Below are 230,686 nucleotides of genomic sequence, written 5' to 3'. Positions count from 1 at the left end.
AGCCTGGAGGTGGAGACTTTCGCTTGCCCACAATCTCATGATGTCAAGCAACCATTGACCTGAATAGAAAAATAGCGGTACAGGAATAACCCCCTGTACCGCTATTTTTCAAGACTTCAAAGCTATTGTACGATACGAAGCGCTTCGCTGCTCGGCTGGCTGCCTTGCTGCTTTGATTGCTGCTGCGATTCGGATGGCGACTGCTGCTTCTGGGTGGAACCGTCATAACGCGTTCTTTCCGTCCGGTCGATTTGTACGATTCTTCCGTCATGCACGGTAATAGTCACATGTCCATAACTTAGGCCACTAACTTGATCTGCAATTCGCTCCAACCACTGTTGATCCACTTCTAACGGTTTTGCCATTCAAAATCCCTCCATTTAAACTGATTTACTCGGTTTTTTCTGCAGGCTTTTGCTGAGCGGACTTCCATTCCACGATGCTTTTTACGATCAAGGTAATGACAGCAAGCATAACAAGCAAGGATGCTACCGCAAACGATGCCGAGAATTGATACTCATTGTATAAAATTTCGATATGGAGCGGCAGCGTATTCGTTTCGCCGCGAATGTGGCCGGAGACAACGGACACCGCACCGAACTCGCCCATTGCCCGTGCATTGCAAAGGATGATGCCGTATAATAGTCCCCATTTGATGTTAGGCAACGTTACCTTCCAAAAAATTTGCCAGCCCTTTGCTCCAAGGCTAGCTGCTGCCTCCTCCTCTTGAACGCCCTGCGCCTGCATAAGCGGGATTAGCTCACGGGCTACAAAAGGAACGGTCACGAATACGGTCGCCAGCACGATGCCTGGCACAGCAAATATAATTTGGATGCCCCGCTCATCAAGCCATGGTCCAAGAAAGCCCTGCGCGCCAAACAGCAGCACGTAGATTAATCCGGATATGACAGGCGATACGGCAAACGGCAAATCGATTAATGTAATTAAAATATTTTTACCGCGAAAACGGAACTTGCTGATCGCCCACGCCGCCGCAATGCCGAACACTGTATTAACGGGGACAGCAATTAAAGCAACGATCAACGTAAGCTTGAGCGCGGATAGCGCATCCGGCTCCGTTATGGAATCAAAGTATACGCCTACGCCTTTCTTGAAGGCTTCAACGAACACCGATACCAGCGGCAGCAAAACAATCAATCCGAGAAACAGCATGGCGATTCCAATTAGAAGCCATTTTACGGGGCCCGACTCTGTTATATGTCGCGGGCGCTTCGCCGCTTCTTCATTCGTGTGTACGGTAATTGCTCCAGCCATATGTGTATGCCCCCTTCTTAGTCTGACACTGTGCGGCGATTCATTCGCCACTGCAGTAAATTAATGACTAGCAGCATCAGGAAGGACACAACAAGCATAACGAGTGCAATCGCGGTAGCGCCAGCGTAATCGTACTGCTCCAGCTTCGTCATAATTAGCAGCGGGGTGATCTCGGTCTTCAGCGGCATATTGCCGGATATAAAGACGACCGAGCCATACTCGCCAATACCTCTTGCAAATGCGAGCGCGAACCCTGTTAACAGCGCCGGCAATAGCTCAGGTAAAATGACCTTCCAAAACGTTCGCAGACGATAGGCGCCAAGCATAACTGCCGCTTCCTCCGTCTCTTTCTCCATATCCTGCAGCACCGGCTGCACCGTGCGGACGACAAAAGGAAGACCAATAAATATAAGTGCGATTGTAATGCCGATCGGGGAATAGGCGACTTTAACGCCTAATGGCTCCAAGAGGGAACCGATCCAACCGTTTGGCGCGTAGATGGCCGTTAATGCAATGCCCGCAACTGCCGTTGGAAGTGCAAAGGGCAAATCAACTAAGCTATCGATCAGCTTTTTGCCTGGAAACCGATATCTTACAAGCACCCAGGCGATCAACAGTCCGAACACCGCATTGACAAGTCCCGCGAAAAAAGCGGTTAGAAAGCTGACACGATAGGAGGCGACGACACGCGCATTCGTGACCGTGTTCCAAAATTCAGGCCAGCTGAGCTCTGCCGTTTTGAAGAAAACGGCAGCCAGCGGAATCAGGACAATGATGCTGAGGTAAAACAATGTGAAACCAAGCGATAAACCAAAACCCGGCAGAACGTTACGGGGCTTGGAACCTTTCATGTGAAGTCAGCTCCAGTCTTGTTCAAATCGAGCATTATGATCCTGGCGTGTAAATTTTGTCGAAAACTCCGCCATCAGCAAAGTGTTTCGTTTGTGCTTCTTTCCAACCGCCAAAGTCTTTGTCGATTGAAAGCAGCTCAAGATCTTTGAACTGGTCTTTATACTTTGCAGCTATAGCTTCGGAAATCGGACGGTAGTAGTTTTTAGCGGCAATTTCTTGCCCTTCTTCCGTGTACAGATATTTCAGGTAAGCTTCTGCTACTTCACGAGTACCGTGTTCGTCAACCACCTTGTCGACAACAGCTACCGGAGGCTCAGCCAAAATGCTCAACGAAGGATATACGATTTCGAATTTGTCTGGACCTAGCTCATTGATTGATAGGAATGCTTCATTCTCCCAAGCTAGCAGCACATCGCCGATTCCGCGTTCTACGAAAGTTGTCGTTGATCCGCGTGCGCCGGAATCCAGTACAGGAACATGCTTGAACAATTCTGCAACAAACTCTTGTGCTTTGGCTTCGTCATTGCCGTTTTGCTTCAGTGCATAACCCCATGCAGCGAGGTAGTTCCAACGAGCGCCGCCCGATGTTTTCGGGTTTGGTGTGATGACTTCAACTTTATCTTTGACAAGATCATTCCAATCTTTAATGCCTTTCGGGTTACCTTTGCGAACAAGGAATACGATTGTGGATGTATATGGAGCGCTGTTGTGCTCGAATTTAGTTTGCCAGTCTGCGTTGATCAAGCCAGGTTCTACGGCAGCTTCGATATCGTAACCAAGCGCAAGCGTTACAACATCAGCTTTAAGACCGTCGATAACGGCACGAGCCTGCTTGCCTGAACCGCCATGAGATTGTTTAATCGTTACATCTTGGCCTGTTTCAGCCTTCCAGTGCTTCGAAAATGCTTCGTTAAAATCAACATAAAGCTCACGAGTTGGGTCATAGGATACATTTAGCAGCTCAACCGGAGGCTTAGGCTCTTCCTTTGCCGGTTCTTCCGTTGCAGCCGCGTTTGTTGCCGCAGCCTCGTTGGACGGCTTATTCGTTTCTTTGTTTGCTGCGTTGTTGCCTCCTTGACCGCAAGCGGCAAGTACCAGCACCAAGGCCAATAGGATCACAACTGAACGAACATGAGTAATTTTCTTCATCATTCTTACACCCCTTTTTTAAATTAACAAGCTTACGGAAACACGACTAAGTCATACATACGGGACATTGGCGTTTCTCCGAGAAAAGGTTGATTACTCCGGTTCGTCCGGTCGGGAACCATTATTCCTACCTGTTTAGTTGGTTATGTGAGAATATTACCAGTGACCCCCTCATACTGTCAATACTTAATTTCAAAAAAATGATAAGTCCTATAAGAATGCTTTATAAGAGAGGTCGATGAACGAAACAAAACCTGCTCTTGTCCGATATTGCTCAAGTCAGCCATTAATCTGTATACGCTTTCAACCATCATGGGATAAAGAAGGTTTATTTTCCCAATATTGAAAACATAAAAAAAGCTTTAGTTAGCCGTTCCCTCGTGTGAAGGCATCCGCTAACCAAAGCTCTGTTCTCCTATTTCCGTCCGCGCTTGTTTTCTCCCGTTACCATTACAACCTCGACATAGGGCCGTATGCGGTCCATAATCCGCTGCCCCTTGTGCAGCTCATCGCCGTCCTTGCTGGTGAAGCTGAAATGCCGCTCCAGCGCCTCCAGCTCATAGTTGGACGTATAAAAAGTCGGCTTCCGCTGCATCCGGTAATTCAAAATCGCACCAAGCACATGATCGCGAACCCATGGGTTTAAATTTTCCGCACCCATATCGTCAAAGATCAGCAGATCGGTTTCCTTCATCATCTCGACCGTTTCCTTCAGCTTGCCCGGCTCATGCATCAGCGACTTTAAATCCTCAACGAAATCGGGCATATAGACGATAACGCCGGAATATCCCGCCTTCGCCAGCTCATGCAGCAGGTAGCACATGAGGAACGTCTTGCCGGTTCCGAAGCGGCCTGCCAAATACAAGCCTTCCTCCTGCAAGCCCTGCTCCTTCGTACGATCGATATAACGAAGCACCTGGCCAACTGCCTTCGCCCGCTCCATATCATTGGTCAAAATTTCATCGGATGAATATCCGCGCTGCAGCGCCTTCTCATCAATATAGAAGCTGCGGACGCGGCTGCGGATTTGATCCTCCGTTTGCCTCGCGATAAATTTTTTGCATGCCACCTTGCGATCATACAGCTGTGTAAGGCCATTAATCGTATCAGAGCTGAGCAGCGTATAGTGCCCTTCAAAATCATTCGGACATTTATCTAAACCAGGACAATTGCTGCAATTGCGATACTCAGTAACATATTGATAAACGCGGTTCAAGTTAAGCCTGATCGTCCGCTCGTCCAAATCCGGATATTTAGCCCGCAGCTTCTCAACCAGCGGCTCTGCGAGCAGCTCGGTCAGCTTTTGCTCCGCCTGATCCGTAAGGGCTTTACCTGTCGGCCATGCCTTTAGCAATTCGCCCATTGACTCCATCATCTGCTCACCCCGCTTCTATGAATTGCCGTCCAGCTTCCGCGCCAGCTTGCGCAGCTCTTCCAGCTCGTCTGCCGATACCGCCGAAGCGGACTGTCCCTCCTGCACGATAGGAATCGAAGGCTTGCGCGAAGTTCCGCGGCTGTTGCCTGTACTGCGCGCGCCGCCTTTAGAGCCGCTGTAGCCCCCTCCAGCAAAGCTGGCTGACGCTTCCTTGCGGCGCTCCTTATCCTGCTCCACTTGCGCTTGCTCCCGCACATATAATACAGCCTTCTCGAACGTATCGATTTGCTTAACGAGCATATTCGACGCTACTGCATCCAAAAACGTCTTCGTTACGCGCTGGGCGTCGTTCGCCCCTATAACATAATGAATGAGTACATTTATAACCGGTCCTGCCAGCTTATAATTAAGGTCAATTCTCTCAAATACCCGCTCAATCCAATCCGGTACGGCGCCCGGGAAAAAGCGCTGCAAAAACCGCGTATGCGGTTCATTTCTCATCAGCATATTGTATTGCTGAACGTCGCAGCGGCCAAGCAGCTGGTTCGGTACCTGCAAATAATGCTGCTCCTGTACTTCGTACTCCTCCGTCAATTCGTCCGAATCCGCGGATTCCTCGCTCGCGATCACTTGCGTGCGTGACAACGTGCGCTGGCGTTCGCCCTCCCGTTTCTTGTCCTGACGGTACAGCTGATTGGCTCGCAGCTGAAGCTCATCGACCTGCAGCTCGCCGCTCTCTCCAAAGATGCCGTCCTCATCAAGCAAGCGGCATATATCTACTACCTCTAAGCTATATTTGTACGCGACATAGTTAACCTGCGACAGCTGTTCCTCATCGCTCCGCAAACGTTCAACAAACCTTCGGTTAGCGGAATTGCGGGGGAATCGCAATATAATTTCCCCGTAGGGAATGCCTGCTGAAGCCTGCGAGGTTCTCGCAGCGGCTTGGCGCGACGGTGCAACCTCCGTCAGCGCTTGCTCAAGCTCATTGTCTACCGATTGCATATTGAGCTTAAACAGCTCGTAGAATGGCACCGATATATTTTCCTTCGATAATTGCGCGCCAGCCAGCTCATCCGGCTCGTTTGCGCCAAACGATTCGCGGAGCGAGATAACGGCATATTTGCCAATCTTGTCGCGAAGCAGCATCGTTAAATGCATATTGCGAAAGAACTCTACCGGCGATAGCGGTTGTGCAAGCTCGTATTCATAGATAACATCCGCATTATCGGGTACGCCAAGCCGCGATGTCTGCAGGAGGCCTACCGCTTCCAGCTTAGATGCCTGCTCGATCAGATGCTTGCGGCTGTGCTCGTTCATCTCCAGCCCTTGCCCAAGAAATAGCTTTCGCTGCGGTTCTATAGAAGAATATCCAGAGGTACCTTCCGCAATTCCGTGATAAAGCTGCTGGTAAAAGGCAATCGCAAACGCGCCGATCATCGGCTGATAGATGAGCGACAGCATTTTATAGTCCAAGCTGCTTAATGAAAAATCGCGAAATATGTAATACCGATGATGTTCCGTGTACTGCAATATATTATTGATGCGCATAGCATCAGCTCCATCCCTTGCTTTCATTCTATCATTTTAGCATAAAAACAGCTGTTCATGACGGGTCGAAAAATAGAAAAATCCCCCGAATGAGGGATTCTTCGATTAAAACATTTTGTATCCGCCCTTGCGCAGCGCTTGAATCGCCCATCCGCTCACATAGGCGCCTATCAGCGCTCCGATAACCGGTATGTAGTCGAAAATCGTATAATGAGCAAAATTCTCTATCGTCGCTGTAGCCGACTTGTCCCATGGCGCCCAAATACCAAGCGGGATCAAAACGAGAATAAATAAATATATCGGAAACCACGTTGTTTTTAACAACATATTCAGAATAAATCCAATACCGAACATCATGACTAAAAACAGCACTGTCGCTATAATCAATTGAAGCATCGAAACTTCCCCCTTCAGACTCTCGTTTATTAGTTTAATTAATGGCTAGGTGGAAGTCAATTAGATGAGGCCAAATGTCACAAGACCGCCATTTGCTCAGCCTGCCCTCCTTACGATACAATGATTGCAGCATCATTATGGAGCTTGAAAGGGGCAATATTCAATGAGTGAAGCAGCACAAACATTAGAAGGCTGGTACGCGCTGCATGATTTCCGCAGCATCGATTGGACCGCATGGCGCTTAGCCGATGAAAGCGAGCGCAGCCGCGCGCTGGACGAGCTGCAATCCTTTTTGCAGCAATGGGCAGCGGTTGAGGAAAATAAGCAAGGCAGCACCGCCGTATATTCAATCATTGGCCAAAAGGCTGATTTCGTATTCATGCATTTGCGCGAGACGCTAGAGGACCTGAGCGCAATCGAGACGGCATTCAACAAAACGACGTTCGCAAGCTTCACCTACCCGGTGCATTCCTATGTAAGCGTAGTGGAGCTGAGCAACTACATGGCACAGCCGGGCTCGGATCCGATGCAAAACCCGGATATTATCGCTAGACTGAAGCCAACGCTTCCGAAAGCGAACCACATTTGCTTCTATCCGATGAACAAACGCCGCGATGGCCAAGATAATTGGTATATGCTCAGCATGGACGAGCGCAAAACACTCATGCGCAGCCACGGCATGATCGGTCGCCAGTACGCAGGCAAAGTGAAACAAATCATTACCGGCTCCGTTGGCTTCGACAACTGGGAGTGGGGCGTTACGCTGTTCGCCGACGATGCGCTTCAATTTAAAAAGCTGATTTATGAAATGCGCTTTGATGAAGTGAGCGCTCGCTACGCGGATTTCGGCGAGTTTTATGTCGGCAACCTGCTAAGCAGCGACAAATTCGCAGCCTTGCTTCAGCTATAATCAAAGACAGTCCAAGCCTCCTTGTTCAACCGGCTCGGACTGTCTTTTCTCTTTTTTCAGGTCGCCTTCTCCTAATTCAATACATTTAAACGCGCTATTATAATTATGCACGACGATCATTTCAGCCAGCCCCCGATTAGGGAAACCCCGATCAAGCAGCTTCAATCCGCCGGAGGTACATGAGATATGGTGATACAACTTGTAAGATAACATTCTGCTGCGGTAGAGATGAGCGTTATCCAAATAGGAATAGTCATCGCCAAATCGAAATGCCAGAAAGCTATGCTCATACTCCAAGTCATAGTACATGCTTCCTTCAATATCGATCAAATAAGGCCCCAGCTTATCATTCACAATGACATGGTCTGGACCCAGTTCGCCATGAATAAAGCTTGGTTTAATCTACATTTTCTCCTCATTTCCTTTACATGAGGATAACCAACTGTTTGATAGCCTTTCCAATATCAATTGGGATATCGAGCAAGGATTGTTTGCAACAAAAAGACTTCCGCCCTGATCAGCATACGATGCTGTTTCATTAGCGAAAGCCTTTATTTATTAGTTATCTTCCTCTTCGTCCTCATCACCATTGGAGCCGAGGCGCTTTGCTTCCAAATACTCTTGCGTCGCGCGATCGCGCTCTCTGCCTTTGTCCTTCAGCCGCTCGATTGCCGGCTGAATGAGCAGGTCCACTTCCTTTTGCACCGTGTAGGCCAAGTCGTACCGCGTTTGTGATTCCAGGAAGGAACCGACCTCCATCAATGCGTTATAACGGTCTAGTTCATCTCTCGTCAACAAGCCGCGAACTTGAACGCTGCAGTGACGCATTATAGAAATTTCCCTTTACGCAAAACGAGCGGTATGCCGCCGATGATGAACAGGTAACGCAGATCGATCGCTTTCTTCAACCACGCTGCAATGCGGCCTTTATATTTTTTGCCGAAGGCGATGCCGATTGCTTCGCCTTTGCCAAGGGATGCTACCGTACCTTTGTTGCTGAACGTGAAGCTCTTCGGCGGCTGATTGCGAATTGATGCAACCAGGTTATGCGCGCAAACGACGCCTTGCTGCATCGCGATTTGAGCAGTCGGCGGGTAGGGACGCCCTTCCGGGTTGAACATCAGCGAGTTGTCGCCTACGATGTAGATGTTGTCATTGCCAGGAACGCGAAGGAATTCATCGACTTTTACGCGTCCGCGCATCGTTTCAAAGCCAGCCTCTTCAATGAGGCGGTTACCGCGAATACCACCGGTCCAAATGACAGTAGCCGATTTGATTTCTTCGCCTTCGCCGACAACTACGCCCTCGGGCGAGCATTCTTTGATTGCTGTGCCAATGCGGAACGTAACACCCTTCTTCGTCAATACGTCCATGCCGTATTCAACAAGCTCGGGATCGAAGCCAGGAAGCGCCGTAGGAGCCGCTTCGATATTGTAGATTTTCACAAGCCCTGGATCGACGTCAAATTGCTTGCACAGCTCAGGAATACGGTCGGATAGCTCGCCGACGAACTCGATGCCAGTGAAGCCTGCGCCGCCTACTACAAACGTCAAATAATCCGTACGGTGAGGCTCACGCTTGTAACGGGCAAATTGATATTCAATATGTTCGCGGATCAAGCGAACCGAGTTAATGCTGCGGATGTTCATGGCATGCTCGCCGAGGCCGGGAATACCGAATGTCTCAGGCTCGCCGCCGAGGCCGATGACCAAATAATCGTAAGACAGCGTGCCGTCCTCGAGAATCACTTTTTTATCTTGCGGACGAATTTGAACGACTGTCGATTTCACGAAATCGATTTTAAATTCGTCAATCAATTTGGAGATGCTTACACGGGCATTTTCCGGATTGTCCGTGCCTGCAGCCGGCATATGAAGATGTGTCGTAATATAGTGGTAGTCATGTTTATTGACTAAAGTAACGTCAGCTTCATTGTAATTTAATTCTTTTTGCAAACGAAGCGCAGTCAAAACGCCGCCGTACCCTGCGCCAAGAATAACGATTTTTGGTATGTTGCTCATCGTTTAATCCCATCCATTCCTAATTTATCTTTGTAGTTGTACATTGTGAAAAATTACACAAGCTAAACCGAAGTATGATAATTATAAGTTCAGTTTGTTCTATTTAAAGCGTTTTTATCAATGAATCTCTTGCGAGTAAGCAACAGTTTCGTTACCTTTTGCAACCAGTCCCGTGCATACATACATCAGAAATTCTACATAGTTTTAAGTAAAAGTTCAAGGGCAAAATATACGAAATTGTTTAGAACTCTATACAAATTAATCATTTCCTTCTTCATCTGTGAAAGTTTATAATAAAAATCGTATAGCTTAGCTTATAAAGTGGAGGTGGCTTCAATTGTCTAATGCCTTAACAGCCGAAAACCCCGTCGATATCATTATCATCGGTGGTGGCCCTGCTGGGTTGTTCGCAGCTTTCTATGGCGGTATGCGCCAAGCGTCAGTCAAACTTATTGAGAGCATGCCCCAGCTTGGCGGTCAGCTCGCAGCGCTTTACCCTGAAAAATATATTTACGACGTTGCTGGTTTTCCGAAGGTTACTGCTCAAGAGCTGGTTGACCGTCTCAAGGAACAGCTCGATCATTTCAAACCGGAGATTTGTCTGGAGGAGAAGGTGACGAACGTCATCAAGCACGATGAGCGCCTCTTTGAAATTATAACAGACAAAACCAAACATTATGCTAAAGCGGTTATCATTACTGCAGGAGTTGGCGCATTTGAGCCGCGGCGCTTAGAACTGCCGGAGGCCGCTCGATTCGAGAAAAAAAACCTTCATTATTTTGTCGGCGATTTGCAGCGTTTTAAGGGGCAAAAGGTGCTTGTTAGCGGCGGAGGCGATTCAGCTGTGGATTGGTCGCTTATGCTTGAGCCTATTGCAGAGAGCGTGACGCTGATCCATCGCCGAGATAAATTCCGCGCGCATGAGCATAGCGTGGAGAACCTTATGAACTCGAGCGTAAACGTGCTTACACCAAAGGAAATTACGGCGCTTCATGGCGAAGAGTACATTAATAGGGTTACCTTAACGGATATTAAAACTGCAGAAGCTATCGAACTGGATGTTGATGCCGTCATCGTTAACTTTGGCTTCATTTCATCTCTGGGGCCGATAGCAGAATGGGGAATCGATATTCAAGGCGGCTCCATTATCGTGGATACTCGGATGGAAACGAATATTTCGGGTATTTTCGCGGCAGGCGATGTAACGACCTATCCGGGCAAGCTCAAGCTTATCGCTGTAGGCTTCGGAGAGGCTCCAACCGCCATAAACAATGCGAAGGTGTATGTAGATCCTAGCGCAAAGCTGTCGCCTGGCCATAGCAGCAATATGAAGCTTTAATTCACTCCATTTATATTCCTTTTAAAAAAAATAACATAAGGGTATCCTAATCTTGGCCCATTCAATTCATTGCACCTACTGCATACATATGCAAGGTGTGCCAAGGAGGATACCCTTATGTTTTGTCCCGTTTGCAACGGAATTCAATCTCTGCATATACGCTGCTCCTCTTGCGATGGCGCAATTGTAGATTGCGGTCGTTCATCTGATCTAACAGGTCCTTATGCTCCCTACGAGCAGATCGAAGTCGAGCCGTTGCTAAGTGATGTGCATGTACAGGATTCTTCATCCTGCAAGCATCTTCTATATTGCTCGACCTGCAAGCAAACAACCGAAGTTTCGGTTACGGAATGGTAATCATGTTGTCGGAGCAAAGGTTATGACTTGCGTTAAGCGGTAATTTTGGCGGTCTCCGGATTCATGCGCCTGCGCTTCAATTCGATAGCTAGCATTCGAATAAATTCTTGCTCTAATTCAAATTGAATAGCTGCATAATAAGTGTCTACTAACATTTCGTCAGACAGTAGCTCCATACTACACACCCTTTCTTCCATCCTTTGGTTAATTCTTAATTATAGTAGCATGGCACTATTGGAAGGACAACAGTCCTAGTTATTCACAAGATGTTGTGGATACGATGTGCATAGTGTGTGTATACCCTTCGAACAATGAGTAAAATCAGGGTGGATAATGTGGATATAGTTATCCACAGGACATTTTTACATCATCTCAATAAAAAACTTTAATCACAATCTATGAATCTATTAATGGAATATATTGACGCCAATCCCTTTTTTCATCACTAGATTGCATGCAACTGCATAAAAAAAGCCCCAAAGGGGCTAATTGTTAAGTTATCCTTGTAGTATCACTTCGTATTGCTCTTTATCGATCCAAGAGGAAGCCGCAAAATCTCTGCCGCGCACGACAACCTTATCCTCGTAAACGTCAACATAATAGCCTTGGCTGCCCTCTTTGTAGACATCCTCATTCGTCCATAAATACGCAACTGATGCCGCATTAAATATGGTAGCGGTTTTGCCGTTTCCTGCAAAGCAAGCATGACCTGCTTCCAGCTCCCAATGCGTATGGCCGTTAAACATTATCGTTTGAGGATGTTTAGCTAGAATCGCCTTCAGCTCTTCATCTTGTATGACGCCATGCCAGCCTTGCCCTTCGAGCGAGCCGGCAACCGTATCCTTCAGCGGCTGATGCAGAAATAAAAACACAGGCTTTGCTTGGGATGCTTCCTCGCCAAGCTTTTGATCTAGCCATGAGAGCTGCTCCTCCGTCAAATATGCAAAGTCCTTCAAGCCGCCTTGCTCGGAGCCAAGAAATATAAAATGATAGCCATGCAGCCATTTATCATAATAAGCTCCGCTCATACCCGTATACGATTCATAGAGCTTAAGCTGGCTGCTCCATTCGCCAAGAAATAGATCATGATTGCCAAGTATGAACTGTATATTCGGCAGTCCGGCCTTGCAAGTCTCCCAAATGCGAACGAATTCCTCGTACTCGGTGCGAAGCCCATGATCCGTTACGTCCCCGACATGCATAATGCCTATGCTATTTGTCGAATGGGCGGCAATATCGTTCAGCGCTTGCTCCAAATGCCTGTTATAAATATGATCCCGCTCAGGCGTGACATGGGTGTCTGTTATTACCTGAAAGCTAATGATGGGGGACTGCATCCTCTTCCTCTCCCATTCTTCCTATAATTAATGGCTTTTTACACTCATATTCAAGCCCACGACTCCAACTACGATAACAAAGATCCACAGCAGCGAAGAGAGGGGAAGTTTCTCATGAAAAATGATAAAGCTAACCATTGTAATTAGGATGATGCCAATACCTGACCAAATCGCATAGGCAACACTCACATTCATATAAGAAAGCGCGAAGTTAAGCATCGTAAAGCTGGCTCCATAAAATAAAAACATAAGTACAGACGGCCAAAATCGCGAGAAGCCCGCCGAATATTTCATCGAAACGGTTCCCGACAGTTCAAGCACGATTGCAAGCAGCAGAAATGTCCAGCCCCAACCCATTTCAGTCTTCATGAGCTTGACTCCTCAAACTTAGCTGCGTGTATGATCCAATTACTTCTTTGGCGTTTGAAAGCAGTGGATGGGTGCTGCAGTTTTCCCCTACGTCAGCGATGCCGACCGTTACAGCGGCTCCCGCCGCTAGTCCCATCCGCATATCTCCATTGGTATCGCCAATAATAGCAGCCTCAGAGCAGTCAATAGCCAGCTTCCGGCATGCAAGCTGAAGCATATCAGGGAAAGGCTTGCCCCTCTCTACCAGATCATTGCCGATCACAACATCAAAATAGGTTCGAATGCCAAGCCATTCCAAATGCTTGTTTGCAGCCTCTGTTTCATCTGCGGTGACAACACCAAGCTTAATCCCATGGTTCTTGCAGCTCTTCAGAAAATCAATGCTGCCGGGAAGCGGACGAGCTGGGCGCAAGCGCTCCAGCTCAATATCCGCGTGCTTCTTGCATTGCTGAACAATCTCCATCGCTTCGGCCCAAGACAAGCCTTCGCTGTATAACTGCCAAGCAATTACGGCGTACAAGTCCTGCATCGTCCCCATGGCAAGCGGGCCATTCCGATCATAATCGATGATCCTGTTGTCAATTCCATGCTTTGTTCCCCAAAGGGTTGGTATTCGATCTGGTTGAATGGTCATTCCTCGACGCTTTAGCTGTTGCTTCAATTCACTAAAAACAGACTCGCTCCAGCAGCCCCACATCGCGATAAAGTCGAGCAGCGTTCCATCCTTATCGAACAAGATGCCTGCCACCTTATATGCTCGATTGTTTATCATTAAGTTAGGCATATTTCATCTCTCCTATTTTAACCTGTCAAGCTCCTTCTGCGCCGTTTCCTTTGCTTCTTTGAGCGCTTTCTCGGCAGAAATATTTCCGATTTGCACTTTATCTGCCGCAATTTTGAGCGCATCATTGATTTTACCGCCTGTTGGATCCTGGAATGGCGCGGATGCATGGGCAGCCTGCATGAGCGGCACTTTAATTTGAGGATTTTTCTCGCCGAATGCTTTATATTCCGCATCCTCCAGCGCGGATGACCGAACTGCGATATAGCCCGTGCTGATGGACCATGAAGCTGTATTTTTTGTTTCCGAGAAGAACGTCAGCCATTTGTATGCAGCAGCCTTTTGCTCTTCACTAACACCAGCCGGTATGCCTGCCATAATTGCGCTTGCTACCGGTTTCCCAGCGCCAATTCCGTCCCAGCCCGGTTGTTCCATTGCTGCCACGATATTGAAATCCAGATCGCCTTGGTCGCCGCTTGAGCCGATGTAGCCTGCAGCTTGTCCCTTCATTACATCATCGATCGTTTTGTACCAATACTCCCAGCCTTGTCCGCCGGAGTGGATCGTCATAATTTGATCTTCATGAATCCATTTGCGGAACAGCTCCCACGTCTCAATCCATTCCGGAGAGTCGATCATAACCGTTTTGCCGTCTTCGCTAAGAACAGTGCCACCCTTACTAAATACGGCGTCCATCATATTTTCCCTGCCCCACATCGGTTCCCATCCGTAAAAGCTTGTTTTGCCGTCAGCTTTAACCGTCATCTTCGTTGCGGCAGCCGCCAAGCCTTCCCAAGTCTTGAAATCGTCTGGCGTCAATCCGCTCTTCTCAAGCGCGTCCTTACGGTAATACATGACTTGCGTCGTGCCATACATTGGAAGGAAAAATTGCTTGCCGTCCAGTTGGCCCTGCTCAAGAAACGTTTGTACAAAATCCTCTTTATTAAATGCAGCATCAGCAGCAATCAAATCGCTCATATCGGCGAATAGCCCTTTTTGAGCCCAGTTCATATTGGAGGAAAGAACGGCAGCCGGAGGCTGCTTAGCCGCAATCGCAGCCTGAAGCTTCTGCTCCGTTTCGGTGTAATCCGCTTGGGCGATCCCATTAACGATTACCTCGTTCTGCGAGCTGTTGAATAATTCGATTTTTTCTTTCATCGTATCGCCAAGCTTGCCGCCAAGCCCGTACCAGAACTCAATTGTCACAGGCTCCTTTGGAGCAGGTGCAACGGTCGCATCATCTGTTGCGTTAGCAGTTGCGTTAGCGCCGCTATTCGCATTTGAATTTGTGTTGCCCGAGTTTTGTCCGCAAGCTGCCAGTACCGCAAAGCATAATACCATCATAAGAGCCAAGCCTTGTTTCATTTTCAACATTGTCATTGATTCCTCCACTCAATTTGTGTAAGCCAAAAGCCATTTTCTTGATTGAATTACCCTTTGTTAACGCCAACCGACATATTGAAGCTTTTCATAATCGTCTTCTGCGCAAATAGAAACAATACGAGCAGAGGTATAATCGTAAATGAGCTCGCCGCCATAATTAGCGGCCATTTCAACCCATATGCCCCTCCTTCCACGAAGAAGCTTCTTAGGCCGGCCGATACAAGCTGCAGGTTGGGATTTTTGGTAATCAGCATTGGCCAGAAATAGTTATTATAATGATCAATGAACGTAATAAGAGCGAGCACGATGAAGGAGGAACGCGTAACGGGAACAAGAATCGCCCACAAAATCCGCATATGCGACGCACCATCGATTTGCCCTGCTTCTACCAGCTCATGTGATACCTGCAAAAAGGCTTGCCTGATCAAAAAAATGGAAAACACGCTGACACAATTGGATAAAATCAGTCCGGCATACGAATCCAAAAGCTGCAGCTTTGCCAAAATCATATAGCTCGGCAAGTAAACCGCTGTGTTCGGAATCATGTAGCCAAGCATGATGATGGCCGTAATGGCCTTCTTTAGTCGAAACCTCATATGCGTCAAGGCATAGGCCATCATCGCTGAATTTAAAGCTTGAAGCAGAACGATGACAGAAGCTACTACGATGCTGTTCGTTAAATAGAGCCAGAACGGAGCCTCTAGCCACGCTGCGAGAAAATTGCCCCACTGCGGAGAGCTCGGCCAAAACGTTGGCGGAAATTGCCAAATTTCATCATTTGTTTTGAGCGCGCTTGTTATCATCCAATAGAATGGAAATGCCATAACGGCACTGCACAGCAGCAGAAACAAATGCCTGATCGTTCGCCGAAAAACATGATTAGCTGACATTGCAATAATTCTCCTCTCCATGCGGCTTACAATTATGAGCTGTAATGAACCGTTTTACGGCCTATGGCAAAGGAAACGATCGAAAGCAGCATACAGGCAATCACGAGCACGACCGCCACAGAGGATGCTTCACCGATGTCAAACGACTCAAAGGCCGATTGATAATACATATAAAGAAGCGTTCTCGTCGAGCCGGCAGGTCCTCCCTGCGTAAGCACATTAATTTGATCGTAGGCTTGCAATGCCGATATGGTTTGTACAATAAATAGAAAGAAGGTAGTTGGCGATATAAGCGGTATCGTAATATGCATAAGCTTGCTCCAGCTTCCCGCACCATCCAGCTCGCCTGCCTGAAGCAGCTCGCGCGGGACATTTTGCAAGGCGACCAAATAAAACACCATCGTCCAGCCCATCAGCTTCCATACGGTAACGATCAGCACGCCTGCAAGCGCCCAGCTCGTATCCTGAAGCCAACCTACTCCATCAAAGCCGAACCAGCGCAGCACCGTATTAGCCATGCCGACTTTAGGCTCGAATATCCACGACCAGACGATAGATACGGCAACCGTTGGCGTAACCCATGGGGAGAACATGAGGGTGCGGTATACGGCGGAGCCCTTCATCGACCGGTTAAGCAGCAGCGCAAGCACGAGTCCCAGAGCCATAACCGGAAGCACGCTTCCGATACAGAAGAGCAGCGTTACGCCAAGCGATTGGTAGAAGGCCGGGTTGTCGAACAGATAAATGTAATTCTCAAAACCAACAAATGTTTTGACCGGACTCATAAAGTCCCAATCGGTAAAGCTCAAATAAAAAATAGTTCCGAGCGGGATCATCCAAAATACGATCAATGGAATCAAAGCTGGCAGCGTAAATAATAGAGCCTTCCATTCCTTAGCCATATCGCGTTTAATCATCTCCTATTTATCGTTCAATTTTTTCTTAACATTTGCTATAAATATCGTTAATATTGGATACACACCTCGACTGTTCAAAAATTATTGTACACTCAGTTTAAAACAGCTGCGTTATCTGAACGTCAACGCCTGTTAAAGATCTTGTAAAAGTTTCGTCTTTCTTTAAGGCTTTCTAATCATCCATTCATGATGCTGATGCTGTATAATGAATCATAAAATATAGTCTTGCAGGTGATGATGTGAAAAGAGCTTCAACCAGTGATCAGGACGGTTCCCCAGTGACTCAAGAGCAAATAAGAGGAAAAATAATAGATGCCATTGCCAAGACAATGGATTTATACGGGGCTAACTATTCATTCGGACAGCTTTACGGCATTATGTTTTTTGAGGATAAACCGATGACGCTCGAGGAAATGAAGCAGCAAATGAATATGAGCAAAAGCAATATGAGCTATGCGGTTCGTTCCTTAATGGATTCAAAAATGATTATGAAATTGGATGAGAAGCTCGATCGCAAAGATTTATATGTAGCGGAGACTGACTTTTTTCAAGCGTTTCAGAACTTTTTTGCTTCCAAGCTGCAGCGCGAGATCGATGTAATGCTAGAAGCTATTAACGAGGTTATCCCTTCCTTGTCTGAAATCATTTTGGATATCGAAACCGGAGAAGAGGAACGCCAGCTCTGCCTAAAGGATTTGCATAAGCTGCGGCACGGCGTCGAATATTACAGCTGGCTTCAGCAGTTTGTCGACGGGCTGAGGGACGGTCAATTTTTTCGGCAAAATGAGCCTAATTCCGATCAATAGCCAATCACAAACAAAAAGGGTGCCGCAGAAGTGTATTTGACTTCTGGGCACCCTTTTGTAGTGGCTTGTTTATTGAGGCTTCGTATTTACCTCGAATATCCAAATCCTCCCCTGCTTATCAAGACCGTAATCGAAGCCAAGCTGGGCAAAGCCCGGATATTTGGATTCGAGAACATCCGTTGATAACGCAGTGAGCTCACGCATCTTCTGCTTCTTCTCTTCAACCAGCGCGGATGACAACGATCTGCTAATGCTGTTGGCAGCCGTTACGAGCGAGCCTCCTCGGCATAAATTCGTTACGAACAGCCCTTTTCTGGCGATTCGTCCGACCATTGCGCGAATGACCCAGCCATTCTCCGTCTTCACGTATTTCACCCGATAATCGATCGGCCTGCCGTCTACCGTTGCCAAATAGATCCCTTTTTGAATGAGATAGGCACGGCCCTTGCGTTGTTTGTTAAGCGCACCTATTAACGCTGAGAAACTAGCAAATCGCTTCGTCTGCGAATAATAAGTATAGGCATAACCATCGCCGCTGCGCGTAACCTTCATTACACCATGTCCGCCTGCTCCGACCACCGGCTTCACGACCACCATTTGATACGTATCCAGCATGCTTCTAAGATTGTTTGCCGTAAATGTTCTTGTAGGCGGAATGTGCGGTGCGATGCTGGGATGGGTAAGCAATGCCGCAGTCTTGGTCCACTTGTTAGCTAGCAATCTACCATTATGTCCACCCAATGCATTCTCTCTCCTTTCCTATCGCTTCATTTATAGCATATGACAGTGTACTACCTGTCTCTTGGATGAATGGCGGAGGTTAGGAGCCTTTATTCGTGAGCTTTGCTATATTAAGAAGCTAGAATCGCAAGCTTCATCTCGATTTGTACCAATTGACTTTTCCGGCCTTACGATCATCAAAAATAAGATGATAACCGGAATTACCGTATTCACCGTTCCCAAAACGTTCCACCGCTTTAAATAGCTCTTATTCTCTTCATAACAAAAAACCGGCAAACAGCCCGTTTAGCTTGGACGCTGCTTGCCGGTATACATATTGCTACTTGTCTGATTGCTTCTCAAGCGCCGCCTTAAGCTTGTCCGCCAAGCTGTTCGACATCGACGTATTATCGCTATATTGCTCGATAAGCTTTTGATTTTGCTTCCGATTGGCTTTGCCGCCGCCCTGCTTGTCGCCGAGCATTTCGATCACATTGCAAGGTTTGCATTGTGCGTATTTGCCTGCTTTCCCGTCTTTAATTTCCATCTTCTTATGGCATTGCGGGCAGCGCTTATTGGAGAGCATAGGCTCCGCCGCACGCCGATAGCCGCATTCACGATCGGAGCAGACGAGCGACTTGCCGCGCTTTCCGTTAATTTCAAGCAGAGGCTTCTCACATTCGGGACAGCGGGAGTGCGTCAGGTTATGCGGCTTGTACTCCTTCGTCTCCGCAATAACCTCGGACACCCATTTCGCAGCCTGCTGACGAACATTTTTCATAAAGGCTGCCGGATCGCCTTTGCCCTTCGCAATACGTTCGAGCTCTTGCTCCCACTTGGCAGTCAGATCCGGGCTTCTCAGCTCGGTAACGACAAGCTCGATTAGCTGCTTGCCTTTGCCGGTTGGCATCAGCTTATTTTGCGTGCGCGTAATGGTATCTGTGCCGAGCAGCTTCTCAATAATATCGGCGCGCGTTGCAGGCGTGCCGAGGCTATGCTTCTCCATCCGTGTCAGCAGCGTCGCTTCCGTATATCTAGCAGGCGGCAGCGTGCGCAGCTCCCGCACCTTCTCTTGCTTGATCGACAGCGACTGGCCTAGCTTAAGAGGAGGAAGAAGCTGTGCGGGCTGGCGGTCGGCTTTGCTTTGTCCCGAATCACTGTCATCGTCTTCATCATCATCTTGGGTGGAAGCATAGGTGGCTGACTGATAAATTTCCTTCCAGCCCTTTTCCTTCTCGATTTTCCCCTTTGCGTAGAGGAGGTCTTTGCCTGCTGCGAGCACGACGCTTGTCTCGTCATAACGGTAAGGACCATAAAATAAAGCGATAAACCGCCGCACGATAAGATCGTACAGCTTGCGCTCATCATTGCTTAATGCCGCCAAGTTGACGAATTGCTCTGTAGGAATAATAGCATGATGATCTGTAACTTTGCTGTCATCCACAATTCTCTTTGTAACGGGAAGCTGCATTCTAATCAGCTTGCGGGCCAGCTGCGCATAAGGGCCGACAGCGATGCTCTCCAATCGCCCCTTCAAGGTGGGCACCATGTCGCTCGACAAATATCTGGAATCGGTACGCGGATAGGTGACAAGCTTATGCTGCTCATACAGCTTCTGAAGCACGTTGGACGTTTGCTTAGCCGAGAAGCCGAGCCGCTTGTTCGCATCCCGCTGCAGCTCGGTCAGATCATACGCCTGTGGATGCGGCTCCGATTTCTCAACCGTGCGAAGCTTGTCTACCTTAGCCGAGCCTTTCTGCAGCCTTGCGGCAATCGCGTCCGCCCCCGCTTTGTCCCATACTCGTCCATCATGCGAATCCTGCTCGCGCCATTGCGCGGAAAACGTGCCAAAATCAGCCGATACATTCCAGTAAGGCTGTGATTGGAACGACTGGATTTCCTGCTCCCGCTCCATCAGCATCGCCAGCGTAGGCGTTTGCACTCGGCCTGCGGCCAGCTGGGCATTATATTTTGTCGTCAGCGCTCTCGTAACATTAAGGCCAATCAGCCAATCTGCCTCCGCTCGGCAAACGGCCGACGCATACAAATTGTTGTAGTCCTTGCCGGGCTTCAGGCTGCTGAAGCCGTCTTTAATCGCCTTGTCCGTCTGCGACGAAATCCAAAGGCGCTTGAAGGGCTTGCGCCAATGGACAAGCTCCATAATCCAGCGTGCGACAAGCTCGCCTTCCCGTCCTGCATCGGTCGCGATAATAAGCTCGCTGATGTCCTGCCGCTTGCAAAGCTGTGCTACCGTGCGGAATTGCTGCGACGTTTCCTTCATCACCTTCAGATTCATTTTCGGAGGCAGCAGCGGCAAATCTTCCAAATTCCATGTCTTATATTTCGGATCGTATTCCTCCGGCTCTGCCAGTGTCACCAAATGACCCAGCGCCCAGGTTACGACATATTTAGAGCCTTCCATATACCCTTTTTGCTTCTGTCCACAGCCGAGCACGCGGGCAATTTCTTTGGCCACGCTCGGCTTTTCTGCTAATACAAGCGATTTCATTTGCGTTATTCGCTCCATTTCATTTAGATGCGCGATCTATTTTTTCTTATTAGAAAAACGCATCATTCACTATGACGAAACGATACCATAGGCTCGCTGCCTGCGCAACGCCTCAAGCTTCGGTCCCCCTTCCGTCGTTGCTTGGCCTGCTCTTGCTATTCCTCTAATTCTTGTGAATTTTGCTGCTAGAATGCGGGTGTGATATAGTAAATTCAGCTTATAAGTAAGCAGATTAAGAGCTAGGGAGCGTTGATGAATGAAGCTGCGTTTTGTTGCTATTGTTGTTGGCATCTTACTCGTATACAGCGGTATATCCTTCTATATCGGTTGGAATGGTTGGCTGTTCTTCTCTACTCTATTTAATTGGGAAAAAACGGGCTTCTACTCGCTCGTTGCCGGTTTAATCGCTTATTCGTACATGATCGGCAGGCTAGCATACCGAGCTCCGTTCAAACCCATTGCGGAAGCTTTCAAGCTGGTCGGCTCCTACTGGTTCGCCGTTCTCGAATACGCCGTGCTCATTTTGCCGCCTGCCAACATCATTTCTCTCCTCTTAAAAGCAGCCGGAGCCGAAAAATCGGTTTATGTCGTTGGTGTAGGCAGCATCGCCTTGCTCCTGATGGTCGTTCTGATCGTTCGCGGGACATGGAATGCGTGGAGTCCGATCATCCGCACCTACCACGTTCAAGTGCCGAAGCCTGCCGGGAAGCTGAAAAAGCTGCGCATTGCGATGGCATCCGACCTTCATTTGGGAACGATTGTCGGCAATCGGCACTTGAGGCGCTTAGTTTCTAAGGTGAAGCAGATCAAGCCGGATCTTATCCTGCTTCCCGGCGACATTTTGGATGATGATATCGAGCCATTTCTTCGTAAAAACATGTCTGCCGTGCTAGGCGAGTTGAACGCTCCTCTCGGCGTGTATGCGGTAACCGGCAATCATGAATACATCGGCAGGAAGGTGCCTGAATTCATAAAGGCAATGGATGCGATCGGCATTCGCGTTCTTATGGACGAGGCTGCGCTTATTGCAGACAGCTTCTACGTCATCGGCCGCAAGGATAAAGCGTCCGCAGGGTTCGGATCTGGCGGAAGGCTCCCTATCCACGATCTAATTGCGCCGCTCGATCAATCGAGGCCGCTCATTATGCTCGATCATCAGCCGTCCGATATCGCCAAAGCGTCCGAGAACGGCATCGACATATCCGTGTCCGGCCATACCCATCGCGGCCAAATGATGCCCAACCATCTCATAACGAGAAAAATGTTCGAGCTGGATTGGGGTTATTTAAAGAAAGGCGGGCTGCATGCGATCGTTTCGTCAGGCTTTGGCACATGGGGGCCTCCCGTACGGATCGGCAGCCGCTCTGAGGTAATTCATATTGAAGTAGAGTTCAGTTAGTAGCCGTTAATAGCAGCATAAAAAATAGCGGCATTACATGTACTTAATACTCTGATTAGCGGCTGCTAGAGCCGCTCACCGAGTAAAAAAGCCATATGATGCCGCTATTGTTGTTGCACATCTAATCCACGTCTGCTATGCGCCATTCAGCGCCTTTTTCTTTCCCCTTCTGGAACACGTATAACGTTCTCCCAACATCGCCATTGTTTCTTGCAGCATCGACCTGAACGACAGCCTCGAACAGCGATCTTTGCTCCTTGATCGTTATATCTTCCTCCACGCTTATGCTCGTAATCGTGAAGCCTGTATAGCTTCCTGAGCCTTCCCTCGCCTTGCGCGCATTTTCTGTATACAGGTCCAACATTTTATCCCAGTTGCCCTCATGCATATATTGTATCCGCAAATTAATAAGCCCGATAAGCGGTTGCTCTTCTTCGGTAAAGGATGAAACGTCCAAATAAGCAGGAGTAAACGCCTCGACTATCGGCGAAGGAGGAACTGGGACAGGCGTAGCGGACGCTAGAGGTGGAGATGTCTGCTCTTTAGCCGCTGCCGAGGGCGATATGCTTGGCGGGGGCGTTAGTCCATTCTCAACCTCCTCTAGTACAGACAAGTCAATATTTCGTTCATCCGCGCTCTCACCGGCTGATCTAGAACTGCTTTCGGGGTAGGCCTGCTTCAGCAGCGCTTGCAGCTTCTTCGTGGAGGACTCCCTTATGGTGTATAGCGTACCGGCACGGTAATCCTCTACTTTCATAAAATTGCCCCGTTCACTCTGATCCGAAAGCCAAAGCAGATAGACTTGCTTCCCTAATGTTACCGAGTAATGAGGCACGGCGATATCAACCCTACCGGCCAGCTTCTTCCCAAAGCGAAATGCATGCTCGAACGCTCTGACGGACTGTTGGTCCTTCCAAACGATTTGCGAATTAGGCGCTGACTGCTCAAAATCAATCATTCTCACGACGCTGACTTGCTCCTCGCTAACCCGAAACAAAAACAACAAAATTGCGGCAGCTGCAACCAATACGCCAACTGCAACCAAATATCCACGCTTCGACATAGTACCCCTTTTCCCTCTAAAAGAAGCTTGCTGTTATTTTTATGCAATAAAGCTGATAGATGAGTATGACATTTATCGCGTATTAGCATCACGTTAACCTTTTAGACGATTGAGTTTGGAAAAAGGTTCCACTTCATCTGCAAAGCCAATCCGTATATGGCAGCTGTCGGAATACGATGCGAACCAGGCTCACCCACTGTTCTAAGCATAGGAGCTCCCTTTGAACTAGCTGCAGCCAGCTAGTGAAAAAGGAATGCTCAATGCACGCTCGATCCCTTTGAATAGAACTAGTGTGTTTTTGGTGGCTGATTTGACTGATGGCTGGTTGGGCGAGTGGCTGTTGGGCTGGTGGCTGTTGGCTGTTTGACTGATGGCTGGTTGGGCTGGTGGGTGGTTTGACTGGTTGGGCTGACGGCGGCGGATTGCCAACTTCTGTACAAATACTCTTTTTTCTAAAATAGAACAAAAGAAAACGAGCCCTGTATCACTACCAAGGCTCGTTTTGGGCTAATTGCTCTAGCTATTCACAATTTTGTTAAATGAATTCACCGTCAAAACATAATAAAACAGATAAATAACGACATATAACGTTGTGGAAAAAAGGACGGGCACCGTAAAATCAACGTTGACCAGATTGGAAAACAGCTTGGACATGGCGTTCACGACGATCACGCTGTGCGTTACGCCGAGGAGAAGCGGAAGTCCAAAAATAAAGAGCGACTGCTTCAAAATGGTGCTGCTGATTTCTTTCCTCGTTACGCCTATTTTGCGCAAAACCTCATAGCGCTCTTTATCCGAATGGGCTTCCGTCAGCTGCTTGAAATAGAGCACGCTGCCCGTAGCAGCGAGAAACACCAACCCTAGGAAAACAGCCACAAACGTTCCGATACCGGTGTCTTCCAGCCCTTCTTTGTAAACGTTGTAGTAGGATGACATACCCGCTTGTTCTGCACCTGCAAGCTTCATAAGCTGTTCAGAGGTTTCTACAGCCGACACCTCGTCTGCCACCTTATATGCTTTGTAGACGATAGGCGCTTCCCGCTCAGCAAGCTCCGAATACAGCCCATCGCTGATTACCATTACAAAGTCGGGAAACGTCCAGCTTAGCACTCGCTTATCCAGAAGCTGGACGAATGATAGCTGCCAGCTTTGCTCAGCGAGCTCGATCGTAAGCTGCTCCTTCTCATAATCGGACCATTCATTATCGGTATACATCGGACGAATGGCGGCTGCCTGATCATCAGCCAGATCCACGCTCGTATCTCTGTCCAATGCTTGCGCAATAGCCTGATAAGTGCTTGCCGAAATCATTTTGACCGGCTTATCATCCTCCTCCGAATACCGCTCTGGCAGCAACTCGAAGCTTGTGCTATAACCCGCCGATTTAATGACCGGAATATCGAGCTCTACACGCACAGGATGCGCCTCGTCCGCCAGCACGGTTTGCTTCACTTGCTGATCGAACGCTTCCCCTTGCGAAATGTGCATATAGCTAAATGGCGATTGTTGATCGGCATGCTCAGTGTTCGTGTAATACTGGCTAAAAGCAATATTTGTCGCCAGCAGCGTGAACGCGCTAAGCAAGGCAATGAGCGTCAGCGTGCTCACATTTCCTCTCATGCGGAACAGCAGCTGCGACGTACCAACGACATTTAAACCGCGATAATAACGGGCTTTATTGTTCTGGGAGAGACGCAAAAGGTACACGGTCAAGGATCGGAACAGCAAATAGGTGCCGAACGTGATGCCAACGAAGGCAACGCCGTAATTGCGCATCAAGTCTTCCTCTGTCTTGAAGGGCAGCGATATAAACCAATATCCCGCTGCAAGCAGCACGGCAGCTAGAATCGCAAATGGCAGCGATGGCTTCGGGATTACCTCCGCTTGCTTATCTGCTTGAAACAGCTCGATGAGCTTAAAGCGATAAATCAGCCTGTAGCTTTGAATCGACGTGATCAAAATGATGATGACGAACACAACCGTCGTATTCAAAAACGCGCTCGTCGATATGGAGAAGCCGATTTCAACCGAAGAGCCCAGCAGCTTCAAGAGCAGCATTGCGAACATTTTGGAGAGCAGCGTACCTACTAGAATCCCCACAGCAAGAACGACGACGCTAATGAGGAGATTTTCATAGAAGAGCATTTGGCCAATGGTTCGCTTTCGCACGCCGAGCAAGGAATAGAGGGCAACCTCCTTCTTCCTTTTGCGCGTGAAAAACGAGTTGGAATACCAGATGAATATAGCAACAAACAAAATCAATATACCGGAAGCCATCCTAAACGTCATCTCTACATTTTTCGATAAGGCGATGCTGGCTTGAATGTCAGGACTGTATTGCAGCGATACGAATGTATGATAAATGACTACGCTGAACATCATCGAGATGAAATAAATGAAGTAATTGCGGAAATTGCCCTTCATGTTTTTGAGTGCGGTACTAAATAAGGTCACCCGCTCCACCTCCAAGCACCGAGAGCACATCCAATATTTTTCGGAAAAAGGTGCTGCGCGGCGTTTGGCCCTTCACTAATTCAGTAAAAATAACGCCATCCTTAATAAAGAGCACTCGGCTGCAGTAGCTTGCCGCAAAGGCGTCATGCGTCACCATTAAGAGCGTCGCCTGATCCTGCTCGTTCAGAGCCTTCAGGCTCTCCAGCAAATCGGTTGCCGACTTCGAATCGAGCGCCCCTGTCGGTTCATCTGCCAGCAGCAGACTTGGCCTTGCAATGATTGCCCGCGATGCCGCCGTACGCTGCTTCTGTCCGCCCGACAGCTGATAGGGATAACGATCAAGAAGCTGCCTGATCCCAAATTTCTCGGAAATATCATCTACCCGGCTTTCCAGCTCAGCGACCTTCACTTTAGCGAGCGCGAGCGGCAGCAGGATGTTCTCCTTCACCGTCAGCGTGTCCAGCAAGTTGTAATCTTGAAATAAGAAGCCAAGCTTGTCGCGGCGAAATTTTGACACCTGCTCCTCGTTCATCGCATGCAGATTGACTCCGTCAATGGAGATGCTGCCGTTCGTTGGCTCGTCGATTGCCGCGATCAGATGCAGCAGCGTCGACTTGCCTGAGCCGGATGGGCCCATAATACCGACAAACTCGCCCTCAAGCACCGTTAAATCAATCTCTTGCAGAGCTGTCGACAAGTTGCCCTTGGAGCCGAATATTTTTTTGACTTGCTTTGCCTCTACTACCGTTCTCATCTATATTACCTCCGCTTTTGTAACGTTTTGTCTTCTGCGCATACCTTATTCTACCTCAGCCAATCTTCATTTGGTCTTACAACTCGGCCTCCAACCTTACAATTTTGTCAGGATTGATGAAATAGGTTTACGGCGGCAAGCAACGTTTCGTAGTATAGAGACGAGGCCGTTAACGGCTTAATTGGAGGAGTCCGCTATGAAAATAATGATTGTGGAGGATGATCGCACGATTGCTCAGATGCTTGGTGAAACGCTTGGCAAATGGGGCTTCGAAGCGGTTATCGCTGATAATTTTGAACATATTCTGCAGCTTTTTTTGAATCAAAACCCGCATCTCGTACTTATGGACATCAATTTGCCCTCCTTTGACGGCTTTCATTGGTGCCATCAAATAAGAGAGGTTTCCAACGTGCCGATTATATTTCTATCTTCCCGCGATACGCCTCTCGATATGATTATGGCGATGAATATGGGCGGGGATGACTTTGTTCAGAAGCCTTTCTTTACGGATGTATTGCTTGCAAAAATTAATGCGCTGCTCCGCAGAACCTATTCCTACGTCGAGGTGAGCGCAAGTGTTGTCGAGCATGACGGCATCGTCCTAAGCCTGAAGGATGGCGATGTAAGATGCGGCGAGCTTAAAGCGGAGCTTACGAAAACAGAGTTTATTATTTTGCATATGCTCATGAAGCATAAGGGCTCGATTGTGACTCGAACGAAAATGATGCGCAGCTTGTGGGAGGATGAGAGCTTCGTAGATGACAATACGCTAACCGTCAACATCACACGCCTGCGCAAGAAGCTCGCGGAGCTTGGCAAAGCAAGCTTCATTACGACTAAGAAAGGACAAGGGTATATCATCCTATGAGCTTAGCACACTATATGAAGGACAAACGTTTTTTCTATCTGCTTTATGGCGCGATCATGCTGTTCGTTTCAGTCATCTTATTTGTGAGCGACTCGGCAAGCGCCTCCGTCAGCAATGTCGTTTATGTTAACGCTGTGTGCCTTATACTCGCTGCACTGTATATCGGAATCGGCTACTTTTATCGGAAAAAGTTTTACCGCGAGCTGACCGCAGTCATCGAGCAAGGAGGCGATGCCATGATTGCTGCCCTTCCGGCACCCCAGACCGCGGAGCAAGCGCTGTACATGCAGCATATCAGTAAGATGCAGCGCGAGCATGCCGAGCAGCTTCAGCAGCTGGTGAACGAGAAGCGGGATCATCAGGACTTCATTATGTCATGGATTCATGAGGTGAAGCTTCCGATTGCTGCCAGCCGCATGCTCATTAACAACAGCGAGGACAAGAGTGTCGATTATCTCATCGACAAGTTTGAGGATGAACTGGGCAAAATTGATAGCTATGTCGAGCAGGCGCTCTATTATTCGCGCATCGACTCGTTCTCGCGCGACTATTTTATAACCGAGATCCGGCTTGCACAGATGATGAAGAGCAGCGTCAAAAAATACGCGAAGCTGTTTATTAACAAACGAATCCGCTTCGTGATGGAAGACACCGACTGCTTCGTCCAAAGCGACAGCAAATGGCTGGCGTTCATTATCGATCAGATTACAGCCAATAGTTTAAAGTACACGCATGAAGGCGGGCAGTTGACGGTCAGCTTTGAAGCGGACAGCAAGGAACAGCGCATGCTTATTGCAGACACAGGCATCGGCATCGCTCCTGAGGATTTGACGCGCGTATTCGAGAAAGGTTTTACGGGCACCAACGGCAGAAGTCAATCAAAGTCCACAGGAATGGGATTATATTTGGCTAAACAGCTGGCGCTTAAGCTAGGACATGATTTATCCATTCAGTCCGAGGAAGGACGCATGACGAGGGTGATTATTCATTTTCCGAAAATAAGAAATTACGGGGAGTGGTACAGCCGCAAATGATAAATAATTGACTGTTGACAAATAATTATTTTTATGATATAATATAATATTTTTATATTTACATGTCCTTTGACGGCTGATAATATGAAGTTTGAAATCGGTATTACCGTTGTGCCATAAACGTCAATATAGTAGCGGAGGGTTAAGATGAACATTGCAAACGGAATTAACATGCTGTCGATCTCAGCGGTGATGAGGGGTCAAATGGTAACGGTTTATCCTACATTGATCTGGGATAACGACACGGCGATCCTAGTGGATACAGGCTATCCGGGTCAGTTTCCGTTAGTAAAGGAGCAAATAGAGCGAGCCGGCATTTCCTTTGACAAGCTTAGAAAAATCATCATAACCCATCAGGATATCGACCATATGGGCAGTTTGCCGGCCATTTTGGAGGCGCTGCCGCATCAGGCAGAAGTGCTCGCAACAGAAATCGAAGCGCCTTATATCCAAGGGGAAAAACGTCTGATCAAATTGACACCCGAATCCATCGAGAGTGCGATGAAAGCTTTGCCTGCTGAAGTATCGGAAGAATGGCGAGCCTCCTTCCGCAAGACGCTGGAGAATCCGCCTCGCGCGCGAGTTGATGCTTTTATCGCTTATGGACAGGAGCTGCCTTATTGCGGCGGGATTACCGTTATTGGTACGCCAGGACATACGCCCGGCCATATCAGCCTCTACCATAAAGCTAGCAAAACGTTGATTGCTGCCGACGCGTTAGTCGTCGAAAATGATCAGCTGCTCGGGCCAATTCCGAGCTACTGTCACGATTACGAATTGGCGCTGCAATCGCTCCGCCAATTCACGCAATTTGATATCGAAACCGTCATTTGCCACCACGGCGGCTTGTACTCCGATCACGTGAATGAACGGATTTTGGAGCTGGCGAGGTAGAACCATTGACGAGCAGAGGGTTGGAATCAGCAGAGCTATGTATGCCCATTTTGCGTGCCCATTCAGTTCGATGCATGTCCTGTCTCCATCAGCAAAGGTTGTCCCGTTAAATGAAACGGAAAAACTCCTGCTAATTTGCCGCAATACGCTGATACACCCCCTTTGGTCGCTTGAGATCATTCAGCAGGTCATCAAGGAGGTTGACGTTAACAATGTGGAAAATGCGATCAGAATTGCGCGTGAATCGCTGCAATTGCTAGATCAGATCAATAGAAGCCAGTTGCGGGGCGCTCATTATTTTTACCAACTGCTGCTCTTGAACGAACAGATCCATTAATTATCGCGTACACTTACCCTTGCTCATGTACACTGATATAATCTGCTACGCTGGACTGAAGCAAGCCGATCAAGTCTTCATTCATATATTCAAATTCATCCGGTATATGGAGGCAGATGACCTTTTTACCGGCAAGGGCACTGCTAAATTTCTCCTGCAGCCTTCGCACATGCTTCTTTTCCATGGCAAAAATCAGTTCAGCCCAGCCAATATGCCCTTCCGTTACTTTAATGCGAGCATTTTCTTCTGTACCCGCCGACCTAACTGCATGCCCATCCACACCTTGAAAAATCGTCTCGGCCGTCAAGCTCCTCCACTTGTTTCTGCTGCAAATAAATAATAGCCTTATTGGACCCACTCTCCTATTTTCGCTCTAATGAATGAAGTAATTTAAACTTTGTTTGGTGAAAAAAGCTGTTCCATCAGGTCTTTGCTGACCGATGTGACAGCTTTTCATTGTTGCGTTAATCGGCGCATTCAAGCAAATTTTGCAGCTCATGGTAAAGCTCCAGCTCGGATAAAATGGTATTGCAGCGCCTAAGCATCCTTGTATCATCATATATCCGATTCTCGTGCTGCGCGTCGCGAATGAATGCCAGCTTCGTCTCCGGGCTCGCTGCTTCAAGCAGAGCTCTTATCTCCTGCTCATCGTCCCAATTGATGGACAGCGGCTTCGCTGCTGACTGATCTGTCCGACCTGTCAGCGGTACGATTCCGATCGTATCAAGCGTTTGCACACAAATAAGCTGATCCCTATCCTTGCGTAAGCTTTCGATATATCCAGCCAAATCGGGGATATTGGTCAGATTAAATATCTCCTTCAGCCTCTGCAGTGCCGGCCTCAGCTCCTCCCCGCCCGCTTGCCCAGCTTTGTTAGCATCAAATGGCGCTATGCTGTTAAATAAAACGCTTTTATCGGTACATAAGATACGAAGGAAGTCCTTTATGCTGCGCGCTACAACCCAAATTTCCGAACTAAAATCCATCGGCGATACGACAGCTATATAGGCATCCTCCAGGTCTGAAACGGTACCAAAATCAGTAACGAAGCAGTAGTGAATGCCGTCTACGCCGGAACTGGCGAAAGGAATGAAGTCAGGCGGTGTGCACGGGTAACGCATATCGTACTTCTGCATAATCAGTCCGATCTCCAGATCCATCGCGCTTCCAAGCTCTTCCTCCAGCTCATATAGGCGCTGAATCGTAGGAGGCAGCTCGTATTTCCCGTACTGGCGATGGACGCGCGGCTTAACGTCGATTTCTTCTTCATGATGGATCTGACCAAACGACACCTTTGAGGACAGCTTTCCCGTGTCCATTTTCGCATACTCGCTAATCATATTCGGCACATGCTCCCGTGTCAGCCTGACCCCGGATGCTGTGTTGTACAGCAGCGTAAGGTCGTTGTCGCTCCAGCCTTGCAAAGCCTCAGCCGTCAGCTCGCCCTTATGCGCAAATAAACGAAGAAGTATGGCATCAAGCTGCGCTCCAAGACCATCCTTTGCAAATCCGTACTCTTCTAGAATAAAATCGATCCTTTGCTGCTTGTCCATGCGCCACTCCCTCTTCCTATAGCTCAGTCATTTTATCCCAATTATACCAAATGGATAAAATAAATTACTAGCTTTGAATACGGCTTATCGAGCAAGCAAAAAAGAGGCTGCGCAATTACGCACAGCCTCTCTTTCGCTCTCCTTGATTACTCAGTTGGTTGAACTGCATTCGGGTCCATATAGAAAATCTCCCAAAGGTGCCCGTCAAGATCCTGGAAGCCCCATTGATACATGAAACCATGGTCAATAGCATCTTTGGAATGCGTAGCGCCGGCAGCGTGCGCTTGATTGACAAACTCAATCACTTGCTCTTTATTTTCAGCAGATATGGCTAAAATGACTTCCGATGTCGTTGATGTATCGGCAATGTCTTTTAAGATAAACGATTTGAAGTAGTCTTCAACCAGCAGCATCGCAAAAATATTTTCGCCGATTACCATACATGTTGCATTCTCATCCGTAAATTGGGCGTTAAACTCAAATCCTAGCTTCGTAAAAAAATCGACCGATTTATTCAAATCTTTAACCGGTAAATTCACAAAAATATTAGCTGACTTAAATCCCATTACCTATCACCTCGTCATTAGAATGTCATGCCTATAAACCTTTTGGTTCGTCTTTACAGCTCAATTCTAGCATGTAAATGCTGCAAGCATTTCTTCTCGATTGCTATATTTATGTAAACCTTTGACACGGCAGAAACACGCCTTTGAAGCAACAGAATCTATTCTTATTTTTCAAAAAAAGAAGGCCGGCCGCTTTCATACATCCGCTCCAGCTTATCGATTTCGGCAGATATCTCATGCAGCCAATCCCAATCATTTGTCATGCTCGCCATTAACCCAAGGTTATATTGTTCGGCCAGCCTTTGCGCATATTTGGCATTCAGCTTCAGGCATGCATTCATTTCTGAGCATTCCTGCTCCGTCAGCTTCCGGCTCTGCTGCAGCAGCCACAGTTCTGCAAGTCGCCAGTGAATATTCATCATAGCGATCATTCCAATCGGTCTATAAGTACAATCCTTATTAGTATTGCCCTATTTATTGGAAATTAGTCTTGTTTGGAGCAGATTGCCTACCATCACCTACCTACACCTGCCAACTATTGTTTCATCTCTCTCACATTTGTTTTATAACTTATAAACGAAGGGAGTGAGCGGCATGACGGACAAGAAAACCTATTACGTGTCCATCTCCGGCAAGCGGGTCGAGTCTGAGCCTTCCATCAATGACCAGCTAACGGTCACCGCGACGCAGAAGGAGATCGATGAGCTGCAGCTGCTGCTGGACCAAATTCAGAGGGATGACGAGAAAACACAATTTCGTGCGCCTATCCCCTATAAATCTGCTGACCATGATGAAGCGACGGACAAATTCAATGAGGACATCATCAAGGTTTATGACACCGTTTATGCGATAGGCACGAAAGAGACGAGGGACCATATTCGTCAGATGAATATTTTGCCAAAGCTGCAGGATCCTGATTATAATTATCCCGGCTATGAGCGCTGAAGCGTCAATGAAGAAGAGGCTGTCACAGAAGGCGCTATGCCTATTGCGACTGCCTCTTGTGTTGTGCTTGGTTGGATTTAACGTCGAAATAGTGATACGGCTGCACTCGGCAGCTTCTTTGTTCTGCGCCAGGTTAGATTAAGCAGCCTCCCAGCACACATAAATTACAATTTAGTGGTAAAAGCAAAGCTACCGTTAATTGTGGTGGAGCATATCGATTACGCTTCCCTACTCCTCACAGCTGAAGATACCCGCAAATGCAAATAGCTGTTAGCATTTGCTGGTTGCATTTGCAATTTGCTATTCGTTATTAACTACTTCCAGGAGAAATGCCCCTCCCCTCCACCCCCCCCTGCAAGACACTAAAAAACCGCTCGCATTAAGCGACCGGCTCTCACCCAACGTTTATTCAAACAAGGTAACCGCCTTGCCTTTCACTTCCTGGAGCATTTCTTGACGGGCGGCATCATCAATTTGCGGCACGCTGCCAAAGAATAGATGACCGACCGGCTCGATGCCGCAAAATTCATAAATTCCCGTATCTGAAGTGATGGTGAGACCTTCATACATGCCGGTCTTGCTGTAAATTTCCGCAGGGGTCCCATGCGTGTTAATAATAAGCCCCTTCTTGCCAGCCAGCAGCTTTCTAATATTTCCGTCCTCCCCATATGCATAGGCGAAGCCATATGAGAATACGCGATCGACATAGCCTTTAATGAGAGCGGGCAAGCCCGTCCACCAAATCGGATAGATCATCGTGAACGCATCCGCCCATTTCACATGCTCCTGCTCCGTCTTAATGTCCGTTGGCGTATTGCCCTCACGCATCGCTTCAAAATCGGCGGCCTTAAGCACTGGATCAAATGCCATCGCATACAAGTCTCTGACAACAACCTCGTGGCCTTTCGCCTTCAACGATCCGATAAACGCATCAACAATCGCATTGTTGAAGCTGTCCGGATTAGGATGACAATAGACGATTAAGTGCTTCATGAACAGGCTTCACCTCCGCAGATATAGAAATCTGCCTTAGTGTAGCCTAATTGCCCCGTATTATGTAAGCCCGACCTGCTGCACGCTCCATGCCCATAGTCTAGCTGCAAGCTCGGCATTGTTGGCCTTGCTCACCGTCTTTACGATCTTGCTGTCGATATAGTATTGTCCGGTTTGGCCTTCAGCCTCGTCGCTTGAAGCCAAATAAATAGCAGTCTTGGCCCCTTCAAGCGGCGTACGGAAAAATGGCCTTAGCAGCTTGTGCACCGTTTTGCCGAAGCCTGTCTTCCGATCCACGCCAATATTGGTTGCCACCGCGCCCGGATGGACGCTGTTTACCGTTACTCTCGTACCCGCTAGACGACTTGCCAGCTCCTTCGTAAACAAAATATTAGCCAGCTTGGACTGTGCGTAACCTTTGACAACATTGTAGCCCTTCGTAAGATTGGGATCGTCAAAATGGATCCTTCCAGCCTTATGCGCATCAGAGGATAGATTGACAATTCGTCCTTGCGGGGCAGCCTTAATAAGATCAAGAAGTTCGTTTGTCAGCAAAAAATGACCCAAATGGTTAATGCCGATTTGCGACTCAAATCCGTCCGACGTCAGCTCCCGCTTCAAGGAGGCGACGCCCGCGTTGTTAATCAGCACATCCAGCCGATTATACTTTTGCTTAAAAGCCGATGTGAAGCTGCGAATACTCGCTAGCGAGCCCAAATCACAGGTCATCAGAACCAGCTCCTTGCTGTCGCTCTGTGAACGCGCCTGCTCCAGTGCATGCTCACCGCGCTCCCTGCTGCGGCAAACCATCACCACATGCGCGCCCTGCTTCGCAAGCTCTACCGTTGTCGCTAGCCCCATGCCTGAATTAGCGCCGGTAACCAGTACAACTTTACCCGACATATCTCCCATCTTAGCCACCTCCGCATTTTTGTTATTTACAGCTTATCATGTACCTGAAATGTATGCCGCACAAATTCAATAAACGATCTGACATGCGGTGATAGCTGATCCTCATTGCGGTAAGCCAGACAAATATGCCTGCTGTTTACATATTGGGGCAGGTCGCGCATAACCAGCTCGCCAGCGTCGATTTCACGGATGACGCTTCGGCGAGGCAAAATGCCGACTCCCATGTTGCATTTGAGCGCCTCTTTGATCGTCTCGATCGCGCCAAGCTCCATGACGCTTCCCCATTTCAATCCGGCACCGCGTGCCCACTCGTCGGAAAGCGTTCGTGAGGTTGAACCTATCTCATGCAGCAAAAAAGTTTCTTGCCTTAGCTGCTCCACTTCTATCTGTGCTATTCCGGCTAACGGATGCTCCGGCGCCAGCAGCAGCTTCAGCTCATCGGCAATTAGCGGCTGTACGATAAGCCCTTCCTGCGGCGATTCTCCAAGCGAAACGATGCCTATATCGATCTCATAGCTGCGCAGCATCGCTAGCACGGAAGCCGCTTGCTTCACGGTCAGCATCAGGCTCACTCTCGGGTACAATCTGCGATAAGCGGCAAAATGCGGAGGCATCACGTAGGTTGCCGGCGTGTAGCTTGCACCGAGCCTAAGACGCCCTTCGCCCTGCTCGCGCCGCTCCAGCATGGCGAGTCTAGCCTCTTCCATCAGAAAAACGATACGTTTCGCATAGGGCAGCAGCTCAACCGCCGCATCGCTTGGCTGCAGGCTGCGCGAGTGCTTGCGAAACAGCTCCACGCCGAGCTCCTCCTCCAGCCTTTTGAGATGAAAGCTGATCGTCGGCTGTTTAAGCCCCAGCTTTTCCGCGGCTTCCGCGAGTGTCCGCCCGCCGCATACCTCCATAAATATATGCAGCTGCTGCACGTTCATCTCGTTCATCCTCCCACGCTTTTTGCCTATTAATATAGATTAAATCTATATTTATATCAATATCTATCGATTACATTTAATAATATCTCGACAATCTGTTAACAATCATCTGACAAACCATTGCTAAAGTTAGGAGGTAAGCAAAACAGATAGTGGAGGGAAAACGAAACGATGAAAACGAATGGGAAACGCTGGCTTGGAACCATTTTGCTGGCCGGGTTGATGACACTGACCGCTGCTTGCGGCAGCGGAAATGCAGGCAGCACGAATAACGATACAGCTGCAAATGCCGGAAATACAGAAACGACGGCGCCTACTGAGGCAGCGCAAGCGACAGAGCAAGCAGCAACGAAGGATGAAGGAACGCTTACCGTTTACTTAAATGATTTTGACAGCATTATTGCCCCAATGTTCGAGGAAGCGACTGGTTACAAGCTTGAGGTCGTTGCAGGCAACGGAGCCGAAATAATGTCACGCGTTGAAGCAGAGAAAGGCAATCCGCACTGGGATGTCATCTGGCTCGATGCTATGCCTTCCATTTATGGATTAGGTGCAAGCGGACAGCTGCTTGAAGACTGGGCTCCGGACAATCTCGCTAATTTAACCGATTTTGCCAAACCTTTTGTGCCTGAGAAAAAGTGGTATGTACCGACTGGCGCGCATGCTGCAGGCGTTATCGTATACAACAAGGATAAAGTGAAAGCAGAGGATGCTCCACAATCATGGGAGGACTTCTCCAATGCGAAATACAAAAACTTGATCGGCATGGCTGATCCAGCGATTGCGGCTCCTGCTTATCCGTTTGTTTCTTGGTTCTTTAACGAAAAAACAATTGATGGCGGACAGAAGTTCTTTGGCTCGCTGATGAGCAACGGCCTTCGCGTCTATCCAAAAAACCCGAATGTCGTCAAAGCGCTAGCCGCTGGCGAAATCTCCATAGCTGCGCTGCAAGAGAGCAATGCATACGCCATGAAAAACGACAATGAGCCAATTGAAATCATCTGGCCTGCTGAAGGAGCGCCTGCTTCGGTCCGGGTAGCAGCGATTCAGAAAAATACGAAAAATCCGAATGCGGCAAAAGCATTTATCGAATTTTTGCTCGATCCAAAAACACAGCAAGCGCTAATTGACAAAGGCGACGAAAGTTTTTTCCAGCCTTCCGTTAATGGCGTAAATGCTAAGCAAGGTCGTGCAGCCGATGCGAAGCTCGTTGCAGCCGACGCTTCATGGGCATCCGAGAATGAAGCGGCCATTAAGCAATGGTTCGCCGACCAATCCGTTAAGTAACCGATGCAAACCTTTATGAAGGATCGATTGGGGTGGTTCGTCAGCATCATCCTATTCATCCTCGTCTTATATCCCTTGGCGGCAGTCATTATTCAAGTACTGCTGCCCGGGGTTTTCTTCGGCAATTGGCAACTTGGGGATCTTGCGCTGCTGCTCGAAATATTCAAGCGTCCCCTATGGCAAAAATCACTCGAAAATTCCGTCGTGCTTGGACTAGGGACAACCGTGCTCGCTACGCTGCTTGGCGGCGTACTGGCAACGATTCGTGCAAGATGGTCATTTCCGACGGCAAAGCTGTTAGACGCATCGGTTTGGCTGCTTATTATTACGCCTTCCTTTATTTTGGCGCAGGGCTGGGTGCTGTTTGCAGCCGGCGGCGGCATTGCCGTGAGCCTGCTTGGCTGGCACTGGGTCACGAGCGCTGTTTTCCAGCCAGCCGGACTTATTTTTATTATGACATTAAGCAAATTTCCGTTCGCTTATTTAAGCGTTCATGCGGCAATGGAGTGGAAGGTTGATCAGCTGTCCCACGCTGCTCGTCTATCCGGCGCTTCGGCTTTTACCGTATGGCGGACGATCGAGGCACCTCTGCTTATGCCAGCCGTCTGGGCTGGAGCAGCACTTGTTTTTATGGACACCATCGGCGATTTTGGGCTTCCCGCATCGATTGCCGCCGTTTATCGTTTTCCAACGCTGCCCTACTCTATCTATTCAGCTATTTATACTTCGCCAATTCGGTTCGATATGGCAGGCGTCCTTTCGTTTTATCTCGTTTTGCTGATTGGCATTGCGATGTTAGTTCAATTTTACGCGATGCGCCGCTCTCGCTTTGATTTCTTATCGGCGCGTGCAGAACACTCCGTACCGAAACCGGCAGGCAAGCTTGCCGTGCTCCTTACGACACTGAATTTGTTATTTCTTGCCGTAATCATCGGCATTCCGATAGGCGCGAACGTACTCATGTCCGTATTCAAAACCCAGTCAGGCGGCTTGAAGCTAAGCAATCTCACCTTCGAGCATTACCGCGTTTTATTTCATAGCTCAAGCACGCTGCTGAAAGGTTTGTCCCATTCCTTAATGATCGCCGGCATCGCTGCCATGCTTGGTTTAATATTCGGGCTATGCGTCGCTTATGTGCTAACCTATTCGCAGTTCAAGTTCAAACGTACGATTGAGGTATTCTCGATCGTCACGCTTGCCGTACCCGGCGTCGTGCTTGGCATTGGCTATATTTTTGTATGGAATCAAAAATGGCTCGAAGCGATCGGTCTGCTCCTTTACGGCACGCCATGGATTCTTGTGCTTGCCGCCATTGCCGGCGCCATCCCTGTCATTACAAGATTGATGGTAGGCGCAATAGCGAAGGTGCCGCTAAGCTTGCTTACAGCAGCTCAACTGCAAGGCGATACGCTCGCAGGACGGGTCCGATTCATACTTGTTCCGCTCATTCGCGGCGCGCTGCTCTCTGCAGGCCTTGCGGCGTTTGGCTCCAGCGTCTTTGACCTCGCGGTCAATTCAATCCTGTTCCCGCCGAACTTCCTCACGCTGCCCGTTACGATCAACAAAGCGTTTGAGGATTTGGATTTCGGTTATGCGTCAGCAGCTACCGTACTTGGATCGGCCATCGTTATACTCATCATTTTGGCGATTGAGCTATTGCTCCGCCGCAAGGAGGCCAAAGCATGACATCGACTGCTATGAAGCAAAACCATTCTCTCTCTGACGAGATTAAGCTTGCAGTTCCGGAAGCTGCGAGGCCGCTGCTAACAGCGGATAACCTGACCAAAAGCTATGGCGCTTTCCAAGCGCTCAAAGGAATTTCCTTCGACATGCGCGAAGGTGAGATCATTAGCGTGCTTGGGCCGTCTGGCTGCGGCAAATCGACGCTGCTCCAGCTTGTTGCCGGCTTGTCGAAGCCAGACAGCGGCCAGCTTACGCTGGGCGATGAGGTTATCGCCTCGTCGTCTGTCATGATGCCCCCTGAGAAACGCGGGGTTAATATGGTTTTTCAAGACTATGCGCTGTGGCCGCATATGAATGTTCTCGATAACATCGCTTATGGGCTGCGCAGAAGCAAGATGGCACGGGCGGACATCCAGCAGCGTGTCCAAGAGCTGCTGACGATGCTCCATCTCGAAGGGCTTGAGCATAGGCTTCCGCCCCAGCTCTCCGGCGGCCAGCAGCAGCGAGTCGCCATTGCGAGGGCACTGGCAACAAGGCCAAAGCTGATGCTGCTTGATGAGCCGCTCTCCAATCTCGATATGCGTCTGCGCGTAGAAATGCGTAGCGAGATGGCGTATTTATTCCGCCAGTTAGGCATGAGCGTTTTCCATGTTACGCATGACCCGGAGGAAGCCTTCGCGATGGCTGATCGGCTGCTCATTTTGCGCAATGGACAAATCGATCAGATCGGCACGCCGCAGCAATGCTTTACGCGTCCTGCCAGCCGCTGGGCAGCTTCCTTGCTAGGGGCGATCAACGGCTTGCGCGGCGAAGTCGTAAACGGGATGAGCGGTACCGCTGTTCGAATCGGCTCGACGCTTATTCACGGCTTGCTCGCACCAGAGCAGCATAACCTGCCTGACCACTCGCAAGCGATCCTCATGTTTCGTCCCGAGGAGACCGAGGTGCTGGAGCGCCATGGCGAAGCAGATCCAGCAGCCGTTCTATCACTAGCTGTACCGCAGGAGCACGCTGAAAATACGCTTTTGCTTCATGTGCTTCACTGTACTTTCGAGGGAAACCGCTGGCGTACGGTCGCACAAACGAGCTGCGGTCAAAAGCTGTATTTGGTGCTTGCGATTCCATTGGAGGCTGGCGAATATGTAACGATTAAGCTTGCCACACGTTCTGCTTTCATTTACCCGAATGAGGAAGAAAGGTAGTCGATTCTTTTGCATAACCCAACTAGAACAAACTCGCGACTGCTGGCTGTCGCAGATATTCACGGCTATAAAAAAGAGCTGTTGTCTTTGTTGCAAGAGGCAGACTATAACCCGCTTAAGGATCGGCTTATTCTGCTTGGCGACTATATCGATGCCGATAATCCCGCTACTTGGAGCACGCTCGATACGGTTCGCCAGCTTGTAGCCGAAGGCGCAGCAGCCTTGCTCGGAAATCAAGAGCTTCGCCTGCTCGCTTCTACAAAGTCTAGCAAAAAGCTTAGCGCAGGCACGAAGGAATGGCTGCGCAACCTTCCTTTATATTTCATTCAAGGCCCCTACCTTTTCGTTCATGCCGGCATACGTCCAGGCGTACCGCTGCATCGGCAAAAACCGGCGGATCTTACTGAAATTCGCGACGAATTTATCTATACTTCGTTATCCGAGCAGGACGAGGCACAGCCATACACCATTATTTTTGGCCATACGCCGACCTTTAAGCTGGGCTCCCCCGGAACCCCATGGCATGGTGACCGCCGATTCGCCATCGATACTGGAGCCAAGCATGGGTACCGTTTAACGCTGCTTGATGTCAACAGCAAGTTAAGCTATTCATGCTCAACCTCGCCTGAAAGCCGCGGCAGCGATTTTAGAATCGACCCGCTCACTTCCTCCTCATAAAAAAAGCGCTGCCCGAATTTTATTTACGAGGCTTGCGCTTTTTTTCATATAGCAGATAGGCATCCGTACAATCAAAATCGAGCATGCCTGCATAGGTATAGACAGGAGCATAGTTAATTCACGCTTGGAGGAATGGTTATGTACTCGTCTTTCCATACACATAGATTTGAGCCGATTCACTTTCCTAGAGACAATGAGTTGCTGGACATGAAGCAAGGCGATGTGAACGGGGACGGCATACCCGATCATGTTTATTTATTCGGGCATAAACCAGATGGACCATCCGGCATATTCGCTGATCAGATTACGCTTGTCATACTGGATGGCTATTCCCAGAAGCGTACAGTCGTTCCTATGCAGAACAATGCAGGCTACAATGCCGCATTGTTTTTAGGTGATTTTGATCAGAACAAAATACCCGATATGCTAGTGAGCATCGACTCTGGGGGAAGCGGCGGATATGGCACCTTCTATATCTACTCCTTTGCTCATAACGAACTTCGCATGTTATTTGATTCAGAAAGCTATAATCAACAATACAATTTCCGTGTCCAATATGAAGACATGTACAAAGTAACCGTATCAAGCCCTCAGCTCGATGTGCTGTTTACGATTGACATAAGCGGCAAAGGCTGCTCCTATTTGTCTGCCTACTACAAGGAGGACGGAAAGCTAAAGAAGCCGCTGCAGGGCGAGGTGCTTGCTTTGGCGGCTTTAAACCCGATTGTGACTGCTGAGAACCGATCATCTTATGATTTACTCGCTCTTCAGCGCATCATCGGCACCACGAACGCAGATACGCTAGGCTACGTTGAAAATCTGCTTACATGGGACAGGAGCCAGTTTATTTCCGCAAGATTATCCGTTGCCATCCTTGGCGCCAAATTAATTTCTCATTTCTAGCCGCCTTCCACTTAAGCAAATTTTATTAATGAATAGCCCAGTCCTCGCCATTTGCTTCTGCATAATATGCTTTAGCCTACAACTTAAGGAGTGATATTGCATGGCATTTATGCCCCCTCCAGGTCCACCAGGTTCGTCTGGACCTTTTGGACCGCTAGGGCCGATAGGACCGTTTGGACCGTTTGGACCACAAGGGCCTCAGGGACCGCAAGGACCACAAGGACCGCAAGGAGGTCCCGGTATGATGGGACCAACAGCCCCGCCCCCACAGTTCACGCCGCAGCAGCCATCTGCTTCGCTTTTTGCCGTTGACCCTGGCGCCATTTCCGGCTGTCTATTTCGCAACACTTATGTTTGGCTAAATAATGGGCAAAATTTTTGGTTTTTCCCTATCTTTGTAGGGCGTACTTCCGTTGCAGGGTTTCGCTGGTTCGGAAGATCTTGGGGCTATACAGGAATCGATTTGAGGCGAATCAGCTCGTTTACCTGCTTCTAAATAATATGGATTTATCAAAAAAAGTTGCCGTCCAAAAGTAGTATGCTTGTTGGGAAGATAGCTCGTTTTGAATTTAATGTTGGAAGAAATGAAAAAGCGGTACAGGGGCTATTCCTGTACCGCTTTTTTTCTATTCAGGTCTATGGTTGCTTGGCTTATTGAGATTGTGAGCAATCGAAAGTCTCCCCACCTTCAGGCTTGCCTATGGCAAGCTACGAAGCAGGAATCGGCGGGATCCCTGGTTCTTCTGTAGTCTCGGGTTCAATCATTCATGGGGCTGAGCCCTCTTGAGTCAGCAATTACGGGAAAAACTCCCGTTATTTCATGTGTTTCTTGGCAAAAATCGGATTTAGATGGATTTTCTCCCGTTAATATCTCGCTTTTGACCCTATTTCGGTGAAAATGCTCCGAGTAACGGGAGTTTTTCCAGCTAAATGAACGAACTAGCGTCTTATCAGGGAATTAGATGGAGAATTTCCTGTTAATTCCACAAAACTGATTTGAGATAGCCTTTTATTTCAAACTTACGGGTTAGAACAATGAGCGCTGGAATAAGCGAAAAAGCCTGCGGAAAGTAAGGTTAAGGAGCGAATGACAGGAGCTCAGGGTTCTCAGCTAACTGGTTAAAAAATTTCATAGTTAGGAACAAGTAAACGAGCAGCATTGGGAGTTCCCATTCCGTGCGAACACTTGCCCCTTCTTCAATCGTGCTACGCCGATGCGCCGCGAAGCATGCTCTTCATATAACTGCTGCATGCAACGAGGAAATACAGCGTCTGCATTAAAATATAGATGCCAATGACGACAAAAGAATAAAACCAATTGGATGACTCCATCATGTTGTCCAGCGCCTTCATGGCGAACAGCGCGTGAGAAATACCAACAACAACAGGAACGAAAAATACAAAACCTATCTGAGAGACGACGATTTTGCGTATCTCGCCCTTTGTCATGCCGATTCGAGTCAGCGCATTGAACTGTGCCTGATCCTCCTGCAGCTCGGTGAACAGCTTGAAATAAATCATGCTGCCTGACGCGATGAAGAACAGCAGACTAATGAACATTCCGATAAATAAAGTGAGTGCAACCGTTTCCTGCATTTCCTCATAATTCGAAACGCGGCTAAAGTCGATTTGTCCTTGAAGCTCCTCAGGTACGAGCTTCTTCAGCTTCTCCGCTGTTGCAACGGTGTTCTCCCAATCGCTCAGCTCATAACCGTACATCACATACAGCTTTTCTTCCGGTACGCTCGATAGCAGCTTCACAAACGAGAAATCGTCCATGACAAATGTAAAGTAGTTGCTATCCAACCAGTTCATGATCTTAGCATCTATTACCCTGCTGATCTCAAACCTTTCTTCTTTGCCATTGATGCTGCCTTTAACAACGCCTGTGCGTTGTACATCGGCACCATATGGCTGCGCAAGAGTCAGCTTGCCGCTCTCAGGATGGATGCTCGGTTGACCCGTTATATCCGCCAGCTTATTGTAGTCGGTTTCCGAAATGATCAAAGCATCCGAGTCATTTAGGTTGGGTTCATCATTATTCCAACCAATCGCATAGCGGTTAATCAGCACGCCAGCCACTTTTGCTTCACGTACGATACTCAATCCGTCCTCAGTGACGATGCGCTTTAGCTCCGCCGGGTCGATCACCTCATGCGAATTTAAGCCCACTTCACTATAGGCAAGCGAGAACGGCGAGTTCCAAAGCATGCTTTGCTTGCTGCCGATTTGCATAATATAAACGGTACCCAAGGCAGTCATAACGACGGCGCTTAAGATCGATACGGTAAATAGAATACGTGCATTATCTTTGATCTTATAGCCAAGCTGGGCGAACACAATCATATTCGTGCGTTTGTAATAAACCGAGGACCGTTTTTGAATAAAACGAAGCAGCAATATGCTAAGCTGCGTAAAGAGGAAATACGTGCCGATAACGATGGTAACCAAAATGGGCAATGCCAGCACAAGAAAAGTTTCGCTTGTCATTAATATCGCCATGCCGTAAGCAGCGCCAAGGCAAACCACGGCAACGGTCACAAGCCAAGACGAGAAGACAAGCTGTCCCTTTGGCTTCCGGGCCGCTTTCAGCAAATCTATAATTTCCGCACGACCGATTCGAAGCGCCGTCCAAACCGAGATAAGCATGAACAGAACGAAGAAGCCTCCAGCCGTCATAGCTACCGCTTTGATCGGAGCCGCGAACGGAATCGTTTCATTCAAGTTTAATAGCACCGCGAGCGCCATGAAGAACAGCTTGCTGAACAGCATGCCAAGCCCAATTCCGACAGAGATAGCTAGGACTGCAATCGCAGCATTCTCATAAATCACCAGCTTGCGCAGCTGCGCCTTCGTCATTCCAAATAAGGAGAACAATCCAAACTCCTGCTGCCTTGTCTTAAGAAAGGCTGAATTGGAATAGAGCACGAATAGGAAAGAGAAAATGACGATAATGTATTCGCAGAACACCATGCCGGTTCGAATTTTTGAGGCTGCCATAATCTGGCCGTTAGCCACTTCCGGATGGTACAGAAACGCAGCATAAATATAAAAGATCATTACGGAAAACACGCTGCTCAGAAAAAATGCGCTGTACGACCGCCAGTTGCCCCGAATGTTGCTAAGCGCGAGCGAACGGAACGTCATCGAAATTACCTCCCAGCACGCTGAGAGCGTCTAATATTTGTTGGAAAAATGCTTGTCGATTCGAGCCGCGGCGAATTTCAGAGAAAAACTTGCCGTCCTTGATAAATACGATGCGCTGGCAATAGCTCGCTGAGAACGGGTCATGCGTAACCATCAGCACGGTCGCCTTAAACCGCTCGTTCATATCCTTAAGCGAGTCCATGACGTCCTTCGCTGATTTCGAATCCAAATTTCCTGTCAGCTCATCTGCCAGCACGAGCGAAGGCTGATGAACAATGGCTCTCGCAATCGCGGCGCGCTGCTTCTGTCCGCCTGACACCTCATAAGTCCGCTTTTCCAATATCGGCTTAATTTGCAGCAGCTCAGCTAACGGATTTAGCTTCTGTTCAATTTGCTTCGGTGCCATACCCTCCAATACGAGCGGCAAAATAATATTTTCCTTAATCGACAGCGTATCGAGCAGGTTGAAATCCTGAAAGACGAAGCCGAGCTCACGGCGGCGGAATAACGCCAGCTTCTTATCGGTCAGCTTGCTTGGGTTCACGCCGTTAATTTCGATTTGACCGGAGGTCGGCCGATCAATGGTGGACAATAAATTCAGCAGCGTCGTCTTACCGCTTCCCGATGGCCCCATGACGCCAACGAATTCCCCTGCTTCCACCTTTAGTTCAATATCCTCTAATGCTTTATAGGCCACATTTCCTTTACTGCTGTATATTTTGCCAAGTCCTTGTGCTCTTAGTACACTCATTGCTTTGTTCCTCCCCGGATCTGTCTGTATTTGCGCTTCATTAGCCTTAGTATAGACGAGCGGAAGAGGTCGAACCCATCGATTTCCCTTTCAATTGCATGCACTGAACCTTACAAAGTTGTCACTTAATGCCCGTTCGCATCACTTTCGCTGTTTAAAATATGAATGCCCCGCGGCTGGAACGCTACCGTCAAGGTTGTGCTTTCCCCAAGCACCGAAGCTATGTCCATTGCATGTCCCAGCCGGTTGCATACCTGCTTCGCCAAATAAAGTCCCATGCCCGTCGACTCCCCTGCAGTGCGACCGTTCTCTCCCGTGAAGAAGGGCTCGAATACGCGAGGAAGATCATGCGGCGCGATGCCGATTCCTTCATCGGATACCGTTAGCCTGCCTCCTCCGTTGCCATAAGCTTGCAAATGAAAAATAAGCTTCTTCGCGCCCGATTTGCTTTTGCTGTATTTGATCGCATTGCTCACGAACTGGTTTAATACAAAGGTCATCCATTTCTCGTCCGTCTCTACAGTGAGCTCCCCATCTATACGCGGAAATATCGAGTGGCGGATACACAGCTTTTTGTGCGCATTGATAACAGTACGTACAAGCTCATGCAGCGCTGTCTGCTTCACGTGAAGGTCAATCTCAAACTTGTCCAGGCGCGCCGTATAGAGCATCATTTCCAGTCCGCGCGTCATCCGGTCCGTCTCCTCCTGTACGCTTAGCGCAAGCTGCTTATGCTCGGGCTGCAAAGCTTCGCTTTGCTGCAGCGCTTCCTGAGCCAGCAGGTCGATAACCGAAACGGGCGTCTTCATATGATGCACCCATTGGAGCACAAAATGATTATGCAGCTCCTGCTGGCGGCGATACTTGCCCAGTTCGTTCAAATAAGCCCGGCTCTGCTCCTCCAGCATTTTGGCGACGAGCTTCTGTTCCTGCGTAATGGTAGCTTGCACGATGGTTGTCGCCTGAAGCTCTTCAGACCGTTCAATGGCGTCAATCAATTGCTTGAAATAGGCACGCTGGCGCAAATAGTCGACCGCAAGCCATACCCCAAGAAAAAATAAAGCAAGAATGACAAAGTAATAAATGGTTCCCAGCGCGATAAGGCCGGGATAACGCTCCCGCTCGAGCAGCAGCATAGAGATCGACAATGAAATAATTAATAAAGCCATAAAAATAAACAGCAGACGGTCACGCAAAAATAACGCCAGCGACAGGCCTCTCATCGCGGCGTTTCCTCGCATCGTGCTAACGTCAGCTTATACCCATGTCCGCGCACCGTCTCGATCGCTTTCGGCAATCCAAGCTCTTCAAGCTTCTTGCGAAGTCTCGTTACATTAACGGTGAGCGTATTATCATCGACAAACTGCACGTCATCCCACAGCGCCTCCAGCAGCTGCTCGCGGGAGGCTACTTCGCCCGGATGCTTCATTAAGCATTCAGCAAGCAGCTGCTCGTTTTTGGTCAGCTCGACACGCTGCCCTTTCCATTCAAGCTCATTCCGGTTTAAAAAAAGCCGGAGGCCGCAAGCTGTTAGTTCGCCATGCGCACCAGCGCCCGTTTCAACTGCTGCTGCCACAGCACCCGCATACTCCCCGTATGCGCGTCTTAGCACGCTTTTCACTTTCGCCATCAATAAGTCTAAATGAATAGGCTTCGTTATGTAATCATCCCCGCCGTTCTCAATGGCCATGACCTGATCCATTTCACCCGCGCGAGCCGATATGAAAATAATGGGCATGCTTGAGCGGGCGCGAATTTGCCGGCACCAGTAATAGCCGTCGAAATACGGCAAATTAATGTCCAGCAGCACCATATGCGGCGCAAACGCCTCGAGCTCCGGCATGATTTCCCGGAACTGCGTGACGGCTGCCGCTTCAAAGCCGTACTTATCCATATTGTTTTTCAAGATGGAAGCAATCTTGTCGTCATCCTCAACAATAAAAATGCGATACATGAATTTCTCCCTTCACGATTTTGGTTTACTGAGAATAAGGACTGCCGGATCAGACCATCGCATGGTCATCACCTATCATTAGCTTTATCATTTCCTTCATCCTCCGCTGCCCCATTTGAAACATAATGCTGCCATTTCCACACTATTATAGCTTATATTTGCGGTTCGAGCAGTAGGCTCGCCAGTTCATTCGTTAGGATGGACGCTAACTCAAGCTCATTGGTTAGGTAGCTTTTGGAAGAACGTCTGCCGATCAGCTGGACGCTATGCTCTTGCTTTATATGTCAGGGAATTCCCTGAATTATGCTAAGCAATACTCCCCTCGGCCTTCTCATGGCAAACAAAAAAGAGAAGCCCTTTTACAGGCTTCTCTTATGACGGTGTTTGATCGTTCGAGTCTCTTCCATCTAACACTTCACATAATTAAGATAACTTGGGCACCGCTTATTTACTTTCCGGTTTTAACGGATCGCTTTCAGCGTGTGTGTTCAGAAGTGCTCTGCGACACAACCCCTCGCTTTCATAAAAGCTAAGTGATTAAATAAGTTCCTCCTGCAGCCCTAGCACCAAATGGTCCAACGGAACCACACCTCTCTTCACACCGTCAACATTATCTTGCACGCAATCAGCCGACCTTATACATCGTTTTTCTATACAGCTGAAACTTCTTTTTTCGTCTCATGGGCAGCGCTCTTTTGTTCCGCTTCTTTTTCGTGGATCATATAAATGGTCTCGCCTGCAAAAAAAACGATAACCAAGACAATGACAACCATCATTTTGATCGTCGTCGCTTTATTTCTTTTCATCATCTCATTATTTTCCGACTTCAAAGTCCGGGTCCACTTGTCCTTGTTAGCGGTGCTCGCCGTTTGGCCGCAAGAACAGCTTACGGGTGAGTGAAACGAATAGCCCTGCGAGGTAACGCTGTATTGATCGGCTTGAACGGTATGCTTCCTGCCGCATGATGAACAACCTACCTCGATAAATTGTCTATAATCATGAATAAATGTCATGTGCTGCCAGCCCCCAAAGATGATTGATTAATAGACTTGAAGCGAAAAAACAAACAAAAAAAACTTCCGGAATGCATATGTAATCATACGCATTTCGGAAGATGCCTATACTAGCAAGTATTAACACTCACCCGCTTCAGCCGGTTTGCCTGCATCGGCAGCTGTACGGAATGATGAGCCGCAGCCGCATGTGGCGCTGGCGTTCGGATTTTCAATCGTGAAGCCGCCGCCCATCGCGGATTCTTTAAAATCGATAACGAGACCGTTCAAATATTTGATGCTGTCCTCGTCTACGACAACCTTAAGTCCATCCATATCGAGTGCTTTGTCTCCATCATGCTGCTCATCGTCAAAGCCCATTCCGTAGGAAAAGCCGCTGCAGCCGCCTTCCTTAACGCCAATTCGCAAGAAGAGCTCTGGTCCGCCTTCTTCAGCGAGCATTTCTTTTATTTTGTCAGATGCCGTGTCACTGATCGTGATCATGCTACATCCCTCCGTTTATCCGAATAATGATTCGATTGCACTCACTTCACTTACTTATTTGTAGTATACTCCAGTTTGTTCCGTTGCTCAAGAGCAGCCTGCCCAACTACTCATTTTCCAATTTATGGTCAATGAATCACTTTTGTTATTGCCCATGTTACGTATGAGGTTTATAATAGTTACAGCTTCTTTAAACGGGAAAGAAAGTTCTTTTTTTCACAATCGATTAATATTTAGGAGGCTAGACCATGAACGTTGTTATACCGACAGAGGATACACATATGCAGCACATTATTGAAAAGGTGCGTCATGGGCAGCGTTTAACGCTTGAGGACGGTGTTTTCTTATATCAATCAGATGATCTGCTCACGATTGGACAGCTCGCTAATGAAGTCGCCATGCGCAAAAATGGCAAAAAGGTTTATTTTATCGAAAACATGAGTCTCTATTTTACAAACGTATGCGAGGCTCACTGCGCTTTCTGCAATTTCCGTAAGGACGAGGGCGAAGAAGGCTCCTATACACTAAGCGGCCAGCAAATGATTGAATATGTGGAGCAGCACTTTCACCCTGGCGTACGTGAATTCCATATTGTTGGCGGCCATAATGCGAATGTTCCATTCCAATACTATGTAGACTCGCTTAAAGCGTTGAAGGATCGGTTTCCAGAGGTTACACTTAAAGCTTATACAGCTGCGGAAATCGATTTTTTCTCGCGCATTAGCGGCCTGACTTACCGTGAAGTGCTTCAAGAGCTAATGAAAGCGGGCTTGCAATCGTTGACTGGCGGCGGCGCTGAAATTTTATCCGATCATTACCGCAAAAAAATGCGCGTGGACAAAGCTGATGTTACACAATATTTGCAGGTACACCGCACAGCTCACGAGCTTGGACTGCGGACGCATACGACGATGCTGTATGGATCGATCGAAACGAAGGAAGATCGGATTCGCCACTTGATGCATCTTCGCGAGCTTCAGGATGAGACAAACGGCTTTCTTGTTTTCATTCCGCTTTCGATGCAGCCGATCAACCCTAGAGCCGGCATACGCCGCCGCAACTCAGCGTTCGAGGATTTGAAGACCATTGCAATCAGCCGTCTCATGCTCGACAACTTCCAGCACATCAAAGCTTACTTTATCAACATCGGCGTTCAGCTCACGCAGGTTGCTCTAACGATGGGCGCATCGGATGCTCACGGTACGATTGTGAAGGAAAAAATCAGCCATGCTGCTGGAGCACTGACGCCTGAGGGCATTACTCGCGAGGATCTGATTTGGCTTATTAAAGGCGCAGGCCGCATTCCGGTTGAACGCGATACGTTTTACAATGAAATTAAAGTTTACGAATGAGTAATCGACAGCACGGAAGCACAAAATAGAATTATCATCAAGAGGCGTGGAGTTGGAAATCATATGAGAAAACTTATTATTTTAGGCGGAGGCTATGGCGGTCTCGCCATTGCTAATGAATTGCTCGAAAAGCAGCTGCCGATCGATGTCTCCGTCGTATTAATTGACCGGATGCCGTTTCAAGGCTTGAAGACGGAATATTACGCGCTTGCCGCTGGAACGGTTTCGGATCTGGAGCTCCGGGTCAAATTCCCGGTTGATCCAAGAATTACTTTGACATACGGGGAAGTAACAGATGTGGACATGGAATTGAAGCTTGTCCATATCGAAGGACAGGAATCGATCGAGTATGAATGGCTTGTTATCGGTCTTGGCTGCACCGATAAATATCATGGAATCGAAGGCGCTGAGCAGTTCTCAACCAGCATCCAAACCTTCTCTGCGGCTAGAAAAACCTACATGCAGCTGAATGACGTTAAGCCTTATGGTCAAGTAACAATTGTGGGCGGCGGTCTAAGCGGCGTAGAGGTTGCAGCAGAGCTCCGTGAAAGCCGTCCGGACCTTAACATCCGTATTCTGGATCGTGGTCCGAGCGTGTTGTCTGCTTTCCCAAGCAAGCTTCAATCTTTTGTTTCGGAATGGTTCGAGGAGCATCATGTTGAGATGCGCGGGCATGTCGGATTGACGCACGTCGAAGGCGGAATCCTCCATGATTGCAATTCCACAGCGCCAATCTATACGGATGTAACGGTTTGGACGGCAGGCATTCAGCCTGTTCCGCTCGTTCAGCGTATGAATTTGCCGAAGGATAATCAAGGAAGGCTGATTATAAATGGATATCATCAGCTGCCAGACCATACCGATGTGTTTATCGTAGGAGACTGCGCAGCATTGCCGCTTTCACCAAGCGGTCAAGCTGCAGGCGCCCAAGGCAAGCAAATTGCCGAGGTGCTTCAAGCGATCTGGCATGACAAGACGCCGCGGCTCGGCAAGCTTAAGCTGAAGGGCGTTCTCGGTTCGCTTGGCAAGAAGAGCGGATTCGGCCTTATGGGCGGTACGCCTATTTTGGGACGCGTGCCACGCCTCGTGAAGAGCGGAGTGCTCTGGCGCTCTAAGCGCCACCTTGGTTAGGACAAGTCTTACAAATCATCCAGCAGCTTATCCAGCGCTTCTTTATCTGCTTGCTGCTGCTTGATTGCTTTCAAAATGTTGGCATGAAGCTCATCCACCGATTCGGCAGATACAATCTCGCCATCGACCAAAGCGAATGGATTCAAATAACATTCGCCGCAATTTCCTAAGCAGCCATATTCGGTTACTTCGTATTCAACATTTTGCTCAAACTCATTCATTATACGGTCAGTGCCGTGATGCATATTGCTGGCACAAAATTCGATCATTGGTTTAAACATCAAGCTTCACCTAACTTTACTTAGTTACTATCCATTTTCAATTGCTTCACTTTGTACTATAATAGGGGAGAAAGGAGATGATTGCAATGAGTGAACAAGTACAAGATACGATGTACGATGAAGTTTTGGACGTACTCGATAAGCTTCGTCCGTTTTTGCAGCGCGATGGCGGCGACGTTGAACTGGTTGATGTCGAGGGCGGCATCATCAAGCTTCGTTTGATGGGCGCATGCGGAAGCTGCCCAAGCTCGACGATCACGCTTAAAGCGGGTATCGAACGTGCACTTCTCGAAGAAGTTGAAGGTGTAGTCGAAGTCGTTCAAGTATTCTAATAGATAAGAACGAACCAGGCACGCCTCATGTATGACAAATGATGAAGAGTCTTATCAGCGCTGCGGAGCATGTCTCCCTAGCTTCCTGATAAGACTCTTTTTTTGCGGTGATTTGTTTATGCTTGAACAGCTAAAACATTCCTTTGATGTTGGCAACAATGGGATCGAAGCCGCCTGTCACATCAATGACGTTGCCGGTCAAGTAATTCGAATTTTTGTCGCATAGGAAAAGCACCACTCGAGCAACGTCCTCCCCCGCACCGGGGCGCCCGATAGGCGACTCCTTATCGTATTCTTCCTCCACCTCGGCAATGGACCGTTCCTTGTTAACCCCGCGAATATCGCCTGGACCGATTAGATTGACAGTGATGCCATGAGGTGCCTCTTCTACGGCGAGCGACTTCGTGAATGATACAAGCCCCGTCTTGGCGGCGGCATACACCGCACGATGCGGCCAAGCTCTCGCTTCACCTGCATGGCCGAAGCCAAAATGGATGATCCGCCCCCATTTTCGCTCGCGCATGCCCGGTAGAAGGCGATGGTCAAGCATCATAACGCCTAACAAGTTGCCATGCAGCAGCCTGATAATCGTTTCCTCATCGTATTCGCTGAAGAGTCGGCGTTTGCGGACGAAGGGCCCTGCATTATTGACAAGAATGTCAACGCCTCCAGCCCATTTCTCCGCTGCATCAGCCAGCTTTGCTGCACCTTCTGTTGTTGCAATATCGGCTTGCACGGTAATCGCTTTTACACCTAGCTGCTCAATCTGTGCCTTTACCTGTCTTGCTTCAAGTTCGCTCTCGTAGTAATTAATAACAACATTGCAGCCTTGCTCAGCAAGCTGAAGCGCCGTTCGTTTGCCAAGCCCCTTCGCACTGCCTGTTACTAACGCGGTTTTGCTGTTGAGTCCCACGAGTGTTCCCCCTTTGGGATTAATGTTGCTTGTTTCGCATTAATCCGCATGCATATTGAAATGTCAGCAGCAGCGATTCCATCGCCAGATATAGTCCCTGCGTCAAATCAGCCGATTGCTCGGCTAAATTTTCGAGTTTGACCTCCTCGCCATACATACGGCTGCTTTGAATCAGATCATCATGCATTTCCGAGTTCATATAATGAGTTTCGGTATTTCTGCGCTTGCGCAGCCTTGTCATTGGTTCCTTGTATTTCTCCTTCACATCGTTCAGCTTCCAAGTCAGCTCTGGATGTGCCCTCTTCTCGCGCATGTTGCGCAAAACCGTGAAATAGGAGAAATGAGACTTTATTCGCTCCGTCTTCATGTCTAGAAGCTCATTTAGCAATGTGCCAAGCTTATCGAGCAAAGAAAAAACGCGAATGAAAGCGTTTTTATCAAAGTAGATATAACGATTATAAAAGATTCTCTCCTCCGCTGTCATTTGCTTAACCGAGGAGGAGGTAATTTTATGCTGAAAATGAAACGCAACATAGTGGCTCTGCTCAAGCTCATCCAAGGATGAGCGGAGACCTAACGTCCATATTTCGTACTTCCGAAGCTTATGGGGGTCTCCGCCTTCTGCCATTTTTTTGGACAAAGAGGATACGAACTGATCCATTAAACGAAACGTTTCTGCAAGGGTTCCTTCCGCTTCTCTCAAGGGTTCATCAAACAGGAAACGCAGCATAATTGAACAGTCCTTTCGTCACAAAATTACGATTTTTTATCGGCGAAATTACAGCTTGTATTCACTCCACCGTTTATCTACCAGCTTCACGATATCCTCGCGCGGGAACAGCTCATCCGGATATCCCGGCTTCATTCTCGCATCGATTACGACAGGAAGCTTATAGCCAAAGTGGTGACGGGTAATATCGGAATTCGCATAAATATCGTCCGCTGGATTAAACCTTGTAAATACCGTCCATAAGAACGGCGTTTGCGCGGCCGCGATACCTGCATCATCGGCAAGGATCACGAGCGGCCATTCTGTTTCCTTCTCTGACAGGCGCTCAAGCAGACGCTGTGCCAGCTTTGGCTCCTGCTCATAGGATGCTCCAGATACGACTAAGCAACCCCGGCAATACGGCTGAGCAGCCGTTATCTCATCGATTGCTCCTTCGGTATAGGTGCTTGGGAGCTCACGTACCTTATCACCAACACCAAGCATAACCCCTTTGCTGCCGTGGTTTAGCTTGCCGCCAGTATAGTCGAGCGTATCATGCGAGGTATTATCGAAAATAAACAAATCGGTTTCCGGGCGGAAACGCTCAAGAACCGTTTCAAGCAGTACAGGAAAGTTTTCAAGCTCTACTGACTGATTCGTAACGATTAGAAATTTGGTAAGCGTTAGCTGCCCTTCTCCCAGAATGCGAAATGCAGATGTCAATGCTTCGCGTGAATAGCTTTCCCTAACGACAGCCGCCGCAAGCGCATGAAAGCCCGTTTCCGCGTATGTCCATAAATCCTTAACGCCAGGCATAGCCATCGGGAACGCGGGCGAGAGCAGCTTTTGCAAAAATTCGCCCATATAATAATCCTCTTGGCGCGGCTTGCCGACAATCGTTGCCGGATAGATAGCATCCTTGCGATGCCACATATGGCTGACATTGAATATTGGAAAATCATGCTTTAATGAGTAGTAGCCGTAATGATCGCCAAACGGCCCTTCCGCTCTCTTAATATGCGGCGGCACATGGCCGCTTAACACAAATTCAGCTTCTGACGGAATGCGATGCGCGCCGTTTGGATCTTTGACAATCGGCAGCTTGCCGCCCATGATGAGCGATGCAAGCAGCAGCTCAGGCAGATGCTCAGGTACTGGAGCTATCGCAGAAGCGATTAGAGCGGGTGGGCCGCCGAGAAAAACGGAAACGGGCAGCGCTTCATTCCTTTTCTCCGCTTCATGGTAATGGAAGCCTCCGCCTTTATGTATTTGCCAGTGCATGCCTGTTGTAGAGTCATCGAAAATTTGCATTCTGTACATGCCGAGATTATGCTGTTTGCGATGCTTGGGATGTTCCGTATAGACGAGCGGCAGCGTAATAAAGGGACCGCCGTCATCCTGCCAGCTTGTAATCGCAGGCAAACCTGCAAGCGGATTTTCATGTTTGCAGGCCTGTAGAATAGGAGCGCTGCTGGCAGGAACCTCTTTCATTCCCACCTTCAGCATGTCCCATATTAAGTTTTTCTCGCCCCAAATCGCCTTTGGCGTAGGCGGCAGAACGCGGTCAACCGCCCCAATAATTTGTTTCATAAGCGCTTCAGGCCTTGGTCCGAAGGCCAGATCAACCCTGCGGCTTGTCCCGAACAAATTTGTTACGATCGGGAAAGGACTCCCCTTCACGTTCGTGAACAATAATGCAGGCCCTCCCGCATCGATTACGCGCCGATGAATTTCAGCTACCTCAAGATTTGGATCTACAGGAGCATCTATAATTGCCAAATCATTTTCACGCTTTAGTACGTCCAAAAATTCTCGTAAATTTTTAAAGCTCACTAACCTCCACGCCCTTCCCTTAGCCGCCACGAACGAATTAATATATCCATTAATATGCCAAACAGACCAGTAACAATTAGATTATGCAATAAATTGGTGAACAAAAACCAATTCGAATTCGAAATCGTGTATGTCAGCAGCGCCCCGCTGAATATTTGCGTAACAACAAGACCTAACGTCCATGCAGCCGGCTTCGTTAAGCCCGCTCCGCCTATGCTTACCTTCCGAATGTGAATAAACAAGCCTGCCAAGCTGATAGCTAACGCCATAGCAGCCACCCGGTGTATGAATACGGCTCCGGTTGCGCCGCTAATCTCCGGAACGACCTCTCCGTTGCATAACGGCCATCCCATACAGCCTCCACCTGAATCGGTATGCCGAATGAATGCGCCCAGGTAGACGACAATGTAGCAAAAAATCGCAGTAAGCAGCACGCGCGGAAATATGGAGCGCGGTACTTTGAATTCCACTGGAGGTCCGTTTTTGGCTCTAAACGTCCAGATCACCAGCAGCAATGTCGAAGCGAATGCGATTAACGATATGCCGAAGTGAATCGCCATAATAGGCGGAGATTGCGGCCACATGACCGCTGCCGCACCCATTAAAGCTTGAATAATGGTGAACAGCAATGCGCCTCCTGCATAAAACAACGGCTCGCTGTATCCTGTGCGGTTTTTTCTAAACTTCGAATACATCGAAAGACAAGTAGCGAGAACGAGCAGCCCTTCAAAGCCGGTTACAAGCCGATGCGAATATTCAATCAGGGATTCAATCGTATAAGCAGGTATAAACTTCCCATGACACAATGGCCAATCATCACCGCAGCCGCGTCCTGAATCTGTATTCGTGACTAGTGCCCCGCCGAGCAGTACAAGAAGCATTCCGATGCACGCAGCGATAGCTAACGCGCGAAAACGCCCGGTTACCATAATAAAATCACCTTATTTCGTGTTTTAATAACAGTTCAATTATAGCTATAAAAAAAGGCAAAAGCCATGTTGAAAATGTGACACTTCCGAGTAGAAACGCGATAAAAAAAGGAAAGCCCGCGCGAGAGAAATGCTTCCTCCTCAAGCGCGGACCAGCGATTACTTATGGGTCAGCGCATCGCTGACTTGTATGGCTCGATCTACAAACTCCTCGATCTCCTCGCGTGACTTGCGCAGCTTGCTTACGAAGCGCACTAGCTCCTGGCTTTTCCGGAAAGCAATAAAGCTTGGAATGCCTAAAATGTTCAGCTCGGAGCATAGGTCGGGAAGGTCATCGCGGTCAAGCTCTACGAAAGCAGCCTTTCCTTCATATTGACGCTCCAAATCAGGCATAAATGGGTCAATAAAGTGACAATCCTTGCACCAGGTCGTTTTGAATACGGCAATCGTGAGTCCTTCGCTGGCAACTGCCTCGCGAAACTGCTCATCCGTCGTTAGCTTTTTCATATGGCACCTCTAAATTAATCATATTAGAATCTTTACGGTATTGTTATTGTTCACTACATTCGCTACAGCTTAGACTTCCCGATCAATCGTAAATATTCTCATTTCGTCGCTAATAACAGTCCAGTCAATCTTTGCTTTCAGCGCAGAAGCCAAATTGCGAGCTGGAACATAGGTTACTCCGTCAATTACGGTGACTGGGAATGACCATTTTACGTTTTTGCCATTCACGACTGCAGCATCGCTCCCGTTCTTCAATAAAATCGTTGTGTTCGTCGCATCGTCAAATACTTTTAAGCTTTTTGTCTTCTTATCGTACGCAAGAGTGCCGCCAAGCTGTTCAATTGTATCGCGAAGCGGAATGATCGTTACGTGGCTGGCTGTCACAATGACCGGATTATAATACTGGTATGAGTCCCAAGTCATGTTCTGTTTATTGATATGAAACTTATTTTTAAGAAGGTCATAAACGGTTGAGTTCTCATTAAACTGCTTGAGCACTTGATAGCCCTGCGCGTTGAATAATTTGGCTACCGGTACTGCTGATTCCGATGCGACTGGCGCTTTCGCTTTAACCGCGCCGTTCACATTCCAAGACTCGCTCACGACTTTGATTGTCAAACCTTTCACCGGCAGCACGCCGTATGCCAGCTCCACGCTTGGCACATAAGACAGCTCATAGGCTTGCTTACGGATGTCAAGCTTGCTGTCGACATAGACGTCTGCTTTAATCGTTAAATCCTTGCTCAAGATTTGATCAACCATTTCCTGATCCTCTTTAACTAGCTGGTTCAGCTCTCCCTGTAGCTCAGTCAGCAGAAGCGCCATGCCATCGGATGCTTCCTTCAAAGCTTCCGCTGAATCAGGAGCATCAAGACCGCTGTCCGCTAAAGGATTAATCGTTCCGGCAGCTGCCCATACATCCGGGTTTTTTTCAAGAATTTCGAACACGCCAGCTATCATTTTATCCAAGCCCGCACGGTCAGCGACAAGCGCGTCCACATATTTTTTCACCCACGCCCAAATCTCAGGTCCATCCATATCGATATGCACATGCATCAAAGAGGTTGAGGTGCCGTAAATCGATTCCGTCACGGGCTTTACTGCGATGCGTTCCGGATTCGGCAAATTATGAATGACATAAGTGCCAACCGTATCGATCATTTGTTGACCCAGCTCCGTTAGAGCGGCTTCATCCAGCGTAGGAGCATATGCGGCTGCGGCTTCTTCAGGAAGGCCAGTCACGTCAGACATGCCCATCAAACCTAGCAAGCCCTGGCTAGTCAGATCAAGCACGAACGGCTGCTTCGCGCCCTCCAGCTCCATTACCGCAAGCTTATCGGACATTTTCAACGAGAATTTAATAGAAGCTGCATCTCCCAAAATCAAATTGCCGTCAAAGGATACATGCGAGTTATCCTGTGCTTTTATGTTATTAAGCTGTAGTTTCAAATTGGAAACCAGCTTCATTAGCGCAAGCTGCTCTTCAGGTGCGCCTTCGTACGCTGCTTCATCCAAGAGCAGCTTGAGCTCTACCGATTGATTGCTTTCACTCGATGTTACCTTGAGAGAATTTTTTAGCACGGTATTGAAATCGAGATTAGAAACCGACTGACAGCCTGCCACAAAAACGAGCGTGAAGGCTAATAATAGCACAATCAGCTTGCTTGGTTTTGCAAAAAATTTTTTCATTCATTCGTCTCCTTTTATAACGCCAAGTATAAGTCCGCTTTATTTACAAACTCTACTTATTGTACAGGAGACACTATGTATTGTAAATGTATGGAAAGAGCTAGTTTTGTCGAATTTGTTAGGATTTTTCCTCTGAATATGGCGATTGAAGCATCTTGATCTCGACGAGCTCCTGCCGCTCATTCCAAACGATTGTCCAGTCGAAAAAACGGCAAAAATCACGTAAAGAAATCATGTTTTCTTGTGTATCTTCATTTTTGGAAAAGCCTATGTCCACAGCCTCTTGTCCGTCCATAATCATAATGGCTGCATTGCCGTCTTTCTCCGCATGACCGCCTAATCGTTTCAGCTTATCGATCAATTGTTCTTCGGTTTCACCTGCTTTCGTACCATTAATGCGGTAGCCTGTGTGATGGAATCTCGAGTTTATGCCTTCTTTTGTACTAAATTTTATCGGAATGCCTGAAGCACTCGCTAGCTCTGAGGCACCTGCGTTGTAGGCTCCATATGGAAAGGCGAGTGCGCTTTGCGTATTTCCCAGCTCACTCCGCAGCATTTCCTCGGCTTTTTGCAAATCCTCGACCACACGTTTGACGTATTCATCCTCTGTTTCGTTCCTTTGACTCACTTTGTCATAAATATGTCTCACCATGACTGGCGTTGTATCGCCAGCTTCATTCACCGCGCCATATACATGCATATTATAAGTATGACTGCGAAAGCTCATCCCTTCTTGCTGCATGGTCCTCATTTGATCCCAGGTTAGCTTGGCTGTTTGCGGCTTAGTACGGTCGCCAACCGAAGATACGATGACAAAGTTAGTAGCCGGGTAGCCGTATTTCTTCAAAACAGGAAAGGCAAACGTATAAAAGCTTTCATAGCCGTCATCAAAAGTAATCAATACCGCATTATCCGGCACTTCGCCATTCGATAGTATAAAGCTTTCATATTGTTCCAGACTAATGACTTGAAATCCGCTTTGCTTCAATAGGCTCATCTGCTTCTCAAATCGCTCGAGAGCTATAATGGAATCGTCAAGAGGGTTCGGTGCGATATCATGATACATAAGCACGGCTACCTGATCCGAATAATAGGCAGCATTGTTTTTTGGAGGCAGGTTCAGCCATTCAATTTGTTTTTGAGATATTTGCTCAAGATAGCTCTCCGGCACCATCAGTCTGCCGTCACGGATGAGCGCGGACGCTTTAGTCTCCATTTTTGTATCGTTGATTACAAATTGAAGATTTACCTTCTTTTCATTCGAGCAGCCCGTCATCAACCATCCCACCATCATAGCTGTCGCGATTACGGCTGCGATCGCAGTTTGCCTTATACGATCCATTTAACTTCTCCTCCTTGGTCTAATTAATGAGTAGTGTAGAGGACGGATCTTATCGGCCGGGCATCTTTTCGCTTACCAATTGCTTAACGAATTCTTAAACTTTGCTATGCGGCAGAGGAAACCGTGTTTCAAATATCGTTTCCTTCGCAGTGCTGCTAACCGAAATAGCGCCTCCCTGAGCCTCGATGATGCTTTTCGTAATCGCAAGACCAAGCCCGGTGCCTCCCGATTCAGCAGACCTGGCTTGGTCAACACGGTAAAAACGATCAAAAATATAGGGAACATCCTTAGCTGGAATTTGTTCGCCATAGTTAACGATTTGAACAATCGCCTCATCTCGCGTCTTCTCAATACGAATATCAATCGATTTTCCAACATGGCCGTATTGAATCGCATTGGCTATGAGATTGTCGAAGGCGCGCACGAGTAAATCGCCGTCAGCCATAATCCATAAGGCCTCTTCTGCTGTTTGGATGCGGCAGCTCATCCCCGCCTTCTCCAGACTTGGGACAAATTCCTCGGTGAGCTGCATCGTGAAACCCACGATATCCAGCTCCGCTAAAGCGAGCGGCATGCCGTTGTTCAGCTTCGTGTATTCAAACAAATCGTCAATTAATCGCTTCAAATGCTGCGATTTCTCGAAGGCAATGTTTACGAAATAACGAAGCTCCACCTCGTCCTGATAACGATCGTTCTCGATAAGCTCTAGAAACCCCAATATGGACGTAAGAGGTGTGCGGAGATCATGCGAAACGCCGGTTATCAAATCATTTTTCGTTTTCTCGGCGTTTCTTTCTTCCTGCAGCAATTGCTGGAATTGCTTGCCTAGAATGTTGATGCTGCCGGCGATCTCTCCAAGCTCATCAGCGGCTTTGACCGGAATAACATGATCAAGCTCTCCGGCTGCCATCTGCTGAAGCCCTTGGCGTATTTCTTTTAAATACAACATCATATTCCTGCTCGTCCAGAAAAAGAAGGCAAGAAACAGCAAGCAGCCAACAATCGCAATAACAGGCGCAGAGCCGATATGATTCACGATCCAAACCAAGGTTCGGTCAAAGGATGTATATTGTATGAGAACATAAGCGATCAAATGCCCCGCAATGACGAAGCAAATCATAAGTCCTAAACTTTTTAGAAAAGCATACATAAACGTCCAGCGAATCGTACGGAACAGCTTGCTGCCCATCGCCTTTTCACTGCGGTTTACCAGCTTCCAATAGCTGATGCCAAAAAGCACGATAACAGCAGTAATCATCATTGCGGTAGAACCGATATTCTCTACGATCCATTGCAACGGCTCGTCGTACGGCGGAATATGGATCATGAAAGTAATCAACAAACGAGCTATGACCGCAAGCAGCAATGCAGCACATAAGCTTAAAGCAGCGGCAATGTATTTGCTATTTAGGTTTATCATGTCATCACCTTTATTTATATGTTCGCTAGACTAACTTACCTTACAAGCTGGAAGCAACTGCTATAGCGCCTCCATTTTATAGCCGATCCCCCATACCGTTTTTATAAACTTCGGATTTTGAGTATCCTTTTCAATTTTTTCGCGAATTTTGCGGATGTGGACCATGACCGTGTTTTTGGATTCCATAAACGGCTCGTTCCAAGCTTCCTCATAAATTTTATCCATGCTCAAAACGATGCCCCGATTGACCGCAAGCAGCTTAAGAATTGCAAATTCGCGAGGAGTGAGCTTGATCTCCTCCTGATCGACAGTAACGGTATGCGTCGCAATATTGATAATCAGATCATCGTTAATTATTTCATTGACGTTAATAACGGAATTGGCATGAAATTGCTTCGCTCTGCGTATATGCGATTTGACGCTTGCCAGCAGCACCAGCGGGCTAAAGGGTTTAGTTACATATTCGTCTGCACCGAGGCTTAAGCCGGAAATTTTATCGATATCCTGCGTTTTAGCAGAAAGCATTATGATTGGTATATGATTTTTTTCACGAATTTTCATGCAGGCCTCTAGACCATCCATAACTGGCATCATCACATCTAAAATAATAAGATCAACCTTATGATTTTTTAGCTGCTCCAGCGCTTCAAGTCCGTTAGACGCCTTCAACATCGTAAAACCATCATTATTAAAATAAATGTCCATCAAGCTTAAAATTTCTTTTTCATCGTCTACCATAAGAATCGTTTCCCTATTCATCCCTATACTCCTTTCAAATTGTTACTATTCATAAATATAGCACGATATCCATCATTTGGTTATTTTCAGAAAATTGAAAATAGACAGTTCCAGCTATCAGCAGTTGCCGCTTCTGGAACAACCCATTATTGCGTGCATATACGTGCTTACAGCCTGCTTTCGACCTAACTCACACGTCGATTTCGCTCAATAAGCACCTATAGGTTCTTACAAACATCAAACTCACGTTACTTTTACGCTGTAAGAGCATATACGTGCTTATTGCCTGCTCCCCAACCTGCCAGTAAACAGAAAAAGGACGCAGCCCGTTTGACGGGCTGCATCCTTTTCTCTTAAACAAATTTAAACCGCTTTTTTATAGAATGGTTTTAAAATAAGATTTAATACCTTCCGCAGCGGCCCAGGGAATGACCGAACATCCTCCGGCGTAATGACCCGGAGCGCTGCCAGCAAGATGACGTAAAGTCCGCCGACTACTAGCGATGTCACTGCTCCCGCTGCCAAATAAGACAGCTTGTTCGCCCATGACTCCGTCAGTGCCAGCACGCCGTATTCCGCGCCCCAGCCAGCCAAGGCTGGCACAGCAATTGCTGCCATATAGGCAAGCCATTTGCTGCCTAGCACGTTCAGCTTAACTTCCTTCTTAATCACTCTTATATTAAGCACAGTAATGACGATAAAGCAAATGGTTGAACCAATAATAAGGCCATATACGCCAAGTAACGGCGCAAGCGCAATACTTGAAACTACTTTAAGCCCCAATCCGATAAACGTATGGTTCATAGGCAGCTTAGGCTGATTTAATCCATACAAAATCGAATTGGACGTCATCATCGTAATTTGAAAAATCGCACCCGCCGTAAGCATAGCTACTGTGCCGCTGCCGCCTGGGCTCGTAAAGAGCAAGCCCGTAACGGAATAAGAAGCTACAGTCAGCAACAAAGCAACCGGTACACCGGTAAAACAAACGATCCGCATAACAAGCGAGGATTGACGTTGCACTTCCTTCATATTGTTAAGTGAAAAAGCTGATGAAATGACTGGAATAATCGATGCCCCAAGCGCAATTGCCAAAATCGGCGGTATGCCGGCAATCCCCATCGCCCTCGTCGTATAATCCGCCAAAACTCTCGTTGCCGAATCTTCATTATAGAAAGACTGCGTCAGCCGCATAAACAGCGTCGTATCAAAAAAGTACAAAAACTGCACTGTCATTGCCGTAACAACAGCTGGAATGGAAGTACGGAATATCTCTTTATAAATCGTACGATAAGGCAAGTTGGACCTTGGACTTTGCAGTTTATCCTGTCCCGCAGCCGAGGATTTTGCAAGCTCAGCTCGATCCTGCTTCTTCAGCTTACGCCAAAACCACATCATGACCGAGAAGGCGCCAATACTTCCGAGTACGGAGCCGAAGGCAATTGCCGCTGCTCCATACTTATCGCCCCAACCCCAGCCGAGTACAATCAGCGCCAGCCCGATACCGCCGATCAGCCTTAAAATTTGCTCCATAATTTGCGAAATGCCGCCTGCGGACATAATTTGTCTGCCTTGAAAATAACCTCGCATCATCGCGATTATTGGGAACAAAAGCAGCGCAGGCGCGATAGCCTGCAAGGATAAGATCGAATCCGGAACCTTGGATATTCTTTCATAGGCAGGTGCAAAGACAAACATAGCAGTAGCAAGAAGCAGCCCAGTTACGGTTCCGAACATCAATGCCGCTTTGTAAATACGCTTAGCTTCATCGGGCCTGCCGAGTGCATAACGTGTTGAGATCATTCTGCTAATGGAGAGCGGAATTCCTCCGGTAGCGATAGTCAGAAGCAATAAATAAATCGTGTTAGCAGAATTAAAGGCCGCCTGGCCCGCAGGGCCCAGCATATAATCGAGCGGAATACGCTGGAATAGCCCAAGAAACCGCACGATCAGCGCAGCGGCAGCCAGTATTAATGTGCCTTTAATTAATGAGTCTTTTTTTAACATAATGGTCTGTCCAAGTCTCCCTATCCTTTATTGCCAATGGGCTCAAGCGGCTGGTGGTTGCCGCGAACCGGCACAGCCGTGTTCGATGGTACTGCCCATCGTACAGCATTCTGAATGACCTGCAGCACTTGCGGGTTATAGTAAGTTGGGTATGTTTCATGCCCCGGACGGAAATAAAAGATTTTGCCTTGGCCGCGACTAAATGTGCAGCCGCTGCGGAATACTTCTCCGCCCTCGAACCAGCTTACGAATACAAGCTCATCCGGCGCTGGAATGTCGAAGTGCTCGCCATACATTTCCTCATGCTCAATCGTGATGTACTCAGGCAAGCCCGCTGCAATCGGGTGAGCTGGATTAACGACCCAAATACGCTCCTTCTCGCCTGCTTCACGCCATTTTAGATCACAACCCGTACCCATCAGCTTTTTGAAAATTTTCGAGAAATGACCGGAATGCAGGACAATCAAGCCCATGCCCGCAAGTACGCGCTGCTGCACACGCTCCACAATGGCATCATCCACCTGATCATGCCCCATATGTCCCCACCAAATCAGAACATCCGTATTCGCTAGACGCTCCTCAGTAAGCCCGTGTTCAGGCTCCTCCAGCGTAGCTGTAGCAACTTCAATGTCGCCGCTTGCAACGCCTTTGGCCAAAGCTTGATGAATGCCGTCTGGATAGACGCTCTTCACTTCATCGTGAATCTTCTCATGTAAAAATTCATTCCAAACCGTTACTTTAATCATAGTCTTATCCACCTTTTCATTTCATTCCAATTAGAAAACAAGCCACAACACAAACAGCACGATCATAGCCAACTGCAAAATAAACTTCACAACAACGCTCGTGAATAAACCGACGACCGATCCAAGTCCAACTTTTAGCGAATTTTTAAAGTTTGTTCCGATAATAACTTCTCCAATTACAGCACCAACAAAGGGACCGATAATGAGACCAAACGCAGGAATGATAAAAGGTCCAAAGATAAGGCCGATCGTACTGCCGATAACCGAGGCTCGCGAGCCGCCAAATCGTTTGACGCCCCAGGCGCTGACGGCATAATCGGCGATAAACAGCACAACAACAATGATCGTCTGAAAACTCCAAAACAAAAAGCCAAATTCACTAAACGTAAAAAACCAACCATAAACAAAAAATGCGCCATATATGGCAAGTGCTCCGGGCAGGATTGGATAAATAGCCCCGGCCATCCCTACAACAAACAGCAATATGACTAATGTCCAGCCTAAAATATCCATTCGTTCCTCATCCCTTCAAAAGGTACCGCTTGATTACCTCTGCTACGCCATGCTCGTTGTTCGTAAATGTAATAAAGTCAGCCGCTTCCTTCACAGCCTCCTGGGCATTGCCCATTGCCACGCCTAGACCTGCCTCACGAATAGCGGCAATATCATTTAAGCTGTCGCCAACAGCAATAACCTGCGACATTTCGATATTGAGCAGGCCGCATAGCTCTTGAAGCGCGCTTGCCTTTGAGATGCCAAGTGGATTAAGCTCCAAATTATGAGGCGAGGAATTCGTAATCTCAAGCGCTCCCCAGCTTTGCACTTCGGCAAGCAGCTTCTCTCTGATGCTGTCATCCTCCGTGTAGTAGCCAAACTTCAGCCAATGATGCGACGCATAATCAACGGCGGGGCTAATCCATTTTTCCTTATTAAAAATATCATCGGCCGTATATGCCCAGAACCACGGCTCGCCATGCGAAAGCGCTAGCTCATGCAGCCTCTGCACATAGACAGCGCTGAGATGCGTGCGCTTATGCAGCACATGTGGACGATGCCATATTTCACTGCCGTTTACCGTAATCATAGGCGTCTCCAGCTTCAGCTGCTCTGCATAAGGCAGCGCGCTGCGAAAGCCCCGTCCGGTTGAGAAGCTGACAATAACTCCTGCATCAAGTGCTTTTTGAATCCACTCCGCGTTTTCAACGCTAATTTCACTTTGCTCATTCAGCAGCGTCCCGTCCATGTCGAGCGCAAGCAATTTGTAATCTCCCAATATTGTGCCTCCTCGTAAAAGCCGTATCACTTATTTACCTAGCTAGTAAATTATTTTAGCACATTTGCGACAGATTCCAAATGAAAGTAGCTCCACAATTTCAAACATCATAGGAACATAACAAAAAGGAGCAGCCCCCGCATAGAAGCGAAGGCTTGCTCCCTAGATCCTCATCCCGATTCCTTACTCGACAACGGTCGTATTCACTTCAGTTGAAGGCGCCTCTTCCGAAACGACCGGGTCCTCCTTGAGGAGCATCTCCTGACCTTTTACCTGCAAAATGCCAAGCGCTTCCTCAACAGTCTGCTTGTCATCCTTCACCTTCTGAAGCTCTTTCTGGGCAGCCATTCTAAACTCTCCAAAGAAACTTTGAGGCAGCTTGTCAAAATCTCGATAACTATTGTTATTGCTTGGCTTCAAATTATAAAATGCCGCGTAATTTCGTCCTTCAGGATCTGTTATAAATTTCGTTCGAACCGGCATGCCGCCATAGTTATTGGACTTCGTTTTTACCCTAGCGTAATCCTCACTAGTCACATAGCTAAGGAATTCCCATGCCGTTTCCTTGTTCGGGGAATCCGCTTTTATTGCAAACAAATTATGAAACGACATCATACTGGATTGATCCGGATTTTGTTGTCCGACAGGAACGGTAACCAAATCCCAATTTTTAATAATTTTATCCTTAACCTTTTCATTGCTGCTTGCTTGCTTAATTTGAGAGATAAAATTGTTATCTCCAATTGCCATTGCCAAGCGCCCGGATAAGAAAGGATCCCTTAGCAAATAATCCTCATACGATTGCCCCATGTTTGATTCTTGATTATTCATGCTTTCAAAATAGAGTGCCTTCGAATCGATCGCATCTAGTGCAGTCTGGAGCGCATGCTTCCATGAATCTGTATTAATCGTCATCTGCTTTTGCGCCGCATTCACAAAATTAACGCCTTCGGAAGAAGCAAACATGCTTGCTACGTCGAATAGCTCCTCGTTATAGCCCATTTTCAAACCGTAGATTCGATCCTTAGGTTCCCCATCTGTCGGAAAGCGGCGGGCAAGCTGCAGTACAGCATCCCAGCTCATTCGATCGGTTGGAAGCTCTATCTGGTATTTCTCAAACAAATCCTTGTTATAGAATAACACCTGGCTATAAAAATTCGGAGAAATAGCGTACAGCTTGCCGCCGCCCTCTTCTCTCAAATAATCAAGCATGCCTGGGATGAGCCCTTCAGTGTCGTATTTCTCTTTCTCCATCACAGCATCAAGATCATAAAGCTTGTTATCCTGCGCCATCTTCTTGTACTGTTCTGGATTCAGCATAAGGATATCAGGCTGCTTCTCTTCAATCAGCTTGTCCAGTACAGCTTCATAGTCCTTCATATCACCTGTATACATACTTTGAGTAGATATAACTTCAATTTCAACATTTGGGTGCAAAGCGGAGAACACCATGCCGTATTCCTGGAAAAAAGCACTTTCATCGTAATACATAACTTTCAGAGTCGATGGCTGATTATTATCTGCTCCCTTACCGTCTCCTCCGAAGCTGCAGCCTGATAAAATAATAGCAATGATTACAAACGGCAAAACAAATTTAGACAATGCTTTCATTTTAGATTTCCTCTCTCCTTTATTATCTCCTAATATGTAACAAATATAGAACGTTTCTTACTGGATAAAAGTTGCATATATTAATCATTTTTAGGAGGAAATCAATAAAAAAGGAGCAGGCTCCGCTAAATTGCAAAGGCATACTACCTGTATAACGCTCGATTTATACAAAAAAAAAGCATCCCATAATCGGATGCTTTTCACTATATACCGTCCATTTATCCCTCTACGATTAGGCTAGTCTTCTCATGCGCAGCTTCTTGATAATAACGCCCTGCGAAGGCGAGAATAGAAATGCAATGACAAACAGCAGCGCTGCCGCGCATACCATGCAGCCCGCTATCGATGCGTCCAGCATGACGGCAGCCCCGTAACCGATAAACGAACTAGCAACGCCAACAGCTACGCTCAGTGCGATCATGATTCCAAGGCGATCCGTAAGCAAATAAGCAGTGGAGGCCGGTATGATCAGCAAGCCTACGACAAGAATAGCACCTACACTCTCAAAGGAGCTGACCGTTGCCATCGAGACGAGGCCCATCAGCAAATAATGAAAAACAGCTACAGGAATGCCGATTGCTGCTGCAAGCGCCGGATCGAATGCACATAGCTTGAATTGCTTGTAAAATAATGCGATTACCGTCACGATGACAAAGAGGGTTACTCCTAGCAGCCACACGGCCTTCGGCCCCATACTGATGCCGCCTAGCTCCCAAATATTCCAGTGCACATAAGCAATTTCACCGTACAAAATGGCATCCTGGTCCAAATGCACCTGACGCGCATATAAACTGACGAGTACGACCCCAATGGCGAATAAAGACGTAAATACTACTCCGATTGACGCATCCGATTGAATGCCGCTTTGCTGGAACATTTGAATGAGAAATGTGGTCAGCAACCCGCATAAGAGTGCAGCGAACATCATAAGGAGCGAATCGCGAGAGCCGCTTAGCAAAAATGCGATAACGATACCCGGCATGACAGAGTGGCTAATCGCATCGCCTATCATCGCCATTTTGCGAAGCACAAGAAATACGCCTAGAACGCCGCAGCAGCTAGCTACGAGCGCCCCCGTCAGCAAAATCCAAAAGTCGCTCATAGGGCAGCCTCCTTCTTCACGCCGCTCTCAAGATGCAGCTCGTTTTCTCTTATAAAGCGCTGCTTTACTTTTTGGCGCAGCAGCCGCTTGGCAATCAAGCCGCGCTGAGGGCCGAACAGAATCGAAAAACAGAAGAGCAGCGTAGCTGCTAGAACCGTTACGGGCCCGGTCGGCAAATTGGATACAGATGCACTAATCCATGTACCTGCTGCTCCGCTGACAGCTCCGAACAAGCCTGACAATACGACCATAAGCCCTAGTCGGTCCGTCCAATATCTCGCAGATACGGCAGGCGTGATAAGGAGCGCCGCTACGAGCACGACTCCTACCGCCTGTATGCCGGCAACGACAGCTACTACAATAAGAAACATAAGCAATTGCTCGAGAAAAGCTACCGGATAGCCGATGCCTCTGGCAAAGCCCGGATCAAAGGAAATGATTTTAAATTGTTTAAAGAGCAGGGTGCATATCGTAATAAGCGACACGCAGACAACTGTCATCGTGATAACGTCCGAGGCGATCATCGATGCCGCCTGGCCGAACAGAAACTTATCCAACCCTGCTTGATTGCCGTAATTGCCATGCTGAATTAATGTAAGAAGCACAATTCCGAGTCCAAAAAAACCTGACAGCACGATGCCCATTGCCGCATCCTGCTTAAGCTTGGAATTTCTCGTTACATACCCGATGCCGAACGTTGCGACTATGCCGGCAATACCCGCACCAATCAAAAATATACCTATCGATTTGATTCCCGTAAGCATAAAAGCGATACATATTCCGGGCAGAGCTGCATGAGCGAGCGTATCGCCCATCAAGCTTTGCTTGCGCAAATAAGAGAAGCATCCGATTACTCCGCTGCTTAGCCCAAGCATCGTGCAGCCAAGAAAGATCCACTGCATGTTCGGATCAGCCAGCATTGACCATATTTTATCCATAGCTCACTCACCCTTTCCGCCATGATAAGACGGAGGCTGAAGGCTGCGATCAAGAAAGGCGAGTCTCCCGCCGTATGTGCGCTGTAATTTTTCTTGTGTAAAGGTTTGCTCCGTCGGACCATAGGCTTGAAGCTCCACATTAAGCAGAAGAACAGAGTCGAAATAATCCTGTACGGTCGCAAGATCATGATGCACGACTATAACGGTTTTCCCCTGCAGCTTCAGCTCCTGAAGAAGGGTAATAATCGCTTTCTCCGTTGCGGCGTCAACGCCCGCGAAGGGCTCATCCATAAAATACAGCTTCGCATCCTGCGCCAGCGCGCGCGCCAGGAACACGCGCTGCTGCTGTCCGCCTGACAGCTGGCTGATTTGCCTGCCTGCATAATCCGCCATTCCGACCTTGCTCAGGCTCTCCATCGCTAACGCCTTATCCTTCGCGCCAGGACGGCGAAACCAGCCCAAATGACCATAACGGCCCATTAGCACGACATCAAGCGCATTCGTCGGGAAATCCCAATCAACTGATTCGCGCTGCGGCACATAACCGATTATTTTCCGCTGCTGCTTATAAGGCTTTCCGTAGACTAGCACTTCACCGCCGATGCTCGGAATAAGACCAAGCGCCGCCTTCATCAGCGTCGATTTTCCGGCTCCATTCGGTCCGATTACACCGACAAGCTCGCCTTCGCTTACTTCAAAGGAAACATTGCGAAGCACCGGCTTCTTCTGATACGCTACGCTTAATCCCTTGATGGCAAGCGGTGCTATCGTCGTCTTATTAGGCTGAGTCTTCACTGCTGTATAAGTTTGGCTCATCATTATCACTCGCTTTCATTGCTCATTGTTTGCTATTTCAAGGCGGCTACAATCGTATCGACGTTGTGCTTCACCATTCCGATATACGTTCCTTCCTCCGTACCCGCATCACCCATTGCGTCGGAGAAGAGCTCTCCGCCAATATTCACCTCATGGCCTAATTTACGCGCTCCTTCAATGACACTTTCAATCGATTTTTTGGGAACGCTGGATTCAATAAAGACAGCTTTGATTTTTTTCTCGACCAAGTAGTCGCGCAGCTTGCTGACATCCTTCGATCCGTATTCAGACATCGTATTCATCCCTTGCAAACCCGTGACAGTTAACCCGTATGCTTCGCCAAAATACCCAAAAGCATCGTGAGCCGTTACTAATATGCGACTCGCTTCAGGAATTAAGGCGATTTGCTCCTTCGCATAGCTATCCAGCTCTTCGAGCTGTTTGATGTAGGTCGCTGCACGCTCTTTGTAGTAATCTGCGTTGGAAGCATCCTTCTCCGCCAATGTATCGCGAATGACTTCCGCTGCAGAAATCCAAAGCTTTACATTAAACCAGATATGCGGGTCATGCATGCCTGCTCCTTGTCCCGGGGCAGCGTGCAGCTGTTCCTCCGTCAAATACTTGGATACAGCAACCGTAGGCTTGCGTTTCTCCAGCGATTCGAACATCTCAGCCATTTTGCCCTCTAAATGCAATCCGTTATAAAAGATGATGTCCGCATCATCCAGCTTCTTCACATCGCCTTGAGACGCTTTGTACAAGTGGGGATCGATTCCCGCTCCCATTAAGCCGCTTACTTCGACAAACTCGCCGCCTACCTGCTGGGCAACATCCGCAATCATTCCCGTAGTCGCTGTAATGTTTAGCTTGCCGCCGCCCTCAGATGTCGATTGCTGCTGACCGCAGGCTGATGTTGCAATTGCCGTTACCGCCAAAAATATAATGGTCATAATGAATCTGCGAAGAGCTGAATTTGCCTTGTACGTTTTACGCATAAATAAAACCTCCAGCTTCCTTGTCATTTTTTATATGCTCATTAGTTAGCCCTTATGAAATTAGTTTGCCTTCTGCCTCTTTGTTTATAATACACAAAAATGTTTCTCTAGTGCAACTTTTATTTTAAAAAATACCCGCATTTACAAATATAAAAAAACTGGAGCTTATGCTCCAGCCTGCTTAAAGCGATTCATTATTCATTCGCGCCTGTTCCGGCATTACCGGCATTCTCTCCGTTTGCCACGTTTTCATTTGTTCCTGTACCATTAGCATTTGCATTGTCATTTGCCTTTTTCTTAGGCACGCCATATAAACCAATTTCCTCGTCATAGGCATCAAAAATTTTACGCGCGATTGGCGAAGCTCCATAGCCGCCGAAGCCGCCGTCCGGCACAACGACCGCAACCGCAAGCTTAGGTTTATCCGCAGGTGCAAAGGCAATAAAAACCGCATTCTCAGCCGTACGCTTAGCTACATCCTGCTCCGATGTACCTGTCTTCCGCATATAGCTGTAATCTACGCCTTCGAAGCCTTGCGAGCTAACCTTGGACATGCCTGCTTCAATCTCTTTCCAATATTTGTCGGGGTAATTTACCTCATTCAAAATTTCAGACGTATAGCCTTGAACGACATTCCCGTCTGAGTCCTTTATTTGATTAACAAATTGCGGCTTCATCCGTTTGCCGTGATTGGCAAGCATCGCTGTATATTGGGCAAGCTGCAGCGTCGTATAACGGCCTTGTTGACCGAATGAGGCAAAAATAAGCGCAGATTGAGTACTAAACCTCTTAGCAGAATCAAAATAATCGATAACGCCCTTCAATTCGTTCGGAAGGCCGCTGCCTGTAAGCACGCCAAGTCCGAACTGCTTCATGTAATCATCCCAAATCTCAACACTGCTCTTGCCGTTCACGGTGCCTCGCGAGTAAAGCTTATTGCCAACCATTGATGCCATAAATGGATTGGAAGAATGTTCAATCGCTTCCGCACCATCGATGTAGCCGTATACTTTATTTTGCGAGTTTTTAATTTTGCGCTCATAGCCCGATTTACCGAACGTGAACACCCCTGTATCATGAAACTGCTCGGTTGTCGTAAACAGCTTCTCATTCAAGCCGATAAGTACCGAAAGAGGCTTCATAGTAGAGCCAAGCGGTACGATTGAAGAAGGATGCTCTCTGCGTTCCTTCTCCGAGTACTTTCCATAAACGGTACGGATCGTCCCGTTAGACAATATGTTTGAGAAGTTATCATAATCCGCTGGACTAATGCTTCCACCCGCCCAAATATTCGGATTATAGTCCGGCATGCTCGCCATCGCCACGACTTTTCCCGTATCGACTTCCATCGCTACAGCAAATCCCGTTTGTGCATATTCGGCGCGTTCATATTTGTTCGTTGATTTCGTTATTTTTTTCAGCTGATCCATAATGGCAGTCTCTGTCTTTAATTGCACGTTTTTATTAATGGTTAAATAAATGTCGGAGCCCTTTTCAGGAGTCGTAATTTGCATAGGGCCTATAATGCGCTCAGCATTGTTGACCGGGTACGTCTTCAAGCCATTTTTCCCGCGCAGAACGTCTTGATACATAAACTCAAGGCCGTCCATGCCCACATCCTCTTCTTCTAAATACTGAAGAGTCTCATCCTCTTCCGTCGTTTTTTCCTTGTAGAAATCAAGCGTTTCCCTGACGCCTTTATATTTCTTCAGATAACCGACGAGCTGCACGGCAATCGTGTCCGTGTCATAATTCCGAACGCTTTCCTCCATGATGTCGATGCCTTTAAACGCGGTGCGGTTTTCCATGAAATAAGCGATCTCGTCATTCGTCAAGCCGGATTTTATGCGCCTTGGCGTTGAAATGTTGTTCCGTCTAAAATCAAGGTCCATTTGACGGATAATATCATCCACCGTCATTGCCTTTTCAGGATCTCCGAATTCGGAGAATACCTTTATCAATTTAGCAGCCATATCCCGCGCATTTTGTTTGGCATCCTCCAGCTTAGGCTCAGGCTGAATGCTGAAATACAAGGATTGGGTTGAGGTTGAATAAGCGATTGGATAGCCCGTAGAATCGTAAATATTGCCGCGAATCGGTGGAATCTTGTCACTCCGCGTAGCTTTGCGAAGACCCTCCGCGCTAAGCGTAGGACCCTCTACGAACTGCAAGATCGCGAGCCGAACAATTAAAACGCTGAACAATGCGAATGTTACAAAGAAAAATAAGTTCAATCGAAACGAAAAATGACGCCGATTTATAATCTCCCGCTTTTGCGGATCATCTTGCACGTTGAATCACCTCATATCCATTAAATAAAATTAACCTTTTGGCCTGGCTAAGCATCTCGAATATGAGTATCATCAAATGACGGCGGATTAAACCAGTCTCCTGCGCTTGCCCAGGTGGCATCCAGCGGAATCCAGCCTCCGTCGCCATCACCAATTTGCACTTCATTCCAAGCATGCGGACCAAAGCCGCCTCTGCCGTCAGCGCCCATACCCGTTACCACTCGCACCTCTAGACCAGCTGACCTAGCCATTACCGCATACAAACGAGCTATATCTATACATACGCCTTTGCGCGTATCAAATGTCTCGGGCGGAGTTTGTTCCTTCCAAATGCCCTGTTCCTCATAATTTCGGGCTTTGTCATAATCGTACGCAATTCTTGTGCCTAGCCACTCGTAGAGGCTGCGCGCCTTATCTTCCTTCGATTCCGCATCCTTCGTCACGTAAAGGGCGGCCTGCTCGATCTCGGCAGGAATGGCATAATCAATAATTTCATATTTTCGTTGTAAAATTTGCTGGAACTGCGCTTCTACCGCTTTGGTAAGCACGGGTCCTTGACCAGCCAGCACCTCGCCCGCAACCGGACTCAGCCATGCGGCCGCTTTATTGTAGATCTGCGATTCGGATATTTTGTCGACATACCAGCCGTTTGGAATAAGAGATACATAAACGAATAACAGAGCAACAAAAATGAATGAACGTCCTGCACCGTGCGCAGCCCCGATTATTGCGCCTGCAGCACGGCTTGCGCTTCTCTTGCCCCGCGAGCCGGCAACCTGCTCTTCTCTGTCGCTGCGCAATATAATCTCTACGCCGCGCGCAACTAATGGCTCCAGAAATGCCGCCAATGTGCGCAGCAGCAAATACCCGAGCAGAAACAAGACGCCATAGCGCAGCAGTCCAAAATCCCGCAAGCTCGTCAGCAAAGTGAACCACGCTTGTTCCAAGCCGCTAAGCTCATGCTGCGGAACCTTCACGCGTTCAATTAGCCATTTTGCGATGACGGGAGATAAAACATTTGTAAGCTGTGCTGCCAGCACCAAACAAGCGACCAAAACAACGCCTTCCCATACAAAAAAGAAAAGGCGCCTCGCGGAACCCGATGCGCCTCTCCTGAGCCCTTGTACAAGAGAGCCAAGCAGCAGCACAAGAACGATAATGGCAATAGGCTCCGGCTCTCTAAATAATTGAACCCAACTGGTCATTAGCATTACCCGTTCTGCTTCGCTTGGTCAATGAAGGCTTGTATCGCACTGCTTATATCCAGCTTGCCAAGCTCGGTCCCGCGAAATGATACGGAAACCTCTGAAGCGCCAGCCTCCCCGGAAAGCTCTACATTTTTGGTTTTTACCGTAAAGGTACCGTCAGGGTTAGTCACGAAGGTCGCATCCTTTGCCTCGCCTACCATGGCATTAACCGCTTCCTGCTTCATCGTGTCTACCGCTGTTGTGCCAATCGCCTTCAGATCATCCATGCTATAGCCGCTATACACGACAATACCTAGCACGATTGCCGCGACGATCGCCCATTTCAAAACGGTTTTTACGATTCTGACAATAATGAGCAGTACGATAAGCGCAATGACAAGCACTAGCCAATGCTCTTTGAAAAACGCTGTCCAAGTATCCAAATCATATGTCGAAAAATTCAAAAACTCCAAACCTGATCCCCTCCATTATACCTCGTACAAAATGCCATTACAAAATATTATACCCTACGAAATTTAGGGCGTAAACGCTCGCTTCCTTTTTATCCAGACATATCCTGTCCCAATTAAACGTACAAGTATATAAGAGTTTATTCGGCAAGGAGGGCAGCCCTGTGAAAACCGCTGTTTGGCTTTATTTATTTTTGTTTGTCGCCTTTTTCGATCTGCATGCGCAATACCCGATTTTAACGCCTTTTGCCATTTCTTTAGGCGCAGCGCCTTCCTTTATCGGACTTATGATGGGCATGTATTCCATTACGCATTTGCCCGGCAATCTTATCGCGGGCTTCGGCGTTGACCGTTATGGCAGCAGGTTTTTTATCGTGTTCAGCCTCATGGCTGCAGGTGTCGTGCTCCTCTTCCAGTCGCATGTGACGAACCCCTGGCAATTGCTGATCCTTCGCTCCATAAGCGGCTTTGTATTAGCCTTTCTGTCGCCAGCTTGCCTCTCGCTGCTAGCTAGAATAACGAGCGACCGAACAGAGCAAGGAAAGCTCATGGCAGGCAATGGGCTCGTTCATACGCTTGCATCCGTCGTATCGCCTGCGGCAGGTGCCTACCTCGTTGCCAAAATCGGATTTACGACCGCATTTACGATGCTTGGATGGGTGCTGATCGTGACATCCATTTGCGCTCTCTTCTTTATAAAAGATGTTCGGGCGCAAGTCGAGCCAGCGGGTAAAGCAGCGAGCCAGGCAAAAAAAGAAAAGCTGCCGCTTGAGAAAGCTACGCCTATTTCATGGCTTGTCTACTTGCTTCCCGTTGCTCTGAGCTGCGCGCAAGGCATACTCTCGTTTGAGCTTCCGCTGCTCGCCAAATCACAGGAAGCCATGATGACGACTGGACTCTTGTTCTCAGTAGTCAGCATCGGGGCTCTCGTTACGCTAAGCATGCTTTTTTTAAACCGGGTATCCGCCTATCAGCGAACCTTATGGGGCTCCCTTATTCTAGCGATAATCTATTTTGGCATCGCCTTTGATACGCCGGCCCCTCTCACTGTGATGCTCCTTTTTGTCGGGATGGCCAAAGGGGTCATTTTACCGGCACTGTCAACACTTCTAATTGAGCTTAGCGGCGGAGCCCGCTACGGGCGTACGTTTTCCGTGCTATCCATCGCATTTTCCGTTGGCGCATTTATTGGACCGATGGCTGCGGGACAAGTCCGCGACTACATTTCGCCTTATTATATTGCTTTTATTGCATTAATGATCGCTGTGGCCGTACTCCCGTTTCATATCTCGCGCACGCTTTCCTCCCGCACCCATTTTTCGTAGGCCTAGGTATATGCACAGGGCTAATCTCTCGTAGGTACATATGATGCATTATGGCAAATGACCAGTCGGAAAGAGGACATTAGCTGCATATGGTCATCGACGACGAAGATCTTACGTAAAGGAAAAGGGGGACTCCATAAATGTCTGGACATGTAAGTTCCGAAAATCGTGGTGGTGGAAACAATGGCTTATCGAATCTTGGCATCATTCTCGTATTGTTTATCTTGCTCGTAATCATTGCGTGCACCTGTATGTATTAGCATATGAGAAAAAAGCCTGCCCCCGCGCAGGCTTTTACTATTTGGTCTTCATTCAATTAGCTATCGGTAAAATGTATAATCGGTGGTAAACTGTCTTTAGGCAGAATCTCTCCACCATTATTCACTTTCCCGAGGTGACTTCGATGAATATCGCCATAATTGTAGAAGGAAAAAATGATAAATCGCGCCTTAAGCGCGTCCTCCATCCTGATGTACCTATTTATTGCACCTTCGGTACGCCTGGCGCTGAGCAGCTGGACAAGCTTCGCAAACAGGTTGGGTATGATCAGGCTTATATCTTTACCGACAACGATTCATCCGGCAAGCGGATTCGGTTCCTGCTGCGCGACGTTTTTCCCGATGCCGAGCATATTTACACCCGCAGAGGCTATTCCGGCGTCGAGCATACGCCTGAGGAATATTTAATCGAGCAATTAGAAAAAGCGGGCCTCGATGCGCATATTCTGTACCCTGCGCAGAGTCCCGCTTCCATTTGGAGCAAAGATGAGTTTTAAAGAATCTTGTTCAATTCCGCAACGATCTGGTCAGCCGTTAATTCCTCTTTGCTGCCATTGATCCATTTGCGTATTTGTCCTTCTTTATCAACAATGGTAATCACATTCATATGAGTAAAAGAGCCGTCTTCGTTTTTGATTACGCCTAAACCGAAGTCTTTTGCAAGCTGCATCGTTTTTGCTTCATCGCCGCGGAGGAACCGCCAGCCGTTCAAGTCTGCAAAATGACGCTCCGCAAAGTCCCGAATAACTTCAGGCGTATCGCGAACCGGATCGAACGTAATCGAAATGAGCTCAGCCTTCGTGCCGAGCTTGCCTTCAGCTTCAAGCTGATCCTGTACTTGCGACAGCAGGAAGGTAGTAGGCGGACATACATCCGGGCAATTGGCAAAGTAGAAGTATACGATGCGCGCCTTGCCGTTAGTGGATGCGAGCGTTACCTCGTTGCCATCTAGATCCGACAGCTCGAAAGCCGGAGCAGCCTTCTCGATCGGAAGCGTCTCCTTCTCCGGCATGCCGTATGTTATAAATAAATAAATGCCCATGGCTGCACATAGCGCAAGAACGGCTATCTTGAAGCTATGCTTCTTCACAAAATCCACGCCCGTCACTCCTTAAAGCAATGATTATGATCCCGTCGTATTTAGAATCATAGCTAAAAATATGATCATTAAGTAATTAACTGAAATAAGAAAGTTTGTTTTTGCCCATTTTTCCGTATCTTTGGCACCAGTTCCGCGCAGCGTATGGACGAGCCATACCGCACCTCCAAGAATGGATATTATTAAGAAATAAATGCCTACATACCCATACGTATAAAACAAAATGCCCGTTGGCAGCAGCAGCAAAATATAAGGGATCATTTGCAGCTTAGTCCGTTTGATTCCTTTCACAACAGGCAGCAAAGGAAAGCCTGCAGCACGATACTCCTCTACTCTGCGAATGGCAAGCGACCAGAAATGAGCAGGCTGCCAGAGGAACAGCAAAGCAAACAATATCCAAGCACCCGCATCAACCTCATTTGTAACCGCGCAGTATCCAATAACCGGCGGCATCGCCCCTGAGATTCCACCTACTGATGTGCTCCACGTGGACGTCCGCTTTAGCCACATCGTATAAATGACGATGTATACGAACCATCCCAGCAGCCCAAGCCAGCCCGATAGCGGGTTAACAAGTACAAACAAGATAAGCAGTCCAGCGATTCCTAAAATAATACCATAAATCAATACCGTTCCTGGCTGCATGCGACCGGTCGGCAGCGCGCGATCCTTCGTACGCTCCATCTTTAGATCGAGTTCCCGATCCCAATAATTATTTATGACGGTGGCCGACGCTATCGTCAAGGTTGAACCGACTAGCGCCCATATGAGCAATAGGATATCAATATCCCATTTAGAAGCAACCAAGAAACCACCTAGTGCAGCAAACACATTAAGTCGAAGTAGCCGCGGTTTTGTCAATGCAATTAAGTCTTTCAGCACGAAGCGAGCCTCCCGAGTTATGCGACAAGACGCGAGTAGCGTCTATCATTCATTGATGAATCGTTTTTAATCATACCGAAAAAAGAATGCAATGACAATGTTCGACGGCTATGTTCATCATTTTGCCACGTTAATTGTGACAAATCATTTAGTAACCAATTTGCCGGGTGCTCAATACTATAACTATGTAGTTTGATGCCTATGCCGATCCGGGCATCAAACCTTTCTAAAGTATGCGAAGGGAAGTGAACCATCAAGTCTATGGCAGTCATTAAAACGAACTCCGAGAATACGAAGATGCTCGCCAGGCTCATGCGCGCTGAAGCTGAAGGGGAAGGTGAGCTCGGAATGCTCATGGTTGGCAATGTCGGCGTAAACCGCGTACGTGGAAATTGCTTGGACTTTAGAAACATTCGCTCCATACCAGACATGGTATTTCAAAAGCCAGGCGGCTTCGAGGCAACGGTTAAAGGCTACTTTTACCAAAGTGCACGCGATAAAGAAATTCGATTGGCAAAGCGGGTTATCAACGGGGAGCGTCAACACCCGGCTTCCAATGCGCTTTGGTTTTTCCGTCCAGCAGGCAACTGCCCTAATACATGGTACGACCAAGGAAATAGCGGAAGATTTAAGGCGCATTGCTTCTTTGTTCCTACACAAGCAGACTGCCCTTCCGTCTATTAAATTCTATTTCTAATGTGTGAAAGCGAGGAGTTTCAACATGTCTAACGGTTACGGCAACAAAAATCAGGTAAGTCCAGCAAATGCAGCACCAATTCATGGATATGGCTACGGAGGATATGGCAATTATCCACAATCAATGGGCGGTCAGGCTACGACGTTCCCGGCTGCTATGCCGATGCAGCAAATGCCCATGCAACAATTGCCTATGCAGCAAATGCCTATGCAGCAAATGACGATGCAGCAAGTGCCCCCAACCTCCATCCCTAGCGGCTCATTTGTTACGCCATCAGGCGGCAACATCGTCACGCTTCCTGCAGTTGAGGAGTCTTATGTTGAGAACATTTTACGCTTGAACCGCGGCAAAATGGCTACCTTCTATATGACATACGAGAACAATCGCGAGTGGAACGCCAAGATTTTCAAAGGAATCATCGAGGCTGCCGGACGCGATCACATCATCATCAGCGATCCGACAACCGGTATGCGTTACTTACTTTTAACGCTTAATTTGGATTATGTCACTTTCGATGAGCCAATCGCTTACGAATATCCATTCCAAGGCAGCGTAGTAAGCTCTTCCACTCCGCTCGGCATGGCTACGATTGGCACTGTAAATTCCAGCCGCTAATCCGAAGCTGCCGCGCCGTTGATCGGATGTGCCGGCTTAAAGGTCCACACATGCATCTTCGCAGGTCCGCCAACAATCCACTCCGATACTCGGAACCAAGGGGAACGCTCATTGCAGCGTTCTTTTTTGATTTGTTCCGCTTGCTCCTCGTTTGATGCATTCCATACCTCCACGAAAAGGCCAGGCTGATCTGTTCCTTCATATAAATGCACCTCATGGCCTTCTTCAAGCAGCCGGCTCGTATATACAAGATACTGCTCCCGCCATTCCTCCGAAATACGGTATTCTGCAAAACAAATAAACATTGCCTTCAGTCTCCTTTTGCTTTCATTGATAAAGTTCCCCCGCTCCGTCGATACTACTCCTAATCATCTGATTGGGAGGACTCAACATGGATACAGGCACACATCTTGTTATGGGAATCGGACTCGCCGGACTCGCGGCCATCGATCCTGTAGTTGCTGCAGATCAATCGATTCAGACAGCCGTCCTGCTCGGCACGGTAATCGGTTCGCAAGCGCCGGATCTGGACGGTCTTCTTCGATTAAAAGGAAATGCCGTATATATTCGCAACCATCGCGGCATTTCACATTCCTTGCCCGCAATCGCCATATGGACGATTCTGATCACCGGCATTCTTCAATTATTTTACCGCGGCAGCCTGCCATGGCTTCATATTGGAGGCTGGGTACTTCTTGCCGTTTGCGTTCATGTTTTTACCGATTTGTTCAATACGTATGGCACGCAGGCGATGCGTCCTTTTACAGATAAATGGATCTCATGGAACATTATCCATATTTTTGATCCGATCATCTTCACAATACATGTCATTGCCATTTTACTTTGGGCTGGCGGGTTCGTAAATCCTGCATTTTTATTTCCGCTTATGTACTTATTTCTAGCCGTCTATTTTGTATGGCGAACGATCACAGCCAAGAGCACGGTACAAAAAATGAAATCGCTCGATGCCGAGCATCAGGAAGGTGATGTCTATATCGCGATTCCGACCATATCGCTCACGATATGGAACGTCGTCAAGCAAGTGAAAAATGGCAGCTTCGTCATCGGCAACTTGCGAAATGACACCTTGCTATGGCTTGACCGCGTGCAATGCTCGGAGCATCCCGCAGTCGCAAAATCCAAGAACGATCCAGCCATACGCTCCTTTTTGTATTTCACGAGCTTCGCTTGCGCAGATGTCCGTGAGCATCAATGGGGCTATGAGGTAAGATGGTGCGACGTTCGGTATCGTCACCGCAAGCAATATCCATTCGTCGGGGTATTGCTGATGAACAAAAGCTATGAAACCATCGGCTCCTATGTTGGCTGGCTAAGCGACGAACGGTTAATGAAACGATTGCGAATGGATACTTATTGACATGTACGCCTGAGAGCCCTTAGCTGCAAAAGAGGACGCTGAAGAACTTATGTTTTCTTGAAACAAAGGAAAGGCTAGGATGAACAATACCACCCTGTACTGAAAAACCGGTACAGGGTGTCGTATTTTAAGCATATTTTAAGCATTATATACTTTGTTCTTATTTTGCTATCTTCAGAATTCGCTTAGGTTTATACTAAGTGATGAAGTCGTTTAACCAGCATCCTATCCTTATCTGTTTCGTACTATTTCGTGCCTTCAAAGCAATAAGGAGGACTTTCTTTTTTTGGATACAATAATAAGGCGCCATCTAATTGTCCCTGTGATAAAATAGAGCTTACAATAGTAAAGAAGCCCAAGGCAAGCCTGGGCTTCAATTCATCTTTGTATTAGAAACGATTAACGGGAACCGCCAGAAAGCTGTTGCTCAGCAATTTGGACTAGCTTTTTCGTAATGTAACCACCAAGGGAGCCTGCATCACGAGTCGAAACATTACCGTAGTAGCCATCTTGAGGAATTTGCACGCCAAGCTCTTGTGCTGCCTCAAGTTTCATTTGTTGTAGTGCTTGGTTAGCTTGTGGTACAACAAGTTGATTGCTTCTGTTGTTTCTTCCTGCCATAATGTATTTCTCCTTTCGTCCTCTGCACTTTGATGTGTGTTGCAAGCTTGCAAGCTTATTATGTGCACCCTTGGGGAAACTATTCTAAAGTTTTAAAAATATATTGATGATTTATGATGATTTATTAAGGAGAGAAAACACCGTGTCCAAACCGCTTTCCCTGTTCTTTTCAGTGCTTGCCATCGTATTTATGAGCGCAATGGCCGTATCCATTAGCTATAATGGCTGGCTCGTATTATTATTTGGTTTATTGAGTCTCTTTACGATCGGAGCCGGCTTTATCGTGAAGGCTCGCTTGAGAAGAAAAAAACAAGGCTGACGCAGAAGCGTCAGCCTTCATTTTTAGCTGCGAGGAGCAAGGAAGCCCATAAGTTCCTTCGCATCGGCAAGCGTGCGATCTGCGATGACGGAAGCACGCTCAGCGCCCTGCTTTAAGATTTGATGAATCTCGCCTGAGCTCCGAATCTCATTGTATCTGGCTTGCAGCGGTTCAATTACTGAGACAACATGCTCTGCAAGCTCTTTTTTGAACGGCCCATAGCCTTGCCCCTCATAGCGAGCCTCGATTTCTTCAATCGTCATATTCGCGCAATTAGAGTAGATGCTGATCAGATTGCTGATCTCCGGCTTGTTAGCCGGATCATATTTGACTTCCCGACCCGAATCGGTTGTCGCTCGGCTTATTTTTTTGCGAATGACATCCGGTGGATCAAGCAAGGCTATAAAGCTGCCTGCATTAGGATTGCTTTTGCTCATTTTTTTGCTTGCATCATCCAGCGACATAACTCTGGCGCCTACTTTCGGAGCATAAAGCTCAGGAATCGTAAAATAATTTCCGAATCTTGTATTGAAACGATGCGCCAAGTCTCGCGTCAGCTCCAAATGCTGCTTCTGGTCATCTCCTACCGGCACAAGATCAGCTTTGTAAATCAAAATATCGGCTGCCATCAGTGACGGGTATAAGAACAACCCCGCTCCTACAGAATCTTTGCCTTCCGATTTATCCTTGAACTGCGTCATTCTCTCCAGCTCGCCCATATTCGTAAGCGTCGTCAGCAACCATCCAAGCTCCGCATGCGCGCGGACATGGGATTGAACGAACACATTCGCTTTATTCGGATCGATTCCTGCAGCAATAAATAATGCAGCTACCGCCTCCGTTTGCTCCCTAAGCGCTGCGGGGTCCTGAGGCACTGAGATAGCATGCAAATCCACCACCATAAAATAACATTCCTCTGTATGCTGAAGCTTAACGAAGTTTTGCATGGCACCGATATAATTTCCAAGTGTAAGCTGACCGCTTGGCTGAATGCCGGAAAGTACCTTTTTCATTCCACGTCTACCCCTTTTTCGATTTGATTATGGAATCATAGCGTTAAAAAAACGCAAAAAATCCCCCGCCGCAAGGGACGAGGGACCGTGGTGCCACCCTAATTCGCTTATAGTACGCTTTTTTTTAATAATAAGCGCATCTTTAAAACCCATAAGCCTTGTTGCTCCATAACGGGGAGCTTCCGTACAAACATCTTCGGCAGCAGCTGCCAATTTCCGTTCATAGGCTCCGGGGTCCATTCAGCATCGTCGATTGCACCGGTTCGCAGCATCCACCGGCTCTCTGCACGCAAATCAATCGAGCTTACTTATTCCCATCATTGCATTTAAGACGATTATACCTGTGTAAGATTGAATGTCAAGCGCGCAAAAAGTTGTCCGATTGAAGGTGGACGGTGCATAAGCTATGCTTGCGAGTCCCACAACTCATTTTTTTTAGAATAATAGCGTGAATTCCAATTGGCCATATTGTAGTTTGATTCGAACAAAATGCTTGCTGACCACGAATTCGCGCTTGCGCGTACGGAGAAATCATACAGAATTTCTCCATGTGTCCATTCGCTGCGATACTTGAGCGCTTCGATCGCCATTTGTTTAAAGGCTTGTACCTGCGCAGCGGTCAATCCCTTATCCACGTTTTCAAACTTTCCATTTTTGCTCTCGATTGGATGATGCCTAACTCCAAACTTCCCCACCGCGTTATTGCGAACATGAATTAAAACGGTACCTGCAGTTGCATTCGTGAGCTCACCCTCGAGCTGTCGAAACACAAACTCTACTTGACGAGCGAGCGATGTGGATTCCAGTATCATAATATTTATCCTCCTTTTGAATTAATTTGGAATGAGCTCCATATAGGACTCTTCGCAAATTATGTAGTTCATTTCTATCATTTTCAATATAGGAATCCGTTTATTTCAGAAAATTCTAATTATTCTGACTTAATTTAATTTAGTTATTCCTTTATTATACATAATAAAATCAGACTTTTGGGCTACTTCCGAAGCTTACGAGACTTTGGAGTCCGCAGCAGCTGCTTTTCAATTGAAAATATCCGAAACAGCCTATTTTTCATCCTTCCCCCTCCTTTTCAATAGGATTTTTGGACCATACAAATTATGCAATGTAAAAATAAACAAAATAAATGCCAATTACCGATTATAGTATCATTATCTAAATATTGTTACACCGAAAACGTATTTGGTATTTTCCGAAAAGCCAATTGCGTGCACTATTATTATTTATTTTTATGAATCGACAATTATAGACCAATTTCGCAACGGGTGCTATAATATGGATAATCTAATAAAAGGAGCGTTTTCATAATGATTCAATGGTACTATTCGCTTTCCGTGCGCAATAAGCTGCTGATCACTTCCTATCTAAATTTAGTAGTATTTGCCCTCATTATGCTTCTCATTTTATCAGTATCTGGCGGCTCGATTTTTGCAGGCATACTCGTTACGATCATTATGGCAGTCGCTACGCTCCCGTTCGTTTCTTTTATTGAAAAATCCATTAATAATTCCTTCGACGAGATTAAAGGAACCGCATTACGCATATCCAAGGGTGACTTCACCCAAAAAATTGACACCAACTCCTCTTCCGCATTAGGTGAGCTGGGACATTCCTTTAATAGCATGATTGATAAGCTTCGCGAAATCCTTACGGAAACGTTCAACATTATCCGTCACGTATCCGATACGAGCCACAGCATATTTGACAAAAGTAATAATATCCAAATCGCCATGCAGCAGGTGGCAGCGTCTGCCAACGAGCTTGCAACCGGAGCAAATGAAATTTCCGAGGATGTATCGGATATGAGCGAGTCCATTACCGAGATCGAAGATAAGGTTTCCGACTATGCCACTTCTACCAAAGAGATGAACACTCGCTCTGAACAGACACTTCAGCTTGTTGACAAAGGCATGAAAGCTCTTGATGTACAAGCAGATGGCATGCGCCGCAACGTTGAGGCTACGGAGAAAGTATCTGCTACAATTGAGGATCTTGCCCGCAAAGCACAAGGTATTAGCGCAATTACAACAACGATTTCAGATATAGCAGAACAAACGAATCTCTTGTCTTTGAACGCTTCGATTGAAGCCGCAAGAGCAGGCGAGCACGGCAGAGGCTTTGCTGTTGTTGCGCAGGAGGTTCGCAAGCTGGCCGAGGAATCAAGCGCCTCAACAAAAGAAGTATTTAATTTAGTGAAGAGCATTGACGAAGGCATCAAGCAAGCCATCCGAAATATGAAGACTAACGAAGAGGTCGTCAAGCTGCAAACCGAGCATATTAAGGAATCCGAAGTCGTCTTTTCTGAAATTGTTGAAAGCGTTCAATTCATTACCGATAAAATCTATGTATTCTCCCAGGAAAGCGATGCGATGCTTGAAAGCGCGCGAAAAATTTCCGGAGCGATTCAAAATATTTCCGCGATTACGCAGCAATCTGCTGCGGGAACCGAGCAAGTATCGGCTTCTATGAACGAGCAAATCGCATCCGTGCAAGCGGTCGTCGAAGAGACCGAGCGTATGCGTACGATGGCAGCCCAACTGCTCAAAACGATTAGCGTATTTAAGATGAAATAATCATATGAATGGCTTCTATAGCAAAAGACCATGATCCTCCGTATAACTGCGGTGGGATCATGGTCTTTTTTTTAAGCTTGCTGCTTTGATCGATAGGCTGCACGCTGCTTCTTGCGCTCATCTTCTTTGAGTCTAGGGCATGTAAAGCAATAATAACCGCCGTCAACAAGATAATACAAGCAGCAAGCCGCTTTCATTCTAACTTGGCTTTCTGGGTCGCCTAGCGATTCCGTCATGCGGAATTTGACGTCGAACGGATTTTTGCTTCTGCCGAAGATAGCTCCATCCAGCGATTTCACAAGCTCAAAGTTCTTAACAGCCAGCTGCTTTACTTGCTCGCTTTCTTCTCCATTCATAAGCCGATCGTAGCCATAAGCCAGAGAGGTTGGAAGCTGACTCCAGAGCATGCCTGCCTGCAATGTTCCGACCTTGGCTATCGATTCAAATACAGGGCGAACAGTCTGCTCGAAAAAAGCGATAAGCGTATTTCTCGTCCACTCCCCATCATCTGATTCTCTAGACGCAGCTATTAGGTCAATGTTATGCATAAGGAAGGAGGTTGCATAATATTCATGCTCATTATAGGCAGCCTTATAAATTTGAACAGTCAGATTGCGAAGTGATAAGTCCGGTACTTTGTTCCAAGCGGAAAGCATATAAAGCAGTCCAAGCATCGGTCCTCTAAACCAGCTTGCCATATATACTTCTCCTACAGAGGGGTCTGTTCCTTTTACCAATGGCGTATTTAGCTCTAACAATGACTTCATTTTGTTCTCATCCAGCAAATCCGATGCAGGACAGCTGAATACGAGTTTTTCCGGCTTGCTAGCCGTTAGATCATAGCTGCTCTCCAGCAGCGCAACCATAGCGTCATTCATCGATTTACTCGCCCTCTCTTGTCAGACCATGTACAATAATTAACTATATTATTATACAGTGAATGACAATGATTATCAATTAGGCTTGGACATCGTAACGGTCAGCTCGCCAAGCTTCTCGATTTGAACCGTAACTTTGTCGCCGGATTGCAAGTAAACGCGCTCATCTCTCGGATATCCGATCACTACGCCTTCAGGAGTTCCTGTTAAAATAATGTCACCTGGAACGAGTGTCATATGCTTAGATATGTAGCTAATGATCTCTCGGCAAGAGAATATCATGTCCGCTGTATTGGAATGCTGCTTTTGTATGCCATTCACTCTGCAGAAGATGGAAAGTTGATCAGGATTCGGCACTTCGTCAGCTGTAACAAGGTATGGCCCAATCGGCGCAAACCCATCACAGCTTTTGCCAAGCATCCACTGAGAGGTGCGGCGCTGCAAATTGCGAGCCGACAAGTCATTAGCACAGCTATAGCCAAAAACATAGTCAAGCGCATCAGCTTCATCGATGTTTTTGGCTGTTTTTCCAATAATGATCGCAAGCTCGGCTTCATAATCCACCTCGTCGCTGGTGTTCGGCAACTCTACAAAGTCGCCGTGAGCGCTTAGCGCATTAGCAAACTTGTTGAACAAGATCGGCGAGGTTGGAATTTCTGCTTTTGTTTCCTCAGCATGCTTGCGGTAATTCAGACCTACGCATATGATTTTTTGCGGATTCGTAACGACTGGTGCAAATGATAGCTTGTCTTCCTCAAGCAAGCAGGAACGTTTTGATTCATCTAATACAGACTTGATCACAGCTGTAAGCTGAGCAGCTGTCTCATCGCCGCCTGCCATAGCTTCATCAATCGTTTGCGGAGCAGCTATTCCAAAAGCTTGTGATGCAGACGCTACATCGATAATCCCTTCCTCAACCTTAACGCCAAGCCTCAATTGATTTGAATGCTTATAGTGCAGCAGCTTCATTTAAGCGCTCTCCTTTGTTTGGCAAATAGAATCTGTATTTATCTTAAGCTTCCGCTTTTTTAATGTAAAGCGCATGAAAGGCAAACACATGGGAATAATAGCGGCACGTCTCATTTAATTTTGACTGCGAGGACTGATAAAGCGTGTGGAATGTTGTATGCAAAATGGGGATAACTACAGTTGGCGCTGCTTTAATAGGTTTCTTGCTTCTGAATATGACAGCAGGCTCCTCTATCGCATCTGCCAACGGAAAGCAGATAATAGCGGCACATCATCCATCCAAACAAGGTAAGAAGCGACGAGCAGCGGACATGTCATGGGTCAAGCTGAACAAGCAGTTTCCGAGCGCCTTTCTCACCAACGGACCGCGCCATGCGAAGCGAGTTGCATTAACGTTCGATGACGCTCCTGATCCTAGATACACGCCAGCAATATTAGATGTATTAGCCCATTATGATGTTTGCGCCACCTTTTTTGTTGTTGGAAATCGCGCCTCCAAAAACCCTTCGATTGTAAAACGAATACATCATGAAGGTCATATTATTGGTAATCACTCATACAACCATGCCGTACTGTCGACCCTTACCTTAAACAATTACCAAAAACAAATTTGGAGCACTGATGCAATTATCAAAAGCATTGTTGGCTATTCCCCTCACTTCATCCGTCCGCCCTATGGCGAATTGCTGCCGCAGCAGGTGAGATGGAGCAAACAAGCAGGGTTTACCATTGTGAATTGGGATGTGGATTCGATCGATTGGAGAAACAACCCAAGCAGCGCGGCGATTATGCAAAATATAAAAAAAACGCTTCAACCAGGATCAATCGTGCTTCAGCATGCCGGCGGCGGGTCAGGCCAAAATTTATCAGGTACGATTAACGCTTTGCCTAAGCTTATTCAACTTCTCCAAAGCAAAGGCTATGAGCTCGTGACGCTGCCTGAGCTTATCGGACAAGCTGCAGCCCGCTAAATCAACAAAAAAAGAAATCCGCTGATTGAAGCGGATTCCTTCTAGTCGAATTATTCTAAAACAAACACTTTAACGTTTTGGATGCCAAACGACCTCGCTTGGCTCGTAACGCCTGGAACAAATATATCGATACGATTGCCTTTAATAGATCCTCCGATATCGGTTGCAGTTGCAGCCATACCGCCTTGCGGCAAGCCGTTGTAATCATATCCGGTAACATAAAGTTTTGTTCCCAGCGGTATCATCTTAGGATCAACAGCGACTGTCCCTACCTTAAGCTTATCGCCAAAATAGTCGACTGCGCCCCATTTCCCATTCTCCGATGCTGCTGCAGTGTAAGCAGTAGCTTGTACGATTAAAGCTTTGGAGTAATCGTATTCTTTGCCATTCATGGCTTTGATTGTCTTCGTGGAATCAGCGGCGGATGCTGCCAGCTTTTCCTGTTTCTTGGCTGCTGATGCTTCTGTAGTTATAGTTGTAGTTGGAATGTTTAATTTTATGCCTTTATATAAATTAAGCGGATCGACTTTTGGGTTCGCTTCCATTAATGTATCCAATGGAACGCTATATTGCTTGGATAGCTTCCAGAATGTATCATTGTCAGTCGTAGTATGTGTTTTTGAAGCTGCATCAACCGTTCCAGCCGCCATCATGACGGATAATCCAATTACTGCTGCTGCCATTGTTCGTTTTTTAAACATCGGGAAATCCTCCTGTGCACTTCCGACGTTTCACAACCTCGGCAGCGTTATTGTAAAAGAATAGTTAAGGGCGACAAGTGCCCTTAACCTTAACCATTTCATTCATTAGTTGATTAATATTAACCAGTAAATTCTTGTACCCATTCGCCGTTCACATAACCAACACCGATTTTAGTGAAATTAGCGCTAAGAATGTTCGCGCGGTGACCGGCACTGTTCATCCATGCTGTCATAACCTCTTGCGGTGATCTTTGACCGGAAGCAATATTCTCACCAGCGTAGGAATAAGTTACTCCGAAAGAACGCATCATATCAAAAGGCGATCCGTAAGTCGGCGATGTGTGGCTGAAATAGTTGTTTACATCCATGTCTCTTGCTTTCTCAGCAGCTACTTTCGTAAGCAAAGCATCGCTTTTCAAAGCCGATAATCCAGCCTTCGCGCGTTCTTGGTTTACTAAGTCAACGACTTGAGTTGTGAATGTGCTTGCCGTAGTACCACTTCCCGTATTGCCGCCAGTCGTTGTTCCTGGTTTAGTTGTCGTGCCTGTTCCTGTGCTAGGCTTCGTTACTGTGCCAGTACCTGTGCTTGGTTTTGTCACTGTACCAGTACCCGTGCTTGGTTTAGTTACTGTACCAGTGCCTGTACCAGGGGTCGGCTTAGTCGTTCCAGCATTTCCATTAGATCCGCCTTGCGTTGGCATTTGAATCGTACCGCCGTTCAGAAGCTTGCTAATATCTATACCATATTTATCTGCGATCTGTTTAAGCATATCTTGGTTAATCGTGCCTACAGGGCAGTTCTGAAAAGTGGAGTAAGTTTTCACAGCCGGTGCTGCACCTGCGGTTGGAGCCGTAAAGCCTACGCCTGCGCCAATTACTGTTGCTGCTAGTATGCCTGCGACACCTACACGTATTGGTTGCATCTTCATGAATAATTCCTCCTATAATAAGATAGTTTTTTTTAACTAAACGTCTGTGGGCTGAAGCTTTATTCAGCGGCACGTTCGTTTTGTTTGCGTGTTGTTCTTCCTGACGCCACCTATCTTACCATGGGGTTTTTGCTGTTTCATGACACAAAAACTGGGAAATGTCTAAAAACAGCTAGCAAAACAGCACCATTACAGCTTTATGAGAATATGCTCATTACTGTTATTAGCTGTTTTTTGCTCTTTTTATAGCTGTCCGCTAGCTTTTCGCAGCTCATTTGCCAGCCGATGGATTTCATCACGCTCCGTCTTCGAGCTGGCTTTGAACCATGCGGGAGACAGCCAAGTAGAGATGATTTTGTTAGCATCCTCTGGACTCATTTCAACATCCCTCCAATCACGAACGAGCTCTAGGAAGGAGACTTTATTAACCGAGCTGCCTGGGCATGTTTTGCCTGGATTCAATTCACGGTGAAACTTAACCTGAGCTTCAGAAAGCTTCCACATCGTCATAATACTGCTTGTTAGCTTCACAGACGTTGCCAGCTGCACACCCTCAAGCTTCTCGGCGCCAACATCAAAATTTCCGATCATTTCGAACATAAAGGGATGAGTGCGATCGTTATCCGAGTCATTATAGCCGACCGCAGATGCTGGCGCTGTCAGCAATGATCGGCCTTCCCATATATAGCCATCCGGGTCGATGGTCGCATGCTGCGCAATGTCGCCCCAGTTTTGCGTAATCGTATGAAATCGCCACATCGCTTGAATGATCTTCATTTTGTTTGTCGCTTTGCGATAATCCGCAATCGTCGGCTTCCATGTTCCATGCACATGAACCTGCGAGAACTTTACCTTTGACACGAATGGCTTCAAATAATCCATATACTCCGCATACGTGAACCTGCGGAAGTTTTTGCGTTCTACGGCCATCATGCATCGCTCCCTTTGAGAAAATCATTGCAACATCATATGCATCCTGCAACAAGCCCGAAACGGCAGACAAGCAAAAAAAGCAAGCCGCGGGGAATATACCCGTAGCTTGCTTCCTATTATTGCGGATAGGCGCTGACAGCCTCGTTACCTGCTGCCGAGCTTCACGTTGCCAACCTCAGACCTAATGTCAATTTGAATATCGCCGCTTCCAATTTTGCCGTCTACATTCCGTTTGGAATCATTGTTATCGGTTAAGCCAGCCCATTCCACCTTACTGTTTCCAACATCTTTCTGTATACGAATCGCTGCTGATTCTGGTTGTTTATCTACATTAATGGTTACATTGCCCGTATCGGATTGCAAAGCAATATCATTGCGAAGCTCTTCATTTTCTATGCGAATGTTGCCGGTGTCTGTTTCGCCTTTGATGCTGCCTACTCCGTCCGTAAAGGTAACGTTGCCGGTATCTGTCTCAAACACGATGTCATTAAAGCTATAATTCGATACTTTCAGATTGCCGGTATCCAACTTCACGTTGAATTGGTCTGCTTTCAGCTGATCGATAGAAATATTGCCGGTATCCGTTTTGATATCGACGGTATCCCACAGTTTCTCAGGCAGCTCGACCGTCAGCTTTAGATTAATAATTGAAATGCCAAAGGTGAAATTGTTTTTTGTGTTACCTTCAATATAGAGGGTATCGCCCTTTGAATCAGCCGTAAACACAATTTTATCATTATATTTTTTGCTGGCGCTGCCTTCCAGCCGCAATTGAATATCATCTGTCGTTCCACGAACAAACGTGACATTAAACGTATCGGTTTCTGCATGAATAGATTTAATCGCTGACGCATCAACCGTCTTTTCCTGCAAATAGGGGTCGCCTTTAAATTTCATCAAATCATTTTTATTAAAAACAAAAAACGCGCAAAGTACTCCAACGCCAAGCATGATTAAAGCAAGAGCTGCCAGCTTCTTCATTTGTTATTCCCCTTTACAATTCTTGTGTTGAACTTCAAATATTTCAAAGTCATTTTATAGAAGGATGCTGTTAATGCCTTTAAGCCGATGATGAGCAAAATCGTAAGCGAGCTTGTAATCAAGCCCAGCGTCAAAGCCTGAGGAAGCGTAAACGTTCCGTTCCACATACTCTCTACGACGATTCCTACGCCAGCAATCCCAAGCGAAGCAGCTGTCGCCCATAATGCGAGGAGTACGGCAGCCAAGGCCAAGTATGGACCTAATATGAAAATAATATTGAATAGTCCAAGGCTAACCGTTGCGAACACAGCACGTGACAGCTTGCCGAAGCTGTTGTTCGTCTCAGCCTGGCCTACCCGGTAGCCAAGCAGCAGCTCATTGGCAATCATTCTCGGATCTCCCAGCTCGCGTGCTGCATCCTCTTCGCTCTGGCCGTTTTCAACCGCTTGTTGAAAATGAATGTAATAATCGTATAACCATTCCTTGCGCTGTGCCTCCGGTATTTTAAATAGCAAACTCTCTAGCTCCAACATATATCGATCTCTTGTCGTCATGGCTTTAATCCTTCCTCTACGATTTCGTTAACTGCACTTGTGAAATTTTCCCATTCTGCGATTAAGTTTCGCATATGGCTCCACCCTTCTGGTGTTAAATGATAGTACTTTCTCGGGGGACCTTCATTTGATTCCTTCAAATAGGTCGAGAAGTATCCATCCTGTGTCAATCTGCTCAATAGCGGATAGACGCTGCCTACTGCTACTTCGAATTTTTCGGAAATTTTGACTGCCAGCTCATAGCCGTAACGATCACCTCTAGTTGCCAGCACTAGCACGCAAATTTCAAGCACGCCCTTTTTAAATTGGATGTTCATTTCTTGTCCTCCATTAGTGAAATCGAGCTTATCAGCCTCGTCTGCTCCGTTATAAAACATAACTTAGTATTCACTATTATAGTATAGCGTTGCGCAAATATTTGCTGTTTTGTATAATTTACCACATGCTATTCTACAATGCAAGATAGTGTGCAAAAAATAATACCTCCGGGCTTCCGGCTCACGCCAGTTCCACGGAGGTATTGAATAGCATTAGTTCACGCTAATGAACTTGCCTGTCGCTTGCGATTCGAATGCGCACAAAATAACTTTGAGCGAAGCACGGCCGTCTTCACCGCTTACTGCAGGCGTTGTATTCGTAAGAATGCTTTCTAGGAAAGCATCAACCACGCCGCTAGTCTCCTGCTTGTCATTCGTCGAGATAGCGCCAACCTTATGCTTCTCAACTGTACCGTTGCGCAGTTCAACGATCACTTGATCGTCTGGATGCGTACCGATTTTCATTACGCCGTTCTCGCACCATAGAATCGTGCTGTTGTCCTCGCCTTTGTAGTAAGTCCAGCTCGCTACCAGCGTTCCGATAGCGCCGCTCTTCATGCGTAGCAAGCAGGATGAATTATCGTCTACTTCGGTGCCTTTTTTGTCAAGCGTACCTACAAAACCAGCTACCTCCGAAACCTCATCGTCAAGCATCCAGCGGATAAGATCGGATTTGTGAACGCCAAGGTCGCCCATTGCGCCCATAATCGCTTCCGGCTTGCGGAAGAACCAGCTGTTTGCGCCATCAATGCTCCAGCCGTCTGGACCAGGGTGACCGAAGGATGTGCGGAATGTCAGTACTTTGCCAAGAATGCCTGATTTCAATACTTGCTTAGCTTTAACATGCGGCGGCATAAAGCGTTGGTTGTGGCCAACCATTAGATGAACGCCGTTTTTCTTAGCAGCCTCGATCATCGCTTCTGCTTCCTCGTCTGTTACGGCCATTGGCTTCTCAACAAGCACGTGGGCGCCAGCGTCAGCTGCAGCAATGGACATAGGGGCGTGCAAGGCATTTGGCGTACATACGCTTACCGCATCCGGCTTGATCTCTGCCAGCATCGTTTCGAAATCTGCAAAGGCTTTGCCTCCGTGCAAATTTGCATAAAGCTCAGCGCGCTCAATAATTGGATCTACGAAAGCAACAAGCTCAACATTCTCATGAGCCGCATATTCCGGAATGTGACGATATTTAGAAATCGAACCGCAACCAATAACTGCTACACGAACTTTTGACATAATGATTTTTCCCCTGTCTATTCTAAATTAGTTTATTTGCTTAAAAAATTCGTTTTCATCCATTCCATGCTTTCCGCCACAGCTTCAAGCGGCGGATTTGCGCATGTGTCCTGCTCAACGATAAGCCATTCAACGGATGCTTTAGAAGCAGCTTCAATGATTGGCAATAACGGCAAATCGCCGCGGCCAAGCTCAACGGTATCGATTTGCTGGCCTTTCTCGCCGCCGCGGAAATCCTTCAAGTGGAGAAGCGGCAAACGGCCTGCGTATTTTGCAATATATGCAATCGGATCTACACCGGAATACTGCACCCAGCCGATATCCATTTCAACCTGCAAGTATTGCGGGTCGATACGCTCATACATGGCGTCAAAAACGATTTGACCATCAATTTCCACTTCAAATTCGAAATCATGATTATGGTATGCGAATGTAATGCCCGCTTCACGGAAACGCTTTCCATACTCTTCAAATTTTACGAGATGGCCGCGAAATGCTTCCGTATCGCGAGCGTCAGCTGGAAGCCAAGGACAAATCGCATATTTTGCACCGATCGTTTGAAGATAAGCGATTTCTTCTTCAAGGTTTCCTTCAAGCAAATGCAAGCCGATGTGGCTTCCGATTGCTTTCAGGTTCAGCTCTTGCAGCAGGTCGCGCATCGCTTCCGCCTTGATATCTCCGTAGCCGGCAAATTCTACGCCTTCATAGCCCATTGCGGCAACCTTGCGAAGCGTGCCTTCAAAATCCTGCGCTGTAGCGTCGCGTAATGTGTACAACTGCAAGCCAATATTCATTCTTGTCATGTGAGCTGCACTCCCTTATATTTTTTATTTTGATGTATTTGATTTTGCTTTATGCCTTTCATTATATCGTCAGTTTCATGTGAAAAACAGTTGTTTTATTAGTCTTTTCTTATGCGATTTTGGTCAATGCCTATTTTAAGGGCTAAAAAAAGAGAAGCAGCTCAGAGTTAACCAACAAAGGGCTGTGACTGAGCTGCTCTTGTTCATTAGATGTTAATCGTAAATGCCAATGACTTGGAACCCGAAGACAGCTTAGCACTATTGCCGCTTATTTCGGCTTCCGTGCCTTCTACGGATACGATATCTCCAAGACCTTTCAGCGCAATCGTGAAAGGTTTGCCGCTGCCGTCTACTTTGATCGAAATCGCGCTGCCTTGACGGCTTGCCGTTACCGTAAGCTCAGTTGCGCCTTTTACATCGCGAACCATCGTTGCAGCCGTCTTGCCGTCCTCGAAATTATGAAGCTCTAGCAACACGCCGTCGGCATAGTCATAATCCGGACGAACATCATTTGCTCCAAGCGCAATAATCGAGTTCGGACGAACAAATAACGGTAAGCTGAAGAAATCATATTTCTCTTTGCGCCATGATCCGCCCTCTACGATTTCACCGGAGAGCAGATGCGTCCATTTGCCCGCTGGCAAATAATAAGTGACATGGCCTTGCTCATTAAAGATTGGAGCTACAAGCAAAGAATCACCCAGCATATATTGGCGATCAAGAATTTCACTTGTTGGATCTTCAGGGAATTCAAGCACCATCGCGCGCATCGAAGGCAAGCCAAACTCGGTAGCTTGAACAGCTGTATTAAACAAGTATGGCATAATGCGGCATTTCAGCTTCGTGAAGAAGCGCGTTACATCTACCGCTTCGGTATCATATGCCCAAGGCACTCGGTACGATTTGCTTCCATGCAGGCGGCTGTGGCTCGACAGCAAGCCAAAGGCTAGCCAACGCTTGAATACATGATCAGGCGCCGTATTTTCAAATCCGCCAATGTCGTGGCTCCAGAATCCAAAACCAGAGATTCCGAGCGATAAGCCGCCGCGAAGACTTTCTGCCATCGACTCGTAATCGGCATAGCAGTCGCCGCCCCAGTGAACAGGGAATTTTTGGCCGCCGGCAGTAGCGGAACGGGCGAACAAGGCCGCTTCGTTTTTGCCAAGCTTCTCTTCCAGCACTTCAAATACAACTTTATTATAAAGCTGCGTGTAATAGTTATGCATTTTCATTGGATCTGAGCCATCTGAATACACAACATCCGTAGGGATACGCTCGCCAAAATCGGTTTTGAAGCTGTCTACGCCCATGTCTACTAGCTCACGCAAATAGCTCGCATACCACTCGCAAGCAGCCGGGTTCGTGAAATCAACTAGCGCCATGCCTGGCTGCCACAAATCCCATTGCCATACGTCTCCGTTTGGTTTTTTCACTAAATAGCCGTTTTGCTTGCCTTCCTCGAACAAGCGCGAGCGCTGCGCGATGTAAGGATTGATCCATACGCAAATTTTAAGTCCTTTTGCTTTCAAGCGTGCAAGCATGCCGACTGGGTCTGGGAATACACGCTCGTCCCATTTGAAATCCGTCCAGTGGAATTCGCGCATCCAGAAGCAGTCGAAGTGGAATACATGCAGCGGCAAGTCGCGCTCTGCCATGCCGTCAACGAATGAATTAACCGTTGCTTCGTCATAATTAGTCGTAAATGATGTCGTCAGCCATAGACCAAACGTCCATGCCGGCGGCAGCGACGGCTTGCCTGTCAAATCGGTATATTTGTTAAGGACATCCTTCATGCTAGGACCGTCGATAATGAAATATTCGAGTGATTCGCCTGTAACGCTGAACTGTACTTTTTTCACTTTCTCCGAAGCGATCTCAAACGATACGAGCTCGGGATGATTGACGAATACGCCGTAGCCCTTGTTCGTGATGTAGAAAGGTACGTTTTTGTAAGCTTGCTCGGAGCTTGTGCCTCCGTCTTTGTTCCAAAGATCGACGACTTGACCGTTTCTTACGAACGGCGTAAAGCGCTCGCCTAGGCCATAAACCCATTCGCCAACACCAACATCCAGTTCCTCGCGCATGAACGTATTGCCATTGTTCTCTTTAATGTAAGCCATCGATTTTTGCGTGCTGCCCGTAATGCGCTCGCCGCCGCGGTAGAAATCGACTGCCCATACCGGGCCTTGACGTATATGAACGCTTAGATTGCCGCTTGTAAGAACGGCCTCGTTTTCGTTTTCTTCAATAACTACATGATCGCCGGTTTGCGAGGATAGCTCGAATACCGGACCGCGTTCCACGACGCCTGCGTTATGCACGAGCTTAACACCGATGATGCCTGGCAGCGGAGAATGAAAGTGAACCGTCAACAGCATCGTATCCAGCATATTTGAACGCGTTACGATGGGCTGCGGAGATGCATAAGCCGTCAGCTTGCCTTCATTTTGCTCAAAATCATGTACCTGTACCGCTCCTAATACTTTGTATTCATCACGAATGAGCCAGTTGCCGTCTGTAAATTTCATGGACTGAACCAACCTTCCTGTTTTGTTTATTTGCTTTCCTGCATAATTGCATTATACTGATAGTTAATCGAACTAATCTAACAAAATCATGCTCATCTATAGCACTATTCTGACGAAATGCCTCTCTGGGAGCCATTCATCATGAATCAAACATAGGAGGCACTTGCAAAATGGATCAAACAATACGTCATGCTTTAAAGGAAGACCGTCTTCATGGCGACAACATGTTCCCGCTTGCAGCCTATTGGATTGAACATCATGAAGCCGGTGTCCCCGTTCTCGATTGCCACTGGCATGCTGAAGCTGAATTTTTTTATGTGCTTGAGGGTGAAGTACTCTTTCAGGTAGATACCGATTATTTCCCTGTCCGGGCAGGCGAGGCCGTCTATATTGATGGAGGAGATATTCACGCTGGACATGCTCTTGGCGATAAAGCATGTTCGTTTTGCGCAATCGTATTCGATACGCATTTGCTTGCAAGTGCAAGTTACGATGCTGTGCAAGAACGCTATATTTCACCGCTTCAGGACAAGAAACGAACGTTCCCGAGACATATTCAGCCAAAGTCGGATTGGGAACGCGCGCTGCTTCATCATTTGCAAAGCATCATGAGCGTTTACGAAAGCCAGCCGCCCGGTCTTGAGACCGCGGTGAAGGGTCGCTTCTATTTGATGCTTCACGAAATCGCAGCTGTAGGTGCCTGCTGCAATCGCAGCGAGACGAGCACGGCAGACACAACTAAGATCGACAGACTGAAGAAAGCCATCGTGTATATGCAGCAAAACTTTCACAGACCCATCCGAATCGCAGAAATCGCCGATCAGATTCCGATGAGCGAGGGACAATTTTGCCGTTTCTTCAAGACGATGACCAGACAGACGCCAATCGAATATTTGAATGCTTATCGGATAAGGCAAGCGACCGAGCTGCTGCTCAGGCCCGAGCTCAAAATATCGGCGGTAGCACTTGATGTCGGATTCGATCACATTAGTTACTTCGTTAAAGTATTTCGCAAATTGATGAAATGTACACCTTCGCAGTTCCGCAAAAAACAGCTCGAAGCGCCGGAACGACGAATATGATGAGCAAATAAGCCGCATTTAGATGACTTTTTGACAAAAGTTACAGCTTTGTAACCAAATACTCACCGAATTTTAAGAATTATTTAATAATTGTCAGTTACACTTATAAAAAAAAATCCTTCGCGGGATGGAGGTCCATACTATGAAAACAATGCTGATATTCCAAAATAAATCGATACCTGTCTATTTAACCGATACGAATAAGCAAGCGATTGAGAAGCTGACCGCAGTGCTTAACCGCAAGCTGACTACAGGCAAAAACGCTTTAAAAACATGTATTAAATCTTTGATCAGCGTAGAAATTGTAGGCAGCGAGGCAACGCTTCATTCTTATTTTGAGCGCGACACGCTAACTATTTCTCTTTACTAAAACGGTCTTCGACTAAAACTAGCGATATGACTTTCGTCTGCTTAAGGCATTATGAATAATTCGCGGTGAAAAGCTTTCTAAATAGGGTGCCCCGTAGGATCTTCTCAGATCCTACGGAGCACCCTATTTGTTTTAACGTTAATAGTGAACTTTAAAGTTGTGTGCTTAACTTGCAGATTATATAATAGAGGCAAAACGAACGGAATGAGGAGCCTTTCCATGAATATCGAGGTTACGAGCCATAATATCAAATTTCTTGAATGCTTTTCATCGGATACAAGAATCAAAATCATTGAGCTGTTGAATATCAAGCCCATGAACATAAAGGATTTGGCAGAAGCGCTCGGCATCTCATCGGCTATCGTAACCAAGCATATTCAGAAGCTCGAGGAGGCTTTAATTGTTACGACCGAGAGCGTCCCAAGCACGAGAGGCCGCCAAAAAATTTGCCACTTGACGCTCGATTCCGCTACGCTGCAATTCCGCGTGAAGGAGAAAAAGGATCAAAATCGTTATGCCGTATCGATTCCGATTGGCCAATACTCCTCTTATGAGGTAAAGCCGACCTGCGGATTGTCGTCAGACACAAAAATAATCGGTATGGTTGACGACCCGCGCTACTTCTCTGATCCCGAGCGTATGAAAGCATGCCATCTCTGGTTCGGCAGCGGCTATATTGAATACCGTATCCCCAATTATTTGGTCGGCAAACAAGTCGTCAGAAGCATTTCAATCTCGCTTGAGATTTGCTCAGAAGCACCGCATTACAATGAAAATTGGCCATCTGACCTTTCTTTTTATTTGAATGATGTATGCTTAGGTGTATGGACTTGTCCAGGCGACTTTGGAGCGGTAAAGGGCGTATACACCCCGGCTTGGTGGGAGCTCGGAACGCAGCATGGCTTGCTTAAGCAGATCACTATCGACTCTGAGGGCTCCTACATCGACGGCATTCGGATGTCTGACCGGACCGTAATGGATCTTGCGGTTGAATACGGTGAAGATATCAGATTCCGCATAAGCGCACCGGAAACGGCTACCCATAGCGGAGGATTAAGCATGTTCGGCAAGCAATTCGGCAATTATGATCAGGATATACAGGTTTATATCGCTTATTAATGTTTAAGGCTTGATAAAACAGTATAAACCTTATGGCGGTTCGTCTCATTTATAACAATAAAGGAGCTGTCCCAAAAGTGTTCGCACGGAATGGGAACATCCCAATTCTGCTCGTTTACTTGTTCCTAACTATGAATTTTTTTACCAGTTAGCTAAGAGCCCTGAGCTCCTTAAAGTTACTTTTTACAGGCTTTTTCGCTTATTCCAGCGCTCATTTTTCTAATCCGTAAGTTTGAAATAAAAGGCTATCTCAAATCATTTACGTTTTTGTGGAGTTAACAGGAAAAGTTCCATCTATTTTCCTAATAAGACGTTCAGTTCGTTCCTTTAGCTGGAAAAACTCCCGTTAATCTGAGCACTTTCACCGAAATAGGGTCAAAAGCGAAATATTAACGGGAGAAAATCCATCTAAACCTGATTTTTACAAAAAAAACTTGAAATAGCTGACGTGTAGAGCGTTATCGTCTGCCCGTCAATCGAAGATAAAGAATGCTAGCTAAGCGAGCGCCGCTTCCAGTTGCCCGATAGAAATAGAATCGTGCCGAACCAACCGCAAATAGAAGCTATTATTAATAAAACCGACAAGGATACGCTAGTTGAGAGCGACGCACTGAGGATAGGCCCAAGTGTACCGCGAACACCGAACAGCATCAAATGAATCCCGAACACCATCGCCTCCCGGCCCGGCGCTAACCGGAACACAAATGCCAATATGCCGATATCCCAAATCGCTTCCCCGATTCCTTGAATCGCATTTCCTGTAATGACTGCAGCGTAGCTGCCCCATAATCCGTAGAGCATCGGCACGACTGCATACGCAGCAATACCGCAAAGCAGCGTATATTTAATATCGATCCGATCGATCATCCAGCCCGCAATCCAAAAGGTAAGCAGCAGCGCTGTAAAATAAGCGACCCGAGCATAACCAATTTGCACGTTGGTCAGCTCTAGCACAGCGACCTGAATAATTTGATAGAGAGGATTTGCTAGCATATTGCCAAAGCCTGAAAACGTAGTAGCCGCTAAAAAAACAGCAAGCGTTCGATTTTCTTTAATAAGCTTCCATTGCTCATGCAGTGGAAAACCGCCCTTTTTCAGAACAGCTGGCTTTGCTTCCGCCTTTTTGTCTGGCAGCTTTATCGTATTAAATAAACCTATTGACAGCAAGCCTGTAATAGAAGCCGCTATAAGCGGACCCGAAGGGCCAAACGCATCCGACCAGCTTCCGACAATGTAAGCGAGCGGAATCATGATGATCCCCATCGCTACACGCACGTAGCCCATCAATCTGCCCCGCAAGTCGGAAGGATACATTCGCGACACTAGCGCGGCATACGCAGGAGCCTGAATGCCCATCAACAATTGAAATAGAAGCGCCGCGATCACATATACGGATGGATAAGCAAAAAAAGCAGGCAGCAGCAGAAGCAGCCTTCCGATCGCATTCGGTATAATGACGAAAGGACGTGGATTATTCGCTTTCTCGATCCAATTCGCCCAATAGGGTGAAAACAATAGACCAACTGCTGGTGCAGCCGATAACAAGCCCACTTGAAAATTAGTTGCGCCCTGCTGAATCGCAAATGCAATGTAGAATTGATTCAGTACGACATTAAATAAGCTGAATAAACAGGATGCGCCTAGATCGATGCGGGCGTTTCGCCATACATTAACGCTCATTGGCATTCCGAATTTTAAAATGCGCGAGCTTGCTTTAGCCTCGGGTTTCATGTGGGCAGCTACCTTCTTCTTTTTTGTTTGTGAAAACGCTTTAGAGGACCCTTTGCACCGCAAAGGATCCTCACTTGCACTTCATTTGATTGGATATTACTACACTCCTCTCCAATTGTACAGCATTAGTTGGAAGGAGATTTTGCTTCTTTCGCCTAGCGTTCCTGCTTACGGTTCTTCCTAATACTCCGGTAGTATGATAGACTTTTTCTCAAACGGTTAAAGCCATTTTTCATATTAATTGGAGGGTACTACGTGAGTATAGCACTAGGAATTGATATTGGCGGCACAAAAATAGCATTTGGATTTGTAGACGAGCAGGGCTCGGTTATTGCCAAAGGCTCGCTCAAAACCGACCTTTCAGTCGGGCCGGACGAGATGCTTGCGAGAGTCGCCGACGAGGTCAAGCAGCTAGCCGAGCAAAACGGACTGTCGATTGAGACAGTAAAAGGTGTTGGCGTAGGTGCTCCTGGCCCGCTCAATACGCAAAAAGGCGAGCTTACCTGCCCGCCAAACTTAAAGAGCTGGTGGGGCTTCCCCGTCGTAGAAGCGCTTAAAGCACATTTGCCTCTTCCTATCAAAATGGAGAACGACGCAACTGCAGCTGCGCTTGCTGAGAAATGGATCGGGGCTGCGCAGGATTCGGATCATTTCATCTTCATTACGATAAGCACAGGAATTGGCGCCGGCATCTTCATGCACGGCAAGCTGCTAACCGGTTCAACAGGCAATGCGGGCGACGCGGGCTTCATGCTCGTGGATCAAGCCGGTACGCCATGGGAAGTGGTAGCTTCAGGAACAGCCGTTGCCCGTCAAGCGACGGAGCTGCTCGGCCGTGACGTTTCTTCCAAAGAAGCCTTTGAGCTGGCGGCGCAAGGCGATCCGCAAATGTCCGAGCTTGTGAACCGCGTGTTTACTTCAATCGGCATGGGCTGCGTATCACTCATCAATATACTCGATCCGAACAAAATCGTCATCGGCGGCGGCGTTTCGCAGGTCGGCGAACCGCTTTTTGCAGCGGTACGGGATTATGTATCCAAAAATGCGCTTAACCCTTCCGGCAGACAAGCTGCCATCGTTCCAGCACTGCTGCAGCAGGATGCAGGATTAATCGGCGCAGCCGCGCTGATTCAGCAAACGTACTAGTAAAAATAGGGCTGTTCTTCAAGGTTGCTATACCTTAAAGGACTGCCCTTTCTTATAGCTTGTTGCGATCATTAACAGCTGCTGACTTTTGCGCGCCGCCCCAGCGGGAAATTGATCTACAATGTAGATCTATTTTCACCAAACTAGCCCCATCCGCTGAAATCAGTCTAGAAAATAGACTTATTCCCGCGCGACTGCCCGCGATCAGTTGCAATTGCGCTGTGTTGTAGAGTGGATCTTCCTCACTTTTAATGCACTTTTAATACTAGCTCTGACGAAGACCGTTCAAATAAGTTTGGATTGTTGTTTTCAAGCTTTCATCAATGGCATAAGGCATCCCAAAGCCGCCCTTCTGCTCAATAGAAGCAAAGCCGTGCATAAAGCTTCGCAATCCCCGCACGATGTGTATGGACTGATCGCGATCAAGCTTATAATAGCTTAGCGTCTGCACTAATAGGTCAACCAGATGCTGTCCGGCAGCAGCATATTCAGCCTCATCGGCATCCGGCGAGCGCAAAGTCAGATCATATAGGCCCGGGTGCTTCCTTGCAAAAGCGATATATGCCGCAGCTATCGCATGTACGGCCTCATCGCCGATTTTATCATTTAGCGCTTCACTAATAGCAGCAGTCAGTTTCTTCAAGCCGTATACGGCAAGCTGAATACGTAATCCATTCAAGCCGCTCACGTGGTTGTATAATGAAGGAGAACGAACGCCAAGCTTCTGAGCAAGCGATGCAAGCGTCACTTCTTCTATGCCATGCTCATCCGCAATTGCCGCTGCCTCTTCCACGATGGTGACCAAATCCAGCCCTCTTCTAGGTGACAAGGCGAATCCCCCCTTTTCTATTTTGCCAAAGACCGTTCCGCCGCTTGAATCGCTTTCTCAATCAGACGCTGCGGCTGCAGCACCATGTTGCCATGTCCGGCCGCGAGCAGCGAAGGCTTCAAATCCCTTAATCGACGCGCTGTTACTAGACTTGTTCGTTTATCCCAAGTCGCCATTGCGGGAAAAGGAAACAACAGCTTCAGCTGTCCGGATACCGCCACGCCAGCGCGTGTTTGGAAGGCATCGCCAACGATCAAAATGTCGTTTCTCGTATCCAGAAATGCCATTGAGCCCGGCGTATGCCCTGGCGCAGCAACCGCGAGCAAGGAGCCAACACGATCACCGTCCTGCAGCAGAACATCCGGCTTCGTGCGAACCTTCTTCGGTACGCCGCCGCGAATCGGAGTGCTCGGCTCGCCCGGCTCAAGCGAACGATCTCCCTCTAGCAGCTTCGCATCCCTTTTGGATATGAACACCTGGGCTGCTGGAAGCCGCTCCTTTAATCCATCGAGGGCGCCGATATGGTCATCATGAGCATGCGTCAGCACAATTCGATTAATGGGCTTACCTAGCTGATCAGCTGCTTGAAGAATAGCTTTGATGTTGTTAGGCAGCGCTGCATCCACAAGCGTTAAGCCATCCTCTTCCTCAACCAAGTAGCAATTAACCGGAAACACATTTGGCAAATATGTCAGCTGTACCACCGTTTTCTCACGAGTCATTCTCATCCTAATCGGCCCCCTCAAATTAAAAAACTAATACCGTTAGTTTTATAATAAACTAATGGCATTAGTTTTTGCAAGCCCAAATTCAATTATTTGTTTTCGTTTAGGAGAAAAGCTTCAATTTCCGCCTTGTCAGGAATAGATGATTGAGCGCCGGCCTTCGTAACCGCGAGTGCTGCCGCAGCAGCGGCAAAGGATAAAGCTTGCTCAACAGGCAAGCCATCTGCGCTTGCTGCCGTATAGGCGCCAAAGAATGTATCGCCTGCTGCAGTCGTATCAACCGGCTTTACTCGGAAGGCTGGAATCGCCGCTGATTCACCCTGTTCATTTTGATAAAAGCAGCCCTTCTCGCCAAGTGTAATTATGACACTGTTTGTCCCCTTATCCAGAACCCACACCGCAGCCTCCTTGGCAGAGGAAATATCGCTTACCGCCAAGCCAGAGATGACTGCTGCCTCTGTTTCATTAATAATAAGGGTATGTATAAGAGGGAATACATGCTCTGGAATAGGCCTTGCGGGAGCAGGGTTATAAAATACTTTGACGCCGCTGCTGCTTGCGCTGCCCATCATGGATACATTCGTCTCCCATGGGATCTCATTTTGAAGCAGCACCGCATACACATCTGTCCAATTCCCCGCGCCTGCTGCCGCATCATCCGCCGTAAGCTGTCCGTTTGACCCCTCTGACAAAATAATATGGTTCTCGCCTTCTTCGTTTACCGTAATAATGGCGAAACCTGAAGTGCCTTTTTTCCGTAATACTTGATCTGTGGCAATTCCATTATTTTGCAAGGCATTAATTAGCGTCTCTGCAAAAGGATCCTCGCCTACGGCGCCGACCATAGCGCATTTGCCGCCAGCCCGAGCTGCCGCAACCGCTTGATTGGCACCCTTGCCGCCTGGAAAAAAAGAAGTAGCCGTACTAGGTATCGTTTCTCCCGGCAACGGGAAGTTTCTCACATTGCTGACGATATCCATATTGATGCTTCCAACGACAAGCAATTTTTTCATCAATCATTCAATCCCTTCCATGTTCGTGTTATCCCATTCGTAATGTTTCAAGCATGAAACTATTTTAACAGAAGGAGAAGATATTGACATGATTACCGCTTTTATCATTGGCTGTGAAATTGGTTTTTGGGTATTTGTGCTTGCCGGACTATTATTCCGCTATATTTTCAAATTAAAGCTGCTAGGCACCTTATTCCTATTAGCTACTCCTCTTATCGATCTGGCGCTCGTTATCGCAACCGTCTATGATCTGCGCGGCGGTGCTGAAGCTACGTTCGCCCACAGTCTGGCAGCTGTCTATATAGGCGTTTCCATCGCCTTTGGGCATCGGATGATCAAATGGGCCGATGAGCGATTCGCTCATCGCTTCGCTGGCGGTCCCGCCCCTGCTGGGAAGCCGAAATTCGGCGCAGAGCATGCCCGATATGAACGGAATGGATGGCTGCATCAACTTCTTGCATGGGCAATCGGTTCCATCATTTTGTACGGCATGATTAGGATGGTTGGAGATGCAGCGCGAACGGAAGCTTTATTTCATATGCTTCGTCTCTGGTCACTCGTGCTCGGCATTGATTTTCTTATTAGCTTCAGCTTTACGCTATGGCCGCGCAAGAATAAGGGGCTGTCTCAAAAGGACTAAACTCGCTAGGGAACTAGCTCGCTTTGAACAAAAGTGAAAAGATGGCGGTGCAGGGGTCATTCCTGTGCTGCCATCTTTCTATTTTGAGCTATCGATCCCAGCCAAATGGGGTAAATGATGAGCAAGCGGAAGAGTCGCTTCTAAGTGATAGGCCTTCCAAAATCTTCGATTATAACTAATCAGGCATGAGGGCGGTGGTGGAAATGAGAGCTTCAGCGGACAGAGGATCCGTTATTTTTCGAATTCAACGATTATTGTGGCGTTCGCGGACTCAGGTTCCGCTAATCACTCAAAAACCAATTTTAACCTCGTTTAAATGGAGATAACGGTTCTCCTGTCCGCTCTTTACAAATTCATGTGTTCCACTTTTCCATTAACACAGGCGTTCGGCTTGAAAATATTGGCGAGTATCCGCTGCTGTTATTGGAAAAAGGAAGCAGCACTCGCCTTTTCCTTAACGAGCATGCCGAGTCACATGATTTTATCCATTTACCGCACCTGAGAAGGGGATGTTCTCTTCGTTGTATGACTCGATAATTTCATGGAAGCACATACCTAATACCACACCTCTGTAAAGATATTATTTTCCATCATACTTGATTTTCAATTGGTTCTGGGAGTAATCATTAATTATAGTCAATAATTATTGCTCTTCCCTTCTATCGACTGCTAGCGAAGAAACACCTCTAAGCACTACTTGGAATATACAGAAGCATAGGCATTTATCCCACGCAAGCTTATTCTGACCAACTTCGCGGAACCAGTAAATTTTGCGAATTAAGAATAGGCACAAAGGAGTGTTTCAGGTTGAGCGAAAAATCATCCCACTACTTTGCCCGCGGCAATACTGCGCACGGAGCTCATTTTTTGTATCATTCAGCCTTTCATGGACTGAATAAGTTATTCGTCCTTACGGGTCCCCCTGGTACGGGGAAATCGACAGTCATTCGCAGCTTGGCGAATAGCCTGCTGGATAAAGGCCAGCATGTGCAATGCTTCCATTCCCCTCTTCGTCCCGACGAATTGGACGGCATCATTGCAACAGAATTGAAGGTTGGCGTTGTTGATAGGCGAGTCTGCGAAGGAATCCCGGAAAATGAGCCGAGTAAAATCATTTTTATCAACTTCGGGGAGGCGCTTGACAATAGCCGTATTTTTCTAGAGCATCTAGGAACAATCGAGGACCTTAACGGTAAGCTTGTTGATGCCTATGCAAAAGCATACGGATCGTTCTTAAGTGCATTGCGGATTCATGATGAATGGGAAAAATATTATATCGAGAGCATGGATTTCATTAAGGCAGACCAGATTGCGCAGAATTTGATTCAACAAATTTACACTGGCTACGAAAACGACACACCAACAATTGGGCGTCACTTGTTTTTTGGAGCTGCCACACCAAAGGGCGCATTTGATTTTATTCAAAGCTTGACCGCTGAGTTGGAGAGACGGATTTTCATCAAAGGAAGACCCGGTTCCGGAAAATCGACACTGCTAAAAAAACTTGCTGCCGCTGCCGAAAAGAATGGAATCGAAGTTCAAGTGTATCATTGCGGCTTTGATCCCAATAGTCTTGATATGTTAATTTTCCCGGAGCTCAGCACAGCTATCTTCGACAGCACCGCCCCTCATGAATACTTTCCTAATCGTGACGGAGATGAAATCTTGGATATGTATGCGCTTACCATGTCTCCCGGCATCGATGAAGCATATGCAGCTGAATTAGCCGCTATTAAAGAACGCTATTCAGCGAAAATGAAAGAGGCTACCTCCTATTTGGCGTTGGCTGAAGCCATCGATTCTCAAATGAAGACCATCTATGCAGCATCAACAAATTTTTCGATCGTAGAGGAACTTAGGTTGCAATTACAGTCACAATTAAATGAATTGCTCGGCCCATAACAGCATTTAAAATAAAGACGTCAACCAAAGCATTCTTTCTCTTATTGTCTTCACTGGGCTTAGCTTTCTTGTAAAAGCTAAAGCCCTTCAAGAGTGCTATTCAACGTTCAAGAGTGCTATTCAACGTTCAAGTCCCATTGCGCAGCGAAGGACTGCCTCTCGGCAGTCCTTCCGTTATTGAACTAACGTTATCCGCTATCGTAAATTTCAGCACGGTGCCTCGTTGATTAGTTCAACCCGCTCGTCTTGTCTTCATGTCTGCCTGTTAAGCCGACCGCCTGCCCTCTACCCGGCTCCGGCACTCGCGTGAGAATGACTATGCCTGCGATGAACAGGATGACGAGACTGAACACGCCCATGCTCGTGTTGCCGGTGAGCTGCGCGGTTACGCCGACGAGAAGGGGGCCTAGAACCGAAGCGAACTTGTCGAAAATATTATAAAACCCGAAAAATCGATTGGCGTTCTCCTTAGGCACCATCCGTGCGAAGTAAGACCGGCTCAGCGCCTGGATGCCGCCTTGCGAAGTGGCGACCAGCATCGCAAGCACCCAGAAATCGAACGCCGATTTCATGAAATACGCGTAGATACATACGATGATATAGACGCAGATGCCGACGTACAGCATGATTTTTCCCGAGAACCGATCTGCCAGACGCCCGTACAACATCGCGAACGGAGCAGCTACGACTTGCGTGACAAACAATATGATGAGCAGGTCGGTCGATTCGATGCCCAGATCGGTCCCATAGGCTGTGGACATCGTAATGATTGTCCCTACGCCGTCGATGTAAAAGAAATAAGCGAGCAAGAATAAGAAAATCGCACGATGCTGCTTGATTTGCTTTAATGTCTCGTAGAGACGCTTGAAGCTGTTAGCAACGATGCGAGGCTCGCGGTTCAAGTAATGCTTCTGTCGTACGTTGCGGAGCATGGGCAGGGTGAAGACGCCCCACCAGAGGGCCGTAATGAAGAACGCGATTTGGCTCGCCGCCGTGACGGAGATCGGCAGAACCTCTTGCTTAGCAAGAAGAATGATCGCGATGCTTATGATAAAAGGAATCGTGCTCCCTATATATCCAATCGCAAATCCGCGGGCAGACACTTTGTTCATTCGTTCGTCGTTAGTGACGTCCACGAGGAAGGCATCGTAGAACACATTGGAGCCCGCCGAACCGATCGCGATGAACATATAACAGAGGAGCAGCAGCTCCCAACTGTCGTTCGGAATAAACGTGAGCAGCGCAGTGGCGACGATGCCGAGCAAGCTGAAGCCTGCGAAAAACGTTTTTTTGAACCCTTGGTAATCCGCAATCGTGCCCAAGATCGGGCCTAACAGGGCAAGGATAAACGTTGAAATCGCAATCGTATATCCCAGGTAAGCCGTAGAATTTGTGGCGCTAATGCCAGCGTCCTCTGCCGCCGCTTTGTAGAAGAGCGGAAAGATGGCCGTCGAAATGATGATGGAGTAGGCGGAATGGCCCCAGTCGTACCACATCCAGCTTTTTTCTTCCTTCGAAAATGACCTCATAAACTTGGCCTCCTGAATGAACCGAATGCTCTTATTGTATAGGAAATGGGGACTTCCGGGAGCAAAGAACAAAAAATTTACAATACACCGGGTTCGCCAAGCGCAAAGTATCTACTGTTAAAAATATCGGTAAAACTATTTTGATGTAATTTTCGAATAATAACGATTAAATTTGACTGAATAAATTAATACATAGATAACGATTAGTGCAGCAAACAAATTTAGAAAAATCAACGAGAAGTTCAAATTGAAAAATTGAGTTAGCACTCCGACTCCAACAGGAGGAACAATGAATCCGGAGTAAGCGCATATATAAAATGCCGAAATGACTCGCGGACGTTCTTCCGGCTTCGGCAACTGGCTGGCAAACCTTAAAGAAACTTGAAAAGTCCATCCGGCGCCAATTGCTTGAATAATTATACCAGCCCAGAGCAAAAATAAACTCGCTGTCTGACCAGAAAAAACGATGACCCACGATCCAGTGGCAAGGAAGAGGATTCCAATACGCATCCGAGTAACGGGATTACGCGGCCAAGGGAAGAACTGCATCAAAGCTCCCCCGCCTAGAAGGACCAGAATTAACAACCCGGAAATAGAAAGATTGTCGGTGTGAATAACGTTCTTTGCAAATGAAGGAATTAGAGAAAATACAATTCCGCCTAACGTAAAAACAGTAAAGATTGGAAGTCCGATAAATGACCAAAAATGGGTACGAATATGGTCTGGAACACCTAGCGAAATTTTAGTTTTATCTGTTGGCTTCTGCGCTTGGGAATCTTCATTCTTCGGTAATATTTCCAGAACGACCAAGGAACTTACTAACATGACGAGCAGAAACCAATATGGCAGCCGAAGCGGCATAAAATGAACATATTGCACGATTAAGCCTGAAATAGCTGGGCCCAAGCCAAAACCGATGTTTACTATTACTCCTGATAACTTAATTGCCATACCCACTTTATTTTGAGAGGTTTGTTTTAATAAAAAAGCGCTAGCAGTACCTGTAAAAGCTCCATATGCAATGCCTTCCAAAATCCTTGCAGCATAGAGCATCCAAACGTTAATACTCATTAAAAAGATCAATGTCGAAGCAATAGAAATCCAAATACTGATGCGAAGCACTCTTTTCAATCCCCAGGCGTTCCCTCTGGCCCCAACGACAAGCAAGGTCGGCAGCAGGATAGCGGCATAAACGGCAAACAAGATCGTGATTTCCAGACTGCTCAGCCGATAATGCTCCCCATATAAAGGGAATAATGAGGAAATAAACGTAGCTCCGCAGGACATCATAAGAACAACCCAAAGCATTCTTTTCATAAAATCTCCTCTTTCTAATTTGAGATTACCTCCTAGTAGGTAATCTCAAAGTTCAAATGTTTATCTTGTAATTAGATGAAACTGGAAGAAATACAAACTTCAATATACTTACTTACTAGTTGGTAAGTTTCCTTCAAAAAAATTTAACTTCTAATTAACCTATCTATTTGGTCAGTAATTTTAGATAATATGTCCTTTTCTAACACGCGTTTGTACTGCAAGCTACCTTTAATGCATGACAAGACGGCATAGGCTAAAGATTCAACGTCAACGGAACTTTTAACTACCCCTTCTTTTTGCGCTTCTGTTAGGAGTTCCATCCAAATCGTCAATTCAAACCGGCTTAGTTCTTGGACTTTTACTTGAACGACTTCCGGAAGGGATTCAAAGTCCGTTTGAAGCGAAGATATTGGACAAATGCCTTTATTCCCTAGCTTTAATTGTTTAGTCATTAATCTTTTTATTTTCTCTTCGACGGATATTGAAGCGTTATTCACGGACAACATTAATGTATGCAAAGTCTGATGGATCCTATCCGTTAAAGCAACCGCTAAATCCTCCTTCTTTTCGAAATGGTAATGAATGCTTGCCTTTGTCACACCTAATTGCTTAGATATATGGTCATAACTAATTGCAACATAACCTTTTTCGCGGATCAGATCCAGCGACAGGTCAAGAATTTGTGTTTTTCTGTTTTCCATAAACAAATACTAACTTACTAGTTGATAAGTTGTCAAGAAGAGCAGTTCGTTCAGGTGGACAATATTCTCAGTCAGGAAGAGGTCGCGGAGCTCACAGAGGCGATGGAAGAGTGATGGTCAGCACCGGCTCATATTACAAGGTGCTTAATCAAAAGGTCAACGTCTGGCGTGACCATGGCATCATAGCTAAATATTCGCTGCATGCCAGAATCGCCCAAGCGGCAAGTGAAAAGGAGCAGCCAATCGGCTGCTCCTTTTACATACGCACAAAATGAGATGTTATGCACATCGTTTTGCATGTTCGTCACGTAATCATTAACACCTTACATAATTGCGTTTGAAACCAAGTTGCCCTTTATCTACCGCCTTCTGAATAGTTTCGGAAGCGTGTAGAAACTTGCTTTTTGTCTTGTCCCGTTTGACTTCTACTTGACCAACTGCTTTTGCGGTCTCGACAGCCTTATCATGGAGAGGCGAATAGGATACCCCCACGGTGTAAAGAAAACTATTCATTGCATATTTTGTTCGTTCGGGAGAATCGTGAATCGTATTTTGCACGATTTCAAGCATATTGGCAAGTTTGCTTTCGGAAAATTCGCCGTCCGGTCGACTACCCAAAAGCCAGCAGTAACAACTCCAGCCTGCTGACATTCTCAGTTCTTCGCCGCTTGCGATCCATTTATCGGAAACTTCTTGTGCAATATCTGTTTCTGCCAAGGTTACAGCCACTACATAGTCGGATAGCATATAAAAATAAGCCGAATCTATCCAACGGTTAAAATCATCATCGGTCATTGCTTTTGGGTCTGCAATTATACCGGCAAAGTACATGGCATCGTAATTTCCGCTTGCGTAAAGCTGCTCCGCCAAAGGTTGGTTTTTTTTAATTTTCTTGGCGATAGGTTTCATTGCGCCTGTAGCCACACCAAAAAGCGGTTCGTGCGCGCCATTGGATACGTATATTTTCTTGGTACGTTCTTTGCCGAGAGCTTCAAGCTCCTGCATAACCATCTCGGAATTCATTGTTTAACACTTCCTTATTCATGAAGGATTTCACCAATTTTATCATAAACACATACTGGACAGCCATAGTGTACTGCATTTGTCTCCTTGTCATACGGTTTAATCCGTATAAAACAGCTATTTTACTAGTGTCAGACTCTGACTTATGGCCATGACTCTAGTTTTTGACGACACATGGAGAATGCAGGCAATTAAACATATATAAGACTGCATGAATCTAGTAATTGCTGGTATAATAGTAGACCTACATAGCCTAAGAATACTAAAGGAGACTTGTATGAAAAAAAATGTATACGTGATCATTTTGATCTGTGGGTTGATTAGTATTTCCGGTTATATACCAAACCAAGCGGCAGCAAGTGGTAATTATACAGCCAGGGTATACACCGACTCATTGAATGTCCGCAGTGAGCCTTCACTTGAATCGTCGATCGTAGGTGCTTTGAAGAATCGCGAGTTGGTCACCGTTTCGAGTGAAGAACACGGCTGGCTGCGCATCAAGTCGGACCGGGTCTCCGGCTGGACGGCAGGTCATTATTTGAAGAAGGTCGATGGCAGTGTCGTAACGGCATCGGCGACAGATCAAGATGGCATTGTGCAAAAGAGTTCTGAAACCACCCGGGCGACTGTGCTCGCGGATTCGCTGCGGATCAGGGCTGGCGCCGGATTGAACTATAAGGTTCTAGGAGGCCTAACAAAGGGTGAGGCTGTTACGATAATGGACAACCAGGAAGGATGGGTTCGGATCCAGACTCCGGATGGGCAAATCGGCTGGGTATCCGATCGTTATATCGTGAAAGGCGCAAAACAAACAGCGGCGGTTTCTTCGGGAAAATCGAATGGACTTAAGGGGAAGGTAATCGTCATTGACCCCGGTCATGGCGGAGATGATCCTGGAATGATCGGTACGAAATATGAAACGATAGAGAAAGAGCTTAATTTGAGCACCTCCTCCTACCTCGAGGATGAGCTTCGCAGCCGCGGAGCTCGCGTCATCATGACAAGAACGAAGGATGAGGAGAGGCCCAAGCTTTCCGACAGGGTGAAAATAAGCGAATCCGCCGGGGCGGATGCTTTCGTCAGCATCCATTATAATTCTTCGGAGAAAAAAACTTCCGGCATACTTACCTTCTATTATTCGGAAACGAAAGATCAACCATTGGCCCGCGCGATAGAAAACAGACTTTCAGATGGCATCGGCTTGAAGAGCAACGGGATTTCTTTTGGCAATCTTCACGTTTTGCGGGAAAATGATAGGGTATCTACACTCGTAGAGCTCGGTTTCTTGTCCAACGCAAAGGATGAATCCATTGTCCGCGTCTCCGACTACCAGAAGAAAGCAGCCAAAGCAATTGCAAAAGGGCTGGAGGATTACTTCAGCAGGTAACTGCAAATTTGATCGGACAAGAGCAGACCGCCCGCTTTGGGCGGTCTGTTTTTTCTTGTAGGGGTCTCGCCATCAAAACGATCAATAGATTAAGTTTCTTATACGCCGGTGAAAAGAAGGCTGATATCCTCGTTGCCGTTCTTCGTCTTCCATCCGTTGTAGCCTGCCGCATCGGTAATGCCCGGTTTGAACGTGAGTACATACACCTGGCCCGGCTTCATGTCCTTGGACAGCTTCAGCGTTACCTCGGTAACGACCGCACCCGTGTTGTTTAATTCGTCGCGAGAGATAGCGACGGCGTCCCCTCCCTGTTCCTTCATTACGAAGAACGGCTCGTTGACGTTTTTCACTGGTTCGCTGAATACGACCTTAATCGTCGTCCGGCTCAAGACGATAACCTGGTTCGCATACGGAGCCTCGTTGGCGACAATGGTTCCCGCGAACGCGGATTCGTTCGCGCCGTCCTGCGAGATGAGTGACGACACGCCATTTACCCTCGCCGTGTACACGTGGCCAGGATGGAACAAACCCGGATTCGGATCAGTTCCCGTGCGGAATTGGACGGCAATGACCCTATTCGTTCCCGGCTTGCGGACAGCGTATTTGCTCCAGCCGGACATCGAAACGTTGGCGCCGTTGTCCTTAAGAATCGTTACAGCTAAGGAACCGACATCCGCGTCCTTGATATCTCTGTCGAACGTGATCTCGATGGTGTTCTCGTTAACCGCGGCTATACTCTGAAGCTTAACCGGAAGGATCGGATTGGAGATGCCTCCGAATAGAAGGCCCGATTTCGAATCCATCACGTTGCCAGCCAGGTCGGGAATGCCCGACACGGTAAGGTTGTACACGGTCTTGTCTTGTTGGGCGGAAGTCCGCAGCGTGACGGTGCGTCCCTCGTTGTCCAGGCTCGCTGATATGATCGTCAAGCCGCCAATGGTGTACCGTCCAGTCTGTACGGCAATATCCCGATTTACCTTCTCGCTGAATTTGACAGTCAATGACGCATCCGTATTCACCTTAAATTCCGAATCGATGATCGTCGGCTTTACCGCGTCGTCGTTGCCGATGATGGACAAATCCGATCGCGTGTCCATCACGTTGCCGGAGAGATCTTTGACGTTCTTAACAGTCAGCCAGTACCTGGTGTTATCCGACTGATTCGACGTGGAGAACGTGACCTGTCTCTTATCCGAAGAGAGTTGCAGATTCGTTAGCTTCAGATTGCCGGAAAACGAGTAGTTCGCGGGACTCGTAGCCGTCTTGTTTTCAACCGGCTCAGAGAATGTCAGGATATATGCGCGAGCCGTTACCCGGTCGAATCCGGTTATCGCAGGCTTCACCAAGTCCGATCTCGTCGAAGAGAAATCCCAAGCTTTTCCATCGATGGTTAAGTAATGCTTGCGGTTCTCGAGCTGGTTGCTCGTCGTGAGCAATATTGACATCCCGTCTCCGCCGACCGTCGCGAGAATGATCGGCACGACGTTGCCAAGATCGTCACGCAGAGAGAATCGTCCGATATCCGCCGAGTCGGTCTTCGCCTTCAGGTTCACTCGCACCGTCTGGACGTTCAGTCCTTCGATCGACTTCACGTCCAGCACACTATCCCAGCCCGTATAGACCGCGTAGACAGCTTCTACGAGCACGCCTCGCGTGGCGTGGACCGTGTAGTCGTTCCGAGGGGTGATCCAGCCTTTGCTAAGAGCGGTTCCGACCGCAACCTTCGCCCAGGCCGATACTTTGCCAACGAAGCCGACGTTCGGGCTGGCAGGGACGTTGTTGACCTTCACCAGCACGGTGGCCAATTCTTCGACCTTCACCGGGGTTTTCGGCTCGAATCGGTTACCCCCTTTACCGATCATGATGCCCGCGCTTCGCACCGCTTGGACAGCCGCGAACGACCAGCGCGTCTTCAGCACGTCCACGAAGCCAGGCGTGGAATTGGAACGAGGCAATTCGAGCAGCTTGTAGAGCACGGTAGCGAATTGTTCGCGGGACATTGATTCGTTCAGGCGGGACGAGCCGTCCTCGAAACCGGTCATAATTCCTTGCCGCTTCAGCACTTGGAACTTCTCCTCCGTTGTGAGCGTCGCCGCTCCCGCTGCCGGGACGGCCAATCCAAGGAGCAACGATAACGCGAGCAATGCCAATGCGATTTTCCTCATCTTTGCAGTCCTCCTATAGAATTTCTGCTGGAACCGCGGAAAAAGAAAAGACCGTAAGCGGATGCGGACCAGCGAATATACCCTCTTTAACGACGCCACGGAGGAAAATGTTTCTGTCGAAGGCTGTCTCATCCAAAACTAGTCTCGATTCGAGCAAACTTCCGTAAATCCGCCGCGAGCTTATATCAACAAAATAAATACAGCCGAAGTCTTTAATGGGATGGAATGATTCGAATATCCTTATCCAAATTGGCAAGCATCATGTAATTGCGGTTGAAAGTAAAGATGCGTTTTACCTGATAATAGGACATGGACACAGCAGTTAATGCTTCGCTGAGCGAGAAACGGAGCTCGGGCCTGTCCATAAGCAGTCTGCGCGATTCCCTCTCAAATTCGGGGCCGCTGGAGATGATCTCCAGCTTCCCTTTGCTCACTGCCTTATCAATTGCATTCAGAAAATATTCCGCCTGCTGATAGCTGTATTCATTGCGAAGCCATACGTGAAGATCAAATATAATGGAGTTGGTAGTCACATAATTACGTTCAAGATCATGCAAATCCAAAAACAGGGAACGGGCTTTCAAATAGCGGGGGTCTTCAGGGTTCATTAAGGCGGCTAAAGCCGTTTCATCCAGAAAAATAGTTTCCTGTATGTTCAAGTAGTTATCCATATGTAAGCACTCCTTAATCCTCTAGTTTGCAAATACCATCCAAATACAGAAGTGGGTTATCTTCCTTTTGATCCACTGAGATTGGGGTTGATTCGTATGGGGCGCTTGCCAGGTATTGGACAATGATTCCATTGACGATTTCTTGCACGGTCGTATGCTGCATATCGGCGATTGCTTTTAGCTCATCATAATATTGCGGATTGATTTCTATAGTACCTTCTTCTTCTTGTACTTCACTTCTTGAGGAAATGAATTCGGAAGCGGTAGACTTCGCTTTTTCGATAAAGCGTTTGTAATTATTCACCATCGTGATTCACTCCTTATGCATAGCTTTTATATTAATTCGTCTAATTTTGTCGATTTAAGGGGGTAGTGTCGGGTGGAAAGTTAGCTTCTGGCTTCTAGCAAGGTGATGAGCGTCTTGGGTAAATTGGAAACATTTTTGGAGTTGGAAGAGTCTAATAGAGAAAGTAAGGGGATGGCTCACATTGAATAAATATTTATATGCAGTACTGATTTGTATCAGCATAGTGATATCTGGTTGCAGTCATAGCAAAGGAGAGGAATTTACACTTTCGGGGAAAATCACATCAATTGATGAAAAGAAGGGTTATGTTTACATCAATGACGTCACAGAAATCGAGTATAAAGACTACAAAAAATTACAGGTTGGTCAATCTGTAAAATTCACTTTATACAGTTTATCTAATGATGATATCTGGGATCCCAAGCTAATAAAAGTAAAGTCTGTTGAAGTCCTGAAGACTCCTTAAACGTCAATAGAAAAATCTGGAGTTCTCCCGTTTGCGTAACCTAGGAAGGGCCACAGGTGAGCTACTTTAATACTTTAATTTTAAATCTGTAAGCAACATAAGCTATTGTAAAAACAATCATACTACCAACTGTGTTAATAGCAAGATAAGGTTTAACGTAGCCGGAACAGTAAAAGGGTAGCTCTTCGCACAATAATTCAAAGCCCGCGGACGGAAACTCGTGTCCATACCATGGGAAACCTTTAGCCATCAAATTTGCCAACAAAGTAACGCCTAGTTTATCCACTGCTTGCGTTACTAAAAAAGTATGTATTAACAAAAAAATATGTTTTTTTGAAAACTGCTTCTGTCGGTTTAGTTCCGCTAAAGTAATAGCCACTGAACCTAGATAAGGGATGATTGTAAACATGATTCCATAATAAAGCCAAGAGATTGACCTGCTTTGATCTGCGGGAGCATTAACTAGCGCAGAGTAACTGAATCCAGCAAGCATATAGGTTAAAAAGTAAAGCATCGTATACGTCGCCGCTATAATAAAAGTTCGTTTTATAAAAGTTCCTACACACGTCGAGAGTCTATTCATTAAAGAAATACGCATACTATATTCTCCTTATACAGAAACCATCTATTATGATAATATTTCCAATTACTAGACGCTTGTATTCCCCCTTTTGTTTCTAAAAAAGAAAAAGACTTCCGAAAAGCTCGAATAACGAGTTTATCGGAAGTCATTATTATTATACTTGCGGAATATGGCGCCAGCCGCCGTATGCGGTAATATCCTCTGCATTCGCAGCAGCATATGCTTCACAGACGAAGCCGGATACCTCTGAACCATCATCCAGCTCAACCTTGCCAATGCCTAGCGGCGCCGGAATTAAGGAAGTGAACGTTCCGAAGGCTGCCGGAGACATTTCCCAAAGCTCGAGCTCAATGGATGCGCCGCCCTGCAATTGCTTGATCATGCCTGGCTTCGCTGGCGTCGTTGGCAGCTTCACCAGCTTATAGCGAGGTGCCGATCTCGCCTCGCGCATGAAGCGCGCATTGAGGCCATTCATTTGCTTCTCAAGCGGATAGCCTCGCATATGCAAGCCGCAAACCGCAACTACGATCATCTCTTCAACAGGATCGGATGCAGCCCCTGTTTCATTTACCGCTGTCAGCTCGGTCAAAGTCAACGTTTCATCAACGACTGCCTGCGCGTTTTCATTTCCGTCAGTATTTCCCGCTTCAACAGCTCGCTCATCTCCGCTCACGAACGAACGCGCAGCTTCGTTAATAAGATGCTCATTCTCCGCAATCGCGAACAGCGTAATGCCAAATGGCAGCCGCTCATCCGCAGTTCCTGCCGGTACAGCTACTGCACATAAATCGAGTAGGTTGCAGTGGTTTGTGTAGCGTCCCATGTCGCTATTCGTGCGGATCGGGTCCTGCCTCACTTGCTCGCGCGTCCATGTTCCGCCGCAGGTCGGCATGACGAGCACCGCATCCTGCAGCAGCTTTCGCGCTTCAAGCTTATAAGCCTGCAGCTTGTGCATCGCGCTAAATACCGAAGTCGCATCATGCTTTGCCGCAGCGCCCGAGCGCAATACTTGTTCAGTCACCGGAAAGGCAACATTCGGATTCGTTTCAATAAAATCTCTTAAATCCGCCCAGCGCTCGGCAACCCATGGACCATCGTACAAAATAGCAGCCGCATCCGAAAATAACTCGTAATCCACATACGCAATCGGAATGTTTAATTGCTCTATGCGCTTCACCGCCGCTTGCCAAGCTTCCTCATATTTCTCTGCGAACGGTCCATAGAAATCTATCGGCTGCTTCGGCAAACAGATTTTGGCTGGCATTCCAGCCTCTTGCCTCGGCACATACCGCGACCAAGGGTCATTCTCGTCAACGCCTCTAGCGATGCTATCCACGACAAGAGCATTCTCCAGGCTATGCGCAAATACGGTAACGCAGTCAAGGCTGGCGCAAGCAGGCACAACGCCCTTCACCGGCCATGAGCCGAGACTTGGCTTATAGCCGACAAGCTCATTAAGCGCAGCCGGCACCCTTCCGGAGCCAGCCGTATCTGTCCCGAGCGAAAATACGGCTTGGCCGCGGGCAACAGCAACGGCCGAGCCGGAGCTCGAACCGCCGCTGATCAGCTCCGGACGAAGCGAATTATGGGCTTCGCCATAAGGGCTTCGAGTGCCGACAAGCCCAGTCGCGAACTGGTCTAGGTTCGTTTTGCCAATCGGAATCGCTCCTGCCGCGACAAGCCGCTCCACGACAGACGCATGCTCCTGCGGCGTATAAGCGAATGTCTCGCAGCCAGCCGTCGTCGGAACGCCGGCTACATCGATATTGTCCTTGATCGCAAACGGGATACCCCAAAGCGGAGCATTAGCTGGGTCAAGCAGAGCCAGCCTTTCCAAATAAGGCTTAAGCGAAGCCATAGACGGAGGCGTAATCCATATATTCATGCCCGCATCTGATATTGACCGCTGCACGATTTCCGCTATAACATCCACTGGCGTCAATAACCCGCTCGCATAGCTTTTTTCCAGCCATTCAATCGATAGCTTCTGTGGAATGGTCACTTTTGTCATACGACCGCCTCCGTTTCCTCATGCTGCAAGATCCCAACGATCAACTGGCCCGTATGCACCTGATCGCCCGGCTCTACATGCACGGAGCAGACTTCGCCGTCGCATGAGGCTTGCTGCGAAAATTCCATTTTCATGCTTTCTACGATGAGCAAGGTGTCCCCTTTCTTCACCTGCTCGCCAATGCCTACAAGCACCTTCCACACACTGCCCGGCATCGTGCAGCGAATAGCAGCCGCGCCCTCCTGCAGCTCTTCCTCCTGCTCGGCCCGCGCCGGCTCGTGCTCCGCCACATACTCGGCAAGACCAAGCTCCTTCCAGCTCTCGCGCTCCGCTTGGAACGAGGCTTGCTGCTTCTCCTTGAACGCCGCGGCGCTTTCTTCAATAGAGCCTAGAAATTTCAAATATTCGCCTAGATCAAACGTCGTTTCGGTAATGTCCGCTTCATATCTGCCGCGCAGGAAATCCTCGCGAAGCCTCAGCAGCTCATCGGCCTCCACCGGATAAAATTGAATTTGGTCAAAAAACCGCAGCAGCCATGGCTTGCCTGGCTTGAAGCTCTCTGTGCTGCGCAGGCGGTTCCACATTTGAATCGTTCGGCCAACGAATTGGTAGCCGCCCGGACCCTCCATGCCGTATACGCACATGTAGGCGCCGCCGATACCGACGGCATTTTCCGGTGTCCATGTTCTTGCCGGATTATATTTCGTCGTAACAAGGCGGTGACGCGGGTCAACCGGCGTCGCAACCGGAGCGCCTAGATATACGTCGCCTAAGCCAAGTACAAGATAGTTAGCTTCGTATACGATTTTTTGCACGTCTTCGATGCTATCCAGCCCGTTAATCCGTCTGATGAATTCAATATTGCTCGGGCACCAAGGGGCATCCGGGCGAACGGTTTGCTGATAGCGGTCAATCGCCAGCTGCGTTGCCGGATCATCCCAAGAGAGCGGCAAGCGAACGATACGCGAGGGTACTTGAATCGTCTCCAAAGGCGGCAGCGAGCTGTCCAGCTCCAAAATAAGCTTGCACGCCTCGTTAACTGTAATTTTGGAACGGTCAATGTGTACCTGCAAGGAGCGAATGCCCGGCGTCAAATCCAGTACCGGAATTTGTCGGGACTGCTCGATCGCCTGCATGAGCGCATGCGCTTGAAAGCGCAGCAGCAGATCCAGCTCCAGATCGCCGTATTCCACAAGCAAATTCTCATCGCCGCTGCAGCGGATTTTGATCGGGAATCTGCGGCCTTCTACTTCATTAACGAGCAGCGGGTAATCCGGCGTCAAAGCCGATGCCGTATCCGAAAGCTCAGCAGAAGGCAAACCATTGCGTGCCGAGCCTCCGATCGCCTCCAAGTTGCGCTCTTGCACATCGCGAAGCTCATCCGCTTCTTCAAGCGTCAACAACCGGAAGCGCACTTTATCGCCGGCATGCAGCTGGCCAATTTTCCAAAACTGCGCCGAAGCTGTCGTCACCGGACATACAAAGCCGCCAAGGCTAGGTCCATCCGGGCCCAGCAGGATTGGCATGTCACCAGTCAAATCAAGCGTACCGATCGCATACGCGTTATCGTGAATATTCGATGGGTGAAGTCCTGCTTCTCCGCCATCCTCCCGCGTCCATAGCGGTGCAGGCCCAATCAATCGAACCCCGGTGCGTGAGCTGTTAAAATGAACCTCATAAGCCGTCTCGGAAAGCTGCTTCAAATATTCAGGCTTCAAAAACTCCCCCGTACAATGCGGTCCGGGAATGACGCCAATCGTCCATTCACGCGACATCTGCGGACGTTCACGCGGAGCAAGCTCCACCAACAACTCAGGCTCAGCCGCTTTGTTTACGCCAACCACGTCGCCTGCACGAAGCGCGCGTCCGCCATGCCCGCCAAACCCGCCGAGCGTGAATGTCGACGCGCTTCCAAGAATACGCGGCATATCGAAGCCGCCTGCAACGAGCAAATACGTGCGCAAGCCCATTTGCGCTTCCCCAAAGCTAAGCACCTGGCCGCGATCCGCAAAATTCGGCTTGTACAGCTCAACCTTCACGCCGTCCAGCTCCGCTGCCATATCCGCGCCGGTAATACAGAACCATACGCCGCTGCGGAATTTATAAGCGCCGCCGCGCAGCGTTAGTTCAAGACCAGCGGCCTGATCATCGTTGCCGAGCAGTTTATTGCCGATTCGGAAGGAGTAAGGGTCCATCGGCCCGCATGGCGGAACGCCGACATCCCAGTGACCGACACGTCCCGGCCAATCCTGAACGGTCGTTTGCACGCCTCCGTCTACAACCTCGATCGCATGCTCGGCAGGCTCAAAGCCATTTAACAGCTGCGTATAGACATGACCGTCTACAACCTCTTGATCGCCAAGCAGAGCCTGCAAATATTGCAAGTTTGTCGTAATGCCGTACATCCTTGTCTCGCCAAGCGCCTGAATCAGCTTCTTGATCGCTTCCTCGCGATTTGCGCCGTGAACGATAATTTTCGCAAGCATCGGATCATAAAGCGTCGTCACCGTAAGGCCGTCTCTTACCCATGACTCATTGCGGGCGTTTTCCGAAAATACAGCTTGATCAAGCTGGCCCGCGCTCGGACGGAAGTTCTGCAAGCAATCCTCCGCGTAAATGCGCGCTTGAATGCTGTGGCCGTCAGGCGCTTTCACAAGCGACTGCATATCCGTAAGCTCATTAGCCGCTTCCCGGACCATCCATTCCACTAAATCAACGCCCAACACCTCTTCCGTAACGCCATGCTCCACTTGAAGCCTCGTGTTCACCTCAAGAAAATAAAATTCGCATGTTTCCGGATCATACAAATATTCGACCGTTCCAGCGCTGCGGTAACCCGCTTCCGCCGCAAGGCGCTTCGAGGATTCAAACATCGCATTCCGAACCTCTTCCGTCAGATTTGGAGCAGGGCTTTCTTCAATGACCTTCTGGTTGCGGCGCTGGATCGAGCAATCCCGCTCGCCCAGCGTGACAACCTCGCCAAAGCCGTTGCCGAATATTTGCACCTCGACGTGGCGCGCTCTCGCAATATATTTCTCCAAAAACAATCCGCCGTTTTTGAAGTTTGTTTCCGCCAAATGCTTCACGCCGTCATAGGCCGAGCGCAGCGCTTCCTCATCCGCGCATACCCGCATCCCGATGCCGCCTCCGCCCGCGGTGCTTTTCAAAATAACCGGATAACCGATTTGGGCAGCCTGTACGAGCGCTTCCTTCAGCTCCGTAATCAATGCCGTACCCGGCAATAGCGGGACGCCTGCCCGCTCGGCAAGCTCCCGCGCCGAATGCTTGAGGCCAAACATCTCCATTTGCTCAGGAGTCGGCCCAATAAATACGATGCCGTGCTCGCGGCAAGCGCGTGCAAAGTCAGCATTTTCGCTGAGGAAGCCATAGCCCGGATGAATCGCCTGCGCGCCTGTCTCAAGCGCTGTTTGCAAAATTAGGTCTGTATTCAAATAGCTCTCTTTAGCCGGTCCTTCCCCAATAAGTATTGCTTCATCTGCATGATCGACATGCAGACTGTCTTGGTCGGCGCTGGTGTATACGGCGACAGATGCGATGCCAAGCTTGCGCAAGGTTCGCTCTATGCGAACGGCGATCGCGCCGCGGTTTGCAATCAATACTTTCGTGAACATCGTAACCTCTCCTCGCCAAGTGATTCTTCTGTAGATCTACCATGTATAAAAGTCTCTATTGCTCCCAAATGAGCACCCGAACCGGAGTTGGTTTATAAGCATTGCACGGGTTGTTAAGCTGCGGACAATTGCTGAGCAGCACCGTTGTGCGGCAAAGCGATTCCAGCTCCACATAAGCGCCGGGCGAGGATACGCCATCCGCGAACTGAAGGCCGCCGTCAGCCGTAACCGGCACATTCATGAAGAAGTTTATGTTCGGAGCCAAATCCCGTTTCGTATAGTTTTCATTCCGCTTCGCCAGCTGCAGCATAAACGTATCGCGGCAGTTATGCATGTGCAGCTTGTCATGCGAGTATCGAACCGTGTTGCTTTGTGCCGAGCATGAGCCGCCGACCGTATCATGGCGACCGCATGTATCTGCAACGATCTTCAGCATTTCCTTGCCGGACTCTGACAGCAGCACCGTACCTGTCGTCAAATAGATATTGCCTTGACCAGCGATCGTCGCAACCGCGCTGTAATGATCCTCCGGTTGATCCGCATCGTAAAACAAGGTGTCGGCCGCTTGATTTCCGTCCAAATCGACGATTCTTAGCACTTGCCCCGGCTCCAAATCATACATCCAGCCATCGCCGGCGGCTATCACTTCATCGTATATGGCATCCTCTGCCTTACGCGGGCTTTCCACTCGATTAAAAACAGACATATGTCATTCCTCCTGATCTATGATGGGTATTGCTAAGCTTATAGACCTTGCAGCAAGTAATATTCTTGCGTATTTTCATAGGCGCGCCGGTTCTCCGGACGGTAGTTCAAGCAATAATCATCATCCGTTACAGCCTCAGCTTCCAGCACCTCGATTTGAACGGGCACCGACGGGTATTCACCGCTTGGATCAAGCGGGTTTGGCGTGTTCGACAGCACCAGCAGGACATCCATATCAGTTCTCAGCGTTACGGTCGCACCAGCCTCGCAATGCTCCGAGCTGAAATGCATAACGCCCTGCTCATCGCAGAACACCTTGGAGAACAGATTCACGACGGGAACCAGATCCCTTACTCCGAGTCCGTTTCTTACCAGCTCCACCGCAAAATTTTCTTGTCCGCTATGCAGCCATTCATTACGCAGCTCCTGGTAAGTGGTCTTGCCGTATTTGGCATCCGTCGCCGCGCGGCTCGTGTAGCCGCATATCGCATCATGCCAGCCAAGCTCGTCGTCCACGATGCTGGCAAGCGACCTGCCGTTATCGCTCATGAGTATATTTCCTTTAGTTAGATGTGAGGTATGCTGCGCTTTTAACGTGTCCGGCATGTTATAGCGTTCCGTCAAATCCTTTGCATTGTATAAAAGCAAGGATATATTCGCTCCCGCCTCGAGCGCGGTGAACCGTAGCAATCTCCCTCGACTAATCGTTCCTGACCATTTGCCGCCCGGTCGAATGGTTGTGCTCCAAATGCTGCTCATCCTTGTTTCCCCCTCAAAAAATGTTGGTCTTAAAAATTAAAGAAAGCCCGGGAGAGTAATCTCCCAGGCTTTTATCCTTCCGTGTACTATAGCGGGTTCCGTTATCCAATAACTGCCCTGCTATATGCCGTCTCTCGGACCAGACCTGCTACATGCCGACGATTCAGTTCAACTATTCATCGTCAGCCGTCTTCAGCGGAACCCTAGACAGCTCTTCGTCCTCAATGGCAATCACGAGAACCTATATGTTATTGTGATGTTTCCTAACGTTTAATCGAAGTATAATCGGGTTCAACTAATATTGTCAATATTGATGTTAGGTATTATCACACTAACCTTAAACCCAAGGGAACAGGCGACGATTTAGAAAAGCAAACACCCGATCGCTTACAAGACCGAGCAAGCCGATGACGATAATGCCGACAAAGATTTCATCGGTATTCAGAAACCGCTGCGCCTTCATAATCTGATAGCCTAGTCCGCTGCTTACAGCTACGAGCTCCGCTACAACAAGATAAGTCCAAGCCCAGCCTAGAATGAGACGAAGCGTATTCATCAGTTGAGGCTGGATAGCCGGTATGATAACGGTCTCGATTGCCTTCCATCTCGATGCTCCCAGCGTAAACGAAGCATGCAGCAGGTCATGCGATACGCGTCTAGTAATATCCGAGACCATCAGCACCAGCTGGAAGAAGCAGCCGATAAAAATTAACAGCACCTTAGCCCATTCTCCGATGCCGGCCCATACCATAATGAGCGGAATGAAGGCAACCGCCGGCATATAGCGGATAAATTCCATTGGCGGCTCTACGAATGCTTCGCCGTACTTAAACGTGCCGGCAAACACTCCGATTGGAATGGCAATCACGCAGGCAAGCAAGAATCCAGCTGTAACCCTGAATACGCTAATTCCAATATGCCCCCAATACTCCGGGCTGCCGAGATTCAATATGAGCTGAACGAGCACGGCATGCGGCTTCGGCAGGAAGATCGGACTAACCGTCTCGGTATAGCTGAGCAGCGACCAAATGCCAATCAGCAATACGAAGGAGATCCCCGCCGTTACGGCAAACGGCTTTGGGCCGATGTCTTTGAATATTTGAAATGTATACGGTTTACGTCGTAGTGGCGTCCCCATCGCTTATCACTTCCCTGCTTTATGATTTACAAACTGCGGATCCAGCAGCTCATCAACGCTATCGAGCTTGTCGACCATCTCAAGCTTAAAGAGAAAATCCGCTGTTTTCAGACCTGTGTAGCTAAGCGATGTATAATCGTCGCCCTTCTCAAACGCCTTGACGTTATCCTCTACTCCGAATAGCTTGATGCTGTCTAAGCCAAGCTTGAAATCTTCCGGTGTCGTTTCCGCCTTCTCAGCGAGCAGTTTAATCGCTTCTTCCTTGTTATCCTCATACCAAGCCAGTGCATCGAACCAGGCATCGACGATTTTTTGCACATCTTCCGGGCGATTCTTCACAACCGAATCACGGAACACAAGCAAGTCAGGAATGAGTCCCGGCGTATCCTTGGACGAATAAAGAACCTTGCCTTTGCCTTCCTTCACAGCAGTCGTTTGGAATGGCTCCCAAAGCACCGAAGCATCCGTGTTACCCGAAATAAAGGCAGGCCCCGCATCATTCACCGTCATGTTCACATATTTAATGTCCTTCTCGTCCATTCCGTTTTCGGCAAGCGCAGTAAGCAAAAGGAAGTGATCAACCGTACCAAGCTCCGTCGCAACTGTTTTGCCTTTTAAGTCTTTGATGGAATTTATGTCAGGTTTACTTACAATCGCATCTCCGCCAAAGGAGTTATCATTTACAAGGACAGCCTTTAGACCGATCCCCTTAGAAAGAGGAGCGAGTGAATCGCTTAACGTCTGGCTGTTCGCATCAACCTTGCCAGCTACGATCGCTTGAAGCGAGTCGCTGTATACCGGGAAAAACTCCAGCTTCACGTCAACATCGTGCTTCTCGAAAAAACCCTTCTCCTCTACCAAATACCACATATACCAACCCGGCCAAGGACTAAGCGCAATCGTAATCGGATTGTCCGTTGCCCCTCCCGACGTTTCCTTTGTTTTGCCGGAACAAGCAGCCATAAACACCATCGATACGATAAGCATAAGAACCAATGTTGCCTTCAATGATTTTTTCATTACGCCCCACTCCTGTCATCTTTTTACTAGCGCCTGCCTAAAAAGTCCTATAAAAAAACAAAAACCAGGGAGAATGATCTCCCAGGCTTTTATCCTTCCGTGTTATATAGATGATCGGCCGCTTCCCCGCTTCATCTATACGCCGTCTCTTGGACCAGTCTTAACCACTTGCCGAACGCATTCTTGCTGCGCCGAGTCGTCGTTAACGGAACCCTAGACTGCTAGCTGCTCTCATCAATAATGGTAAAGAGCCGATATTCATTTGTTATAAAACCTTACGTTTAACCGAATTATAGTGTGGATCGTACGGATATGTCAAGAACTATGTTAGGTTTTATTACATAAAGTTTAAAAGATACGAAAAAAGGGGCTGCCCCAAAAGTGCTCGCACGGAATAGAAACACCCAAATTCTGCTCGTTTACTTGTTCCTAACTACGAAGTTTTTTAACCAGTTAGTTGAGAGCCCTAAAGCCCTAAAGCTCCTGTCTTACTCTCCTAATCTTACTTTCCACAAGCTTTTTCGCTTATTCCATCGCTCATTGTTCTAACCCGTATGTTTGAAATAAAATGCTACCTCAAATCATTTCAGTTTTGTGGAATGAACAGGAAAAGCTCCATCTATTTTCCTAATAAGACACCAGTTCGTTCATGTAGCTGGAAAAACTCCAGTTAATCGGAGGACATACACCGAAATAGGGTCAAACCGAAAGCGAGATATTAACGGGAGAAAATCCATCTAAACCTGATTTTTGCCAAAAAACACTTGAAATAACGGGAGTTTTTCCCGTTATTGCTCACTCAAGAGGGCTCAGCCCCAAGAATGATTGTACCCGAGACTACAGAAGAACCAGGGATTCCGCCGATTCCAGCTTCGTGGCTTGCCACAGGTAAGCCTGGAGGCGGGGAGACTTTCGCTTGCCCACAATCTCATGAAGCCAAGCAACCATAGACCTAAATAGAAAAATAGCGGTACAGGAATATGTCCCCGTACCGCTATTTTTTCACTTCCAACATTCCATTCAAAGCGAGCTATCTTCCCAGCGAGCATACTACTTTTGGGAGAGCCCCTCTGATTGGCTAACGCTTGTTTTCGCCGGAATGGTTATGCATACTGACGTTCCCATTCCTCTTTTGCTGACAATCCTGACACCATACTCGGCGCCAAAATGAAGCCTAATTCGCCCATCAACATTGCGAATGCCATAACCAACGTTCAAGCTCTCAACAGGATCGGACAGCTGGCGCAGCATTTCGGGGTGAATGCCGACACCGTCATCAATGACTTGAAAGGTGATCAGCTCTCCCTCCAGCTTTCCAACGATCCGAATATTGATCCGCTCGCCATACCAAGCATGCTCCAGCGCATTTTCAATAAATGGCTGCAAAATAAGCTTCACGGTTGTGAACTTGAATACATCAGGATCAACATCAAAAAACACCTGCATGCCGTCAGCAAATTTTGTCTTCTGTATGTTAATATAAGCGCTGACCTGCTCCAGCTCATTTCTAATCGGGATGACCATTCTTCCTTCATTAAGCGACAGACGATAAAATTTCGCCAGATCGAGCACCATCCGCTGCAGCTTATCCACTTCGCCAAACTTAGCCAAGCGGCTGATCGAAGACAGTGTATTGTACAAGAAATGAGGATTAATTTGCGCTTGCAGCGATTCCAGCTCTGCTTCCTTTTTCTTTATGTTCGTCATATATACTTCTTGAATTAATTCGTCGATGTTCTGACCCATTTCATTTAGGGCAACGGATATGCGCGTAAATTCATCCTTCCCCTTGAAATTAATGCTTTTCTGGAAGTTCCCTTCTTGGAACGAATCCAGCACGCGAACGATCTTGGATACTTTACGCGAGTAGAAACGGGATATAAACAAGCCTGCGAAAGAAAACACGATATAACAAGCCAAACAAATAAATATCGTCCACACTCTAACCTCGTTCGTCGCCTTCTCCATTATATCTTTTGGTACTAGCGCTATGAGCTTCCAATTCAGCTGCGGTATCGAATTATCAATAACCCAATAATTAGCAATGTCCTCTTCATTCAGCGTCTCGCCCAGCTTAACGTCTGTATCGCCTGAGGAGAACATAATTTTGCTATTTTCATCAATCGCGAAGATTTTTGTACCCTTGCCGATTTTCTCAGAATCAACGCTTCCCAGCAAATCTGCAAGCCGAAGGCTAATTCGAATAAAGCCAATTTCCTCCAGCTTGGTTGGCTTATTCGTATCCACAAGACGTCTCAACAGTGATATATGTCCAAAAACCGAATCGCCCTCTATCTGCTTCCATTGCATGGTCACCCCATATTTTTCCTTCGGGTAATCCAAGTACCATGGCTTATCCTTGATCCTTGAAATGTGATACAAATCGTAAAGAGGCCCCTCAGAATTAAGCGGATCCGTTTTTTTATAGTCATGATAAATTTCGGGCAGCGTGTCATTATGCAAATAGACCTCAAGCCTCATTTTATTGTTTGCAGCCTCGATTGTCGTTAATATTCTTGGAATAAGCTGCTTCGTCGTAGCCTCATAGCTATCCCAGCCCTCTCCAAAGCGGCGTAAATAGGAAGCTAAATTGCTATCGAAATAAAGCATGCCCGAAATGCGCGACATATCCTCAAGCTTGTAATTGATATTATCCTTCATCTGCTCAAGCGTCCCGTGATTGATTTCGCGCGTTCGCTCTTGTATGGAGTTCGTAAAGATCAAATTGGCTGTGTATCCGACGAGAAGCACTGGAATAATGATAAACAAGCTATACGTAAGCATCAGCTTGATGCCAAACGGAATGTAGCGGTGCTCCTTCTTCTGAGTCGTCATGTTCGTCTGTACTCCAATGGCGTCATGCCGTATGTTTCTTTAAATTGTCTGCTGAAATAAGGCAAATGGCGATAGCCAACATGGTCGGCTATTTCATAAATTTTCATATTGGTCGTTTTAAGAAGCTCGCAGGATTTCTCCATTCGCAGCTGAATGAAATATTCGCTGAAGTTTTTCCCTGTTTCCTCTTTGAAAATCAATCCGAGATAGTTTGGCGATAATGAGAATTGCTCAGCCAAATCCCTCAGTGTAATGTTATCATGCGTCCGCTCTTTCATAAAATCGATCATTTGCTTAATGAGCTTCCAATTTTTCTTTTGCTTATTCATCTGAAGCGTCTCGGAAATTTCATAAACGCGGCGTCTAAGCCACACATGAATGTCGTGGATCGTTTCGAATTGCATAATAATATCATAATTATTCAGCTCCATACCGAGCAGCTGAAACACATTTTCATTCGTTCTTTGCAAATAATTATCGAGCTTCATGAGAATATAGAGGGCATAGTTCCGCATCGTGAATTTGGATTTTAAATTTTTGGCAACTTGAAACAGATCGTCCAGCTCATCATGAATGCTTACAAGCTCATATCCTGACATCGCTACGAACAACGCTTCAAGCTTAGAGTCGAGATGCTTCAAATCCTCCTTCTCAGCCGGTCTAACCTCGCCGTGGCCGATTACCTTTCCTTTGCCGTAGAACATTTTCATATCGAGCGCTTCCACAGCCTGACGATGCGAGAGGGTTAATTCGGATATGGAGCCGAACTGTTCTCCTACTCCTGCCGTTATGGTGAACGTATTTTGTGCATTTACAAGATTAACTATTTTCACTGGCAAAAACTCGCTGTCTGAATGCTCGATAAGAAGCGCGACCCGTGCTTTGCTTATTTTACATATTTGCCGGATACCGAGCTCCTTACAGATCGATACAACCTGCTTCATCTCGTCTGGTGCGTTCCGGCTCTCATCATGCTGTTTCCAAGACATATCATCAATTTCGATCACAACAGCATAACCAGGCCAATTGAACTGATTCATTTCATACTCTTTATTCAGTACCTCTATCGTCTTCTCATTGCTCGTACCTTCAAGAAGCTGCAATAAATATTCGTTTTTGACGATCGGCACCATTTGCCAATAGGCATCCTGTCGTACTCGCTCTTTGTCCAAATCGTCACGAACTTTAAGCAAGGAATCAATCAGCTCCTGATCATCCATCGGCTTCAGCACGTAATTGACCGCATTTAGCGACAATGCCTGCTTCACATAGCTGAAATCCTGATATCCGCTGACAAATATAATTTTAATATCTTTCGACATTTCCAGTGCGCGTCTCGCCAGTTCTAGCCCTGTCATATTCGGCATGCGGACGTCGGTTACAAGAATGTCTACCTTCTCAGAATCGAGCACCTTACAAGCATCGAAGCCGTTCATCACACCAGCCACGACCTCCATGCCTAATTCCTCCCATGGGATAAACGTGCGCATCCCTTCCAAGTCCAGCCTTTCATCGTCAGCAAGCAATACTTTATACATGATGTCCTCAGCTCCAATAAACACAATAAGTATATCTTACAAATAAATGACCCCATTTAAACGAAAAAACTCGGGTATACTAAGAATCTTAGTATACCCGGCGTTTTTTGAAAAGCTATAAGTTATTGCGCTTTAATTTTTGCTAGATTTGCTTGCCATTTTTCTGTTTTGAAAGCAAGCAGCTTATCGTAACCCGCTGCTTGAGCATCTTTTTCCGCTTGATCAAAGATCGCTAGCACTTCTTCATCGCTCTTAGCGAACAATGCTTTCGCACTTACTTCAAGGTATAGATCCTCGATACGTTGACGGATAATGCCTTCTTCCGAATCCGGTTGCGGATCAATGTTAATGAACTCTGTAATATTGGATTGCGTTTTCCAAGTGATCTCACGTTGGAAGCGAGTCGCCCAGTTTTGTTGTTCTACCGGCAATTTCTCTTCAAACTTCGCTTTAGTCGTATCTAGGAATACCGTGTTGCCAACCCAGTTCAGATCTGTTGTTTCTGCTTGAAGCTTAGCCATCTCGCCTGCTTCAGTCGTATATTTTTCTGTGAATTTCGGCGTGAATCCATCTGCTTCTACACCGTCCCAATAAAGTCCAGGAGGTCCCCACATCAATACGCTTTGTCCTTCAGGACCAGTCAGCCAGTCGTAGAAAGCGAATAGTGCTTCTGGGTTTTTAGCTTTTTTCGTAATAACAGTTACGTTCCAGCCTAGCATACCGTAGCTGCCAGGGAAAATTTTGTTTTTATCAAGACCTTCTTTGTGAATCGGCCAGATCATGAAGTAACCAGCTTCAGGATCGTTCTTCACAAGCTCAGCATGTGCTTGCATCGCAAGCTCAGTTGGGCTAGCCCCTGCATATACCGCTACGCGGCCTGTCATTACTTTTTCTGTAATTTGATCTTTCGTTTGCGTCATTGCATCCTGTGTAATCAATTTTTCACGGAATAGCTTAGAAGCATATTGGAAGCCCTCGCGGTATTCCGGATCAAGGAAGATTGAAGTCAGCTTATCACCGTTAGGCACTGCACGCATGCCTGGGAAGTTCTGGTCGTTTTCTTTGAAAGCTGTGTACAAGACATCAATACCTTGTCCGTCTTTCGCCAAATCCGGCTCGTAAGGAACGACGTTCGGATATTTCTCTTTTACAAGCTTCAAGTAGTTGTAAAGATCATCGGTTGTTTCCAGCTTTGGAGCTCCAAGCTCATTGTAGATCTTTTTGTTTACAACATAGCCGGCATTACCGTTTGGTTGGCTCGTATACCAGTTCGGGAACTGGTAAAGCTTGCCGTCCTCGGAACGAAGCATGTTAATGCCTTCCTCGCCCAGCCATTTTTTCAAGTTCGGGTATTTATCTAGGTAATCATCAAATGGTACGAGCAGGTCTGCTTTGCGCAATTGCTCCACATCGACGCGCTCCAGCCAGATTGCATCAGGAAGATCGCCTGTAGCGATCATCGTGTTCAGCTTCTGAGGAGCTGCACCACCGGAATGAATCGGTTTTACGTTTACTTTCTTATTATCTCTAATCCATGAGCTTGTAATTTCTCCGCCCCATGTTGGCATCGTGTACCAGTCATAGTGACCATATAGCGTAAAATCCAACTGCTCCTTGCCAAGCTCATATACAGCTTCCGTTTTGTTGCCGTTATTCGTTTCCGCCGCGTTGCTAGGCGCTGCACCATTGCCAGAATTGCCATCTTTTCCGCTGCAGCTTGCCAATAAAGAAACAGCCATAAAAGCAGAAACCATTGGAATGAGCAATTTTCTTTTTGTAATCATCTGTTTAAAATCCCCTTTCAAACTTTTTTTTATATGTTCAAAGCTTTCGCTTTAAACTACTTTTCATACGCTTGCTGCTACTCTTTCAACGATCCAACCAGAACGCCTTTTACGAAGTATTTTTGCACGAACGGGTACACCATAATGATTGGGATGGTAGCTACCATCATCGTCGCCATAGACAACGACTTGCTGGTAACCGATTTCATTTTCGCCATATGACCTTGTGCTGCTGAATCTAGGGAAGCCATTTGATCTGAAACGATGTTCGAATTCAATATTTGCTTAAGCATCGTTTGTATAGGAATAAGCTTCTCATTGGTAATGAAAATACTTGGACCGAACCAATCATTCCAATGGTAAACAGCGGTAAATAGCGACAGCGTTGCAATAACCGGTCCAGAGAGCGGAACAACAATTCGGAAAAAGATGCCCCAGTTGCCGCTTCCATCGATTTTCGCGGATTCCTCAAGACCAGCAGGCAAGCCTTGGAAGAAGGTTCTGAATATGATCATGTTCCATACGCTGACCAGCGTCGGGATGATGAAAACCCAGAACGTATTCATCAGTTGCAGCTCACGGATCAATAGAAAGTAAGGGATAAGTCCGCCGCTGAAATACATCGTAATAATGCATAGGATCATGTAAAACTTCCGGCCAATCAGCTCTTTCTTAGAGAGGCCATATGCGAAAACAGCTGTAAAGAGAATCGATGTAATCGTACCTACAACCGTCCGTAAGATAGAAATCAGGAAAGCGCCGATCATTCTTTCATCTTTCAAAACAATGCCGTAATTCTCAAGTGTCCAGACACGTGGCCAAAAGGTTACGCCACCCAGCGCCGTGTCTATGCCTTTGTTAAAGGAAATGACCAGCGCGTTCCAGAAAGGATAGAAGGTCATAAAAGCTAATAGTGTTAATAAAATGTAGAAGGTTACCGTCATCACGCGGTCTCCAAAGCTGAGCCTGATCACTGAATCATCCGCCTTTCCGGGCTAATTATAGTCTACCACAAGCTGCTGCCGGCTCTGCGTGCCATATAGTTCGCCATCGTCAGAAGTCCAACGCTGATAATAGCTTTGAATAGGCCTACCGCAGTTGCGTACGAGTACCTTGAGCTTTGAATACCGACTCGGTAAACGTACGTATCGATAACATCGGAGACGTCTCGGAGCACCGGGTTGACGGCAAGCAGGAGAATGTCCTCAAAGCCTGCATTCAACAGGTTCCCAATCGCCAGAATCATAAAGATAAGGACAACCGGCATGATGGAAGGCAAGGTGATCAAAAAGATTTGTTTGAATTTGCTCGCTCCGTCCATTGATGCTGCCTCGTACATGCTTGGGTCGATGCCGGCGATAGCCGCTAAGTATACGATGGAGCCAAATCCGATTTCCTTCCAAACGCCGGTCGAAACGAGAATCGACCAGAATAACTCTGGAAGCGATAAGAAATTTATCGGCTCTTTTATAAAATTCATTTCCTGAAGCAAAATATTAACGCTGCCATTATCCGTCGAGAGCATCGACATGATCAATCCCGCAACGATTACCCATGATAAAAAGTGAGGCAGATAGCTTACCGTTTGCACGATACGCTTAAACATCATGTTCTTCACTTCGTTAAGCATTAACGCTAATGCAATAGGTGCCGGAAATCCTATAAAGAACTTCAATAAGCTGATGATGATCGTATTTCGCATGACTTCAAAAAACTCCGGAGAGTTGAAAAACATGTCGAAATGCTTCAAACCGACCCATTCGCTTGCAAAAAAACCTTTGAAGATGCTGTAATCTTGGAAAGCCATCAATACGCCATACATTGGAATGTAGCTAAACACTATAGTGAGTAACAATGCAGGCAACACCATCATCTGGATGTCGATTTGCTTCAAGAATCGGATGAAAACGTTTTTAGTTTTTGGTTTAATTACTAGTTCGTCTTTAACTGAAAGCTGCGCCACTACTCAATCCCCCTTGCTCTTGTTGTTCTCCTTGTATTTTATCGTGATACCAAAAACACTAATAGCTATCTGAACAACTAAAAATGATACTTTTCAATCATAGAAGTAAGCGCAATCAATTAATCTGTTACAAAAAAGAGCAGCTATCAAGGCAATAGCCATGACCTGCTGCTCTTCTTTCTTCTTAAGCATCGCGTCTGCCGTAGCTGACCGCTAAACGTTTCATTTTGCGATAAGCAGCTGGGTCGAGCTGCTTAAGCGGATAAAATTGCGGATGATTAGAGTTCACCTCCAGCACCCATAGATGCTGCAGCTTATCGAAAGCAAAATCGACGCCTAGCTCATGCATGCCAGATCGTTTCTTGCTCAAGGTTTGCGCGATTTGCAGGGCAACATGGTTAAGCTTCGTTACGCGGCTTTCAATTTCCCCTGCTGACAGGCCTTGTTTTTTCCCCAGCTTTTTCATCGATAAAATAGTGCCGCCTTGATAATAGTTCGTTACGATTTTATTGCGTGCTCCGACTTTTACAATTAATCCCGTGCAAACCCAAGTGCCTCCTGGCTTCCGCTGCACCATCGCCCGAATATCGTATGGACAATCGTTTACGAGATCCAATGATATCCCTTTTTGAATAATCAGCCTAGCCGTTCCCTGCTTCTTCATCCGATCATAGACTTCGGAAATAGACTTGTAGAGACTGCGTACTTGTTTCTTTTTCACAATTTCATACAGCTCATATCCCGAATCGTTCCGTTTGACCTTAAAGATGCCGATCCCATGAGAGCCTATGTTGGGCTTAACATAAGCCATACCATAGCGGTTAATCATCATCTCCAGATGCTCAAGGCTAAACGAAACGGTTTGCGGCACGTAACTTTCCAGCTTTGGATTTGCCGATAAGTATTCACATACTCGCAGTTTTCCTTGTATATTACGGCTGGCATAATTTTTTTTGTACACTAGTGTTCACCTCCATTTACTATATGTGAGGAAGATCTATAGCAATTGTACGAATGCTTATAGATAGAAAATATAGTAAATCGAAGGAATGAACACTTCAGCTGGAACATTTTACATCTTTTATTCGTTATAATGTAGTTAATATATTCGTTATAATGGTTTTAATACAATTGAAAGGTGTGTAGTAATTGTTTAATTTAAGTCAAGTATCAAAGCCTATCCGAACTAGTCTGCTCGTAACTATTCTGCTCGTATTCGCAATCAGCACGGCATCCGTTCTTATTTATGGTGATCATTTTTTGCTCGGCACCTATGAAAAATTAAATAATGATGACGTGAAGTACGTAAACAGCGCCAAAATTTTGTTGAATAAGCATACGCTTGCTTATAATAGCGGCGAGTCGCCGTCCTCCTTCATTATGCCTGGGATGCCCTTTGTTTTGTCTGGTTTAATGTTGATTTTCGGACAAGGTGAAGCAGCTGTGATCGCATTTCGAATTTTGCAGGCAGCGCTGCAGGCTTTCTCTGTTTATCTTATTTTTGTCATTGCGAATCAGCTGTTTAACAGCAGAGCCGCTCTTATTGCCAGTATCGCAACCGCGCTATATTTGCCAGATTATTTCTCTTCTGGTGTTATTTTGTCCGAGACGATATTCCGAACGATATTTATGCTGTTAATCTGCTTCAGCCTGCTTGCTTTAAAGAGCAATAAAACGAAGCATTACATCATCGTCGCGGTTCTCGTCATATTAGGCTGTTACTTTAAGCCGCATACCGGACTTTTTCCAGTCGTATTATTTCTATTATGGCTGTTCAATAAAGTTTCCTGGAAGACGATCGTTAAGCATACGGTTGTCATATCCATAACGATGGTGCTGCTGCTCTGTCCTTGGTGGATACGCAACTACATTACGTTTGATGAGTTTATTCCGTTCACCAAGTCAGCTGGAAATCCTATGCTTTTAGGAGCTTTAATTAATAATGCAGCTCCCGCGCAGCCGTTCTTCGACGCTCACCCGGAATATCCAGGACGCGATAGGGCCAGCTTGTTTCTAGGCTCAGATGATGCTATGGCAGAAACAGCGAAAAAAATTATGCGCTACGGCTTTACGAACCAGCCAATGGATTATTTGAAATGGTATACGACCGATAAAATAAAAGGGCTGTATCTCGGACCTTACTATTGGAGAACGGTGTTCGACATCCCAATTGCGTACGTCTATCCAATGCATACGCTTATGACGCTAATCGGTACCGCAGGCTTGGTGCTCATGCTAGTCAATGCCATTAGGAAGCGCAATATACCCTATTTGCTTTTGCTGCTGACGCTGGCTTATTTCACCGTTATTTATATACCTTTCGTCGCCTTCTCCCGATACGGTTATCCGAATCTATTTCTAATCTTCATAGCAGGGGCATATTTTATCGATCGGATGATTAGTATTCGGGTTAATAAGCGCTTGGCTGCAAGGCCTGATGCATTGAACCATTAAAGGATTACTGCCAGACCTTCAAGGGCGTTTACTGCCAGACCTTCAAAGGCGTTCCGCACCCTCCCAAACCCTCCCAGTCAGGGAGGGCCCCGAGGCGCTGCGCCCTCTGGACACCCGCACGGAGTAAAGTTGATGAAGAATGCGCTTTCGTCAGGTGGTGCTTGCTGATAGCGCTTCTGTAGATCGTACTATCGACACTGATGAGCTGGAACTAGCTTAATTCAGCGATTACTCCTTTACCAAGCCCATAATCAAGCCTTTCACAAAAAACGTTTGGAGAAACAGGTAGACGATTAGGATCGGGAGTGCGCCGATGAAGATTTGGACTGATTCTTCTGTTCTTTGCGAGATGAATGGCAGCTCTTATGCCCGTAACCCATGAGCAATTGGCAGTCATACTGGATCGACTCGGATTATTGAATAAATAAAAGCTTTTGATCTTAATTGGTCGAGGGCTTTTTAAACAGCGATTATTTTGACATCATCATTATTTTTGCACAAAGTATCCTTCTTGACTTGTCTCCATCGTTCAGTGTTGCACAATTCATAATTTGGACATTTCCTATATTCGACAAGCGCATCATCTAGGGCTTGGCTTGCAGTAAGAACAGATGCATCTATGAAAGAGTGGACATTATCATAAGCTTCAGTCATTTCTTTTCTTAATTTTTCAATGTTTTCTCTACATGTGCATGTCATTTTACTTCTACCCTTCCAAACACACTATTTGGTAGAAGTAGTTTACATCATGTGTGTCAATATTACAATAAGTGGAATAGAAATTAGGATCACCTGACTATCTCATTAATACCGAGTTAATTATTCGCAAATCATGCGGCAGCCTGTGAGCATACCAAAAAACGTGTTCTATTCAACTAACGAATAGAACACGTTTTTTTTATTGGCCTAACAATATTTTCGCATAAGGCGAATCAATCGGAATCATGATGACCGGTTCATTTTGCAAAGTGGTCGAGTAGCTTTCCAGCGTCCGGTAGAAATTGTAGAACTGCGGATCACTGCCATAGGCTTTGTTATAAATAACGGCTGCTTCACGTTCGCCTTCAGCGACGATTTTTTTGGCATCGGCTTGAGCCTGTGCAAGCAGCTCCGTCGCGGTGCGATCCGCCTTGGAAGTAATTTTGCGCGACTCCTCGTCTCCCTCTGACAAATAGCGGGCCGCAATCGATTGGCGATCCGAAATCATCCGGTTGTATACGCTTTGCTTATTTTCCTCCGGTAAATCAGTGCGCTTGATGCGGACATCAATAACTTCGATTCCGTAATTATCCCTTGTCAAAGCGGAAACAACATCCTTCGTAATCTCGTCGTTGATGTTGCCGCGCGCTGTATTCTCGCTGATGATATTATCGTAATTAACCTCCGACAGCTTGCGTCGAACGGAGTTGTATACCGCCTCATCAATCCGCTGAATACCGCCGCTTACCGACTGCACCGTTCTTAGGAACTGCGATGCGTTGGTGATGCGCCATACCGTGTAGTTATCCACTACGATCGGCTTCTGATCCTTCGTCAAAATCGTAGTCGGGCTGCTCTCATAAGTCATTTGGTACTTAGGCAGCGTCGATACGTTCTCAATGAACGGAATTTTGAACTTAAGGCCTGGCTCAGGCACAGCTCTCATCGCTTCTCCGAACCGAAGCACAACCTTGTATTCGCCTTCCTTCACGATATACATCGAGCCTGAGCCCAAAATAACAACCACAAGCACGATAATTAGCGTTAACCATTGGTTTCGTTTCATTGTGCGCCACCTCCTTGCGGAGCTTCTGTGGCTGGCGGAGTTGTTGCAGGCGGAGTCGCCGTGCTGCCTGATCCGCTGCGCAGCAGCTCATTTAGCGGCAAGTAATTTACCGTATCGCTGTTGGAATTCGTAATGAATATTTTAGCATTCGGCAAAATTTTCTCTAGCGTCTCCAGCACGAGCCTGCTTTGGGTAACATTCGGATTTTTTTTGTACTCTCCGAATATTGCATTAAACTTGGCAACGTCACCCTCCGCGTTCAAGATCCGCGATTTCTTCTGGCCTTCCGCATTCTCAAGCAGCGCCTGCGCCTCTCCGCGCGCCTTCGGTATGCGGTCATTCTCATACTTCGCGGCATTATTGATTTTCGTATTTTTCTCCTCGCGCGCGTTCGTCACTTCGCGGAAGGCTTCGGCTACCTGACCGCTAGGCGGCTCAATATCCTGGAACTTGATATCAATGATCTGAATGCCAGTCTTGTACTTGGCCTGCAGCTCGATCAGCTTCACCCTTACCTTGTCCTGGATGACCGTCTTACCGTCCGTGATCGCATAATCAAGCTTCTCCGAGCCAATGACGGAGCGGATTGAAGAGCTTGCCGCATTGCGTAAAAACTGCTCAGCGTCCGAGATGTTATATAAATAATCGTGAATATTGCTTATCTTCCACTGCACAACCGCGTCTGCCGATACGATATTTTCATCACCCGTAATCATCATCGCTTCCTCATCGACGGGAATCGCCTCGCTGCCTTCCTGACGATAGCCGATATGAATCCGCTGTGTCAGCTCTGCCGGAACGGTAATAACCTGCTGAATCGGATAAGGCCATTTGAAGTGCAGTCCTGCCGAGGTTTCCCCCGAATATTTGCCAAACGTTAGAATGGCTGCCCTTTCTTGCTCTTGCACCGTATAGAAGGATGACGTTCCTACAAGGATGACAACTACTGCCGCAACGATCCCTATGATGATTTTCTTCACCGTGGCCGGTCTTAATTCCGGCGGCCTGCGACCGCTCATACCAAGATTCTGTTCTTGATTTTGATTCTGATCCGTAAAGCTCAATGACATCTCTCCCCTTTCAAGCGACTGTTATATTTTTCAAAATAATGACTTAGGGGATAATACGAGAAAGTCAGGCAAAGGTCACGGATATTTGGCAAATTTTCTTATTTTACTTTAATAACAACCTATTCCCTTCGATTATCTGCGAATTAAGCCGTCTTTATCGCGATTATGCTTGTTTGTAAAGCAGAAGCTTAAACTCAGCCGGCGCCAGCTCAATACGATGCTCAGCATCCTCAGGCATTAAGCGCCATTCCTGACCACTCCATAAATCCAAAGCAACTATCCCCTTAGAGGAATCTATGCCCATTCTTGAAAATGATGCGAGCTTGACGCTCCGTCACTTGGATGCCTTTGCCATGACCGTCTTTTACCCCGCGTATTCCAATCCGCTGTTTTCGGAAGGTCGCAGCGGCCGCTAGCCCCGTCGTTCACACGAACAGTAAACGATCTCGGATCGCCAGAAATATAATGTAGTTTAAAGCTGATTAAATGGTAGAACTAGCCAAGAATGTTACGATTCGTACTCCAAACCAACTGACTTTCACTTCTCGGCGCCAATCGTCCCGGGCACCTTGGAACGAAATAAAAATGCCCCAAAAGCAGCCGAAGCCGCTCATGGGACATTTTATATAGAAATCCGTACTAACTCTAGCTGCCGCTATTTGCTTGCTTTCAGCATTTCTCCAATAGCTCCGATACTGCCAAGCGTATCGATTGCCCTAGTTGGAATGAACACTTTATTTGCCGCACCCTGGGCTATATCGGTAAGAGCCTCAAGTGAGCGGTACGTCAGCACGTTCTCGTCGAGGCCGGCGGAGCGGATGAGCTCGATCCGGTTTTTCTCCGCCTCGGCTATCGCTTGGATTGCCTTCGCCTCCCCTAGCGCCTCAAGCTCCTGGGCGTGTCGTTGCCCTTCCGCTTGACGAATACGCGCTTCCTTATCGCCCTCCGCCTTTAATATTTTGCTTTGCTTATCGCCCTCGGCGCGCAAAATCATATCCTGCTTCGCCGCTTCCGCATCGAGCACCATCGCACGCTTGCTTCGCTCCGCTTTCATTTGCTTATCCATCGCATCCTGAATATCAACCGGAGGCTGAATGTCGATCACTTCGACCCGCTCGATGCGTACGCCCCACTTCTCAGTCGCTTCATCAAGCGCGATCCGAATATCCGACGATATTTTCTCGCGTCCGGACAGCGTCTCGTCCAGCTCCATTTTGCCGATAATTTGCCGCATCGTGGCCGTACTAATATTGCGCACGCCGTATACGTAATCGGATATGCCATAGGTTGCCTGCTCCGGACCGGTCACCTGATAAAAAATGATCGTATCGATTTTCACCTGAACGTTATCCTTCGTAATGACCGTCTGCGGCGGCACGTTCGCTTGCTGAATCCGCAAATCATGGTACGTCCGAACATGATCGATAATCGGAATAAGTATATTGACGCCAGGCGTCAGCAGCCTGTTGAACTTCCCGAGACGCTCAACAACGCCTATCCGTTGCTGCGGTACGATTTTGATTGATAAAGCGACGAATACGACGACGATTGCAAGCAAAATGATCGCTACGATTAGACCCATTAATCATTAGCCTCCCCATTTCTCAACTTGGAGCACTGCGCTTCCGCGACTGACGACTTTAACAGACTCTCCTTTTAACAACGGCTCGTTGGACACCGCGCTCCACGTTTCATTTCCTACTTTGACGATGCCGGGCGCTTCTCCCGTTACCTCCTCAAGCACGATTCCTTGCTTGCCAACAAGCTCGTCCACGGCATCCTTAAAGCCCCGCGAGGAATGAAAGCGCTTAGTAATCGGTCCCGTAAAGATCGTCAATATGAGTGCAGCGATGCAGAGAGCTACCAGTTCAAGCACAAGAGACCCTGGCCAAAACCAATCAATAACAGCAGCAACAAAGGCGCCGATGCCGAGCCACAGCAAATAAAACGTAAGCGTTAGCATCTCCACGACTACCAATATGCCAGCGAGAATGAGCCAGATCGCCCACAATTCCATCCTGTGTCACCTCCTCCTTATCATTAATGTATTCGTTTATGTCTAACCTATGATAAGAAAACACTTGCCAAACCATTGCTGAACTATGTAGAATCGACAAAGGTCAAAAATAGACAACCTATCCTTGAAGGAGCTTATTCTCATGAAAAACGCAATTGGGGTTCACGAAAGGCCTCCTGGTCTGCAAAGCTTTCTGCTGAGCTTGCAGCATCTATTTGCTATGTTTGGCTCCACCGTGCTCGTACCGAATATACTCGGCGTTGATCCGGCAATCTGTTTGCTCATGAACGGGATCGGAACGCTGCTGTATCTCTGGATTTGCAACAACAAAATTCCAGCTTATCTCGGCTCAAGCTTTGCTTTTCTCGCGCCAGCAGGCGCCGTTATCGGTGATCACGCATCTGGCGGCAGCTATGAGGCTGCTCTTGGCGGATTTATTATATCGGGCGTCATCTTTACGGTCGTCGCACTTATCATTCAAGCAGCCGGTACCGGCTGGATCAATGTTGTATTTCCACCTGCAGCAATGGGTGCAATCGTCGCGATTATCGGTTTAGAGCTTATCCCGGTCGCGGCACGGATGGCTGGCTGGATTAGACCTGCAGATGTTTCATCTACTGCAGTATGGTCGCCAGATCCAAAAATTGTAGCCCTCTCGACCATCACCCTTGCTGTAACGGTGCTCGGCTCGGTGCTATTCCGTGGCTTCATGCGGATTATCCCGATTCTGATCGGTATCGTAACCGGTTATGTACTTGCCTATTTCATGGGCTTTGCCGACTTCAGCAACGTGGCAGAGAGCGGTGTTGTTCAGCTTCCGCATTTCACCACCCCCGTCTTTCAGTGGTCGGCGATCATCGCTATTGGGCCTGCGGCGCTTGTCGTCATCGCTGAGCATATCGGGCACTTGGTCGTCACCGGCAACATCGTAGACAAAGACCTATCGAAGGATCCCGGCCTTCACCGGTCCATGCTGGGCAACGGGATTTCTACCATCCTATCCGGATTTGTAGGCTCCACGCCTAACACGACCTATGGAGAAAATATCGGAGTGCTTGCGATCACGAAGGTCTACTCGACTTTTGTTATTGGAGGCGCGGCGGTTATTGCGATCGTGCTTTCATTTTCCGGGAAATTTTCGGCGCTCATTTCCGCTATTCCAGGACCGGTTATGGGCGGCGTTTCCTTGCTGCTGTTCGGCGTAATCGCGGCTTCCGGCCTTCGGATGCTCGTTGAATCCAAGGTGGATTACAGCAAGCCTACCAATCTGTTCTTAACGACAGTCGTGCTTGTTACTGGCCTTAGCGGCGTGAATCTTACTATCGGCGATTTCTCCCTTTCGGGGATGGCGCTCGCTACCGTAGTTGCGATTGTGCTTAGCCTGCTATTCAAAGTGTTTGACGTGCTAAAGCTATCCAACGACCATGAAGCTTCGGGTCATTAAATAGAGTAGAGGCTGTCTCATATGCGGCTAACTAGCTTGGAATATGCCCCATTTATAGATATGCACTCATTCGGTCTAAACAACCGAATAGTATTGCTACTTATAGCCTTTAGACGTTTCAGGTACGGCCCATTCGTTGCTGTAAGCGCATATGTGCTCCTATGCATTTTTTTCCGTACCACATAAGCAGAATCTATAGCGCTGTCACAACAATCAACCTGCCCAAAAAAGCCTCCAAGCCCACTTGTATAGTGGATTTGGAGGCTTTTTTGCACTTTATCCGGAACTCTCTCATTTAATGCAGCACAGGGAATGGTATGATCTCATTTTACATCTTTAGACGCCGCTCGCAATCCATTCGGCGAGCAGTCTCGTCCCATAGCCAGTTGCGCCGACAACTAGATGACCCTTGCTGTCGGACGATTCCTTCAACGCGTTCATATCGATGTGCGCCCACTTATACGAAGAGCTTGTGAACTTGCGCAGAAACAGAGCTGACGTAATAGCTCCGGCTTCGCCTACGCGGCTGATATTGCAAATGTCGGCATAATCGCTTCTCAAATAAGCTTCATACTCATCGACGAGAGGGAGCTGCCATAATTTTTCCCCAACACTCTCGCCTACGGTCCGAATCGATTGCACGAGCATGTCGTCTCCCCATATTCCAGCCAATAGCGAGCCGAGCGCACCTCCGCATGAATACGTCAACGTTGCCATATCGACGACCCGCTGAGCGCCGATTTGACCCGCGTACACTAGAGCGTCCGCCAGCACCAGCCGACCTTCCGAATCGGTATTGCCAACCTGCACCGTCGTACCATTCGCATACCTTAGCACCTCCCCAGGCAGCAAAGCATTGGCGTCAGGGACGTTCTCCGCTGCAGCGACCAATACAGCGATATTCGCCGGGATGCCGCGACCAGAGACAATGCTCAAGGCACCAATTACAGCAGCGGCACCCGCCATGTCCATGCGCATATCGCTAATATCATTGTCGCGCTTCAGGCTGATGCCGCCTGTGTCGAACGTAATGCCTTTGCCGATTAGAACGGTGAGAGGCATAGCAGGGTCGGTGCAATACCTTAAGTCCATGAATACGGGCGGATTTACGCTCCCGCGGCCGACTGCCGGCAGACCCGCCATACCAAGACGCTCCAGCTCTTCTCCCGTCTTAATAGCAATACTTACCGCTTCGCCCTCAAAATGCTCCTGAACACGTTCGGCAAACTTTAGTGGAGTAAGCGCATTCGAAGGCTCGTTAGTCAGATCGCGGGCCAGCATCGTGCCTTGCGCCCGAATTTCACCGAGGCGAACCGCTTCCGCCAGACTCTCTTTACCCTCCGCCTCGAAAAGGATGGATGTAATGCTGCGATGCGTTTTTTTCGTACGGTAACGATCGAAAGCATATGTCCCAAGCAGCCAGCCTTCTACCCATGCTGATATGAATGTTGCTTCTTCGACATCATTGCCCGCCCGAACGCCCAGCCCCTCAAAGGAAATAACCGCCGACTGCAGCCCTTCCCGCTCCGCCGCTCGACCAGCAGCTCCTGCAGCTTCCGTTAAATGAAAAGCTGTAGCGTGACCGCCATCGCCCATACCGACGAACAAATAATGCGGCTGCTCTCCGCGTCCGTAGAACCATGTAAATTGTCCACGCTCGCCCATCCGCTGCCGCGGTTCATGCTTTTCAAGAAACGAATTCAGCAGCACGCCGCTTTGCGAATTCTCAAAGCTGTCTTTATAGATAGGAAAAATAATGGCCTGACCCGCTCCGCCTATTCGCAGTTTAAAGGTTGGCATCGTATTCATATTAATTCCCTCCTTATTCTTTCAAAGATCCGATCATAACGCCTTTTGCAAAAAACTTCTGGATAAAGGGATAGACCATTATAATAGGCGTCACCACGATGACGATTGTCGCCATTTTGAGCGAATTTCCGGTTACATGCATTCTATCGAGCATCTCAAGGTTCGCGCCGCTTGCCATGTTATTAAGCAGCCGCCGCAGCGATTCCTGACGGGTCAGCATTTCCTGGAGCAGCGTAGACAGTGGTCTCAAATCTCCATTCCGAACAAAAAATGCGCCCGTAAACCAATCATTCCAATGGCCTACAGCATTAAACAAGCTAATTACGGCGATCACCGGACGGCTAAGAGGCAATATAATACGCCAAAAAATCGAAAAATCATTGTAACCGTCGATACGAGCGGCTTCTTCGAGACTTCCGCTGATCTGTTGGAAAAATGTCCGCATGATGAGAATATTCCACACGCTGTACAGCGACGGAATAATATAAACCCAGATGGAGTTCGTCAAATGTAGATCTTTTAATAAAATATAATAAGGAATCAAGCCGCCATTGAACAGCATTGTGAAAAAAATCGCCATCGTGAACAGCTGGACTCCAGGCATTGTCCTGCTCTTCAAGGCATAAGCTGCCATCGCGGTTAGGATAACGCTGGATACCGTGCCTATTACGGTGCGGAATAAAGAAATGAAGAAAGCCTGCATCACATTACCGGAAGAGAACAGCTCTTCAAAGTTCTCAAGCGACCATGCGCGCGGCCAGAAGTAAATGCCGCCGCTCTCCGCGTCCTTGCCCTCGTTGAAAGCTAATGCGATTACATTCAGAAACGGAAGAATGATGGATAAACATAACAGAATGAGAAGCAAGGCATTGATGATTCGGAAAGCCTTTTCTCCAGGAGATAATTTATACGCTTCGTTCAAAGCTGTTCATCCTCTCTAGCCGCATCAAGGAAGGAGAGGCGCCCTCATCCATCTCAGGATGAAGACGCCTGTTTCAAGCCCTATTGCATGATGAGCTTTGTTTTTATATCTTTGTCCTTTTGTTCAAGAAGCTCCAAATATTCGTCCAATCCAGCGGATTTTAGCTGCTCAGAAGCTGAATCAACTATCTTCTTTGCTTCATCAAGAGATTTTGTGTAATAAGCCCTTATCATGCTGTCCTTGTAATTGTCCAGAGCCGCCTTGAGCTGCTCACCCTTCGGATAATCGGATAGAAATGACAATGGCCTGTATCCATCTTCAAGGCGAGCGTTGCTGCGCTTCTCATCCCAATTCCAATATTCCGCGATTTTCTCCGGTCCGGCATTCAGATCCGGATTAACGGCATCGCCGTAGAACATTTCACCGAAATCACCCAAAGGTTCCTTGTCAGTCGCGCCAAGCGCCTCGCCCCATGTGTTGCCCGCGACTGCAAAGCCTAGCTTTAACGCTGAGTCCGGATCATTCTTTTTGAGATCGAGCACTTCTTGCTTCACAATCGGATTGCCATTCTCATCAAGCGTATAATCTCTTCGTTCGAGTCCGTATTGCCACAATAGCTTTCCTTCGCGGCTTGCGAGAAAATCAGCGAATTTAACAACTTCCTCTGGACGCTCCGTTGTTGCCGGAATCGACCATGCGCCATAGGCTGTCTTGTAAGGCACTGACATTTGGTAAGGGGCATCCGCTCTATTCAGAGGCCCAATCGGCAAATAATGCCCGTCATTGTTAAAATCAATGTAGTTGTGCATGCCGATAATCGCGAATGAGCCATTCAAAGCGCCCTCTGTTGCCCGTGTCTCTTCCATTGTGAAAAACTCAGGGTCCATCAGTTTTTCATCCAAAAGCTTCTGCATGAATGCAACCCGCTTCATTGGAAATTCCGTTTGGCTCTCATGTACGATTTTGCCTTCCGCATTGCGCTTGATGAGCTGATCGCTTTCGCCCCATACTAGATCAGAATATAGCAAGCTATCTTCTCTGCCACCGTAGTAGTCAGGTCCAATTGGGTAAATATCCTTGCCGTTATTATCCTTAAAGCCGCCAGCCTTGATTTTCTTCGCCAGCTCGTATAACTGCTCCGCAGTATGAATTTCTCTTGGATCGATTTTCAGCGCGTCTGCGATATCCTTGCGAATATATGGACCAGAAACATATTTACGGGAATTGTAGCCTGGTTGGCGCCAAATATTCATATGGGCCAGGTAGGACGAGCCGTTGAATTCAGGCCGGAACATCGACCCGAATTGCGTGTCCTTCGGAAGGTAGCCTTCCTCCAAATATTTGCTGTATACTTTCGTCCCTTTAAACAGAGGGGTCAAATCTGCAAACATGCCTTCGCTAGCTGCTTTAAGAATAACCGCCATCTCTGGACGTCCGCTGTTATCCAAATAATAAGCGATGAAATCGGGCAAATCCCCAGATGCGATGCCGGCTGCGAGCAATTCGGTCGAATCGCCGCCTTGTACCGCCTCCATCTCAAGCGTAATTCCTGTCTTTTCCTTGAGCTTGGCAGCAATTTCAGGGTTCATTTCTGTGTTGATGTCGCTGTCCATAAAAACAAGTCCTTTAATCGTACGATCGGCAATCCAAGTAACCGGCTTTGCTGCTGCCGAATTGTCCTGCGAGTTCTCCGTGTTTGGTTTCTCATTGCCCGCATTTCCCGTACAGCCTGCCAGCAGCAAACCAGCGACAATCGGTGTAATGAGCAGCATGCTCCATCTTTTCATGTAGAATCCCTCTCCCATTCCTCATCAGCTTGATAGATTTATGAAAAACGTCTTAAACGCTCTTCCAATGGAATACTTGCTTACCATAGCGCATTGTCCGAAAGCTTTCGGCTTGCCCGATTAGCGAGGACAACAAGCACAAGTCCGATTAAACCTTGCATGAGACCAACAGCCGTCGCGTAGCCAAATTGCGCGCTCTGAATGCCGACGCGAATGATATAGGTGTCCAGGACGTCAGCTAAATGCATATTGCCCGGGGTTCTCATCAAATAAAGCTGATCAAAGCCCGCCGTCATAATGCCGCCAAGCGAAAGAATAAATACGATTACGATTGTCGGCATAATAGATGGCAGCGCAACATAGCGAATTTCTTGCCATTTGCTCGCTCCGTCTATTTTTGCTGCTTCGAATAGATTGGGATTAATACCGGTTATTGCAGCATAGTAGATAATCGAACCCCAGCCAGCCGTCTGCCAGATGTAGCTCCAGAACATCATCGGGTAAAAATACTTCGCATCCATTGCAAAAAAAGTACTGCCGTCTCCGCCGAACCATTTGATCACTTCATTAACGATTCCGATCTCCGGTGCAAAAATCCGCTGCATCAAGCCAACGATAATGACCCAGGATAGAAAATGCGGTAAATACATGATGCTCTGCGTGAATCCCCTAAACCATTTGTTTCTTACTTCGTTGAACATCAACGCCAATATTATCGGAAACGGCATTCCAAGAAAGAGCTTCATGCAGCTGATGATGAGTGTATTTCGAATAAGCTGCCCGCTTTGATAATCCTCGAAAAACCTTTTGAAATATTCAAGACCGACCCAAGGACTGTTCAGAATGGTCATGTTGAACTTGTACTCCTTAAACGCGAGAAGCAATCCTGCCATTGGAATGTAGCTAAATATAGCAAAAAACACGAGACAAGGAATGAGCATGATGTATAAATAACGATGTGCAACGACTCTTCTCAACCATTTGACAGTCGGGTTTGTAACCATGAGGGAGCAATCACCTCTTTTCCAAATTTCTGCTGATCTCTTTTCCTGCTTCATTTAATGTCCGCTCGAACCAGTCCCAGCCAGCTCCAACTTCATCAGGCTTATGAGAATCCGAGCCGTAAACGAGCGGAATTCCTCGCTGCAGACATTCTTGCATGAACCATTCCGGTACATAAGCTCTTCCGCACGTCGGCTTCCTGAAGCCTGCCGTGTTCACGTCCACACCCGCTCCGGCCGCTTCCAGCTTTGGCAAAATGCCGTTCAATCGACGCTTAACGAGGGTCTCGTCCAGCTCCGGCAGCGCCAGATGAAATTTTTCAATCAAATTGATATGCCCGATTCTTTTGCGGCACGGAAGCTCCGAAGACCATTCGATAGCCGCTTCGACATGGTTGTAATACTCATCAGCAACCTTATCCATCGATCCGTAATATTCGATCAGCTTGTCCTTGAACGTCTCAGGCGTGTAGTCAATACACTGGTTGCCGCCGATTCCGGGAAGATAATGAACCGAAAATACAACATCCTCTAACCGCTCACCGTATTTGTCGACCAACCGCAAGGCAAAGTCGGGATCCTCAGGCAAGTAATCAAGTTCGAGCCCAATCGTCGTTTCGATCTGATCAACGTAGCGTTCCTTTGCTCTTCTTGCTTGTTCAAAATAAAGCGGCAGCTCTTCTTCTTTCATCGCCAGCTGCGCCATCAGAGGAAGATCGTCGATGTAGCCTGCTGGCAGCGGGGGATGCTCACTGAACGTGTACCGCTGAAATCCAAGCCGGACTGCTTGCTCCAAATAAAGCTCCATGCTTGCGCTGCTGCCGTGACGGCAAAAATTAGTGTGTGTATGTCCATCCCATTTCAATTGCATGCTTCTGCTCCTTTTATCGTTGTCTGCCCTTCTGCTGGCCATGCCACGGGAGACAATCACATCGTATTATGTTACTTGTCATTTGACAATATGTTTGATCAAACATTAACACAATCAATACAAACATTCTATCTTTTGTTATCTAGAGATTAAATATTGCTGATTTATCAACGTTTTATCAACGTTTTATCAAAGTTTCATGAATGTTTCATGCATGTATTTCCATGCCCGATAATGTGTGATTATATAGTATTTATGTTTGATCCCACAAAAAAAGAACTGTACACGCATTATAAAATGCATAGTACAGCCCTATATTTTAATCAGCTCGCTCTAGTTGGAAGACTATTCCGCTAACGGAGCTTCGATCCACTCGACCTCATTAGCCGCAAGATGCTCCGCCCAGCCCTCTGGGCATGGACTGTCGGATATGACCGAGTCCACTTCCTCGAACGATAGCATATGCGTAAACGCAATGACACTAAGCTTCGAATGGTCTGCCAAAACATAAACCTGCTCAGCCGTCTGTGCGAAAATGCGCGACATCGAAGCCTCGTCCGGATCATAATCGCTGATGCCTCCGGATATCGAGATGCCGCCTACTGACAAGAAGGCTTTGCTGACGCGGAATTGCTGCATCGTCCTCTCGCAGATGGAACCGCTGATCGATTGCTGTTCCGGATTAAGCTCCCCGCCAAGCAAAATAATCTTTCCGCTAAATCTTCCTTGGTTGACGCCGTCCATCAATCCCGTTGCCACGGAAACACTGTTAGTCAGTACCGTCAGCCGCCTGCGGCCCGTAATCGCCTTGACCAGCTCGAGCGCCGTCGTACCGACGTCAATCGCGATTGTATCTCCGTCTTCAATTAACTCAGCCGCGCGGCGTCCGATAGCTTCTTTTTCTTTGACATACTTCAATTGCCTCTGCGTAAATGGCGCCTCGGAGGTTTGGAACAATGGCTTCGTCGCTCCTCCGTATACGCGGCGCAGCAGCCCGTCCTTCTCCAGAACGTCCAAATCTCTTCGAATCGTTTCTGGCGATACGTCAAAGTGCTCCGCGAGCGGAATGACTCGGACCTTCCCTTCCGAATTCAGTAGCTTTATAATCATTTGTTTGCGTTCTTCTGCTAAAACCGACACTGCTACGCACCTCATTTATCGATTGTTAGTTATATATGTTGTGGATTAATGTGGATTTACTTTTTTAATTTTATCGTACTTGCAGACACGTTGTAAACTAATAAAAGCATTATTTACAATTGATGCGCCTTGTTTTAACATCAAGAAAACAGTATAAGCGTATGATCACATTTAGTGGTTTTATGTTTGATTTTGTTGTGTTTGGCGGAATTCGACGAAGCCGCCGGCCGGATTTATTTTCGCACCAACAAAGAGATGACTCAAGGCTTGTGCATTACGAAAGTGCGGCTCCCCATTATGGAGGCCATGAGAATATAGAATCATCGACGGACTCGTTTATCCGGATCGCAGGCCGCATACCGGGCTGCTTGAGCTGAAGCAGGTTATGGCACCGATTCATATCGAAGCGGTTGACTTGTCAGGCGGCAAGCTAAAGATCACCAATTTGCATGATTTTATCGATCTGTCCCATCTCGGCCTGCACTGGAAGGTTGAGAAGGATGGCACAACCATCGAACAAGGCCAAATCTGGCAGCTCGATGCCTCTGCGCATGAGCATCAGCTCGTAACGCTGCCTTATGCTTGGCCCAAATCGCAGGATAGCTGTTATACACTTACTTTGTCCTGCTGGATGAACCAGCAAACAGCATGGGCGGAGATGGGCTATGAGGTAGCGTTCACGCAGTTCACACTGTTTGAAGCTGAGCCATCCGCAGAGCCGGCTAGCCCACCCTATCCTTCATCATTATCCCTGCAGGTCGCTGAGAATGATTGATCGCTGACGATAGATGGGTTCGAATTCCGCTACGCCTTTAATCTGGACCAAGGGACGTTCGAGAAAATAACCCGGAGCGGCATTGAGATGCTGAAGCAGCCGATGACCTTCAACATCTGGCGGGCTCCAATCGACAATGATATGCATATCCGCAAGCAATGGGAGGAGCTAGGATACGACCGAGCAGTTATGAAGGTTTACAGCTGCGAATGGTCACTTTTAAGCCAATCTACGCTAGAATGTTCGAGCCTTACATCATGCCGCAGGAGAATGGCTCGCGTTACGGCACCAATTGGGCGGTCATATCGAGCGAGCAAGGGATGGGCTTGAAATTCGCCTCGCCTGAGCCGTTCTCGTTCAACGCGTCGCACTATACGCCGCTTGACCTTACGGTCGCTGCTCATAATCATGAATTAAAGAGGCGGATGGAAACCATCGTTCATCTTGATTACAAAATGAGCGGCGTCGGATCAAATTCCTGCGGACCAGCGCTGCTGGATCAATACCGTCTGAACGAGAAGCAATTCCGCTTCGAGCTTCATATAAAGCCAGTGTTCAGCGAAGACTAACAGTAAGAAAAAGGACGGAGCAGCGTGATCTAGCTGCTTCGTCCTATTTTAACTCAGCTGATGCTCTCTCGAACAAACGTTGAACATGCTCTAAATAGGCAACTAATGCACATGTGCGACACGAATGCATTAGGTCTATTTTCTAGACTTATTTCTATGATTGAGGCCGGTTTGCTAAAAATAGATCTAGTTTCTAGATTTATCCACATTAGGAGCGTCCGATGTTCTACAATCGGCTATGCATCATCCTGAGACTTCCAAAGCCTCAGCCATACAAATTAAACTTGAAACTGAACCATCCGGTGGCTATGAACATCAACCGAGATGCACGTATAACCTTCCTCGTCTTGCACGAATGGAACATCTACCATTTCCGGCAGCAGCCGCACACCAGTTACAGCCTTGTCCAGCTTGACCCGAACGGAGATGTCGCTTAAAGCCGGCACATCCTCGATAACCTGCGTGTCGCCGCGTAGAATAGGCACCGCGTACAGCAAATGCAGCACATAATCCGATTCGCCCGCAAGCTTCGTCAAGTTCACTTTTCCAGCGGAGGGCAAGCTTGTTGTCAAGATCGGCTTCGGCAGCAATTGCTTGATGATGTTCAAAAGCAAATCTTTGTACAGCTGCATGCCATGATTCCGATATAGACGGAACAAAGGCTGTGCGATATAGACGATATTTTCATGCTGAATGACTGCCGGATAGCCCGCTTCTTCCGCTGCTGGTGCATGCAGATGGGAGCAGAAATGTCCGTAGGTCCGATTAAAGTAAGGTCTGTAAGAGCTCGCCAGCACCTCAGCCCCGCCTACCGCAACCCGGTAACCGGACTCATAGTTAATAAACGGCGAGGATACAAGCCGATCCCCAAGCTGTTTCGACACTAAAGTATAATCAAGCTCCCACTCGGACTTCCCTTGGAACTCCGCCCCAACGGCAAGCGCGAATTCATCATGATCTGCCTTAAGACCGCTCTGCGCGCTTAGAATGATTTTTCCTCCGCCTGCGGTATAACGCTCCAGCTTTTGCTGCAACGCATCGTTCAACCTGATCTGATCTGGTAAAATCAAGATGCGGTAAGCTGAGAAATCAGCTAGATCGTCGATCATATCGAATAAGTAATGGCCTTCCTCCAGCATCATATAAGCGCCCATATCGCTCGTTCTGCTGTCCTCGGCTCCATTGAGCGCGTTAGCTGAAAGAATGGCGATTTCAGCGATGCTCTCCGTATCGCGGCACCATTCCTCCTTCGCTTCAACATCCGCAAACGCTTCCCCAATAATCCGGTACGTTTCTTCGTCCATGCGGCCGCTCGGGTGAAGCTGATCGCCGACGCAGATTCGGGCTCCGAATGAAATCATCTGCTGGCATTCATATCGCAGCGCAGCCGGGCTTTTGAAGCCTCCGAACTCTCCCCACGACTTGTGGAACTTCCCGGTCATGCCGAGATACTGAAAGTCCTGCTTGCGAATATACCGAACCATGCTTGTAAAATAATCGTACCCCCACCCGCCGGTAGGCAGCGATTCGATATCATAATGCGAATAATATTCATGATATTGCTTGTCGCCCATTCTCTCTGTCGTGCAGTTATGATAAAGACGTGTCTCCGGGTTGATCGACCAAATCAATTCCGATGTCGCCTTCAAATAGTTCAAATAAGTCTGCTTGGCGAGCTGCATGCGGTGCTCTGGATTGTTCTCATCAAGCCCCTGCTCCTTCAGGCTGCTGCGGCAGCTAGCGCATAAGCAAGGATATTCGCCTACGATATCGTAGAAAATACCGACAGGCTGGAAGCGCTCCATTACCTCGCGAGTGTAGTCCAGTATATATTGAAGGTAAGGAGAATTCAGACAAAGCATATGCCAGCCATCCCAGCCGGTAGGAAGACTTGTCTCCTCTGTCGCTTTCGGAGGGCCGTAAGGGTCGCCGTCCTCCTTCACCACTACCCATTCAGGATGCTCTCTGGCAGCAAGCTCATTAAATCCGACCGTTATATAGATCGGCGCCTCAATGTCGTTCTGCTTGCATGCTTCGAGCATTCTTGGCAGCAAATTTGTTTCCAAATGCGGATGCGGCTTGCCGACCGCAGTGTCATAATAGCTCCAGCCATGATGGCACATCGCAAAAACATTTATCGTATCAAGCTTCGCCTGCTTCAAGCTGGCAACGAACTGCTCCTCGTCAAAGTCTCTGCCTACGCCCGTAATATGCTCTGATGTATGAAAATCAAGATGAACCTGTCTAAATCCGATCGGATTAAATCTTTTTTTCATAAAATACACCTCTTATCCCTCATGGTTGCTCTTATCCACTTGATCAGCTTGAACGATCCATGAATCGAATACTCGTTTTCCTTCCTCAAGCTGAATGACTCTGGCGCCCTTCGGCAGCTTTCCATAGCAATTGTATCCAGTTGCCCGTCCATAACAAAGCCTTATTCCGTGCAAAGTGCCGCAATAATCGTTGTCATGATCATGGCCGACGAAAGTGCCAATCACATCGCCTGAATGTACCATCGCCCCGAACAAGCCTGTGTTTACCTTTGGACACTCCACATTTTCCTCGCGGGTGCCCGTCACTTGCTCTCCGTTCCACGCCGCATCGTATTCCGGAATCGGAATATGGAAAAAGGCCAACGATGGAAGCGGACCGCCGTTTTGAGCGGTAAGCTGCTTGGATTGCTCTGTATACCATCCGATTTGATCCGGGTGAATCCAAGCATAGCCGCCAATCGGTTCCGGCGCATTGATGCCGGAATCGAAGAAATAAAGCGCTGCCTTATCCTCGGTTCCACTCGCGCTCATCACTTTTAACATAAAATTGCCTATCCCATTGATGTCCTCTGGTCCGGCTTCAGTAAGGCAATTGACATCCTCTTGCTGTATAGCAAGAAGCTCCTCTCTGGTTACCCCTGCCTCAGCATCATGATTGCCGAACACGGCTGCCCAAGGAACTCCGGATTCAACTACGGGAGCAATAGCTCTGCGAAAGGATGCCTTTGGATCGGCAACGCCGTCGCTCCATATCATATCGCCCGTTAACACGACGAGATCAGGCTTCTGCGCCGCAATGATGCTGCGAACTAAAGCAGTCGTTCGCTCATCATCCTCGCGCTCTTCCTCTTTGCCGTCTCCGAGATGCATATCCGTAAACTGTAAAATATTAAAAGTGCCGTCTTGACGAAATTTTAAACTTGCAGCCATACGCATTCCCTCCAATGAACTTGAGCGGTCTGCCTAAAAGATGCTATGCATTGCTAGGCAAGCTTCTCCGATTATAATAAGCTGAGATTCCGCATGCTGTCATCTTAAGGTTTCGTCATCATCCATCCGTGATCCTTGTCGTTATGAAACTTCCAAATGCGAGTCGGACCAGCCATGACATTCAAATAATAACAATCATAGCCCGGAGGCGCGGATACCGGATGGTAGCCGCGCGGAACCATGACAGCTTGACCATTCTTCACAACGAGCGTCTCGTCGAGCGAACGATCGTCGGTATAGACGCGCTGCATAGCAAACCCCTGCTCCGGCTGTACCCGGAAATAATAGGTTTCCTCGAGCAGCGACTCCGCAGGAAGATTATCTTGATCGTGCTTGTGCGGCGGGTAGCTTGACCAATGGCCGTTCGGCGTAAATACCTCCACAACGAGCAGACTGTCCGCAGGCTCCGATTCTGGCAAAATATTATGAATACGCCGCTCGATGTTTCCATAGCCGCGCGTTTCGGTTCCAACCTGAGCAGGCGCAATCAGCCTTGCTTTGTGGTTTCCGTAACCTGGTGCGGAGCATACGGCCACTTCAAGCTCGGTGAGCGCATGAATATGATAGCTGTCGCCGCTAGGAACGTATACGGAATAAGGAGGGATTTGCTCGAAAACATTCATCCGCTCGCCAATTTCATGCCATTCCTGCTCAGCGGTTATGACATCTGCTTTTCCGCTGAGCAGTACGAGACACACTTCCTTATCCGCCGTTTCTCTGTGTAAGTCCTGCCCTTTCGAGAGACGAATCATTTCAAAGCCGACATATTGCCAACCGGCCGATTCCGGTGTAATTCGCATGAGGCTTCCTTCACGATCCGGTTCAGCCGATGGAGCTACAATTAGTTTGGACATCGTGTCTTTCCTCCTTTACGCTTTGCCGGAGCTTCCGAGCAGCTGCGTTTTTTGTGCTCATCAGGCAAGCCGCTTCCGCCCCAAAACACAAGCGCAGCGGCTGCATGCCTTCCGATTTGATCCTTACCAACGCGTCGTTATCATTTTTTTGCGCGTATAGAACTCAACGCCGTCAGTGCCGTTGGCATGAAGGTCGCCGTAGAACGATTTTTTCCAGCCGGAGAATGGGAAGAAAGCCATCGGAGCAGGAACGCCTAGATTAACGCCCAGCATGCCGGCTTCAATTGTCTCGCGGAATTGACGCACATAGCCGCCGCTCTTCGTGAACAGGCATGCGCCATTTGCAAAATCCGACGCGTTAGCAAGCTCGATCGCTTCCTCAAGCGTATCCACTCGCACAATAGAGAGCACGGGAGCAAAAATCTCGTCCTCCCAAATTTTCATTCCGGCTTTAACGTTATCAAAAATCGTCGGACCGACGAAGTAGCCTTTGCCCTCGCATACCGCATCTTTGCGTCCGTCCCGCAGAAGAATCGCGCCTTCGTTCTCGCCGATTTCGATGTACTTAAGGGTACGCTCCTTATGAGGGCCCCGAATGACCGGGCCGAGGAAAATGCCATCTTCCGCACCGTTGCCGATCGTGATGCGGTCTGCCGCATCCATCAGTTTGCTGACGAGCGTATCGCCGATCTCGCCGACGGCTACTACGACGGAGCACGCCATGCAGCGTTCGCCCGCGGAGCCGAAAGCGGCGTTAATAATTTCTTTGACCGTTACATCCATGTCAGCATCCGGCATGACGATGGAATGGTTTTTGGCGCCAGCAAGCGCTTGAACGCGTTTGCCATGCGCCGTTCCGGTTTTGTAGACATACTCTGCTACCGGCTGCGAGCCGACGAAGGAAATCGCAATGACATCTTTATGCTCAAGCATGCCGTTAACGACATCATGCGCGCCATGTACGATATTGAATACGCCGTCCGGCAGGCCGGCTTCCTTAAACAGCTCTGCAAGTCGATTGGCGAGCAGAGGCGTGCGCTCCGATGGCTTTAAGATGAAGGTGTTGCCGCAAGCGATAGCAAGCGGGAACATCCAGCAAGGCACCATCATCGGGAAGTTGAACGGTGTGATGCCACCGACAACTCCTATCGGATACCGGTACATCGCGGACTCCAAATTTGAAGCGATATCCGGAAGCTGCTTGCCCATCATAAGTGTAGGCGCACCAGCTGCGAATTCGACGCATTCAATGCCGCGCTGCACTTCGCCGTAAGCCTCGTTGTAGCTTTTTCCGTTCTCGAGCGTAACAAGCCGCGCAAGTTCTGCCCAATTGTCGACCAGAAGCTGCTGGTATTTAAAAAGAATGCGGGCACGGCGCGGAACCGGCGTACGGCTCCATGTTTTGAACGCTTCCTTAGCCGTTTGAACGGCCAGATCTACGTCCTCGCGCGTAGAAAGCGGAACAAGCCCAAGCACCTCTTCCGTTGCGGGATTGTATACTTCCTCGGCTTTAGTAGATGTGGATGGAACCCATGCTCCGCCTATCCAGTTATTCAATACTTGCGTCATTATCGTTTGCCCCTTTCGAATCTGTCGATATCTATGAGATCGTTATTTTGCCATTGTTGCAGTCTTCAATATATTGCTGGACCACAGCGAGAGTCGGCATCGCATCGGAGCAGCTATGGCTCGAAATGACGATGCAAGCTGATGCGCTTCCGAATTCCATGCTTTTCGAAAGCGTCCAGCCTTCCATAATGCCATATAGAAAACCAGCCGCATAGGAGTCTCCCGCTCCGAAGGTTTTGACGACCTTCGCCGGGAAGCTCTTCGCGCGATGCGTCGTTCCATCTGCGGTGTAGGCGATGGAGCCTTCCTTGCCGTGCTTGATGATGACGATTTTAGCCGAGAAGTCGAACCATTTGGATGCAGTAAAATGATCGCTGTGATCCGGATTTTGCTCGAACGCCTCCATCATATCGAACTCTTCGCGCGTGCCTAGAATGATGTCGCACTTCTCTGCGGCAAGATTGTAGTAGACAGCCGTTTCTTCTTTGGATGTCCATGTATAAGGCCGGTAATCGAGGTCAAACGCGATGACGGTCTGATGCTTTTTCGCATAGTGCAGCGCTTGGAAGACCGCTTCCCGCGAAGGGCTCTTGGCAAGTGCCGTCCCGGAAATCAGAAGCATTTTCGACTCGGCGATCAATTGCTCGCTTACCTCACCTGCTTCAAGCTTAAGATCGGCGACGTTGTCTCGATACATAAGGATGCTGCAATCGGTTGGGCTCTTTATTTCCGTAAAAGCAAGACCTGTCACCGCGCCGGTGGTGTCGATCAAGACGTTTGATGTGTCGATGCCGCCCCGGTTCAAATAATCGTTGATGAAGCGTCCCATTTGATCGTTCGCAATTTTGCCGATAAACGCGGTTTTCCGGCCGAGGCGGGACATCCCGATCGCGATGTTGGCGGGGGAGCCGCCGACATACTTGGTGAACGTCATCGTCTCTTCCATCGGACGATTAATTTCGTTCGCATTCAAATCGATGCAAAGCCTGCCGATAGCGGTAAAGTCAAACTTTTTATTTTGAGAAAAAGATAAATAAGTCATTGTGCGCTCCCTGCTTTCTTTGGACTTTAGACAATCCTTGATCAGGCTTTAGCGGAGGGTGACGGTTTGGATTTTGGCATTCATCTCTTTGCCCGCTTGAGCAACTTTATCGCTGACGGATACCTCGGGCACGCCCACGTTCCACCAAGACTCATATCCACCCGTGTTCGTGCCCGGCACGACTGGAATTTCAATCAAAGTCGTCACCGTTTCCTGCTTGGCGAGCTCCAGCGCTTCCTTTAATTGCTCCGCATTATCGGCTTTATAAGCCTTCGCTCCCAAGCTGCGGGCATGGGCTGCAAAATCAATCGGCATATAAGTGCCGGACAGTCTGCCCGTCTCCTGCGAGCGATAGCGGAACTCATTGCCGAATCCGTCGCTGCCATGTCCTCGCTGCAAATTGTGTATGCATTGGAAACCGTGATTGTCGAATAGCAAAATCGTTATTTTACGGCCCTCTTGCAGGCTCGTCACCATTTCGGAGTGAAGCATCAAGTAGCTGCCATCCCCAACGATCGCATAAACCTCACGCGCAGGCTCTGCGAGTGCTGCCCCAAAAGCGCCTGCTATTTCATATCCCATACAGGAGAAGCCATATTCCATATGATAGGTTTTGGGCTCGACAGGCCTCCACAGCCGGTGGAGATCGCCTGGAAGACTGCCCGCCGCGCATACGACGACAGAGGATGGATCAATCATCTCCTGAATAATGCCAAGCGCCCTAGTTTGTGCAAATCCCGCTTCATGCTCAGCCGCGTAAAGCCGATCAACCTCATTGTCCCATTCCTGCTTCAATGCTTGGATGACTGACGGAGTATGCTCGCTGCGGTAATGGATTTGTTCCAGAGCCTCATGCAGCGCCTTCAGCCCTTCTTTGGCATCTGCGATAACAGCTTCGCCGTTCAGCTTGGCGGAATCAAAGCCGCTTACGTTCAGATTGACGAATTGCACATCCGGATTGCCGAATGCCGATTTGGACGATGTCGTGAAATCGGAATAACGGGTGCCGACACCGATAATCAGATCCGCTTCCCTTGCCAGCTTATTGGCTGCCAGCGTCCCTGTAACGCCTATCGCTCCAACGTTTAATGGGTGGTTCCACGGCAAAGTGCTCTTGCCGGCCTGCGTTTCCGATACAGGAATGCCGAAAGTTTCAGCGAATGCGCCAAGCTCCTTCATCGCTTCAGCGTACAGCACTCCGCCGCCAGCGATAATCAGCGGCTTCTTTTTATTTTTGATAAGCTGGGCAGCACGCAGAACAGCATCAGCGGAAGCTGGTCTCCGATCGATATAATGAACCTTGCGCTCGAAAAATGTTGACGGGTAATCGTACGCTTCCGCCTGAACATCCTGAGGCAGGGCGAGCGTAACCGCTCCTGTCTCTGCAGGATCAATAAGTACACGTATCGCGTTCGAAGCTGCCGTCATAAGCTGCTCCGGACGCACGATCCGATCCCAGTACTTGCTTACCGCTTTAAACGGCTCGTTAGCAGAAATCGTATAGTCGCTGGCCACCTCAAGCTGCTGCAGCACCGGGTCGGGCTGTCTGCTTGCAAAGTTGTCGCCCGGCAGCAGAAGAACCGGAATGCGGTTCACCGTTGCGGTAGCCGCAGCGGTTATCATATTCAGGGCACCAGGCCCGATAGAAGAGGTGCAGGCAAAAATCTGCTTGCGATTGCTTTGCTTCGCGAACGCAGTTGCGGCATGAACCATACCCTGCTCGTTTTTCCCTTGCACATAAACCAAATCACCGGCGCTTCTCTCTAAGGCTTCACCGATTCCAGTCACGTTTCCATGACCGAAAATCCCCATAACGCCCTTCATGAACTTCGTCTCCACTCCGTCAATCGATACGTACTGATTATCGAGAAATCGCAGCAGCGCTTGCGCCATCGTTAGCCGAATCGTAGTCATACGTTTCAAGGCCTCCCTTTATTTCGAAATGAGCCAACCTTTATAAGAAGAAAAATGGAGCGAGTTGTAAAGAAGCTCACTCCACCCTTTCTATTCGCTAGTCTATTTGTTCCATTTGCCTGTCATTTCTTTCAGGTAGTTCAAGCTCGTTTCCAAGCTGTCGAACGGACTGCCTGGGCAGTAATCCTGCTCCACGCAATACCAATCTACGCCATTGTTCTCGCCCCACTTCAGAATCGGCTCAAAATCAATGACGCCGTTACCGATTTCGGTGAACGTTCTGCTTTCATCTGCGGACATATCCTTCAAATGCAAAATCGGTATTTTGTTCGGAAATTTGGACATGTATGCAAGCGGATCCCGGTTTGCAAAGCTTACCCAATAGGTATCAATTTCCGGATAAATAAAGCGGTCGCCCTCAGGCTCCAGCACGAAGTCCAGTGCCGGCTTCCCATCGACATCGAGCTCGAACTCGAATTCGTGATGATGATAGCCAACGCGGAAGCCCTGCGGCTTTACTTTGTCCGATATTTCAAGCAGCTGGCGCTTCGCAAGGCGATAACCAGCCTCGTTTTGCAATTCGTCCTCCAAATAATGATTAAAGAAGTCCGTCGTTCCGAATAGCCGCGCTTCTTCAAGCACGACATCAAGCTCCTGCGTCATCCGGTCGAGGCCAACATGCATGCCTGCTACGGATAAGCCCGTCTCCTTCAGAACAGCCGCGATTTCGACAGCCGGATAGCCGTGCAAGCCGTCGATCTGTACGGCTTTCCAGCCCATCTTGCTGAGTGTGCGAAGCGTCTCATAAAAGTCCTTCTTAAGCTCGTCTCTAAGTGTATATAGTTGAGCGGCAAATTTATGCTGCATGGTTGTTGCTCCTCTCAAATTAAATGCGGTCTGTAACCAAATCCAGCCATTGAATCTCGTTTTCTGTAAGCGGCATGCTCATGCCTTGTATGGATGATTGCAATTCCGGCAGTCTCTCAGGACCAATGAGCGCTGCAGTCGGATAAGTCTGGTGCAGCACGTAAGCCAGCGCGATTTGAATAGCTGATGCGCCCTTGCTCTCAGCAAGCTCAGTCGCGCGGCGGTAGCGCTCCCAGTTGTCCGCTGTATAATATACGTCTACCATTTCTTCGTCTTCCAAATTATCAGGCGAGTAACGTCCCGAGAAAAATCCGCCTGCCTGCGAGGACCAGGACAGAAGCGGCAAATTGTTATTCTGATGCCATTCGATCATTTCGCGCCCAGCGGATATGCTTCCCGGCCAACGGGGGATGCGGCATTTTGCCAAGCTGAGGTTCGGGCTGCTGAACGTAAAGCCGATTAGCCCATGCGCTTTGGCATAGTCGTTAGCTTCTTGAATTCTTTCGTGGCTCCAGTTGGATGCTCCGATGGCATGAATGCGTCCAGCTTCTACATGCGCGTTCAATGCCTCCATGATCGGTCCAACCTCGACGGAAGGATCGTCGCGGTGCAGCGCATAAAGATCAATGTAGGAGGTGCGAAGACGGTCCAGACTCTCCAAGACATCCTTGTTGATCGCTCTTGCATTCACGCGATTGCCAGGCTCGCCGTCGTCCGGATGCGCCCCCTTTGTCATAATGTTTACCTCAGCCCGTTTGCCTGTCTCATCAAGCCATCTGCCTATTTTTTGTTCGCAATCATCATACTGGTGCGCAGTATCGAACGTGTTGCCGCCTGCCGCGAGATATGCGCCAAACATTTCATGGATGTAGTCCATATCATCCGCGCGCAAAAAGTTAGTGGAGCCCATAATGAGCTGCGAGCAGGATTTAAAGATCGGCTGCCCGTTTTGAGCAGCTTGTATTTGAATTGTTTTCATCTTATCCCTTCCATTCTTCAGAGGATTGTTCGGCAATCATGCTGACGTATTCTGCAAATAAGCTATTCGCCCATGCAAACCATGGCCTTGTAAACGTTGATGGATCATCTTTATGGAACCCTTCATGCATAAACCCGGTTCCTGCATGAGTGGATGACAGCATGGCCAAAATATCTCGCTTTTCCTGCTCGTCGCTTGAGGTTAATCCCTGCATGCTGAGTGCAATATGCCAAATATACGATTCCGGCGTATGCGGGCTTCCAATCCCTCTAGCTGCTGTGCCTTCGAAGTAATAAGGATTGTCTTGGCTAAGAATAAACCGCCTTGTGTTCTGGTAGACAGCATCGTCCTTCGCCTTGTAACCAAGATAAGGAATCGAGAGCAAGCTTGGCACATTGGCGTCGTCCATCAGATTGTAGTTGCCGAATCCATCTGTCTCATAGGCATACATCTTGCCATACTTTGGATGATGAACCACTCCGTATGTTTCGATTCCGTATTCGATTTCTTCCCTAAGAGCAGATGCTTTGCCCATCCATTCGCGGTCCTTGTAAATCGAATCCGCAATTTCCTCTACCTGCTTGAGAACGACTGCTGCAAACATGTTGGAGGGGATCAAATAGCCGTGCGTGCAAGCGTCATCGCTTGGACGGAAGCCCGACCAGGTCATGCCGGTATAATTAACCGGCATGCCCGTTCCGTTATTTCTAAGCGTATCGGTGGGCGGGCAATCATGCCGAATAAATTGATAAGGCGATTGCTCGGTATGCCTTTGCTCCAACCGCCATAGATCGATAATTTGATGAACGGCTGCTCGGAAGGAGTCATCGAACAAGCTCGTTATCCCCGTCTCTTTCCAATATAAGTAGCTGAGCCAGATCGGATAGCACAAGGAGTCGATCTCATATTTCCGCTCCCACACCCACGGATTTAATTCCGTCTCATCAATATCGATACGGTGATCGTTGTCCTCAACGTTAAACGCGTTTGCGTAAGGGTCGATTCCGATATATTTCAGCTGCCTGCGAATTAAGCCTTCAATTACTTGCTGCAGCGTCTCATCCTCTCTCGCTAGCGGGAGATAATGCTTGACCTGTGCAGAAGAGTCGCGCAGCCACATAGCTGGAATATCGCCTGTTATGACAAAGGTTGTTCCATCATCTAAACGCTCAACAGTCGTTTCGAACGTACTGGCAAAGCAAGGCCCGAACATCGGGGCGAGCGCCTTGAGCTCGGGATGCCGCTCCAGCTTGCTAATGATTTGTTCGACATATTCGCTCATTTGTTCAGTCAGCTTCATCTTAGAAATCGTTCCTTTCTTTAAAGACGACAGCAAATGTCTTAATTTCATAAGGAGTAAACTCCGTTACAATCGAAGAGCCTGGATGGGTCTCACCCAAAGGTTTTTCCATCAGATTGCATTCCTGCCAAGAGACGATGCCCAAATCACTTCCGATTGTCACTTCTTTGCGGCTTCCTGAATAATCATGCAGCCTAATGATAACCTTATCGCCATCTTCCGCTTTTTTGACCGCATCGATCATCACGCCGTCAGCCGATAATGTGAACAATGATTTTTGCAAGCTTGGTGCTGTTCCCGGATGGCTGGTCAGCGGATTATTCAAGTTCCATGCTTCAACAGCCGTACCGCCTTCGTACCAATCGCCTTTATGAGGCAATAATGAATAAGTGAATTGGTGCAAGCCGATATCCTGTTCCGGATCAGGGAAATTAGCCGATTTAATAAGCGACAGGCTGAGGACATTGTCCTTGATGTCGTAGCCGTATTTGCAATCATTAAGCAAGCTTACGCCGAATCCCCGCTCGGAGAGATCCGCCCATTGATGTCCAACGACCTCGAATCTTGCAAAATCCCAGCTTGTATTCCAGTGCGTCGGACGTTTGACATTCCCGTATTGAATGTCGTAGGTTGCTTCGGTCGAACGAACGTCGACTTCGAAGGCTGCTTTCAGCAGCTGGCTTTGTTCCTGCCAGTCTACGTTGGTCACAAAATCGATTCTCCGATTGCTGCTGTATACCTTCATATCTTGAACGAGAGAGGAACGGTTATAAGTCCAGCGGAAACGAACGACAGCGTACAATGGTCCAGATTCCAGCAGCACAGCTGATTCCAGCTCGGTTACTTCACGCATCTTTTCCTTATAAAAAATATCGATATCCCAAGCATCAAATGCGAGCGGCTTGTCTTCAAATACACGAAGCACATTGCCTCGGCCGTCCTTCTTCAGTACATTTCGGCGAAGCTCCTTATCCCAAATGTCTGTTAGCTGGCCTTGTTCGTTCCATGTCATCCTATAAAATGGCGTTTCAATTCCGGTCTTAGTAAATGTAAAGCTTGCCGCCTGGGATGCTTCTGAGGACCTCGGAACGAACCGGATAGGCGTATAGCCCATAGATGGCACCTTCACCAAAACCGCCCAGCCCTCCTGACCCCTATGAGCAGGAAGCTCCTTGCCTTCATGATCGATCCAGACGCCGCTTCCTTCAACTGGATTTGCAATTTCTAGCAAATCCTCCCGCTCCCAAGCCGAGCTGTTCAGAACGGTATATGCACCGGGGCTTGCCTCCGTCAATTGGTTCAGTGCTTCCGAGCGAACATCCGAAATCAACATTTGCGCTTCGCTGTATTCCGCCGCAGCGTCTTCATACACCTCCTGGATAGAAGATCCAGGAATAATATCATGGAATTGGTTGCGCAGGATGATCCTCCAGCCGTCATTGATTTGCTGCTGACGGTATTTCATCCAATTATCTTCAAGGAGGCTTGCGAATGCGCTTATCCATTCACCCTCGCGATAGCCAAGCTCAAGCTTGCGATTCATCCGTTTAACCTTCGCTTGGCTCGTATATGTCCCGCGGTGATATTCAAGGTACAGCTCGCCGTCCCAGGTATGAACGTATTGCTCTGTGTTGTCAATCGTCTCTTGCAGCCGCTCGAAATAATCGCCTGCCGTTCCGGTCTTCACATGCGGGAGACCCGGCATGTCATCCAGCCTGCGGCGCATCTCCAGCATCTCGCGATTCACGCCTCCTCCTCCGTCGCCATATCCGTATGACAGAAGAAGCTCTTCATTTAATTCTTTATCCCTGTAATTGTCCCAAATATGATAGGCCTCATAAGCCGTTAATCTGCCGTTGTAAGTGTACATCCAAGAATCTTTGCTATGTCCCGGCTCCGGAGTCGTAATGAAATGCGCCATGATCTCCGACCCGTCCATCCCACGCCACGTAAACGTATCATGCGGAATGCGATTGAATTGATTCCAGCTGATTTTAGTCGTCATGAATCGGTCGATTCCCGATTTCTTCAAAATTTGCGGAAGCGCCCAGCTGTAGCCAAATACGTCTGGGAGCCATAAGTACGTGCAAGCCTTGCCAAACTCATCCTGCAGGAATCGCGTCCCGAACAATACTTGCCGAACGAGCGACTCCCCTGAAGGAATATTGCAATCGGCCTCAAGCCACATGCCGCCGGCCGCTTCCCATCTGCCCTCTGCCACTCTCTCGCGAATACGTTCATAAATTTCAGGATAATCCGCTTTGATGTACTCGTATAACTGTGGTTGCGTTTGCAGAAACACGTAATCCGGATACTGCTCCATCAACCGCAATACGGTCGAGAAGGATCGAGCAATCTTCTCGCGAGTATGCTTTAGACGCCATAACCAAGCTACATCGATATGAGTGTGACCAACGCAAGTAACCGTAATGCGCGAATGCTTCTCGATCCGAGCAAGCTCTTCCTTCAAGATAGCGAGGGCTGCAGCGATTGATCTGTAAAAATCATCGCTTTCTTTGTTTTGCCAATTAATTTCACGCAAGGAACGATCGATGGCTTTCAGAAGCTGATGTCTTTCGGGCTGCACGGCTGGCAGTACAAGAACGGTTTCCAATGCCGCTTTAACCGTAAAGTAATAGTCATCTGCGTTTTCATCAAGCCAGCTTATTTCCGCCATCTTAAGACGGTGAACCTGAACGGTTTTAGGGCCCCCGCCCTCCAAACCAGACCATAAACGGAACGTTAATCGAAGCTTATTCCCAGCTTCCTGAACAGGTAAAAATACTTCCTTATGGTTGGCATCTACGCCTTGGTAAGGAAGTCCGTGAAGAAATAGGAGCGATTCGAACCCTGAGTTGGTTCCTTCATCGGTTTTGCCAAAGTCGAATCTGCCAACTATTTTTTTACCGCTCCATTGTTTAGGTATATCAACCTCACAGGAAAGCCAAGCATACAGATCTCTGCCTTCCCAACGGGAACCTGTCTCGATAGTCGTCCATGCTTCATCCTCTTTAGGAGGAAATGCGCCGATTTCACCCTTCTCATCTTGCAAGAAGCGGAACGCTAGTATTTTTACCCCTTCACGATAACGCAAGGGCTCCATTTCATCTAATCTTGCCTTAATCTTGTCTTCCAATAAGAACATGCTTAAGCCCCCTGACACCATGATAATATATACCCAATTATATATCTAATGCATGTTGATGTAAATAAAATAATATTACTAATTAATAAAAAATAGTTGAATTTGGTATGTAAATGACGAAAGATGTTATATCCACATTCAGAAGAGAACATAAAAAGCCCCTGGGGATCCAGGAGCTTCATTTTACAATTTTAAACAAAATAACGATTATTCTTCTTCAGCCATCTCTTTAACGCTATCCCTTTCCACCAAATTAACAGGGATGAGATGCTGCCGATAATCCATATTTTTCTTTTCAATGATGTCCACGATAATGGTGGCAGCCTGTTGCCCGATTTCATAGTAATTTTGGGCTACCGTCGTTAATGGAACCTGTGCGTATCCAACGTTCTCCTCATTATCGAATCCAACGATCGACATTTGTTCCGGTACCGAAATGCTGGCATGATGACATGCCTTGAGCAAGTCGATCGCCAGATCATCATGTTCAGCTTGAATAGCTGTAATATTTTGATCGGCCAGCTCTTCAACCAATGCCGTCAATTTAGCGATACGATCCTCATCTGCGATCCCCTTATAAACCTCAGATACGATAAAATCGCTCTGAATAGTCAACCGGTGATCCTTATGAGCCGAGCAATAACCGATAAACCGCTCTCTAATCGTGCTCCGAAGATCTACCTCGATAGCCGTAACGAATGCGATGCGGGTATGCCCTTTGCGTATTAAATGGTCAGCTGCCAAATATCCGCCGGTTTTATTGTCAGACACGACATTACTAATTTCAACGCCCTCATAGTGCTGGTCAATCAGCACGATCGGGAAGTCGTTCATGAAGAGCGTGTTTACCGTTGCAATATTATGAGAAGTACTCGACGGGTAGAGAATGATGCCGCTATGCCCGCTATTGTACATTTTGAGCAGCAGCTCTTTTTCTTTCTCTACGTTCCAGTTCGAGATATGAATACTCACGAAATAACCTCTCGGATCCAAGTAATCATTGGCCCCTTGAATATAATCAAGACGGCCTGTCGAGGACCAGGGAAGGATCATCGAAATGATCGGAGTTCGGAAGGAAGAAGAAGCCTTCTCCATTCCTATCGTATCATCATGGCTTTGGACATAGCTTCCGCTACCTCGTTTCCTGTAAACAAGACCTTGCTTCTCAAGCTCGATTAGCGCCCGCTTGGACGTAATTCGGCTAACGCCATACTGGTTTGCAAGATCTATTTCCGTCGGCAACTTATCATTATCTCTGTACACTCCGTCTTTGATTTGCTGCTGCAAATCTTCCATAATCCGAAGATATAAGGGCTTGCTACCTTGCATCAGCACTCCGCCACCCTGTTCATTGTAATCTGAATGTTATGTCCATTTTACCAGAGGCTGTAAGACTTGCATACCAATATATTAGCTTTTAACCGCCCCGTCAGAGAGACCGGCAATAAATTGACGGCTGACGATAAGGAAAAAAACAATTAACGGCAGCGTTGCTAGCAGCGTTCCAGTCATAAGCATTGCATAGTTCGCTGTATGTGTTGTTTTCATCGATGCGAGCGCAACCATTAGCGTGAATTTCGAAGAATCGGTCAAAACGACCAGCGGCCACAAGTAATCTTCCCATGTCGCCATGAACGAAGTGATGCCAAGGAAAGCAAGCGCCGGCCTTAGAACCGGAAGCGCAACGCTGAAATAAAGCCTGAAATTGTTGCATCCGTCTATCCGTCCAGCCTCAAGCAGCTCGTCATGAATCGCATCTTGAGCGAATTGACGAATCCAGAAAATGCCGAAGGCTCCTGCTAGTCCAGGTATGATCAGCGCTTTGTAATCCCCTAGCCAGCCCAGCTCCTTCATAATCATGAATTGCGGAACAAGCGAGAGCTGTCCTGGAATCATCATGGTCGCAAGCAGCACGACAAACAATATTTTACTGCCGGGAAACTTGAATTTCGCGAATGCGAAGCCAGCAAGTGATTCCAAAAACAATCGCAAGACAGTTGTAACCACTGCGACAAAAACGGTATTCATGAACGCCCGGCCGAAATCGATGGTATCAAGTACGCTGCGAATATTCACCCATAGCTGATCGCCGACAACGAGCTTCGGCGGAAAGGCGAACACGGCGCTAGTTGTGTTCGTTGACATTACGAACAACCAATAAAACGGGAAAATGGATATAACAACTCCGATCATCAAGACCAGATGAATCATCAATTTTTTGATTGTTTCTTTTTGCATATTCCTGCACCTCACGAAAGGTTAGTCGTATCTATCACCCTGGTTAACGATCATCGGCAGGCTTAAATAGTTTCCAGTTCAGGAATGAGATGACCATTATGATGGCGAACATTACCCAAGAAACTGCTGCTGCATAGCCATAATTGTTATACTTGAATGCTTCCCGGAACAAGTAGAGCACTATCGTTTCTGAGCCTGGATAAGGCGATGTAAGCGTTGATAGCACTTGAGGCTCCGTGAAGATTTGCAAGCCGCCGATCGTCGACATCATGACTGTGAACAGGATGATAGGCCGAAGCATCGGAATCGTAATTTTACTAAAGGTATCATACATTGTAGCTCCGTCAATTTTAGCAGCCTCATAAAGATCATTTGGAATTTTTTGAAGTCCTGCCAAATAAATAATCATATTGTACCCAAGGAATCGCCAATAAATCATAGTAGCAATAATGAATTGCACACTTATTTTGTGATTCAGCCAAGCAATTTCATTTAGACCGATTTTCTGCAACACGTAATTTGCAAAGCCGTAATGATTACCGAAAAAGGATTGAAAAATGATAACGACAGCAACCATTGCGGTTACATTCGGAAGATAAAAGGCAATTCGGTAAAAATCTTTGAATCGAACGATGCTCAAATTGATTAAAAAGGCGAATACGAGCGCGCTGCACAATAATGGAATATTAGCCATCGCCCACATGGTGAACGTGTTTTTCACCGCTTCATAAAACTTTGGATCTTTAAACAAGAACTCGAACTGCGACAATCCGACATATTCCAAATCCCCGATTCCGTCCCATTTGTTAACAGCAAGATAGGCTGAGAACAAGATCGGGAACAGACCAAACACCAAAAACAAAAGATAAAACGGAGAAATAAACAAATAAAGCGTCTTGTTTTTCATAGCCTCTTTCCACGTTTGCCTTACATTAGTACCCACATTGCCAACCTCCTAACTTCTTGATGCATGGGTGAAAGAAGGACGAGGCCAATTAGCCATCGCCCTTCTAAGTTTAAGCTTAGCGACTCAATTCTCTCTTCACATTTTCAAGCGCTTCATTCCATGCAGCTTCTGGATCTTTCTTACTTGTATCAACCAAGCTTAATTGCTCAAGGATAGCATCTTCTACTTTGCCGTCTTTTGGATCGGAGTAAGAGATCACGACATCTTTTGCCGCTTCTCCAAACACTGCGCCAACAGACTGCCCGCCGAAGAACTCATCCGGCTGTTTCATATCTTCATCCTCATAGATGCCAGGAGTTGAAGGATAGTTGCCGAATTCCGCGAATCCTTTTTTCAGGTTTTCTGCATTTGTCAGGAACTTAATAAGCTCAGCTGCTTCCTCTGGGTGTTTCGTTGTCTTCAATGCGCCGAAGAAGGATCCACCTTGGTTGCCGACTCCGCCCGCCGGATAAGCAATACGCCATTTGCCTTTCGTTTCTGGAGCTGCGGAAATAATGTCGCCCTTCATCCATGATGGACCGATAAGGGATGCCATCGTTCCATTGTTAAGGGCCGCGTTGCTCTCCGAGCTCGACGACATGCCGAAGGTTGCGCCGGATTGGTATGCTTTAACGGCAGTATCCCAAGCTTGCTTCACATGTCCTTCTTCACCAATGAACTTGCCTGTTTCATCAAAGTAGCGTTGCGGCATTTGACCGATTACGTTGCGGTAGATGTCCACGATCGTAGCCATGCCGCCTTTTGTTTTTTCATGAACGGTCTTGGATACCGCGATGAAATCATCCCAAGTCTTCACTTTTTCTTTGATTTCTTCCGGCGTTGAAGGTACGCCTGCTTGCTTGAATAGATCCTCGCGGTAGAACATTACAGTCGGAGCGACATCGATCGGCATAGCGATTTGAACCTTGCCCTCATCTGCCGAAGCTACATTCCATTTCCACTCTAGATACTGATCCTTCAAATCAGCCGCACCATAGTCATTCAAATTTACGAATTTGTCGCTGTACTGGATCAATTCCGTAATCCAGCTGTCCATTGCCGTTACATCCGGGCCGCCAGCGCCGCCAGCGAGAGATGTTTTCAGCTTTGTCATGTATTCACCGCCAGGAGGCAGCTTCTGTGCATTCAGCTCAATATTCGGAAACTTCGTCTTTGCTTCTTCAACCGTTGAATCCGAAATAGCGCCATTCCAGTACCACAACGTCAATTTCACTTTTTCGCCTGCTGATGAGGAGCCGCCGTTATTCGGACTGTTTTCTCCTTTATCGCCGTTATTACCCTTATTACCATTCCCGCCGCTGCAAGCCGATAGTAGAATAGCAGTAATCAGCGTAAGCACAAATAAATAAGACATTTTTTTGTTCATTTTAGATTCCCCCTGTATGAAATATTCAAAGCACTGCATGATGAAGCGAAATCAATGTAATATAGCGCTGTCATAAATCTAGCTTGTGCAGCCCCCCTCGACCGTAATGGAAATCACCCTTGTGACAACCATTTAAAAAAACGCTTACAAATGATATCTAAAATAAAGCACACCACATTTGGTATAACATATTATATAACCACTCATTTGCGGTGTAATAAGATGATATATCATCATAGCTTGAAAATCAAGCGGTATTTACCAAAAATATATTTAATTTATATATCTTATTTTCGTGGTACCGCTTCCTATTCGTATATTTATATACCTAATAGTATATTTGTTATACAACCACCTCTATCTTTATAGTAAACGCTCCAGCAATAATGTCTATCGGTAATATCTGTAGGTAAAATTACTCCTCAAGCGGCGTCCTTGTCTTCACATCTCGAACGATACGCCCAAACAGCTCATCCGGGGACACTACCTTCACATGCGCATCCAGATGGTCGATTACGTTCCTCACGTCGCTCATCGTACGACTCCATGGATGCACGTTAATAATCGTATAGCCATCTTCCTTTGTCGGATCTGTCGTATAGCCGTTAATGCGCTCTGCCATCTTCACTGGATCGGCATCCCACAGCGTCTCTCTAACGCTTGCGAACGGCTTATCCTTCACCCACCAGACCTTGCCTTCTCCTCCTACATATTTTTCGCCATAAGCGAGAATACCGCCTTTTAAGGAGGGGATCGAAGCGAATTGCTCGATAGATGCTTTCTCAGGACTATTCCAGTCGAGAAGCACCGCAAGCTGCATATCTGTTTTTTTCATATAAGCATCAAGCCGTTTGACGTTCTCCTTGAGATCCTCCTCCGGATACTCGCTGGGAAAGAAATACCCCGTACCTGATACCGCGACGACAAAATGATCCTTCTTTGCTTGCTCGTAAATCGTCGATAGAGCATCAGGAGCCAAGTCGGCGAGGGTTGGAGCCATCTGCCAGCCCATCGGGAATTGTCCGCGCTCGCTGCTTCCGTAATATTTATCATTATTAACAAAATCATTCAGCAGCCATTGCACATTGTCCCCGTCACTCATAACAAACGACACATAATGCGCTTTCGGATCTGCCTCTCCTGCTTTGACATGATAAGGCTGCTTGAAGGCCTTATCAGGCTTAACAGCAGATAATGCAGTCAAATTCATCGCCCAATCCGATGGAATCGCCGCAACGCCTTGCAGGCTGGCCGGAGCGATATGCTCAGATTCGCTGCCTTTCCCCCAGCCGAGACGAATCGCATCCGGGTTCAACGATTTGTAAATTTCAGGCAGCTCTTCATCGCTTGCGCTATCGTAGATGTACATTGCTTTCAGCGCCACGCCATAATCACGCAGCTCCCCTCTCTCTGGATGCAGCTGCACGAGGATATCCTTATTGAATTGGTCACCATATTGCTTGAAGAGCCACATGTCATCCTTATCGCTCACATCCTCCAATTGCTTGAAGCCGATTGACTCCATTTTAGAGGACAACGACTTCTCGGCAGCAACAGCTTGCTTAAGCCCTGCCAGCGAGGTAGCCACGTTTACCGATGGCGAATTTTTCTCGTAGACGTAAAATCCTTGAATACGATCCTTAAACTTCTCCAGCAGTGTCCAAGCGTCTTTTACTTCCTCGGTCTTCACGCCATGCTTCGCACTCAGCTCTTCCAGCCACTCATCGTAAGCATTGTCTGTAATATAAATTTCCGGTTTGTCTTGAGCCAAGACCCCTTGCAGCGTTCCCACCAGGACAAGCTCCTCCGGGCTTAAGGACGATTTTTGAATGACATATAAATGCTCAGGTGCTTCTATTTTGGGAAAATAACTAAAGGTCTTTGCATTCGCACCGCTGCAGCCGGCCAAAATAAGCAAAAACATCGCTAACCCAAGCCATTTAGCAAATTTCATCGTTTTCTCACTCTCCCAGGTCGCCATGCCATAAGGCCAGAGCCCCTTGCTTAGAAGGGTGTCTGGCCTTGGCTTAGCATAGTTTGATCATTACTCTACAGTAATTTTCACATTGTCCAAATGAATATACTCGCCGTCTCCTTGTCCGCTGTCGGACTGCTCCAGAAGAATCGTTACGGCCTTGCCGGCAAATGCGCTCAAGTCAACGGTTCTGGCCGTCCACTCCCCTGATTTGATCGTCTCCCACGGGGCCAAGGTCGTAATCGAGTTATCCTCCTGAATGATTTCAATTTGGAAATCTCCGTCGTGCTCGGCGCTTTTCGACTTGATGTCGAAGCTCATCGTGACCTTGCCGCTTGGCAATAAGAGCTTCTTGTAGAAATAACTATTCGGCTTCAGATCCATTTTGCCCAGGTCAGACCCGTCCATCTGCAAAAATCCGTTGCCGTCTTGCTCGAACCAGCCAGCCTTGTCGTATTCTTTGCCGGCATCGACTGCTGCCCAGCCTTCCGAATCTTTGTCGAAGGTGTATATAAACTTCGTATCTGCTGTCATATTTGCGACCTCGTCCAAATCAATGATTCCCTCGTCAAGCTTTTTCTTCACCCCGGAATAATCAAAGGAGGTCACATCGTTCAGCTCGCTCACATTTTCCTGCTTTACATTTTTCTTAATCAGCTCCATGAATTCGTCAGGCGTTACGACAACGACGTCTTGGCCGAGATTAGCCGCGATGTCCAAAACGTCCTGATAGTTGTGAGACCAAGGATGCACATTAACCATGGTGTAGCCTTCAATTACGCTAGCATCCTTTTTGTAGCTGTTCAATCGAACGGCCATCTCTTGCGGCTCCGTCTCCCACAGCGTTTCCCGCGCAGCTACAAACGGCTTTCCGTTTGACCAAGAGATCGCGCCTTTTCCATCTCCATATTTGTAGCCCATGAAGTAGAATCCGCCTTCGATTTGGTCCTGAGCGGCATATTGATCAATCACATCTTGCGAGATTTCATTATCGAGAATCGACACATATTTCAAATCAGCTCTCTTCATGAAATCGTTTGTATCCTTCACAAATTTTTTCAATGTTTCTTCCGGATAGAGCGACGGATTGATGTAGCCAATGCCTGACACAGCAGCAACAAAATGATCATTCTCCGTTGCCTTCTCATAGCTGTATTTCATTATGTTTGGGGCAAGATCCGCTAAACTAGGTGCAATAGACCAGCCAAATGGAACCTTTCCCTTGTCCTTATGGCCTTGCATCTTGGAGGCGAGCGGCGCACCGTTCGCATACCATTGCACGTTGTCCCCATCGCTCATAATGAAAGTGACGTAGTGGACCTTGTCGCCGTCTCGCGCGTTTTTCTTCGACGGTTTCTGTTTCATTTGATCGCGCGGAAGCGCCGAGAATACCGAGAGATTATGCGCATGGTCCGAAGCGATCGTCATTTTGCCCAGACGAGATGCCGTATCAACGCCGGAGAGCTCATCCGAATGCCACCCCATAATGGCGCTGTTCGGATTCGTCCAATTGAACGCTTCTTTCATATCCGCGAGGCTGGCATCGTACATGAAGAAACCTTTTACCGCAGCACCGTAATCCCTCAGTGAATCCAAGCTGTACTCCTGTTTGAATATAAAATCTTTATTTAGCTTGTCCCCATATTCGGTTAAAGCCCACATTTCGTCCTTGTCGCTCACATCAAGCTTCTTGACCAGTCCATGCTGGACGGCCTTATTCGCTAGAGACTCTTCCACTGCCGCATACTTCAACGCACCGCTGACAGTGGTGGCTGCATTAACAGTCGAAGTGTTGCTTCGTTTGAACTGGACGAATCCATTTTCAGCCAGCTTGCCTTTGAATTTGTCAACGAGATCCCAGACAGACGGAACATACTCGTAGGTAATGCCATAGTTTGCTTTCATATCTTCCAGCCAAACGGTATAAGCGTTGCCGTTGTCGATATAAATCTCCACTTGATCCTGCGCCATGATTCCTTGCAGCGTTTCAGCCAGCACCCACTCTTCTTCTTTAAGATCATCGCCTTTAATGACATAAAGATGCTTGGCTATATTTAATTTAGGAAATATAGATTCCGATTCCGACGCCGTCTTCTGACATCCCGACAAAATGATGATGGCAGCCAGCAGCATAACTATTATGCTCGATGCTCTCTTCCTTGTTTTGGTCACAGCAAACTCTCCTTCATGCAGCTGCTGAGCGAGAATGGCAGCTGTTCCTCCGCATACTCCTTAATTACAGGGCGGTCCGTCATCACGAAGCGGATCGTGCCGCCGCCCATAAGCGTCTCATGTGGAATCGACAAACCGTCCTGAAGCTCGTCGTTAACGTAAATGGCATGAACGTAAACATTTTCCGCGCTGTTATTTTCCGATTCTATTGTAAGCTGCACACTATTCTCCAAAGTTAGCACCGCTTTTTTGAATAACGGACTTCCCCATACATATTCCGGCGTTCCCGGAGATAACGGATAGATGCCGAGCGCTCCAAAAATGTACCAAGCGCTCATGCTTCCGTTGTCTTCATCGCCAGGCAGGCCGTCTGGATGCGAGCTGAACAATTCCTCCATCGTTTTTCTCACCCAATACTGCGTTTCCGCCGGATAGCCGATGGCTGTAAATAGGTAAGGAATGTGAAAGCTTGGTTGGTTGCTGATGGCGAATTGTCCAAAATCAACAGCGGCCATCTCCGACATTTCGTGGATCTCAAAAGAGTACGAACCTATGCGGAAGTGCGGCGGCGTCGCAAACAGCTCAAGCAGCCGGTTATACATCTTCTCTCTCCCGCCCATAAGCATAGCGAGTCCCAGCAAATCATGCTGTACCGCCCAGCTCGTTTGCCAAGGGCCGCCTTCACAGTAATCGCCGCCCCAAGCATATGGATCGAACTCGTCTTCCCTGCTCCCGTCTGCCTTTAGCCCGCGCATAAAGCCGGTTTGCGGATCGTATAGCCGAGCATAATTTTTAGACCTTTCGAGCATTTTCCGGCTTTCCTCGTGTTTTCCTAATCCGTCAGCAAGCTGAGCGATACAGAAATCGCCATAATAATAATCGAGTGCGTTGCTCACGCTTTCGTGGTATTTATCGCTTGGCATAAATCCATATTTCACATAATCGGCCAAACCTTTGCGCCCAATGCCTTCTTTCCCGGAATCTACGGTTGCATGCTTCTTCAAGCCTTCATAAGCAGCCTCTATGTCGAAGCCGCGAACGCCTTTGACATAAGCGTCTGCAAACACCGCATCGATCAACGTGCCAGGCATTAAGCTTCTTTCCCCCGGCGACACCCACTTCGGCATCCAGCCGCCTTCCTTATACACATTCACCCAAGCCTGCAGCATTTCGCCTACGAGCGTTGGCGAGAGAATCGAAAGCAGCGGATACTCCGTTCGAAACGTATCCCAGAAGCCATTGTCTGAATACATCGGGCCTGATTCTACATTGCCGCTAAACGCGCTATAGTGGACTTGATTGCCCATATTGTCATACTCATACCAAACTCTCGGGAACAACGAGGTGCGATACAGGCTCGTATAGAACGTTTTTAATTTTTCATCATCCTCGTCCTCGACTTGGATTTTGCCGAGGGTGGTCTCCCACTGTTCGGCTGCATCCAGTCTAACCTCATCAAAGCCGCGTTCGCCGATCTCATTTTTCATATTTAGGAGAGCTTGCTCGACACTGATAAAGGAGGTCGCGACCTTAACCTGCACATAGCCTGTTACAGGAACTTTCAGACCGACATAAGCGCCGACACGGTTTCCGCTCGCTTCCCTTGATTCGCTTGAAGCAAATTCCTTATCGAACGTTCCGCTTTGCCCTTCATTAATGTCGCAATCGAATGAAATAGCAAAATACTCAGCAAAATTTTCCGGAACGAGATTTTCGCTGTTCGCTCTCGTGAAGCCTGTCACAAGGCGGGCTGCCGAGTCGATCTGAATGGCAGACTCGCCTTCAAATGGCGATACGAGAAACCGAGCGCCGTCCCGCTCCTCGAAGCGGATTCGAATGACGGCGCAGCGTACGGTTGGTGCAAGCTCCAGTGTCGCTCTATAGCGTAGCAGCCGAACGCGGTAATAGTCAGGTCTGATAATTGTTTCCTCAGGCCTGAAAGAAGACGCCCAATCAAATGGTGACAAATATAACGGACCTGCTTGAGGCATTAGCAGCAAATGTCCATAATCAGCCATCCACGGGCTTGGTTGATGAGTTAGACGGATGCCTTGCAGGCTCCGGTGGGAAGGATGGAAAAACCATCTTTCTCCCGCTTCATCCGTTTGCGGACTCCATGCTGCCATCCCGAACGGACGTGTAATGAGAGGCAGCGTATTGCCATTTGAGAATTTCATGACAGATGCGGTACCTTGCAGTGGATTAACAAAATCCAAAAGTTTCATATGATCTAGTCTCCCTAATTCGTATTAGCGTGTCAGCTTATCCGCTTTTTCTTGCGCTTCGTTCAACAGCTTATCGATCGGCTCATCCGTCATGAACGTCTTAGCCATCGCTTCTTGAAAGGCTTGCCATACTTTCGAACTGGCTTTGTCAAAGGTCGGCAGTCCTTGCACGTTTTCCTTCAACCCCTGATAAACCTGGAAGAGCTCTGGATGCTCCGTTTGATAGCCGTCGCTTTCTCCGATATCCTTGCGTATAACGGGACGAATGTTGAACGTCTTGACGATTTCCTGCGATGCAGGGCTGATTGCCGCTTGAATGTACTTGAATGCATTTTCTTTGTTTTTCGAGTAGGACGGAACCGATAGGAAGGCTGCTCCGATCGTTAAATTCCCTACTTTGCCGCCCTCAGGAATCGGCAGCGGCGCAATGCCGCAATCCATCTCCAGATCCTTGCAAATTTGAGCCCGCCAAGGTCCGTCAACCGCGAAAGCCAACTGGCCTTTTTGGAATCCATCCCAGAACGGAGCTTCCGCATTCGATACCAATGCGCCTTTGTTGTTGTATTTGCCCAGCTCGCGGATTAGCTCGAAGGCCGCTGTATTGCTCGGCTGATTGAAAGCCGCTTTATTCGCTTCGTCAACGAATCCGCCGCCGCTTACCATTAACAAGGAGCCGAACCGCAGCACGCCGCCGAAATTCGGACCTGCGTAGACGCCTCCCGCAAAAAACTTCCCTTTGCCCGCTTCGGCAATTTTTTTGGACATCTGGGTCCACTCGGTCCAAGTAACCGGAGGCTTCTCCGGGTCGAGACCGGCCTGCCGGAATAGTTCCTTGTTCCAATACAAATTGCTGACACCCGGCTGCACGGCAACGCCGTATATTTTGCCGTCAACCTCCATCGGCTTCCATGCGCCATCGACGATGTTTTCGCGAATTTCTTGTTCAAGCCATTCCGGGAAAGGCTCGAATACCCCTTGAGCCGCGAACCCCGGCGACTGCGTCTCGCCGATCATAATATCCGGTCCTTGATCGGAGAGGATAGCTGTAGATTGCTTCTGGATCAAAGGCTCCGCCCAGCCCCAATCCTCATATTTGAGAGCGATGCCTTGCTTCTTCATCTCTTCATTAATTAATGAGGTCCATTCATATTGAAATTTACCGTCATTTCCATACTCTGTAGTCAACATATCTTTCTTTCTGCGTTCTACAACCTCATCTCCGCTGCCTGTTCCCAGATTAATGGCTCCATCGGCTAGTACGACAAGCGGATTATTGCCAGCCTCAGAAGCTCCATTGGTCTCAGCCGACTCCTTGCCGCTGCCCTTAGAAGACGAGCATGCAGCCGTTCCGAGAACAGCGATAATAACGAGCAAGATAAGCATTATTTTTGTTCTGCGTATTTTTATCAAGTTAGTCAACCCCCGTCGTAAGTCTATCAAAAATCAGTTATCAGCCCTTCAGCCCACTGTTCGCTAGTCCTTCCACCATGTACCGTTGAAAGAAAAAGAATAAGAGCAGGGCAGGCAGCGTGACGCCAAGGCCCAGCGTAATGATGAGCGGATAATCAGGAATGCTCATCGGGTTCGAGGCGATGGAGCTGAGCCTCGTAATCGCAGCTGGCAGTGTCTGGAGACTGTCGCTGCTCGTGAAGAAGAATGGCGTCGACCAGTCATTCCAGGTCCCAATCGCCGTTGTAATCGCGATAAATGCCAAGATCGGCTTTTGCAGCGGCAGAACTAGACCAAAGATGATTCGGATCAAGCTAGCACCGTCCACTCTAGCCGCCTCCTCCAGCTCATACGGCAGCTTCTCGAGCGATTGCTTCATTAGAAAGGTTCCCATAATGTTGATGGCTGGACCGCCGATTACGTATACCCAGAACGAATCCAAAATACCTTGTCCGCCGAAAAATACATCGTTCCCTCCTGCATACGGCCATCTTGCGTATTGAATAAACGTAGGAATCAAGCCCACGACGCCGGGAATCATTTGCGATGCCAGCAATGCAAGGAAAAGAGTCTCTCGTCCTGCAAATTTCAATCTTGCAAATACATATCCAGCAAGCAATGAGGTCAGACATGCCCAAACAACGCTATAGCCGGTTCGAAGGAGCGAGTTGACGAAATAGGTTTGTACATTGCTGTCTGCCGAGCCGAACACAAGCGTCGCATAATTTTTAAACGTCATTTCCTGCGGGAAAGGGAACAGACCGATTACGGTCGATGCATATTCCTCCTTCGTCATAAAGCCGACCAGTACGATAAACAGAATCGGATACAGAAGAACCAAACCGCCAAGCAGCAAGGAAGCATGCCCTAGCAGATAAAGCGGCTTGCGCCGTTTTGCCGACATCATATGACTCATACTCGTTTCCTCCCCTTGCGGCTCGTTCTCTCGTTCTCGGTCATCAATCGGAAATAAATGACCGTGAACAGGAAGACAACCCCAGCGAGCACGACGGATGAAGCTCCGGCCATCCCTAAGTTAAAGTCCCAGAAAGCGTCCCTAAGAATCCGGAAAACAAGCACCTCCGTCGTGCCGAAAGGCCCGCCGCCTGTAATGAACATGACTTGCTCATAAATTTGAACGGCTCCGATAAAGCCGGTTATCATCACATACGTCGTAATCGGCTTCAAGCCCGGCATCGTCACATGTAGAAATCGCTTCCAAGCATTTGCGCCGTCCATCTGCGCCGCTTCATACAGCTGCCTGTCGATCGACTGCAGCCCGGCCAGCCATAATAGCGCCGTGCCTCCGATGCCTTTCCACACCGTATACACGATAATCCAGAACACACCCCAAAATGTGGAGTAGCCCCACAAAATCGGCTGCAGCCCCAGACTGATCAACACATTATTGATAACTCCATTGTTCGGATCAAGAAAAATGTTGAACACCTGAGTGGTAGCCACCGTGGAAGTTACGACAGGTACATACCAAATGGTTCGATAAATACCTCTGCCCTTTAGAGGCAGGTTCATTAGCAATGCAGCTCCAAATCCGAACAAGATAGTTAAGCCCGTTCCCAGTAAGCCCATCCATACGGCCCGGAATAGCGATTCATAGTAGAGTGGATCAGAGAAAAACTGAACATAATTTCCGAGTCCGATGAACTCAGGCTTAGCCGTAAGCCCAACCCAGTCGAAGAAGCCGAGCAAGAAGCCAAACAGGGTCGGAACGCCGCCAATGACAATCCACCATAGAACCAGCGGTCCCAAAATAAGCAGTGCGGCGATCGGATCTCTCTTGCGTCTATGAAATTGGCGCAGCTTCGTTTTAAAACTGACTTTTTGAGTCGGAGCGAATAATTGCGGCTTCGAGGATGAAATCAATTTAAGTTGCCTCCGTTCTTTAGTAGTTCTATGTTTATTATATTTAATATTGCAAATATGTCAATATAGCTTTATGTCATAAAAGCACATAAAAAAACTGCAGCCGCGCGGCTGCAGTTTCCGTTATTCCAAGCACTATTTTATTTGTTTGTCCATGTTAAAATCCTTATTTCACACTTACAAAAATCGGGTTGGAGTAGAACCACAGATCTTTGTAGTTTCTTTTGTTGATTTCGATAAACCGAGCTTCGTTATCTTCGATATCCGTCTTCTCATCCATCAACGGCTCTCCGTTTAGCGTCTCCCCTGGCACGTTAACACCCAAATTAGTGCCTCTAAGCCGGAAATACTGATTTTTATCGGAAGCTTTTACTTTAAAGGCAATGACATTGTAGCCGTCTTTCGTCGTTTTCCACTCCTTGCTTGTAAAGCGCTTAAGCACCTTGGTTGAATCGTTGGTTTCCTTGTTGTACGCATCTGTTCCCGGCTTCGCTTTTCCTGTCACATCACCCGAGATGAGATCCACATGATCGACTTCAACGGCATCGCCATTGTTATTTTTTTTCGGGCTTTTAAATTTAATAGTTACAGTCAGCTGTTCGTTCTTTTTCGCTTTCAGCTCCCCGCCCATCTCAGCCTTGTTGTTGCCCTTCGCTATGTTGAAATCAAGGACATTGATCAAATCGCCGAATACGGAGAACGATTTCCCCGAACGCATGCCGTTCAACACTGCAAGTGAATCGCTGCCATTCACCCAAGTATAGTTTTTCGAATATTCGCCCGGACGGTATCCGCTTGAATACAGACGATTGTCGCTAATGAAGAAATGTGAATCTGAATTGGCAAAATTCCAGAACCGGCGTCCTTCTCCCAGAAGCGCATCCCAAGCGCCGCCCTTCTGAGCCAGCATGTAATCTGCACCGCCGTATGTCCGGTTCTTCGGAGTTGCTAAATTGAGTCCGCCGCGATCAGGTTCCATTTGATTGCCCACCATGCCTTCAAAGCCGAAAGCAACAGTCGGTGCGATATTGTTGAAATCGCGGAAATCCGCTATCGTGTACACCGTTTTTCTCGATGGGTGATTGAACATTGCAAAGCTGGTCTTCTTGTAATTGGTCTCCAGCCATTTCAATGCCGTACGCGCATCTTCGCGCGTAGAGAAAGCCCGGCTGTCCTTTGACGTCCATTCGGCCGCATCAGCCGGATCAAAATACTTTTCTTCACGGTTCGTGAACAAATACTCGAACTGATTAGCCGCTTTCAAGCTCTGCTCGGAGCCTGGCTTGTCCGTAATAATACCAATCCCAACATGCTCATAGGTCGGCATATCCCACTCAAAGCCTGAGAATATGATTTTCCCAGCATATTTGCCTGCCTCTTGCAGCTGCTTGATCTTTGGTACCTGATACTCCAGCATCCCTTGAGAGAACGGGATGGATCCATTCGGCAGCGGTTGTCCGTTGTCATCTCTCGATTCCATTCGCAGATGATCCGCAAACCCCATCCAATCGAGGCCGTAATTCTCAAACCCTTGATCCAGCAAGGAGGTCAATGAATGCTGCGCGTCATCGGATTGATAGGTATGCACATGATATTCACCCGTTAACCATTTGCCGCTTTTAACAGCTTCTTTCTGGTCCGAAGAAGCAGAAGCGCCTTGTCCTGCGATTGTTGCAGCAAGCGTCAGCCCAAGCAAAACAGACATACGTTTCTTTGACATAATGAACCCCTCCAGCAAATATTAAGATTTAGTAAACGCTTTCAGTATAATTCGGTTTTTGGTTTTTTACAATGATATATTTAATATAGACAATATTAATGTTTCTCATAAAAACCGCCGCAACACAAAAAAACCTAACCAAGCTCGGTCAGGTTCAATATGCTTTGCCAATATTCCATTTTGAAATATTACAATGATAATGATTCGTTAATTGCTGCGGTTGTTTGCTTGATAACCAGCTTTGGCTCTAGTACCGTCCTTATATTTTGCGTCGAAAGCTGCTTGCCCTTCAAAATATGCAAAATCAGCTCTCCCGCCTTCAAACCCATATCGCTTTCCGATTGGTCGATATGGGTAAACAGGCTAAGATCCTCCATCATCGGGCTGGGATTATCGAACGTGACGATAGATAACTCTTCAGGCACCTTTATGCCGGCTCGTTTGGCGATCGACCAAATTTTGAAGCCCAGGTTTCCATTCAAGGCAATAAATGCAGTAGCTACACGGTTCTTGATATAACGGAACAATGGATGCTCCGGGTCCAGCATGTCCATTTCGGAGTCAAAATCCGTAAGGAGCATGGCCGGATTGATCATCGCCCCACGCGCTCTTAAAGCGTTCATGTAGCCGTTGATCCGATCATCAACAGACACAGTAGGCACCGGCGAATCCGAACAGATTGCGATTTCACGATGACCTAGGCTCCATAGATGATCTACAGCTAGTTTGGCCGCCAGCATACTGTCTGAGTATACGGCGTTCGTTTCTACACCGGGAAGATAGCGATCAATAAGTACAAATGGATATTCGGACATTTTCAGCGCAATGATTTCCTCGTTATAGATTTCTGCATCAACCGGGAAGATGATCAAGCCTTCCACCTTGTTTTTCAAATCGCGGATAATTTCTTTCTCTCGTTCCTTTGAGTTAAAGCTAAACATCATCACCAGTGAATATTCGCTATCCTCCAGAGCATCCGTAATGCCCCGAATAAGACGAATCGCGAAATAATCATCCACAAAAGGAAAAATGAGACCGATCTTAGATCGTCCCAAGTTATTCGAGCTCTCCAGGGCAGGCGCAGAAACTGATTTCTCCGGCATTATTTCCTGCTCTGGCACCCCTTTGACGAAGGTTCCGCGGCCGGGAATACGATAAATCCAACCTTCCCTCGCAAGCTCGTTAAGCGCATTCGCCACCGTAATCCGGCTGACTTTGAATTGCTCAATCATTTCTTTTTCCGTCGGAATTTTGTCATCTTCCTTCAGCTGCCTCGTACTGATGAGTTCTTTAAAATAGTTCTGAATTTGTATGTAAAGAGGTTCTCTTTCTGAGCTCATCTTTTCAAGCCTCCAAGGCTAAATTTAAAGTTAATTATAATTATTATATATAAATATAGCATAGCATCAAATAATGTGCGAAGTAACTCCAAATATTAACTCTTGAAGCAAACCTCCACTGCTCTACATAACCTACGAGAAAAGGAGTGGAGCCCCATGCCCGATTATCGCATTATCGTTGATCTTTCCGATCGCCAGCTGCATCTGCTCGATAACAACATCGTTACAAGGTCCTTTCCTGTTGGCATCGGCAGGATGGTCACGCAGACGCCTATCGGCGAATATACGATTATAAACAAGCAAGCTAATCCAGGCGGTCCGTTCGGCGCCTTCTGGATGGGATTATCAAAGCCCCATTATGGCATTCATGGCACAAATGATCCTTCATCTATCGGCCATCTCGTCTCGCTTGGCTGTATCCGCATGTATAACGACGACGTCCTTGCCCTATCCAAACTCGTCCCCATCAACACGCGCGTAACGATCAGGCCATAGCCAAGCCGCGTTACTATAAGCATACAATGGGGCGCCTCTCTCAATAGCCGTGATCATATTATCAAATTGATCGGCATACCCCTCGCAGGCCACCTCTGGCAATGCCTCATAGCAGCGATGAAGCTCCGCCTCCCAAACCGCGCGTTCGTCGCTAGAAAGCCATTAGCCAGCGCCGTAGACGCCTTAACCTGCCATGGAGCGGAGACACGAGCCTTCGTTCCTTGGAAAATAAGCTGCTGCTCCTGCCCATGCTTTGCGGTTTTCCAAGCAGTAAATATAAAAAAAGCCCTTGCTTTCGCAAGGACTTCGAATGTATTTGTTATGATGCGGTAGACAGGATTTGAACCTGCACGTCCATGGGACACTACCCCCTCAAGATAGCGTGTCTGCCGTTCCACCACTACCGCACATTTTAAGTTTGAATGTCGTTTCCTTCGCTCTCATTCGCCTTCAGCTTGCTAAGTGAATGGTGAGCCATGAAGGACTCGAACCTTCGACACCCTGATTAAAAGTCAGGTGCTCTACCAACTGAGCTAATGGCTCTCAATGTGACTGTGCAGAGGCTCCAGGAGCTGATACACTTTGAGGAAGAATGGTGACCCGTAGGGGACTCGAACCCCTGTTACCTCCGTGAAAGGGAGGTGTCTTAACCACTTGACCAACGGGCCGTTTTGATGCCAAAAATCAATCGCTGTCTGAGACAACAAAAATGATTATATCAGCTAATTAGCAGGAGTACAAGCATTTTTTGAAGAATTTTCAGAGCAGCGCACTGCTTACATTATTCAATGGTTTCCGCTTTAAATACGTTGTCCAACTTGTCTTCAGGCGTAAGTCTCTTCTTCAAAGGAACCTTAACATCTCTTCCTAATTCCTTAAAGAACGTGTCAACATCGCATTCGATTTTGTCTACATAAACCGAAAGCGTCCCTTTCTCGATAATCGCTTCATTGCCTTCCGCAGGTACAGTCACTTCAATGGAATACTTTTTCATTAAGGTGTTGCTGTAACGCCCAAAAATCTCGAGCAATTCCTCGTTATTAAATTTCCCAATCGCCGCTTGTCCTTTGTTCGTAAAGTTTAAGTTTATTTTCATGTTTACAGCTCCTCATCTCTAATGATGCATCTGTTTGGACGGTTCGAGTAACTTATAACGAAAAAACCACTCTCTAGTCAGATTTTTATGATCTGAATATAAAGTGGCATCATCTATCAGAAAAGTGCTTTATGACACCTTCTAAGTTCACCTATATACATCGGCAAAGAGTAAGTTATGGTGCGGTAGACAGGATTTGAACCTGCACGTCCATGGGACACTACCCCCTCAAGATAGCGTGTCTGCCGTTCCACCACTACCGCACATTTATAAGTCGATCATCCTTCACTCACATTTCCTTAGCAATGCTAGAAAATGGTGAGCCATGAAGGACTCGAACCTTCGACACCCTGATTAAAAGTCAGGTGCTCTACCAACTGAGCTAATGGCTCTCGCTGTGATTGAATCGAGCTCCTTAGAGCTGGTACACTTTGAGGATAAATGGTGACCCGTAGGGGACTCGAACCCCTGTTACCTCCGTGAAAGGGAGGTGTCTTAACCACTTGACCAACGGGCCTTATGTGTCACATCAATAAGCTTCTCACAAAGTCGCAACCTCAAGCGGCAAATAAAAAAGACCGGATGAACGGTCTTCCCGTTACAAGCACTTGTGAAAAAAATGTGGCGGAGAGAGAGGGATTCGAACCCTCGCACCACTTACGCAGTCTAACCCCTTAGCAGAGGGTCCCCTTGAGCCACTTGGGTATCTCTCCAAATCTGGCTCCCCGAACAGGACTCGAACCTGTGACAACTCGATTAACAGTCGAGTGCTCTACCAACTGAGCTATCAGGGAAAAGTAAAAGTGACAAGTAATAATATATCATGTTGCATTTTGATTGTCAATCCATATTAGCTTTAATTTTCCGCGGCATTTTCCGCAGGCATATTTGGCTGGATCAATCTTCCGCTTTCGCAAATATTCCATCCCGCATTTGCTGCAAATGAGCTTGTACCGAAACGGCTGCTGCTTGCGCTCTGCGCGCTCCGGAAGGGTCTGGCAATAGCGTGAGCCGCCAACATGGGCAAGCAAATTTTTGAAATCAGCATCCTGGTGCCGGTATCCCCGCTTCATTATATGCAAATGATAATGACATAGCTCATGCTTAATAATTTTCTCCGTTTCCTCATGCCCAAACGAGGAAAGCTGATGCGGACTGATCTCTATGTTGTGCGAGCGCGTAAAATAACGTCCTCCCGTTGCCTTTAGACGGCTGTTGAATGTTGCTTGATGTAGAAACGGACGGCCAAAAAACGCAGTTGATATTTGCTCAACCCATTGCTGCAATGCTTCATTGTTCATTGATTAATCTCCCCCAACTACTTGAATTTTAAAGCCGCGATACGCTACACTGTCAAGTAGGAATTATAGAATTTGCAGAAAAATCTGCAGCATGATGCACCGGCAACATACCGAGGGGAGATCTAGAACTATTATGGCTACAATGCGCTACGTCCTACTGAAACAAAACGACAGCATCTTATTCGTCGAAATGCCTGATTCACACGCTTATCAGCTAAGCGCGCTCAATCTGCGGCTTCATAAAGAAATCGATAAATTAACTGCCGAGCATGTACCAAGCTTGCCTTACGCTGTCGCGGAATGCAACGATGTCGAGCTTCATGATTCATCAATCGCTATCGTATCAGGGCTGGATTACATCAACAGCCTGGAGAAGGATTTTGCAAGCGTGCAAGAAAAATCATATCCTCTTATCTCGCTGCTTACGGAAATCCGAGCTCTACAGGCTCAGCTTGAGCAGTGGTATGAGGAGTACGAAGAAGAACAGAGCATTTAGGCAGCATTTACGTTGGACCTGCACGGACACTCGCCCTCCCCCATATTGTAGTATTACAACAAGTTAGGCACGGGAGGAGGACGATGTATAATGCCACAGTGGCTGTGCAATCAACTGATGCGAGCTTTTCAGAAGAAAGACCGCAGGCAGATTAAGCTGCTTAATGACTGCTGGTATTTCTACCGCAACAAACAAAGTCCGAAGGAACAAGGCAACGGCACCGAATTTCAATAATGCATGCTATTCGCATCACATAACCGCATGAGACAAATTCCTTTACCCGTAAATAGCTCATTTCGCGGAGTAATATAAGCAGGTTATCATTGCCTAGCAATCAACTACTTATATTTGAACGAAAAAACCGGCCTCATCAAGTGAGAGGCCGGTTTTTGCATGCTACTTGCAATCAGCTATTATAGTCCGTTATAAAAAGTAATATCATCAATTGACAAACGAGTTGTTGGATGAGCTTCAACAGCCGCTTTGCCTATTGGCAGCACTAGAGTAGGTACGTAACGATCCGAAATATTAAAGAACTCTTTCAATTGATCTTTGTTATACCCGCCCATTGGTACCGTATCATAGCCTTTAGCACGCGCTGTCAGCATAATTTGCATAGCCACAAGGCCTGTGTCGAAGACAACGATATCCTTCAAGCGCTCAGCCGGCAAGGATGAGTACATTTTGACCGAGTTGTCGATGAAATTTCTCGCCACTTCCTCCGTCATAAAACCAGCTGCTACAGTCGCATGATAGATCTTGTCGGACAAGGAGTACATTTCTAGATCGCCGAGTACAATAACGATCGCCGATGCTTCTACAACTTGCTGTTGATTGAATGCGATTGGAAGAAGCTTTTGCTTCAGTTCTGGATCAGTGACGACAAGAAAACGCCAAGGCTGCATGTTCGAGGAAGAAGGTGCTTTTGTAGCAATTTCCAAAATCTCACGAATTTCCTCTTCCGAAATAACGACGCTGCTGTCATATTTACGAACGGAACGACGGCTATTCAGTACGTCGAAAAAAGCAGCTTCAGAGCTTTCATTCGTTTGAACTTGTACTTGCGAATCAATTTGAGTGGATGACATTTGGTTTCCCTCCAAAGGAATATTTTTTATCTGTGTAGAATGGTCCACAGTTATTTTCAAATACATACTGTGTAATTATCCGCACAGTTTACATCCGGTTAACTGTACAATTTATATACACAGTATAGTTCGTACCGTTATGTTTGTCAATTAACTAACTTTATTAAATTTACTTTTTTACGAAGATTGTGATAATGTTCTTTCTGCGAGCTGAGCGATCGTGCAGTTCTTCAGCGTATCAATCGTCTTCTGCTCGATTTCTTGCGCAATATCGGTAAACGCCGACTTCATTTTCAGATCTGTATCATGAATGCCGATCGTCTCCAGCATTCCACTGCAGAAAGGCTCTCCGACCTTGAGCGCGGTATATACCTCTGCAAGCGAGATGGCCTCAGGCGGGCGCTTCAATCTGTAGCCTCCGTCGCGGCCTTCCCTTGTTTCGATAAGCTGTGCTGCTGCCAGCTTTGCAAGCACTCTGCGCAGCTGAGTCGCCTCCGACTTCAAGCAGTCCGCGATTGCAGCGCTCGGGCAAATTTCCGACTTTTGCGATAAAACAACGAGCGCCTGAAGCGAAAGTCCGAACCATTTTGGATGGGCGGTGCTGCTGCTTTTGTCTGTCTTCATAGTCATCGCACTCCTTTTTGTATGGGATGCCCATGCTCTTACTAAAGAATAAGGGCTTGCCTAGTGACAGGCAAACCCTTATTCTGGATTGCTATTTAGTTAGGCTTGCGCATAGTCAAGCTTACGCGGCCCTTCTTCTCATCAACGCTGAGCACCCATACGGTGACCGTATCGCCAACGGATACGACATCCATCGGACGCTTAACGAATTTATCGCTCAGCTGGGAGATATGGACGAGCCCGTCATTTTTGATGCCAATGTCAACAAAAGCGCCAAAGTCAATAACGTTGCGAACCGTTCCATGAAGCTCCATCCCTGGCTTCAAATCTTCAATGTTCAGCACATCGGTATGAAAAATCGGAGGCGGAAGCTCCTCGCGAGGATCTCGTCCCGGTCTAATCAGACTGTCCATAATATCACGAAGCGTCGGAACGCCAACTCCGAGTTCAGGTGCAACTCGGTCCGCATCAAGCTGGGAAAGCTTCACCTTCAGCTCCTCAGAGCCCAGATGCTTAAGCGTAAGGCCCAGCTCCTTGAACAGCTTGTCTACCACATCATAGGACTCCGGATGTATAGGCGTGCTGTCGAGTGGGTTAACGGGTTCGACGATACGCAAAAAGCCGATGCATTGCTCATACGATTTAGCGCCAAGACGCGGCACCTTCTGGAGCTGCGCCCGCTTCACGAACCGACCGTTCTCATCCCGGTATTTGACGATGTTTTTCGCGATCGTTGCATTAATGCCCGCTACATAGGAGAGAAGCGATGCGGATGCCGTATTCACATCGACTCCGACATGGTTAACCGCCGATTCGACTACGCCGCCAAGCGTCTCGTCGAGACGCTTCTGACTCACATCATGCTGGTACTGGCCCACGCCGATTGCCTTAGGCTCAATCTTGACGAGCTCAGCGAGCGGATCCTGCAGCCTGCGGGCAATCGATACCGCGCTGCGTTCTGCCACGTCAAGGGACGGAAACTCCTCCTGAGCGAGCTTGGAGGCCGAATAGACGCTTGCGCCAGCTTCATTGACGATTATATACTTCAGCTCGGGCCCGCCCGGAGCAGCCGTCTTACGCTTGCCTATCAAGGCCGCGATAAATTGCTCCGTCTCGCGGGATGCCGTTCCGTTGCCGATTACGATTAGTTCAACTTTATATTTATCAATCAGCCCGTTGATCAGCCTCTCCGCTTCCGCCACCTTATTGTTTGGCGGGGTAGGGTATGAGACCGCGACCTCAAGCAGCTTTCCGATATCGTCGATAACTGCCAGCTTGCAGCCCGTACGGAACGCAGGGTCTACACCAAGCACGATATTGCCGCGAACGGGAGGCTGAAGCAGAAGGTTGCGCAAATTTTCCGAGAAAATCGAAATCGCATGCTCCTCCGCTTTCTCCGTCAGCTCGCCGCGCACCTCGCGTTCAATGGAAGGCGAAATTAATCGCTTGTAGCAATCCTCAATTACGGCAGCAAGCACATCGCGTACGGACTGGACTGTACCATTTCTAAGCAGCTTTCGCTGAATATGCTCATGAATACGTTCCGTCGGGACGTCAAATGAAACGCGCAGAACGTCCTCTCGCTCTGCTCGATTGATGGCAAGCACGCGGTGCGGAGGCAGCTTGCGAACCGGCTCCTGGTAGCTGTAATACATTTCATAGACCGTTTCTTCAGCGGCGTTCTTTGCTTCTGTCTTCAAGAGCGCTTGGTCAAAGGTGAATTTACGCACCCAAGCACGAATCGAAGCATCGTCTGCAATGTTTTCCGCGATGATGTCCATTGCGCCGTTAAGCGCATCCTGAGCGGTCGGCACCCCTTTATCCTCATTTACATAGCTTGCAGCTTCAGCAAGCGGATCGCCGCTGCGCGGCTGCGACCATAGCCATTCAGATAGAGGCTCCAGCCCTCTTTCCTTCGCGACGCTGGCGCGCGTTTTGCGCTTTTGCCGGTACGGGCGGTAAAGATCCTCGATTTCCTGCAGCTTAACCGATTTATTGATATCCGCACGCAGCTCTTCCGTCAGCTTGCCCTGCTCATCGATGAGGCGAATAACCTCGCGCTTTCGCTCTTCCAGATTGCGCATGTACTGCAGCTTCTCTTCGATCGCTCGCAAGTCATTTTCATCAAGCTCGCCGGTCATTTCCTTACGGTAACGGGCGATAAATGGTATCGTATTGCCTTCGTCAAGCAAGCTTACAGCCGATTTCACCTTCGTGATCGGAATGGATAGCTGCGCTGCTATGCCGTTCATGATTCGCTGGCCTTCAGCTGCCTTCTGCTCCGCTGTCAGCTTCGTTTTTCCCGTACCTTCATCTGATTCCTCTGTAAAATGCAGTACCTTTGAATCCGCCAAACGTCATGCCCCTTCCTTGCATCATGCTCCCGTATACGGGTTGTTTGCCATTTCATAACCTATCGTCGTACGTCCGCCATGTCCCGGATATACAATGACATCTGGACTTAGCTTGTACAACTTCAAACGAATGGAATCATAAAGATCCCGCTCGCGCCCGCCAGGCAGATCCGTACGGCCAACCGACAATTTGAACAGCACATCGCCAGAGAACAAATGGCTGCCGCACAAGAGGCTGACACTGCCAGGCGAGTGGCCTGGCGTATGCATAACTCGGAAGGATAAGCCTAGCAGCTTCAAGGTTTGTCCCTCCGCAAGCGCATGCTCAGCAGCATCCGTAGAGAGCGGCGGCGTTACATCCTGCCATCTCATCGAGCCGTTCTTGCGCGGATCGGTTAGCCAGTCCGCCTCCAAATCATGTATGTAGACTGGGCATCCGGCTGCCTTGCGCAGCTCATCTACTCCGCCCATATGGTCAAAATGCGCATGCGTCAGCAGAATAGCTTCCACCTTTACGCCATCAAGCCGCTCAAGCAGTTTTTTGGGATTCATGCCCGGATCAATGACGATAGCCCGTTCTGTGGGCTGCTCTCCTTCGCTCGTTGCCGGTTCTGTTACTGTAATCAGATAACAATTTGTCTGCAGCGGTCCTAATGTAAAGGTTTCGATTTTCATATTTTCATTCATGCCTTTCTTAAAACGACTCCAGCAAAGTACGGAGCTCTTTAACGATTACGGATTGGTATTCGGTTCCTTCTCCATAACGGCGGCCAATCTCTTGCCTAGTAACAGCAAGGTTATCTTGATAATCTGCTGCTTCTCGATCTGGATTTTGCTGTTTGAACGCAATCATCGCTTCCTGTACGTGGATCGGACGCGGTCCCCATTGTCCAAGCACAGCTCCGCCTGTATCCGCAATAATAACGACGGGAACGGAACGGCCGCCCATCGTCAAAAATTGGTCCATCGTATCGAGATGCTCTTCCATAATAAGCACCTCTGTCGGAATGCCGCTATTCTCAAGCGCTTTGAATACAACGGGAATGTTGCGAACAACGTCACCGCACCAATCTGCCATCAGAATCAACACCCGAAGATCGTCACGATTGTTCAGCGAATCGAAATATTCCTTGTCGCTCACATCTGCCCAAACAAACTTTTCGGACCATTCGATAAACTTCTCTTTATTTTTTGTCATGCCGTCAATGAACTGCTGTGGGCTAATGCCTTTGCCGAGCTTGTCTGCTACGCTTTTGCTCATAAGAATCCCTCTCTCATCCATTTAATGGTTAATGATTCATTTCGCTTCCTATACGATTCCATTATACCGATTTGCGGCGCGAGCGTACAAATTTGAAAAGAACATATACGATAAGAAGTGCTATTGCGATTAAAATGGCTGGTTGAACATACGGCGCAGCTTTCTCGTCGATTTTATCCCAGTTTTCGCCAAGAGATTTGCCTAAGTAAACAAATAAAATGGACCAAGGCAGCGATGCAAGCGCAGTGAGTAGAGTGAATAATCCAAAGTTCATGCGCGCCATACCGGCTGGAATCGAAATAACCTGTCTCATTACGGGTACGAAGCGTGCTGTAAACACGATACCTGCACCATACTTGTTGAACCAACTCTCTGAAATGTCGACATGCTTTTGCTTGATTTTGATATACTTGCCATACTTCTCAACAATTGGACGTCCGCCGTATCGACCGATCCAATAAAGGATCCAGTTTTGCCCGACCGCGCCAAGCGTACCGAAAAAAACAGCGCCCCAGAAGGAAATATCCCCTTTCCATACGAGATATCCTCCATAGCCTAATACAATTTCACTTGGAATAACTTCAATTAATAGTCCGATCAAAATACCAAAATACCCTAAGCTCTCTACCCATTTCAGTACGCCATCCAATAATTCATGAATCAAATCCATTTCTGCTCTCAATCCGCCTTCCTTCATAAAAATGAAGCATTTGCTTGCAACTCCAGCACTCAAGCTATTCTAACATACGTTACAGACAGCCTTCCACTTTTGTCATGTGCTGACAAGCCCATGCATAGACTAGCCTTAAATGATACGAAAAGTCGAGGTGATCGTTTCATGTCCAAAGTATTTATCGTAAGCAAACGACAGATCCAATTGTTTATCGTAGTAGCTGCACTGATCATTTTAACCGGCGTTTACTTAAGCTGGAACCAATCGCGAACGGTTAGCGGACAGGCTGCCGAGGCGCGAGTCATCCAGCTTGTGACTGGCGAATACAAAACACAAACCGCCGACGGCAAGGAGCTTGAAGTGTATGTCTGGCATCCCGGCACCGTGCACGTGAACAAAGGCGAGTCGATTGAGCTGCAAATTAGCGGCGTAAACGGAAATAGCCATCCGTTTGTCGTGGAGGGGCTAGGCATTCGGGGCGAAGTAACAAAAGGCAAAACAACGGTTGTTCGTTTTACGGCCGATAAGGAAGGCACTTATCCGATTCAATGCTTGACCCATACCGATATGCGCCATGGCGGCCCAATGGTCGGCTATATCGTCGTACAGTAACTCTTTTAACCGCTAAACGAGTAACTGTGACCTCCTCCTCCCCGGGCGCATACATATGGGATAGAGAGGAGTCGGTTTGACAATGAAAGCTAACACGCCTAAGCATGACGCCGGCTTTCCAACCGCGCGAAAATTCCGAAGAGCCTGCAGCAAAGAGCTTTATAGAACCGTCAAGCGAATGAAGCTGTGGATATCGAAGGAAAAAATGGAGCAGGCCGAAGAGCTCTATTTTAAGAAGGTTATTTTAAATCTTACCTGGATCGTCGAAAATCAGAGCAATCGCAAGATCCAATCCGATTGGTGGGACGAAAATGTCAGCGCTGAGATTGCAGAGCTGTGGGAAGTCGATCGCGCCAAGCTGTGCGCTGCCTTTCGTGATGCGTACGGCGGATAAAGCCGAATATACGAATGAAAGAGGCTACCCCTCCGATATGCGGGATAGCCTCTTGTCATGTGTAATTTGCTTGAAACGTTGGATAGTTTACTTGCTGACTTCCTTCAATCGATCGCAGGATACCGTCTTTGTGTTTACAGGATTGTTCCCGACCATAACGGTCGCCATGCCGTTCGCTTCGTCCACATTTTCGATCCAGACTGAATCCTCGTCAAGTTGAACCAAAAATGTTTGCTCCGACTCATAAATTTGCATTGCGCGCGCTGTTTCCATTTAACCAAGCCCTCCTTCTGCCTTTTATTGTGTTCCCTATCTGAGTAACTTCTGTTACTTTGATTCCCGCTCCATCGTATCGGTAGTCGACTCGTCGATCAGGCCGTTTTGCAGCGTAACGTTGCCGCCGCCGAGGCCTTCATTTACCATCCTGTCGATATCCATAAAATAATCATCTCTGCCCTCATGCATCGGCTCTGCTGCTGTTTGCTTTTCATCATTATTCGTATCCGTCATTGTAGTACCCTCCCCTTATTTTTTTCGCATGCATGACGGCTTGCGTATGCAATTGCTGCGCCCAGCTCGTTGCTCTGAGCCACTACGAAAAATATGCCCGAAATGGCTTTGTGCCATGCATTCGTCAGAGCAGCGGCGAGAGCATATGGAGCAGGGATTCTGCTGCCTTTTGCCCCCTTGGACGATTTTGGAACGATTGGCGCTCCAGCTCCCTGCTATTCCGTAAATCCTCCATAAAGTCAGCCTCCAGACGATCGATCGTTCCTTCATCAAACAGCACCGCATTGAGTTCAAAGTTGCTAATCAAGCTTCGCATATCGACATTCGCTGTACCAACAGTTGCCAGCATGCGATCAACGATCATCACCTTCGCGTGAACGAAGCCTTTCTCATAACGGTAAACCTTAACTCCCGCCCCAAGCATATCCTGGATATACGATAAGGTTGCGAGCAGCACAAGCTTCGAGTCGGCTATGCCCGGAATAATCAGCCTAACATCCAAGCCGCTGAGAGCCGCCGTTCTGAGTGCCATCACAAGACTAGGATCGGGAATAAAATAGGGGGTAGTTATAAAAATTCGCGAGCTCGCTGCGGTTATTGCCGCAAACATAACCTCTATGATTTTATGATTATGCTGACCCGGCTTGCTTGGCACAATTAATACACGCTCATCCCCTTGGCAACTGTGCCTTGGCATATAAGCTTCGCTATCAAGCTCTTCTTTTGCGGCAAACGCCCAATCGTTCATAAACAGCTCCTGCAAGTAATAAACCGAGTCGCCCTTTAATTGCATATGGGTGTCGCGCCAAAAGCCCAGCTTCGGGTCCTTTCCTAAATATTCATCACCGATATTGATACCTCCGACAAAGCCAACCTTCCCATCAACAACGACGATTTTGCGATGATTGCGATAATTTAATTTTCTGTCATAAAAGGCAACTCGAGGGGGAAGAAAGCAGCTCGTTTGGGCACCTGAGAGGCGCAGCTCGGTTAGATAGGCTTCACCTAAATGCAAGCTGCCGATGCCATCATACACAACACGAACCTCTACGCCCTCTCGCGCTTTTCGTGTAAGCACCTGCAAAAAACGCGAGCCGATATCATCATCTCGAATTGTGTAATAATCCATATGTATATGATGGCTTGCTTGCTCAAGCTGCTCCAATATCGCTTCATAGGTGTCTTGGGCATTCGTTAATACAATCGCTTCATTGTTGCGAGTAATGGGAAAAGGAACTAGTCCAGTAAGCATGGCATACAGCTTGTCTTGCTGCTCTAGCTGCTTGTTTCCAATGTCCTTTGCCCCATATACCTTTTCAGACATTTGGTTCGCGCTGCGTATAGCCGCTTGTTTAAATCGTTCTATGCGCCTGCGTCTTGTGAAATCTTTCCCAAGAATAAGATAGGCTATGAAGCCTACAAGCGGACAAGCAAAAACAATCAGCAGCCATGCCGTCAGCTGCGCCGGCCTGTGATGCTCCATAATAAAAACGGCAGCTAATTGGGCAATATAAACAACAAGCACCGCTATTAGCCAAATGCACCATGTAGTCATAAGAACACCTCTTTCCTGCTTGCCTACAGGCCGCTGACAAGTGTCACTAGTTTGAGCGCAGTGTAAGAAACGTATACTTGCTAAAAATAAAAAGCCCATCCGATGATCGATCATTGGATAGGCTTTCGAATAGTACGATTGGATTATTGCTTCATCGTTACACCAGAACTGTTATTCTCGATATGAGTAAGGATAAGACGATGCATACTAAGCCTTCTGGTGATAAAGGAAGGAAGCCGCCGGAAATTCATGCCTAGCTTATAGCCGATGAGCTTTGCTGCCGATTCGGCAACCAGCTTAGGAATAAGCTGCCACTGGCGAGACTGGTGCAGCTCCTGCAATTGCAGCTTAACAAGCTTCGAGCCCGCTTTGCCAACAGCGCTGTAAGGCGTTATCCACGTATTGCAGCGCATCGAAATTCCGTTATCGAAATAGCGCTTGAATTGCTGTTTGATCGAGTAGTCATGTGAATGATAAACAACAGCCTTTGCGCTATAGGCTACCTTATAGCCAGTCAAGATACATTTTGCAGCCATAAACAAATCCTCATTAAAAATGACCGGCTCTTGAAAGCGGCCCATCGCTTCAAACGTATCGCGCTTGATAGCAGAGCAAACATTCGAACAGAAAAAAGTTTTTATCCCCAATTGCTCGATATCTTCATACGATTTGATCTGCGACTCGGCTGGATAATTATATTGTCTTGCAAGCTGCTCCAATACGTTCGCGCCCAGTCTAGGTAGCTGCCTGGCGTACGAATAGACAATGGTCTCCTGTTCGATAAGCGGTTTAGTTAATTCCTCTATAAGATTCTCATTATAAGGAAGCGCATCCTGTGTCAAGAAGAGCAAAATATCGCCTTGCGCTTGAAGGGCTGCTTGGTTTCGCGTGCCGCCGTGATCGAAATCTTTTCGCTCAACGTTCAAAAGGCGTACACCAGCTTTGCGAGCCCGCTCCTGCGTCCCGTCCTCAGAAGCAGAATCAATTACGATGATTTCATGGGGAGGGACAGACTGTCGCTGCAGCCGCTCTAATAGCTCTTCAAACTCTGTCCCTGCATTTAGCGTAGGAATAATAACCGATACTCGGATTGCTGATTTGCTGTTAGTAAGCATTTTTGTTAATCAAGCCCTTCAGTACCGTTTTAAAAATAATTTTGATATCAAAGAAAAAGGTCCAGTTCTCTATATAAAAAATATCAAACATGATGCGGTCTTTTATGGAAGTGTCGCCTCTAAGGCCATTCGTTTGCGCCCAGCCTGTAATTCCGGGTCTAATTTGATGCTTAATCATATATTTCGGAATGTCTTCCTTGAACTGATGAACAAAATATGGTCGCTCTGGACGAGGTCCGACGACGCTCATATGACCAAGCAGCACGTTAAAAAACTGCGGGAGCTCATCAAGACTCGTACGGCGCAGGAAGCTGCCGAATTTAGTGCGTCGCGGATCATTTTCCACAGTCCACTGCGTATCGGATACAGTATCGTTTGATACGTGCATCGAGCGGAATTTGAACATGTGAAACGTTTTGCGATCCAGCCCCATACGCTCTTGCTTGAACAAAACCGGGCCAGGCGAGGTCAGCTTGAGACCTAAAACTATAAATAGCATTATTGGAGAAGTGATTATGATGGCAGCCAATGAAAACGAAATATCAAACCAACGCTTAAGGATACGATTGCTTAGCTCATCAAGCGGTACATCCCTTACGTTAATAAGCGGGATACCAGCAAAGTTGTCAAAAAACGGCCGGGCAGGGAGCAGGTCGAAAAAGTCGGGAATAATAAGCGTCTTGACGCCAGTCTGCTCGCAGGTTTCAATAATTTCCGCATACTTCACATGAGCATTGAGCGGCAAAGCGATAATGACCTCATCGATCGGCTCCTTCTCCAGCTTAAGCTTCAATGCGTCCAGCCTGCCAATAATCGGTTTCATATGCTGATACTCCAGCGCGTGATCCGTTTGATAATCATCGAGAAAACCGACTACCTCATAGCCAAGATCCGGGTGCTGCTGCAGGTTCGTATAAAAGCTTCGTCCCACTGATCCTGCTCCAACGATGAGCACAAAGCGCTTATTAAAGCCTTTGCGTCTGAACGAGGCAAGCATCGATTTTACCCAAAAGCGGTATAACGTTATCGCAATAAAATTCATAATGAAGAAAATCGCCAGAAATTCACGAGAGATATGTACTTCACGTGTGAAAAAGAACAAGCTGAGCAAGCCAAGAAAGCTTATCGTTTGAATTTGTAATATCCGCAGCACTTCGTAGGAATAGTTTTTGCGTCGCTTGGGCGAATAAAATTGAAAGTAAAAGCCGATCAGCACCGCTGAAAAGGAATAAATGGTTCCCCATAGCAAGTAGGTCGAGAATGACACGGAGTTATAGCTTGGCAGCAGGCCGCTATAAAATTTAAGCCAATACGCCGCCATAAATACGACCAATGTACAGGTTAAATCCGCCAACATATATAATTGTGTTAAAAATTTTTGATTTTGCCTAAGCATTCGCCGCTTTCACCCGCATTCTCTTAAATTTCGACTCTATCTGCATTGTACCAAAAATAGAATACGAGGAGAACCCCACATTTTACCACATTTTCTAATGGGGCTTACGTTGTTTTTGCTTCGCTTTATCCATCGTCCATTTACGTTTTTGCAGCATGCTTGGCAGAGAACGAAGAATAGTAGGCCAGCAGCGCAGCAAGCCGGGTTCTCGCAATGCAATATAAGCAAGCTTTATAGCTTCAACTGCTAGTATAAGTGGTCCAATCGCTAGCGAATGCCAGCCGAAAGGTTCATTTTTTATTAATGTAAAGAAGCGATTTTGATAGGAATGCTTCCGTACGAACAATGGAACATTGCTCCGACTGCCCTTCTTCCAGCCTCGATGATGCAGTGCGCTCGCTGCCGGTACATAATAGGAAGTCCAGCCAAGCTTCTGCGCACGCCACGCCACATCAACATCTTCCTTGTATGCAAAATATTGCTCGTCAAAAAATTGTCCTTCGTATTCCACATCGTGAATCATAGCCGTCCGATATACCGCCGCCGCACCTGAAACGCCAAATACAGCCTGCGTTGCATTCCAATTCGATACTGGCTCGCCAGCACCTAGATCAAATGCATTTCTAGTTCGCTTCATGCCTAGTCCCGCGCTGTCCATTACTTCTGTATTAGACGCAAAAACGAGTCGACCGGTTGCACTTCCAATCGACGGATCATGTTCCATATACTTTATTATTTCAGCGATGTAGTCCCGATCAAGCGTCACGTCCGGGTTTAATACGAGCACATAATCCGAACGGGTTTGCCGGATTGCCTGATTTTGGCCTCCGGCAAACCCGTTGTTCACTTCGTTCGCTATAAAATGAATCTTATCCGCAAAACGCAGCACTCGCTCTTGCGTTCCGTCTGTTGACGCATTGTCGATCACGACAATGCGTTCTACCGGAAAGCTTTGCTCCAGAACAGCGTGCAGGCAAGCTTCAATATCTTTTGCGCTATTATAAGTCACAATACAAACGCTTGCTGTAGGCATAACTGTTATCACTCACTGTCTTTGAGATAGTGGTTTAGCGCTTCACGCCAAGGCCGCAGTATGTTAAGTCCGTTGCTGCGAATGGCGCAATGATCCATAACCGAATAGGCAGGTCTTCGAGCCGGTCTTGGAAAATCAGCCGTTGTGCAGGGCTCAACTTGAATGTCAGTGCCGCTATCTTCGAAAATCGCTTTGGCAAAGTCATACCATGAGCATATTCCGCTATTGGAAGCATGGTATATCCCGTAGTAATCGGTATGCACGAGCTCTAATAAAAATGCAACCAGATCATGCGTATAGGTCGGCGATCCGATTTGATCTGCTACTACTTTAAGCTGATCACGTTCGTCAGCCATTCTCAGCATCGTCTTCACAAAGTTATTGCCGTATTTCCCATAAACCCAGGAAGAACGCACGATAAAGGAGCGATCATGAAGCGTAAGTACAGCCTGCTCACCCGCAAGCTTCGACTTTCCGTATACAGTTTGTGGATTCGTCTGGTCATATTCATTGTATGGTACTGTGCTAGAACCATCAAATACATAGTCCGTGCTTATATAACAAAGCTTAGCGCCAACCTCGCGAGCAGCAACCGCCACGTTGCGAGTAGCCGCTGCATTCACACGATAAGCCTCATCCGGCTCAGACTCGGCTTTATCTACTGCTGTATAGGCAGCGCAATGAATTACAACATCTGGACGATGAAGTGTAAAAAGATTGCGGCAAGCTGGCAGGCTCGTGATATCCAGCTCCTCACGGCCAAATCCAATAATGTCAGCCGTATCCGTCGTCCACTCTGCCAATTCACGTCCGAGCTGTCCATTTGCGCCAGTAATGACGATTTTTAGTTTAGACATGTTATTTATTCGCCTCCAGGCGATCCTTATACTGTGTATCGTAATATAGTTGATAGGAACCGGAAGCGACTTGCTCCATCCATTCTGCGTTGCTCAAATACCAACGAATCGTTTCCTTAATCCCGTCCTCGTAGTTGAACTTTGGCTGCCAGCCGAGCTCATTGCGGATTTTGTCCGCATCGATCGCATATCGGCGGTCATGACCAAGACGATCCTTCACATAAGAGATAAGCGTCTCGGGTTTTCCAAGCTCTTCAAGGATCGTACGAACAACTTGCAGATTGTTCCGCTCATTCCGTCCGCCCACATTATACACCTCACCGCTGCGGCCCTTGTGCAGAACGAGATCGATAGCGCTGCAGTGATCCTCTACATACAGCCAGTCGCGCACATTCAGGCCATCGCCGTATACTGGAAGCGGCTTATCCTGAAGAGCGTTCTGTATCATCAAAGGAATAAGCTTCTCAGGAAATTGATAGGGACCATAGTTATTGGAGCAGCGCGTTATGTTAATATTTAGGCCAAAAGTTTCGTGATAGGCTCTAACGAGCAGATCAGCTCCAGCCTTGCTCGCCGAATAAGGGCTATTTGGCGCAATTGGCGTATCTTCAGTAAAGAGGCCTGTCTCGCCAAGCGTTCCGTAAACCTCATCCGTTGATACCTGAACAAATTTCGTCACATGATATTGCTTCGTGAGGTCAAGCAGCGTCTGCGTACCAAGTACATTCGTCTGCACAAAAATTTCCGGATGCAAAATACTGCGATCCACATGTGACTCTGCTGCAAAGTTGATGACAGCATCGATCCCTTGTTGGAATAACGGCTCTAGCTCTTTCCGTACGGCAATATCTGCCTTCACGAATGTATAGTTCGGATGCTGCTCGATCGAGCGCAGGTTTTCAAGGTTGCCTGCGTATGTTAACGCATCAACATTTATGATTTCATAGCTCGGATAGTTATTGATCATATAGATAACAAAGTTGCTGCCAATAAAGCCGGCACCGCCGGTAATTAGTAATTTCACGAGTCTAACTCACCCTTCATATACAAAGTTGATTTCTGCATCGGCTAGCAAAGGATGCTTGCCATCCTTATCCGATAGGATCGGACTCGAAGTAGGCCAATCTATCGCTAGAGCAGGATCGTTCCAGGCGATGCCTCGGTCGTGTTCGGGGGAGTAGAGGGCATCAACCTTATACTGAACCTCGCAATTTGGTACGAGGGTACAGAAACCATGTGCAAAGCCCTGCGGAACTAGTAGCTGTCGTTTATTTGCAGCGCTTAAAATAAATCCTTGCCATTGTCCAAATGTTGGGGAACCACTACGTATATCAATAACTACATCATAGATGGCTCCTGCAGTAACTCGAACTAACTTCGTTTGCGCTTTTGGAGATAGTTGATAGTGCATGCCGCGGAGCACTCCGGCTTCTACTGATAGGGAATGATTGTCTTGGATGAAAGCGTGTGGGATTCCATTAGTATGGGCCGTTTCTTCGTTGTAGCTTTCCAAAAAGAATCCGCGGTGATCACCGAAAACAGCAGGCTCGAGCAGCTTTACACCAGGAAGCTTAGAATCTATTACTTTCATATGTCACCTATTCTTTTATAATTTTAGTTTTCCAAATTCTTCGCCAAACGTAAGGTCTTTAGCAAGCTCATTTGCTTTCGTCAACGAGGCATGTGTACCCGCATCCGTCCACCAGCCTTGGAGAATATCATAGCTTAGTTCATTTGCTTCAATATATGCATTATTCACATCCGTGATTTCAAGCTCACCGCGACCGGATGGTTTAAGTGTTTTAACAATTTCAAATACATTGCTGTCATACATATATATTCCCGTTACTGCGTAGCTGCTTTTAGGTTGCTTAGGCTTTTCCTCGATTGAAACAATTTTATCTCCATCTAACTCAGGTACTCCGTAACGCTGCGGATCATGAACCTCTTGAATAAGAATTTTTGCTCCCTTATTCTGCTTTTGGAAGTTACTCACAAACGGAGCAATACTGTCGTCAAACACATTATCACCTAAAATAACGACCATTTGATCACCGTTTACAAAGTGCTTTGCTAAACCAAGAGCCTGTGCAATTCCACCCGCTTCGTCTTGCACTTTATAAGTAAATGAAACTCCGAATTCATAACCGCTTCCTAGTAAATTCACAACGTCACCCATGTGCTCTTTGCCGGTAACGATGAGTATATCTGTAATATCTGCTTCTTTAAGCTTGGCGATAGAGTGAAAAATCATCGGATATTTACCGACAGGTAGTAAGTGCTTATTAGTTACCTTTGTAAGGGGAAATAGGCGTGAGCCGGTTCCTCCTGCTAGAATGATGCCCTTCAACGAAATCCCTCCTATTTTTTCACATTATATTTGTGGAGTGCTAAATTTAATAAGGTGCGAAGCAATAGAATATTCCCTTTAATTGGACTTATTTTAGTTGGTACTTTACCCTTTGGATAGACGCGGCTTACAGGGATTTCAATAACCTTCATTGCAATTTTAGGAGATATATAAGATAAATACGCAAGAAGTTCGTATGTTTCAAAGATGTCTCTAAATGGTCTTACTCGTGAATCTAATAGAAGCTTTCTTGAATGTCCTCTAAATCCATTTGTGGTATCTGTATATCTAAAACCTGAAATAAGAGATAGATATGGAGCATGAATAAGCTTAATTGCTAATTTTCTACTCAATGGAGTGTTTACTTCAACACCCCCAGGAACATACCTTGAGCCTTGAATAAAGTCATAACCTTCTTCTAATTGTTCTACAAACAACGGTATTGATTCCATACTATCTTTATTATTTCCATCTACAGTAATAATACCATCGTAGCCTTCATCCAAAGCGTATGCAAATCCCATTCTTAATTGAGCACTAAGTTTTCCTTTATCTCTTTTAGTTAGAATAGTTCTAATTCCATTTTCCATCAGGAATTCATCCTCTAAAGATCCATCTGTACTACCTCCATCCAAAATAATAACATCCACCGTATTAATGAAGTTTTTTATTTTAGTCAGCTGTTTTTGAATCTTCTCCCCTTCGTTAATCACTGGGATGCATACACAGTATGCATTTTTTTTTGATGAAAATACTTTCTTATCATGTCTGGGGACTATCCACTCTGATCGATTCATCATTACTTAAAAGTACCTCACCCTCTTATTTGAAAATAGTGTTTATTCACATATTCTAATGCTTGTAATAATGCCTCGCTATTATCTTTAAGAATTCCGTTTTTCATTTCAATAGACACCCATCCCTGATAATTGCATTCATGAAGGACTCCAGCAATTGCTTCATGTCCGGAACTATAGCTTCCTGGAATATTTAAATAAGGATCACTTATATGAAAGTGTCCTGAATACGGGAGGCACTCTGGTAGAATTATTTCTGGATTTTCCTCATTCAATAGCATCGTACTTGTATCTAAATGAAGTTTTAATCCATCACTTTTTACGTTTTTAACTAAGTCTAATACCTCTAATGAGGTTGTTAAAAAATCACATCCGTATTGTACAGGATTAGGTTCAATACAAAATTGAACGCCTAATTGAATTGCATATTCGCCTATTTTTCTAAAAAAATCTACTGCTTCCTCATATCTTACATCTCGATTTGAAGTACCGATTAGCCGGTTTTTTGGTGATCCAAACACAACAGCCTTTATTCCTAACTTATTTGCTAGCCTTAAAAGTGCTATTAAATAATAAAATGTCTCATCCTGAGCATCACCAAAAATGGATAAGTGAGCTTTGTTAAACAGTAATGATTGCATTGCTATTGGAGTTAACTCTCGACTAATCCAATATTTTTTATAGTACTCTATTTCATAATCACTTGCTGTGGTTGGCTTCTCCCAATTCTTTGTCGGAGCTAGTTCAATTCCACTTACCCCAAATCTCTTAAGCAACGGAATCATTTGGTCGTTTTCATGTGCTTCCCAGGCAATATTAGATATCGCTAGTTTCATCGGTTTTCCCTTTCCTTGTTAACAAATTGTTCTATTTGCAAGAAAATTTCTTCCTTCGTGTTCATGTAAGGTCCTGGTCTTCCGAATAATCCTGCGTACTTGCTTTGCATATCATAATTAACTGGATTCTTACCGTTGTCGTTTGTAAAATCAGATTTGAAACAATGATTAGCAATCTCTTCAGCTGATACTGGTTCTGTAGCAAAGTTGACTATCGATTCATTACTGTCCATAACAACTTTTATATCGCTCCACAATCGTGACATGTCATAAAATTGAAATATGCTTTTATGATGAGTCAAATGAAGGCAATTATCATGAATTAAATCAAATATAAAGTTTTTCTTTAGCCCTGTGCCAAAGAGCCCAGGTAAACGAACAATGATACTTCTTTCAAACTTGTCCTGCACAAATTTCTCTAGCATATAACGATGCTTACCATATGGTTCCATCGTCAGTTCAGAAATTTCCGTTTCCTCATTAACCTGAATAGGTTTTTGATAAACATCTACGGTCGAGATTAAAACAAAATTATTAGCTTTTATTGTACTTACATGCGACATTAATCCTTCAAGATTGGCTAGATCTTCTTCAGGCAACTGATTAGCCTTCCACTTCACAGCCGGAGCACCTGCGCAAACAACAAGATCATATTCCTTCCCTCTTATCTCTTCAATATTTTTAGAGTTATAGTAATCCTCAAATGTTGTTTGTGATAAAAGAGTAGAACCAACAAAACCAGTAAAGCCAATAATCGCTGTTTTCAAATTTACCCCTCCTGTTTTGTTGCTGCGACCTCAAGTTCACTGTTATACGTATCTACAGTTCTAATTTTAGCTTTAATTACTTCAGTAGAGTTCGTCGTATATGCAGGGCGGTCTTGGATTTCAATCATTATACGCGAAATATATTCTCCTAACATTCCCACAATAAAAAACAATCCTGCAAATCCTGCACTTATTAAAATCATTAGTGTAGTCCAGCCTTGAACTACATACGCGTTAAAAATGTAGTTATATAAAGCATAGGCCCCCATAAACATACTAAATACAAAGAAAATTATAGATAAATAATGTGCAAACTTTAAACCAACATTTGAAAACGAAACAATAATGTCAAACGCCGTACTTACATTCTCACGGTTCACTCTCCTAACTTGGACAGTTCTGTTTTTGTCCGGTGTATAAGGAATACTTTTTTTGGTATAACCAGTATACGAGTACAATGCCTTTCTATAACGAACCTTCTCTTTTAAGTTTAACATAGCATTCAATGCTCTCCGTGAGACTAGTCGAGCAGTTTCTGTTTGAAGGTCAAGTCTTAAATAGGAAATTTTATTTATTATTTTATAAAACAACTTTGACGTCCATGATGGATTTACAGATGGAGTAAGAACAACAATATCTGAACCTTTTAAGGCTGTTTGATAAAGTTTTATAAGCTGTTCTAATTGGAAATCCATACTTATGCTTTCCAGCTCAAATACAAAATCACCCATAGATTTTATTAACCCAGCCATCATGGCTTTCTCGATACCATGCTTCCTGGCTAAATTCATTATTATAATAGTACCCTGCAAATATTCTGAGGCATTCCTAATTCTTTCAAGAGTTAAATCGTTACTCGCATCGTTAATAACTATGATTTCATAGTGATAGAAAGCTTTGTTCATTGATTGATCAATTTGAACTAACATTTCTTTTATCGAATCTTGTTCATTATGTGCATACAATACAACAGAAACAAATACCTGCTCCTTCACAATAAGACATCCTCCAAATCATATATCGTGTTAAACTTACCAGATAAAACAGAAATAAAAGATGGCTTATTAGATGACGTTTTGATGACAGTTGGTCTAGAATCATCTAGTTCGGCAGAATTTAATATCGTTTTTACCGAAAATAACGAATTAGCATACTCAAACTGTAGTTTTGAGTTTAAATACTTTTGTGATTGCTGTTTCATTCTTATCCATGCTGTACTCGGGATCAATGAACAAGAGTTACAGTTTTGTAAGGAAAACTCTGTGCAATCTACTCTATCCTTCTGACAAGAAAATTTAGGGAATTGACCATTCGCAGTCTCATGCGGTGTATAACTTACCGAAGTCAATGAATGATAGCCTGAAAGTCCGAACGGCATAATTGAGAAAAATGGCCCGTCCATTACAGTTATGCCTACATTATTAAGTTCACTATTTGCTTTGGTTAATATAACCTCACATAATTCATATTTTGTTTTAAATGGAGTCAATTTAAACTCATTTAGAACCTGATTAATACTTGCATAGGTTGCATTTAGAACTTTTGGACTTTGTAAAGTTAGCTCTGAATTTATACAAATCATATATTTATCTGTATCACTGTCAACATTCTTAACCTGAGTATTAAAATACATATCTACATTGGGATATGTTTGTAATAATTCTACGAACCTTTCTTTTATTTTCTTAGCATCGTAAGTATACTCTACTGTCTCATAAGCTGCTTCGATAACCCCACGATTAAAATATCTTATAGGATTAACTTCATCAGCGGGAATACCTACATGCATGCAAAACTTTAGAAATTGCTCCGCATTCGTTAATGAATCATACTTAGATATTGCATAAATTTTCTTAAATTCACTGTGAATACCAAAATCGAACTCTCGATTAAAACGTTCATAGTAATGTGCTGACTTAGATGCAGTCGAGACACTTCTAGGATAATGGTAACCATTATGTACTCTAGCTTGGTTGATATAACTCGCTCGTGTCAGTGGCTCAGAATCCATCTCAATTAATGCAACATGAAGCCCTTGCTCACCTAAATACTTAGCAGCATACAATCCATAAATTCCAGCACCTATTATCGCATAATCATAGCTAATCGTTTTCATGTAAGCCCCTTTACCTTATAAAAAAAGAATGATTGTACCAGCTATAAGAAATATAAGACCAACAATTTTTAATGCAGTGAGTGGTTCATTGAATAATAGCACAGAAATAAGAACTACCCCCAAAGTAGTTAGCGCTTGGGAAACCGGGGAAATCCGGCTTAATTCACCACGAGATAACGCCATGACATAAAACAAAAAACTTATACCGTAGAAAAAAGCACCTCCCCATATTTGAGGAGAGGCAATAATTTTTAAGAAGAAAGAAATATTCAATGAATCTAATCGTATACCTAACACTGCTTGTTTAAGAAGTACCTGTGCTAGTAAATTGAAAACTAGTGCTAAAACTAACAGAATTATTATCACAATATCACCTCAATTACTGAATAGATTATAATTTAGTATTCATACAATTCCTTTAAGTATAGTTTATAATTATTTTGATGTTACTAAATTCACTCTTAATGTAAATGCAGTTTCATTGTTCAAACCATCAATGTCAAACCTTAAATACCGAACAGCTTCACCTACGAACCATTCATTATATTTTCCCAACGGAATAAATAACTTGCCGTTCTGTAATTTGAATTTATAGGATTCTCCTTCAGAAAAACCTGATGAATCGTATGCCCAAAATAGTTGCCCGTATATCTCAGCATCTATATTTTCTGATATATTTAAGTCTATTTCTATAAAATATTTATTTATTGTTTCTATTAAAGGTTCTGCCTCCCATACTATGTGTGGATCATCACCGATTATATTTATCATACCATCCTGATGCTTTCCTAAATTATTAACATAGATCTCGCTAAATTTAAATAGTTCTTTCAGATTTGCACCTCTGCTTAAAACCTCTATATTAGCTGGAAGGTTTTTTAAATCAGGTATTTCTAATTGTTTTTTTTCCACGGCTTTTTCAATATTGTTTATTGTAATCTCATTGAACTTAACTTTGCTCATATCAGCAAACAAATTACTTGTTGATTGGGCATAGATCACAATTGCATTTGCCAACATTGATGCTGAAATAACTATAAAGATTATCCCAGTCAGCTTCCAATATCGATGAACTATTGATTTTTGCACGATATATATAACAAGTAAAGATGTTGGAATAACACTTATATATAAGTATCTACCTATCATGATATCAACATCTTGGCTTAACGTGCCATACACAAGAACCAGGATGTTCAATGCTACACACATAGTAAGCAATACAATATAGAATTCGTTTGAGTTTTCAATCATTTTGAATGGGCTAATAATGAAACAACTTATTTTTTTCAAACATATACAAACCATGATGAATAACAACATTATCATGAAACTTAGAATTATAAGAAAGGATAATTCGATGTTTGGAAAATTAAACTCCTGAGGAATAAAATAATTACCTAAAAGATAAGGAAGTCTTCCTATCACAAACAATAAATCAAAATTAATATCATTCGGATTCACAATCCCCTTAACAAAATTCACATGAATAGAAGTCCCCGTCAGCATCTTATACGTGAATAAATTGTAAATAACCCATGGCATTACTAATAAACCAACAATAAATGAATAGACAAAGGTATATCTAATAGATTTCCTTTTAAGTAAAAACACTAATACAATCCCAAAACTAAATACAGCAGTTATTTTTGTTAAGATTAAACAAGCAGTGATGAGAGATATCACTAAAATTTCTTTATAACTAATATTTTTCATGTAATATATTTTTGTTAAATAAAATATTTTTGCACTGAGCAATAAAACAACTAGGCTCTCGTTTGAAACAGTAATCATTCTTGTTAAAATACCCGGATTAAGAAAAAACACAAAGATAATACTTGCAGCGATGAATCCAGAATCGTTAATTACTTTATAACCGACTAGTTCTCTTTTAGTCTTATACAGAAAATATAAAGAAGTAAGTAACATCACTAACCCTAGAACTCTAAGTATGAACAAATTTAAATACACATTATCGATAAAAAATATTGAAAACAGTGAACCGATTAAGTAATACAATGGTGGATGTACAGCTTCGTACTGCATTGCCGTAGGAAGTGCCTGACTGGTTATTTCTGACAGTGCATTAGTGTTAATATTGTCAAATAATGTCGGCAACTGTCCCACTTCAATAATATGTCTAATATAATCAAAATGTGCACCTTCGTCGATTGGTGAATAATATGGTATTAATGCTATAAAAAAAAAGCCATAAACTATTAATAATCCAAATATTGCTTTTAGTCGATATGAATAAACACAAAAACCATTCATGCAGGCTAAAACAACAGTAAGTACTACTATGTATTCTTTTTCAAACCTTTGCGCAGACAGCATATAGAAAATATACCCAATAGATAAAGCACATAGAAGAATCGTTAATATAGTCTTATTACTTTTAAGCATAATTCGCTGGCAACTCCCTAGTATCCAATGAGTAACATTCCATTAATTAACATAAAACTCAAATTGTCGTTGTAACTCTTTTATATATTTCAATACATCATCACGAAGATCTTCATGTTGTAATGCAAAATCTATAGTTGTTTTAATATACCCCAATTTTTCTCCAACATCGTATCGTTCACCTTCGAAACAATAAGCAAGTACATTTTTTGTTTCAGCTAAAATACTTATTGCATCTGTTAACTGTATTTCGTTTCCAGATCCAACTTTCTGAGTTCCTAGTATATCGAATATATCCGGAGTAAGTATATACCTCCCCATAATTGCTAAATTTGAAGGGGCTTCGTGAAGTTTAGGTTTCTCTACTAAACTTTTCACTTTATATATCTTTTCATTTATATTTACAGAGTCAACAATACCATATCTAGATACTTCAGTCTGACTTACTGGCTTAACACCAATAATTGGAGAATTGTATATTTCAAATAATTCAATCATTTGTTTTAAACATGGTATTTCTGATCTTACTATGTCATCGCCCAGTAAAACGGTAAACGGCTCATTTCCCACAAACTTTCGAGCACACCAGATAGCATGACCTAATCCTTTAGGTTCTTTTTGTCTAATATAATGAATATCTGCCATAGTGGAGGATTTTTGCACTTCATTCAAAAGTTCGAATTTTCCTTTTTCTTTAAGATTACATTCTAATTCAAAACTGCTGTCAAAGTGATCCTCAATTGCACGCTTTCCTTTGCCAGTAACGATGATTATATCCTCAATTCCAGACGCTACAGCTTCTTCAACAATATATTGAATAGTTGGCTTGTCTACAATTGGTAACATTTCTTTAGGCATGGCTTTTGTTGCTGGAAGAAACCTTGTACCCAAACCAGCTGCCGGAATAATGGCTTTACGTATTTTCATAAAGTTATAATCACCTTTTTGTATATTTATTATGTACTATTTCACTTATTACTCTTTTAGTAAATCTCGAATATCGTTTATAAATGGAAAGAGCACTTTTCCGTCTATATAATGTTGAATATTAGTATTTCCAAATGTTCTATGGTTGAAATTCTTATTATATAATGTACACTGTTCTACTAAAGACTCTGAAAGTGACTCAGGAGTAATCAACTTCAATGATGTAATATTTTCATGCCATCTAGATAAGTCCTTATTCCCATATTTATTTGTTATAACCTTCATACCAAAATGCGCCATCTCAAGAGGTGGATAACTTGGGTGAGGAGAGATCATTAACGATATACCAACTGACGAATCAATTAATGATTGTGCATAGCTCTCTAAAGACAATTTTCCGGCGGAATGTACTTTTATATTATTACCAAGGTCTATTTCTGGATGTTGTTCACCCACAGAAAGTATCTCCCAGTTTGAAGCATCCTCATATTTCCACACCCAAATCCTTAGTGCTTCGATTATTAACGTAAAAGCGTTTCGAGCAACTGATGGTCGACCGTATAGCAGTATCTTCTTTTTTTTATCTCTCAAATTATCCTTCGATAAATAACTTTTTAACGTTAAATTCAATTGGGGCTCAAACGAAAATTGTTTATAGAATTTATACCCTAAACCATTCATATATTCTTTTAGTAGTTCCGTATTAAAAACTGCAATTTGAGGACCATCATAATGATAAGTACTTTCTGCTAATATGGATTGACTAGACCACGCATAAAAACAAGGTTCATAGTCTTGTATAAAATATATTAGTTCTTTTCTCGATTGCTCATACTCTATTTCCTGCCATTTGACAATCCTTTGAGCACTGTATGCCGTCCACCAAGCTGTTGCTATAAAAATATCTTCTCGTCTGACAGGAATAGTCTTCTGATATCTGTCATTAAAAGCAACTAATTGATAACTATTTGTTGGATCATTTTCTGAATTAATTAAGTCATAGTTTTTAAAAGGAATTAGATCAACTTCACTTGGAGATGCATCTGTCATAATAATTCTTTTGTCGCATCCATCAGGTACAAGTTCATCAAAAAATTTTATAGCAGTAGATATTCCTCCAAAAACATGTTCTTTATTGATGGATGGGACTAACAAATTATAACGTTTTTTCTCATTTTCTGATCGTCTAGCAAGAAACGGTGTGATTTCACCAATATGTGTTGTAATAAAATTGCTTTTAGCTTGGTCGTATGCTTTTTTAACCATCTTATTTTTTTTCGCTACTCTTTTTAATTTATCGACCCAAGTGCTCACATGACTCTCCCCCTATTTATTTAATGGTTGGGACCAAATGTTTCAATGATAGGTTCTGATTAAAAAATGGATCTCCACCTTTTAAATATGGACCATAGTGGAGGGCTGACATCTTGAAATCCTGCTCCGGTACAAAGGAGCTTCTAGTCTTTGACTCATAATGATTGAGTTTTACATTAGGATCATAAATATTAAACAATCCGTGTTTAGTAGCTCTTAAAGAAATCTCAACATCACTACCACATATAATAAATTGTTCATCAAATCCCCCTATACTATTCACAGTTTCCCGCGATATAGCAAGACAAGCACCTGTAGATGCACTCACATTTCTAATGACAGCAGGAGAAATAAAGGGAGATCCGTAATGGACAGGCTCTATTCCCTTAAAAATGTGATCAGCCCATCCTCCCATACCGATTACAACCCCGGCATGTTGAATTGTCCCATCTTCGTATAACAGCAAAGCTCCAACAGTACCCACACCAACTTGTAAAGATTTTTCGGCTAATCTGTTCAGCCAATCCGCCGTCAATACCACAGTGTCATTATTTAAAAATACATACACTTCACCTTTTGCAACACTTATCCCATGATTGTTCAATTTCGACCAATTAAATTCATATGATGCTTCAATTACTCTAACAAAATCAAATTTCTTTTGTATCATGTCAAACCAATCAATAGAAGACTTTAACTCGGAATTATTATTTAGTATAAGAATCTCATAATCAGCATAATTAGTGACCTTAATAATGCTTTCTATACAAGGCTCCAGCAACTCTATTTTATCTTTTGTTGGAATAATTATGCTTACCTTTGGTAGTGGCTCAGCCAATCGAAAACGAGTATCATAAACAAATAAATGTTCAGTTTCTTCTGCCCAAGCGTTTCCTTCTCCATATACACGTGATAAATGGTCATTTACAGCTCTTAAACCGGATGTTTGTGCATATGGTTTGGAATTAGGATTAAGTGCGGTTGAAGTATTTAACTCTCTCCAGGAATAAAGCACTTTAGGTACATGTCGAATGCTGCAACCGGCAGTTTCCGTCATCCTCAAAATAAGGTCGTAGTCCTGAGCACCTTCGTAACCTGTTTTATATCCCCCCACTTGTTCAAATAAATTCTTTCTAAACATCACTAGGTGACCCAAATACATCTGGCACCTTAATAAATCTGGTGACCAATCTGGTTTATAAAAGGGATTTTTTCTAACCCCTTGCATATCAATTTTGTCTTCATCCGAGTATAACAAATCATATTTCTTATTCTGAAGTTCCTTCACCATTTCAAAAATAGCATTTGGACGAAGTTCATCATCGTTATCTAATAAACAAAAATATTCTCCTTCCCCGTATGAAGCAGCAATATTTGTCGTAACCGCAATTCCGTTATTTTTTCCCGAAAAATGTATACTAATTCGATCATCAGAAATCGTTTTTAAATATTGCATTATATCAGTATTCGTTGAGCAATCATCAACGACAATAAGCTGCCAGTTTGAGTATACTTGTTGCTGTACAGATTTTATCGCTATTTCAAGCCATTTTGGCTCTACATTATAGACAGGCATTAATACTGTAACTAACGGATTGAATTCCCATTCATTAATCTCTTCTAACATTCCCTGATGATCTAAGTGATCCAGAAGTTGATAATTATATTCTGGCTGTAATTGTTGTAATTTTACACCTTCAACCTTCTCAAGGAGACCCTTTAGTCCTCTTCTCCGAAATTCGAAGAAACCTCTTTTTAAGTAATGAGGATTTTGCTTGACTAATTTAATTAATTTATAAGCTTTCTTCATTGGCCATTTGATTTTATTAGGCACAATTTTCTTTAATCTATTTTTGATTCTTAGAGACTCAGCCATTGACTGTAGTTCAGAAATATAAATATCTTTTTGCTCTATAATTAATCCAAACTCCTCCATTGTGTTTCGTGCTTTTCTATCCATTTCTACTTGAATTTCTAAAAGCTTTAAGTTTGCTTGAGATTCTAATTCTCTTGCTTTCTCAATATTAGTATCCACTAAACTATTAACTTTATTTTCAATATCTATTATTTTGTTTAAAGATATATTAAATTGCTGAAAAACATCATTAATTAAACTGTATTGTTCATCCATCTTCTTATTTAATGATGAATTATAATTAATTAATAACTGTTCATTATAACTAACTTTCTGAGCAACTGCTTCAATCCTTAATTCAGTATTTTGGAATTGACCATTGTAATGTACTTCTCTGTCCTTATCACTGATATTCTGATGTAGTATTTTTAATTTCTGGTAAAAATCATCTATTTCCGCTAACGCATTAAGACTTATATCGGTATTGGCTCTTGTATCTATCCAATTTTCTATTTCGTTTAATATACTTAAGTCTTTTATTGATACAATAAATTGACGATAACTAGGTCCCTTATAATCATTTTGATATACTTTCTGATTATATACACTGTCTATAAGAGTACAGTAAGGACGAAGTGCGAATTTACCTGCAACTAGAAAATGAGTTGACATTAACATTTCCCAGAGAGCTAAAGAACCATGACCAAAATGAAAATATGGAATTTTTTTCACTTGTAATAATTGCAATGTACTATCAAGATCAGGTAATCCTAATTCTTCATGTTCTTTTAACCAACGGTAATCTTCCCCATACAATACTTTATAAAAGGTATTAATATTTTTTTCAGACTGAGCTACTCCATCCGTATTGAATGGAGCAGATATTAAGAAACCAATTTTCCCCACTCTATTCATTTCGGACAATAGAGCATGTTTCCGATCATTTTGAATATGTTCATAAACATCAAGAGCGATCACCCAATCATATTCATTTTCTCCAAAAGGCATTTCTGTGGCGTCACCTTCAGTATATGAAGAATCACTTTTCAGATGTTCAGGAACCTCAATATCTAAATAACTTATATCATCATTAGATAAAAATAATTCAAGATTTTTATGTTCATTAGCGCCGACCTCCAAAATCCTTACCTTGTCAATATTAAACTTATTTTTCCATCCAGAAATAACCTCAGCGGCATGCTTATATCTTTGGTATTGGTCGAAAGGAATGGTTCCTGTCATTTAATTACTCTCCATTCATGATCCATATATGATAAGCCTTCAGTAAAATACTCACTCTTAATAGAAAATTGTTCCACGTTTGTTTTATAATCTATCATTACTACACCTTTTTCAGTGAACAATCCTACGTCTAAAAAATAAGTACCACTTAGCAATGGGATTTTAGGAATCCGATATTGAACAGAATGTCTACCTCTATTGAAAGGTATCGATATTTGATCCAAGTAAGTATTTGGTCCAAATATGTACTTCCTTTCACGATCGTAAATAGCTACACCTACCAAAAGATTGGGGACAGCTTCTTCGTATATGTCATAAATCACATCTAATTGTAGTGTATCAAATGTATTCAATTCCAAATTCCCTGGTATTACAGAAATAATTCGGCCAACAGTACTTATATCTGTAGGAAGTGAAAATGGCTCAATCGTTTCAATATCACAAACAATTTCATCTGAATCAGAAGTGCTCATGTTATCCAGATAAAGTGAATCTTCGTATGCATTTACAATCTCATTAGACGACCCATCTTCGCGCAAAATTCCTTTATCAATCCAAATCGCTCTTGTGCAAAATCTTTTTATTTGTTCTATGGCATGCGAAACAAATAAAATTGTAGTACCATTCTCGCGAATCTGTTTCATCTTTTCGATGCATTTCATTTGAAACCTAGTGTCTCCTACACTTAAAGCTTCATCTACGATTAAAATATCTGGTTCAACATTAATAGCAACCGCAAACGCTAGTCTTGCAAACATACCACTCGAATATGTTTTAACAGGACTATGGATAAAATCGCCTATATCAGCAAATGACAAAATACTTTCTAGCTTTTCAGTCACTTCTTGTCTTTCGAGGCCCATAATAGTTCCATTCAAATAAATATTTTCCATACCAGTATACTCAGGATTAAAACCAGCGCCTAATTCAAGAATAGCTGATACTTTTCCGGATATTCTCACTTCGCCAATGGTAGGAGACACAACTCCTGCAATAAGCTTTAGAAGTGTGGATTTTCCTGATCCATTTACTCCAACAATCCCGACACTTTCACCTTTATTAATTTTTATTGAGATATTATCCAATGCCTTATATTCTTTGTGATATTTTTTACGAGAAGGATTTATAGATTCTTTTAACCTGTCAATTTGTTTTTCATAGATTTTATACGACTTTGTAACGTTAATAAATTCTATTATATTATCCATAAATACCTCACTAGAGAACATCCGCAAAATGCGGTTTTAGTTTTTTAAATAACAACCAGCCACTACACATAAGAACAATAGAAAAAATCCAAAAGTAAATAGTTAAGTTAGGATGATCAAGTATCTTCTCGTTTGTAAATAAAGCAGAACGGTAACCTTCAACGATATAATAAACAGGATTCAATTTAATTATAAAATGATACTTATCCGGCACCATTTTTAGCATCCAAAAAATGGGTGTGACCCAGAATCCGAATTGAGTTATCATTGCAATTATTTGTCCTACATCCTTGAAAAACACATTTAAAGCAGATGTTAAAAGATTAAATCCTATTAATAAAATAATAGAGCAAAACATAAAGTAAACTATCTGTATATTACTTACTTTTAATGAATACCCATAAATTAAATAAATTACAAACAACATCACAATAAAAAATAAATGTACTTTTAATGCTGTTATAATTTTGACAAGTGGGAGCAATTCTGTTTTAAACACAACTTTTTTCACAAGGAAAGAATTTTCTGTTATCGCCGAAACACCATTTGAAAGCACATCTGAAATAAAAAGCCATGGTACCATTCCTGCAACCAACCACAGAATGAAAGGGACATTCTCAACAGGTACTGACTTGAAACCCACCTGAAAAACAAACCATAAAATTGAAATCACAATTACAGGATGTATAAAAGCCCAAAGTATTCCTAAAAATGATCCATAATATTTCATCTGAAGTTCTTTTTTTGAAAGTTCGTTCACAAGCTTCATTGATCGAATAATTTTATCAAAATAATGATTCATTTCTTGTTACTCTCCTACCATATATTTTATTCTTACTTTAATTACAAATTAATTAACTAACGTTTTCTACAAATCTATTGATAAAAATGTCGATTCATCCCTTGTTATCTTACCAAAGTTCCTCCCATATTCATACCTTATTCTACTTCCAGTACCGAACAAATTGTAGAAATTTTGCGTAATGTATACTTTTTCGACAATCCCCCATTCCCTACAAATCTGTAAACGCCATACATTTTAATGGTTTCTATTATAGTAATCTACTCCCCCATTTGATAAAATACAAAAAGAAGCTATATCTGTTTCATATATACATAACTATGGATGAGGAGTACTTACGAATGAGCGCACGAAACAATTCAAAAAGCAGTACGGAGACGATATCCGCAGATTTATCGCTTTTAAGGTGGATTGGCACGATTGGAATTGCCCTGTTTCTTATCATTTTCCCTTATAATCGAGGATTGTTCAACGGCTATGAGTTAGGCTTCGAGTCTGCGATCTATGGTGCGGCCATCTTTGGCTACGTTGTACTGATCGTAACAGCTGCCTACATGTTCCGCAGCACGCTGCTGAGCAGTTACCGAGGTATTTTGTCGATTGCTGTCATGACACTTCCGCTCATTTATTGGTTATCTTCCTTTCAAGCCGTATCGAGCTATTATGCACAGTTCATGACTCTCGTTTATTTTTTGCTCGCTGCTCTCTTTATTAGCGGACTCTATTTTGCAGACTCCAAGCTTTCACGCAAAACGATTGAATATGCCCTTATGCTCTCATCCTATTTAATCGTCATCTTCGGTTTATTGAATCTGTTTGGCCAAATGTACTATAGAGATGCGCTATGGCTCGCTCATGACGGCTATCGTTTGTCATCCGTTTTTCAATATTCAAACACTTATGCCGGCTTCCTAGCTGCGTTGTTTTTAGTTAGCCTCTACTATGCCGCACACTGCATACGTCCTTCTGCACGGCTCATTCATGCAGCTATGCTTGTACCGATATGGATTTCGTTCATGTTCACCTATTCGCGGGGCGCTATCGTAGTTATTCCTGTTATGGTGCTAATCCTACTGCCGTTTTTACGGTTGACGAAACAAATCGCATACATCGTATTTATGGTTTTGTCTGTTGTTGTCTCAATGGCTATATTAGGAAAACTTACAACGAATGCCGATGCCATTGCCGCATTGGTTCAACCGACCGCAACGAAAGCGCAAAGCCCAATTTCATTATTCAGCTCATTGCCGCTGCAAAACTGGGGACTTCTGCTGCTCGGAATGGTCATTACTGCAGGCCTGATTTTGCTTTACCACACCAAAGTCAATGCTTTCATTGAAGCAAAGCTTACAAATCTATCCTCAAAGAAATGGTCATTCGCTGCTGTACCCGTCGTCGCAATCGTCCTAGCAGCGGTTGCTATAGTAGCTCTATTAGGCAGCAGTGCGATCCGCGGTTTGTTACCTGATAAAATTGCTGCACGCTTTGAAAATATTAATTTACAGCAGCACAGCGTACTGGAGCGATTAACCTTTTACAAAGATGGTCTTCATGTCGCTGAGGATTATCCGCTTCTCGGCGGAGGCGGCGGTGCATGGCAGGCGATGTATGAGCAATATCAGAACAACCCATATTGGAGCAGACAAGCGCACAGCTTCTTTGTTCAGACGCTTGTAGAAACCGGCTGGATTGGTTTAATCGCCTTGCTCGCGTTGCTCGCTTTTGTTTACAGCTTATATATCCGATCCTTCATCCGTTATCCCGAGCTGCGAGGCAGCCATTTTATCTTTTTTATTCTTTCGTTTTCACTGCTCATTCACAGCGCGATTGATTTTGATATGAGTTTTCTGTTTATTAGCGCGCTCGTATTTATTTCTCTAGGCTGTATGCTTGCTCCTTATAGCAGCAAGTTTTTAATTGAACGCCTCAAAGGAAAGACGGTACGCCCATGGCAAAAGGCTGCTTATCCGGCAGTTCTTGCTCTACTGTCCCTATTCCTGATTGTCGTTGCTATTCGGGAAAATAGCGCCGTTCATAAATACACTGATGTATATTCGTTAGCCGTTCAGCAGCAAACGCCTTTAGACCAGCTGGTGCCGATGTTAAATGAAGCAATCGATGCATCGCCTAAGCATGCGGCTTTCTCGTTAACGATGGCAGATTGGCTGGAGCAGGCTTACAAACAAACATCTGATTCATCCTATCTAGATAAAGCCATTGACACGGTTAAGCAAGGTAGAGATTCAGACTCTTATAACCGCGGTCTTCTCCTTGCGCAATATCGTCTTCTTCAACAAAAGGGACAATTCGAAGAATCACTTGCTATACTTGACGAGGGTGTCACCAAGTTCCCTTGGGACATCACTCTTTATGAGGCTTCGATAATTTCTTATGTAAAAGCAAATCAGATCGCTTTTTCCGAACAAAACGGTGACAAGGCAAAGCAGTACGCACAGCGTGTAACTGATCTCACTAATGAAATAAATAGAAGAATCGGTCAGCTCGCTGCCTTGCCGGCTGAGCAGCAGCAGGGCCGCTCCTTCGCCATCACGCCAGCTATTGAGCAAGCCATTGCACAGATAGAGCTAGTAGAAGCTCAATAGTTGTTAGCTTAACCTCACTAGCATTTCCTAAGACTGTCCGCCCGCACCATTCGTGCATGGCTGGCAGTCTTTCTTGTTTTCGCACAAGTTTTATGGCATGTTTTACTGCTTCCAAGAATAAATAGCATTAGAACGTTCTGATCGATCCTGTATGAGCTCAGCCGGAAGGAGTAGGCTATTGAAACGAGCGAGGAATCCAAAATGGTCCTTTGTCGTGATGCGCGGCGCGGATAAAACTGTGAAGCAATTTCACATATCAAAGCGATCTGTCTTTGCCGCGCCTACGGCAGCGGTTTTAGCGGTTACGGGCTGCATTGGGGGCCTCCAAATCAAGTCAGCCTATGAGCTGCATCTTTTGGAGGAACAATTGTCTAATCAGGATGCTGAGTTTGCTCAAACCGTAACCGCAAAAGACAAAGCAATCACATCTTTGCAGCAAGAAATACTCGGGCTATCGCACCAAACCCTTGAAATGAAAGCGAAGATCGATGAGCTGCAGCAGCTTGAGCTCAAGCTGAAGCAATTCATTAAAAACTACGGAAATAGAGTAGATCCATCTGCCTACCTAGCTCCAAAAAGAACATCAGATCTCTCCTCTCGAACGCTGCCGTCTACGCCCACTATTTCCAGTAATTACTCCACTAGTCTACAAAAATCTATAAGCTTTTCATTACTCGCACAAAATACCAGCCATGAACTCGCTTCACTCGGCACGATGGTCGAGACGATGGAGGAAACACTTGCGCTAACCTATGAGTTGGCCCAAGCAACAAGGTCCACTGTAGATGCCTATCCTTCCTCCTGGCCGACACGCTCTAAGCTGCTTACATCCGGTTTTGGTTATCGCAGCGATCCTTTTACCGGACGTTCTACGTTCCATGCAGGCATTGACATAACAGGCAAGCTTGGTGATCCCGTACTTAGCGCAGCAGACGGCACTGTATCCGAAATAGGGTTCAATAGCTCTCTTGGCCATTATATCGTGATCGACCATCTAGGAGGCCTACAGAGTGCCTATATGCACTTAAAGGAGGTCGAAGCGAGTAAAGGCGACGAGATCGTCCGTGGCGAGAAAATCGGCTTATTAGGCTCAAGCGGCAGAAGCACGGGTCCGCATTTGCATTTTCAGATCATGCAAAAAAATGAGCCCGTAAATCCCATTACATTTCTGGCGCTAATAAAGGAGGATTAAAATTTATGTTTAAAGACAACAAACGGCTCGCGGCAACCGATACACTGATCGGTCAAGGCACGGTGAGTGAGGGCAAAATGAACTGCGAGGCAAGTCTGCGCATTGAAGGTGAATTCCGTGGCGATATTGAATGCAAGGCCGATGTCATCATTGGAGAATGCGGCATTGCAAGATCGAATATTACAGCAAGAGATATTACGATAGCTGGCAAAGTGTACGGCGATATCGTTACGAAAGGACGGCTCATCATTACCTCTACCGGTCATTTAACCGGTACGATTACAGCTAGTACAGTCATCATCCAAGATGGAGGCAGACTTAACGGCATGTGCCATATGGATCCGGTTACGGATGTCAAAAACCGTGCACTTCCGGAATCCGATACAACTCCTATTCATGCCAAAGAGTCTAAAGAAAAATCTAGACAAGCTGGATAATCAGCTAAAATAAAAAGCCGTTCGTCTACTGTCTTCCTTCAGAGGATGACACAGCAGGAACGGCTTTTTTGCTAAAGATGAAGCTTAGGTTGCAACGTCACGCTTATTGAATATATACCAGGTCAATGCAATGAATATGACGTAATAGACACCCAGTACGCTTAGCGAATAGCCTAAGGTCATGCCTTCACGCATCGGGCTGCCATTTAAATATTGCGTAAGGTTCAAATGGACAAACAACAAATAATCGATCCATTTGTAATCGAGCATCGCAATTAGGCCAATAAAGCTGTTAACCCCAAGCAGAAGAAACAGAGCCATACCGATAGCAAGTCCGCTGCTGCGGAACACTGTCGAGAGCATGAAAGCAAGCGTAACCGTAACGACGAGCGAGATTAACGTTAAGCCATAATACTTCAGCATATATGCAATTGGATTAGATCCTTCTTCGCCTACAAAATTTGGACTCACATCAGGTGATGCGTTGATGCCAAAGCAAATCCAATTCACCAGCAATGTACTTGCGAACAATAGAATAGCGAGCAAAATAGCGAATTGAATGATCGAAATATATTTGGAAAGCAATATTTTCGACCGCGACCATGGACGGATCAGCAGCAGCTTAATCGTCCCGCTCGTAAACTCCTCCGCAACCCCGCCGGCAGCGATAACTACCGTGAATATCGTTACAAGCAAAAACAAAATTGAAGACTCTAAAAATACGACATCCCACATCGATGTGTCCCTGCCGCCAAAAACCAGCCATAATATAGATATCGTTAATACTAGAAGCACTAAAATGGCTGACATTACCCATGTGCGGGGACGACTGTATATTTTCATATTTTCATTTTGAATAAGCGGCAAGAAATTACCCAATGCGTTCCCCTCCCGTTACTTCCAAAAATTGATCTTCAAGCGTTTTGACTTGCGCGCGGATGCCATATACTTTAATGCCCGCTGATACAAGCGAAGCGTTAATCGCAGCTGTGCCTTCCTTGTCCGCCTCGACAGCGAGTGTATTCTCACCCTCAAGCTCTCCTGCAAATCCAGCAGCCTGGATAACCTCGATAGCGCTTTGCAGACGATCAACTTCGATAACAACTCGCGTATTTACTTTGGCAGCATGCTCGCCGCGAATCGTTCTAACGTCGATCAGCTTGCCGTTTTGGATAATGGCGACGCGGTCGCACATAAGCTCCATTTCGGACAATAAATGGCTCGATACGAATACGGCAATGCCTTCCTCCTTGGAGAGCAGACGCAAGTAATCACGCAGCTCGCGTATGCCGGCAGGGTCAAGACCATTAGTCGGCTCATCCAAAATAAGAAGCTGCGGTTTATGTAAGATTGCCTGCGCAACGCCAAGACGCTGCCGCATGCCAAGCGAGTAGGTTTTTACCTTGTCGCCAATTCGCCCTTCAAGGCCCACAAGCTTCACGACTTCATTGACACGATGCTCTGTAATGCCGGGAATCATACGCGCATAATGAATTAAATTATCATACCCGCTCAAATATTTGTACATCTCGGGGTTCTCTACAATCGCTCCAACATGGCGAATAGCCTTCTCAAAGTTTTTCGTGATGCTATGTCCGCTAATCGTTATTTCGCCCTCAGTCAATGACATTAAGCCAACCATCATGCGAATGGTAGTCGTTTTGCCTGATCCGTTAGGACCAAGGAAACCGAATACTTCGCCAAGAGGCAAATCAAGCGTCAACCGATCAATAATCGTTCTTTTACCGATTTTTTTAGTTACATTTTGCAATCTAACAATAGGCTGCTCCATCTCATAGCTCCTCCTCAAAAAGATCCAAATCTCATTCATTATAATCGATTCAGGAAAGAATTGGTAGTTTGCAAAAAAAAGCCCCCGCTCTACAGTTAGACTGTAGGGCAGAGACTCTCATCATCATTCACGCGATAGGGTTGTATAACATGTTCGGCAACTTTCGCATCTGCGCGAAGGAACATTTTATAGTCATAGTTACTGGTCTTACCCGGCGATCCTACTATAGCATCCAGCTTATCTTGCTCCACGCTGCATGTTAAGCAATAACCCATTGGATGTACCACTCGGAAAAATCCTGTCCGAAACAATATATCTGCCTCAGGATTTGCTACCATCTCTCCGCAACTAACACAATAAAAACGGTCCTTTGAACATATCATCCGATAGATCGCTCCCTCTCTCTTTCGTAATGACTGTATCAACCTCTTCCTAACGTATGCATGATGCATGATGCATGATGCGTTAAATGGCAGATGTTCGATCATAACGTCGATTTGCAATCCATCTAGAAACCTTTGGCCAAAACAGGATTTGAAGCACCGCAGCCTCGAGAAGCCGCGAGCGCCAATGATTGACATACAACACTTTTCCATCACGGTGAACAGCTTTTAATTTCCCTATAATTTTGGAGTAGGCTACTGGCCGCTCCGGCACATCGCATGTATCGCCTCGGAATGTATAGCTTGCTGACTGCTGATCATATTTTATCTCAATCATTCGATTAAGCAACAGGTGTCCTTCGTTATTTTCAAACAAGCACACATCGCCGATCTGCAGCTCCTCTTCGCGTACACGAACGAACGTCGTCACATTCCCATCTTGTAAAAATGGAAACATATCGTTGCCGTAGCATGTGACATCAATAGAGCCTCGCTTTTCAACGACCTTCGCAATAATGACAGTCAGCTCATTCCGATGCATACGATAGTCTCCTACGCCATATTTAATTGACTAGTAATCTCATCCCATGTAACGCCTAGCTTGATGACATCATCCTCAAGTATTTGCTGACCTGTCTGCACTTCAATGAGCTCAACATCCGTACACGCACGCAGGCAGTGTCTAGAACGTTCTGGGATGACTATCGTATCGCCTGGCCCAACTTGGCGGTACTGCTCATCGATAACAATCAGCCCTTCTCCAGCTAAAATCGTCCACACCTCTTTTCGTCTAAAATGCAAGTGATAGCTGATGTTCTGTCCTGCAGCAATAAAGATACGCTTCGTCACGCTATGTAAACCTGATGCCATTATTGCTGTATCAATAATTCTATAATGTCCCCAGCGCCGCTCTTCATATTTGGGCTGTTCATTCATCGACTGCAGCTTTGCATTTAGAATGGCGCCTGCATTTTTGCTTGTTACTAGAATTCCGTCCGGACTTGCGGCTACAATCACGTTTTTCAAGCCAATAATCGAGATTGGAATGTCCAGTTTATTAATTAGCTGAGATTGCTCGCTATCCTCTGACACTTCACCCATGCCTAATCGATTAAACGATATTTCCTCCGATAATGTTTTCCAGGTGCCTAAACCCTTCCAATCGCCATCATAACCTACAACAGATCGAGAATATGTTTTTTGTGTAACTTCGGTTTCAAAGCTTGCTCGCGGGATTTTAGAATACTGCTTATACAGCTCATCGTAATGAATAGGAAGACCGCGGTTCATAAGCATAGCAATCATAAAATCAAGCGAAAAGGCATAGATGCCGCTATTCCAAAATGCCCCGTCTGCAATAAGCGATTTCGCTTCTGCCTCATAGGGCTTTTCCATAAATGTTAGCACCTTGCGCTCGCTTATGCCCTCATCCTCCTGATACGGAGCTAATTCAGGTACGATGTACCCGTATTGCTCGGATGGAAAGCTAGGCCTTGTCCCAACCATTAGCAGCTCTGACCTGCTCTCTCTTGACAGCTTAGAAAGCCTTCTTATGTATGAAAAGAAATCACTATCAACATATGCGTCAACTGGCATTATAATGACTGTTTCACTTAAAGATACACCGGCGATGGAATACAAATAAGCGGCAGCGAGCGCCACTGTCGGAAAGGTGTCCCGTTGCTCAGGTTCAATAATAAGCGGTGCTTCTGTACCAACTTGTGTATGCAATAGCTCTACCTGCTCGCGGCAGGTCGCTATGCGGACATGCTCCTGCAGATCCGCTTCATCTAGCTGACGCCACAAGCGCTGCAGCATAGATTCCATGCTGCCTCGCGGGCCTTCGAGCACCGGTAAATATTGCTTCGCACGCTTACTATTTGCTAAGGGCCATAATCTCTTTCCAGATCCGCCTGATAACAATATGATCTTCAAAGCTTGTCCCCCTTCTATCAAGCGCTTACCAAATTACAGATACTCAAACAAGCTAGCCGCTGTAATGCATGCGCTTTGTATTTAGTAGTCTGCTGTATAAATAATGTATTTTTTTCTGCTGCGGCTGGCATTCCAGTATTTCTTGATTCATCACGCCAATAATTAAAGAACGGAGCGTATTCGAGCATTCAAAAAGGACGCCATGTGCAAACTGATTATCAGCCTTCGAATTCCATACGATTCGGCCGCGCACATTAATTTGTACATTGGAAATCGTCATTCGAAGCTCTACGGAATAATTGTGCTGAATCGGCAGCTGCAGGCCAGATAAGAAACATAGGCCATTTGGGCTTAAGTTAAGCAGCTGTACCGTAGTCGTCGAGGGAGTGAGCATCTGCCCATCTTTGCTTATTAGTCTAAGCTCTGCTTTTACGCCTTCTGTGAAGCGAAGCCTGATGTGGGCGCGCGAGAGATCATTTGAATTCGTCGCCATGCTGGGTTTCCTCCATCATACCTAATAACAAAAATGATTATAGTCACTTATAATTTGCAGCAAATGAATGCAATTGCTGCGTTTCCGTATTAATATAGACTTAGCAGCCTTTCTAAGACAGGAGGAGTTTGATGAGCATAGGCAATCGGCTTGCAGAATTGAGGGACGGACGGAGGTGGACGCAACTGCAAACCGCCACAGCGCTTGGCATTTCACGAGCGGCTTTATCGCATTACGAGAAAAATCGAAGAGAGCCTGACACCGAAACATTATCGAGGTTCGCGGATTTATTTCAGGTCACAGTCGACTTTTTGGTAGGTCGGACTTCAATCCCTCAGCAAACACTAACCGATGATGTGAGAGCCTTCGTCGACCATCTCGAGCTATCAGATGAAGAGTTATTAAAAACCTATCATTTAAGCATAGATGGTCGGACTCTAACTCCGGATGAAACCAAACGCTTTATTGCTTTTATTAGAGCTGAGCGTTTATTGCGTTAACGTCCTTCTTTGAAATCCACCTTTCTTGTGGAATGCCGATTTGATCAAGTATTTCATTTATTTCAAGTGTGGTGACCTTCGATAGTTGTGCATCATCCTCGATCGACATTTCTAGTTCATCTCTCAACATACGACCGACTCCTCATCGTGTTATGACAATGAAAGAAATTATAACATCATTATACCCGAGCCTTCGGATGGAATATGTCGGTTAGTGGGTGCGGCTTTCTTCTAATTTACTGGCATTTTGTCGAAAAACAAAAGGGACTGTCGCCTGAAGTAGCGTATCTACTTCAGGGACAGTCCCTTTTCTTAACCTTTTGTTAAATCTATAACATTATTAGTCTGGTATTATTATTTGCCGCCTGCGCGAGCAAGCTCTTTTTTGTTTGCTTCAAAGGCTGCAAGCAATGCTTCTTCGCCCACTAAGCCGGTATCCTCGACTTTGCGGATTTGTTCAAGCATGCGTTTGTAGTCCTTCGGAATGACTTTGACGAACTTCGATAACGATAAATCCCAGTCATTTAATATACGGGAACCGAAAGCACTCTCTGTATACTGTACATGGGATTCAATCAAGCCACGCAGCTCAGCGATATCAAGCGAATCCTCAACACGCTCCAGCAGTACCATTTCCAAATTGCAATGGTTGTAGAAATCGCCTTTCTCATCGTAGACATATGCGACGCCGCCGGACATACCTGCACCGAAATTGCGTCCCGTGTTACCGAGAATGACAACGCGTCCGCCTGTCATATATTCGCAGCCGTGATCGCCCACGCCTTCTACGACAACACTTGCTCCACTATTCCGTACGGCGAAGCGTTCGCCTGCTGCACCGCGGATATACGCTTGACCGCTAGTTGCGCCATACAGCGCAGTGTTGCCGATAATAACGTTATCCTCAGCAACGAAGGTTGCTTTTGGTGACGGAGCTACGATGATTTTACCGCCCGATAAGCCTTTTCCGACATAGTCATTCGAATCGCCCTCGATCGATAGCGTGATGCCTTTTGGTACGAAGGCGCCAAAGCTTTGACCAGCTGTTCCAACGAAGTGATAAGAAATCGTATCCTCAGGCAAGCCAGCCGCGCCATAACGACGAGTGACTTCGCTGCCCAAAATCGTTCCGACTACACGGTTCGTGTTCAGGATCGGGAACGTACCGCGAACGCGCTCACCGTTCTCAAGCGCGGCCTGCGCAAGAGGAACAAGCTGCTGCATATCAAGCGACAGCTCAAGTCCATGGTTTTGCTCTTGAATATTATAGCGTACGGCATTCTGCGGAAGCTCCGCTTCGTACAGCATGCCCGAAAGATCAATGCCTTTTGCTTTGTAATGCTCAAGAAGCTGCTTCGTTTCCAAAATATCGACGCGTCCAACCATCTCTTGAATGGTACGGAAGCCAAGCTCTGCCATAATCTCACGCAGCTCTTCTGCAATGAAGCGCAGGTAGTTGACAACATGGCTAGGATCGCCCATAAATTTCTTGCGAAGCTCTGGGTTTTGCGTTGCAACGCCTACTGGACATGTGTCCAATTGGCATACACGCATCATGATGCAGCCTAGCACGATGAGCGGAGCAGTGGAGAAGCCGTATTCTTCGGCTCCAAGCAGCACTGCGATTGCAACGTCGCGGCCATTCATCATTTTGCCGTCCGTCTCAAGGACAACGCGGTCACGCAATTTGTTCAGCATTAGCGTCTGGTGGGTTTCTGCAAGACCAAGCTCCCACGGAAGACCGGCATGACGGATCGAGCCCATTGGTGAAGCACCTGTTCCGCCGTCATAGCCGCTGACCATAATAACGTCTGCACGGCCTTTCGCTACGCCAGTCGCAATTGTTCCTACGCCAACGCCCGATACGAGCTTCACGTTAATGCGAGCACGCGGGTTGGCATTTTTCAAATCATGA

At 46.6% G+C, this 230,686-nt stretch carries 218 protein-coding genes, 8 tRNA genes, 3 pseudogenes, 2 riboswitches and 1 other annotated feature (1 of these 232 cut by a window edge); of the genes and pseudogenes, 51 read left to right on the top strand and 178 right to left on the bottom strand.

Annotation, left to right across the window (positions count from 1 at the left end; translation table 11 throughout):
* Nucleotides 1-122: 122 nt before the first annotated feature.
* The 7 genes from AC2TDN_RS02390 to AC2TDN_RS02360 all read right to left on the bottom strand — a co-directional run bounded on the left by AC2TDN_RS02390 (nucleotide 123) and on the right by AC2TDN_RS02360 (nucleotide 6,598).
* On the bottom strand, nucleotides 123-365 hold the full coding sequence (locus tag AC2TDN_RS02390) for a YezD family protein (RefSeq protein WP_482064902.1): 243 nt from the start codon (nucleotides 363-365) through the stop codon (nucleotides 123-125).
* Between the two features lie 25 nt (nucleotides 366-390).
* Complete coding sequence (gene cysW, locus AC2TDN_RS02385) at nucleotides 391-1,275, bottom strand: sulfate ABC transporter permease subunit CysW (RefSeq protein WP_482064903.1); 885 nt, start codon at nucleotides 1,273-1,275, stop codon at nucleotides 391-393.
* Between the two features lie 17 nt (nucleotides 1,276-1,292).
* Nucleotides 1,293-2,126, bottom strand: a complete 834-nt coding sequence (gene cysT / locus AC2TDN_RS02380; RefSeq protein ID WP_484686899.1) for a sulfate ABC transporter permease subunit CysT — start codon at nucleotides 2,124-2,126, stop codon at nucleotides 1,293-1,295.
* A 34-nt stretch (nucleotides 2,127-2,160) separates the two neighbouring features.
* The gene (locus tag AC2TDN_RS02375; RefSeq protein ID WP_484686946.1) at nucleotides 2,161-3,276 is read right to left on the bottom strand and encodes a sulfate ABC transporter substrate-binding protein; all 1,116 of its coding nucleotides are present in this window, start codon (nucleotides 3,274-3,276) and stop codon (nucleotides 2,161-2,163) included.
* 415 nt (nucleotides 3,277-3,691) lie between these two features.
* Nucleotides 3,692-4,648 (bottom strand): primosomal protein DnaI, encoded by a 957-nt coding sequence (gene dnaI, locus AC2TDN_RS02370; RefSeq protein WP_482065311.1) that lies wholly within the window; start codon nucleotides 4,646-4,648, stop codon nucleotides 3,692-3,694.
* A gap of 18 nt (nucleotides 4,649-4,666) precedes the next feature.
* Nucleotides 4,667-6,202: a replication initiation and membrane attachment family protein gene (locus AC2TDN_RS02365; protein WP_484686898.1), complete on the bottom strand. Its 1,536-nt coding sequence runs from the start codon at nucleotides 6,200-6,202 to the stop codon at nucleotides 4,667-4,669.
* Nucleotides 6,203-6,307: 105 nt separating this feature from the next.
* The gene (locus tag AC2TDN_RS02360; RefSeq protein ID WP_484686897.1) at nucleotides 6,308-6,598 is read right to left on the bottom strand and encodes a YuiB family protein; all 291 of its coding nucleotides are present in this window, start codon (nucleotides 6,596-6,598) and stop codon (nucleotides 6,308-6,310) included.
* 163 nt (nucleotides 6,599-6,761) lie between these two features.
* Between AC2TDN_RS02360 and hemQ the strand changes: the two genes are divergently transcribed.
* Nucleotides 6,762-7,508, top strand: a complete 747-nt coding sequence (hemQ, locus tag AC2TDN_RS02355; protein ID WP_482064907.1) for a hydrogen peroxide-dependent heme synthase — start codon at nucleotides 6,762-6,764, stop codon at nucleotides 7,506-7,508.
* Here the strand turns inward: hemQ and AC2TDN_RS02350 are convergent, their stop codons facing one another.
* The 3 genes from AC2TDN_RS02350 to AC2TDN_RS02340 form a co-directional block, all read right to left on the bottom strand.
* The gene (locus AC2TDN_RS02350; protein ID WP_484686896.1) at nucleotides 7,509-7,862 is read right to left on the bottom strand and encodes a hypothetical protein; all 354 of its coding nucleotides are present in this window, start codon (nucleotides 7,860-7,862) and stop codon (nucleotides 7,509-7,511) included. It abuts the gene before it with no gap.
* A gap of 204 nt (nucleotides 7,863-8,066) precedes the next feature.
* On the bottom strand, nucleotides 8,067-8,336 hold the full coding sequence (locus AC2TDN_RS02345; RefSeq protein ID WP_484686895.1) for a hypothetical protein: 270 nt from the start codon (nucleotides 8,334-8,336) through the stop codon (nucleotides 8,067-8,069).
* Nucleotides 8,336-9,529, bottom strand: coding sequence for an NAD(P)/FAD-dependent oxidoreductase (locus AC2TDN_RS02340; RefSeq protein ID WP_482064909.1), 1,194 nt, complete (start codon nucleotides 9,527-9,529; stop codon nucleotides 8,336-8,338). Before AC2TDN_RS02340 ends, AC2TDN_RS02345 begins: the two co-directional genes overlap by 1 nt.
* Before the next feature lie 337 nt (nucleotides 9,530-9,866).
* Here AC2TDN_RS02340 and AC2TDN_RS02335 point away from each other — a divergent pair, with 337 nt between their 5' ends.
* Nucleotides 9,867-10,868, top strand: a complete 1,002-nt coding sequence (locus tag AC2TDN_RS02335) for an NAD(P)/FAD-dependent oxidoreductase (RefSeq protein ID WP_484686894.1) — start codon at nucleotides 9,867-9,869, stop codon at nucleotides 10,866-10,868.
* Between the two features lie 117 nt (nucleotides 10,869-10,985).
* Nucleotides 10,986-11,225, top strand: coding sequence for a hypothetical protein (locus tag AC2TDN_RS02330; RefSeq protein ID WP_484686893.1), 240 nt, complete (start codon nucleotides 10,986-10,988; stop codon nucleotides 11,223-11,225).
* Nucleotides 11,226-11,257: 32 nt separating this feature from the next.
* On the opposite strand, the gene sda is transcribed toward AC2TDN_RS02330, so the two are convergent.
* From sda to AC2TDN_RS02295, 7 genes are all read right to left on the bottom strand, one after another.
* Nucleotides 11,258-11,401, bottom strand: coding sequence for a sporulation histidine kinase inhibitor Sda (gene sda / locus AC2TDN_RS02325; protein WP_482064912.1), 144 nt, complete (start codon nucleotides 11,399-11,401; stop codon nucleotides 11,258-11,260).
* A 321-nt stretch (nucleotides 11,402-11,722) separates the two neighbouring features.
* Entirely contained in the window at nucleotides 11,723-12,562 is an 840-nt protein-coding gene (locus AC2TDN_RS02320; protein ID WP_484686892.1) for a metallophosphoesterase family protein, read from the bottom strand.
* A gap of 27 nt (nucleotides 12,563-12,589) precedes the next feature.
* Nucleotides 12,590-12,931, bottom strand: coding sequence for a DMT family transporter (locus AC2TDN_RS02315; RefSeq protein WP_482064914.1), 342 nt, complete (start codon nucleotides 12,929-12,931; stop codon nucleotides 12,590-12,592).
* Nucleotides 12,921-13,715 carry an HAD family hydrolase gene (locus tag AC2TDN_RS02310; protein WP_482064915.1) on the bottom strand — a complete coding sequence of 265 codons (795 nt, stop codon included), beginning with the start codon at nucleotides 13,713-13,715 and terminating at the stop codon, nucleotides 12,921-12,923. The genes AC2TDN_RS02315 and AC2TDN_RS02310 overlap by 11 nt, the downstream gene beginning before the upstream one ends.
* Before the next feature lie 12 nt (nucleotides 13,716-13,727).
* A complete protein-coding gene (locus tag AC2TDN_RS02305) occupies nucleotides 13,728-15,086 on the bottom strand; it encodes an ABC transporter substrate-binding protein (RefSeq protein WP_484686891.1) in 1,359 nt (452 codons plus the stop codon).
* Nucleotides 15,087-15,142: 56 nt separating this feature from the next.
* On the bottom strand, nucleotides 15,143-15,985 hold the full coding sequence (locus AC2TDN_RS02300; protein ID WP_484686890.1) for a carbohydrate ABC transporter permease: 843 nt from the start codon (nucleotides 15,983-15,985) through the stop codon (nucleotides 15,143-15,145).
* 32 nt (nucleotides 15,986-16,017) lie between these two features.
* Nucleotides 16,018-16,887: a carbohydrate ABC transporter permease gene (locus tag AC2TDN_RS02295; protein ID WP_482064918.1), complete on the bottom strand. Its 870-nt coding sequence runs from the start codon at nucleotides 16,885-16,887 to the stop codon at nucleotides 16,018-16,020.
* A 293-nt stretch (nucleotides 16,888-17,180) separates the two neighbouring features.
* On the opposite strand from AC2TDN_RS02295, the gene AC2TDN_RS02290 reads away from it, so the two are divergent.
* Entirely contained in the window at nucleotides 17,181-17,708 is a 528-nt protein-coding gene (locus tag AC2TDN_RS02290; RefSeq protein WP_482064919.1) for a GbsR/MarR family transcriptional regulator, read from the top strand.
* Nucleotides 17,709-17,777: 69 nt separating this feature from the next.
* Here AC2TDN_RS02290 and AC2TDN_RS02285 read toward each other — a convergent pair whose 3' ends face one another.
* Nucleotides 17,778-18,449, bottom strand: coding sequence for a YheC/YheD family protein (locus AC2TDN_RS02285; protein ID WP_484686889.1), 672 nt, complete (start codon nucleotides 18,447-18,449; stop codon nucleotides 17,778-17,780).
* Between the two features lie 319 nt (nucleotides 18,450-18,768).
* Complete coding sequence (locus AC2TDN_RS02280; protein WP_484686888.1) at nucleotides 18,769-20,937, bottom strand: DNA topoisomerase III; 2,169 nt, start codon at nucleotides 20,935-20,937, stop codon at nucleotides 18,769-18,771.
* A 256-nt stretch (nucleotides 20,938-21,193) separates the two neighbouring features.
* On the opposite strand from AC2TDN_RS02280, the gene AC2TDN_RS02275 reads away from it, so the two are divergent.
* The gene (locus AC2TDN_RS02275) at nucleotides 21,194-22,336 is read left to right on the top strand and encodes a metallophosphoesterase (protein ID WP_484686887.1); all 1,143 of its coding nucleotides are present in this window, start codon (nucleotides 21,194-21,196) and stop codon (nucleotides 22,334-22,336) included.
* Nucleotides 22,337-22,457: 121 nt separating this feature from the next.
* On the opposite strand, the gene AC2TDN_RS02270 is transcribed toward AC2TDN_RS02275, so the two are convergent.
* The 3 genes from AC2TDN_RS02270 to AC2TDN_RS02260 form a co-directional block, all read right to left on the bottom strand.
* A complete protein-coding gene (locus AC2TDN_RS02270) occupies nucleotides 22,458-23,399 on the bottom strand; it encodes a YhfM domain-containing protein (protein WP_484686886.1) in 942 nt (313 codons plus the stop codon).
* 516 nt (nucleotides 23,400-23,915) lie between these two features.
* Nucleotides 23,916-25,853, bottom strand: a complete 1,938-nt coding sequence (locus AC2TDN_RS02265; RefSeq protein ID WP_484686885.1) for an ABC transporter permease — start codon at nucleotides 25,851-25,853, stop codon at nucleotides 23,916-23,918.
* Nucleotides 25,840-26,607, bottom strand: a complete 768-nt coding sequence (locus tag AC2TDN_RS02260) for an ABC transporter ATP-binding protein (protein ID WP_484686884.1) — start codon at nucleotides 26,605-26,607, stop codon at nucleotides 25,840-25,842. Before AC2TDN_RS02260 ends, AC2TDN_RS02265 begins: the two co-directional genes overlap by 14 nt.
* A 196-nt stretch (nucleotides 26,608-26,803) precedes the next feature.
* Here AC2TDN_RS02260 and AC2TDN_RS02255 point away from each other — a divergent pair, with 196 nt between their 5' ends.
* The 4 genes from AC2TDN_RS02255 to AC2TDN_RS02240 all read left to right on the top strand — a co-directional run bounded on the left by AC2TDN_RS02255 (nucleotide 26,804) and on the right by AC2TDN_RS02240 (nucleotide 29,740).
* Nucleotides 26,804-27,475 (top strand): response regulator, encoded by a 672-nt coding sequence (locus AC2TDN_RS02255; RefSeq protein WP_484686883.1) that lies wholly within the window; start codon nucleotides 26,804-26,806, stop codon nucleotides 27,473-27,475.
* Nucleotides 27,472-28,509, top strand: a complete 1,038-nt coding sequence (locus AC2TDN_RS02250; protein WP_484686882.1) for a sensor histidine kinase — start codon at nucleotides 27,472-27,474, stop codon at nucleotides 28,507-28,509. Before AC2TDN_RS02255 ends, AC2TDN_RS02250 begins: the two co-directional genes overlap by 4 nt.
* A gap of 147 nt (nucleotides 28,510-28,656) precedes the next feature.
* Nucleotides 28,657-29,403, top strand: coding sequence for an MBL fold metallo-hydrolase (locus tag AC2TDN_RS02245; RefSeq protein ID WP_484686881.1), 747 nt, complete (start codon nucleotides 28,657-28,659; stop codon nucleotides 29,401-29,403).
* A 37-nt stretch (nucleotides 29,404-29,440) separates the two neighbouring features.
* Nucleotides 29,441-29,740 (top strand): hypothetical protein, encoded by a 300-nt coding sequence (locus AC2TDN_RS02240; protein ID WP_484686880.1) that lies wholly within the window; start codon nucleotides 29,441-29,443, stop codon nucleotides 29,738-29,740.
* Nucleotides 29,741-29,753: 13 nt separating this feature from the next.
* Here the strand turns inward: AC2TDN_RS02240 and AC2TDN_RS02235 are convergent, their stop codons facing one another.
* The 4 genes from AC2TDN_RS02235 to AC2TDN_RS02220 form a co-directional block, all read right to left on the bottom strand.
* Entirely contained in the window at nucleotides 29,754-30,089 is a 336-nt protein-coding gene (locus AC2TDN_RS02235) for a low molecular weight protein tyrosine phosphatase family protein (RefSeq protein ID WP_482065312.1), read from the bottom strand.
* 115 nt (nucleotides 30,090-30,204) lie between these two features.
* Entirely contained in the window at nucleotides 30,205-31,293 is a 1,089-nt protein-coding gene (locus tag AC2TDN_RS02230; RefSeq protein WP_484686879.1) for a hypothetical protein, read from the bottom strand.
* A gap of 146 nt (nucleotides 31,294-31,439) precedes the next feature.
* Nucleotides 31,440-31,859 carry a VOC family protein gene (locus tag AC2TDN_RS02225; protein ID WP_484686878.1) on the bottom strand — a complete coding sequence of 140 codons (420 nt, stop codon included), beginning with the start codon at nucleotides 31,857-31,859 and terminating at the stop codon, nucleotides 31,440-31,442.
* 164 nt (nucleotides 31,860-32,023) lie between these two features.
* Nucleotides 32,024-32,281: a DUF7667 family protein gene (locus tag AC2TDN_RS02220; protein ID WP_482064925.1), complete on the bottom strand. Its 258-nt coding sequence runs from the start codon at nucleotides 32,279-32,281 to the stop codon at nucleotides 32,024-32,026.
* Nucleotides 32,282-32,453: 172 nt separating this feature from the next.
* On the opposite strand from AC2TDN_RS02220, the gene AC2TDN_RS02215 reads away from it, so the two are divergent.
* Nucleotides 32,454-32,804 (top strand): hypothetical protein, encoded by a 351-nt coding sequence (locus AC2TDN_RS02215; protein WP_484686877.1) that lies wholly within the window; start codon nucleotides 32,454-32,456, stop codon nucleotides 32,802-32,804.
* A 405-nt stretch (nucleotides 32,805-33,209) separates the two neighbouring features.
* Here AC2TDN_RS02215 and AC2TDN_RS02210 read toward each other — a convergent pair whose 3' ends face one another.
* The 3 genes from AC2TDN_RS02210 to AC2TDN_RS02200 are packed head-to-tail and all read right to left on the bottom strand — an operon-like array spanning nucleotide 33,210 to nucleotide 35,638.
* Complete coding sequence (locus AC2TDN_RS02210) at nucleotides 33,210-33,797, bottom strand: NAD(P)H-dependent oxidoreductase (protein ID WP_484686876.1); 588 nt, start codon at nucleotides 33,795-33,797, stop codon at nucleotides 33,210-33,212.
* Nucleotides 33,798-33,857: 60 nt separating this feature from the next.
* A complete protein-coding gene (locus tag AC2TDN_RS02205; RefSeq protein WP_484686875.1) occupies nucleotides 33,858-34,709 on the bottom strand; it encodes an SDR family oxidoreductase in 852 nt (283 codons plus the stop codon).
* Between the two features lie 26 nt (nucleotides 34,710-34,735).
* Nucleotides 34,736-35,638, bottom strand: a complete 903-nt coding sequence (locus tag AC2TDN_RS02200) for a LysR family transcriptional regulator (RefSeq protein WP_484686874.1) — start codon at nucleotides 35,636-35,638, stop codon at nucleotides 34,736-34,738.
* 171 nt (nucleotides 35,639-35,809) lie between these two features.
* On the opposite strand from AC2TDN_RS02200, the gene AC2TDN_RS02195 reads away from it, so the two are divergent.
* The 6 genes from AC2TDN_RS02195 (at nucleotide 35,810) to AC2TDN_RS02170 (ending at nucleotide 41,887) form a co-directional block, all read left to right on the top strand.
* On the top strand, nucleotides 35,810-36,925 hold the full coding sequence (locus tag AC2TDN_RS02195; RefSeq protein ID WP_484686873.1) for an extracellular solute-binding protein: 1,116 nt from the start codon (nucleotides 35,810-35,812) through the stop codon (nucleotides 36,923-36,925).
* 15 nt (nucleotides 36,926-36,940) lie between these two features.
* On the top strand, nucleotides 36,941-38,611 hold the full coding sequence (locus AC2TDN_RS02190) for an ABC transporter permease (protein WP_484686872.1): 1,671 nt from the start codon (nucleotides 36,941-36,943) through the stop codon (nucleotides 38,609-38,611).
* Nucleotides 38,608-39,810: an ABC transporter ATP-binding protein gene (locus AC2TDN_RS02185; protein WP_484686871.1), complete on the top strand. Its 1,203-nt coding sequence runs from the start codon at nucleotides 38,608-38,610 to the stop codon at nucleotides 39,808-39,810. Before AC2TDN_RS02190 ends, AC2TDN_RS02185 begins: the two co-directional genes overlap by 4 nt.
* A 9-nt stretch (nucleotides 39,811-39,819) precedes the next feature.
* Entirely contained in the window at nucleotides 39,820-40,488 is a 669-nt protein-coding gene (locus AC2TDN_RS02180) for a metallophosphoesterase (protein ID WP_484686870.1), read from the top strand.
* 138 nt (nucleotides 40,489-40,626) lie between these two features.
* Nucleotides 40,627-41,391 (top strand): VCBS repeat-containing protein, encoded by a 765-nt coding sequence (locus AC2TDN_RS02175; protein ID WP_484686869.1) that lies wholly within the window; start codon nucleotides 40,627-40,629, stop codon nucleotides 41,389-41,391.
* A gap of 241 nt (nucleotides 41,392-41,632) precedes the next feature.
* Entirely contained in the window at nucleotides 41,633-41,887 is a 255-nt protein-coding gene (locus AC2TDN_RS02170; RefSeq protein WP_484686868.1) for a transporter, read from the top strand.
* 710 nt (nucleotides 41,888-42,597) lie between these two features.
* Here AC2TDN_RS02170 and AC2TDN_RS02165 read toward each other — a convergent pair.
* The 6 genes from AC2TDN_RS02165 to erpA all read right to left on the bottom strand — a co-directional run bounded on the left by AC2TDN_RS02165 (nucleotide 42,598) and on the right by erpA (nucleotide 48,739).
* Nucleotides 42,598-44,538, bottom strand: coding sequence for an ABC transporter permease (locus AC2TDN_RS02165; RefSeq protein ID WP_484686867.1), 1,941 nt, complete (start codon nucleotides 44,536-44,538; stop codon nucleotides 42,598-42,600).
* A complete protein-coding gene (locus AC2TDN_RS02160) occupies nucleotides 44,513-45,289 on the bottom strand; it encodes an ABC transporter ATP-binding protein (RefSeq protein WP_482064936.1) in 777 nt (258 codons plus the stop codon). Before AC2TDN_RS02160 ends, AC2TDN_RS02165 begins: the two co-directional genes overlap by 26 nt.
* Before the next feature lie 125 nt (nucleotides 45,290-45,414).
* Nucleotides 45,415-46,512, bottom strand: a complete 1,098-nt coding sequence (locus tag AC2TDN_RS02155) for a sensor histidine kinase (RefSeq protein WP_484686866.1) — start codon at nucleotides 46,510-46,512, stop codon at nucleotides 45,415-45,417.
* Nucleotides 46,509-47,243, bottom strand: a complete 735-nt coding sequence (locus AC2TDN_RS02150; RefSeq protein WP_484686865.1) for a winged helix-turn-helix domain-containing protein — start codon at nucleotides 47,241-47,243, stop codon at nucleotides 46,509-46,511. The genes AC2TDN_RS02155 and AC2TDN_RS02150 overlap by 4 nt, the downstream gene beginning before the upstream one ends.
* Nucleotides 47,244-47,893: 650 nt before the next feature.
* Complete coding sequence (locus AC2TDN_RS02145) at nucleotides 47,894-48,256, bottom strand: hypothetical protein (protein WP_484686864.1); 363 nt, start codon at nucleotides 48,254-48,256, stop codon at nucleotides 47,894-47,896.
* Nucleotides 48,257-48,376: 120 nt separating this feature from the next.
* The gene (gene erpA / locus AC2TDN_RS02140) at nucleotides 48,377-48,739 is read right to left on the bottom strand and encodes an iron-sulfur cluster insertion protein ErpA (protein WP_484686863.1); all 363 of its coding nucleotides are present in this window, start codon (nucleotides 48,737-48,739) and stop codon (nucleotides 48,377-48,379) included.
* Nucleotides 48,740-48,987: 248 nt separating this feature from the next.
* Between erpA and mqnE the strand changes: the two genes are divergently transcribed.
* Nucleotides 48,988-50,091, top strand: a complete 1,104-nt coding sequence (gene mqnE, locus AC2TDN_RS02135) for an aminofutalosine synthase MqnE (RefSeq protein WP_484686862.1) — start codon at nucleotides 48,988-48,990, stop codon at nucleotides 50,089-50,091.
* 63 nt (nucleotides 50,092-50,154) lie between these two features.
* Entirely contained in the window at nucleotides 50,155-51,222 is a 1,068-nt protein-coding gene (locus AC2TDN_RS02130) for an NAD(P)/FAD-dependent oxidoreductase (protein ID WP_482064942.1), read from the top strand.
* A gap of 8 nt (nucleotides 51,223-51,230) precedes the next feature.
* Here AC2TDN_RS02130 and AC2TDN_RS02125 read toward each other — a convergent pair whose 3' ends face one another.
* Nucleotides 51,231-51,503, bottom strand: a complete 273-nt coding sequence (locus AC2TDN_RS02125; protein ID WP_482065314.1) for a YuzB family protein — start codon at nucleotides 51,501-51,503, stop codon at nucleotides 51,231-51,233.
* A gap of 86 nt (nucleotides 51,504-51,589) precedes the next feature.
* On the opposite strand from AC2TDN_RS02125, the gene AC2TDN_RS02120 reads away from it, so the two are divergent.
* Nucleotides 51,590-51,835 (top strand): NifU family protein, encoded by a 246-nt coding sequence (locus tag AC2TDN_RS02120; protein WP_053372062.1) that lies wholly within the window; start codon nucleotides 51,590-51,592, stop codon nucleotides 51,833-51,835.
* 130 nt (nucleotides 51,836-51,965) lie between these two features.
* On the opposite strand, the gene AC2TDN_RS02115 is transcribed toward AC2TDN_RS02120, so the two are convergent.
* The 21 genes from AC2TDN_RS02115 to AC2TDN_RS02015 all read right to left on the bottom strand — a co-directional run bounded on the left by AC2TDN_RS02115 (nucleotide 51,966) and on the right by AC2TDN_RS02015 (nucleotide 75,354).
* Nucleotides 51,966-52,748, bottom strand: a complete 783-nt coding sequence (locus tag AC2TDN_RS02115) for an SDR family oxidoreductase (RefSeq protein WP_484686861.1) — start codon at nucleotides 52,746-52,748, stop codon at nucleotides 51,966-51,968.
* A gap of 19 nt (nucleotides 52,749-52,767) precedes the next feature.
* Nucleotides 52,768-53,478: a Cthe_2314 family HEPN domain-containing protein gene (locus tag AC2TDN_RS02110; protein ID WP_484686860.1), complete on the bottom strand. Its 711-nt coding sequence runs from the start codon at nucleotides 53,476-53,478 to the stop codon at nucleotides 52,768-52,770.
* A 48-nt stretch (nucleotides 53,479-53,526) separates the two neighbouring features.
* Complete coding sequence (locus AC2TDN_RS02105) at nucleotides 53,527-55,290, bottom strand: UbiD family decarboxylase (protein ID WP_484686859.1); 1,764 nt, start codon at nucleotides 55,288-55,290, stop codon at nucleotides 53,527-53,529.
* Nucleotides 55,290-56,219 carry a COX15/CtaA family protein gene (locus AC2TDN_RS02100; RefSeq protein ID WP_482064946.1) on the bottom strand — a complete coding sequence of 310 codons (930 nt, stop codon included), beginning with the start codon at nucleotides 56,217-56,219 and terminating at the stop codon, nucleotides 55,290-55,292. The genes AC2TDN_RS02105 and AC2TDN_RS02100 overlap by 1 nt, the downstream gene beginning before the upstream one ends.
* A 159-nt stretch (nucleotides 56,220-56,378) precedes the next feature.
* On the bottom strand, nucleotides 56,379-56,726 hold the full coding sequence (locus tag AC2TDN_RS02095) for a thioredoxin family protein (RefSeq protein ID WP_482064947.1): 348 nt from the start codon (nucleotides 56,724-56,726) through the stop codon (nucleotides 56,379-56,381).
* A 69-nt stretch (nucleotides 56,727-56,795) separates the two neighbouring features.
* Complete coding sequence (locus tag AC2TDN_RS02090; RefSeq protein ID WP_484686858.1) at nucleotides 56,796-58,415, bottom strand: copper amine oxidase N-terminal domain-containing protein; 1,620 nt, start codon at nucleotides 58,413-58,415, stop codon at nucleotides 56,796-56,798.
* A 118-nt stretch (nucleotides 58,416-58,533) separates the two neighbouring features.
* Nucleotides 58,534-59,757: a polysaccharide deacetylase family protein gene (locus AC2TDN_RS02085; protein ID WP_484686857.1), complete on the bottom strand. Its 1,224-nt coding sequence runs from the start codon at nucleotides 59,755-59,757 to the stop codon at nucleotides 58,534-58,536.
* A gap of 94 nt (nucleotides 59,758-59,851) precedes the next feature.
* On the bottom strand, nucleotides 59,852-61,177 hold the full coding sequence (locus AC2TDN_RS02080; RefSeq protein ID WP_484686856.1) for a sensor histidine kinase: 1,326 nt from the start codon (nucleotides 61,175-61,177) through the stop codon (nucleotides 59,852-59,854).
* A 60-nt stretch (nucleotides 61,178-61,237) separates the two neighbouring features.
* Entirely contained in the window at nucleotides 61,238-61,936 is a 699-nt protein-coding gene (locus AC2TDN_RS02075) for a response regulator transcription factor (protein ID WP_484686855.1), read from the bottom strand.
* A 342-nt stretch (nucleotides 61,937-62,278) separates the two neighbouring features.
* Nucleotides 62,279-63,922, bottom strand: coding sequence for a putative polysaccharide biosynthesis protein (locus tag AC2TDN_RS02070; RefSeq protein WP_484686854.1), 1,644 nt, complete (start codon nucleotides 63,920-63,922; stop codon nucleotides 62,279-62,281).
* A gap of 20 nt (nucleotides 63,923-63,942) precedes the next feature.
* Entirely contained in the window at nucleotides 63,943-64,668 is a 726-nt protein-coding gene (locus AC2TDN_RS02065) for a ThuA domain-containing protein (RefSeq protein ID WP_482064953.1), read from the bottom strand.
* Nucleotides 64,669-64,698: 30 nt separating this feature from the next.
* On the bottom strand, nucleotides 64,699-65,181 hold the full coding sequence (locus AC2TDN_RS02060; RefSeq protein WP_482064954.1) for a DUF456 domain-containing protein: 483 nt from the start codon (nucleotides 65,179-65,181) through the stop codon (nucleotides 64,699-64,701).
* A gap of 7 nt (nucleotides 65,182-65,188) precedes the next feature.
* Nucleotides 65,189-65,941: a Cof-type HAD-IIB family hydrolase gene (locus tag AC2TDN_RS02055; RefSeq protein WP_484686853.1), complete on the bottom strand. Its 753-nt coding sequence runs from the start codon at nucleotides 65,939-65,941 to the stop codon at nucleotides 65,189-65,191.
* Nucleotides 65,942-66,124: 183 nt separating this feature from the next.
* Nucleotides 66,125-67,552, bottom strand: a complete 1,428-nt coding sequence (locus AC2TDN_RS02050) for an ABC transporter substrate-binding protein (protein ID WP_482064956.1) — start codon at nucleotides 67,550-67,552, stop codon at nucleotides 66,125-66,127.
* 232 nt (nucleotides 67,553-67,784) lie between these two features.
* Nucleotides 67,785-68,654 (bottom strand): metal ABC transporter permease, encoded by an 870-nt coding sequence (locus AC2TDN_RS02045; RefSeq protein WP_482064957.1) that lies wholly within the window; start codon nucleotides 68,652-68,654, stop codon nucleotides 67,785-67,787.
* Nucleotides 68,651-69,592 (bottom strand): metal ABC transporter permease, encoded by a 942-nt coding sequence (locus AC2TDN_RS02040; protein WP_482064958.1) that lies wholly within the window; start codon nucleotides 69,590-69,592, stop codon nucleotides 68,651-68,653. The genes AC2TDN_RS02045 and AC2TDN_RS02040 overlap by 4 nt, the downstream gene beginning before the upstream one ends.
* A 3-nt stretch (nucleotides 69,593-69,595) precedes the next feature.
* On the bottom strand, nucleotides 69,596-70,411 hold the full coding sequence (locus AC2TDN_RS02035) for a metal ABC transporter ATP-binding protein (RefSeq protein WP_482064959.1): 816 nt from the start codon (nucleotides 70,409-70,411) through the stop codon (nucleotides 69,596-69,598).
* A 29-nt stretch (nucleotides 70,412-70,440) separates the two neighbouring features.
* Nucleotides 70,441-71,403: a metal ABC transporter solute-binding protein, Zn/Mn family gene (locus AC2TDN_RS02030; RefSeq protein WP_484686852.1), complete on the bottom strand. Its 963-nt coding sequence runs from the start codon at nucleotides 71,401-71,403 to the stop codon at nucleotides 70,441-70,443.
* Nucleotides 71,404-71,597: 194 nt separating this feature from the next.
* Entirely contained in the window at nucleotides 71,598-73,694 is a 2,097-nt protein-coding gene (locus AC2TDN_RS02025; protein ID WP_484686851.1) for a peptidoglycan D,D-transpeptidase FtsI family protein, read from the bottom strand.
* Between the two features lie 47 nt (nucleotides 73,695-73,741).
* Nucleotides 73,742-74,899 carry a transglutaminase domain-containing protein gene (locus tag AC2TDN_RS02020; RefSeq protein ID WP_482065315.1) on the bottom strand — a complete coding sequence of 386 codons (1,158 nt, stop codon included), beginning with the start codon at nucleotides 74,897-74,899 and terminating at the stop codon, nucleotides 73,742-73,744.
* Between the two features lie 5 nt (nucleotides 74,900-74,904).
* Nucleotides 74,905-75,354, bottom strand: a complete 450-nt coding sequence (locus tag AC2TDN_RS02015; RefSeq protein ID WP_484686850.1) for a hypothetical protein — start codon at nucleotides 75,352-75,354, stop codon at nucleotides 74,905-74,907.
* 161 nt (nucleotides 75,355-75,515) lie between these two features.
* Here AC2TDN_RS02015 and AC2TDN_RS02010 point away from each other — a divergent pair, with 161 nt between their 5' ends.
* The 3 genes from AC2TDN_RS02010 (at nucleotide 75,516) to AC2TDN_RS02000 (ending at nucleotide 77,451) form a co-directional block, all read left to right on the top strand.
* Complete coding sequence (locus AC2TDN_RS02010) at nucleotides 75,516-76,676, top strand: MFS transporter (RefSeq protein ID WP_482064963.1); 1,161 nt, start codon at nucleotides 75,516-75,518, stop codon at nucleotides 76,674-76,676.
* A gap of 140 nt (nucleotides 76,677-76,816) precedes the next feature.
* Complete coding sequence (locus AC2TDN_RS02005) at nucleotides 76,817-76,936, top strand: YjcZ family sporulation protein (protein ID WP_482064964.1); 120 nt, start codon at nucleotides 76,817-76,819, stop codon at nucleotides 76,934-76,936.
* A gap of 143 nt (nucleotides 76,937-77,079) precedes the next feature.
* Entirely contained in the window at nucleotides 77,080-77,451 is a 372-nt protein-coding gene (locus AC2TDN_RS02000) for a toprim domain-containing protein (RefSeq protein ID WP_484686849.1), read from the top strand.
* Here AC2TDN_RS02000 and AC2TDN_RS01995 read toward each other — a convergent pair.
* Together AC2TDN_RS01995 and cyoE are read right to left on the bottom strand one after the other, a co-directional pair.
* Complete coding sequence (locus AC2TDN_RS01995; RefSeq protein ID WP_484686848.1) at nucleotides 77,448-78,053, bottom strand: SCO family protein; 606 nt, start codon at nucleotides 78,051-78,053, stop codon at nucleotides 77,448-77,450. The genes AC2TDN_RS02000 and AC2TDN_RS01995 overlap by 4 nt on opposite strands.
* 24 nt (nucleotides 78,054-78,077) lie before the next feature.
* Nucleotides 78,078-78,956: a heme o synthase gene (cyoE, locus tag AC2TDN_RS01990; protein ID WP_482065316.1), complete on the bottom strand. Its 879-nt coding sequence runs from the start codon at nucleotides 78,954-78,956 to the stop codon at nucleotides 78,078-78,080.
* Nucleotides 78,957-79,196: 240 nt separating this feature from the next.
* Here cyoE and AC2TDN_RS01985 point away from each other — a divergent pair, with 240 nt between their 5' ends.
* Both AC2TDN_RS01985 and gerQ read left to right on the top strand, forming a co-directional pair.
* A complete protein-coding gene (locus AC2TDN_RS01985) occupies nucleotides 79,197-79,619 on the top strand; it encodes a cell wall hydrolase (protein ID WP_482064967.1) in 423 nt (140 codons plus the stop codon).
* A 37-nt stretch (nucleotides 79,620-79,656) separates the two neighbouring features.
* The gene (gene gerQ / locus AC2TDN_RS01980; RefSeq protein WP_482064968.1) at nucleotides 79,657-80,247 is read left to right on the top strand and encodes a spore coat protein GerQ; all 591 of its coding nucleotides are present in this window, start codon (nucleotides 79,657-79,659) and stop codon (nucleotides 80,245-80,247) included.
* On the opposite strand, the gene AC2TDN_RS01975 is transcribed toward gerQ, so the two are convergent.
* Nucleotides 80,244-80,552, bottom strand: coding sequence for a hypothetical protein (locus AC2TDN_RS01975; protein WP_482064969.1), 309 nt, complete (start codon nucleotides 80,550-80,552; stop codon nucleotides 80,244-80,246). The two genes, gerQ and AC2TDN_RS01975, sit on opposite strands and share 4 nt — an antisense overlap.
* A gap of 86 nt (nucleotides 80,553-80,638) precedes the next feature.
* Here AC2TDN_RS01975 and AC2TDN_RS01970 point away from each other — a divergent pair, with 86 nt between their 5' ends.
* Complete coding sequence (locus tag AC2TDN_RS01970) at nucleotides 80,639-81,625, top strand: metal-dependent hydrolase (protein WP_484686847.1); 987 nt, start codon at nucleotides 80,639-80,641, stop codon at nucleotides 81,623-81,625.
* Nucleotides 81,626-82,024: 399 nt separating this feature from the next.
* Here the strand turns inward: AC2TDN_RS01970 and AC2TDN_RS01965 are convergent, their stop codons facing one another.
* Complete coding sequence (locus AC2TDN_RS01965) at nucleotides 82,025-82,246, bottom strand: alpha/beta-type small acid-soluble spore protein (RefSeq protein WP_053372089.1); 222 nt, start codon at nucleotides 82,244-82,246, stop codon at nucleotides 82,025-82,027.
* A gap of 142 nt (nucleotides 82,247-82,388) precedes the next feature.
* Here AC2TDN_RS01965 and AC2TDN_RS01960 point away from each other — a divergent pair, with 142 nt between their 5' ends.
* Nucleotides 82,389-82,565, top strand: coding sequence for a DUF5325 family protein (locus AC2TDN_RS01960; protein ID WP_169083723.1), 177 nt, complete (start codon nucleotides 82,389-82,391; stop codon nucleotides 82,563-82,565).
* A gap of 23 nt (nucleotides 82,566-82,588) precedes the next feature.
* Here AC2TDN_RS01960 and trpS read toward each other — a convergent pair whose 3' ends face one another.
* On the bottom strand, nucleotides 82,589-83,578 hold the full coding sequence (trpS, locus tag AC2TDN_RS01955; RefSeq protein WP_484686846.1) for a tryptophan--tRNA ligase: 990 nt from the start codon (nucleotides 83,576-83,578) through the stop codon (nucleotides 82,589-82,591).
* Between the two features lie 70 nt (nucleotides 83,579-83,648).
* Nucleotides 83,649-83,908: a binding site (T-box leader), on the bottom strand.
* 74 nt (nucleotides 83,909-83,982) lie between these two features.
* Nucleotides 83,983-84,390, bottom strand: coding sequence for an O-methyltransferase (locus tag AC2TDN_RS01950; protein ID WP_482064973.1), 408 nt, complete (start codon nucleotides 84,388-84,390; stop codon nucleotides 83,983-83,985).
* A 513-nt stretch (nucleotides 84,391-84,903) separates the two neighbouring features.
* Between AC2TDN_RS01950 and AC2TDN_RS01945 the strand changes: the two genes are divergently transcribed.
* Complete coding sequence (locus AC2TDN_RS01945) at nucleotides 84,904-86,169, top strand: methyl-accepting chemotaxis protein (protein WP_484686845.1); 1,266 nt, start codon at nucleotides 84,904-84,906, stop codon at nucleotides 86,167-86,169.
* Between the two features lie 71 nt (nucleotides 86,170-86,240).
* Here AC2TDN_RS01945 and AC2TDN_RS01940 read toward each other — a convergent pair whose 3' ends face one another.
* Both AC2TDN_RS01940 and AC2TDN_RS01935 read right to left on the bottom strand, forming a co-directional pair.
* Complete coding sequence (locus AC2TDN_RS01940; protein ID WP_484686844.1) at nucleotides 86,241-87,047, bottom strand: (2Fe-2S)-binding protein; 807 nt, start codon at nucleotides 87,045-87,047, stop codon at nucleotides 86,241-86,243.
* Nucleotides 87,048-87,122: 75 nt separating this feature from the next.
* Nucleotides 87,123-88,016: a fumarylacetoacetate hydrolase family protein gene (locus AC2TDN_RS01935; protein WP_484686843.1), complete on the bottom strand. Its 894-nt coding sequence runs from the start codon at nucleotides 88,014-88,016 to the stop codon at nucleotides 87,123-87,125.
* A 164-nt stretch (nucleotides 88,017-88,180) separates the two neighbouring features.
* Here AC2TDN_RS01935 and AC2TDN_RS01930 point away from each other — a divergent pair, with 164 nt between their 5' ends.
* Nucleotides 88,181-88,987 carry a polysaccharide deacetylase family protein gene (locus tag AC2TDN_RS01930; RefSeq protein ID WP_484686842.1) on the top strand — a complete coding sequence of 269 codons (807 nt, stop codon included), beginning with the start codon at nucleotides 88,181-88,183 and terminating at the stop codon, nucleotides 88,985-88,987.
* A gap of 50 nt (nucleotides 88,988-89,037) precedes the next feature.
* On the opposite strand, the gene AC2TDN_RS01925 is transcribed toward AC2TDN_RS01930, so the two are convergent.
* The 9 genes from AC2TDN_RS01925 to yicI form a co-directional block, all read right to left on the bottom strand.
* Nucleotides 89,038-89,688: a 3D domain-containing protein gene (locus AC2TDN_RS01925; RefSeq protein WP_484686841.1), complete on the bottom strand. Its 651-nt coding sequence runs from the start codon at nucleotides 89,686-89,688 to the stop codon at nucleotides 89,038-89,040.
* A 119-nt stretch (nucleotides 89,689-89,807) separates the two neighbouring features.
* Nucleotides 89,808-90,617: a CAP domain-containing protein gene (locus tag AC2TDN_RS01920; protein WP_484686840.1), complete on the bottom strand. Its 810-nt coding sequence runs from the start codon at nucleotides 90,615-90,617 to the stop codon at nucleotides 89,808-89,810.
* A 243-nt stretch (nucleotides 90,618-90,860) separates the two neighbouring features.
* On the bottom strand, nucleotides 90,861-91,550 hold the full coding sequence (locus AC2TDN_RS01915; protein WP_484686839.1) for a peptidoglycan recognition protein family protein: 690 nt from the start codon (nucleotides 91,548-91,550) through the stop codon (nucleotides 90,861-90,863).
* Nucleotides 91,551-91,694: 144 nt separating this feature from the next.
* Complete coding sequence (locus AC2TDN_RS01910) at nucleotides 91,695-92,531, bottom strand: DUF4097 family beta strand repeat-containing protein (protein ID WP_484686838.1); 837 nt, start codon at nucleotides 92,529-92,531, stop codon at nucleotides 91,695-91,697.
* A complete protein-coding gene (locus tag AC2TDN_RS01905) occupies nucleotides 92,528-93,085 on the bottom strand; it encodes an HAAS signaling domain-containing protein (protein ID WP_484686837.1) in 558 nt (185 codons plus the stop codon). The genes AC2TDN_RS01910 and AC2TDN_RS01905 overlap by 4 nt, the downstream gene beginning before the upstream one ends.
* Nucleotides 93,082-93,402 (bottom strand): PadR family transcriptional regulator, encoded by a 321-nt coding sequence (locus AC2TDN_RS01900; protein WP_484686836.1) that lies wholly within the window; start codon nucleotides 93,400-93,402, stop codon nucleotides 93,082-93,084. Before AC2TDN_RS01900 ends, AC2TDN_RS01905 begins: the two co-directional genes overlap by 4 nt.
* A 213-nt stretch (nucleotides 93,403-93,615) precedes the next feature.
* The gene (locus tag AC2TDN_RS01895) at nucleotides 93,616-94,638 is read right to left on the bottom strand and encodes a Gfo/Idh/MocA family protein (RefSeq protein WP_482064984.1); all 1,023 of its coding nucleotides are present in this window, start codon (nucleotides 94,636-94,638) and stop codon (nucleotides 93,616-93,618) included.
* A 32-nt stretch (nucleotides 94,639-94,670) separates the two neighbouring features.
* On the bottom strand, nucleotides 94,671-95,441 hold the full coding sequence (locus AC2TDN_RS01890; RefSeq protein ID WP_484686835.1) for a sugar phosphate isomerase/epimerase family protein: 771 nt from the start codon (nucleotides 95,439-95,441) through the stop codon (nucleotides 94,671-94,673).
* A gap of 206 nt (nucleotides 95,442-95,647) precedes the next feature.
* Nucleotides 95,648-97,969, bottom strand: a complete 2,322-nt coding sequence (gene yicI, locus AC2TDN_RS01885) for an alpha-xylosidase (RefSeq protein WP_484686834.1) — start codon at nucleotides 97,967-97,969, stop codon at nucleotides 95,648-95,650.
* Between the two features lie 170 nt (nucleotides 97,970-98,139).
* On the opposite strand from yicI, the gene AC2TDN_RS01880 reads away from it, so the two are divergent.
* From AC2TDN_RS01880 to AC2TDN_RS01870, 3 genes are all read left to right on the top strand, one after another.
* Complete coding sequence (locus tag AC2TDN_RS01880; protein ID WP_482064987.1) at nucleotides 98,140-99,051, top strand: AraC family transcriptional regulator; 912 nt, start codon at nucleotides 98,140-98,142, stop codon at nucleotides 99,049-99,051.
* 142 nt (nucleotides 99,052-99,193) lie between these two features.
* Nucleotides 99,194-99,421, top strand: coding sequence for a 3-dehydroquinate dehydratase (locus AC2TDN_RS01875; protein ID WP_482064988.1), 228 nt, complete (start codon nucleotides 99,194-99,196; stop codon nucleotides 99,419-99,421).
* Nucleotides 99,422-99,640: 219 nt separating this feature from the next.
* Nucleotides 99,641-100,540, top strand: coding sequence for an ArsR/SmtB family transcription factor (locus AC2TDN_RS01870; protein WP_482064989.1), 900 nt, complete (start codon nucleotides 99,641-99,643; stop codon nucleotides 100,538-100,540).
* A 492-nt stretch (nucleotides 100,541-101,032) separates the two neighbouring features.
* Here AC2TDN_RS01870 and AC2TDN_RS01865 read toward each other — a convergent pair whose 3' ends face one another.
* A complete protein-coding gene (locus AC2TDN_RS01865) occupies nucleotides 101,033-102,271 on the bottom strand; it encodes an MFS transporter (protein WP_484686833.1) in 1,239 nt (412 codons plus the stop codon).
* A gap of 255 nt (nucleotides 102,272-102,526) precedes the next feature.
* Here AC2TDN_RS01865 and AC2TDN_RS01860 point away from each other — a divergent pair, with 255 nt between their 5' ends.
* Nucleotides 102,527-103,417 carry an ROK family protein gene (locus AC2TDN_RS01860; RefSeq protein ID WP_484686832.1) on the top strand — a complete coding sequence of 297 codons (891 nt, stop codon included), beginning with the start codon at nucleotides 102,527-102,529 and terminating at the stop codon, nucleotides 103,415-103,417.
* 265 nt (nucleotides 103,418-103,682) lie between these two features.
* Here the strand turns inward: AC2TDN_RS01860 and AC2TDN_RS01855 are convergent, their stop codons facing one another.
* The 3 genes from AC2TDN_RS01855 to rbsK all read right to left on the bottom strand — a co-directional run bounded on the left by AC2TDN_RS01855 (nucleotide 103,683) and on the right by rbsK (nucleotide 105,984).
* Nucleotides 103,683-104,246, bottom strand: coding sequence for a TetR/AcrR family transcriptional regulator (locus AC2TDN_RS01855; RefSeq protein ID WP_482064992.1), 564 nt, complete (start codon nucleotides 104,244-104,246; stop codon nucleotides 103,683-103,685).
* Between the two features lie 17 nt (nucleotides 104,247-104,263).
* Nucleotides 104,264-104,974: an MBL fold metallo-hydrolase gene (locus tag AC2TDN_RS01850; RefSeq protein WP_484686831.1), complete on the bottom strand. Its 711-nt coding sequence runs from the start codon at nucleotides 104,972-104,974 to the stop codon at nucleotides 104,264-104,266.
* Nucleotides 104,975-105,060: 86 nt separating this feature from the next.
* Nucleotides 105,061-105,984 carry a ribokinase gene (gene rbsK / locus AC2TDN_RS01845; protein ID WP_484686945.1) on the bottom strand — a complete coding sequence of 308 codons (924 nt, stop codon included), beginning with the start codon at nucleotides 105,982-105,984 and terminating at the stop codon, nucleotides 105,061-105,063.
* 88 nt (nucleotides 105,985-106,072) lie between these two features.
* Between rbsK and AC2TDN_RS01840 the strand changes: the two genes are divergently transcribed.
* Together AC2TDN_RS01840 and AC2TDN_RS01835 are read left to right on the top strand one after the other, a co-directional pair.
* Nucleotides 106,073-106,624 carry a hypothetical protein gene (locus AC2TDN_RS01840; RefSeq protein ID WP_484686830.1) on the top strand — a complete coding sequence of 184 codons (552 nt, stop codon included), beginning with the start codon at nucleotides 106,073-106,075 and terminating at the stop codon, nucleotides 106,622-106,624.
* Nucleotides 106,625-107,578: 954 nt separating this feature from the next.
* Nucleotides 107,579-108,526, top strand: a complete 948-nt coding sequence (locus AC2TDN_RS01835; protein ID WP_484686829.1) for a hypothetical protein — start codon at nucleotides 107,579-107,581, stop codon at nucleotides 108,524-108,526.
* A gap of 227 nt (nucleotides 108,527-108,753) precedes the next feature.
* On the opposite strand, the gene AC2TDN_RS01830 is transcribed toward AC2TDN_RS01835, so the two are convergent.
* From AC2TDN_RS01830 to AC2TDN_RS01820, 3 genes are all read right to left on the bottom strand, one after another.
* Nucleotides 108,754-110,055 carry an MFS transporter gene (locus AC2TDN_RS01830; RefSeq protein ID WP_482064995.1) on the bottom strand — a complete coding sequence of 434 codons (1,302 nt, stop codon included), beginning with the start codon at nucleotides 110,053-110,055 and terminating at the stop codon, nucleotides 108,754-108,756.
* Between the two features lie 135 nt (nucleotides 110,056-110,190).
* Nucleotides 110,191-111,372: an MFS transporter gene (locus AC2TDN_RS01825; RefSeq protein ID WP_484686828.1), complete on the bottom strand. Its 1,182-nt coding sequence runs from the start codon at nucleotides 111,370-111,372 to the stop codon at nucleotides 110,191-110,193.
* Nucleotides 111,373-111,515: 143 nt separating this feature from the next.
* A complete protein-coding gene (locus tag AC2TDN_RS01820) occupies nucleotides 111,516-112,073 on the bottom strand; it encodes a TetR/AcrR family transcriptional regulator (protein WP_482064997.1) in 558 nt (185 codons plus the stop codon).
* A gap of 110 nt (nucleotides 112,074-112,183) precedes the next feature.
* On the opposite strand from AC2TDN_RS01820, the gene AC2TDN_RS01815 reads away from it, so the two are divergent.
* Entirely contained in the window at nucleotides 112,184-112,348 is a 165-nt protein-coding gene (locus tag AC2TDN_RS01815; protein WP_482064998.1) for a hypothetical protein, read from the top strand.
* Nucleotides 112,349-112,388: 40 nt separating this feature from the next.
* Here the strand turns inward: AC2TDN_RS01815 and AC2TDN_RS01810 are convergent, their stop codons facing one another.
* Nucleotides 112,389-113,096 (bottom strand): DNA alkylation repair protein, encoded by a 708-nt coding sequence (locus tag AC2TDN_RS01810; RefSeq protein ID WP_484686827.1) that lies wholly within the window; start codon nucleotides 113,094-113,096, stop codon nucleotides 112,389-112,391.
* 277 nt (nucleotides 113,097-113,373) lie between these two features.
* On the opposite strand from AC2TDN_RS01810, the gene AC2TDN_RS01805 reads away from it, so the two are divergent.
* A complete protein-coding gene (locus tag AC2TDN_RS01805; RefSeq protein WP_484686826.1) occupies nucleotides 113,374-114,483 on the top strand; it encodes an N-acetylmuramoyl-L-alanine amidase family protein in 1,110 nt (369 codons plus the stop codon).
* A 98-nt stretch (nucleotides 114,484-114,581) separates the two neighbouring features.
* On the opposite strand, the gene AC2TDN_RS01800 is transcribed toward AC2TDN_RS01805, so the two are convergent.
* The 4 genes and pseudogenes from AC2TDN_RS01800 to AC2TDN_RS01785 all read right to left on the bottom strand — a co-directional run bounded on the left by AC2TDN_RS01800 (nucleotide 114,582) and on the right by AC2TDN_RS01785 (nucleotide 117,626).
* Nucleotides 114,582-116,279: an Ig-like domain-containing domain gene (locus AC2TDN_RS01800; RefSeq protein ID WP_484686944.1), complete on the bottom strand. Its 1,698-nt coding sequence runs from the start codon at nucleotides 116,277-116,279 to the stop codon at nucleotides 114,582-114,584.
* A 30-nt stretch (nucleotides 116,280-116,309) separates the two neighbouring features.
* Nucleotides 116,310-116,483 (bottom strand): annotated as a pseudogene (locus AC2TDN_RS01795) (S-layer homology domain-containing protein); the annotation flags it as partial.
* Between the two features lie 377 nt (nucleotides 116,484-116,860).
* Complete coding sequence (locus AC2TDN_RS01790) at nucleotides 116,861-117,319, bottom strand: type II toxin-antitoxin system VapC family toxin (RefSeq protein WP_482065001.1); 459 nt, start codon at nucleotides 117,317-117,319, stop codon at nucleotides 116,861-116,863.
* Nucleotides 117,320-117,332: 13 nt separating this feature from the next.
* Nucleotides 117,333-117,626: a hypothetical protein gene (locus tag AC2TDN_RS01785; RefSeq protein WP_484686825.1), complete on the bottom strand. Its 294-nt coding sequence runs from the start codon at nucleotides 117,624-117,626 to the stop codon at nucleotides 117,333-117,335.
* Nucleotides 117,627-117,807: 181 nt separating this feature from the next.
* Here AC2TDN_RS01785 and AC2TDN_RS01780 point away from each other — a divergent pair, with 181 nt between their 5' ends.
* Complete coding sequence (locus AC2TDN_RS01780) at nucleotides 117,808-118,092, top strand: hypothetical protein (RefSeq protein WP_482065003.1); 285 nt, start codon at nucleotides 117,808-117,810, stop codon at nucleotides 118,090-118,092.
* A 61-nt stretch (nucleotides 118,093-118,153) separates the two neighbouring features.
* Here AC2TDN_RS01780 and AC2TDN_RS01775 read toward each other — a convergent pair whose 3' ends face one another.
* The 13 genes from AC2TDN_RS01775 to AC2TDN_RS01715 form a co-directional block, all read right to left on the bottom strand.
* The gene (locus tag AC2TDN_RS01775) at nucleotides 118,154-118,690 is read right to left on the bottom strand and encodes a hypothetical protein (protein WP_484686824.1); all 537 of its coding nucleotides are present in this window, start codon (nucleotides 118,688-118,690) and stop codon (nucleotides 118,154-118,156) included.
* A gap of 139 nt (nucleotides 118,691-118,829) precedes the next feature.
* Entirely contained in the window at nucleotides 118,830-120,686 is a 1,857-nt protein-coding gene (gene atzF, locus AC2TDN_RS01770; RefSeq protein ID WP_484686823.1) for an allophanate hydrolase, read from the bottom strand.
* Nucleotides 120,683-124,318 carry an urea carboxylase gene (uca, locus tag AC2TDN_RS01765; RefSeq protein ID WP_484686822.1) on the bottom strand — a complete coding sequence of 1,212 codons (3,636 nt, stop codon included), beginning with the start codon at nucleotides 124,316-124,318 and terminating at the stop codon, nucleotides 120,683-120,685. The genes atzF and uca overlap by 4 nt, the downstream gene beginning before the upstream one ends.
* Nucleotides 124,319-124,373: 55 nt before the next feature.
* Entirely contained in the window at nucleotides 124,374-125,024 is a 651-nt protein-coding gene (locus AC2TDN_RS01760) for an urea amidolyase associated protein UAAP2 (protein ID WP_484686821.1), read from the bottom strand.
* 38 nt (nucleotides 125,025-125,062) lie between these two features.
* Entirely contained in the window at nucleotides 125,063-125,782 is a 720-nt protein-coding gene (locus AC2TDN_RS01755; protein WP_482065007.1) for an urea amidolyase associated protein UAAP1, read from the bottom strand.
* Between the two features lie 58 nt (nucleotides 125,783-125,840).
* Nucleotides 125,841-126,000: riboswitch (guanidine-I (ykkC/yxkD leader) on the bottom strand.
* Nucleotides 126,001-126,119: 119 nt separating this feature from the next.
* Complete coding sequence (locus tag AC2TDN_RS01750) at nucleotides 126,120-126,920, bottom strand: ABC transporter permease (RefSeq protein ID WP_482065008.1); 801 nt, start codon at nucleotides 126,918-126,920, stop codon at nucleotides 126,120-126,122.
* A 6-nt stretch (nucleotides 126,921-126,926) separates the two neighbouring features.
* Nucleotides 126,927-127,940: an ABC transporter substrate-binding protein gene (locus tag AC2TDN_RS01745; RefSeq protein WP_482065009.1), complete on the bottom strand. Its 1,014-nt coding sequence runs from the start codon at nucleotides 127,938-127,940 to the stop codon at nucleotides 126,927-126,929.
* A gap of 76 nt (nucleotides 127,941-128,016) precedes the next feature.
* Nucleotides 128,017-128,168, bottom strand: a riboswitch (guanidine-I (ykkC/yxkD leader).
* A gap of 822 nt (nucleotides 128,169-128,990) precedes the next feature.
* Nucleotides 128,991-130,775: a sensor histidine kinase gene (locus AC2TDN_RS01740; RefSeq protein WP_484686820.1), complete on the bottom strand. Its 1,785-nt coding sequence runs from the start codon at nucleotides 130,773-130,775 to the stop codon at nucleotides 128,991-128,993.
* Entirely contained in the window at nucleotides 130,772-132,313 is a 1,542-nt protein-coding gene (locus tag AC2TDN_RS01735; protein WP_484686819.1) for a response regulator, read from the bottom strand. The genes AC2TDN_RS01740 and AC2TDN_RS01735 overlap by 4 nt, the downstream gene beginning before the upstream one ends.
* A 122-nt stretch (nucleotides 132,314-132,435) precedes the next feature.
* Entirely contained in the window at nucleotides 132,436-134,097 is a 1,662-nt protein-coding gene (locus tag AC2TDN_RS01730) for an extracellular solute-binding protein (protein WP_484686818.1), read from the bottom strand.
* Nucleotides 134,098-134,174: 77 nt separating this feature from the next.
* Complete coding sequence (locus tag AC2TDN_RS01725; protein ID WP_482065013.1) at nucleotides 134,175-135,071, bottom strand: carbohydrate ABC transporter permease; 897 nt, start codon at nucleotides 135,069-135,071, stop codon at nucleotides 134,175-134,177.
* Between the two features lie 32 nt (nucleotides 135,072-135,103).
* Nucleotides 135,104-136,060 carry an ABC transporter permease gene (locus AC2TDN_RS01720; RefSeq protein WP_482065014.1) on the bottom strand — a complete coding sequence of 319 codons (957 nt, stop codon included), beginning with the start codon at nucleotides 136,058-136,060 and terminating at the stop codon, nucleotides 135,104-135,106.
* Nucleotides 136,061-136,244: 184 nt separating this feature from the next.
* Nucleotides 136,245-137,021 carry a YheC/YheD family protein gene (locus AC2TDN_RS01715; RefSeq protein ID WP_484686817.1) on the bottom strand — a complete coding sequence of 259 codons (777 nt, stop codon included), beginning with the start codon at nucleotides 137,019-137,021 and terminating at the stop codon, nucleotides 136,245-136,247.
* Nucleotides 137,022-137,209: 188 nt separating this feature from the next.
* Here AC2TDN_RS01715 and AC2TDN_RS01710 point away from each other — a divergent pair, with 188 nt between their 5' ends.
* Nucleotides 137,210-138,514 (top strand): glycosyltransferase family 39 protein, encoded by a 1,305-nt coding sequence (locus AC2TDN_RS01710; protein WP_484686816.1) that lies wholly within the window; start codon nucleotides 137,210-137,212, stop codon nucleotides 138,512-138,514.
* A 228-nt stretch (nucleotides 138,515-138,742) separates the two neighbouring features.
* On the opposite strand, the pseudogene AC2TDN_RS01705 reads toward AC2TDN_RS01710, so the two are convergent.
* The 6 genes and pseudogenes from AC2TDN_RS01705 to AC2TDN_RS01680 all read right to left on the bottom strand — a co-directional run.
* Nucleotides 138,743-138,865: pseudogene (locus tag AC2TDN_RS01705) on the bottom strand (carbohydrate ABC transporter permease); the annotation flags it as partial.
* A gap of 108 nt (nucleotides 138,866-138,973) precedes the next feature.
* Nucleotides 138,974-139,213, bottom strand: coding sequence for a Spo0E family sporulation regulatory protein-aspartic acid phosphatase (locus AC2TDN_RS01700; protein WP_484686815.1), 240 nt, complete (start codon nucleotides 139,211-139,213; stop codon nucleotides 138,974-138,976).
* Between the two features lie 199 nt (nucleotides 139,214-139,412).
* A complete protein-coding gene (gene hflC / locus AC2TDN_RS01695) occupies nucleotides 139,413-140,279 on the bottom strand; it encodes a protease modulator HflC (RefSeq protein WP_482065018.1) in 867 nt (288 codons plus the stop codon).
* Nucleotides 140,276-141,343, bottom strand: a complete 1,068-nt coding sequence (gene hflK / locus AC2TDN_RS01690; protein WP_484686814.1) for an FtsH protease activity modulator HflK — start codon at nucleotides 141,341-141,343, stop codon at nucleotides 140,276-140,278. The genes hflC and hflK overlap by 4 nt, the downstream gene beginning before the upstream one ends.
* Before the next feature lie 661 nt (nucleotides 141,344-142,004).
* Entirely contained in the window at nucleotides 142,005-142,931 is a 927-nt protein-coding gene (locus AC2TDN_RS01685; protein ID WP_484686813.1) for an SPFH domain-containing protein, read from the bottom strand.
* A gap of 6 nt (nucleotides 142,932-142,937) precedes the next feature.
* Complete coding sequence (locus tag AC2TDN_RS01680; RefSeq protein ID WP_482065021.1) at nucleotides 142,938-143,366, bottom strand: NfeD family protein; 429 nt, start codon at nucleotides 143,364-143,366, stop codon at nucleotides 142,938-142,940.
* 142 nt (nucleotides 143,367-143,508) lie between these two features.
* Between AC2TDN_RS01680 and uraA the strand changes: the two genes are divergently transcribed.
* Nucleotides 143,509-144,810, top strand: coding sequence for a uracil permease (gene uraA, locus AC2TDN_RS01675; RefSeq protein ID WP_484686812.1), 1,302 nt, complete (start codon nucleotides 143,509-143,511; stop codon nucleotides 144,808-144,810).
* Nucleotides 144,811-145,146: 336 nt separating this feature from the next.
* Here uraA and AC2TDN_RS01670 read toward each other — a convergent pair whose 3' ends face one another.
* The 6 genes from AC2TDN_RS01670 to AC2TDN_RS01645 all read right to left on the bottom strand — a co-directional run bounded on the left by AC2TDN_RS01670 (nucleotide 145,147) and on the right by AC2TDN_RS01645 (nucleotide 152,310).
* Nucleotides 145,147-146,619 carry a leucyl aminopeptidase family protein gene (locus AC2TDN_RS01670; protein ID WP_484686811.1) on the bottom strand — a complete coding sequence of 491 codons (1,473 nt, stop codon included), beginning with the start codon at nucleotides 146,617-146,619 and terminating at the stop codon, nucleotides 145,147-145,149.
* A gap of 13 nt (nucleotides 146,620-146,632) precedes the next feature.
* On the bottom strand, nucleotides 146,633-147,541 hold the full coding sequence (locus AC2TDN_RS01665) for a carbohydrate ABC transporter permease (RefSeq protein ID WP_484686810.1): 909 nt from the start codon (nucleotides 147,539-147,541) through the stop codon (nucleotides 146,633-146,635).
* Between the two features lie 80 nt (nucleotides 147,542-147,621).
* On the bottom strand, nucleotides 147,622-149,328 hold the full coding sequence (locus AC2TDN_RS01660) for an extracellular solute-binding protein (protein WP_482065025.1): 1,707 nt from the start codon (nucleotides 149,326-149,328) through the stop codon (nucleotides 147,622-147,624).
* An 80-nt stretch (nucleotides 149,329-149,408) separates the two neighbouring features.
* On the bottom strand, nucleotides 149,409-150,332 hold the full coding sequence (locus tag AC2TDN_RS01655; RefSeq protein WP_482065026.1) for an ABC transporter permease: 924 nt from the start codon (nucleotides 150,330-150,332) through the stop codon (nucleotides 149,409-149,411).
* 10 nt (nucleotides 150,333-150,342) lie between these two features.
* Nucleotides 150,343-151,200 carry a histidinol-phosphatase HisJ gene (hisJ, locus tag AC2TDN_RS01650; protein WP_484686809.1) on the bottom strand — a complete coding sequence of 286 codons (858 nt, stop codon included), beginning with the start codon at nucleotides 151,198-151,200 and terminating at the stop codon, nucleotides 150,343-150,345.
* 345 nt (nucleotides 151,201-151,545) lie between these two features.
* Nucleotides 151,546-152,310 (bottom strand): DeoR/GlpR family DNA-binding transcription regulator, encoded by a 765-nt coding sequence (locus tag AC2TDN_RS01645; RefSeq protein ID WP_484686808.1) that lies wholly within the window; start codon nucleotides 152,308-152,310, stop codon nucleotides 151,546-151,548.
* 415 nt (nucleotides 152,311-152,725) lie between these two features.
* Here AC2TDN_RS01645 and AC2TDN_RS01640 point away from each other — a divergent pair, with 415 nt between their 5' ends.
* The 3 genes and pseudogenes from AC2TDN_RS01640 (at nucleotide 152,726) to AC2TDN_RS01630 (ending at nucleotide 153,684) form a co-directional block, all read left to right on the top strand.
* The gene (locus AC2TDN_RS01640; RefSeq protein ID WP_482065030.1) at nucleotides 152,726-153,115 is read left to right on the top strand and encodes a DUF4981 domain-containing protein; all 390 of its coding nucleotides are present in this window, start codon (nucleotides 152,726-152,728) and stop codon (nucleotides 153,113-153,115) included.
* Nucleotides 153,116-153,118: 3 nt separating this feature from the next.
* A pseudogene (locus AC2TDN_RS01635) lies at nucleotides 153,119-153,280 on the top strand (beta-galactosidase small subunit-related protein); the annotation flags it as partial.
* A 44-nt stretch (nucleotides 153,281-153,324) separates the two neighbouring features.
* A complete protein-coding gene (locus AC2TDN_RS01630) occupies nucleotides 153,325-153,684 on the top strand; it encodes a beta-galactosidase small subunit-related protein (RefSeq protein WP_482065031.1) in 360 nt (119 codons plus the stop codon).
* Between the two features lie 278 nt (nucleotides 153,685-153,962).
* Here the strand turns inward: AC2TDN_RS01630 and AC2TDN_RS01625 are convergent, their stop codons facing one another.
* The 22 genes from AC2TDN_RS01625 to AC2TDN_RS01520 all read right to left on the bottom strand — a co-directional run bounded on the left by AC2TDN_RS01625 (nucleotide 153,963) and on the right by AC2TDN_RS01520 (nucleotide 185,956).
* A complete protein-coding gene (locus AC2TDN_RS01625) occupies nucleotides 153,963-155,960 on the bottom strand; it encodes a beta-galactosidase trimerization domain-containing protein (RefSeq protein WP_484686807.1) in 1,998 nt (665 codons plus the stop codon).
* A gap of 12 nt (nucleotides 155,961-155,972) precedes the next feature.
* The gene (locus AC2TDN_RS01620) at nucleotides 155,973-156,890 is read right to left on the bottom strand and encodes a metallophosphoesterase family protein (RefSeq protein WP_484686806.1); all 918 of its coding nucleotides are present in this window, start codon (nucleotides 156,888-156,890) and stop codon (nucleotides 155,973-155,975) included.
* 104 nt (nucleotides 156,891-156,994) lie between these two features.
* Nucleotides 156,995-157,804 carry a 5-deoxy-glucuronate isomerase gene (gene iolB / locus AC2TDN_RS01615; RefSeq protein ID WP_484686805.1) on the bottom strand — a complete coding sequence of 270 codons (810 nt, stop codon included), beginning with the start codon at nucleotides 157,802-157,804 and terminating at the stop codon, nucleotides 156,995-156,997.
* A 123-nt stretch (nucleotides 157,805-157,927) separates the two neighbouring features.
* Nucleotides 157,928-159,373, bottom strand: coding sequence for a CoA-acylating methylmalonate-semialdehyde dehydrogenase (locus AC2TDN_RS01610; protein WP_484686804.1), 1,446 nt, complete (start codon nucleotides 159,371-159,373; stop codon nucleotides 157,928-157,930).
* 31 nt (nucleotides 159,374-159,404) lie between these two features.
* Nucleotides 159,405-160,415 (bottom strand): 5-dehydro-2-deoxygluconokinase, encoded by a 1,011-nt coding sequence (iolC, locus tag AC2TDN_RS01605; RefSeq protein WP_484686803.1) that lies wholly within the window; start codon nucleotides 160,413-160,415, stop codon nucleotides 159,405-159,407.
* Between the two features lie 48 nt (nucleotides 160,416-160,463).
* Nucleotides 160,464-162,329, bottom strand: coding sequence for a 3D-(3,5/4)-trihydroxycyclohexane-1,2-dione acylhydrolase (decyclizing) (gene iolD, locus AC2TDN_RS01600; RefSeq protein ID WP_484686802.1), 1,866 nt, complete (start codon nucleotides 162,327-162,329; stop codon nucleotides 160,464-160,466).
* Between the two features lie 102 nt (nucleotides 162,330-162,431).
* Nucleotides 162,432-163,196, bottom strand: a complete 765-nt coding sequence (locus AC2TDN_RS01595; RefSeq protein WP_484686801.1) for a sugar phosphate isomerase/epimerase family protein — start codon at nucleotides 163,194-163,196, stop codon at nucleotides 162,432-162,434.
* Between the two features lie 19 nt (nucleotides 163,197-163,215).
* Nucleotides 163,216-164,175, bottom strand: a complete 960-nt coding sequence (locus tag AC2TDN_RS01590) for an aldo/keto reductase (protein ID WP_484686800.1) — start codon at nucleotides 164,173-164,175, stop codon at nucleotides 163,216-163,218.
* Between the two features lies 1 nt (nucleotide 164,176).
* Nucleotides 164,177-165,526, bottom strand: coding sequence for a glycoside hydrolase family 125 protein (locus AC2TDN_RS01585; RefSeq protein WP_484686799.1), 1,350 nt, complete (start codon nucleotides 165,524-165,526; stop codon nucleotides 164,177-164,179).
* Nucleotides 165,477-168,620 (bottom strand): alpha-mannosidase, encoded by a 3,144-nt coding sequence (locus AC2TDN_RS01580; protein ID WP_484686798.1) that lies wholly within the window; start codon nucleotides 168,618-168,620, stop codon nucleotides 165,477-165,479. Before AC2TDN_RS01580 ends, AC2TDN_RS01585 begins: the two co-directional genes overlap by 50 nt.
* A gap of 207 nt (nucleotides 168,621-168,827) precedes the next feature.
* Entirely contained in the window at nucleotides 168,828-169,949 is a 1,122-nt protein-coding gene (locus tag AC2TDN_RS01575) for a GntR family transcriptional regulator (protein WP_484686797.1), read from the bottom strand.
* 81 nt (nucleotides 169,950-170,030) lie between these two features.
* Nucleotides 170,031-170,858 (bottom strand): carbohydrate ABC transporter permease, encoded by an 828-nt coding sequence (locus tag AC2TDN_RS01570; protein ID WP_484686796.1) that lies wholly within the window; start codon nucleotides 170,856-170,858, stop codon nucleotides 170,031-170,033.
* Nucleotides 170,859-170,901: 43 nt separating this feature from the next.
* Nucleotides 170,902-171,801: a carbohydrate ABC transporter permease gene (locus tag AC2TDN_RS01565; protein WP_482065044.1), complete on the bottom strand. Its 900-nt coding sequence runs from the start codon at nucleotides 171,799-171,801 to the stop codon at nucleotides 170,902-170,904.
* Nucleotides 171,802-171,880: 79 nt separating this feature from the next.
* On the bottom strand, nucleotides 171,881-173,191 hold the full coding sequence (locus tag AC2TDN_RS01560) for an ABC transporter substrate-binding protein (RefSeq protein ID WP_482065045.1): 1,311 nt from the start codon (nucleotides 173,189-173,191) through the stop codon (nucleotides 171,881-171,883).
* A gap of 415 nt (nucleotides 173,192-173,606) precedes the next feature.
* Nucleotides 173,607-175,145: a GxGYxYP domain-containing protein gene (locus AC2TDN_RS01555; RefSeq protein WP_484686795.1), complete on the bottom strand. Its 1,539-nt coding sequence runs from the start codon at nucleotides 175,143-175,145 to the stop codon at nucleotides 173,607-173,609.
* A 90-nt stretch (nucleotides 175,146-175,235) separates the two neighbouring features.
* Nucleotides 175,236-177,338: a GxGYxYP domain-containing protein gene (locus AC2TDN_RS01550; RefSeq protein ID WP_484686794.1), complete on the bottom strand. Its 2,103-nt coding sequence runs from the start codon at nucleotides 177,336-177,338 to the stop codon at nucleotides 175,236-175,238.
* Nucleotides 177,335-179,563 (bottom strand): GH92 family glycosyl hydrolase, encoded by a 2,229-nt coding sequence (locus tag AC2TDN_RS01545; RefSeq protein WP_484686793.1) that lies wholly within the window; start codon nucleotides 179,561-179,563, stop codon nucleotides 177,335-177,337. The genes AC2TDN_RS01550 and AC2TDN_RS01545 overlap by 4 nt, the downstream gene beginning before the upstream one ends.
* A 24-nt stretch (nucleotides 179,564-179,587) precedes the next feature.
* Nucleotides 179,588-180,973: an extracellular solute-binding protein gene (locus AC2TDN_RS01540; protein ID WP_484686792.1), complete on the bottom strand. Its 1,386-nt coding sequence runs from the start codon at nucleotides 180,971-180,973 to the stop codon at nucleotides 179,588-179,590.
* Nucleotides 180,974-181,013: 40 nt separating this feature from the next.
* Entirely contained in the window at nucleotides 181,014-181,928 is a 915-nt protein-coding gene (locus tag AC2TDN_RS01535; protein WP_482065050.1) for a carbohydrate ABC transporter permease, read from the bottom strand.
* Complete coding sequence (locus AC2TDN_RS01530; protein WP_484686791.1) at nucleotides 181,925-182,896, bottom strand: carbohydrate ABC transporter permease; 972 nt, start codon at nucleotides 182,894-182,896, stop codon at nucleotides 181,925-181,927. The genes AC2TDN_RS01535 and AC2TDN_RS01530 overlap by 4 nt, the downstream gene beginning before the upstream one ends.
* Before the next feature lie 166 nt (nucleotides 182,897-183,062).
* A complete protein-coding gene (locus AC2TDN_RS01525) occupies nucleotides 183,063-184,616 on the bottom strand; it encodes an S-layer protein (RefSeq protein WP_484686790.1) in 1,554 nt (517 codons plus the stop codon).
* A 188-nt stretch (nucleotides 184,617-184,804) separates the two neighbouring features.
* Nucleotides 184,805-185,956 carry a GntR family transcriptional regulator gene (locus tag AC2TDN_RS01520; protein WP_482065053.1) on the bottom strand — a complete coding sequence of 384 codons (1,152 nt, stop codon included), beginning with the start codon at nucleotides 185,954-185,956 and terminating at the stop codon, nucleotides 184,805-184,807.
* 156 nt (nucleotides 185,957-186,112) lie between these two features.
* On the opposite strand from AC2TDN_RS01520, the gene AC2TDN_RS01515 reads away from it, so the two are divergent.
* Nucleotides 186,113-186,451 (top strand): L,D-transpeptidase, encoded by a 339-nt coding sequence (locus AC2TDN_RS01515; RefSeq protein WP_482065054.1) that lies wholly within the window; start codon nucleotides 186,113-186,115, stop codon nucleotides 186,449-186,451.
* A 325-nt stretch (nucleotides 186,452-186,776) separates the two neighbouring features.
* On the opposite strand, the gene AC2TDN_RS01510 is transcribed toward AC2TDN_RS01515, so the two are convergent.
* The 10 genes from AC2TDN_RS01510 to AC2TDN_RS01465 all read right to left on the bottom strand — a co-directional run bounded on the left by AC2TDN_RS01510 (nucleotide 186,777) and on the right by AC2TDN_RS01465 (nucleotide 188,848).
* Nucleotides 186,777-186,858 (bottom strand) — tRNA-Leu (locus tag AC2TDN_RS01510).
* A gap of 60 nt (nucleotides 186,859-186,918) precedes the next feature.
* Nucleotides 186,919-186,994 (bottom strand) — tRNA-Lys (locus tag AC2TDN_RS01505).
* A gap of 50 nt (nucleotides 186,995-187,044) precedes the next feature.
* Nucleotides 187,045-187,119, bottom strand: a tRNA-Glu gene (locus AC2TDN_RS01500).
* A gap of 113 nt (nucleotides 187,120-187,232) precedes the next feature.
* Nucleotides 187,233-187,547: a hypothetical protein gene (locus AC2TDN_RS01495; protein ID WP_482065055.1), complete on the bottom strand. Its 315-nt coding sequence runs from the start codon at nucleotides 187,545-187,547 to the stop codon at nucleotides 187,233-187,235.
* 178 nt (nucleotides 187,548-187,725) lie between these two features.
* Nucleotides 187,726-187,810, bottom strand: a tRNA-Leu gene (locus AC2TDN_RS01490).
* A 53-nt stretch (nucleotides 187,811-187,863) separates the two neighbouring features.
* A tRNA-Lys gene (locus AC2TDN_RS01485) sits at nucleotides 187,864-187,939 on the bottom strand.
* Between the two features lie 50 nt (nucleotides 187,940-187,989).
* Nucleotides 187,990-188,064, bottom strand: a tRNA-Glu gene (locus tag AC2TDN_RS01480).
* A 105-nt stretch (nucleotides 188,065-188,169) separates the two neighbouring features.
* Nucleotides 188,170-188,260: transfer RNA gene (locus AC2TDN_RS01475), tRNA-Ser, on the bottom strand.
* 5 nt (nucleotides 188,261-188,265) lie between these two features.
* Nucleotides 188,266-188,341, bottom strand: a tRNA-Asn gene (locus AC2TDN_RS01470).
* Between the two features lie 27 nt (nucleotides 188,342-188,368).
* Entirely contained in the window at nucleotides 188,369-188,848 is a 480-nt protein-coding gene (locus AC2TDN_RS01465) for a SprT family protein (RefSeq protein ID WP_482065056.1), read from the bottom strand.
* Between the two features lie 133 nt (nucleotides 188,849-188,981).
* Here AC2TDN_RS01465 and AC2TDN_RS01460 point away from each other — a divergent pair, with 133 nt between their 5' ends.
* Together AC2TDN_RS01460 and cmpA are read left to right on the top strand one after the other, a co-directional pair.
* Nucleotides 188,982-189,344: a hydrolase/acyltransferase gene (locus tag AC2TDN_RS01460; RefSeq protein WP_169083638.1), complete on the top strand. Its 363-nt coding sequence runs from the start codon at nucleotides 188,982-188,984 to the stop codon at nucleotides 189,342-189,344.
* A 90-nt stretch (nucleotides 189,345-189,434) separates the two neighbouring features.
* Nucleotides 189,435-189,578 carry a cortex morphogenetic protein CmpA gene (gene cmpA / locus AC2TDN_RS01455; protein ID WP_141680301.1) on the top strand — a complete coding sequence of 48 codons (144 nt, stop codon included), beginning with the start codon at nucleotides 189,435-189,437 and terminating at the stop codon, nucleotides 189,576-189,578.
* Between the two features lie 179 nt (nucleotides 189,579-189,757).
* On the opposite strand, the gene AC2TDN_RS01450 is transcribed toward cmpA, so the two are convergent.
* The 6 genes from AC2TDN_RS01450 to uptA all read right to left on the bottom strand — a co-directional run bounded on the left by AC2TDN_RS01450 (nucleotide 189,758) and on the right by uptA (nucleotide 195,341).
* Entirely contained in the window at nucleotides 189,758-190,432 is a 675-nt protein-coding gene (locus tag AC2TDN_RS01450) for a nitroreductase family protein (RefSeq protein ID WP_484686789.1), read from the bottom strand.
* A gap of 177 nt (nucleotides 190,433-190,609) precedes the next feature.
* Nucleotides 190,610-191,056 (bottom strand): RrF2 family transcriptional regulator, encoded by a 447-nt coding sequence (locus tag AC2TDN_RS01445; protein WP_484686788.1) that lies wholly within the window; start codon nucleotides 191,054-191,056, stop codon nucleotides 190,610-190,612.
* Nucleotides 191,057-191,151: 95 nt separating this feature from the next.
* Entirely contained in the window at nucleotides 191,152-193,308 is a 2,157-nt protein-coding gene (locus AC2TDN_RS01440) for a Tex family protein (protein WP_484686943.1), read from the bottom strand.
* Nucleotides 193,309-193,431: 123 nt separating this feature from the next.
* Nucleotides 193,432-194,085: an MBL fold metallo-hydrolase gene (locus tag AC2TDN_RS01435; protein WP_482065060.1), complete on the bottom strand. Its 654-nt coding sequence runs from the start codon at nucleotides 194,083-194,085 to the stop codon at nucleotides 193,432-193,434.
* Between the two features lie 19 nt (nucleotides 194,086-194,104).
* A complete protein-coding gene (locus AC2TDN_RS01430) occupies nucleotides 194,105-194,671 on the bottom strand; it encodes a thioredoxin family protein (protein ID WP_484686787.1) in 567 nt (188 codons plus the stop codon).
* A gap of 61 nt (nucleotides 194,672-194,732) precedes the next feature.
* On the bottom strand, nucleotides 194,733-195,341 hold the full coding sequence (gene uptA, locus AC2TDN_RS01425) for an undecaprenyl phosphate transporter UptA (RefSeq protein WP_482065321.1): 609 nt from the start codon (nucleotides 195,339-195,341) through the stop codon (nucleotides 194,733-194,735).
* Nucleotides 195,342-195,509: 168 nt separating this feature from the next.
* Here uptA and AC2TDN_RS01420 point away from each other — a divergent pair, with 168 nt between their 5' ends.
* Entirely contained in the window at nucleotides 195,510-195,956 is a 447-nt protein-coding gene (locus AC2TDN_RS01420; RefSeq protein ID WP_484686786.1) for a cupredoxin domain-containing protein, read from the top strand.
* 82 nt (nucleotides 195,957-196,038) lie between these two features.
* Nucleotides 196,039-196,350 (top strand): dehydrogenase, encoded by a 312-nt coding sequence (locus tag AC2TDN_RS01415; RefSeq protein WP_484686785.1) that lies wholly within the window; start codon nucleotides 196,039-196,041, stop codon nucleotides 196,348-196,350.
* 87 nt (nucleotides 196,351-196,437) lie between these two features.
* On the opposite strand, the gene AC2TDN_RS01410 is transcribed toward AC2TDN_RS01415, so the two are convergent.
* From AC2TDN_RS01410 to AC2TDN_RS01305, 22 genes are all read right to left on the bottom strand, one after another.
* A complete protein-coding gene (locus AC2TDN_RS01410; RefSeq protein ID WP_482065064.1) occupies nucleotides 196,438-196,623 on the bottom strand; it encodes an H-type small acid-soluble spore protein in 186 nt (61 codons plus the stop codon).
* Nucleotides 196,624-196,677: 54 nt separating this feature from the next.
* Nucleotides 196,678-196,860 (bottom strand): hypothetical protein, encoded by a 183-nt coding sequence (locus tag AC2TDN_RS01405; RefSeq protein ID WP_482065065.1) that lies wholly within the window; start codon nucleotides 196,858-196,860, stop codon nucleotides 196,678-196,680.
* 124 nt (nucleotides 196,861-196,984) lie between these two features.
* Nucleotides 196,985-198,415 carry a cardiolipin synthase gene (gene cls, locus AC2TDN_RS01400; protein WP_484686784.1) on the bottom strand — a complete coding sequence of 477 codons (1,431 nt, stop codon included), beginning with the start codon at nucleotides 198,413-198,415 and terminating at the stop codon, nucleotides 196,985-196,987.
* Nucleotides 198,416-198,558: 143 nt separating this feature from the next.
* Nucleotides 198,559-199,530, bottom strand: a complete 972-nt coding sequence (locus tag AC2TDN_RS01395; RefSeq protein WP_484686783.1) for a glycosyltransferase family 2 protein — start codon at nucleotides 199,528-199,530, stop codon at nucleotides 198,559-198,561.
* Nucleotides 199,520-200,926 carry an undecaprenyl-phosphate glucose phosphotransferase gene (locus AC2TDN_RS01390; RefSeq protein ID WP_484686782.1) on the bottom strand — a complete coding sequence of 469 codons (1,407 nt, stop codon included), beginning with the start codon at nucleotides 200,924-200,926 and terminating at the stop codon, nucleotides 199,520-199,522. The genes AC2TDN_RS01395 and AC2TDN_RS01390 overlap by 11 nt, the downstream gene beginning before the upstream one ends.
* A 94-nt stretch (nucleotides 200,927-201,020) precedes the next feature.
* Nucleotides 201,021-201,959, bottom strand: a complete 939-nt coding sequence (locus AC2TDN_RS01385) for a glycosyltransferase family 2 protein (protein WP_484686781.1) — start codon at nucleotides 201,957-201,959, stop codon at nucleotides 201,021-201,023.
* A gap of 8 nt (nucleotides 201,960-201,967) precedes the next feature.
* Nucleotides 201,968-202,816 carry a dTDP-4-dehydrorhamnose reductase gene (gene rfbD, locus AC2TDN_RS01380; RefSeq protein WP_484686780.1) on the bottom strand — a complete coding sequence of 283 codons (849 nt, stop codon included), beginning with the start codon at nucleotides 202,814-202,816 and terminating at the stop codon, nucleotides 201,968-201,970.
* A 1-nt stretch (nucleotide 202,817) separates the two neighbouring features.
* Nucleotides 202,818-203,840, bottom strand: a complete 1,023-nt coding sequence (gene rfbB, locus AC2TDN_RS01375) for a dTDP-glucose 4,6-dehydratase (RefSeq protein WP_484686779.1) — start codon at nucleotides 203,838-203,840, stop codon at nucleotides 202,818-202,820.
* A gap of 9 nt (nucleotides 203,841-203,849) precedes the next feature.
* Nucleotides 203,850-204,407 carry a dTDP-4-dehydrorhamnose 3,5-epimerase gene (gene rfbC / locus AC2TDN_RS01370; RefSeq protein WP_484686778.1) on the bottom strand — a complete coding sequence of 186 codons (558 nt, stop codon included), beginning with the start codon at nucleotides 204,405-204,407 and terminating at the stop codon, nucleotides 203,850-203,852.
* Between the two features lie 15 nt (nucleotides 204,408-204,422).
* Nucleotides 204,423-205,166: a sugar phosphate nucleotidyltransferase gene (locus AC2TDN_RS01365; protein ID WP_484686777.1), complete on the bottom strand. Its 744-nt coding sequence runs from the start codon at nucleotides 205,164-205,166 to the stop codon at nucleotides 204,423-204,425.
* A gap of 11 nt (nucleotides 205,167-205,177) precedes the next feature.
* Complete coding sequence (locus tag AC2TDN_RS01360; protein WP_484686776.1) at nucleotides 205,178-205,966, bottom strand: glycosyltransferase family 2 protein; 789 nt, start codon at nucleotides 205,964-205,966, stop codon at nucleotides 205,178-205,180.
* Between the two features lie 14 nt (nucleotides 205,967-205,980).
* Nucleotides 205,981-206,799, bottom strand: a complete 819-nt coding sequence (locus tag AC2TDN_RS01355; protein WP_484686775.1) for a sugar phosphate isomerase/epimerase family protein — start codon at nucleotides 206,797-206,799, stop codon at nucleotides 205,981-205,983.
* Nucleotides 206,796-207,566, bottom strand: a complete 771-nt coding sequence (locus AC2TDN_RS01350) for an NAD-dependent epimerase/dehydratase family protein (protein WP_484686774.1) — start codon at nucleotides 207,564-207,566, stop codon at nucleotides 206,796-206,798. Before AC2TDN_RS01350 ends, AC2TDN_RS01355 begins: the two co-directional genes overlap by 4 nt.
* A 2-nt stretch (nucleotides 207,567-207,568) precedes the next feature.
* A complete protein-coding gene (locus AC2TDN_RS01345) occupies nucleotides 207,569-208,561 on the bottom strand; it encodes a glycosyltransferase (protein ID WP_484686773.1) in 993 nt (330 codons plus the stop codon).
* Nucleotides 208,558-209,682 carry an FAD-dependent oxidoreductase gene (locus tag AC2TDN_RS01340; RefSeq protein ID WP_484686772.1) on the bottom strand — a complete coding sequence of 375 codons (1,125 nt, stop codon included), beginning with the start codon at nucleotides 209,680-209,682 and terminating at the stop codon, nucleotides 208,558-208,560. Before AC2TDN_RS01340 ends, AC2TDN_RS01345 begins: the two co-directional genes overlap by 4 nt.
* 15 nt (nucleotides 209,683-209,697) lie before the next feature.
* Nucleotides 209,698-210,048: a DMT family transporter gene (locus tag AC2TDN_RS01335; RefSeq protein ID WP_484686771.1), complete on the bottom strand. Its 351-nt coding sequence runs from the start codon at nucleotides 210,046-210,048 to the stop codon at nucleotides 209,698-209,700.
* Nucleotides 210,049-210,117: 69 nt separating this feature from the next.
* A complete protein-coding gene (locus tag AC2TDN_RS01330) occupies nucleotides 210,118-212,088 on the bottom strand; it encodes an ArnT family glycosyltransferase (RefSeq protein WP_484686770.1) in 1,971 nt (656 codons plus the stop codon).
* A gap of 42 nt (nucleotides 212,089-212,130) precedes the next feature.
* Nucleotides 212,131-213,015, bottom strand: a complete 885-nt coding sequence (galU, locus tag AC2TDN_RS01325) for a UTP--glucose-1-phosphate uridylyltransferase GalU (RefSeq protein WP_484686769.1) — start codon at nucleotides 213,013-213,015, stop codon at nucleotides 212,131-212,133.
* Nucleotides 213,016-213,063: 48 nt separating this feature from the next.
* Nucleotides 213,064-214,329: a rhamnosyltransferase WsaF family glycosyltransferase gene (locus tag AC2TDN_RS01320; RefSeq protein ID WP_484686768.1), complete on the bottom strand. Its 1,266-nt coding sequence runs from the start codon at nucleotides 214,327-214,329 to the stop codon at nucleotides 213,064-213,066.
* 16 nt (nucleotides 214,330-214,345) lie between these two features.
* On the bottom strand, nucleotides 214,346-217,426 hold the full coding sequence (locus AC2TDN_RS01315) for a glycosyltransferase (protein ID WP_484686767.1): 3,081 nt from the start codon (nucleotides 217,424-217,426) through the stop codon (nucleotides 214,346-214,348).
* Nucleotides 217,423-218,634 (bottom strand): ABC transporter ATP-binding protein, encoded by a 1,212-nt coding sequence (locus tag AC2TDN_RS01310; protein WP_484686766.1) that lies wholly within the window; start codon nucleotides 218,632-218,634, stop codon nucleotides 217,423-217,425. Before AC2TDN_RS01310 ends, AC2TDN_RS01315 begins: the two co-directional genes overlap by 4 nt.
* Before the next feature lie 10 nt (nucleotides 218,635-218,644).
* On the bottom strand, nucleotides 218,645-219,436 hold the full coding sequence (locus AC2TDN_RS01305; protein ID WP_484686765.1) for an ABC transporter permease: 792 nt from the start codon (nucleotides 219,434-219,436) through the stop codon (nucleotides 218,645-218,647).
* 341 nt (nucleotides 219,437-219,777) lie between these two features.
* On the opposite strand from AC2TDN_RS01305, the gene AC2TDN_RS01300 reads away from it, so the two are divergent.
* From AC2TDN_RS01300 to AC2TDN_RS01290, 3 genes are all read left to right on the top strand, one after another.
* A complete protein-coding gene (locus tag AC2TDN_RS01300) occupies nucleotides 219,778-222,039 on the top strand; it encodes an O-antigen ligase family protein (RefSeq protein ID WP_484686764.1) in 2,262 nt (753 codons plus the stop codon).
* 178 nt (nucleotides 222,040-222,217) lie between these two features.
* Nucleotides 222,218-223,231: a M23 family metallopeptidase gene (locus AC2TDN_RS01295; RefSeq protein ID WP_484686763.1), complete on the top strand. Its 1,014-nt coding sequence runs from the start codon at nucleotides 222,218-222,220 to the stop codon at nucleotides 223,229-223,231.
* Between the two features lie 5 nt (nucleotides 223,232-223,236).
* A complete protein-coding gene (locus tag AC2TDN_RS01290; RefSeq protein ID WP_484686762.1) occupies nucleotides 223,237-223,668 on the top strand; it encodes a bactofilin family protein in 432 nt (143 codons plus the stop codon).
* 84 nt (nucleotides 223,669-223,752) lie between these two features.
* Here AC2TDN_RS01290 and AC2TDN_RS01285 read toward each other — a convergent pair whose 3' ends face one another.
* The 5 genes from AC2TDN_RS01285 to AC2TDN_RS01265 all read right to left on the bottom strand — a co-directional run bounded on the left by AC2TDN_RS01285 (nucleotide 223,753) and on the right by AC2TDN_RS01265 (nucleotide 228,271).
* Entirely contained in the window at nucleotides 223,753-224,547 is a 795-nt protein-coding gene (locus AC2TDN_RS01285) for an ABC transporter permease (protein ID WP_484686761.1), read from the bottom strand.
* Complete coding sequence (locus AC2TDN_RS01280) at nucleotides 224,540-225,460, bottom strand: ABC transporter ATP-binding protein (protein WP_482065081.1); 921 nt, start codon at nucleotides 225,458-225,460, stop codon at nucleotides 224,540-224,542. Before AC2TDN_RS01280 ends, AC2TDN_RS01285 begins: the two co-directional genes overlap by 8 nt.
* A 465-nt stretch (nucleotides 225,461-225,925) precedes the next feature.
* Entirely contained in the window at nucleotides 225,926-226,384 is a 459-nt protein-coding gene (locus AC2TDN_RS01275; RefSeq protein WP_484686760.1) for a S24/S26 family peptidase, read from the bottom strand.
* 11 nt (nucleotides 226,385-226,395) lie between these two features.
* The gene (locus tag AC2TDN_RS01270) at nucleotides 226,396-227,778 is read right to left on the bottom strand and encodes a sugar phosphate nucleotidyltransferase (protein ID WP_484686759.1); all 1,383 of its coding nucleotides are present in this window, start codon (nucleotides 227,776-227,778) and stop codon (nucleotides 226,396-226,398) included.
* A 52-nt stretch (nucleotides 227,779-227,830) separates the two neighbouring features.
* On the bottom strand, nucleotides 227,831-228,271 hold the full coding sequence (locus tag AC2TDN_RS01265) for a PilZ domain-containing protein (RefSeq protein ID WP_482065084.1): 441 nt from the start codon (nucleotides 228,269-228,271) through the stop codon (nucleotides 227,831-227,833).
* Nucleotides 228,272-228,402: 131 nt separating this feature from the next.
* Here AC2TDN_RS01265 and AC2TDN_RS01260 point away from each other — a divergent pair, with 131 nt between their 5' ends.
* On the top strand, nucleotides 228,403-228,771 hold the full coding sequence (locus AC2TDN_RS01260; RefSeq protein WP_484686758.1) for a helix-turn-helix domain-containing protein: 369 nt from the start codon (nucleotides 228,403-228,405) through the stop codon (nucleotides 228,769-228,771).
* Here AC2TDN_RS01260 and AC2TDN_RS01255 read toward each other — a convergent pair.
* Nucleotides 228,746-228,901, bottom strand: coding sequence for a hypothetical protein (locus AC2TDN_RS01255; RefSeq protein WP_482065086.1), 156 nt, complete (start codon nucleotides 228,899-228,901; stop codon nucleotides 228,746-228,748). The genes AC2TDN_RS01260 and AC2TDN_RS01255 overlap by 26 nt on opposite strands.
* 224 nt (nucleotides 228,902-229,125) lie before the next feature.
* Nucleotides 229,126-230,686: the 3' end of a glutamate synthase large subunit gene (gltB, locus tag AC2TDN_RS01250; RefSeq protein WP_484686757.1), read on the bottom strand. It continues 3,044 nt past the right edge of the window; only the last 1,561 of its 4,605 coding nucleotides appear in the window; its start codon lies beyond the right edge, outside the window; the stop codon is at nucleotides 229,126-229,128.

This window comes from Paenibacillus sp. Y660 (assembly GCF_057221575.1).
The sequence above is the reverse complement of the archived record's forward strand: the minus strand, read 5'-3'. Positions and strand labels throughout refer to the sequence as shown.

Excerpts from the sequence above, each read along its gene's own strand:
- iolC (WP_484686803.1), bottom strand. The coding sequence starts at position 160,415 with ATGACTTATTTATCTTTTTCTCAAAATAAAAAGTTTGACTTTACCGCT.
- AC2TDN_RS02050 (WP_482064956.1), bottom strand. The coding sequence starts at position 67,552 with ATGAAAGCATTGTCTAAATTTGTTTTGCCGTTTGTAATCATTGCTATT.
- AC2TDN_RS02365 (WP_484686898.1), bottom strand. The coding sequence starts at position 6,202 with ATGCGCATCAATAATATATTGCAGTACACGGAACATCATCGGTATTAC.
- iolB (WP_484686805.1), bottom strand. The coding sequence starts at position 157,804 with ATGTCCAAACTAATTGTAGCTCCATCGGCTGAACCGGATCGTGAAGGA.
- AC2TDN_RS01905 (WP_484686837.1), bottom strand. The coding sequence starts at position 93,085 with ATGACGACAAGAGATCGATATATGTTGGAGCTAGAGAGTTTGCTATTT.
- rfbD (WP_484686780.1), bottom strand. The coding sequence starts at position 202,816 with ATGTCTAAACTAAAAATCGTCATTACTGGCGCAAATGGACAGCTCGGA.
- AC2TDN_RS02360 (WP_484686897.1), bottom strand. The coding sequence starts at position 6,598 with ATGCTTCAATTGATTATAGCGACAGTGCTGTTTTTAGTCATGATGTTC.
- AC2TDN_RS01590 (WP_484686800.1), bottom strand. The coding sequence starts at position 164,175 with ATGAAAACAATTCAAATACAAGCTGCTCAAAACGGGCAGCCGATCTTT.
- AC2TDN_RS01670 (WP_484686811.1), bottom strand. The coding sequence starts at position 146,619 with ATGAATACGATGCCAACCTTTAAACTGCGAATAGGCGGAGCGGGTCAG.
- AC2TDN_RS01435 (WP_482065060.1), bottom strand. The coding sequence starts at position 194,085 with ATGAAAATCGAAACCTTTACATTAGGACCGCTGCAGACAAATTGTTAT.
- AC2TDN_RS02245 (WP_484686881.1), top strand. The coding sequence starts at position 28,657 with ATGAACATTGCAAACGGAATTAACATGCTGTCGATCTCAGCGGTGATG.
- uptA (WP_482065321.1), bottom strand. The coding sequence starts at position 195,341 with ATGGATTTGATTCATGAATTATTGGATGGCGTACTGAAATGGGTAGAG.
- AC2TDN_RS01750 (WP_482065008.1), bottom strand. The coding sequence starts at position 126,920 with ATGGGGACGCCACTACGACGTAAACCGTATACATTTCAAATATTCAAA.
- AC2TDN_RS01275 (WP_484686760.1), bottom strand. The coding sequence starts at position 226,384 with ATGCATCGGAATGAGCTGACTGTCATTATTGCGAAGGTCGTTGAAAAG.
- AC2TDN_RS02120 (WP_053372062.1), top strand. The coding sequence starts at position 51,590 with ATGAGTGAACAAGTACAAGATACGATGTACGATGAAGTTTTGGACGTA.
- AC2TDN_RS01920 (WP_484686840.1), bottom strand. The coding sequence starts at position 90,617 with ATGAAGATGCAACCAATACGTGTAGGTGTCGCAGGCATACTAGCAGCA.
- AC2TDN_RS02310 (WP_482064915.1), bottom strand. The coding sequence starts at position 13,715 with ATGCCTAACTTAATGATAAACAATCGAGCATATAAGGTGGCAGGCATC.
- AC2TDN_RS02320 (WP_484686892.1), bottom strand. The coding sequence starts at position 12,562 with ATGCAGTCCCCCATCATTAGCTTTCAGGTAATAACAGACACCCATGTC.
- AC2TDN_RS02155 (WP_484686866.1), bottom strand. The coding sequence starts at position 46,512 with ATGAGAGGCCTGTCGCTGGCGTTATTTTTGCGTGACCGTCTGCTGTTT.
- AC2TDN_RS01360 (WP_484686776.1), bottom strand. The coding sequence starts at position 205,966 with ATGATGAATCGATCAGAGTGGATAGTCCCCAGACATGATAAGAAAGTA.
- AC2TDN_RS01975 (WP_482064969.1), bottom strand. The coding sequence starts at position 80,552 with ATGTTTATTTGTTTTGCAGAATACCGTATTTCGGAGGAATGGCGGGAG.
- AC2TDN_RS01260 (WP_484686758.1), top strand. The coding sequence starts at position 228,403 with ATGAGCATAGGCAATCGGCTTGCAGAATTGAGGGACGGACGGAGGTGG.
- AC2TDN_RS01545 (WP_484686793.1), bottom strand. The coding sequence starts at position 179,563 with ATGAAACTTTTGGATTTTGTTAATCCACTGCAAGGTACCGCATCTGTC.
- AC2TDN_RS01870 (WP_482064989.1), top strand. The coding sequence starts at position 99,641 with ATGAATATCGAGGTTACGAGCCATAATATCAAATTTCTTGAATGCTTT.
- AC2TDN_RS01935 (WP_484686843.1), bottom strand. The coding sequence starts at position 88,016 with ATGAAGCTGCTGCACTATAAGCATTCAAATCAATTGAGGCTTGGCGTT.
- AC2TDN_RS01915 (WP_484686839.1), bottom strand. The coding sequence starts at position 91,550 with ATGATGGCCGTAGAACGCAAAAACTTCCGCAGGTTCACGTATGCGGAG.
- sda (WP_482064912.1), bottom strand. The coding sequence starts at position 11,401 with ATGGAGCTACTGTCTGACGAAATGTTAGTAGACACTTATTATGCAGCT.
- AC2TDN_RS01290 (WP_484686762.1), top strand. The coding sequence starts at position 223,237 with ATGTTTAAAGACAACAAACGGCTCGCGGCAACCGATACACTGATCGGT.
- AC2TDN_RS01340 (WP_484686772.1), bottom strand. The coding sequence starts at position 209,682 with ATGAAAACGATTAGCTATGATTATGCGATAATAGGTGCTGGAATTTAT.
- AC2TDN_RS01445 (WP_484686788.1), bottom strand. The coding sequence starts at position 191,056 with ATGAAGACAGACAAAAGCAGCAGCACCGCCCATCCAAAATGGTTCGGA.
- AC2TDN_RS02280 (WP_484686888.1), bottom strand. The coding sequence starts at position 20,937 with ATGAAATCGCTTGTATTAGCAGAAAAGCCGAGCGTGGCCAAAGAAATT.
- AC2TDN_RS01945 (WP_484686845.1), top strand. The coding sequence starts at position 84,904 with ATGATTCAATGGTACTATTCGCTTTCCGTGCGCAATAAGCTGCTGATC.
- AC2TDN_RS01460 (WP_169083638.1), top strand. The coding sequence starts at position 188,982 with ATGGCTACAATGCGCTACGTCCTACTGAAACAAAACGACAGCATCTTA.
- AC2TDN_RS02085 (WP_484686857.1), bottom strand. The coding sequence starts at position 59,757 with ATGGATCGTATAAGGCAAACTGCGATCGCAGCCGTAATCGCGACAGCT.
- AC2TDN_RS01925 (WP_484686841.1), bottom strand. The coding sequence starts at position 89,688 with ATGTTTAAAAAACGAACAATGGCAGCAGCAGTAATTGGATTATCCGTC.
- AC2TDN_RS01580 (WP_484686798.1), bottom strand. The coding sequence starts at position 168,620 with ATGTTCTTATTGGAAGACAAGATTAAGGCAAGATTAGATGAAATGGAG.
- AC2TDN_RS02040 (WP_482064958.1), bottom strand. The coding sequence starts at position 69,592 with ATGGATAAAATATGGTCAATGCTGGCTGATCCGAACATGCAGTGGATC.
- AC2TDN_RS01825 (WP_484686828.1), bottom strand. The coding sequence starts at position 111,372 with ATGAAAAGAATGCTTTGGGTTGTTCTTATGATGTCCTGCGGAGCTACG.
- AC2TDN_RS01430 (WP_484686787.1), bottom strand. The coding sequence starts at position 194,671 with ATGAGCAAAAGCGTAGCAGACAAGCTCGGCAAAGGCATTAGCCCACAG.
- AC2TDN_RS01655 (WP_482065026.1), bottom strand. The coding sequence starts at position 150,332 with ATGGTTACAAACCCGACTGTCAAATGGTTGAGAAGAGTCGTTGCACAT.
- AC2TDN_RS01760 (WP_484686821.1), bottom strand. The coding sequence starts at position 125,024 with ATGTCTGTTTTTAATCGAGTGGAAAGCCCGCGTAAGGCAGAGGATGCC.
- dnaI (WP_482065311.1), bottom strand. The coding sequence starts at position 4,648 with ATGGAGTCAATGGGCGAATTGCTAAAGGCATGGCCGACAGGTAAAGCC.
- AC2TDN_RS01495 (WP_482065055.1), bottom strand. The coding sequence starts at position 187,547 with ATGAAAATAAACTTAAACTTTACGAACAAAGGACAAGCGGCGATTGGG.
- AC2TDN_RS02240 (WP_484686880.1), top strand. The coding sequence starts at position 29,441 with ATGTATGCCCATTTTGCGTGCCCATTCAGTTCGATGCATGTCCTGTCT.
- AC2TDN_RS01420 (WP_484686786.1), top strand. The coding sequence starts at position 195,510 with ATGTCCAAAGTATTTATCGTAAGCAAACGACAGATCCAATTGTTTATC.
- rbsK (WP_484686945.1), bottom strand. The coding sequence starts at position 105,984 with ATGAAAAAATTGCTTGTCGTTGGAAGCATCAATATGGATATCGTCAGC.
- AC2TDN_RS02020 (WP_482065315.1), bottom strand. The coding sequence starts at position 74,899 with ATGACCAGTTGGGTTCAATTATTTAGAGAGCCGGAGCCTATTGCCATT.
- AC2TDN_RS02145 (WP_484686864.1), bottom strand. The coding sequence starts at position 48,256 with ATGACATTTATTCATGATTATAGACAATTTATCGAGGTAGGTTGTTCA.
- AC2TDN_RS01390 (WP_484686782.1), bottom strand. The coding sequence starts at position 200,926 with ATGCTTAGGCAAAATCAAAAATTTTTAACACAATTATATATGTTGGCG.
- cysT (WP_484686899.1), bottom strand. The coding sequence starts at position 2,126 with ATGAAAGGTTCCAAGCCCCGTAACGTTCTGCCGGGTTTTGGTTTATCG.
- AC2TDN_RS02230 (WP_484686879.1), bottom strand. The coding sequence starts at position 31,293 with ATGGACAAGCAGCAAAGGATCGATTTTATTCTAGAAGAGTACGGATTT.
- AC2TDN_RS01820 (WP_482064997.1), bottom strand. The coding sequence starts at position 112,073 with ATGGAAAACAGAAAAACACAAATTCTTGACCTGTCGCTGGATCTGATC.
- AC2TDN_RS02045 (WP_482064957.1), bottom strand. The coding sequence starts at position 68,654 with ATGAGCGACTTTTGGATTTTGCTGACGGGGGCGCTCGTAGCTAGCTGC.
- galU (WP_484686769.1), bottom strand. The coding sequence starts at position 213,015 with ATGAAAATACGTAAAGCCATTATTCCGGCAGCTGGTTTGGGTACAAGG.
- AC2TDN_RS01305 (WP_484686765.1), bottom strand. The coding sequence starts at position 219,436 with ATGAATCATTATTTTGATAAAATTATTCGATCAATGAAGCTTGTGAAC.
- AC2TDN_RS01970 (WP_484686847.1), top strand. The coding sequence starts at position 80,639 with ATGGATACAGGCACACATCTTGTTATGGGAATCGGACTCGCCGGACTC.
- uca (WP_484686822.1), bottom strand. The coding sequence starts at position 124,318 with ATGTTCACGAAAGTATTGATTGCAAACCGCGGCGCGATCGCCGTTCGC.
- AC2TDN_RS01555 (WP_484686795.1), bottom strand. The coding sequence starts at position 175,145 with ATGAAATTTGCTAAATGGCTTGGGTTAGCGATGTTTTTGCTTATTTTG.
- yicI (WP_484686834.1), bottom strand. The coding sequence starts at position 97,969 with ATGAAATTTACAGACGGCAACTGGCTCATTCGTGATGAATACAAAGTA.
- trpS (WP_484686846.1), bottom strand. The coding sequence starts at position 83,578 with ATGAAAAAGGTACTTTCCGGCATTCAGCCAAGCGGTCAGCTTACACTT.
- AC2TDN_RS01560 (WP_482065045.1), bottom strand. The coding sequence starts at position 173,191 with ATGAACAAAAAAATGTCTTATTTATTTGTGCTTACGCTGATTACTGCT.
- AC2TDN_RS01625 (WP_484686807.1), bottom strand. The coding sequence starts at position 155,960 with ATGAAAAAAAGATTTAATCCGATCGGATTTAGACAGGTTCATCTTGAT.
- AC2TDN_RS02195 (WP_484686873.1), top strand. The coding sequence starts at position 35,810 with ATGAAAACGAATGGGAAACGCTGGCTTGGAACCATTTTGCTGGCCGGG.
- AC2TDN_RS02220 (WP_482064925.1), bottom strand. The coding sequence starts at position 32,281 with ATGATGAATATTCACTGGCGACTTGCAGAACTGTGGCTGCTGCAGCAG.
- AC2TDN_RS01520 (WP_482065053.1), bottom strand. The coding sequence starts at position 185,956 with ATGAGCTCAGAAAGAGAACCTCTTTACATACAAATTCAGAACTATTTT.
- AC2TDN_RS01775 (WP_484686824.1), bottom strand. The coding sequence starts at position 118,690 with ATGCGTATTTCTTTAATGAATAGACTCTCGACGTGTGTAGGAACTTTT.
- AC2TDN_RS01755 (WP_482065007.1), bottom strand. The coding sequence starts at position 125,782 with ATGAGCAGCATTTGGAGCACAACCATTCGACCGGGCGGCAAATGGTCA.
- AC2TDN_RS02080 (WP_484686856.1), bottom strand. The coding sequence starts at position 61,177 with ATGATAAACCTAAATAGCAAATACATTGCCGCTGCTTTAAGCTTATGT.
- AC2TDN_RS02090 (WP_484686858.1), bottom strand. The coding sequence starts at position 58,415 with ATGAAAAAATTTTTTGCAAAACCAAGCAAGCTGATTGTGCTATTATTA.
- AC2TDN_RS02210 (WP_484686876.1), bottom strand. The coding sequence starts at position 33,797 with ATGAAGCACTTAATCGTCTATTGTCATCCTAATCCGGACAGCTTCAAC.
- atzF (WP_484686823.1), bottom strand. The coding sequence starts at position 120,686 with ATGACAAAAGTGACCATTCCACAGAAGCTATCGATTGAATGGCTGGAA.
- cmpA (WP_141680301.1), top strand. The coding sequence starts at position 189,435 with ATGCCACAGTGGCTGTGCAATCAACTGATGCGAGCTTTTCAGAAGAAA.
- AC2TDN_RS01620 (WP_484686806.1), bottom strand. The coding sequence starts at position 156,890 with ATGGCTGCAAGTTTAAAATTTCGTCAAGACGGCACTTTTAATATTTTA.
- hisJ (WP_484686809.1), bottom strand. The coding sequence starts at position 151,200 with ATGCAATTGAAATGGGATGGACATACACACACTAATTTTTGCCGTCAC.
- AC2TDN_RS01985 (WP_482064967.1), top strand. The coding sequence starts at position 79,197 with ATGGCAGTCATTAAAACGAACTCCGAGAATACGAAGATGCTCGCCAGG.
- AC2TDN_RS02270 (WP_484686886.1), bottom strand. The coding sequence starts at position 23,399 with ATGTCGAAGCGTGGATATTTGGTTGCAGTTGGCGTATTGGTTGCAGCT.
- iolD (WP_484686802.1), bottom strand. The coding sequence starts at position 162,329 with ATGACTACGATTCGGCTAACGATGGCGCAAGCGCTGCTGCGATTTCTC.
- AC2TDN_RS02125 (WP_482065314.1), bottom strand. The coding sequence starts at position 51,503 with ATGTTTAAACCAATGATCGAATTTTGTGCCAGCAATATGCATCACGGC.
- AC2TDN_RS02100 (WP_482064946.1), bottom strand. The coding sequence starts at position 56,219 with ATGGTAACCGGGCGTTTTCGCGCGTTAGCTATCGCTGCGTGCATCGGA.
- AC2TDN_RS01810 (WP_484686827.1), bottom strand. The coding sequence starts at position 113,096 with ATGAATTCCGAGATGGTTATGCAGGAGCTTGAAGCTCTCGGCAAAGAA.
- AC2TDN_RS01730 (WP_484686818.1), bottom strand. The coding sequence starts at position 134,097 with ATGATTACAAAAAGAAAATTGCTCATTCCAATGGTTTCTGCTTTTATG.
- AC2TDN_RS01415 (WP_484686785.1), top strand. The coding sequence starts at position 196,039 with ATGAAAGCTAACACGCCTAAGCATGACGCCGGCTTTCCAACCGCGCGA.
- cls (WP_484686784.1), bottom strand. The coding sequence starts at position 198,415 with ATGACTACATGGTGCATTTGGCTAATAGCGGTGCTTGTTGTTTATATT.
- AC2TDN_RS01850 (WP_484686831.1), bottom strand. The coding sequence starts at position 104,974 with ATGAGAATGACTCGTGAGAAAACGGTGGTACAGCTGACATATTTGCCA.
- AC2TDN_RS02160 (WP_482064936.1), bottom strand. The coding sequence starts at position 45,289 with ATGAGTGTACTAAGAGCACAAGGACTTGGCAAAATATACAGCAGTAAA.
- AC2TDN_RS01535 (WP_482065050.1), bottom strand. The coding sequence starts at position 181,928 with ATGAGTCATATGATGTCGGCAAAACGGCGCAAGCCGCTTTATCTGCTA.
- AC2TDN_RS01300 (WP_484686764.1), top strand. The coding sequence starts at position 219,778 with ATGAGCGCACGAAACAATTCAAAAAGCAGTACGGAGACGATATCCGCA.
- AC2TDN_RS01950 (WP_482064973.1), bottom strand. The coding sequence starts at position 84,390 with ATGATACTGGAATCCACATCGCTCGCTCGTCAAGTAGAGTTTGTGTTT.
- AC2TDN_RS01355 (WP_484686775.1), bottom strand. The coding sequence starts at position 206,799 with ATGAAACTAGCGATATCTAATATTGCCTGGGAAGCACATGAAAACGAC.
- AC2TDN_RS01410 (WP_482065064.1), bottom strand. The coding sequence starts at position 196,623 with ATGGAAACAGCGCGCGCAATGCAAATTTATGAGTCGGAGCAAACATTT.
- AC2TDN_RS02390 (WP_482064902.1), bottom strand. The coding sequence starts at position 365 with ATGGCAAAACCGTTAGAAGTGGATCAACAGTGGTTGGAGCGAATTGCA.
- AC2TDN_RS01385 (WP_484686781.1), bottom strand. The coding sequence starts at position 201,959 with ATGCCTACAGCAAGCGTTTGTATTGTGACTTATAATAGCGCAAAAGAT.
- AC2TDN_RS02170 (WP_484686868.1), top strand. The coding sequence starts at position 41,633 with ATGATGGGACCAACAGCCCCGCCCCCACAGTTCACGCCGCAGCAGCCA.
- AC2TDN_RS02255 (WP_484686883.1), top strand. The coding sequence starts at position 26,804 with ATGAAAATAATGATTGTGGAGGATGATCGCACGATTGCTCAGATGCTT.
- AC2TDN_RS02190 (WP_484686872.1), top strand. The coding sequence starts at position 36,941 with ATGAAGGATCGATTGGGGTGGTTCGTCAGCATCATCCTATTCATCCTC.
- AC2TDN_RS02095 (WP_482064947.1), bottom strand. The coding sequence starts at position 56,726 with ATGAAAAAGCTAACGACGGATGAGCAGTTTCGCGAGGCAGTTGCCAGC.
- mqnE (WP_484686862.1), top strand. The coding sequence starts at position 48,988 with ATGAACGTTGTTATACCGACAGAGGATACACATATGCAGCACATTATT.
- hflC (WP_482065018.1), bottom strand. The coding sequence starts at position 140,279 with ATGAAACGAAACCAATGGTTAACGCTAATTATCGTGCTTGTGGTTGTT.
- AC2TDN_RS01685 (WP_484686813.1), bottom strand. The coding sequence starts at position 142,931 with ATGGGTCTAATCGTAGCGATCATTTTGCTTGCAATCGTCGTCGTATTC.
- AC2TDN_RS01405 (WP_482065065.1), bottom strand. The coding sequence starts at position 196,860 with ATGACGGATACGAATAATGATGAAAAGCAAACAGCAGCAGAGCCGATG.
- AC2TDN_RS02225 (WP_484686878.1), bottom strand. The coding sequence starts at position 31,859 with ATGGGATTTAAGTCAGCTAATATTTTTGTGAATTTACCGGTTAAAGAT.
- AC2TDN_RS01865 (WP_484686833.1), bottom strand. The coding sequence starts at position 102,271 with ATGAAACCCGAGGCTAAAGCAAGCTCGCGCATTTTAAAATTCGGAATG.
- AC2TDN_RS01265 (WP_482065084.1), bottom strand. The coding sequence starts at position 228,271 with ATGGCGACGAATTCAAATGATCTCTCGCGCGCCCACATCAGGCTTCGC.
- AC2TDN_RS01740 (WP_484686820.1), bottom strand. The coding sequence starts at position 130,775 with ATGACGACTCAGAAGAAGGAGCACCGCTACATTCCGTTTGGCATCAAG.
- AC2TDN_RS01330 (WP_484686770.1), bottom strand. The coding sequence starts at position 212,088 with ATGCTTAAAAGTAATAAGACTATATTAACGATTCTTCTATGTGCTTTA.
- AC2TDN_RS02260 (WP_484686884.1), bottom strand. The coding sequence starts at position 26,607 with ATGAGAACGGTAGTAGAGGCAAAGCAAGTCAAAAAAATATTCGGCTCC.
- AC2TDN_RS02250 (WP_484686882.1), top strand. The coding sequence starts at position 27,472 with ATGAGCTTAGCACACTATATGAAGGACAAACGTTTTTTCTATCTGCTT.
- AC2TDN_RS01895 (WP_482064984.1), bottom strand. The coding sequence starts at position 94,638 with ATGTCAAAAGTTCGTGTAGCAGTTATTGGTTGCGGTTCGATTTCTAAA.
- AC2TDN_RS01785 (WP_484686825.1), bottom strand. The coding sequence starts at position 117,626 with ATGGTGAATAATTACAAACGCTTTATCGAAAAAGCGAAGTCTACCGCT.
- AC2TDN_RS01700 (WP_484686815.1), bottom strand. The coding sequence starts at position 139,213 with ATGACATGCACATGTAGAGAAAACATTGAAAAATTAAGAAAAGAAATG.
- AC2TDN_RS01880 (WP_482064987.1), top strand. The coding sequence starts at position 98,140 with ATGGATCAAACAATACGTCATGCTTTAAAGGAAGACCGTCTTCATGGC.
- AC2TDN_RS01440 (WP_484686943.1), bottom strand. The coding sequence starts at position 193,308 with ATGAACGGCATAGCAGCGCAGCTATCCATTCCGATCACGAAGGTGAAA.
- AC2TDN_RS01745 (WP_482065009.1), bottom strand. The coding sequence starts at position 127,940 with ATGAAAAAATCATTGAAGGCAACATTGGTTCTTATGCTTATCGTATCG.
- AC2TDN_RS01575 (WP_484686797.1), bottom strand. The coding sequence starts at position 169,949 with ATGCAAGGTAGCAAGCCCTTATATCTTCGGATTATGGAAGATTTGCAG.
- AC2TDN_RS02035 (WP_482064959.1), bottom strand. The coding sequence starts at position 70,411 with ATGATGAGCCAAACTTATACAGCAGTGAAGACTCAGCCTAATAAGACG.
- hemQ (WP_482064907.1), top strand. The coding sequence starts at position 6,762 with ATGAGTGAAGCAGCACAAACATTAGAAGGCTGGTACGCGCTGCATGAT.
- AC2TDN_RS02300 (WP_484686890.1), bottom strand. The coding sequence starts at position 15,985 with ATGTCAGCTAATCATGTTTTTCGGCGAACGATCAGGCATTTGTTTCTG.
- AC2TDN_RS01805 (WP_484686826.1), top strand. The coding sequence starts at position 113,374 with ATGAAAAAAAATGTATACGTGATCATTTTGATCTGTGGGTTGATTAGT.
- AC2TDN_RS01450 (WP_484686789.1), bottom strand. The coding sequence starts at position 190,432 with ATGTCATCCACTCAAATTGATTCGCAAGTACAAGTTCAAACGAATGAA.
- AC2TDN_RS01630 (WP_482065031.1), top strand. The coding sequence starts at position 153,325 with ATGGTCACTTTTAAGCCAATCTACGCTAGAATGTTCGAGCCTTACATC.
- cysW (WP_482064903.1), bottom strand. The coding sequence starts at position 1,275 with ATGGCTGGAGCAATTACCGTACACACGAATGAAGAAGCGGCGAAGCGC.
- AC2TDN_RS01515 (WP_482065054.1), top strand. The coding sequence starts at position 186,113 with ATGCCCGATTATCGCATTATCGTTGATCTTTCCGATCGCCAGCTGCAT.
- AC2TDN_RS01585 (WP_484686799.1), bottom strand. The coding sequence starts at position 165,526 with ATGAAATTAAGACATTTGCTGTCGTCTTTAAAGAAAGGAACGATTTCT.
- AC2TDN_RS02200 (WP_484686874.1), bottom strand. The coding sequence starts at position 35,638 with ATGAACGTGCAGCAGCTGCATATATTTATGGAGGTATGCGGCGGGCGG.
- AC2TDN_RS02330 (WP_484686893.1), top strand. The coding sequence starts at position 10,986 with ATGTTTTGTCCCGTTTGCAACGGAATTCAATCTCTGCATATACGCTGC.
- AC2TDN_RS01465 (WP_482065056.1), bottom strand. The coding sequence starts at position 188,848 with ATGAACAATGAAGCATTGCAGCAATGGGTTGAGCAAATATCAACTGCG.
- AC2TDN_RS01525 (WP_484686790.1), bottom strand. The coding sequence starts at position 184,616 with ATGTCAAAGAAACGTATGTCTGTTTTGCTTGGGCTGACGCTTGCTGCA.
- AC2TDN_RS02215 (WP_484686877.1), top strand. The coding sequence starts at position 32,454 with ATGACGGACAAGAAAACCTATTACGTGTCCATCTCCGGCAAGCGGGTC.
- AC2TDN_RS01930 (WP_484686842.1), top strand. The coding sequence starts at position 88,181 with ATGGGGATAACTACAGTTGGCGCTGCTTTAATAGGTTTCTTGCTTCTG.
- AC2TDN_RS02375 (WP_484686946.1), bottom strand. The coding sequence starts at position 3,276 with ATGAAGAAAATTACTCATGTTCGTTCAGTTGTGATCCTATTGGCCTTG.
- AC2TDN_RS02340 (WP_482064909.1), bottom strand. The coding sequence starts at position 9,529 with ATGAGCAACATACCAAAAATCGTTATTCTTGGCGCAGGGTACGGCGGC.
- AC2TDN_RS02075 (WP_484686855.1), bottom strand. The coding sequence starts at position 61,936 with ATGAATAGGGAAACGATTCTTATGGTAGACGATGAAAAAGAAATTTTA.
- AC2TDN_RS02070 (WP_484686854.1), bottom strand. The coding sequence starts at position 63,922 with ATGTTAAAAAAAGACTCATTAATTAAAGGCACATTAATACTGGCTGCC.
- gerQ (WP_482064968.1), top strand. The coding sequence starts at position 79,657 with ATGTCTAACGGTTACGGCAACAAAAATCAGGTAAGTCCAGCAAATGCA.
- AC2TDN_RS02030 (WP_484686852.1), bottom strand. The coding sequence starts at position 71,403 with ATGCGTAAAACGTACAAGGCAAATTCAGCTCTTCGCAGATTCATTATG.
- AC2TDN_RS02150 (WP_484686865.1), bottom strand. The coding sequence starts at position 47,243 with ATGTATCGCATTTTTATTGTTGAGGATGACGACAAGATTGCTTCCATC.
- AC2TDN_RS01255 (WP_482065086.1), bottom strand. The coding sequence starts at position 228,901 with ATGTTGAGAGATGAACTAGAAATGTCGATCGAGGATGATGCACAACTA.
- uraA (WP_484686812.1), top strand. The coding sequence starts at position 143,509 with ATGAAAAACGCAATTGGGGTTCACGAAAGGCCTCCTGGTCTGCAAAGC.
- AC2TDN_RS02185 (WP_484686871.1), top strand. The coding sequence starts at position 38,608 with ATGACATCGACTGCTATGAAGCAAAACCATTCTCTCTCTGACGAGATT.
- AC2TDN_RS02110 (WP_484686860.1), bottom strand. The coding sequence starts at position 53,478 with ATGCTGCGTTTCCTGTTTGATGAACCCTTGAGAGAAGCGGAAGGAACC.
- AC2TDN_RS02305 (WP_484686891.1), bottom strand. The coding sequence starts at position 15,086 with ATGTTGAAAATGAAACAAGGCTTGGCTCTTATGATGGTATTATGCTTT.
- AC2TDN_RS01910 (WP_484686838.1), bottom strand. The coding sequence starts at position 92,531 with ATGAAGAAGCTGGCAGCTCTTGCTTTAATCATGCTTGGCGTTGGAGTA.
- AC2TDN_RS01735 (WP_484686819.1), bottom strand. The coding sequence starts at position 132,313 with ATGTATAAAGTATTGCTTGCTGACGATGAAAGGCTGGACTTGGAAGGG.
- rfbC (WP_484686778.1), bottom strand. The coding sequence starts at position 204,407 with ATGAAAGTAATAGATTCTAAGCTTCCTGGTGTAAAGCTGCTCGAGCCT.
- AC2TDN_RS01790 (WP_482065001.1), bottom strand. The coding sequence starts at position 117,319 with ATGGATAACTACTTGAACATACAGGAAACTATTTTTCTGGATGAAACG.
- AC2TDN_RS02315 (WP_482064914.1), bottom strand. The coding sequence starts at position 12,931 with ATGAAGACTGAAATGGGTTGGGGCTGGACATTTCTGCTGCTTGCAATC.
- AC2TDN_RS01900 (WP_484686836.1), bottom strand. The coding sequence starts at position 93,402 with ATGAACATCCAATTTAAAAAGGGCGTGCTTGAAATTTGCGTGCTAGTG.
- AC2TDN_RS02130 (WP_482064942.1), top strand. The coding sequence starts at position 50,155 with ATGAGAAAACTTATTATTTTAGGCGGAGGCTATGGCGGTCTCGCCATT.
- AC2TDN_RS01595 (WP_484686801.1), bottom strand. The coding sequence starts at position 163,196 with ATGCAGCATAAATTTGCCGCTCAACTATATACACTTAGAGACGAGCTT.
- AC2TDN_RS01570 (WP_484686796.1), bottom strand. The coding sequence starts at position 170,858 with ATGCAAAAAGAAACAATCAAAAAATTGATGATTCATCTGGTCTTGATG.
- AC2TDN_RS01940 (WP_484686844.1), bottom strand. The coding sequence starts at position 87,047 with ATGAATGACGCTATGGTTGCGCTGCTGGAGAGCAGCTATGATCTAACG.
- AC2TDN_RS01310 (WP_484686766.1), bottom strand. The coding sequence starts at position 218,634 with ATGGATAATATAATAGAATTTATTAACGTTACAAAGTCGTATAAAATC.
- AC2TDN_RS02000 (WP_484686849.1), top strand. The coding sequence starts at position 77,080 with ATGAATATCGCCATAATTGTAGAAGGAAAAAATGATAAATCGCGCCTT.
- AC2TDN_RS01830 (WP_482064995.1), bottom strand. The coding sequence starts at position 110,055 with ATGAGGTCATTTTCGAAGGAAGAAAAAAGCTGGATGTGGTACGACTGG.
- AC2TDN_RS02295 (WP_482064918.1), bottom strand. The coding sequence starts at position 16,887 with ATGGCTAAGGAATGGAAGGCTCTATTATTTACGCTGCCAGCTTTGATT.
- AC2TDN_RS01965 (WP_053372089.1), bottom strand. The coding sequence starts at position 82,246 with ATGGCAGGAAGAAACAACAGAAGCAATCAACTTGTTGTACCACAAGCT.
- AC2TDN_RS02175 (WP_484686869.1), top strand. The coding sequence starts at position 40,627 with ATGTACTCGTCTTTCCATACACATAGATTTGAGCCGATTCACTTTCCT.
- AC2TDN_RS01890 (WP_484686835.1), bottom strand. The coding sequence starts at position 95,441 with ATGACAAGAATGAATATTGGCTTGCAGTTGTACACATTACGCGACGCT.
- AC2TDN_RS01660 (WP_482065025.1), bottom strand. The coding sequence starts at position 149,328 with ATGAAAAGATGGAGCATGCTGCTCATTACACCGATTGTCGCTGGTTTG.
- AC2TDN_RS02205 (WP_484686875.1), bottom strand. The coding sequence starts at position 34,709 with ATGGGAGATATGTCGGGTAAAGTTGTACTGGTTACCGGCGCTAATTCA.
- AC2TDN_RS01395 (WP_484686783.1), bottom strand. The coding sequence starts at position 199,530 with ATGCTTACTAACAGCAAATCAGCAATCCGAGTATCGGTTATTATTCCT.
- AC2TDN_RS01645 (WP_484686808.1), bottom strand. The coding sequence starts at position 152,310 with ATGATTATAAAGCTACTGAATTCGGAAGGGAAGGTCCGAGTCATTCCG.
- AC2TDN_RS01280 (WP_482065081.1), bottom strand. The coding sequence starts at position 225,460 with ATGGAGCAGCCTATTGTTAGATTGCAAAATGTAACTAAAAAAATCGGT.
- erpA (WP_484686863.1), bottom strand. The coding sequence starts at position 48,739 with ATGATCACGATCAGTGACACGGCATCTGACAAAATAAAAGAAATGCTC.
- AC2TDN_RS02165 (WP_484686867.1), bottom strand. The coding sequence starts at position 44,538 with ATGACGTTCCGTTCGCTCGCGCTTAGCAACATTCGGGGCAACTGGCGG.
- AC2TDN_RS01640 (WP_482065030.1), top strand. The coding sequence starts at position 152,726 with ATGGCACCGATTCATATCGAAGCGGTTGACTTGTCAGGCGGCAAGCTA.
- AC2TDN_RS01840 (WP_484686830.1), top strand. The coding sequence starts at position 106,073 with ATGATTACCGCTTTTATCATTGGCTGTGAAATTGGTTTTTGGGTATTT.
- AC2TDN_RS01875 (WP_482064988.1), top strand. The coding sequence starts at position 99,194 with ATGAAAACAATGCTGATATTCCAAAATAAATCGATACCTGTCTATTTA.
- AC2TDN_RS01315 (WP_484686767.1), bottom strand. The coding sequence starts at position 217,426 with ATGACAGGAACCATTCCTTTCGACCAATACCAAAGATATAAGCATGCC.
- AC2TDN_RS02275 (WP_484686887.1), top strand. The coding sequence starts at position 21,194 with ATGAAGCTGCGTTTTGTTGCTATTGTTGTTGGCATCTTACTCGTATAC.
- AC2TDN_RS01610 (WP_484686804.1), bottom strand. The coding sequence starts at position 159,373 with ATGACGCAAGTATTGAATAACTGGATAGGCGGAGCATGGGTTCCATCC.
- AC2TDN_RS02060 (WP_482064954.1), bottom strand. The coding sequence starts at position 65,181 with ATGGATATTTTAGGCTGGACATTAGTCATATTGCTGTTTGTTGTAGGG.
- AC2TDN_RS02345 (WP_484686895.1), bottom strand. The coding sequence starts at position 8,336 with ATGCGTCACTGCAGCGTTCAAGTTCGCGGCTTGTTGACGAGAGATGAA.
- AC2TDN_RS02065 (WP_482064953.1), bottom strand. The coding sequence starts at position 64,668 with ATGATTAAAGTAACGGTTTGGAATGAATTTTTACATGAGAAGATTCAC.
- AC2TDN_RS01680 (WP_482065021.1), bottom strand. The coding sequence starts at position 143,366 with ATGGAATTGTGGGCGATCTGGCTCATTCTCGCTGGCATATTGGTAGTC.
- AC2TDN_RS02005 (WP_482064964.1), top strand. The coding sequence starts at position 76,817 with ATGTCTGGACATGTAAGTTCCGAAAATCGTGGTGGTGGAAACAATGGC.